The 230,032-nt window shown below is 70.0% G+C and carries 205 protein-coding genes, 2 tRNA genes, 1 other RNA gene and 5 pseudogenes (2 of these 213 only partly in view); 165 read left to right on the top strand and 48 right to left on the bottom strand.

Features of this window, described 5'->3' with window-relative positions:
• Together pseB and EDC82_RS09950 are read left to right on the top strand one after the other, a co-directional pair.
• Nucleotides 1–772, top strand: the 3' portion of a protein-coding gene (gene pseB, locus EDC82_RS09955) for a UDP-N-acetylglucosamine 4,6-dehydratase (inverting) (protein ID WP_062258232.1). Its footprint begins 218 nt before the window's first position; 772 of the gene's 990 nt are visible here — the last part of the coding sequence; its start codon lies off the left edge, out of view; it ends in the stop codon at nt 770–772.
• A 10-nt stretch (nt 773–782) separates the two neighbouring features.
• On the top strand, nt 783–1,913 hold the full coding sequence (locus EDC82_RS09950) for a DegT/DnrJ/EryC1/StrS aminotransferase family protein (protein WP_131941344.1): 1,131 nt from the start codon (nt 783–785) through the stop codon (nt 1,911–1,913).
• A 123-nt stretch (nt 1,914–2,036) separates the two neighbouring features.
• On the opposite strand, the gene EDC82_RS09945 is transcribed toward EDC82_RS09950, so the two are convergent.
• The gene (locus EDC82_RS09945; RefSeq protein WP_038568980.1) at nt 2,037–4,016 is read right to left on the bottom strand and encodes a glycosyltransferase; all 1,980 of its coding nucleotides are present in this window, start codon (nt 4,014–4,016) and stop codon (nt 2,037–2,039) included.
• Between the two features lie 204 nt (nt 4,017–4,220).
• Here EDC82_RS09945 and EDC82_RS09940 point away from each other — a divergent pair, with 204 nt between their 5' ends.
• Complete coding sequence (locus tag EDC82_RS09940; protein WP_038568978.1) at nt 4,221–5,066, top strand: hypothetical protein; 846 nt, start codon at nt 4,221–4,223, stop codon at nt 5,064–5,066.
• The gene (locus EDC82_RS14560; RefSeq protein ID WP_160126222.1) at nt 5,063–6,718 is read left to right on the top strand and encodes a hypothetical protein; all 1,656 of its coding nucleotides are present in this window, start codon (nt 5,063–5,065) and stop codon (nt 6,716–6,718) included. The genes EDC82_RS09940 and EDC82_RS14560 overlap by 4 nt, the downstream gene beginning before the upstream one ends.
• Nucleotides 6,719–6,797: 79 nt before the next feature.
• Here EDC82_RS14560 and EDC82_RS09930 read toward each other — a convergent pair whose 3' ends face one another.
• From EDC82_RS09930 to EDC82_RS09910, 5 genes are all read right to left on the bottom strand, one after another.
• A complete protein-coding gene (locus EDC82_RS09930) occupies nt 6,798–8,201 on the bottom strand; it encodes a hypothetical protein (RefSeq protein ID WP_131941342.1) in 1,404 nt (467 codons plus the stop codon).
• 121 nt (nt 8,202–8,322) lie between these two features.
• Nucleotides 8,323–9,075 carry a hypothetical protein gene (locus EDC82_RS09925; RefSeq protein WP_131941340.1) on the bottom strand — a complete coding sequence of 251 codons (753 nt, stop codon included), beginning with the start codon at nt 9,073–9,075 and terminating at the stop codon, nt 8,323–8,325.
• A complete protein-coding gene (locus tag EDC82_RS09920) occupies nt 9,075–11,381 on the bottom strand; it encodes a glycosyltransferase (RefSeq protein WP_160126221.1) in 2,307 nt (768 codons plus the stop codon). The genes EDC82_RS09925 and EDC82_RS09920 overlap by 1 nt, the downstream gene beginning before the upstream one ends.
• Before the next feature lie 29 nt (nt 11,382–11,410).
• A complete protein-coding gene (pseI, locus tag EDC82_RS09915; protein WP_131941336.1) occupies nt 11,411–12,475 on the bottom strand; it encodes a pseudaminic acid synthase in 1,065 nt (354 codons plus the stop codon).
• Complete coding sequence (locus EDC82_RS09910) at nt 12,472–12,990, bottom strand: GNAT family N-acetyltransferase (RefSeq protein ID WP_131941334.1); 519 nt, start codon at nt 12,988–12,990, stop codon at nt 12,472–12,474. The genes pseI and EDC82_RS09910 overlap by 4 nt, the downstream gene beginning before the upstream one ends.
• 173 nt (nt 12,991–13,163) lie before the next feature.
• On the opposite strand from EDC82_RS09910, the gene EDC82_RS09905 reads away from it, so the two are divergent.
• From EDC82_RS09905 to EDC82_RS09875, 7 genes are read left to right on the top strand one after another with little or no spacing between them, the layout of a single operon-like run.
• Nucleotides 13,164–13,418: a phosphopantetheine-binding protein gene (locus tag EDC82_RS09905; protein ID WP_062258256.1), complete on the top strand. Its 255-nt coding sequence runs from the start codon at nt 13,164–13,166 to the stop codon at nt 13,416–13,418.
• On the top strand, nt 13,415–14,701 hold the full coding sequence (locus EDC82_RS09900; protein WP_131941331.1) for an AMP-binding protein: 1,287 nt from the start codon (nt 13,415–13,417) through the stop codon (nt 14,699–14,701). The genes EDC82_RS09905 and EDC82_RS09900 overlap by 4 nt, the downstream gene beginning before the upstream one ends.
• A complete protein-coding gene (locus EDC82_RS09895; protein WP_006943602.1) occupies nt 14,694–15,452 on the top strand; it encodes an SDR family NAD(P)-dependent oxidoreductase in 759 nt (252 codons plus the stop codon). The genes EDC82_RS09900 and EDC82_RS09895 overlap by 8 nt, the downstream gene beginning before the upstream one ends.
• A 47-nt stretch (nt 15,453–15,499) precedes the next feature.
• Nucleotides 15,500–15,958, top strand: coding sequence for a hypothetical protein (locus tag EDC82_RS09890; RefSeq protein ID WP_136788116.1), 459 nt, complete (start codon nt 15,500–15,502; stop codon nt 15,956–15,958).
• A 58-nt stretch (nt 15,959–16,016) separates the two neighbouring features.
• Complete coding sequence (locus EDC82_RS09885) at nt 16,017–16,940, top strand: glycosyltransferase family 2 protein (RefSeq protein WP_131941327.1); 924 nt, start codon at nt 16,017–16,019, stop codon at nt 16,938–16,940.
• Nucleotides 16,940–18,043, top strand: coding sequence for a hypothetical protein (locus tag EDC82_RS09880; protein ID WP_131941325.1), 1,104 nt, complete (start codon nt 16,940–16,942; stop codon nt 18,041–18,043). The genes EDC82_RS09885 and EDC82_RS09880 overlap by 1 nt, the downstream gene beginning before the upstream one ends.
• Entirely contained in the window at nt 18,030–19,199 is a 1,170-nt protein-coding gene (locus EDC82_RS09875) for a DNA-3-methyladenine glycosylase (RefSeq protein ID WP_051806028.1), read from the top strand. The genes EDC82_RS09880 and EDC82_RS09875 overlap by 14 nt, the downstream gene beginning before the upstream one ends.
• A gap of 25 nt (nt 19,200–19,224) precedes the next feature.
• Here the strand turns inward: EDC82_RS09875 and EDC82_RS09870 are convergent, their stop codons facing one another.
• Nucleotides 19,225–20,088 carry a 2-phospho-L-lactate transferase CofD family protein gene (locus EDC82_RS09870; RefSeq protein WP_051806026.1) on the bottom strand — a complete coding sequence of 288 codons (864 nt, stop codon included), beginning with the start codon at nt 20,086–20,088 and terminating at the stop codon, nt 19,225–19,227.
• Nucleotides 20,089–20,575: 487 nt separating this feature from the next.
• Between EDC82_RS09870 and EDC82_RS09865 the strand changes: the two genes are divergently transcribed.
• The 3 genes from EDC82_RS09865 to EDC82_RS09855 are packed head-to-tail and all read left to right on the top strand — an operon-like array spanning nt 20,576 to nt 25,520.
• Nucleotides 20,576–20,836: a WhiB family transcriptional regulator gene (locus EDC82_RS09865; protein ID WP_167539850.1), complete on the top strand. Its 261-nt coding sequence runs from the start codon at nt 20,576–20,578 to the stop codon at nt 20,834–20,836.
• A 5-nt stretch (nt 20,837–20,841) separates the two neighbouring features.
• Nucleotides 20,842–24,099 carry a glycosyltransferase gene (locus tag EDC82_RS09860; protein ID WP_160126219.1) on the top strand — a complete coding sequence of 1,086 codons (3,258 nt, stop codon included), beginning with the start codon at nt 20,842–20,844 and terminating at the stop codon, nt 24,097–24,099.
• Complete coding sequence (locus EDC82_RS09855) at nt 24,096–25,520, top strand: DUF5719 family protein (protein WP_131941320.1); 1,425 nt, start codon at nt 24,096–24,098, stop codon at nt 25,518–25,520. Before EDC82_RS09860 ends, EDC82_RS09855 begins: the two co-directional genes overlap by 4 nt.
• A gap of 95 nt (nt 25,521–25,615) precedes the next feature.
• Here the strand turns inward: EDC82_RS09855 and EDC82_RS09850 are convergent, their stop codons facing one another.
• Nucleotides 25,616–26,473 carry an SDR family oxidoreductase gene (locus EDC82_RS09850; RefSeq protein ID WP_006944417.1) on the bottom strand — a complete coding sequence of 286 codons (858 nt, stop codon included), beginning with the start codon at nt 26,471–26,473 and terminating at the stop codon, nt 25,616–25,618.
• Complete coding sequence (locus EDC82_RS09845) at nt 26,470–26,901, bottom strand: metallopeptidase family protein (RefSeq protein WP_006944419.1); 432 nt, start codon at nt 26,899–26,901, stop codon at nt 26,470–26,472. The genes EDC82_RS09850 and EDC82_RS09845 overlap by 4 nt, the downstream gene beginning before the upstream one ends.
• 46 nt (nt 26,902–26,947) lie before the next feature.
• On the opposite strand from EDC82_RS09845, the pseudogene EDC82_RS09840 reads away from it, so the two are divergent.
• The 5 genes and pseudogenes from EDC82_RS09840 to deoC all read left to right on the top strand — a co-directional run.
• A pseudogene (locus tag EDC82_RS09840) lies at nt 26,948–27,328 on the top strand (DUF3499 domain-containing protein); the annotation flags it as partial.
• 121 nt (nt 27,329–27,449) lie between these two features.
• On the top strand, nt 27,450–28,901 hold the full coding sequence (locus EDC82_RS09835; protein ID WP_050786465.1) for a phosphomannomutase/phosphoglucomutase: 1,452 nt from the start codon (nt 27,450–27,452) through the stop codon (nt 28,899–28,901).
• Nucleotides 28,898–29,125, top strand: a complete 228-nt coding sequence (locus EDC82_RS09830) for a Trm112 family protein (protein ID WP_006944432.1) — start codon at nt 28,898–28,900, stop codon at nt 29,123–29,125. The genes EDC82_RS09835 and EDC82_RS09830 overlap by 4 nt, the downstream gene beginning before the upstream one ends.
• A gap of 116 nt (nt 29,126–29,241) precedes the next feature.
• Nucleotides 29,242–30,495: an SIS domain-containing protein gene (locus tag EDC82_RS09825; RefSeq protein WP_006944416.1), complete on the top strand. Its 1,254-nt coding sequence runs from the start codon at nt 29,242–29,244 to the stop codon at nt 30,493–30,495.
• Between the two features lie 116 nt (nt 30,496–30,611).
• Entirely contained in the window at nt 30,612–31,334 is a 723-nt protein-coding gene (gene deoC, locus EDC82_RS09820) for a deoxyribose-phosphate aldolase (protein ID WP_006944421.1), read from the top strand.
• Nucleotides 31,335–31,438: 104 nt separating this feature from the next.
• On the opposite strand, the gene EDC82_RS09815 is transcribed toward deoC, so the two are convergent.
• From EDC82_RS09815 to EDC82_RS09810, 3 genes are read right to left on the bottom strand one after another with little or no spacing between them, the layout of a single operon-like run.
• Nucleotides 31,439–33,016 (bottom strand): GAF domain-containing sensor histidine kinase, encoded by a 1,578-nt coding sequence (locus tag EDC82_RS09815; RefSeq protein ID WP_038568945.1) that lies wholly within the window; start codon nt 33,014–33,016, stop codon nt 31,439–31,441.
• Nucleotides 32,964–33,368 (bottom strand): hypothetical protein, encoded by a 405-nt coding sequence (locus EDC82_RS14555; protein ID WP_038568943.1) that lies wholly within the window; start codon nt 33,366–33,368, stop codon nt 32,964–32,966. Before EDC82_RS14555 ends, EDC82_RS09815 begins: the two co-directional genes overlap by 53 nt.
• Before the next feature lie 20 nt (nt 33,369–33,388).
• Nucleotides 33,389–33,700, bottom strand: coding sequence for a hypothetical protein (locus EDC82_RS09810; protein WP_131941318.1), 312 nt, complete (start codon nt 33,698–33,700; stop codon nt 33,389–33,391).
• A 57-nt stretch (nt 33,701–33,757) separates the two neighbouring features.
• Here EDC82_RS09810 and EDC82_RS09805 point away from each other — a divergent pair, with 57 nt between their 5' ends.
• Nucleotides 33,758–34,399, top strand: coding sequence for a response regulator transcription factor (locus EDC82_RS09805; RefSeq protein ID WP_040014450.1), 642 nt, complete (start codon nt 33,758–33,760; stop codon nt 34,397–34,399).
• A 111-nt stretch (nt 34,400–34,510) separates the two neighbouring features.
• Nucleotides 34,511–35,884, top strand: coding sequence for a mycothione reductase (gene mtr, locus EDC82_RS09800; protein WP_006944436.1), 1,374 nt, complete (start codon nt 34,511–34,513; stop codon nt 35,882–35,884).
• Nucleotides 35,885–35,995: 111 nt separating this feature from the next.
• On the opposite strand, the gene EDC82_RS09795 is transcribed toward mtr, so the two are convergent.
• Nucleotides 35,996–37,156, bottom strand: coding sequence for a hypothetical protein (locus tag EDC82_RS09795; RefSeq protein WP_062257344.1), 1,161 nt, complete (start codon nt 37,154–37,156; stop codon nt 35,996–35,998).
• Nucleotides 37,157–37,238: 82 nt separating this feature from the next.
• Between EDC82_RS09795 and EDC82_RS09790 the strand changes: the two genes are divergently transcribed.
• From EDC82_RS09790 to secA, 10 genes are all read left to right on the top strand, one after another.
• Nucleotides 37,239–38,318 carry a cation diffusion facilitator family transporter gene (locus tag EDC82_RS09790; protein ID WP_062257346.1) on the top strand — a complete coding sequence of 360 codons (1,080 nt, stop codon included), beginning with the start codon at nt 37,239–37,241 and terminating at the stop codon, nt 38,316–38,318.
• Nucleotides 38,319–38,455: 137 nt separating this feature from the next.
• Nucleotides 38,456–39,424, top strand: a complete 969-nt coding sequence (locus EDC82_RS09785) for a DUF808 domain-containing protein (RefSeq protein ID WP_062257348.1) — start codon at nt 38,456–38,458, stop codon at nt 39,422–39,424.
• Nucleotides 39,425–39,582: 158 nt separating this feature from the next.
• A complete protein-coding gene (gene ahcY / locus EDC82_RS09780) occupies nt 39,583–41,043 on the top strand; it encodes an adenosylhomocysteinase (RefSeq protein WP_062257350.1) in 1,461 nt (486 codons plus the stop codon).
• Nucleotides 41,044–41,597: 554 nt separating this feature from the next.
• Nucleotides 41,598–42,284 carry an MtrAB system response regulator MtrA gene (mtrA, locus tag EDC82_RS09775; protein ID WP_115297234.1) on the top strand — a complete coding sequence of 229 codons (687 nt, stop codon included), beginning with the start codon at nt 41,598–41,600 and terminating at the stop codon, nt 42,282–42,284.
• A complete protein-coding gene (gene mtrB, locus EDC82_RS09770) occupies nt 42,262–44,058 on the top strand; it encodes an MtrAB system histidine kinase MtrB (protein ID WP_038568929.1) in 1,797 nt (598 codons plus the stop codon). Before mtrA ends, mtrB begins: the two co-directional genes overlap by 23 nt.
• Nucleotides 44,055–45,878 carry an LpqB family beta-propeller domain-containing protein gene (locus EDC82_RS09765; RefSeq protein WP_081873695.1) on the top strand — a complete coding sequence of 608 codons (1,824 nt, stop codon included), beginning with the start codon at nt 44,055–44,057 and terminating at the stop codon, nt 45,876–45,878. Before mtrB ends, EDC82_RS09765 begins: the two co-directional genes overlap by 4 nt.
• Before the next feature lie 219 nt (nt 45,879–46,097).
• Complete coding sequence (locus EDC82_RS09760) at nt 46,098–46,883, top strand: ComF family protein (RefSeq protein ID WP_051806019.1); 786 nt, start codon at nt 46,098–46,100, stop codon at nt 46,881–46,883.
• A 223-nt stretch (nt 46,884–47,106) separates the two neighbouring features.
• Nucleotides 47,107–47,748: a ribosome hibernation-promoting factor, HPF/YfiA family gene (gene hpf, locus EDC82_RS09755; protein ID WP_062258541.1), complete on the top strand. Its 642-nt coding sequence runs from the start codon at nt 47,107–47,109 to the stop codon at nt 47,746–47,748.
• Between the two features lie 127 nt (nt 47,749–47,875).
• Nucleotides 47,876–48,490, top strand: a complete 615-nt coding sequence (locus EDC82_RS09750; protein WP_051806017.1) for a response regulator transcription factor — start codon at nt 47,876–47,878, stop codon at nt 48,488–48,490.
• Between the two features lie 97 nt (nt 48,491–48,587).
• Nucleotides 48,588–51,311, top strand: a complete 2,724-nt coding sequence (secA, locus tag EDC82_RS09745) for a preprotein translocase subunit SecA (protein ID WP_131941316.1) — start codon at nt 48,588–48,590, stop codon at nt 51,309–51,311.
• 13 nt (nt 51,312–51,324) lie between these two features.
• Here secA and EDC82_RS09740 read toward each other — a convergent pair whose 3' ends face one another.
• Nucleotides 51,325–51,876 (bottom strand): Rv3235 family protein, encoded by a 552-nt coding sequence (locus EDC82_RS09740; RefSeq protein ID WP_074040679.1) that lies wholly within the window; start codon nt 51,874–51,876, stop codon nt 51,325–51,327.
• A complete protein-coding gene (locus EDC82_RS09735; RefSeq protein WP_160126218.1) occupies nt 51,873–52,985 on the bottom strand; it encodes a LysM peptidoglycan-binding domain-containing protein in 1,113 nt (370 codons plus the stop codon). Before EDC82_RS09735 ends, EDC82_RS09740 begins: the two co-directional genes overlap by 4 nt.
• A gap of 200 nt (nt 52,986–53,185) precedes the next feature.
• Between EDC82_RS09735 and EDC82_RS09730 the strand changes: the two genes are divergently transcribed.
• A complete protein-coding gene (locus tag EDC82_RS09730; protein WP_131941312.1) occupies nt 53,186–53,749 on the top strand; it encodes a hypothetical protein in 564 nt (187 codons plus the stop codon).
• 81 nt (nt 53,750–53,830) lie between these two features.
• Here EDC82_RS09730 and EDC82_RS09725 read toward each other — a convergent pair whose 3' ends face one another.
• Nucleotides 53,831–54,046, bottom strand: coding sequence for a helix-turn-helix domain-containing protein (locus EDC82_RS09725; RefSeq protein WP_006945776.1), 216 nt, complete (start codon nt 54,044–54,046; stop codon nt 53,831–53,833).
• Between the two features lie 118 nt (nt 54,047–54,164).
• Between EDC82_RS09725 and EDC82_RS09720 the strand changes: the two genes are divergently transcribed.
• The 3 genes from EDC82_RS09720 to EDC82_RS09710 are packed head-to-tail and all read left to right on the top strand — an operon-like array spanning nt 54,165 to nt 56,573.
• Nucleotides 54,165–54,845: an SAF domain-containing protein gene (locus EDC82_RS09720; protein ID WP_131941310.1), complete on the top strand. Its 681-nt coding sequence runs from the start codon at nt 54,165–54,167 to the stop codon at nt 54,843–54,845.
• Entirely contained in the window at nt 54,842–56,128 is a 1,287-nt protein-coding gene (locus EDC82_RS09715; RefSeq protein WP_062258536.1) for a ParA family protein, read from the top strand. The genes EDC82_RS09720 and EDC82_RS09715 overlap by 4 nt, the downstream gene beginning before the upstream one ends.
• Before the next feature lie 37 nt (nt 56,129–56,165).
• Nucleotides 56,166–56,573 carry a hypothetical protein gene (locus EDC82_RS09710; RefSeq protein WP_131941307.1) on the top strand — a complete coding sequence of 136 codons (408 nt, stop codon included), beginning with the start codon at nt 56,166–56,168 and terminating at the stop codon, nt 56,571–56,573.
• Between the two features lie 27 nt (nt 56,574–56,600).
• On the opposite strand, the gene EDC82_RS09705 is transcribed toward EDC82_RS09710, so the two are convergent.
• Nucleotides 56,601–57,182 carry a hypothetical protein gene (locus tag EDC82_RS09705; RefSeq protein WP_062258533.1) on the bottom strand — a complete coding sequence of 194 codons (582 nt, stop codon included), beginning with the start codon at nt 57,180–57,182 and terminating at the stop codon, nt 56,601–56,603.
• A 209-nt stretch (nt 57,183–57,391) separates the two neighbouring features.
• On the opposite strand from EDC82_RS09705, the gene EDC82_RS09700 reads away from it, so the two are divergent.
• Together EDC82_RS09700 and EDC82_RS09695 are read left to right on the top strand one after the other, a co-directional pair.
• Nucleotides 57,392–62,302, top strand: coding sequence for an NAD-glutamate dehydrogenase (locus tag EDC82_RS09700; RefSeq protein ID WP_062258531.1), 4,911 nt, complete (start codon nt 57,392–57,394; stop codon nt 62,300–62,302).
• A 5-nt stretch (nt 62,303–62,307) separates the two neighbouring features.
• Nucleotides 62,308–63,987, top strand: coding sequence for a sensor histidine kinase (locus tag EDC82_RS09695; protein ID WP_131941304.1), 1,680 nt, complete (start codon nt 62,308–62,310; stop codon nt 63,985–63,987).
• 264 nt (nt 63,988–64,251) lie between these two features.
• Here EDC82_RS09695 and EDC82_RS09690 read toward each other — a convergent pair whose 3' ends face one another.
• A complete protein-coding gene (locus EDC82_RS09690) occupies nt 64,252–64,500 on the bottom strand; it encodes a WhiB family transcriptional regulator (protein WP_006943843.1) in 249 nt (82 codons plus the stop codon).
• A gap of 225 nt (nt 64,501–64,725) precedes the next feature.
• On the opposite strand from EDC82_RS09690, the gene EDC82_RS09685 reads away from it, so the two are divergent.
• Nucleotides 64,726–65,157 (top strand): hypothetical protein, encoded by a 432-nt coding sequence (locus EDC82_RS09685; RefSeq protein ID WP_006943863.1) that lies wholly within the window; start codon nt 64,726–64,728, stop codon nt 65,155–65,157.
• Here EDC82_RS09685 and EDC82_RS09680 read toward each other — a convergent pair.
• Complete coding sequence (locus EDC82_RS09680; protein WP_074040685.1) at nt 65,121–65,981, bottom strand: hypothetical protein; 861 nt, start codon at nt 65,979–65,981, stop codon at nt 65,121–65,123. The two genes, EDC82_RS09685 and EDC82_RS09680, sit on opposite strands and share 37 nt — an antisense overlap.
• A 12-nt stretch (nt 65,982–65,993) precedes the next feature.
• Nucleotides 65,994–69,521, bottom strand: coding sequence for an FtsK/SpoIIIE domain-containing protein (locus EDC82_RS09675; protein ID WP_160126217.1), 3,528 nt, complete (start codon nt 69,519–69,521; stop codon nt 65,994–65,996).
• A 183-nt stretch (nt 69,522–69,704) separates the two neighbouring features.
• Here EDC82_RS09675 and EDC82_RS09670 point away from each other — a divergent pair, with 183 nt between their 5' ends.
• The 13 genes from EDC82_RS09670 (at nt 69,705) to EDC82_RS09610 (ending at nt 81,188) form a co-directional block, all read left to right on the top strand.
• Nucleotides 69,705–70,934, top strand: a complete 1,230-nt coding sequence (locus EDC82_RS09670; RefSeq protein WP_006943851.1) for a CpaF family protein — start codon at nt 69,705–69,707, stop codon at nt 70,932–70,934.
• Nucleotides 70,931–71,803 (top strand): type II secretion system F family protein, encoded by an 873-nt coding sequence (locus tag EDC82_RS09665; protein WP_131941299.1) that lies wholly within the window; start codon nt 70,931–70,933, stop codon nt 71,801–71,803. Before EDC82_RS09670 ends, EDC82_RS09665 begins: the two co-directional genes overlap by 4 nt.
• Complete coding sequence (locus EDC82_RS09660) at nt 71,800–72,687, top strand: type II secretion system F family protein (protein ID WP_006943844.1); 888 nt, start codon at nt 71,800–71,802, stop codon at nt 72,685–72,687. Before EDC82_RS09665 ends, EDC82_RS09660 begins: the two co-directional genes overlap by 4 nt.
• A gap of 60 nt (nt 72,688–72,747) precedes the next feature.
• Nucleotides 72,748–72,969 carry a hypothetical protein gene (locus tag EDC82_RS09655; RefSeq protein ID WP_006943854.1) on the top strand — a complete coding sequence of 74 codons (222 nt, stop codon included), beginning with the start codon at nt 72,748–72,750 and terminating at the stop codon, nt 72,967–72,969.
• Nucleotides 72,970–72,986: 17 nt separating this feature from the next.
• Nucleotides 72,987–73,379 (top strand): TadE/TadG family type IV pilus assembly protein, encoded by a 393-nt coding sequence (locus tag EDC82_RS09650; protein ID WP_006943860.1) that lies wholly within the window; start codon nt 72,987–72,989, stop codon nt 73,377–73,379.
• A complete protein-coding gene (locus EDC82_RS09645) occupies nt 73,376–73,918 on the top strand; it encodes a pilus assembly protein (RefSeq protein WP_131941297.1) in 543 nt (180 codons plus the stop codon). The genes EDC82_RS09650 and EDC82_RS09645 overlap by 4 nt, the downstream gene beginning before the upstream one ends.
• A 95-nt stretch (nt 73,919–74,013) precedes the next feature.
• Nucleotides 74,014–74,457: a hypothetical protein gene (locus EDC82_RS09640; protein ID WP_131941295.1), complete on the top strand. Its 444-nt coding sequence runs from the start codon at nt 74,014–74,016 to the stop codon at nt 74,455–74,457.
• Nucleotides 74,458–74,510: 53 nt separating this feature from the next.
• On the top strand, nt 74,511–75,623 hold the full coding sequence (prfB, locus tag EDC82_RS09635) for a peptide chain release factor 2 (RefSeq protein WP_006943864.1): 1,113 nt from the start codon (nt 74,511–74,513) through the stop codon (nt 75,621–75,623).
• A 56-nt stretch (nt 75,624–75,679) separates the two neighbouring features.
• Nucleotides 75,680–76,531, top strand: coding sequence for a cell division ATP-binding protein FtsE (gene ftsE, locus EDC82_RS09630; protein WP_131941293.1), 852 nt, complete (start codon nt 75,680–75,682; stop codon nt 76,529–76,531).
• A complete protein-coding gene (gene ftsX / locus EDC82_RS09625; RefSeq protein ID WP_062258517.1) occupies nt 76,528–77,439 on the top strand; it encodes a permease-like cell division protein FtsX in 912 nt (303 codons plus the stop codon). Before ftsE ends, ftsX begins: the two co-directional genes overlap by 4 nt.
• Before the next feature lie 2 nt (nt 77,440–77,441).
• Complete coding sequence (locus EDC82_RS09620; RefSeq protein ID WP_006943861.1) at nt 77,442–78,674, top strand: M23 family metallopeptidase; 1,233 nt, start codon at nt 77,442–77,444, stop codon at nt 78,672–78,674.
• Nucleotides 78,675–78,768: 94 nt separating this feature from the next.
• On the top strand, nt 78,769–79,245 hold the full coding sequence (gene smpB / locus EDC82_RS09615) for an SsrA-binding protein SmpB (RefSeq protein ID WP_006943848.1): 477 nt from the start codon (nt 78,769–78,771) through the stop codon (nt 79,243–79,245).
• A 68-nt stretch (nt 79,246–79,313) separates the two neighbouring features.
• Nucleotides 79,314–81,188, top strand: coding sequence for a DUF2207 domain-containing protein (locus EDC82_RS09610; RefSeq protein ID WP_131941291.1), 1,875 nt, complete (start codon nt 79,314–79,316; stop codon nt 81,186–81,188).
• A 129-nt stretch (nt 81,189–81,317) separates the two neighbouring features.
• On the opposite strand, the gene EDC82_RS09605 is transcribed toward EDC82_RS09610, so the two are convergent.
• Together EDC82_RS09605 and EDC82_RS09600 are read right to left on the bottom strand one after the other, a co-directional pair.
• The gene (locus EDC82_RS09605; RefSeq protein ID WP_074040691.1) at nt 81,318–84,698 is read right to left on the bottom strand and encodes a pyruvate carboxylase; all 3,381 of its coding nucleotides are present in this window, start codon (nt 84,696–84,698) and stop codon (nt 81,318–81,320) included.
• Between the two features lie 228 nt (nt 84,699–84,926).
• Nucleotides 84,927–86,507, bottom strand: a complete 1,581-nt coding sequence (locus EDC82_RS09600) for an MFS transporter (RefSeq protein ID WP_131941289.1) — start codon at nt 86,505–86,507, stop codon at nt 84,927–84,929.
• Nucleotides 86,508–86,912: 405 nt separating this feature from the next.
• On the opposite strand from EDC82_RS09600, the gene ssrA reads away from it, so the two are divergent.
• The 4 genes and pseudogenes from ssrA to EDC82_RS14965 all read left to right on the top strand — a co-directional run bounded on the left by ssrA (nt 86,913) and on the right by EDC82_RS14965 (nt 88,627).
• Nucleotides 86,913–87,279: a transfer-messenger RNA gene (gene ssrA / locus EDC82_RS09595) on the top strand.
• A gap of 349 nt (nt 87,280–87,628) precedes the next feature.
• Nucleotides 87,629–87,970, top strand: a pseudogene (locus EDC82_RS15280) (HipA N-terminal domain-containing protein); the annotation flags it as partial.
• Between the two features lie 142 nt (nt 87,971–88,112).
• Nucleotides 88,113–88,355, top strand: a pseudogene (locus EDC82_RS15275) (hypothetical protein); the annotation flags it as partial.
• A 143-nt stretch (nt 88,356–88,498) separates the two neighbouring features.
• On the top strand, nt 88,499–88,627 hold the full coding sequence (locus EDC82_RS14965) for a DUF6011 domain-containing protein (RefSeq protein ID WP_222122248.1): 129 nt from the start codon (nt 88,499–88,501) through the stop codon (nt 88,625–88,627).
• Nucleotides 88,628–88,687: 60 nt separating this feature from the next.
• Here EDC82_RS14965 and EDC82_RS09580 read toward each other — a convergent pair whose 3' ends face one another.
• Nucleotides 88,688–89,338, bottom strand: a complete 651-nt coding sequence (locus EDC82_RS09580) for a hypothetical protein (protein ID WP_074041182.1) — start codon at nt 89,336–89,338, stop codon at nt 88,688–88,690.
• A 110-nt stretch (nt 89,339–89,448) separates the two neighbouring features.
• Here EDC82_RS09580 and EDC82_RS09575 point away from each other — a divergent pair, with 110 nt between their 5' ends.
• From EDC82_RS09575 to EDC82_RS09560, 4 genes are all read left to right on the top strand, one after another.
• Complete coding sequence (locus EDC82_RS09575; RefSeq protein WP_074041183.1) at nt 89,449–89,802, top strand: hypothetical protein; 354 nt, start codon at nt 89,449–89,451, stop codon at nt 89,800–89,802.
• Between the two features lie 264 nt (nt 89,803–90,066).
• Nucleotides 90,067–92,958, top strand: coding sequence for a DEAD/DEAH box helicase (locus tag EDC82_RS09570; protein ID WP_131941287.1), 2,892 nt, complete (start codon nt 90,067–90,069; stop codon nt 92,956–92,958).
• Between the two features lie 101 nt (nt 92,959–93,059).
• A complete protein-coding gene (locus EDC82_RS09565; RefSeq protein WP_074041184.1) occupies nt 93,060–93,623 on the top strand; it encodes a YqgE/AlgH family protein in 564 nt (187 codons plus the stop codon).
• Nucleotides 93,624–93,691: 68 nt separating this feature from the next.
• Nucleotides 93,692–94,027, top strand: a complete 336-nt coding sequence (locus tag EDC82_RS09560; protein WP_050786634.1) for a DUF3039 domain-containing protein — start codon at nt 93,692–93,694, stop codon at nt 94,025–94,027.
• Nucleotides 94,028–94,039: 12 nt separating this feature from the next.
• On the opposite strand, the gene EDC82_RS09555 is transcribed toward EDC82_RS09560, so the two are convergent.
• The gene (locus EDC82_RS09555) at nt 94,040–94,405 is read right to left on the bottom strand and encodes a hypothetical protein (protein ID WP_038568880.1); all 366 of its coding nucleotides are present in this window, start codon (nt 94,403–94,405) and stop codon (nt 94,040–94,042) included.
• Between the two features lie 351 nt (nt 94,406–94,756).
• Here EDC82_RS09555 and EDC82_RS09550 point away from each other — a divergent pair, with 351 nt between their 5' ends.
• A complete protein-coding gene (locus EDC82_RS09550; RefSeq protein ID WP_062257647.1) occupies nt 94,757–95,077 on the top strand; it encodes a hypothetical protein in 321 nt (106 codons plus the stop codon).
• A 184-nt stretch (nt 95,078–95,261) separates the two neighbouring features.
• Here the strand turns inward: EDC82_RS09550 and EDC82_RS09545 are convergent, their stop codons facing one another.
• A complete protein-coding gene (locus EDC82_RS09545; protein ID WP_062257649.1) occupies nt 95,262–95,501 on the bottom strand; it encodes a hypothetical protein in 240 nt (79 codons plus the stop codon).
• Between the two features lie 209 nt (nt 95,502–95,710).
• On the opposite strand from EDC82_RS09545, the gene EDC82_RS09540 reads away from it, so the two are divergent.
• Both EDC82_RS09540 and EDC82_RS09535 read left to right on the top strand, forming a co-directional pair.
• Entirely contained in the window at nt 95,711–97,483 is a 1,773-nt protein-coding gene (locus EDC82_RS09540) for a DEAD/DEAH box helicase (protein ID WP_074041185.1), read from the top strand.
• Between the two features lie 142 nt (nt 97,484–97,625).
• Nucleotides 97,626–98,468 carry an RDD family protein gene (locus EDC82_RS09535; protein ID WP_062257653.1) on the top strand — a complete coding sequence of 281 codons (843 nt, stop codon included), beginning with the start codon at nt 97,626–97,628 and terminating at the stop codon, nt 98,466–98,468.
• Between the two features lie 94 nt (nt 98,469–98,562).
• Here the strand turns inward: EDC82_RS09535 and EDC82_RS09530 are convergent, their stop codons facing one another.
• Both EDC82_RS09530 and EDC82_RS09525 read right to left on the bottom strand, forming a co-directional pair.
• On the bottom strand, nt 98,563–99,168 hold the full coding sequence (locus EDC82_RS09530) for an isochorismatase family protein (RefSeq protein ID WP_062257656.1): 606 nt from the start codon (nt 99,166–99,168) through the stop codon (nt 98,563–98,565).
• Nucleotides 99,165–100,496, bottom strand: coding sequence for a nicotinate phosphoribosyltransferase (locus EDC82_RS09525; protein ID WP_074041186.1), 1,332 nt, complete (start codon nt 100,494–100,496; stop codon nt 99,165–99,167). Before EDC82_RS09525 ends, EDC82_RS09530 begins: the two co-directional genes overlap by 4 nt.
• A 15-nt stretch (nt 100,497–100,511) precedes the next feature.
• On the opposite strand from EDC82_RS09525, the gene clpS reads away from it, so the two are divergent.
• From clpS to EDC82_RS09500, 5 genes are all read left to right on the top strand, one after another.
• Nucleotides 100,512–100,832, top strand: coding sequence for an ATP-dependent Clp protease adapter ClpS (clpS, locus tag EDC82_RS09520; RefSeq protein WP_006947542.1), 321 nt, complete (start codon nt 100,512–100,514; stop codon nt 100,830–100,832).
• Entirely contained in the window at nt 100,832–101,473 is a 642-nt protein-coding gene (locus EDC82_RS09515; RefSeq protein ID WP_074041187.1) for a DUF2017 domain-containing protein, read from the top strand. Before clpS ends, EDC82_RS09515 begins: the two co-directional genes overlap by 1 nt.
• A gap of 35 nt (nt 101,474–101,508) precedes the next feature.
• Nucleotides 101,509–103,071: a glutamate--tRNA ligase gene (gltX, locus tag EDC82_RS09510; RefSeq protein WP_062257662.1), complete on the top strand. Its 1,563-nt coding sequence runs from the start codon at nt 101,509–101,511 to the stop codon at nt 103,069–103,071.
• A gap of 168 nt (nt 103,072–103,239) precedes the next feature.
• Nucleotides 103,240–103,311: transfer RNA gene (locus EDC82_RS09505), tRNA-Gln, on the top strand.
• A gap of 126 nt (nt 103,312–103,437) precedes the next feature.
• Nucleotides 103,438–103,510: transfer RNA gene (locus tag EDC82_RS09500), tRNA-Glu, on the top strand.
• A gap of 197 nt (nt 103,511–103,707) precedes the next feature.
• Here the strand turns inward: EDC82_RS09500 and EDC82_RS09495 are convergent.
• Nucleotides 103,708–104,460 (bottom strand): IclR family transcriptional regulator, encoded by a 753-nt coding sequence (locus EDC82_RS09495; protein WP_040015175.1) that lies wholly within the window; start codon nt 104,458–104,460, stop codon nt 103,708–103,710.
• A 119-nt stretch (nt 104,461–104,579) separates the two neighbouring features.
• Between EDC82_RS09495 and leuC the strand changes: the two genes are divergently transcribed.
• The 3 genes from leuC to EDC82_RS09480 all read left to right on the top strand — a co-directional run bounded on the left by leuC (nt 104,580) and on the right by EDC82_RS09480 (nt 107,205).
• Nucleotides 104,580–105,971, top strand: coding sequence for a 3-isopropylmalate dehydratase large subunit (gene leuC, locus EDC82_RS09490; protein WP_006947513.1), 1,392 nt, complete (start codon nt 104,580–104,582; stop codon nt 105,969–105,971).
• 25 nt (nt 105,972–105,996) lie between these two features.
• Nucleotides 105,997–106,590: a 3-isopropylmalate dehydratase small subunit gene (gene leuD, locus EDC82_RS09485; RefSeq protein WP_038568866.1), complete on the top strand. Its 594-nt coding sequence runs from the start codon at nt 105,997–105,999 to the stop codon at nt 106,588–106,590.
• Between the two features lie 288 nt (nt 106,591–106,878).
• The gene (locus tag EDC82_RS09480) at nt 106,879–107,205 is read left to right on the top strand and encodes an HU family DNA-binding protein (RefSeq protein ID WP_062257664.1); all 327 of its coding nucleotides are present in this window, start codon (nt 106,879–106,881) and stop codon (nt 107,203–107,205) included.
• A gap of 21 nt (nt 107,206–107,226) precedes the next feature.
• Here EDC82_RS09480 and EDC82_RS09475 read toward each other — a convergent pair whose 3' ends face one another.
• Complete coding sequence (locus tag EDC82_RS09475) at nt 107,227–107,451, bottom strand: hypothetical protein (protein WP_006947507.1); 225 nt, start codon at nt 107,449–107,451, stop codon at nt 107,227–107,229.
• A gap of 171 nt (nt 107,452–107,622) precedes the next feature.
• On the opposite strand from EDC82_RS09475, the gene EDC82_RS09470 reads away from it, so the two are divergent.
• Both EDC82_RS09470 and EDC82_RS09465 read left to right on the top strand, forming a co-directional pair.
• Nucleotides 107,623–108,393: a 1-acyl-sn-glycerol-3-phosphate acyltransferase gene (locus EDC82_RS09470; RefSeq protein WP_074045539.1), complete on the top strand. Its 771-nt coding sequence runs from the start codon at nt 107,623–107,625 to the stop codon at nt 108,391–108,393.
• Nucleotides 108,394–108,484: 91 nt separating this feature from the next.
• On the top strand, nt 108,485–109,486 hold the full coding sequence (locus EDC82_RS09465) for an NAD(P)H-dependent glycerol-3-phosphate dehydrogenase (protein WP_131941285.1): 1,002 nt from the start codon (nt 108,485–108,487) through the stop codon (nt 109,484–109,486).
• 72 nt (nt 109,487–109,558) lie between these two features.
• Here EDC82_RS09465 and EDC82_RS09460 read toward each other — a convergent pair whose 3' ends face one another.
• Nucleotides 109,559–110,671, bottom strand: coding sequence for a PLP-dependent aspartate aminotransferase family protein (locus tag EDC82_RS09460; RefSeq protein WP_200829295.1), 1,113 nt, complete (start codon nt 110,669–110,671; stop codon nt 109,559–109,561).
• A gap of 195 nt (nt 110,672–110,866) precedes the next feature.
• Here EDC82_RS09460 and EDC82_RS09455 point away from each other — a divergent pair, with 195 nt between their 5' ends.
• Together EDC82_RS09455 and EDC82_RS09450 are read left to right on the top strand one after the other, a co-directional pair.
• The gene (locus tag EDC82_RS09455; RefSeq protein WP_083604063.1) at nt 110,867–112,174 is read left to right on the top strand and encodes an ISL3 family transposase; all 1,308 of its coding nucleotides are present in this window, start codon (nt 110,867–110,869) and stop codon (nt 112,172–112,174) included.
• A gap of 22 nt (nt 112,175–112,196) precedes the next feature.
• Complete coding sequence (locus EDC82_RS09450) at nt 112,197–113,318, top strand: D-alanine--D-alanine ligase family protein (protein WP_131941281.1); 1,122 nt, start codon at nt 112,197–112,199, stop codon at nt 113,316–113,318.
• A gap of 114 nt (nt 113,319–113,432) precedes the next feature.
• On the opposite strand, the gene EDC82_RS09445 is transcribed toward EDC82_RS09450, so the two are convergent.
• Nucleotides 113,433–113,891 (bottom strand): DUF3515 family protein, encoded by a 459-nt coding sequence (locus EDC82_RS09445; protein WP_062257673.1) that lies wholly within the window; start codon nt 113,889–113,891, stop codon nt 113,433–113,435.
• A gap of 366 nt (nt 113,892–114,257) precedes the next feature.
• On the opposite strand from EDC82_RS09445, the gene EDC82_RS09440 reads away from it, so the two are divergent.
• From EDC82_RS09440 to EDC82_RS09430, 3 genes are all read left to right on the top strand, one after another.
• Nucleotides 114,258–115,508: a thiamine-monophosphate kinase gene (locus tag EDC82_RS09440; protein WP_160126216.1), complete on the top strand. Its 1,251-nt coding sequence runs from the start codon at nt 114,258–114,260 to the stop codon at nt 115,506–115,508.
• Nucleotides 115,509–115,760: 252 nt separating this feature from the next.
• Nucleotides 115,761–117,440: a sodium:solute symporter family protein gene (locus tag EDC82_RS09435; protein ID WP_006943271.1), complete on the top strand. Its 1,680-nt coding sequence runs from the start codon at nt 115,761–115,763 to the stop codon at nt 117,438–117,440.
• Between the two features lie 12 nt (nt 117,441–117,452).
• Nucleotides 117,453–117,842, top strand: coding sequence for a hypothetical protein (locus EDC82_RS09430; protein WP_235006185.1), 390 nt, complete (start codon nt 117,453–117,455; stop codon nt 117,840–117,842).
• Between the two features lie 152 nt (nt 117,843–117,994).
• Here EDC82_RS09430 and rpmB read toward each other — a convergent pair whose 3' ends face one another.
• A complete protein-coding gene (gene rpmB / locus EDC82_RS09425) occupies nt 117,995–118,189 on the bottom strand; it encodes a 50S ribosomal protein L28 (RefSeq protein ID WP_006943284.1) in 195 nt (64 codons plus the stop codon).
• Nucleotides 118,190–118,599: 410 nt separating this feature from the next.
• Between rpmB and EDC82_RS09420 the strand changes: the two genes are divergently transcribed.
• From EDC82_RS09420 to EDC82_RS09380, 9 genes are all read left to right on the top strand, one after another.
• Nucleotides 118,600–120,066, top strand: a complete 1,467-nt coding sequence (locus EDC82_RS09420; protein ID WP_074041195.1) for a DAK2 domain-containing protein — start codon at nt 118,600–118,602, stop codon at nt 120,064–120,066.
• Nucleotides 120,059–122,248 (top strand): ATP-dependent DNA helicase RecG, encoded by a 2,190-nt coding sequence (locus EDC82_RS09415; protein ID WP_131941276.1) that lies wholly within the window; start codon nt 120,059–120,061, stop codon nt 122,246–122,248. The genes EDC82_RS09420 and EDC82_RS09415 overlap by 8 nt, the downstream gene beginning before the upstream one ends.
• Nucleotides 122,248–122,919 carry a 16S rRNA (guanine(966)-N(2))-methyltransferase RsmD gene (gene rsmD, locus EDC82_RS09410; protein WP_074045549.1) on the top strand — a complete coding sequence of 224 codons (672 nt, stop codon included), beginning with the start codon at nt 122,248–122,250 and terminating at the stop codon, nt 122,917–122,919. The genes EDC82_RS09415 and rsmD overlap by 1 nt, the downstream gene beginning before the upstream one ends.
• Nucleotides 122,916–123,401 carry a pantetheine-phosphate adenylyltransferase gene (coaD, locus tag EDC82_RS09405; RefSeq protein ID WP_006943276.1) on the top strand — a complete coding sequence of 162 codons (486 nt, stop codon included), beginning with the start codon at nt 122,916–122,918 and terminating at the stop codon, nt 123,399–123,401. The genes rsmD and coaD overlap by 4 nt, the downstream gene beginning before the upstream one ends.
• Before the next feature lie 129 nt (nt 123,402–123,530).
• Nucleotides 123,531–124,112: a DUF177 domain-containing protein gene (locus tag EDC82_RS09400; protein ID WP_006943286.1), complete on the top strand. Its 582-nt coding sequence runs from the start codon at nt 123,531–123,533 to the stop codon at nt 124,110–124,112.
• A 1-nt stretch (nt 124,113) separates the two neighbouring features.
• Nucleotides 124,114–124,308: a 50S ribosomal protein L32 gene (gene rpmF / locus EDC82_RS09395; RefSeq protein WP_006943268.1), complete on the top strand. Its 195-nt coding sequence runs from the start codon at nt 124,114–124,116 to the stop codon at nt 124,306–124,308.
• 53 nt (nt 124,309–124,361) lie between these two features.
• Nucleotides 124,362–125,144 carry a ribonuclease III gene (gene rnc / locus EDC82_RS09390; RefSeq protein WP_235006183.1) on the top strand — a complete coding sequence of 261 codons (783 nt, stop codon included), beginning with the start codon at nt 124,362–124,364 and terminating at the stop codon, nt 125,142–125,144.
• Entirely contained in the window at nt 125,137–126,183 is a 1,047-nt protein-coding gene (gene mutM, locus EDC82_RS09385) for a bifunctional DNA-formamidopyrimidine glycosylase/DNA-(apurinic or apyrimidinic site) lyase (RefSeq protein ID WP_040014157.1), read from the top strand. The genes rnc and mutM overlap by 8 nt, the downstream gene beginning before the upstream one ends.
• Before the next feature lie 1,131 nt (nt 126,184–127,314).
• Nucleotides 127,315–128,529, top strand: a complete 1,215-nt coding sequence (locus tag EDC82_RS09380) for an IS110 family transposase (protein ID WP_131941274.1) — start codon at nt 127,315–127,317, stop codon at nt 128,527–128,529.
• Nucleotides 128,530–128,668: 139 nt separating this feature from the next.
• On the opposite strand, the gene EDC82_RS14545 is transcribed toward EDC82_RS09380, so the two are convergent.
• Complete coding sequence (locus EDC82_RS14545) at nt 128,669–128,842, bottom strand: hypothetical protein (protein WP_160126215.1); 174 nt, start codon at nt 128,840–128,842, stop codon at nt 128,669–128,671.
• 389 nt (nt 128,843–129,231) lie between these two features.
• Here EDC82_RS14545 and map point away from each other — a divergent pair, with 389 nt between their 5' ends.
• From map to EDC82_RS09280, 21 genes are all read left to right on the top strand, one after another.
• The gene (gene map, locus EDC82_RS09375; RefSeq protein WP_131941272.1) at nt 129,232–130,032 is read left to right on the top strand and encodes a type I methionyl aminopeptidase; all 801 of its coding nucleotides are present in this window, start codon (nt 129,232–129,234) and stop codon (nt 130,030–130,032) included.
• 10 nt (nt 130,033–130,042) lie between these two features.
• Complete coding sequence (gene smc / locus EDC82_RS09370) at nt 130,043–133,714, top strand: chromosome segregation protein SMC (RefSeq protein WP_131941270.1); 3,672 nt, start codon at nt 130,043–130,045, stop codon at nt 133,712–133,714.
• Between the two features lie 156 nt (nt 133,715–133,870).
• A complete protein-coding gene (locus EDC82_RS09365; protein WP_074045556.1) occupies nt 133,871–134,077 on the top strand; it encodes a hypothetical protein in 207 nt (68 codons plus the stop codon).
• A 68-nt stretch (nt 134,078–134,145) separates the two neighbouring features.
• Nucleotides 134,146–135,414, top strand: coding sequence for a signal recognition particle-docking protein FtsY (ftsY, locus tag EDC82_RS09360; protein WP_131941268.1), 1,269 nt, complete (start codon nt 134,146–134,148; stop codon nt 135,412–135,414).
• Between the two features lie 203 nt (nt 135,415–135,617).
• Nucleotides 135,618–137,039, top strand: a complete 1,422-nt coding sequence (locus tag EDC82_RS09355; RefSeq protein WP_074041203.1) for an ammonium transporter — start codon at nt 135,618–135,620, stop codon at nt 137,037–137,039.
• Nucleotides 137,036–137,374, top strand: coding sequence for a P-II family nitrogen regulator (locus EDC82_RS09350; protein WP_006943278.1), 339 nt, complete (start codon nt 137,036–137,038; stop codon nt 137,372–137,374). Before EDC82_RS09355 ends, EDC82_RS09350 begins: the two co-directional genes overlap by 4 nt.
• Nucleotides 137,375–137,661: 287 nt before the next feature.
• On the top strand, nt 137,662–140,265 hold the full coding sequence (locus EDC82_RS09345) for an ACT domain-containing protein (RefSeq protein ID WP_131941266.1): 2,604 nt from the start codon (nt 137,662–137,664) through the stop codon (nt 140,263–140,265).
• Between the two features lie 295 nt (nt 140,266–140,560).
• The gene (gene ffh, locus EDC82_RS09340; RefSeq protein ID WP_006944856.1) at nt 140,561–142,177 is read left to right on the top strand and encodes a signal recognition particle protein; all 1,617 of its coding nucleotides are present in this window, start codon (nt 140,561–140,563) and stop codon (nt 142,175–142,177) included.
• Between the two features lie 95 nt (nt 142,178–142,272).
• Nucleotides 142,273–143,223 carry a tyrosine-type recombinase/integrase gene (locus tag EDC82_RS09335; protein WP_131941264.1) on the top strand — a complete coding sequence of 317 codons (951 nt, stop codon included), beginning with the start codon at nt 142,273–142,275 and terminating at the stop codon, nt 143,221–143,223.
• A gap of 537 nt (nt 143,224–143,760) precedes the next feature.
• Nucleotides 143,761–144,051 carry a hypothetical protein gene (locus EDC82_RS09330; protein ID WP_131941262.1) on the top strand — a complete coding sequence of 97 codons (291 nt, stop codon included), beginning with the start codon at nt 143,761–143,763 and terminating at the stop codon, nt 144,049–144,051.
• Complete coding sequence (locus tag EDC82_RS09325; protein ID WP_131941260.1) at nt 144,048–144,377, top strand: hypothetical protein; 330 nt, start codon at nt 144,048–144,050, stop codon at nt 144,375–144,377. Before EDC82_RS09330 ends, EDC82_RS09325 begins: the two co-directional genes overlap by 4 nt.
• Nucleotides 144,374–144,688, top strand: a complete 315-nt coding sequence (locus tag EDC82_RS09320; RefSeq protein ID WP_131941258.1) for a hypothetical protein — start codon at nt 144,374–144,376, stop codon at nt 144,686–144,688. The genes EDC82_RS09325 and EDC82_RS09320 overlap by 4 nt, the downstream gene beginning before the upstream one ends.
• A complete protein-coding gene (locus tag EDC82_RS14540) occupies nt 144,685–144,849 on the top strand; it encodes a hypothetical protein (RefSeq protein WP_160126214.1) in 165 nt (54 codons plus the stop codon). The genes EDC82_RS09320 and EDC82_RS14540 overlap by 4 nt, the downstream gene beginning before the upstream one ends.
• Nucleotides 144,846–145,061: a hypothetical protein gene (locus EDC82_RS09315; protein ID WP_131941256.1), complete on the top strand. Its 216-nt coding sequence runs from the start codon at nt 144,846–144,848 to the stop codon at nt 145,059–145,061. The genes EDC82_RS14540 and EDC82_RS09315 overlap by 4 nt, the downstream gene beginning before the upstream one ends.
• The gene (locus EDC82_RS09310; RefSeq protein WP_131941254.1) at nt 145,058–146,443 is read left to right on the top strand and encodes a phage/plasmid primase, P4 family; all 1,386 of its coding nucleotides are present in this window, start codon (nt 145,058–145,060) and stop codon (nt 146,441–146,443) included. Before EDC82_RS09315 ends, EDC82_RS09310 begins: the two co-directional genes overlap by 4 nt.
• A 168-nt stretch (nt 146,444–146,611) precedes the next feature.
• A complete protein-coding gene (locus EDC82_RS09305; protein WP_131941252.1) occupies nt 146,612–146,893 on the top strand; it encodes a WhiB family transcriptional regulator in 282 nt (93 codons plus the stop codon).
• Entirely contained in the window at nt 146,890–147,768 is an 879-nt protein-coding gene (locus tag EDC82_RS14730; protein WP_200829294.1) for a hypothetical protein, read from the top strand. The genes EDC82_RS09305 and EDC82_RS14730 overlap by 4 nt, the downstream gene beginning before the upstream one ends.
• Before the next feature lie 174 nt (nt 147,769–147,942).
• Nucleotides 147,943–148,218 carry an HNH endonuclease gene (locus EDC82_RS09295; RefSeq protein ID WP_131941250.1) on the top strand — a complete coding sequence of 92 codons (276 nt, stop codon included), beginning with the start codon at nt 147,943–147,945 and terminating at the stop codon, nt 148,216–148,218.
• Between the two features lie 83 nt (nt 148,219–148,301).
• Nucleotides 148,302–148,520: a hypothetical protein gene (locus EDC82_RS09290; protein ID WP_131941248.1), complete on the top strand. Its 219-nt coding sequence runs from the start codon at nt 148,302–148,304 to the stop codon at nt 148,518–148,520.
• Nucleotides 148,517–149,932, top strand: a complete 1,416-nt coding sequence (locus tag EDC82_RS09285) for a hypothetical protein (protein ID WP_200829293.1) — start codon at nt 148,517–148,519, stop codon at nt 149,930–149,932. The genes EDC82_RS09290 and EDC82_RS09285 overlap by 4 nt, the downstream gene beginning before the upstream one ends.
• Before the next feature lie 51 nt (nt 149,933–149,983).
• Nucleotides 149,984–150,499: a hypothetical protein gene (locus EDC82_RS09280; protein ID WP_131941246.1), complete on the top strand. Its 516-nt coding sequence runs from the start codon at nt 149,984–149,986 to the stop codon at nt 150,497–150,499.
• Between the two features lie 408 nt (nt 150,500–150,907).
• On the opposite strand, the gene EDC82_RS09275 is transcribed toward EDC82_RS09280, so the two are convergent.
• Together EDC82_RS09275 and EDC82_RS09270 are read right to left on the bottom strand one after the other, a co-directional pair.
• A complete protein-coding gene (locus EDC82_RS09275) occupies nt 150,908–151,543 on the bottom strand; it encodes a hypothetical protein (RefSeq protein ID WP_131941244.1) in 636 nt (211 codons plus the stop codon).
• Nucleotides 151,540–151,749, bottom strand: coding sequence for a hypothetical protein (locus EDC82_RS09270; RefSeq protein ID WP_131941242.1), 210 nt, complete (start codon nt 151,747–151,749; stop codon nt 151,540–151,542). Before EDC82_RS09270 ends, EDC82_RS09275 begins: the two co-directional genes overlap by 4 nt.
• 305 nt (nt 151,750–152,054) lie before the next feature.
• Here EDC82_RS09270 and EDC82_RS09265 point away from each other — a divergent pair.
• Both EDC82_RS09265 and EDC82_RS09260 read left to right on the top strand, forming a co-directional pair.
• Nucleotides 152,055–153,013, top strand: a pseudogene (locus tag EDC82_RS09265) (amidohydrolase family protein).
• 10 nt (nt 153,014–153,023) lie between these two features.
• Nucleotides 153,024–153,947 carry a GNAT family N-acetyltransferase gene (locus tag EDC82_RS09260; RefSeq protein WP_131941240.1) on the top strand — a complete coding sequence of 308 codons (924 nt, stop codon included), beginning with the start codon at nt 153,024–153,026 and terminating at the stop codon, nt 153,945–153,947.
• 131 nt (nt 153,948–154,078) lie between these two features.
• Here EDC82_RS09260 and EDC82_RS09255 read toward each other — a convergent pair whose 3' ends face one another.
• Nucleotides 154,079–154,456, bottom strand: a complete 378-nt coding sequence (locus EDC82_RS09255) for a hypothetical protein (protein ID WP_038568827.1) — start codon at nt 154,454–154,456, stop codon at nt 154,079–154,081.
• A gap of 79 nt (nt 154,457–154,535) precedes the next feature.
• A protein-coding gene (locus EDC82_RS09250) for an IS3 family transposase (protein WP_131942047.1) occupies nt 154,536–155,728 on the bottom strand; the annotation gives its coding sequence in 2 pieces (ribosomal slippage) (nt 154,536–155,435 and nt 155,438–155,728; 1,191 coding nt in all).
• On the opposite strand from EDC82_RS09250, the gene EDC82_RS09245 reads away from it, so the two are divergent.
• Nucleotides 155,727–156,080 carry a hypothetical protein gene (locus tag EDC82_RS09245; RefSeq protein ID WP_131941238.1) on the top strand — a complete coding sequence of 118 codons (354 nt, stop codon included), beginning with the start codon at nt 155,727–155,729 and terminating at the stop codon, nt 156,078–156,080. The genes EDC82_RS09250 and EDC82_RS09245 overlap by 2 nt on opposite strands.
• Nucleotides 156,081–156,158: 78 nt before the next feature.
• Here EDC82_RS09245 and EDC82_RS09240 read toward each other — a convergent pair whose 3' ends face one another.
• From EDC82_RS09240 to aceA, 4 genes are all read right to left on the bottom strand, one after another.
• The gene (locus EDC82_RS09240) at nt 156,159–156,716 is read right to left on the bottom strand and encodes a hypothetical protein (RefSeq protein ID WP_131941236.1); all 558 of its coding nucleotides are present in this window, start codon (nt 156,714–156,716) and stop codon (nt 156,159–156,161) included.
• A 58-nt stretch (nt 156,717–156,774) separates the two neighbouring features.
• A complete protein-coding gene (locus EDC82_RS09235; protein WP_038568821.1) occupies nt 156,775–157,095 on the bottom strand; it encodes a putative quinol monooxygenase in 321 nt (106 codons plus the stop codon).
• Nucleotides 157,096–157,268: 173 nt separating this feature from the next.
• Nucleotides 157,269–158,906 (bottom strand): malate synthase A, encoded by a 1,638-nt coding sequence (gene aceB, locus EDC82_RS09230; protein WP_074045560.1) that lies wholly within the window; start codon nt 158,904–158,906, stop codon nt 157,269–157,271.
• Between the two features lie 254 nt (nt 158,907–159,160).
• A complete protein-coding gene (aceA, locus tag EDC82_RS09225; protein WP_006944896.1) occupies nt 159,161–160,444 on the bottom strand; it encodes an isocitrate lyase in 1,284 nt (427 codons plus the stop codon).
• A gap of 198 nt (nt 160,445–160,642) precedes the next feature.
• On the opposite strand from aceA, the gene EDC82_RS09220 reads away from it, so the two are divergent.
• The 13 genes from EDC82_RS09220 to EDC82_RS15160 all read left to right on the top strand — a co-directional run bounded on the left by EDC82_RS09220 (nt 160,643) and on the right by EDC82_RS15160 (nt 172,383).
• Nucleotides 160,643–162,157, top strand: a complete 1,515-nt coding sequence (locus EDC82_RS09220) for a helix-turn-helix domain-containing protein (RefSeq protein ID WP_235006181.1) — start codon at nt 160,643–160,645, stop codon at nt 162,155–162,157.
• Between the two features lie 259 nt (nt 162,158–162,416).
• Nucleotides 162,417–162,896: a 30S ribosomal protein S16 gene (gene rpsP, locus EDC82_RS09215; protein WP_062256699.1), complete on the top strand. Its 480-nt coding sequence runs from the start codon at nt 162,417–162,419 to the stop codon at nt 162,894–162,896.
• Nucleotides 162,897–162,901: 5 nt separating this feature from the next.
• The gene (locus EDC82_RS09210; RefSeq protein WP_006944891.1) at nt 162,902–163,144 is read left to right on the top strand and encodes an RNA-binding protein; all 243 of its coding nucleotides are present in this window, start codon (nt 162,902–162,904) and stop codon (nt 163,142–163,144) included.
• A 196-nt stretch (nt 163,145–163,340) separates the two neighbouring features.
• Entirely contained in the window at nt 163,341–163,913 is a 573-nt protein-coding gene (rimM, locus tag EDC82_RS09205; protein WP_062256701.1) for a ribosome maturation factor RimM, read from the top strand.
• Nucleotides 163,914–163,917: 4 nt separating this feature from the next.
• Nucleotides 163,918–165,102, top strand: coding sequence for a tRNA (guanosine(37)-N1)-methyltransferase TrmD (gene trmD, locus EDC82_RS09200; RefSeq protein ID WP_131941231.1), 1,185 nt, complete (start codon nt 163,918–163,920; stop codon nt 165,100–165,102).
• Between the two features lie 334 nt (nt 165,103–165,436).
• Entirely contained in the window at nt 165,437–165,802 is a 366-nt protein-coding gene (gene rplS / locus EDC82_RS09195; protein WP_038571206.1) for a 50S ribosomal protein L19, read from the top strand.
• Nucleotides 165,803–165,828: 26 nt separating this feature from the next.
• On the top strand, nt 165,829–166,506 hold the full coding sequence (lepB, locus tag EDC82_RS09190) for a signal peptidase I (RefSeq protein WP_131941229.1): 678 nt from the start codon (nt 165,829–165,831) through the stop codon (nt 166,504–166,506).
• A gap of 30 nt (nt 166,507–166,536) precedes the next feature.
• On the top strand, nt 166,537–167,238 hold the full coding sequence (locus tag EDC82_RS09185; RefSeq protein WP_074039817.1) for a ribonuclease HII: 702 nt from the start codon (nt 166,537–166,539) through the stop codon (nt 167,236–167,238).
• Between the two features lie 7 nt (nt 167,239–167,245).
• Nucleotides 167,246–167,569, top strand: a complete 324-nt coding sequence (locus EDC82_RS09180; RefSeq protein ID WP_006944864.1) for a DUF2469 domain-containing protein — start codon at nt 167,246–167,248, stop codon at nt 167,567–167,569.
• Between the two features lie 221 nt (nt 167,570–167,790).
• A complete protein-coding gene (locus tag EDC82_RS09175) occupies nt 167,791–168,288 on the top strand; it encodes a YraN family protein (RefSeq protein ID WP_006944876.1) in 498 nt (165 codons plus the stop codon).
• Nucleotides 168,285–169,820 carry a YifB family Mg chelatase-like AAA ATPase gene (locus tag EDC82_RS09170; protein ID WP_006944861.1) on the top strand — a complete coding sequence of 512 codons (1,536 nt, stop codon included), beginning with the start codon at nt 168,285–168,287 and terminating at the stop codon, nt 169,818–169,820. The genes EDC82_RS09175 and EDC82_RS09170 overlap by 4 nt, the downstream gene beginning before the upstream one ends.
• The gene (gene dprA / locus EDC82_RS09165; protein ID WP_208065349.1) at nt 169,817–171,133 is read left to right on the top strand and encodes a DNA-processing protein DprA; all 1,317 of its coding nucleotides are present in this window, start codon (nt 169,817–169,819) and stop codon (nt 171,131–171,133) included. The genes EDC82_RS09170 and dprA overlap by 4 nt, the downstream gene beginning before the upstream one ends.
• A gap of 191 nt (nt 171,134–171,324) precedes the next feature.
• Nucleotides 171,325–172,383, top strand: coding sequence for a tyrosine recombinase XerC (locus EDC82_RS15160; RefSeq protein WP_051805989.1), 1,059 nt, complete (start codon nt 171,325–171,327; stop codon nt 172,381–172,383).
• Nucleotides 172,384–172,472: 89 nt separating this feature from the next.
• Here the strand turns inward: EDC82_RS15160 and EDC82_RS09155 are convergent, their stop codons facing one another.
• A complete protein-coding gene (locus EDC82_RS09155; RefSeq protein WP_006944892.1) occupies nt 172,473–173,012 on the bottom strand; it encodes a M23 family metallopeptidase in 540 nt (179 codons plus the stop codon).
• A 317-nt stretch (nt 173,013–173,329) separates the two neighbouring features.
• Nucleotides 173,330–174,559: an aminotransferase class I/II-fold pyridoxal phosphate-dependent enzyme gene (locus EDC82_RS09150; protein WP_131941227.1), complete on the bottom strand. Its 1,230-nt coding sequence runs from the start codon at nt 174,557–174,559 to the stop codon at nt 173,330–173,332.
• Nucleotides 174,560–174,918: 359 nt separating this feature from the next.
• On the opposite strand from EDC82_RS09150, the gene rpsB reads away from it, so the two are divergent.
• From rpsB to rlmN, 7 genes are all read left to right on the top strand, one after another.
• Nucleotides 174,919–175,845 (top strand): 30S ribosomal protein S2, encoded by a 927-nt coding sequence (gene rpsB, locus EDC82_RS09145; RefSeq protein ID WP_062256714.1) that lies wholly within the window; start codon nt 174,919–174,921, stop codon nt 175,843–175,845.
• A gap of 117 nt (nt 175,846–175,962) precedes the next feature.
• Complete coding sequence (gene tsf / locus EDC82_RS09140) at nt 175,963–176,790, top strand: translation elongation factor Ts (RefSeq protein WP_038568786.1); 828 nt, start codon at nt 175,963–175,965, stop codon at nt 176,788–176,790.
• Nucleotides 176,791–177,009: 219 nt separating this feature from the next.
• Nucleotides 177,010–177,915, top strand: a complete 906-nt coding sequence (locus tag EDC82_RS09135) for a D-hexose-6-phosphate mutarotase (protein ID WP_082740566.1) — start codon at nt 177,010–177,012, stop codon at nt 177,913–177,915.
• 71 nt (nt 177,916–177,986) lie between these two features.
• Complete coding sequence (gene pyrH / locus EDC82_RS09130) at nt 177,987–178,745, top strand: UMP kinase (protein ID WP_006944885.1); 759 nt, start codon at nt 177,987–177,989, stop codon at nt 178,743–178,745.
• A gap of 54 nt (nt 178,746–178,799) precedes the next feature.
• A complete protein-coding gene (gene frr, locus EDC82_RS09125) occupies nt 178,800–179,360 on the top strand; it encodes a ribosome recycling factor (protein WP_006944866.1) in 561 nt (186 codons plus the stop codon).
• Between the two features lie 81 nt (nt 179,361–179,441).
• The gene (locus EDC82_RS09120) at nt 179,442–180,275 is read left to right on the top strand and encodes a phosphatidate cytidylyltransferase (RefSeq protein WP_006944862.1); all 834 of its coding nucleotides are present in this window, start codon (nt 179,442–179,444) and stop codon (nt 180,273–180,275) included.
• Between the two features lie 17 nt (nt 180,276–180,292).
• Nucleotides 180,293–181,477: a 23S rRNA (adenine(2503)-C(2))-methyltransferase RlmN gene (rlmN, locus tag EDC82_RS09115; RefSeq protein ID WP_006944853.1), complete on the top strand. Its 1,185-nt coding sequence runs from the start codon at nt 180,293–180,295 to the stop codon at nt 181,475–181,477.
• Nucleotides 181,478–181,567: 90 nt separating this feature from the next.
• Here rlmN and EDC82_RS09110 read toward each other — a convergent pair whose 3' ends face one another.
• A complete protein-coding gene (locus EDC82_RS09110) occupies nt 181,568–182,671 on the bottom strand; it encodes an LOG family protein (protein WP_006944873.1) in 1,104 nt (367 codons plus the stop codon).
• 88 nt (nt 182,672–182,759) lie between these two features.
• Here EDC82_RS09110 and EDC82_RS09105 point away from each other — a divergent pair, with 88 nt between their 5' ends.
• Complete coding sequence (locus EDC82_RS09105) at nt 182,760–184,667, top strand: acetate--CoA ligase (RefSeq protein WP_062258485.1); 1,908 nt, start codon at nt 182,760–182,762, stop codon at nt 184,665–184,667.
• Nucleotides 184,668–184,835: 168 nt separating this feature from the next.
• Here the strand turns inward: EDC82_RS09105 and EDC82_RS09100 are convergent, their stop codons facing one another.
• Nucleotides 184,836–186,086 carry a trans-acting enoyl reductase family protein gene (locus tag EDC82_RS09100; protein WP_131941224.1) on the bottom strand — a complete coding sequence of 417 codons (1,251 nt, stop codon included), beginning with the start codon at nt 186,084–186,086 and terminating at the stop codon, nt 184,836–184,838.
• Between the two features lie 112 nt (nt 186,087–186,198).
• Here EDC82_RS09100 and EDC82_RS09095 point away from each other — a divergent pair, with 112 nt between their 5' ends.
• From EDC82_RS09095 to EDC82_RS09065, 7 genes are all read left to right on the top strand, one after another.
• Complete coding sequence (locus EDC82_RS09095) at nt 186,199–187,578, top strand: L-serine ammonia-lyase (RefSeq protein WP_062258481.1); 1,380 nt, start codon at nt 186,199–186,201, stop codon at nt 187,576–187,578.
• Between the two features lie 129 nt (nt 187,579–187,707).
• Complete coding sequence (dxr, locus tag EDC82_RS09090; protein ID WP_131941222.1) at nt 187,708–188,895, top strand: 1-deoxy-D-xylulose-5-phosphate reductoisomerase; 1,188 nt, start codon at nt 187,708–187,710, stop codon at nt 188,893–188,895.
• Nucleotides 188,895–190,217 carry an RIP metalloprotease gene (locus EDC82_RS09085; RefSeq protein WP_062257395.1) on the top strand — a complete coding sequence of 441 codons (1,323 nt, stop codon included), beginning with the start codon at nt 188,895–188,897 and terminating at the stop codon, nt 190,215–190,217. Before dxr ends, EDC82_RS09085 begins: the two co-directional genes overlap by 1 nt.
• Nucleotides 190,218–190,264: 47 nt before the next feature.
• Nucleotides 190,265–191,422: a flavodoxin-dependent (E)-4-hydroxy-3-methylbut-2-enyl-diphosphate synthase gene (ispG, locus tag EDC82_RS09080; protein ID WP_062257398.1), complete on the top strand. Its 1,158-nt coding sequence runs from the start codon at nt 190,265–190,267 to the stop codon at nt 191,420–191,422.
• Between the two features lie 7 nt (nt 191,423–191,429).
• Nucleotides 191,430–192,365: a DUF4081 domain-containing GNAT family N-acetyltransferase gene (locus EDC82_RS09075; RefSeq protein ID WP_006944855.1), complete on the top strand. Its 936-nt coding sequence runs from the start codon at nt 191,430–191,432 to the stop codon at nt 192,363–192,365.
• Nucleotides 192,366–192,485: 120 nt separating this feature from the next.
• Nucleotides 192,486–192,890, top strand: a complete 405-nt coding sequence (locus EDC82_RS09070) for a hypothetical protein (RefSeq protein ID WP_062257400.1) — start codon at nt 192,486–192,488, stop codon at nt 192,888–192,890.
• 174 nt (nt 192,891–193,064) lie between these two features.
• Complete coding sequence (locus EDC82_RS09065; RefSeq protein ID WP_006944872.1) at nt 193,065–194,744, top strand: acyl-CoA dehydrogenase family protein; 1,680 nt, start codon at nt 193,065–193,067, stop codon at nt 194,742–194,744.
• A 175-nt stretch (nt 194,745–194,919) separates the two neighbouring features.
• Here EDC82_RS09065 and EDC82_RS15270 read toward each other — a convergent pair.
• Nucleotides 194,920–195,315: pseudogene (locus EDC82_RS15270) on the bottom strand (AIM24 family protein); the annotation flags it as partial.
• 225 nt (nt 195,316–195,540) lie between these two features.
• Here EDC82_RS15270 and EDC82_RS09055 point away from each other — a divergent pair.
• Together EDC82_RS09055 and EDC82_RS09050 are read left to right on the top strand one after the other, a co-directional pair.
• A complete protein-coding gene (locus EDC82_RS09055; protein WP_115297187.1) occupies nt 195,541–197,304 on the top strand; it encodes a proline--tRNA ligase in 1,764 nt (587 codons plus the stop codon).
• Between the two features lie 150 nt (nt 197,305–197,454).
• A complete protein-coding gene (locus tag EDC82_RS09050) occupies nt 197,455–198,246 on the top strand; it encodes a TSUP family transporter (RefSeq protein WP_062257406.1) in 792 nt (263 codons plus the stop codon).
• A 72-nt stretch (nt 198,247–198,318) separates the two neighbouring features.
• On the opposite strand, the gene EDC82_RS09045 is transcribed toward EDC82_RS09050, so the two are convergent.
• Both EDC82_RS09045 and EDC82_RS09040 read right to left on the bottom strand, forming a co-directional pair.
• Nucleotides 198,319–199,524 (bottom strand): CapA family protein, encoded by a 1,206-nt coding sequence (locus EDC82_RS09045; RefSeq protein ID WP_131941220.1) that lies wholly within the window; start codon nt 199,522–199,524, stop codon nt 198,319–198,321.
• Between the two features lie 28 nt (nt 199,525–199,552).
• Complete coding sequence (locus EDC82_RS09040) at nt 199,553–200,551, bottom strand: hypothetical protein (protein ID WP_131941218.1); 999 nt, start codon at nt 200,549–200,551, stop codon at nt 199,553–199,555.
• 187 nt (nt 200,552–200,738) lie between these two features.
• Here EDC82_RS09040 and EDC82_RS09035 point away from each other — a divergent pair, with 187 nt between their 5' ends.
• The 25 genes from EDC82_RS09035 to EDC82_RS08915 form a co-directional block, all read left to right on the top strand.
• Nucleotides 200,739–202,424 (top strand): nitrite/sulfite reductase, encoded by a 1,686-nt coding sequence (locus EDC82_RS09035; RefSeq protein ID WP_006944918.1) that lies wholly within the window; start codon nt 200,739–200,741, stop codon nt 202,422–202,424.
• On the top strand, nt 202,421–203,125 hold the full coding sequence (locus tag EDC82_RS09030; RefSeq protein ID WP_006944887.1) for a phosphoadenylyl-sulfate reductase: 705 nt from the start codon (nt 202,421–202,423) through the stop codon (nt 203,123–203,125). The genes EDC82_RS09035 and EDC82_RS09030 overlap by 4 nt, the downstream gene beginning before the upstream one ends.
• A complete protein-coding gene (cysC, locus tag EDC82_RS09025) occupies nt 203,122–203,658 on the top strand; it encodes an adenylyl-sulfate kinase (RefSeq protein ID WP_235006180.1) in 537 nt (178 codons plus the stop codon). The genes EDC82_RS09030 and cysC overlap by 4 nt, the downstream gene beginning before the upstream one ends.
• The gene (gene cysD / locus EDC82_RS09020; protein WP_131941214.1) at nt 203,655–204,593 is read left to right on the top strand and encodes a sulfate adenylyltransferase subunit CysD; all 939 of its coding nucleotides are present in this window, start codon (nt 203,655–203,657) and stop codon (nt 204,591–204,593) included. Before cysC ends, cysD begins: the two co-directional genes overlap by 4 nt.
• A gap of 2 nt (nt 204,594–204,595) precedes the next feature.
• A complete protein-coding gene (locus EDC82_RS09015) occupies nt 204,596–205,963 on the top strand; it encodes a sulfate adenylyltransferase subunit 1 (protein ID WP_200829292.1) in 1,368 nt (455 codons plus the stop codon).
• Between the two features lies 1 nt (nt 205,964).
• Complete coding sequence (locus tag EDC82_RS09010) at nt 205,965–207,077, top strand: ABC transporter substrate-binding protein (protein ID WP_006944875.1); 1,113 nt, start codon at nt 205,965–205,967, stop codon at nt 207,075–207,077.
• A 1-nt stretch (nt 207,078) separates the two neighbouring features.
• A complete protein-coding gene (locus tag EDC82_RS09005; RefSeq protein WP_006944904.1) occupies nt 207,079–207,900 on the top strand; it encodes an ABC transporter ATP-binding protein in 822 nt (273 codons plus the stop codon).
• On the top strand, nt 207,887–208,822 hold the full coding sequence (locus EDC82_RS09000; protein ID WP_006944871.1) for an ABC transporter permease: 936 nt from the start codon (nt 207,887–207,889) through the stop codon (nt 208,820–208,822). Before EDC82_RS09005 ends, EDC82_RS09000 begins: the two co-directional genes overlap by 14 nt.
• Nucleotides 208,823–208,992: 170 nt before the next feature.
• Nucleotides 208,993–209,544, top strand: coding sequence for a ribosome maturation factor RimP (gene rimP / locus EDC82_RS08995; protein WP_006944929.1), 552 nt, complete (start codon nt 208,993–208,995; stop codon nt 209,542–209,544).
• Nucleotides 209,544–210,563: a transcription termination factor NusA gene (nusA, locus tag EDC82_RS08990; protein ID WP_006944857.1), complete on the top strand. Its 1,020-nt coding sequence runs from the start codon at nt 209,544–209,546 to the stop codon at nt 210,561–210,563. The genes rimP and nusA overlap by 1 nt, the downstream gene beginning before the upstream one ends.
• A gap of 129 nt (nt 210,564–210,692) precedes the next feature.
• The gene (locus EDC82_RS08985; RefSeq protein ID WP_050786491.1) at nt 210,693–211,058 is read left to right on the top strand and encodes a YlxR family protein; all 366 of its coding nucleotides are present in this window, start codon (nt 210,693–210,695) and stop codon (nt 211,056–211,058) included.
• Nucleotides 211,059–211,158: 100 nt separating this feature from the next.
• Nucleotides 211,159–214,098 carry a translation initiation factor IF-2 gene (infB, locus tag EDC82_RS08980; protein ID WP_131941212.1) on the top strand — a complete coding sequence of 980 codons (2,940 nt, stop codon included), beginning with the start codon at nt 211,159–211,161 and terminating at the stop codon, nt 214,096–214,098.
• 197 nt (nt 214,099–214,295) lie between these two features.
• Complete coding sequence (locus EDC82_RS08975) at nt 214,296–215,408, top strand: TRM11 family methyltransferase (RefSeq protein WP_006943459.1); 1,113 nt, start codon at nt 214,296–214,298, stop codon at nt 215,406–215,408.
• A gap of 116 nt (nt 215,409–215,524) precedes the next feature.
• The gene (gene rbfA, locus EDC82_RS08970; protein WP_006943469.1) at nt 215,525–215,962 is read left to right on the top strand and encodes a 30S ribosome-binding factor RbfA; all 438 of its coding nucleotides are present in this window, start codon (nt 215,525–215,527) and stop codon (nt 215,960–215,962) included.
• Nucleotides 215,959–216,918 carry a tRNA pseudouridine(55) synthase TruB gene (truB, locus tag EDC82_RS08965; protein ID WP_131941210.1) on the top strand — a complete coding sequence of 320 codons (960 nt, stop codon included), beginning with the start codon at nt 215,959–215,961 and terminating at the stop codon, nt 216,916–216,918. The genes rbfA and truB overlap by 4 nt, the downstream gene beginning before the upstream one ends.
• A gap of 140 nt (nt 216,919–217,058) precedes the next feature.
• Nucleotides 217,059–218,159, top strand: a complete 1,101-nt coding sequence (locus tag EDC82_RS08960) for a HoxN/HupN/NixA family nickel/cobalt transporter (RefSeq protein ID WP_006943463.1) — start codon at nt 217,059–217,061, stop codon at nt 218,157–218,159.
• Between the two features lie 9 nt (nt 218,160–218,168).
• Nucleotides 218,169–219,119 carry a bifunctional riboflavin kinase/FAD synthetase gene (locus EDC82_RS08955; RefSeq protein ID WP_062257570.1) on the top strand — a complete coding sequence of 317 codons (951 nt, stop codon included), beginning with the start codon at nt 218,169–218,171 and terminating at the stop codon, nt 219,117–219,119.
• Nucleotides 219,116–220,246: a rod shape-determining protein RodA gene (rodA, locus tag EDC82_RS08950; protein ID WP_131941208.1), complete on the top strand. Its 1,131-nt coding sequence runs from the start codon at nt 219,116–219,118 to the stop codon at nt 220,244–220,246. The genes EDC82_RS08955 and rodA overlap by 4 nt, the downstream gene beginning before the upstream one ends.
• A gap of 64 nt (nt 220,247–220,310) precedes the next feature.
• A complete protein-coding gene (locus EDC82_RS08945) occupies nt 220,311–222,152 on the top strand; it encodes a long-chain fatty acid--CoA ligase (protein WP_131941206.1) in 1,842 nt (613 codons plus the stop codon).
• 204 nt (nt 222,153–222,356) lie between these two features.
• On the top strand, nt 222,357–223,781 hold the full coding sequence (locus EDC82_RS08940; protein ID WP_074045574.1) for a DUF6421 family protein: 1,425 nt from the start codon (nt 222,357–222,359) through the stop codon (nt 223,779–223,781).
• A gap of 10 nt (nt 223,782–223,791) precedes the next feature.
• Nucleotides 223,792–224,895 carry a low specificity L-threonine aldolase gene (locus EDC82_RS08935; RefSeq protein ID WP_074045624.1) on the top strand — a complete coding sequence of 368 codons (1,104 nt, stop codon included), beginning with the start codon at nt 223,792–223,794 and terminating at the stop codon, nt 224,893–224,895.
• Nucleotides 224,896–224,951: 56 nt separating this feature from the next.
• The gene (locus tag EDC82_RS08930) at nt 224,952–226,955 is read left to right on the top strand and encodes a TIGR03960 family B12-binding radical SAM protein (protein WP_074045625.1); all 2,004 of its coding nucleotides are present in this window, start codon (nt 224,952–224,954) and stop codon (nt 226,953–226,955) included.
• A 58-nt stretch (nt 226,956–227,013) separates the two neighbouring features.
• A complete protein-coding gene (locus EDC82_RS08925) occupies nt 227,014–228,027 on the top strand; it encodes a hypothetical protein (protein ID WP_131941204.1) in 1,014 nt (337 codons plus the stop codon).
• 75 nt (nt 228,028–228,102) lie between these two features.
• Nucleotides 228,103–228,852: a TIGR03936 family radical SAM-associated protein gene (locus EDC82_RS08920; RefSeq protein WP_131941202.1), complete on the top strand. Its 750-nt coding sequence runs from the start codon at nt 228,103–228,105 to the stop codon at nt 228,850–228,852.
• Between the two features lie 586 nt (nt 228,853–229,438).
• Nucleotides 229,439–230,032 carry the 5' end (the start) of an Rne/Rng family ribonuclease gene (locus EDC82_RS08915; RefSeq protein ID WP_370448851.1) on the top strand. Its footprint extends 2,712 nt past the window's final position, so only the first 594 of its 3,306 coding nucleotides appear in the window; it begins with the start codon at nt 229,439–229,441; the stop codon falls past the right edge of the window.

The raw sequence follows: 230,032 nt of genomic DNA, 5'->3' as shown, positions 1-230,032 counted from the left end.
CGCCATGCACGGCGTCGACTACGTCGTGCACGCCGCGGCGCTCAAGCAGGTCGACACGGCCGAGTACAACCCGTACGAGTTCGTCAAGACGAACGTCATCGGTTCGCAGAACGTCATCGAGGCGTGCATCGACGCGGGCGTCAAGAAGGTCGTCGCACTGTCGACCGACAAGGCCTCTAGCCCGATCAACCTCTACGGCGCGACGAAGCTGACGGCCGACAAGCTGTTCATCCTCGGCAACCACTACGCCGCCGCCTACCCGACGCGCTTCGCCGTCGTGCGCTACGGCAACGTCATGGGCTCGCGCGGCTCGATCATCCCGAAGTTCAAGGCGATGCACGAGGCCGGCGAGTCGCTGCCGATCACCGATCTGCGCTGCACCCGCTTCTTCATCACCCTCGACGACGCCGTGCAGATGGTGCTCGACACCTTCGACCTCATGCAGGGCGGCGAGTTGCTCGTGCCGCGCATCCCGTCGATGAAGGTCACCGACCTCGCGCAGGCCATCGCCCCCGGCGCGCAGATGCACGACGTCGGCCTGCGCCCCGGCGAGAAGCTGCACGAGGAGATGATCTCCCCGGAGGAGGGCCGCCGCGCGGTGATCGTCAAGGACGGCAAGTACTTCGTCCTGCAGCCCGACTTCGCGACGTGGGGCTACGAGCCGCCGAAGGACGGCAAGCCCGTCGAGGACGGCTTCCACTACTCCTCGGGCGACAACGACCAGTGGTACACGATCGAGCAGCTGCAGCAGATGCTCGCCTCGGGCATCTGAGGGCGCGCGGATGCTGCCCTACGGCCGTCAGTCCATCAACGACGCCGACATCGCCGCCGTGCAGGAGGTGCTGTCGGGTGACTGGCTGACCACCGGCCCGTACGTCGAGACGTTCGAGAAGCAGATCGGCGAACTGGCCGGCGTCGCCGAGCCGGCGGTCTCCGTCACCTCCGGCACGGCTGCGCTGCACGTCGCGTACGCCGCGGCCGAGGTCGGCCCGGGCGACGAGGTCATCACGACCCCGCTGACGTTCCTCGCAACGGCGACCGCGGCGGCGCTGCTGGGCGCTAAGATCGTCTTCGCCGACATCAGCGAGGACACGGGCAACCTCGACCCCGAGGCCGCCGCCGCCGAGGTCACCGCCTCGACGAAGGTGATCGCGGGCGTCGACTACGGCGGCCACCCCGTCGACGCCCCCGCGCTGTCGAAGGTCGCGAAGGATGCGGGCGCGTACCTGCTCGAGGACGCGGCGCACTCCGTCGGCGGCTCCCTGAACGGTGTGCCGGTCGGTTCCCTCGCGGACATCACGACGTTCTCCTTCTTCCCGACGAAGAACCTCACGACGGGTGAGGGCGGCGCCGTCGTCGCGAAGGACGCCGACGTCCTCGAGCGCGCGCGCCGGTTCAAGGGCATCGGCATGGTGCGCGAGGCCGACCAGCTGCGTCATCCCGACGAGGGCGCGTGGTGGTACGAGATGCCCGAACTGGGCCTCAACTACCGGCTCAACGACCTGCAGGCCGCGCTCGGCTCGAGCCAGCTGACGCGACTGGAGCAGTTCAAGACGCGCCGTCAGGAGCTGACGGACCGCTACAACGAGGGCCTCGCGGGCATCGAGCAGCTGACGTTGCCCGGCCACCGCGCGGGCGCGGAACCGGTCTGGCACCTCTATCCGCTGCGCATCACCGACGGCCGACGCCGCGAGCTGTTCGACCATCTGCGTGCGCAGGGCATCGGTGTGCAGGTCAACTACATCCCGGTCTACTGGCAGCCGTACTTCGCCGATCTCGGCTACAAGCGCGGCATGTGCCCGAAGGCCGAGGCCTACTACGAGCAGGAGATCAGTCTGCCGATGTTTCCCGACCTCGCCGACTCGGACGTCGATCGGGTCATCGAGATCATTCGGACGTTCTGCGGGGCGTGACTCACATCGTCGATTCGTGAAGAAGGCGTTCGCCCCGGCATCGGGGTGAGCGCCTTCTTCGTGGGCGTCGCCCTTCGCTCGCGTCGTCGCAGGCGGGGCTCCAGCTGTGCTGGCCGGGCCTGGTCAGACGTCGCCGAACGCCGCCGGGAGCTTGCGCAGCAGCGCGCGCCCGCGGCCGTCGCGCGCGAGCTGCACCCGGGCGCCGTCGGGCAAAGACACCTCGAGCGGGCCCGCCGAACCGGAGATGAGCAACGGGCGGCGCTCCCCGTCCTCGATTCCCAGCAGTGCGGCCTCGTGGATACCGTCGACGGGGTTGATGGGCGCGTCCCCGGCGAACATCTCAGCAGGGTCGAGGCGGACGGCGCCCGCCGTCACCACCACATCGAGCGGATCGATCGGTGCGCGACGATGCACCTGAAGGGCCGAGACGCCGGCCGGAAGGGCGAGGACGAAGGCGTCGCTGACGAGCCGAGCGCCGGCGAGCACGACCTCGTCGCCCGCGAGGACCGCCAGGCCTGCTCGCGGCTGCGTGACGGGCTGCACCCAGCCTGCTCGTGGAATCGATGCGCGCGTGGCGCGAGGTGGGGCGGTCGCGGTCCTCGTGGGGCCGGCGAGCACATCGGGGGAGCCTTCCACCTGGCCGCGCCAGCGCTGCAGACCGCCGGGCAGGCTCAAGCGCAGGTCGAGGGCGTAGTGGCCCAGATCGACGCGCGTGCCCAGCGCGGCGCTCAGGTGCAGTCGAACACCCCACGGCATCGACTCACGGGTCGTCACCTGCAGCGCCACGGCGCCCACATCGCTCGGCGAGTGTGTCATGCCGGGGGAGGCCGCCTGGCCGTGCGAGGGCCCTTCGACATGTGACGACCGCTCGTCACGCACTGACGTCGAAGGGATGAGCTGTGCACTGACGGTGGCATGGCGCGCGAGCGCCGGATTGAGGCGCGTGTCGATGACGACGTCGATCCGCGCAGCGTTCGTCGAGACGGCGTGCAGGCTGGAGCGCAGTCGGCGCTCCTTGAGTGGGTGCTGGGGTGTGCGCGAGGCGATGAGCGCGACCGCGACTTCGCTTGCGGCGCGCGGGTCGCGCAACCGGGCGACGTCCCGCACGAGCGTCTTTTTCGAGCCGCCATTGCGCCAGCGCGCCAGCGCGCGGGCGAACGGCAGGTCGCAACGGCGCAGGGCGGTGTGGATCAACTTCGAGACCTGCGTCTGATCGCTTGCTTCGCGTGGGTCGATCATCGCCGCGAGCTCGCACGCCATGCGCTCCAACCCCGGGCGATCGGCCTCGGGTGCGCTCACCATCGTGCCGGCGAGAGAGACGAGGTCGACACGGGCGAAGTAGCTCGCGACGCGACGCGTCACCTCGGCCGGGGCATCGTGGGCGTGCAGGACATCCATCACCAGGCGGGCTGACTCGAAGCGTTCGGCGGCGTTGCGCGCATCACCCGTCTGCTGGGTGATCGACGTGCCCGACTCGCGATCGCGCCACAGGTAGACGTGCTCGTCGACGATGTCGACACTGCGTGCTTCGAGGTAGGCGCGCAGGGTGACGGGGTAGTCCTCGTACCGGATCGGTGGAAAGGCGAAGTCACCGCGCTCCCAGAACGAACGCCGGTACACCTTGTTCCACACCATCCGGTCGCGGATCAGGTCGGGGCGTTCGGCGAGAGTGGTGCGGCGGGCCGGTGTCGCGAACGGCAGGGCGTGCGTCCACGACTGGTAGGTGCCGGCCGCGTCGGTGAACCGCAGCGCATTGCCGGCGGCGAAGTCGGAACCGGTGGCTTCGAGCGTGGTCACGAGCGTCCAGTACCCGCGTGCGGTCAGGAGGTCGTCGCTGTCGAGGAAGGTCAGGTACTCACCTGTCGCGTGTGCGGCCCCGGCGTTGCGTGCGGGCCCGAGGCCGGCGTTCTCCTGCGTGACGAGCAGGAAGCGCGCGTCCTCGTCGACGAAGCCTTGGGCGATGGCGCGAGAACCGTCCCGCGAGCCGTCGTCGACGAGGATGACCTCGACGTCGTGCAGGAGCTGGTCGCGCACGGAGACGAGGCACGCCTCGAGGTAGTCCTCAACTCCGTAGAAGGGGATGACGACGCTGAGCTTGGGCACGGGGCCTCCTGATGGCGTGGGCGGACGGGGCGAGTCTAGTCAGCGAGCGGGGGAGCGGCCGGTGCCCACGCACGTGGGCGGCGATCTGCGTTCGATGTTGCCTGCCCCGCTGTGGCACCATGGTGTGTCGCCGTCTAGCCTCGGGACTGCCCGGTGGCGACGCGCGGCAAGCCGCCACGAGACGAATCCGGAGGAGCCGCCACCGTGGACTCCAGCAACCACTGGTACGGGCACGCCCACCTGCTCGCCGAGTACTGCGGGCTCGACCGCGAGCACCCCCCACGGATCAACGGCGTGATCCAGCACGGCTGGACGTTCGTTCACGGATTCGGCTACGGCCACCGCCCCCCGCACGGCTTCGCCAAGTACGTGTGGGGTGACGTCAACCGCCGACGGGGCCAGGCCATCGGCTGGCGTGACTACGTGACGATCGGCGCGCCTTTCCTTTATCTCGACCGCATGCGCCCGCAGACCGGAACCGATATGGGCGCGCGCGAAGGCACCATCTGGTTTCCGTTCCACGGAACTGTGGATTACGAGGCCGTCGACGGAGACCATGATCGCCTCATTGCACAGATCAAGGACGTCGAGGGTGACGGTCCTGTGACGATGTGCCTGTACTACGTCGAGTACGAACAGGAGGAGGTTCGCCGGCGTTACGAGGACGCGGGTTTCCGCGTCATCACGCTCGGCAAGCGCGGCACGTTCTATCAGGGCGGTACCTCGAACTTTCTCGAACGACAGCTCGTCGAGCTGCGACGGCACGAGCGCGTCGCCTCGAACCGCTTGTCGACCGCGATCTTCTACGGCATTGCCGCCGGTCTCGACCCGGCTGTGTACGGCGATCCCATGGACATCCCGGGCATCAAGCAGGGCTTCGACGGCACGCACCTACTGGAGAAGACCTTTCCAGAACTGCACGGAGAGCACCTCGACCTCGACCTCGCTCGTCAGGTCGCGGACGAGGAACTTGGCCGTGACTTCCTCATGACACCCGAAGAACTCGGCCTCGTTCTGGGCTGGGGCGAAGAGATGGAACTGCTGCGATGACGATCGACCTGGAGAACACCGGCCTCATGCGCCTCGAGCGCGGCGCGATGCAGAACTGGTCGGACGTGGCACGGATGGGGGCACCTGCCTCCGCCGCGGTGCGTGAGGTCGTCGCCAACCTCGTCGACGCCGGAGACCGTGTCCTCGTCGTCGGCCCGACGGCCCTCGACCTCGTGACCGAGTTGGCCGACCTCGCCGGCGCGTTGACCGTGCTCACCCGATCGATCCCCGACGGCGCGACATACGCCGAAGCGCTCGTCGACCGCCCCACCGCACAGGTCGTGTGCGGCGACATCCTGAACGTCGAGCAGAAGCTCGGTGAGTACGACGTCGTTCTCGTTCTCGACGACCTGGCCAGGGTGCCCTCGCTCGAGGACGTGACACCCACGTGGACCGCGGTGTTCGAAGCGGTCGTCGCGTGCGTCGCACCCGGTGGCCGCCTCGCGCTCGCGGTGGAGAACGAGCTCGGCCTGCATCGCATCACGAGCCTGCGCTCGCGCTACACCCAGAACGATGATGCTGCGTGGGATGTCCTCGCGACGTTCGATGCCTCGCGCCCGCGTCATCGAGATGCCCTCGACGCGGCACTCGCCACCACGGAGCTACGCGAGGTGAGCGTCGCCGACTTGCTGCCCACCTGGGACGAGCACACCCTGCTCGCCTGGAACACCATGTCGATCGATGATGAGGGTCGAACCCTGCTCGATGCCCTCACTCTCGCGTCCCCAGCGCTGCGGCGCATCGGCGCGGACCCGACCCGGGTCACACGCGCCGCCGTGCTGGGCGGACGCCTCGCGCAGATGCCGTCGGGCTGGTTCGTCGTGGCAGGTCGCCCGGTCGCGGCGAGCGGGGAACTCGAGGTGCTCGCCTCGACCCTCGATGGTGGCGTCATCCGCTTCGAGTGCGCGGCCGGGACGATCCGCCAGGGTGATCGGCAGATCGCCATCGCGGCGCAGGCACGCCCGTTCGCAGAAGAGGCGCTCGACGCCTGCGCGAGCGGCGACGCCTCTCGACTTCGCACCCTCCTGGCACGATGGGTGGGGTGGGCCCGTGGGCAAGCGCGTGAGGGCCGTCTCGATGCGGAGGTCGGCGACCTGCGCTTCGACAACCTGCTCGTTGCCTTGGCTCGCGATGACGACCACGCGTTCACCACCGTTGCCCCGGCGCCGGCCTCGAGCCGGCTGGATGACGCACTGTGGGCGGCGGTCGTCGACTTCGTCGCTGTCATCCGAGCACGTGGCTCGCTCCACCTGTGGCCGGCAGCCACCGATGATCGGACGATGGCCGCGACGATCGGCGCGATGGCGGGCCTCGCAGCCCCGGATGACCTGGACGCATTGCTCGCCCAACGCGCCAGCATGCTCGACCTACCCGCGCACGACGTCTCCGGCTTGCTCGCCGTCATCGAGCGCCTGGAAGAGAAGAACAAAGCCCTCGCCTCGCGCGCGAACTGGTTCGAGAGCCGCCTCAACCTGCGTGAGCGTGAGCTGCGAAGCCGGGCGCAGCGACAGTCGGCCGAGCTGGCCCTCGCCCGCCAGCAGCAGGAGGCCTTGCGCAAGTCCGCCGAGGACCTGCGACGTTCGATGACGTATCGCCTCGGCAACGTCGCCATGGGTCCGCTCAAGCAGGCCAAGAGACGCTTTCTCGACTGAGATACGCGCGAGAGCGCACCGCTCACCCCTCAGAGGAGCGGCCGTGCGCTCTTGCACGTATCCGGTCTGTCGGCCCCACTCAGCCCGCGCGTCGCAGGGCACGAACTCGCGTGTCAGCAGCCTTGCCGAGTTCGCGCACGAGGAGCTTGGGACGGGTGATCAGCGCAGCCTTGCGGAACTGAGACGCGAGTTTGAACGCGGCCGAGCCCTTGATGTCGGCGTTGGCCTTGGCCATGAGGTCGCGGTTCTTCGACGCACTCAACACCTGGCCGCGAAGTGAGCGAATCGCCCGGGCGCGCACGGCCATCTCGGTGTCGCGTAGGCGCAAGGTGGCTTGGAGCGCCGCAATTTCGTCCTCCAGTGCGGCGATGCGTCGCGTCGCTGCCGCTGCAGCATGCCGAGCAGCCCACAGTCCGTCGTCGTCCGTCGTGGCGCGCGCGCGCCCCTCGACCAACTCACGCACGCGCTCCTCGCCGACGCCGCTCATGGACAGCCACAGGTGCACGAGTTCGTCGTCCGTCAGCGCGTCAGGCCAGGGCAGTTCGGGTTGATCGATGCGAGCGGCAGCGACGAAATGGGACCAGCAGCGACAGAGCAACTCGTCGCGGGGGAGCGGGTCAACCGCGTGGCCACCACTCGGCGCCCCCAGCGTGAGACTGACCGTGTCGCCCTCGACGACTACGTCGCGCCAAGTGAGATCACGGCGCGAGTCGAGCGAGGACGAGGTGGCCACCCACTGTGCGAGGCGTGTGGCAAGGTCACGGAAGGCACCGGTGTCGCTCGCAGCCGCAGCCGTGAGCAAGAGACGGTGCGCGGTTGGCGCGAGTGCCACGGTGCTGGGACGATCCGGGTCGTCACTCGAACCGCCGACAACCCACCGACGATCCGCCGCAGAGCCATCGAGCCATTGCACGTCTTGACCGGCGCCCCCGAGGTAGATGCTGCGGCCGCGGCCGCCGACGACAGCGACGAACGCGTCGGCTGCAGTGAACAGAGCGTTCGCTGCCGCCAGAGCCTCCGTGAACTGCTCGGCCGGCAGCACCGGGGCCCGATCCACGGCCGAGCAGGCCGAGGCTACGAGACCGGAGAGCGAATCGGCCGTCCGTGCGGCCTCGAGAGCGTACTCGTCTAGGACGCACCAGCGCTCGTTCGTACCGAAGAGGCTGTGGATGCTCGCCGCAGCGAACCCGACCTGGCGCAGCGCCTCGGTGAACGCTCGCGGCGACGCGGGCCGAGTTTCATCCTGGGCGCTGGCGTCCACGTCGTGCGACGCCAGTGCACGCGGCGTGGCCGTGAGCAGACGAGCTGTCGAATGGGGATTGTCGAGCGCCACGACCATCGTGGCGCCGGACCGCACCTGGCCGGCGAGGCGGGCCAGCCGTTCGACGAAGGTGCGCTCATCCGTCTCCGAGAATGCGGCCTCCCAACCGGGCCCGGCGAGAAGCGTCTCGGTGTCCGCAGGTAGGTCGGCGATCCGGTCCACGAATAACACCGTGCCCGGGGCGCTGTGGGCCCGCATGGCCGCGCGAGCGTCGTCTTCGAATCCCAGCACGACGACATCTACGCCGCTGGGCACAGCGTCAGCGAGGAGGGTGAACAGGGCCTCAGACATGAGTGCTCCAATCGAAGATCGCACGAAGTTCTTGGGCGGGCATGACGCATGACGGGCCGAGTTCGCGCTCGACCAGGGCATCGAGGCGCTCACGTGGTACATGCGCCTCGACGATGGCGCCGGCGCTGTGGGCGAAGAGCGCATACGTGCCCACGACATCGGTGCGCACGGAACGATGAACTCGTATGAGTTGGAGAATTCGCTGCAGGAAGAAAGGGGCGACGCTGCCCACCTCCTGGCGCGCCGGCCCGAGATCCACGACGCGCGCACCGACATCCTCGTAAGCCCGGCGCGTCGCCTCGGACGCAGCCTGTTCGTGGGTCAGTGCGATTGTTGTCTCAGGGGCCTGCGACCCCAGTGCTATGGCTGTTCTTCGGGCGGCAAGCTCGCCCTGCAGCCCGTGGTGCGGGAAATAGAGCAACCGGTTCGGCTCTGGTTCGGGCGGCAGCAGTGCCTTGCGAACCGGAGGCACCGGGATGGCCGAATTCGCCTCGAGCGCCAACAGGTACAGCCATGGTGCGCCGATGGGAGTGTGATTGCGATAGCCGGCACGGTGGCGCCGTTCCCTTGCGGCTGGGCCCCACACGAATGCAGGAACGCCACGAGGATGATCGGAAGTGCTGGACTCCTGACCGAGCCATGGCTGGACGTAGCCGGGGATCGTCGGCGGGAACAGCGGCTGAGGCAGACGTGCTGCCGCAGCCAGGACGACGGAATTTCCGAAGGATTGGTTGGTCGGGAACATCAGCGCACCTGCACTCGAGTACTACCGGCGATGGAGGTGACGAGCACGTTGCGCCCGGCCACGAGGCGTTCGATCGGCAAGGCACCGAGGGCCGAGGGCACGATCGGCGCCGGGGTGTCATACCCCTGCGTCTGGAAGAAGAGGCTGTAGTCCGCTGCGGGAGCGCCCGGCTGGGTCGGGCGATCGACGTCGGGCAGCAGGGAGCTCAGGGTGGTGCGCGACGACCAGCGGGAACCGTCGACGTCCACGGCCACGGGGATGTCGAGATGTTCGTCCGAATCCGGCAGATACAGGCGCCACATGAGACCTTCCTGGACCGGCAGACCCAGGTGGGTACCTTCGAGCAGCAGGTCGTCGCCGACCTGACGGGCGGAGTCCACGTGTGGCACGAGGGGGCCGAAGGTCAGGGTGGCGTTCCCGAAGCGGCTGCGCGTGAGTGCGACGCGGCGACCGTCCTGGGTGATCTCGACGTCTGCGTCGTAGCCGGGCCAGGTGAGGTCGACGTCGCCGAACTCCGTACGCATTGCGACGCGTCGCGTTGCCGTATGCAGGAACGGGTCGTCGCTCGAATCGCCGTCGAGCACGACGGCGGGGTCAAGGCGGGCCGTGAAGTGCTGGATGCCGTCGAGGCCGGATTCCAGCGTGGCGGGAAAGGTCAGAGCACCGTCGGGGCGGACGACGACGACGGCCGCGTTGCGGGCCGGTTCGGCGATGGTGCCACGCACGACGAACGCGCCGTCCGAGGCCTCCAGCACCTCGACGACCGTGGGGAAGGCAACCCGATGGATGCAGTACACGTTGCCCGAGGTGAGGCCCGGCTGGAGGAACTGGCTTGGGCCGAAGAAGGCTCCCTGCGGGTACTGGGCGGACCCTGCGCCCGCGCCCGTCAGCGGGCTCGTGCGGGTGACGCCAGCGCTCGTGCGGGTCACCTCGAAGCGGAGGGGCCAGACGAGGTCGTGGCGGCCACGCAACGACTCGAGATCGACGCCGAAGCGAAGGCCGACGCGGCTGCGGCCGCGGAAGGCGTCGATCGTGTCGAAGGTCTCGACCTCCAGCGGGATGCGGGTGATGCCGTTGACGAGGTTCACCGCGACGGCGTCGTCGTCGCCCGCCTGGAGATGGCCGATCTGAGCAGTCGCCTCGATGTCGAGGCGCTCGCTCGTCGCTCGCGCGGACGTGACCAAGGTCTGCAACTTCAAGGCGGTGAAGGGCAGTTCGTACAGGTTGTTCGGCGTCGCCCGATGGGTGCGGCCGGGGTAGTTGAGGTTCCACCGCCAGGGCTTGAGACGGGATCGGCTCACACTCGTGCCGCCGGCCAGCCCGCCGGCGTCACGGAAGATAGCGAGTTCGCGCAAGAGATCGGCGTCACCGGCCTTCAGCGCGTGATACTGCAGGGTATTGTACCGCGATTCACCCGAGTGCGGCGGTTCGAGGCGCTCGACGAAGCGCAACGAGAGCTCCAGCAGACGGGGAACATCGGACGCCTCGGCGACGGCGAACGCCTGCGCGATAGCCACCATGTCGATCTCCAACAGGTGTCGGTGCGCCATCGAACGCACCACGGGGGAGGCCTGGCGATCCAGGACGTCGAAGACCTGCTCGGCGCTGATGACGCGGTCAAGCAGGTTCTCGTACTTGAACACCTGCTGCGTGATCGAGTCGCCGGACTCGCGCTCACGCCAGTAGTACGTAGGCGTCTTGAGCACGTCGACCGTGAGCGCATCGAGGTGGGCCCGCATCGTCACCGGCCAGTCCTCGTACTTGATCGGCGGGAAGGCGTACCTGTACTCCTCGTAGAAGTCGCGCCGGTATATCTTGTTCCACACCATGCGGTCGTACGCGAGGGTAGGCCGCTCCAGGATGTGGGTCGCGATGGCGTCCTTCGCGCACGGTCGTGCGTGGGCCCACGACTGGCGGACGCCCGACGTGCGCGAGAAGCGGCGCGCGTTGCCCACCGCGAAGCTCGAACCGGACGAGCGCAGCGACGCGACCATCTGCTCGTACGCGCGGTGCGGCACGATGTCGTCGGAGTCGACGAACGTGAGAAACTCGCCGACCGCGTGGGCCTGGCCTGTGTTGCGGGCCGGGCCGAGGCCTGCATTCGCCTGGCGCACGACCTGAAAACGCTCGTCGGAGGCCGCGACGGCCTCGGCGATCTCGATGCTGTCGTCGGGGGAGCCGTCGTCGACGAGCACGACCTGGATGTCTCGCAGCGTCTGGGCCTGCAACGACTGAAGGCATTCGAGCAGGTAGTCCTCGACCCCGTAGAACGGGACGACAACCGACAGCAGGGGCGTATCACTCACGGCGATGCGTTTCCTTCGTTAGGCGCGTATCAGACCAGGTCCCAGGACATGGGGGTGCCCTTGGGAGCGTCCTGAGTGAAGGTGCGACCCGCGAGCGTGTCGAAGGTGTCGGTGGGCAGGCCGTTCGCGGGGCGGATGGAGCGCACGTTCTGCGCCGTCACGACGTCGCCGGCCTTGACGTCCTCGACGACGTAAAGGCTGCGGCGGAAGCGCAGGCCCTCCTTCTCCTGCGCGCGGGCGCCGATGCGCGGCTCGCCGAGGCACTGCCACGCGATCTTCGTCTGCGTGACGAGCTGGTTCAGCTCCTCCGGCTCGGACGAGAACGCCGAGTCCACGCCGCCGTCCTCGCGGTTCAGCGTCACGTGCTTCTCGACGAGAACCGCGCCGAGCGCGACGGAGGCGACAGCCGCGCCGATGCCCATCGTGTGGTCGGAGTAGCCGATGAGCGTGCCGAGGGCGTCGCGCATCACGGGGATGCCGCGCAGGTTCGACTCGCTCGGGTCGGCCGGGTAGTTGGCCGTGCAGGCGAGCACGATGATCTGCTCATTGCCCGTGCTGCGCGCCGCCTCGACGGCCGCGTTGATCTCACCCAGCGAGGCCATCCCCGTCGAGATGATGATCGGCTTGCCCTTGCTTGCCGCGTAGCGGATGAGAGGCAGGTCGACGATCTCGCTGCTCGCGATCTTGTACGCGGGCACGTCGAGCTTCTCGAGGTAGTCGACGGCCGTGGGGTCGAAGGGGGAGGAGAAGGCGTGGATGCCGAGCTCCTTCGCGAGCGCGAAGATCGGCTCGTGCCACTCCCACGGGGTGTGCGCCTCCGTGTAGAGGTCGTAGAGGTAGCGATCGCCCCACAGCTCGTGCCCGCCGGAGATCTTGAACTCGTCGGTGCGCACGTCGATCGTGATCGTGTCGGCCGTGTACGTCTGCAGCTTGATGGCGTGCGCGCCCTGTGCTGCGGCCATGCGGACGATGTCGAGCGCGGTCTCGAGGCTGCCGTTGTGGTTGCCCGACATCTCCGCGATGATGTACGGCTCGGCGCCTGGGCCGACCTCGACGTCACCGATGCGGATGTTCTGGTTCGGGTTCTGCGTCATGATGTCGGCTCCTGGCGGTCGGTGCGGGGGCGCTCGCGGCGCACGTGGATGACGGCGACGTTCTCGCCGCCGATCTCGCGGGTCTGCGTCTCCAGCTCGGTGAAGCCGTTGCGCTTGTTGAACCGGCGCACGCCTTCGTTGATCTCGAGCACCTCGGCGTCGAGAGAGTCCAGACCGAGTTCGGCGTCGGCGTACTTGACGGCCTCGCGCTGGATCTGGATCCACGCCGGCAGCAGCTCACCGCGCGCGGTGAGGCCGTCGTTGTCGAGGTAGTAACCCCACCACGACGTCTTCGCGTCGACGTCGAGGTCGAAGAAGGTGACGACGCCCGACGGCACGCCACCGCGTTCGTAGATGAGCACGTGACGCGACGGGTTGTCCTTCGTGTTCGCCCACCACGCGGCATGCTCGTCAGCGCTGATGACGTGCTGCGTCAGCGACACGGCTCGCACCTCGTCATGGTTGCGCCAGGTGCGCACGTTCTCCTGGTCGGCGTCGGTGGCGGGACGAAGCATCGTCGATCTCCCTCGAATACGGCTGGGCCGGGTGCCGAAACGCACGAAATGGCGCAGACAGCCGGAATGTCTAGACTACCCCGTAAGGAAACAGGCCACGGCAGGCATGCTGCGCCCCCAGCGGCGCGCAGAGTGAGCGCCGGGCCGTCACAGCATCGAGCAAAGGTGAAGTCATGAGCACGCTCAGCCGCGATCAGGTCCGCACGATGATGGGCGAGGTCCTCGCCGCCCAGGGCAAGGAACTGCCCGCCGACGACGCCGCGCGCCTCGACACCATCGGCTTCCGCTCGCTCGACTTCTCCGAACTGGCCCTGCAGGTCGAGGACGAGCTCGACACCGAACTCAACTTCGACGCGCCCGGCCTGCGCTCCATCGAGACCGTCGGAGACGTCCTCGACTTCATCGACGAGCTTCAGAAGGCCGAATGACGGGGGTGCTCGACTCGCGTCCTGCGGGCGCGGGCAACCGCGTCGTCGTCGGCGAGTTCGACGGCACGTGGGCTGAGTTGGCGCAGGCGCCGTACGGCGCATCGTCCGACACACCGACGCTGCCGCCCGCCGCGGCCTGCCTGGTCTCGGGGCACCGAGCGGCGGCTCAGGCCGCCTGGAACGCAGCGCTCGACCCGGGCCGCGAGACGCTCATCGCGACCGCGTCGCGCATCGGGGACGAGCAGGCGGCGCAGCTGCGTGACGGGGGGCTGACGCTCGTGCGCGACAGCGCCGGCGGCGTCACGCTCGAGGCCGCTACGGCGCCGCGCGAGCCCGAGGCGGGCCGCATCTGGTTGCTGACGTCCGGTTCGACCGGGCGTCCGAAGCAGGTGGCACACACCCTGGAGTCGTTGACGACCGTCGGGGGGCAGCAGCCTGCGCGCACCTGGTTGTGCCCCTACACCCCGGGCGCCTACGCCTGGTGGCAGGTCGTCACCCTCTCGCTCACGATGCCCGGGCAGGACGTCGTCTTCGTCGAACCCTCGCAGCTCGACGAGTGGCCGCAGCAGGCGCTCGCGGCGGGCGTGACGGCGGCATCCGGCACGCCGACGTTCTGGCGTCAAGCGCTGTGGCGCAACGGTGACGTGCTCGCCCAGCTGAAGCTCGAACAGATCACGCTCGGCGGCGAACCCGTCGACCAGGGCATCCTCGACCGACTGCGTGAGGTCTTCCCCGACGCACGTATCTCATGGATCTACGCGAGCTCCGAGGCCGGTGCGGCGATCGCCGTCCACGACGGGCTCGCCGGATTCCCCGAAACCTGGCTGGAGCGCGAGGTCGCCGGGCGCCCGCGCCTGAGCGTCGAGGACGGTGAGCTGCTCATCGCTTCGCCGAAGGCCGCCGAGGGCATGGACGCCGTCATCCACACCGGCGACCACGTCGAGATCGCCGAAGGACGCGTCGTCATCACCGGCCGCATCGCGAGCGACGAGATCAACGTCGGCGGGTCGAAGGCGTCCGCGGGCGCCGTGCGGGCAGTGCTGCTCGAGCACCCCGACGTCGCCTGGGCCGCCGTGCGCGGGCGCAAGGCGCCGCTCGTCGGCAACGTCGTCGCAGCGGACGTCGTCCTGCGCGACGGCCTCGCCAAGGGTGACCCCGATGCCCCCGACCAGGCTGCGCTGCAGGCGTGGTGCGCCGAGCGACTGCCCGAATACGCGGTGCCACGCCGCGTCAAGTACCTGAGTGAGATCCCGATCAAGGAGAGCCTGAAGAGCGATGTCTGAGACCACGAACGAGCCGAACGTCATCCCCGCAGCCTCCTGCGTCCTCATCTCCGGAGGCTCGCGCGGCCTCGGCCTCGCGTTCGTCGAGGAGGTGCTCGCGAACGGCGCGAAGGTCGCGGCGTTCGCCCGCACCGTCACGCCCGAACTGCAGCAGCTCATGGACGCCAACCCGGAGCGCGTGTACGTCGGCTCGGTCGACATCACGGATTCGAAGGCCGTCACGTCGTTCATCAAGGACGCCGCGAAGGTGCTCGGCCCGATCGACGCACTCGTCAACAACGCGGCGATCGGTCAGGACTCGCTGCACCTGCACACGACGCCGGAGCGCATCGAGGACATCATCTCGACCAACCTGACGGCGACGCTGCTCGTCACGCGCGCGTTCATGCGTCACGCGATGGCGAAGGTCGGCAAGGGCCGCATCGTCAACGTGACGAGCGTCTGCGCGCAGCGCGGTTACGCCGGCCTCGTCGCGTACTCGGCGACGAAGGGTGGCCTCGACGCCGCGACGCGCTCGCTCGCGCGGGAGATGCACGGGCGATTCCTCGTCAACTCGATCGCGCCCGGCTTCTTCGCCTCGGAGATGAGCTCCGTGCTCGGCACCGAGCAGCTGTCGACGATCACCCGCCGGACGCCGACGAACCGTCTCGTCGAGCCGGAGAACATCACGCCGACGCTGCGCATGCTGCTGTTCGAAGACACGAACATCAACGGCATGGTGCTGACGATCGACGGCGGCGGCTCGATCTGAACGACCCCACGACGCGGCCACCGGCCTCGAACACCTCACCCGCATGTGTGGTGCTCGAGGCCGCCGTGCGTGACGGCGACGTCGTGCGCGCCGCCGACGTCAACGCGACGACGTTTCCCGACGCCGCGCGTAGCTACCTCGCCGACGGGACCGGCCTCGGCTGGTGTGTGCCCGAACGGGTGAGGGAGAGCGCGCGTTTCGTCATCGACGCCGAGATCGTCGCGCCGGTGCGGGCGTCCTTGGTACGGCGGTTCGGGGTGGACGACCCGGTCGAGTTCGCCGGGGCCTGGACGCGCGCCGAAGCGTTGGCCAAGCTCGCCGACGTCCCGATCATCACGTGGCTCTCGCGCCATGGGCTCGCCGTGCCGGCCGACGTGCTGGAGGATGCCGCGGTGGGTCGGGTGGCGTGGCGCACGGAGGTTCGAGGTGACGTCGTCATGACGCGCGCGGCGGCGTTGAGCGGCGCAAAACCCCGAGATTCCGGGGTTGTCGGCGGCGCACTCTAGCCTGGCAGCTGAGTCGAGGTGCGGTGAGCGCCACGGTTTCCCATGACGGAGGAAAGACATGATGATGACACAACCGGGTGCGGAACCGGGCTCGTCCGAGGGCAGGGCGCTGCCGAGGGTCGGCGTCGTCCTCATGACGATGGGCAACCGCCCCGACGATCTGCGGGCGGCGCTCGACTCGCTCATCGCCCAGCGCGACGTCGAACTCGACGTCGTGCTGCTCGGCAACGGGTGGGATCCGGCCGAGAACCCGTGGCCGTTCCCCGACCTCGTGCGCGCCCTGTACTCGCCGGAGAACCTCGGCATCCCGGGCGGGCGCAACATCGGGGCAGCCAAGGCGCGCGGTGACTACCTCTTCTTCTACGACGACGACGCGACCCTGCCGAACGACCACGTCCTCGCCGACATGGTGCGAGAGATGGAACGCGACCCGAAGAACGCCGTCATCGGCCCGCTGGGGCAGGATCCGACGGGCAAGCCGACGCCGCGGCGATGGATTCCGCGCCTGCGTGTCGAAGGCGGCGGCAAGCCCGGGCCCGCGACGTGGTTCCTCGAAGGCATCCACCTGTCCCGGCGTACCGCGTTCGAGGAAGTCGGCGGCTGGCCCGGGGCGTTCTTCTACGGCCACGAGGGCATCGACCTCGCCTGGCGGCTCATCGACGCCGGCTGGGTCATCCAGTACGTGCCGAGCATCACCGTCCAGCACCCCGCGACGAGCCCCGCGCGTCACGCCGTGTACTACCGGATGAACGCGCGCAACCGGGTGTGGGTCGCCAAGCGCAACCTGCCGGCGCCGCTCGTGCCCCTCTACCTCGGCAACTGGGCCGCCATCACCGTGCTGCGCGTCAAGGACAAGGACGCACTCAAGACCTGGTTCGACGGTTTCGTCGAGGGCGTGCGGACCGACGCGGGGGAGCGGCGCGTCATGTCGTGGTCGACCGTCGCCCGGCTGACGCGTCTCGGCCGGCCCCCGGTGCTGTGATGGGGGCCGCAACCTCGCTGCGTCGCAGACTCACTCGTTCGAGCGGCCGCCCAGCGTCGCTCGACGCGCAGGGCACGCGGGGCATCCACGTCGCCATCACCGGGGTGAAGAACCGCAGTCACCTCGTCTACATCGCCTCCTACGTGCGCACCCTCGTCGACGGGGTCACGCCGATCCGCGTCTCGTTCGTCGCCGCGCCCGCGTTCCTCGCCTCCGCCGCCGTCACCGTCGACGACGCGCGCGAGCTGCTGCCTCAGGGCGGGAGCGTCACCGTCGAAGACGGGATGCCCGGATGGCGATTCGACGACGCGGCCCGCTGCCTCTACGTCGCCGTGGGCGCGCCGGGGCTCAAGGCCGTCGCCCGGCTGCGACGAGCCAACCCGACGCGGCGCATCGAGGTCGTCGTCACGGACGAGGGCATCGGCTCCTACGCTTCGCGTGACTCGCGGCGGGCGGCGCTGGAGCGTCACGGCACCCCGGCGGCGAAGGCCGCAGCGCGCACGCTCGTCACCGCGGCCATCGCGCGCGCCTGCACGACGCTGCGGTGGCCGACGTTCCGTTCGGTCGGATCATCGTGGGAGGTGTTGCCGGCCGTCGCCGCCGAGTTCGGACGCGAGCTGGGCGACGCGCGCCCCGGCAGCGACGCGAGCGCCGTCATCCTCACCCAGCCGGTCGTCGACCTCGGCTGGTGCTCGCCGGAGGCCTACCTCGCGTACGTGCGACGCCTCGCGGACGCCGCGGCCGCGGCCGGGCTGCGACCGCTCGTGCGTCCGCACCCCGCCGAAGATCGCGCCCGGTACGCGGAGTTCGACATCATGCTCTCGCGGGGCACCGCCGAGCTCGACCCGGACGTCGTGCGTGCGAGCCTGGCGCTCGGCGGGCCGAGCACGGCCCTCATCAACCTGTCGGCCATGGTCGGCATGCCCGTCGTGTGGGTGAGTGAGCCGAGCGTGGCGCACCTCGACACCGACGTCTCGCCCGAGCAAGCCGGGATCTTCGAGGCGTTCCTCGGTGAGCGGGTTCCACTCGACGAGGTGGAGCGCGAGGTGAGTGCTGTGGTCTCCCGCGGCCTCGAGGAGCGTGGGTCTGATGGACGTCGCTGACGCGGCCGAGGGGGCCGGCGGGGGCGACACAGTCCACGGGGCCGACGGGGCGGGCGCGCCCGGCGCCATGTCGGCCGACCTGTTCGAGGTGTGGGAACCCGGCCGGCCGGTGCCGCTAGCGCAGATCCTCGGCGCCCTGCGCCGCGGCGTGGGCGACCCGAGCATGGTCATCGGCGAACGGCAGTTGTGGTGGGCGGTGACGACGCCCCTCGGGCCGGCGTTGACGTGGTGGCGCTCGATGCCCGTGCGTGGCGGTGCACCCGTAGCGACGCCCGGAGCCGCACGAGCGGATAGGCCGGGCCTCGGTGGGATGGCGGGCTGTGAGCCGCGAACCGCCGCCATGCCCGATGGCAGCGCGCGCGCCGAGCGTCCCGACCGCGTCGAGCTGCGGGCCTACGGCCCGGGTGCGGCGTGGTTCCAGGGTCGGGTGCCTCGCATCCTGGGCGGTGACGACGACCCGTCCGGGTTCGTGGCCCGTCACGACCGGGTGACGGCGGCACTGCGCCAGCCGCACCATCGTCACTGGCGCGCCCCGCGCACGGGACTCGTCATCACCTCGCTCGTGCCGAGCATCCTCGAGCAGAAGGTCACCGGCAAGCAGGCGTTCGGCGGGTTTCGGGTGCTCGTACGCCGCTACGGCACGCCCATCCCGACGCCCGCGGAGGTCGTGCGCGCAGCCGGCCCGCAGGCGCATGCCGTCGCCCGCATGCACGCCGCGCCGGACGCACGGGGGTGGCGACGCATCCCGTCCTGGGCGTGGTTGCAGGCCGGCGTCGAGCCACCGCAGTCGCGCACGATCATGCGAGCGCTCGACCACGCCGACGCGCTCGAGCGGACGGCGGACCTGCCGCACGCCGAGGCCCACGCTCGCCTGCGGTCCGTGCCCGGGCTCGGAGTGTGGACGAGTGCCAAGGTCGCGCAGACGGCCTGGGGTGACGCCGATGCGCCGACGTTCAGGGATTACCACGTCGCGAAGCAGATCGGGCACGCGCTGATCGGCCAGGACACCGATGACGCCGGCATGGCGCGCCTGCTGGAGCCATACCGTGGGCACCGGTTTCGCGCCGAGCGCCTCATCCTCGCCGGCGGCCCGCCGCGCCCACGCCACGGCGCACGCATGACGTTGCCGTCGCACCTGCCGACGCGCACCTGGTGAAACGCATACGCCGCGGGGGAGCTGACTACGACAACAGGGCAGCGTCACCCAGGACGACGGCGCGCAGCCGGGCGGCGGCGTCGACGTCACCCGCGAGGGCGGCCCGCATGGGCGCTCGCGTCACGGTGAGTGACGACGGGTAGCGCGTCGGCGCCTCGGCGTCGTCGATGACGAGGGCGTCGACGAAGTCGGCGTACAGGCGGGCGAGGGTTGCTGATGACGCAGTCGCCCCGGTGAGTCGCCAGCTCGCGGCGTCGACGCCGGCGGGGCGGTGCCCGTCGAGGCCGATGGGGCTGAGCGCCACGACGCGCGCCGACGTGCCGCGCAGAGCGTCGCGGATCCCGCGCACCGCGAGGAATCCGGCCATGTCGAGGATCGGCGACATCGGCGGCAGGACGACGACGTCGGCGCTGCGCACGGCGTCGAGCACGCCGGGCGCGGCGTCGGCGTGATCGACGCCGGCGACGACGAACCCCTCGGGCTCGCGGCGGTCGGTGTCCTCGATCCAGCGCAGCGCGTGACGGCTGACCTGCCCACCGTCGCCGTCGGGTTCGAGCACGTGCAGTTCGATGGGTTCTTCGGTGAGCGGCAGGACGGCAGCCGTCTCGCTCTGCGCGCCGCGGCACTGCGTCCACTGCTGCTGAGCTGCGGCGACGGCGCCGGTGCCCCGCGCGTGGCGATAGGTGCGGGCCACGGCCTGGGCGAGGGCCTCATCGTCGAGCCAGCCCCACGCGCCGGTCGGAATGAGACCGGCGTCCCGCAGAGAGACGACCGCTGTGCGCGTCCCCGGCACCGCATCGTCCGCAATTCGGCACACCGCGTCGAGGTTGGGGCAGAACCTGAGACCTGCGAGACTGATGTCATGCGACGTGTTGGTGACGTAGATCACATCGAGCAAAGGCGTGTTGGTGATGGACTCTCGCCCGAACAGCGCATCTAGTGCCGGGCGGGAGAGGGGGCCACTAGATAGGACGCTCACATGCATTGTGTCAGTGTGACACGGGGGCGCAGCAGGGCCTCGACCACCCCCGCCGAGGGCTGATCGGGGTCACCCGTTCGGCTTGACTCACTCGAATGACACCGATGTAATAACACCGTTGGTTCTCGCCACCGCTTCGCTCTCGCTGCCACCTGCCCGCTGCGCACGACGCCCTTCGTCCGGGCGTCACCGTCGACCTTCTCGACGGCTCGCCATCGGCGGATCATCGGCTGGATCGTCGCGTCACCAGGGGGTTGTCACCGCTCGGTGATATGGCCGCCGCGAGCGGCGGATCACGATGACCACACGACCGACGTGCCGATGATCGGGACGTACCGCAGAGCCCGGCCCACCCGCCGCGACCGCCGACCACGAAAGGACGGACATGCAGGAATTCATGCAGTTGATCAGCCTGCACGACGCCCTGGACGACACGGAAGAGCTGTCGTGGCAGGAGCGCGCCCTGTGCGCGCAGACCGACCCCGAGGCCTTCTTCCCCGAGAAGGGCGGCTCGACCCGTGAGGCGAAGCGCGTCTGCGTCGGGTGCGAGGTGCGCTCCGAATGCCTCGAGTACGCCCTCGAGAACGACGAGCGATTCGGCATCTGGGGCGGGCTGTCCGAGCGCGAACGCCGCAAGCTGAAGAAGCGCGCGGTCTGAGCGAAGTGTCGGCGACCCAGGTCAACGGCGTCGACGAGTTGCACGACGGCTCCCCAGCACACCCCTTCGTCACCGCTGTCCTCATCGCGCGGGACGCCCATCAGCCCTGGCTCGACGCCACCGTCACCGCCGTCTGCGCGCAGACGCGCCGCCCCGACCGCCTTGTCATCGTCGACGGTAGCGCCGCCGGACGCGTGCGCGACACCCTCGACGCGATGGCCCGCGAGCGCGCCGACCTGCGGGCGCTCGACGTCACCGTCGTCACCGCCTCGCACGACGAGGCGTTCGCCGCGCTCGTCGACCGCGCCGTCCAGGCGCTGCCCGCACGCTCCAGCGACCACGTCGTCGCGCTACGCACCCGACGCCGTGCACGTCGCCGCGAGAGCCACCCGAACGACCGGTACAACTGGCTCTGGTTGCTCCACGAGGATTCGGCGCCGCTGCCGACGGCCCTCGCCGCCCAGCTGAGGGCGGCCGGACGCAGCGAACGACTCGGCATCCTCGGCTGCAAGATCCACGAACTCGACCGCCCAGACCGGCTCGTCAACGTGGGCATCGACGTCACGACGAGCGGCCGGCACGTCGCGCGCACGCATGGCGGCGAACTCGACCAGGGCCAGCACGATCTTCGCCGCGACGTGCTCGCCGTCGCGAGCTCCGGCATGCTCGTGCGCCAGGACGTCTATCTCGAACTCGGCGGATTCGACCCCGCCTTCGACGGTGACGGCGACGGGCTCGACCTGTGTTGGCGCGCCCACCTCGCCGGGCACGCGGTGGCCGTCATCCCCGACGCCGTCGCCCATCAGGATCTCGACGCGGCGCACCTGCTGCGCTCCATCGACGGGGGTGGCTCGCGCCCTACCCGCCGCGAGCGACGTGCGCTGTCGCGCCGTGCGGGTGACCCCGATCGTCCTGCGCCGCACTCGGCTGCGACGCTGCGTCGTCACCGTCAGGTGGCCCTCGCGCGCACACCGGCGTGGCGCCTGCCGTTCGCGATGGTCTGGACGACGCTGACGTCGCTGCTGCTCGCGCTCGCGCTGCTGCTCGTCAAGCGGCCGCGGCGTGCCGCGGCCGAGTTGGGGCAGGCGAGCGCATCCTTCGGCCTGGCCCGCATCTTCGGCGCGCGCCGGCGCTTCCGCGGTCGCGCCGTCGTCAGCACTGCGCAGTTGCGGTCGTTGTTCGTGCCCGCCTCCGTCGGCCGCGCCCGCGCGTGGGAGGCGTTCGTCGAGGCCGTCACGCCCAGCGGTTCGCGGACGGCCGGTGCGAGCCCGGCGTCGTCGGAGACCGGGCCCACGTCCCAGGACGCCGAGTACCTGACGGCTCCGCGCGGCATCGTCGCGCGCGGCATGCGTCACCCCGGCCTGTGGTTGTTCCTGGCTCTCGTCGCACTGAGCGCCGTGCTCGCGCGTCGCACGTTCGACACCGACCTGCTGAGTGGCGGAGCGGGCCTGGCGGGCGGCGCTCTCGAGCCGAGCTTCACTTCCGCGAGCGCGTGGTGGCACGCGTGGCGCGACGCCTGGCAGGGCGACGGGTACGGGCATCCCGCCTCGTCGGCGCCGTATCTGCCGTTCCTCGCGGCGGGCGCGTGGCTCGTCTCGGTGTTCCCGTGGACGGATGACGCCGCGAGCGCCCAGGCCGCGCTCACGTGGTTGTTCCTCGCCGCGCCCGTCCTGGCCGGCCTCGCCGCCTATTGGGCCGGCCGCGTCGTGACGCGGCGTCCCTGGCCGCGTGCCGTCGTCGCGTTGCTGTGGGGCAGCGCCGCGCCGCTGACGGGGGCCATGGCGGACGGGCGTCTGGGCGCCCTCGTCGCCGCGATCATGGTGCCGTTGACGCTGGCCGGGTTGGCCGCGATCGCGCGTCGCTCGGGCGGCGCCGGTGCGGTGGCCGCATGCGCTCTCGCCGCGACCGTGCTCGTCGCGTTCGCCCCGCCCTTCCTGCCGGCGCTCACTGTCCTCCTGCTCGTCATCGTCGTGTTCGGTCGCCGCGCGGCGAAATGGCGGGCGCTTGCCGTCGCCGTCCTCGTGCCGCTGCTGCTGGGGCACTGGAGCGTCGAGGTGTGGCGTCACCCCGCCCGGCTCGTCGCCGGCCCCGGCACCCTCACGCAGGAGGCGGCCACCGACCCCGTCGCGATGCTGTTCGCCCACCCCGGCGGGCCCGGGTCGACGCCGCTCGTCCTCGGCATCCCCGTGCTGCTCGCGGGGCTGTTCGGCGCCGTGCGCGGACGCTCGTTCGCCGCCGCGCGGTGGGTGCTCGTCGTCGGTGCCCTCGCGTCGCTGGGGGCGGCCATGATCGTGCCGCGCCACTCCTTCGGCGCGAACCCCGGTTGGCACGTGTGGGCCGGCCTGCCGCTGCTGGCCTTCGTCGCCTGCCTGCTCGCCCTCGCGCTCGTCGCGGCCGGCGAGACCACCGTTCCGCGTACCCGCCGCGCAGCGCGCGGCACCCCGCTGCGCTGGGCCACCGCGGGCACCGTCCTCGTCACCGTCGGGACGGCGGCCTGCGCGGCCTGGACGTCGCCGACGACCACGCGGTTGATGTGCGTCGAGGACCCGTTGCCGGCCATCGCCGCCCACGACGCACACAGCGCCCGCGCGGCTCTCGTGCTCGAACTTCACGCGCGTGCGGACGCCGCCGACTTCACCGTCCGCAGCCGCGAGGCCGGGCTGCCGGCTGCCGACGCCGGCGTCCCGACGATGCGGACCCCCGCCGCCGTCACGCGGGCGATCGGGTCGCTGACGGACGCCACGGCCGATCGATCCGACGCGGCGCGCGCGCTGCGCGAAGCCGGCGTCGCGTACGTGAGCGCAACCCAGGAGCCCGGGGCACGCTCGCTCGAACTCGACGGCGTGGACGGCCTCACGCCCATGGCGAGCACCGCCGGCACCTCGCTCTACCACGTCGACGGAGAGGGCGCCGAGCGCGCCGCCCGCGTCGTCGTCACGGACGGCGAGAATCGCACGATCGTGCCCGTGAGCGGCGACCATGCGCGCGTCTCGACGACGCTGCCCGCGGGCGCTGCCGCGCGACGCGTGGCCGTCGCGGCTGGGCCGGGCTTCGCCGAGCACGCGAGCGTGACGCTCGACGGCCGCCCCCTGCGGCACGTCGCAGGCGACCTGCCGACCTACGAACTGGGCGCTGCGGGCGGTCGTCTGGAGATCGATCCCGGGACGGCGTGGCGCGGCTGGCGCTGGGCGCAGCTCGGCCTGTTCGGTGTCGTCGCGTTCCTCGCGCTGCCGTTCGGAACGCGGAAGAAGGTGCGCGCATGAGCCGTTCGCGCACGAGTCGGCCACGCACGTGGGGCGCTCAGGGGTGGATCCGCGCCGGCGTCCTTGCCGCCGGGACGGGCGCCGTCGTCCTGGCAGCGCAGGCCGCGCCCGTCCACCCGCCGAAGGCAGCGGCGCCGACGGCCCGCGCCGCCGCGATGCCCGTCGACGCGGCGTCGCTCGTGTGCCCGGGCGGCGAGGGCAAGGACGCGGCGACGCTGGCGCTCGCGTCGGCGCCGATGCAGCTGTCGTCGATGCTCGGCGGCGGGGGGCAGCTGCAGGTGAACGAGGCGGGTCACAGCTCAGCCGTGACGCTCGCGCGCGGCCACAGCATGACCCGCACCTGGAAGAACGGGCCCCTCGACGTCGTCGCGCGAGGCGCCTCGGCGCCCGGCATCACGGCAACGCAGTTCCACGAGGCGAACGGCGCCGTGAGCGCGCAGGCCTGCACCCAGGCCACGGCCGAGGCGTGGATTCCGGTGGGGGACAAGCAACCCGGCAGGCTGCTCACCGTCACCCTCGTCAACCCGGGCGCACGCGCGGTGTCCGTCGACGTCGACGTCCGCGCGGCTGACGGCGCGCTCGACTCCGCCGCGATCGCCGACAAGGCCGTGCCCGCGCATGGACGCGTCAGCGTCAACATCCCCGCGGACGCTCTCGCGCACGCTGCGGTCGTCGTTCACGTCCGTAGTGAGGACGGTGCGGTCGTCGCGAGTGTCCGCGACCGCGTCGGCGAAACCGAGCGCAAGGGCGACGACGTCGCCGCCCAGTACGCACCGCCCGCGCCGGTGCAGGAGATGCCCGGCGTGCCGGTCGTCGACCGCTCCGTACGTGTGCGTCTCGCGGCGCCAGGCTCCCGCGCGGCCGTCGTGCGCCTCCAGGCGTCCGGGAAGGACGCCGGTGACGTGAGTGAACGCGTCGTGACGGTGCCCGTCGGGCGCAGCCTCGACGTCACGCTCGACGGCATCGACGACGACGTCGCCGCGGTGCGCGCGAGCTCGCAGGAGAACATCATCGCCTCCGCCTTTGCGTCCTCGGCGTCCAAGAAATCGCGCGACTTCACCTGGGTGCCCGCCGCCCCGGCGCTTGATGCCGCAGCCGGTGCCAGTCTCGACGGGGCGCGCCACGCCGGCCGACTCGTCGTCATGGGCGAAGGGAGGGCGACGTCGGTGACGCTCGTCGTCAGCGATCCGTCCGGGAAAGCGACGCGCCGACGTCTCGACGTCCCGGCGAACGGCTGGGCGAGTGTGGACGTGCCGAAGAACGCCACGGTGTGGCTGCTGCGAGATGACGGATCAGCGGACGCCGCGCCCGTCCACGCCGCGGTGCTCGTCCGCGATGTGGGCGCCGATCAGCCGGTGACGAGCGTGCCGCTCGTGCCGACGCCGTGGCTGCGCGCGCCGGTCGAAGTCACCCAGCGCTGAGGCGCGAACCGCCGAGCCGCAGCAACTCACTCCCGAGCTTCCCCGACACCGAACCACGCCGCCGCCTGAACGCGGCGCGGCGTCCTACCGGTAGGTCAGTGTTCTTCGGCCGAGAGCCACTGCGCGTAGGTGCGTCCACCGATCTGTGTCTGCTCGCTCGGCAGATGCGCGCCGCGGGTGAAGGCGCGCATCGTCACCCCGATCGTCGGCAGCGGGGCCGTGCACGGCGCGCGTCGGCGATCGAGGTGTGCGGTGAGCGTCGCGATGTCGGCGAGGGTGAACGTCTCCGGCCCGGCGAGCTCCATCGGCGTGGGCAGGCTCGTGAGCAGCGACGCCACGTCGACGAGTTTCGTCGCCACCCAGCGCGGGTCGACGGGGCTCACCTCGATGTCCTCGACGGCGCCCAGGGCGCGAGCGCCCGCGCCGCGCACGAGCTGCGCGACGAACGGATGGAACTGGGTGGCGCGCACGATGCTCGCGCGACCGTGCCAGGCCTCGACGACGTTCTCGGCGTCGGCCTTCGCCCGGTAGTAGGGGTAGGGGTTCTCGAAGCAGCCGACGATCGAGACGTGGACGAGGTGCGCGCTCGGTGCCCACGCGTCGAGCGCGTCGACGAGGCGTCTCGTGCCCTCGACGTCGACGCGGCGCGCGTCCTTCGGGTTGCCTGCGCAGTGGATGACGGCCTCGACGCCGTCGAGCGCCGCGTCGAGCCCGGCGCCGGTGCCGAGGTCGCCGGTGACGTGCTCGAGGCGCGCCGGGATGCCGGCCGCCGCCTCGGGCAGGTCGACGTCGCGTCGGTGCGTCAGCGCGCGCACGGGGATGGAGGAGGTGAGCAGCTCCTCGACGACGCAGCGCCCGAGCACCCCCGACGCGCCCGTCACGAGCACGGGTGCGCGCCCGGCGACGAGGATGTCGGCGGGCAGCAGCGGGGCGGCGGTGGGCGTCAATCTCATTGGTCGTCCTCGTCGAGTTCGCGCCCGAGCAGGGCCGCGATTTGGGTGGTGACGACGTGCTCGACGAGCAGGTCGCGTTCGTACAGGTCGGCGGAGCGCGTCTGGATCGGCAGGCGATAAATCACCATGCGCGCGCGGTGCTTGCCCTCGGCTGGGAAGGCGCGCCCGAGCGGCACGGCGTCCTCCCACGCGCTCGGATCGGACGGCGGCACCTCCTCGACGCCGATCTCGATGTGCTCCAGGCTCTCGCCCCAACGCGCCTCGAGCCGTTCGACGCTGCGCAGCACCGCCTCGTCGAACGAGCGCGCCCGCGACAGCATCGACGGCGTGGGCGGCCACGCGAGCGGCCCACGATGGCGGCGCCCGTGACGATCGCGCCGCGTCGGGGCGTCCCCGCGCGGCGCGCGTGGGGTGGGGCGAGGAGTCACCCGGCGAGCCTAACGTGGTGCCCGCCGTGGCGTACCCTTGTGCCTCGTGACGTTGATGCGACAGTGTTCCCGATCGGCCTGCTCCCAGCCCGCCGTGGCCACGCTGACGTACGTCTACGCCGATTCGACGGTCGTGCTCGGCCCGCTCGCGACATACGCGGAGCCGCACACCTACGACCTGTGCGCCGACCACGCGACGCGCCTCACCGCGCCGCGCGGGTGGGACATCGTCCGCCTCGCCGTCGACATGACGCCGCCCGAGCCGACGCCCGACGATCTCGTCGCGCTCGCCGAGGCCGTGCGTCAGGCGGCGGTACGCCCGGCGCCGGGGGAGCCCGAGCCGACGCGCCGTTCGACGCGCAGCGTCGCCGCGAGTGACCCGACGCTGCTGTCGGCGACGGAGCGCCGCCGTCACCTTCGGGTGCTGCCCGGTCAGACGCCCGCGGACGCGCTCTCTGACGCTTCCGATGACGACGACGCCGACGGGGGCCGGTTCGACAGGCCCTTCGACGGTCGGGAAGGGCCCTCGCGCCGGTAGAGTGAACGTCGTGACTGCACCCGCGCTCAACGACTTCATCAAGGCCTACGACGTGCGTGGCCTCGTGCCCGACCAGCTCTCCCCGCGCGTCGCCCGCGAGCTCGGCGCCGCGTTCGCGCAGGTTGTCGTGCGCCCCGAGGGCGCGAACGCCATCGTCGTCGGGCACGACATGCGCCCGAGTTCTCCGGAGCTGTCGCGCGCGTTCGCCGACGGCGCCGCCGCGTACGGCGTCGACGTCACCCTCATCGGGCTGTGCTCGACTGACGGGCTCTACTTCGCCTCCGGTGCGCTCGATCTGCCGGGCGCGATGTTCACCGCGAGCCACAACCCGGCGCAGTACAACGGCATCAAGCTGTGCCGCGCGGGCGCTCGCCCCGTCTCCCTCGAGACCGGTCTCGCCGAGATCCGCGACCTCGCGCAATGGGCGCTCGATCGAGGTCAGGGTGTGCCGTTCGACGGCCCGGCGGGCAGCGTCACCGAGCGCGAGATGCTGCGCGAGTACGCCGAGTTCCTGCGCGGTCTCGTCGACCTGTCGGGCGGACGCCCGCTCAAGGTCGTCGTCGACGCGGGCAACGGCATGGGCGGCCACACCGTCCCGGCCGTGCTCGGCACCGACGCGGGCCTGGCGCAGCTGCCGCTCGACATCGTCCCGCTGTACTTCGAGCTCGACGGCACGTTCCCCAACCACGAGGCCAACCCGCTCGAGCCGGCCAACCTCGTCGACCTGCAGCAGGCCGTCGTCGAGCACGGTGCCGACATCGGCCTCGCCTTCGACGGCGATGCCGACCGCTGCTTCGTCATCGACGAACGCGGCCAGCCCGTCACGCCGTCCGCGGTGACGGCGCTCGTCGCGGAGCGCGAGATCGCGAAGGAGGTCGCGCGGGGGGCCGCAGCGGCCGACGTCAAGGTCGTCGCGAACCTCATCTCGAGCCGCGCCGTCGGCGAGGTCATCGCCGAGAACGGCGCACAGCCGGTGCGCACGCGCGTCGGGCACTCGTTCATCAAGGCGCAGATGGCCGAGCACGACGCCGTCTTCGGTGGCGAGCACAGCGCGCACTACTACTTCCGCGACTTCTGGTTCGCCGACACCGGCATGCTCGCCGCGATGCACGTGCTCGCGGCGCTGGGGGAGCGGGACGCACCGTTGTCGCAGCTCGTCGCCGCGTATGCGCGCTACGAGGCGTCGGGGGAGATCAACTCGACGGTGAGCGACGCCGCCGCGGCCACGGGCCGCGTGCGCACGTGGGTCGCGTCGCAGGGCGAGTTCACCGAGGACGCGCTCGACGGCGTGACGTTCGTCCACGAGGGCGCGGGGGAGAGCGATCCGATGTGGTGGCTCAACCTGCGCGCGTCCAACACCGAGCCGCTGCTGCGCCTCAACGTCGAGGCCGCCGACACCGCCACCATGGAGCGCGTGCGCGACGCCGCGCTCGCCGCCGTCCGCGAAGGAGAAGCTCAGTGAACGACGACAAGAGCCGCCGGCCCCTGACGATCGACCCGTGGCTGCGCGAGATCCTGCGCTGCCCCGTCACCGGCACCGAGCTGGAGGACGCGAGTGACGCCTCGGGCGCGCCCGTCCTCGTCAGCACCGGGGTCGACGCAGAACGCGGCGGGCGCCTGCAGTACCCGATACGCGACGGCATCCCCGTCCTGCTCGCCGACGACGCGAGCGTGCTGCCCGCCTGACGCTCGCGCGCGCGGTCATCGACCGCGCGGCCCGCGAACACGCTCGACGTGAGCAACGACGGCGGCGTCGCCGCGCCCCGAATGTCTGAGACGAACCCCCGAGCCGAGGAGAAGTCATGGCCCATCTCGACGAGAGCTGGCTCGACGACGCCGGCCACCTCGAACGTTGCGACTCACGCGGATCGCTGCGTGCGCTCGCCACGGCGGGCGCGCAGGTGCGTGAGGCCCTGACGCTCGCGCGCGAAGCGGGCATCGACGACGTCGCCGGGTACGAACGACCGCGTTCGGTTCTCGTAGGGGCGCTCGGCGGGTCGGAGCGCGTCGGCGATGTGTTGCAGACTCTCGCGCAGCCGAGTTCGCCGGTGCCCGTCATGACGCGGCGCGACGTGCCGCTGCCCGGTTGGGTCGGGCCGCTCGACCTCGTCATCGCGGTCTCCTTGTCCGGGCGCGCTGAGGGGCCGCTCGCACTCGCTGCGGAGGCGGCACGGCGGGGCGCGTCGCTACTGACGGTCGGTGCCGACGACTCGCCGCTCGCCGACGTCTGTGCCCGCGCTCGCGGCGTGCACATCGGTGTCGGCCGCGGGCGGGTCTCGAGCCGGACCTCGCTGTGGTCGCTGCTCACCCCCGTGCTCATGGGCGCCCGTCGGTTGGGGCTGGTCGACGTCAGCGACGACGACCTGCTCGTCGCCGCCGCGATGCTGGATGCCGAATCGGAGACGCTGCGACCGTCGTCGGAGCACTTCGTCAACCCGGCCAAGCTCGCCGCGCTCCAGCTCGCCGGGACGGTGCCCGTCGCCCTCGCCGACGGCCCTGTCGCGGCGCTCGCGGCGCGTCGGGCCTCGTCGATGTTCGCCCGCACGGCGCGCGTGCCGATGACGTGGGGTGAGCTGCCCGACGACGCGGCCGACCTCGTCGCGACGCTCGACGGCCCGTTCACTGCCGGCGCGGGGGAAGGCGCCGTCTCCGCGCCGGACGACATCTTCGCCGACCCGTTCCTCGACGCCCCGCGCCAACCGAGCCTCGGGTTCCTCACGCTGCACTCGGACGCGACGGGCGGGTCCGGCGCGGCGCGTGACGGAGCCGATGGCTTCTTCGTCAGCGATGCGCCCGGCGGAGCGAGTGGGCTGGGCGGCAACGGCACCGGTGGCGTGGGAGCACTGGCCTGGGTCGCGAGCGGCATCCAGGAGAGCGCTCGCGCGGCGGGAGCTGTCGTCGTCGAGATGCATCCCGACGCAGGCCCGGCCATCGCGCGGGCCGCGCAGCTCATGCACCGCGTCGACTTCACTGCGACGTACCTCGCGCTCGGGCAGGGCCTCGACCCCGCAGTCTCGCGTCACGTCACCGAACTGCGCGACCGGCTCGGCCGCTGACGTCCGAGCGCGCGGGCTCGCGGTCAGACCCATGTGCCCGAGGCGCGGCCGACGAGGCGGAGTGCGGCCTGCGACGGGCGCATCCTCCCGTCCCGTCACTGGGTAGGCTGAGTGGTATGAACACCGCTGCTTCGTCCTCATCAGGCTCCCCGTTCGACCGCGCGCACGTCGCGTCGATCGTCGACCACACCCTGCTCAAGCCGGAGGCGACGCGCGCGGACGTCGACGCCCTCGCCCGTGAGGCCGAGGCGCTCGGCGCGTACTCGATCTGCGTGTCGCCGTCGATGCTCCCCGTGGAGACGAGCGTCAAGGTTGCGACGGTCTGCGGGTTCCCCAGCGGCAAGCACACGAGCGCCGTCAAGGCCGCAGAGGCCGCAGAATCCGTGGCGCGGGGGGCTGACGAGGTCGACATGGTCATCGACGTGGGCGCCGCGAAGGACGGGCGTTTCGACGACGTCGAGGCCGACGTGCGGGCCGTGCGCGAGGCCACCGAGGGCCGCGTGCTCAAGGTCATCATCGAATCCGCAGCACTGAGCGATGACGAGATCGTCGCCGTCTGCCGTGCTGCCGTCGCGGCGGGCGCGGACTTCGTCAAGACGTCCACCGGCTTCCACCCCGCCGGCGGTGCGAGCGAGCACGCCGTCCGCCTCATGCGCCAGACCGTCGGCCCCGACATCGGCGTCAAGGCCAGCGGCGGAATCCGCGACGCTGCCGCCGCCCACGCGATGATCGCGGCCGGTGCCAGCCGTCTCGGCCTCTCGGGTACTCGGGTGGTTCTCGACGGGCTCGACGGCGACGCCACCGGCGCGGACGCCCCGCAGGCCGCGGCCGGTTACTGACCCGCCGCGGCCAGTACGTCAGGCGTCACGCCATGCCTGAAGCGCCCGAACTCCGACCGCGCTCGCGCGAAGGGTGACGTCTCGCTGCGGTTGAGCCCAGCCCGTCAGGGCGTCACAGCCGCGCGACGGTTCGGCACGCGCCACACGACGGCCGTGCCGCCACTGCGCCTCGCGCGGATGACGCAGGTGCCGCCGAGTCGCTCGGCCCGCGCGACGAGGTGGGCGATCCCCGAGCGTCGTTCGAGGTGCTCGGGCAGGCCGCGTCCGTCGTCGGTGACCTTGACGAGCACCTCGTCGCCGACGTCGAGCACGACCCGCACGGCGCTCGCGTGCGCGTGCCGCGCCGCGTTGCTCAGTGCCTCACGCATCACGGCGAGCAGGTCGGTGACGAGGGCGTCGTCGAGCGTCCAGTAGGCACCACTGACGCTGACGCTCGGCGCGAATCCGAGGGCGTCCTGCGCCTGCGCGGCGAGCTGGTCGACGGTGTGCGCGAGCGCCAACGCGGCGCCACCGGTGTGCAGGTCGAAGATCGCGCGGCGCACGTCGGTGACGGTCTCGTCGAGGTCGGTGATGACGGCGTCGAGCTTCTCGACGGCGACCTCGTCGTCGATGCGCGGCAGCGCACTCTGCACGCGCATGCCGGCGGCGAAGATGCGTTGGATGACGTGGTCGTGCAGGTCCTGCGCGATGCGGTCGCGATCTTCGAGGATGGCGACGCGTTCGGCCTCGGCGTGCCGGTAGGCGAGCAACGTCGCGACCGAGAGTCGGTCCGCGATCGTCTGCCCGATGGCCTCCATGGGTTCGGGGTCGAGCGAAAGCGTCGGGCGGTCCCAGGCGAACAGCAGCAGCTCCGGGTTCTCGCCGTCACTGGCGAGCGGCACGACCATCGCGCAGCGCATGCGCTCGTCGACGAGGCGCGCCGCGACGTCGTGCGTGAAGAATCGTGCGCGCGGCGCGAGGAGCAGTTCTTCGGCGAGGTCGCCGAGGCGCGCTGCGCTGCGGTGACCCGGCACGTGTTCGACGTGGTTGGCGGTGAGGATCGAGTCGAACCGCGCGACGACCTGCGGCCACGCTTGCGCCGGCGGCAGTTGCGAGAGGAGCTGCGCGGCCTCGGCCGCCGCGCGGTGCCAGCGCTCGCGGGCCCCCGCCTCGGCGAGCGTCCGAGCGTGCGCGATGGCGGACGCCGCGGCCGACGCGAGCGCCTCGAGCACCCGTTCGTCGCGGGCGGAGAACTCCTCGGCGTCGCGCTTGTTCGTCAGGTAGATGTTGCCGTAGACCTGCCCGCGGATGACGACGGGGCAGCCGAGGAACGACGACATCGGCGGGTGGTGCTCGGGAAAGCCGACGCTCGCCTCGTGCGCGGCGATGTCGGGCACGCGCAGCGTGTGCGGGTGGGCGATGATCGCGCCGAGGACGCCCTCGCCGTGGGGGCCGTCGCCGATGAGTGCGGCCGTCTCGGCGTCGATGCCGTGGATGACGACGTCGTCGAAGCGCCCCTCGGCGTTGAGCACGCCGAGCGCCCCGTACTGGGCGCCGGTGAGTTCCGCTGCGGTCTCGACGAATCGGCGCAGCAGTGGTTTGAGCTCGAGATCCTTGCTCAGTTCGATGACGGCGGCCAGCAGAGCCTCGTCAGGCTCGTTCGGCAAGACCGGATCGAAGGAGCGGATCGACGCGGTGACCATGCGCCGATGATAGGCACTCGGCGCTGAACAGAGCCTCCCGCGTCGGCAGGACGACATCGCCGCGCTGCGGTGCATCCGACGTCGAGCGAATGGCGAGCGGGCCGGTGACGCTGATCGACCAGCACGTTCCGTCGATGAGCGCCTCGACCTGCACGGCCGCGATGTCGCGTCGCTGCGCGCCGCGTGTGACGCTCGGGTGGGCCGTCTCGACGACGACGTCGCCACCCGTAACACGCACGCCACAGGGCATGACGAACGGAAGAGCACCCCGCGAGACGCTGACGTGCGCCCGACCGGTCCGTCCCATGGCATCGAGCATCTGCTCCGGTGTCGGTTCGCTCGGTGAGGGCATGCTTCATCCTCACCCGCGCCTCACCGCAGCGCCCGGGGACCTTCGTCCTCACCTGCGCGCCGGTGATGTGGCAGGAACCTCCTGAGCTGACGCGGCGTCAGCGCCGTGTTTTGTGCATGGGCGTCGACATTCGGCTGCGTGACGACGGTGATCGGGACGCGCTCGTGCGGCTGCTGTGCGAGCAGCAGCCGGTGTCGGGGTATCCGGTGCGGTGGCCGCTGCCCGGGCCGGTCGAGGGCTTCATCTTCCGCGATCGTGACGAGATCGCGTGGGTGGCGTGTGACGCCGACGCGGCTGACGGGCTGGAACGAGACCAGGGTCAAGTCCGTCATGCGCCCATCCTGGGGGAGCGCGCGGCGCGAACTCAACGCAGCGGCCACAATGGGGTCATGACTGTGCGCGTGTATCTGCTCGACGACCACGAGATCGTCCGTCGCGGCCTGGCCGAGTTGCTGGCGTCATCGGGGCGCTGCGAGGTCGTCGGCGAGAGCGGCAGCGCAGAGGAGGCGACGCGGCGCATCCCGGCGGCGCGCCCCGACGTCGCCATCCTCGACGGCCGGCTGCCAGACGGCACGGGCATGGAGGTGTGCCGCGCCGTGCGCAGCGTCGACGAGAACATCCGCTGCCTCATCCTCACCTCCTACGACGATGACGAGGCCCTGCTCGCCGCGATCCTCGCGGGCGCGAGTGGGTACGTCCTCAAGCAGGTGCGCGGCGCCGACCTCATCGAGACGATCGAACGCGTCGCGGCGGGGGAGTCGCTGCTCGACACCGCCGACGCCGACGTCATCCGCGCGCGCCTGCGCGGTGACGGTGCCCTCGAGAGCCCCGAACTCGCCGCGCTCACCGAGCAGGAGAAGCGCGTGCTCGACCTCATCACGCAGGGGTACACGAACCGTCAGATCGCGGGGCGCCTGCACCTCGCGGAGAAGACGGTGAAGAACTACGTCACCAGCCTGCTCGCGAAACTCGGCCTCGAATCGCGCACGCAGGCGGCGGTCCTCATGGAGCGCCTGCGCCACCCGCACTGACGCCCATCGTTCGACGCCTCGAGGCTCGGGAGGCTCGCTCGCGCAGAGAGGTCCGTGAGAAGAAATGCCCGGCGTTCCGGGGTTGTCCCCGCCTGCGCCTAGGGTTGGGGCATGGCTCATTTCGACCTCGTCATCATCGGCACCGGCTCGGGCAACTCGCTCGTGACGCCCGACTTCGCCGACAAGCGCGTCGCCGTCATCGAGAAGGGTGTCTTCGGCGGCACCTGCCTCAACGTCGGCTGCATCCCGACGAAGATGTTCGTCCAGGCCGCCGAGGTGGCGCGCAGCGCGCGGGAGGCGTCGCGCCTCGGCGTCGACGCGCACGTCGATCAGGTGCGCTGGGACGACATCCGCGACCGCGTCTTCGAGCGCATCGACGCGATCTCCGCGGGCGGACGCGCGTACCGCGAGCGCGGCAGCGACGACGGCAACACGACCGTGTTCAGCGGCCACGCGCGCTTCACCGGCGACCGCACGCTGCGCGTCGAGGGCTACGACGAGGAGATCAGCGGCGACCAGATCGTCATCGCGACCGGCGCGCGTCCCAACATCCCGCCCGTCGTCACCGACAGCGGCGTGCCCTACGAGACGAGCGACACGATCATGCGCATCGAGAAGTTGCCGCGTTCGCTCGTCATCGCCGGCGCCGGGTACATCGCCCTCGAGTTCGCCCACGTGTTCTCGTCCCTCGGCGTCGAGGTGACGATGCTCGCACGCGGAAAGCGCGTGCTGCGCCACGCCGACGACGACGTCAGCCGCGTCCTCACCCACGCCGCCACCGACCAGTGGGCTCTCGAACGTGATGCGGTCATGGAGTCGATCGAACAGCGCGACGGGACGATCCGCGTGACGCTGAGAGGTGGGCGCGTCGTCGAGGGCGAGATGCTCCTCGTCGCCACGGGCCGCATCCCCAACACCGACGACCTCGGCCTCGAGAACACCCGCGTCGAGGTGCGCGACGACGGGCGCATCGTCGTCGACGAGTACGGACGCACGGGCGCTGACGGCGTCTGGTCACTCGGCGACTGCTCCTCGCGCTACCAGCTCAAGCACGTCGCCAACGCCGAGGAGCGCTGCGTCGCGCACAACCTCGTCCACCCCGACGACCTGCGCGCGTTCCCGCACGACGTCGTGCCGGCGGCGGTCTTCACGCACCCGCAGGTCGCCACCGTCGGGCTGACGGAGGACGAGGCGCGCGAGGGCGGGCACGCCATCACGACGAAGGTGCAGAAGTACGGCGACATCGCCTACGGCTGGGCCCTCGAGGACACGACGAGCATCTGCAAGGTCATCGCCGACAAGGCGACGAAGAAGCTGCTCGGCGTGCACCTCGTCGGCCCGGAGGCCTCGATCGTCATCCAGCCTGCAGTCCAGGCGATGTCGTTCGGGCTCACCGCCGACGAGATGGCACGCGGGCAGTACTGGATTCACCCGGCGCTCACCGAGGTGCTCGAGAACGCGCTGCTGGGGCTCGAATTCGACTGAGCCCCAGGACGCGCCCCGAATGAACCCCGGGGTGCGACGGCGAGACTGAGCCCCAGGATGCGCCCCGAATGAACCCCGGGGTGCGACGGCGAGTGAGCCCTGGCAGCGATGTCAGAGCGGCAGCGGCGTCCCGACCCCGGCGCGCTGGGCGGCCTCCTGTACCGCGACGGCCGCGGCAGCGTCCTGCAACCCGATCCCGACCGAGGCGTAGAGCGTCACGCGCGGGCGACGCTCACCGTGGGCGCCTGCGTCGCTGTCGGCGGCGCCGTGGTTCATGGCGCCGTTGTTCGAGGAGTCGTCGTTCCAGACGTGACGTTCTGCGTCATCATCATCGGCATGTGCGGCGTCGCGCACGAGCACCTCGCCGAGCGTCTCGACGCTGCCGGTCTCGAGCACCCCGGCCATGAGGGCCGCGACGACGCACCCGTTGTCGGCCAGTGCCGTCTCGCGGTCGTCGACGACGACGCGTGCCTGAGCGACGAGGTCGCTCGGCACCTCGGATCGCTCGGCGCTGAACGAGCCCACGGAGATGACGAGGGCGCCGTCACGCACCCAGGTCGCCTCGAGCACGGGCGTCGTCGACGTCGTGCACACCGCGATGACGTCGGCGTCCGCGCACGCCTGCTCGACCGTGTCGACGAGTTCCATGTCGGGTGCGCCCTCGGGCCTCGTCGTATGCCAGCGCGCGACCAACTCGTCGGCACTCGCGCGGTCGCGCGCCGCGAGCCGGATGCGACCCACCGTGTGCTCACCGCCGACGGCGCACAACGCGTGCGCGTGCGCCTCGGCCTGCACGCCGCTCCCGACGATCGCGACATGAACACCGGTGCCGTCCCGGGCACCGACACCTGCGCCGTCGGCCACACGGACGTCGTCGCGCCCGCTCGAGTCAGGCGACCACAACGCCTCCATCGCGACGGCGCTCGCTGCCGCCGTGCGGCGTGTCGTCAGCGTCGTGCCTGCCATGACGCACGTCGGCACACCTGTCGTCGGGTCGAGCACCGTGACGAGCGCGTGCACCGCGGGCAGCCCCGCGTCGACGTTGCCGGCGTGTACCGAACCGAACTTGCTGACGGCCGGTGCGCTCGCCTCGGCCCGCGCGGCGTAGCAGAACGCGACGTCGTCGCCGCGCCCCGGCAGCAGCAGACGTGCGGGCAGCAGCGCCTCTCCTCGTCCGAGCGCGGTGAACGCCGCGTGCTGCGAGGCGTGCGCGACGTCTGCCGTGAACGCTGCCCGGACGTCGGATTCGCTGAGATAGAGCAGAGTCGGCACGGCGGGTCCTTCGCTGGATCGAGGGAGTGTGACGGCGCCGTCGCGGTTGGCGGCGCGAGAGGCGCCACCTATTCTCGGGGTCATGAGTGACGAGAAGGAAACCGGATCGGGCGGGCACAGCGGCAACAACACGGCGATCTTCGCCGCGCTGGCCGCCAATCTGGGCATCGCCGTCACGAAGATCATCGCGTGGTTGCTCACCGGCATGAGTTCGATGCTCGCCGAGGGCATCCACTCCGCCGCCGATTCGGGCAACCAGATCCTCCTGCTCATCGGCGGCAAGAAGGCCCAGAAGGACGCGGACGAGGATCACCCGTTCGGTTACGGGCGTGAGCGTTACCTTGCGGGCTTCGTCGTCAGCATCATCGTGTTCTCCCTCGGTGGCCTGTTCTCGCTGTTCGAGGCGTACGAGAAGTTCCATCAGATGCGCGAGCCCGGCGCGAAGCAGCCGTCGACGGACGAGGCCTGGTGGTGGGTGCCGATCGTCGTGCTCGTGCTGGCGATCCTCATGGAGGGCCGTTCCCTCATGACGGCGGCCAAGGAGGCACGCGAGCAGAAGGGCGAACAGAGCTGGGGGCAGTTCCTCAAGTCGGCGAAGAGCCCCGAGTTGCCCGTGCTCCTGTGCGAGGACTCGGCGGCCGTCACCGGTCTCGTCTTCGCCCTCGTCGGCATCTCGCTCGCCCTCGTCACGCAGAACGGCATCTGGGACGCCGTGGGCGCCGGCCTCATCGGCATCCTGCTCATCCTCGTCGCGATCTTCCTGTTCCGTGAGACGAAGTCCATGCTCCTCGGCGAGGCGGCGACCCCCGAGACGGTGCGCGACATCCGACGTGCCATCGAGTCGGCGGACGGCGTGAACCGCGTCATCCACATGAAGACGAGCCACCTCGGCCCCGAGGAGTTGCTCGTCGCCGTCAAGTTCGCCGTCGACAAGAGCGACACGGGTGAGGAGATCGCCCACGCCATCGACATGGCTGAACAGGCGGCACGTGCCGCGAAGCCCGACATGAAGTTGCTCATGTACCTCGAACCCGACATCGACCTCGGGCGCGTCGGCAGCCGTATCGGGCACCGCTCGTCCGCGGTGCACACCGACCTGCCCGACGAGCGGGTGAACGACGGCGGCTCCACCCAGCACGGTGCGACGCGCATCGAGGGCTGAAGCTCGGAGTCGATAGCTTCCCTCAGCGTATTTCGTGAGCCTCCCAGGTTTCTCTAGGCTGTGCGCATGATGCCCGCCGCTCCGCACCCGAGGCCTGACGCCATGCCGCCGTCGCACCGAAGCGCGCAGGTGCGCTGATGGCGGGCGGACTGTTCGCACTGCTCGACGACGTTGCCGCGCTCGCGCGCATGGCTGCGGCGTCCGTCGACGACGTCGCCGCCGCTGCCGGCAAGGCGAGCACGCAGGCCGTGGGCGTCGTCGTCGACGACACGGCCGTGACGCCGCGCTACGTGCAGGGTCTCGCCGCGGAACGCGAGCTGCCGATCATCGCGAAGATCGCGAAGGGCTCGATCCGCAACAAGCTGCTCATCATCCTGCCCGTCATCCTCGTGCTGTCACAGTTCTTGCCCATCGCGGTGACGATCCTGCTCATCCTCGGTGGCCTCTACCTGTCCTACGAGGGCGCGGAGAAGATCCGTCACGCCCTCGCGCACCGCCGCGCCCACCGCGAGGAGACCCCGGCCGAGCACCTGGCCGAGGACGTCGCCACCGAGTCCGTCGACGAGAACAAGGTCATCGCCGAGGCCGTCCGCACCGACCTCATCCTGTCGACCGAGATCATGGTCATCTCGCTGCAGACCGTCGATCACGAACCGTTCCTCACCCGCACCATCGTCCTCATCGTCGTCGCGTTCCTCATCACCGCGCTCGTCTATGGCGTCGTCGCACTGATCGTCAAGATGGACGACGTGGGCCTGCACCTCGTCGAGTCGGGCAAGAACGAGAAGCTCGGCCGTGGACTCGTGACGGCGATGCCCAAGGTGATGTCGTTCCTGTCGACGCTGGGCGTCGTGGCGATGCTGTGGGTCGGTGGGCACATCCTGCTGGCGAACTCCGCCGAACTGGGCTGGCACGCGCCGTACGACGCCGTCCACCACGTCGAGCACGCCGTGGCCGACGCCACCGGAGCGCTCGGGGGAGTGCTCGCCTGGCTGACGAACACCCTCATCAGCGCCATCGTCGGCGTCCTCGTCGGTCTCGTCCTCGTCGCCCTCGTGACGCCCGCGCTCGCCCGCCGCAGCGGCGACCAGGCCGCCGCGCACTGAGCGATGCGGCGCCCCCGGCGGCCTGTCAGTGATGGCGGATAGACTGACGAGCACGCGTTCGGCGTGGGTGATGACCCATGCGCGAAGCAGCCCAGAGGGGCGCGCCGGCGACGCCTGATCGAGAACGTCATTCGACAACCGAAGGGAACGACATCCCCATGTCCTTCGACTACAAGATCCGCGACATCAGCCTCGCCGAAGCCGGCCGCCACCAGCTGCGCCTCGCCGAGCACGAGATGCCCGGCCTCATGAGCCTGCGCGAGGAATACGCCGAGTCGCAGCCGCTCGCCGGCGCCAAGATCGCCGGCTCGCTGCACATGACCGTCCAGACGGCCGTCCTGATCGAGACTCTGACGGCGCTCGGCGCCGAGGTCCGCTGGGCGAGCTGCAACATCTACTCGACGGACGACGCCGCGGCCGCTGCCGTCGTCGTCGGCCCCGACGGCACGCCCGAGGACCCGAAGGGCGTCCCCGTGTTCGCCTGGAAGGGCGAGAGCCTCGAGGAGTACTGGGCCTGCACGAACGAGATTCTCACCTGGTCCGGTGACGACGCCCCCAACATGATCCTCGACGACGGCGGTGACGCCACGATGCTCGTGCACAAGGGCACCGAGTGGGAGAAGGCCGGCCAGGTGCCGCCCACCACCGAAGCCGACTCCGAGGAGTTCAGCGTCTTCAAGGCCCTCGTGCGCTCCACGATGGCCGACGACCCGCAGAAGTGGACGAAGGTCGGCGAGCGCATCAAGGGCGTCACCGAGGAGACGACCACCGGCGTGCACCGCCTCTACGAACTCGCGCGCGCGGGAGAACTGCTGTTCCCGGCAATCAACGTCAACGACTCCGTGACGAAGTCGAAGTTCGACAACAAGTACGGCACCCGCCACTCCGTCATCGACGGCCTCAACCGCGCCACCGACGTCCTCATCGGCGGCAAGGTTGCCGTCGTCGCCGGCTACGGTGACGTGGGCAAGGGCGTCGCCGCCGCCCTCGCCGGACAGGGCGCCCGCGTCGTCATCACCGAGATCGACCCCATCTGCGCGCTCCAGGCCGCGATGGAAGGCTTCCAGGTGACGACGATGGACAAGGCCTGCGAGTACGGCGACATCTTCGTCACGACGACTGGCAACTTCGACATCATCACCGCCGACCACATGGCACGCATGAAGAACAAGGCCATCGTGTCCAACATCGGCCACTTTGACAACGAGATCGACATGGCCGGCCTCGCCAAGATCCCCGGCATCGAAAAGGTCGAGATCAAGCCGCAGGTCCATGAATGGACGTTCGACAAGGGCACCGACGACGAACGCTCCATCATCGTGCTGTCCGAAGGCCGCCTCATGAACCTCGGCAACGCCACCGGCCACCCCAGCTTCGTCATGTCCAACTCGTTCGCCAACCAGACGATCGCCCAGATCGAACTGTGGACCAACGGCAACGCCTACACCGACAACGGCAAACCCCTCGTCAAGACGCTCCCCAAGCACCTCGACGAAAAGGTCGCCCGCGCCCACCTCAACGCCCTCGGCGTCGAACTCACCGAACTGCGCAAGGACCAAGCCGAATACATCGGCGTGGACGTTGCCGGCCCGTACAAGCCGGAGCACTACCGCTACTGACCGCGCGCAAGCGCGCGTCAGTAGCGGGAGTGCTCCGGCTTGATTCTCTCTGGCGCGTCTTGTGGCCGGGCCCTGGCGGGCCCGTCTCACTGCGACACGCAGGCCGTCCACGTTGCGACGTGGTACGGCCCGCACGATCCGGAACGTGCCGATGCTGGCCGGCTCGCAAGCTCGCCGGTCCAGTCTCGGCGCGTTACGGCTTGATTCTCTCTGGCGCGTCTTGTGGCCGGGCCCTGGCGGGCCCGTCTCACTGCGACACGCGGGCCGTCCACGTTGCGACGTGGTACGGCCCGCGTGGCTGTCGCCGTTTCAACCGTGGGCGCGGGGTGTGCACACCTGCCATTTACGGTCACATTCGCGAATCTCGCCCACCTGTGCGAATCACGTCCACATTCGGTCAGACAGAACGCACGCGCAGGCAGAGTGGGGACGAACGTCCCGGGGACGGCAGGACGCGCGAAGAGGTCCGGGGTGGGCCCGCAGGCATGTGTGACAATGAGCCGAGGACGGCGCCCCACCGGGCGCACGCGCCGCACGAAGGAAGGGGCCCCCACGTGATGAACCGTGTGCTGATAGTCGACGACGACCCGGCACTCGCCGAGATGCTCGGCATCGTTCTGCGCGGCGAGGGCTACCACGTCACCCACTGCGGCGACGGCACGTCAGCACTCGCCACGTTCCGCGACGCGAAACCCGACCTCGTCCTGCTCGACGTCATGCTGCCCGGCAAGAACGGCGTCGAAGTGTGCCGCGCCATCCGCGCCGAATCCGACGTCCCCATCGTCATGCTGACCGCCCGCACCGACACCCTCGACGTCGTCGCCGGCCTCGAAGCCGGCGCCGACGACTACGTCAACAAGCCCTTCAAACCCGCCGAACTCGTCGCCCGCGTCCGCGCCCGCCTGCGCCGCGGCGACGCCGAACCCGAAACCGTCACCATCGGCGACCTGACGATCGACCTCGCCGCCCACTCCGTCACCCGCGACGGCACCCCGATCTCCCTCACTCCCCTCGAGTTCGACCTCCTGCTCGCCCTCGCCCGCAAGCCATGGCAGGTGTTCAGTCGCGAAGTGTTGCTGGAACAGGTCTGGGGTTACCGCCACGCCGCCGACACGCGCCTCGTCAACGTGCACGTCCAGCGCCTGCGCGCCAAGGTCGAGAAGGACCCGGAGAGGCCCGAGATCGTCGTGACCGTGCGAGGTGTGGGATACAAGGCCGGTGCCAGCACACCCGCCACCTGAGGCACCCCGCAGCGTCCTACGACGCGCCTACGACGCGTCCCGCCGCGCAATCAGGCGCCTCGTCACGTTCTGCGTGCGCAGCTGGCGACGCAGCCTGCACGTGCGCGTCATCAGCCTGACGATGCTCATGGGCCTCACCGTCGTCATCGCCGTCGGATCCCTCATGTACCAGGGCATCGCCGACGGGCTCGTGCGCAGCAAGACCGCGTCCGCGCAACAGATCGCGCTGAGCGAGACCGCTGACGTCCAGAGCGCGTTCGACGCGACCGACAAGACCGACATGACGACGCTCTACAACCTCTCGCGTGACTCCGTGCAACGCATCGCGAGCCCGCTCGACGACTCCGCGCGCCTCGTCATCCTCATGCGCGCCAGCGACAACACGCGCCCCGGCATCCCCCTCGTCGCGACGGCCCGTGCGCGCGGCTTCACCCCACCCGCCGACGTGCGCGGCGCCCTCGCCCGCGACCCCGCGCATCAGCAGACGAAGATCATCTCCCTCGACGCGACCGGCCGCCACATCCCCGCCGTCATGGTCGGCTCACGCGTCAGCATCCCCAACGCCGGCGCGTACGACCTGTACCTCATCTTCCCGATGGACAAGGAAGCCGACTCGCTCAGCATCGTGCGCACCTCGTTCGCCGCCGGCGGCCTCGCGCTCATCCTGCTCCTCGGCGCCTGCGCCTACCTCGCGACGCGCCTCGTCGTGACCCCCGTCCGCTCCGCCGCGCACGTCTCCGAGCGCCTCGCCGCCGGCAACCTCGACGAACGCATGCCGGTGCGCGGAGAGGACGACATCGCGCGCCTCGCGACGAGCTTCAACGCCATGGCCTCGAGCCTGCAACGTCAGATCGGCCAGCTCGAGGACCTGTCGCACCTGCAGCAACGCTTCACCTCCGACGTCTCGCACGAACTGCGCACACCGCTGACGACGATCCGCATGGCCGCCGACATGATCCACGACTCACGCGGCGACTTCGCGGCGCACGTCGCGCGTTCTTCCGAACTGCTGTCGAAGGAGCTCGACCGCTTCGAGTCGCTGCTCGCGGACCTGCTGGAGATCAGCCGATTCGACGCCGGCGGCGCCGTGCTGAGCCGCACACCGACGTCGATGCGCCAGCTGTGCGCCGAGGTGAACGACATGCACGCGCAGCTCGCCGACAAGCTCGGCTGCCGCCTCGTGCTCGACGCGCCGAACGACGTCACGATCGACGTCACGATCGACGTCGACCGCCGCCGCGTCGAGCGCATCCTGCGCAACCTCGTCGCCAACGCCATCGAGCACGGCCAGGGCCAGCCCGTCGTCGTGACGTTGCGCGCCAACTCGACTGCCGTCAGCGTCAGCGTCCGCGACTACGGCATCGGACTCAAGGAGGGCGAGGCGGACAAGGTCTTCGACCGGTTCTGGCGCGCCGACCCCGCCCGCGCCCGCACGACGGGCGGCACGGGCCTCGGATTGTCGATCTCTCTCGAGGACGCCCGCCTGCACGACGGTTTTCTCGAGGCGTGGGGCGCACCCGGCGAGGGCTCCTGCTTCCGGTTGACGCTGCCGCGCGTGCAGGGCGTCGCCATCGCCGCGAGTCCGGGCCCGCTGCAGCCCGGCCTCACCGCGAGGACGAAACAGATCTCGAGCGGCACGATGCGCACCTCCGACGGCGGGGCACGCCTGGCGTCGGGCTACCCGGTCGCGATCGATGCGAAGAAGCGCTCGAACTCACTGCCCCAGGTCATCGACGGTGAGGGCGCCGTCGACGCCGGCGAGGCCCCACGATGAGCCCACGACGCAGGCTGCCGCGCGCCTTGGTGGCCGTGGCCGCCGCGGCGAGCGTGTTCGCGACCGCCGGGTGCGTCGGGTTGCCCTCGACGTCGAGCGTCGCGCCGGGCAAGGCCGTCGACGCGAAGGACGACAGCGAACCGCTCGCCGTCGAGCCGCTGACGGCGTCGGCCTACGACGATCCGCGCCAGATCGCGACTGGTTTCCTACGCGCCCAGATGTCCGCGCACGACGACTACCAGGCTGCCCGCACCTTCCTCACCGGCGACGCGAGCCGTCGCTGGAAACCGGGCAGCGCCGTCACGGTCTTCGCGGGCGACAGCGACATCACGGCCACCCGCCCCGACACGACGACGGTGCGTCTCAGCGTCCCCGTCGTCGCGACGATCGACGCCGATGGCCACCTCGTGCGCCAACCGTCGACGACCCGCCGCGACCTGCGCTTCACGGTGGGTTCCACGGCCGGGGGATGGCGCCTCAGCCAGGTGCCCGACGGGCTGGGCGTGTGGATCAGCAGCACGGACGTCGCGCGCCTGTTCAGCCGCGTCAACGTGTACTACCCGGCCGCCTACGGACGCTCGCTCGTACCCGACCCGCGCCTGCTGCCGCGCCAGGGTCTCGCGACGGCGCTCGCGCGCGCGGCGCTCTCCGCCCCACCGCAGTGGCTGCGCCCCGCCATCGCGACGAGCCTGCCGACGGGGACGGCGCTCGCCGTCGACGCCGTGCCCGTGCGCGACGGCGAGGCGGACGTCGCGCTCTCCAGCCGCGCGAGCGCTGCCGACAACCCCGCGCGCGCCGCGCTGTGGGCGTCGGTGACGGCGACCGTCATGCAGGCGCCGGAGGTGCGCTCGGTCTCAGTGCGCGTCGGCGGGGCGCGCCTGGAGACCGACAACCTGCCTGCGCAGGTGAGCGACCCGAGCCAGGTCGGCTACTCGATCACCGCCGACAGCCTCGACGAGGTCATCTCCCGCAGTGGCGCCTACCTCGCCTGGACGCACGCCCAGGCGAACGACTCCGTCTCGGGCACCGACGCCCGCGCGGCGCAGGGACGCCCCGTGCTGCCCGCGGTGCCGGCCGACTGGTCGTTGCTCGCCGCCGGCCAGGGCGGGCGGCAGATCGCGGCGATCTCGAAGGACCGCACGTCGGTACGACGTTGGCTCAACGGCACCGACGTCACCGTCCCCGATCTCGGAAACCAGCTCGTGCGTCCCGCGTTCGACAGCTCCGGATGGTTGTGGGTGGCAGGCCGCACGTCGTCGGCATCACCGTCGTCGCAGGCGTCCAGGTCGAAGAGGACAGGCGACACCTCGAGCGCCGCGCTGTGGGCGCTCGACACGACGTCGACCTCGCCGACGCGAACACCGACAGCCCTCGACGTCCCGTGGCTCGGCGCGTCCTCCGTCACGTCGCTCAGCGTGTCGCCCGAGGGCTCCCGCGTCGCTCTCACCATCCGTGACCGCGACGACGCCCGCGCCGTCGTCGCAGCCGTCGAACGCGACGAGCGCGGTCGACCTGTCTCCCTCGGCCCGGCGCACGACATCGCGCCGGGCGTGCACGACGTCAAGGACGTCGTGTGGGCGGACGGAACGTCACTTGCCGTCCTCGGCACGAGCGACGGTCTCCTGCAACCGACCCTCGTGCCGCTCGACGACGCCCCGGTGCCCCTCGGCGGCGTCACGGGCGCGAGCAGCCTCGTGTCTACTCTCGACGGGCGAAGCGGCCTGTTCGTGCGAACCGACGCGAACACCGTCTTCACGCGCCAGGGCTCCTCGTGGAGCAGTTTCCTCACCCGGGGCGACCTCATCGCCCCGCGATCCTGACACCCGTCTCCGCTTGGGACGCCGTCGTTCGGCGCGCGCCGAACGTGCTCGTCGCTCTGGATGAGGTGGTCGAAAGCGCGCCGGACAGCGTGGGCCGAGACTCCGTCGTCCACAACCGGTGACGGCTGTGGCCCGGGGGAGCGCTGCGGCGCACCCTCGTCCACAGGGGCGAGCGCGTGTCGGTGGTGACGTCGTCGCGCGGGCGGCATCATCGCGGGTGTGCCCCGCCAGTCTCGCGACGTCGGCGCCCGGCTCACGCCGCCGGTCGCGTGGGTGAGGGGCGCGCTGCGTGACGTCGTCGATCTGGCGTGGCCGTCGAACTGTCTCGGCTGCGGCGCATGGGGCCCGAGCTGGTGCGCGACGTGCGACGCCGGTCTGTGCCGTGAAGCGTTCACGGTGCGAGCCCATCACGCCCCCGAACTCGACGTCGCCGTCGCTGCGGCGTTCGACGGGCCGTTGCGCGAGGCCATCACGGCGTTCAAGGATCGTGGACGCAGCGACGGCCTCGACGTCCTCGTGCGCCTCGCGCGCCGCTCGCTCGCTCGCGCACTCACCGACGCCACACTCGAAGATGCCGCGCTGGGCGCGCGGCCATCGGCCGGCGCCGGGCCACTCGTCCTCGTGCCCATTCCGTCCCGGGCCGCGGCCTACCGTGAGCGGGGACGCTTTCCGTTGGGCGAACTGTGCGACGCCGTGTGTCGGGGCACCAGCCTCGTCAGCGGACGGAGCCTGCTGCGGCACCGCGATCGGGGCGTCGCGGATCAGGCGCGGCTGACTCTCGCCGAGCGACGCCGCAACGTCGAAGGGGCCTTCAGGATCGAGCCGCGGACGGCGGAGCGTCTCGTTCGCGCCGGCGCGCGCGTCGTCCTGTTCGACGACGTCGTGACGAGCGGCGCGACGCTCGCCGCGGCGCACGCGACGCTGGAACGAGCGGGCGTGCGGGTCGTCGCCGTCGCGGCGCTCGCGGCGACGCCGCACGAGCCGAACGCCCGCTCGGCAGGCTGACCGCGGGACGATCACACCCCGCCGGCGCCCGCAGCGGGGGCGGCCGGAATCGACCGTTCCCGAACCCTTCCCCGGGCGTCGATGGGGGGTTAGGTTGGAGGACATCGAACAAGCATCCCCGCAGGAGGTGGTGGCGCGCACGAAGCGGCTCCCGACGCCTGCAGCCGGGCTGACGGGGCCGATTTCTCACCGAAGTTTCTCTCGATCCGAGGAGTCGATTTCCATGGAGATCACCGTGACCGGCCGACACGTCGAGGTTCCTGCCCGCCTCGCGCGACACGTCGAGGACAAGCTGGCCAAGGTTCCGCAGCTCGACCCGCGCGTCATGCGCTGCGACGTCGTCATCACGCACGAGCCGAACCCGCGCCGCGCCAAGGAGGCCTACCGCGTCGAGGTGACGTGCCGCTCGAAGCGGTCCGTCGTGCGCGCGGAGGCGTCGGCGGACGAGGAGTACGCGGCCCTCGACCTCGTCATGGGAAAGCTCGGTGAGCGATTGCGCCGCCAGCACGACCGTCGTCGTATCCAGCGCGGCCAGCACCGCACGATGTCCGTCGCGGAGGCGACGGCGGATCTGCCGGTGCTCGAGATCATGCCCGACACGCGCGACGACGCGCCGGAGGCCGCCCAGCTCGGTGAGGATCCGGACTGCCCGGTGCAGCTGCGCGAGAAGGTGCACGCGAGCGCGCCCATGGACGTCGACGAGGCCCTGCGCGAGATGGAACTCGTCGGCCACGACTTCTACCTCTACCAGGACAAGAGCAGCGGTCGTCCGAGCCTCGTCTACCGCCGCCGTGGGTGGAGCTATGGAGTGATCCACCTCGACCTCGTCGACGAAGCACCGGACACGCTGGAGGAGACAGCCTGAGCAGCGCGCCCGATGACGCCGGGCTGCGGGTGCGTCACGGACCGCCCGCCGCCCGGCGAACGCGCCCTGACGCCTCCATGGGGTCGGGTTCGTGCACGCGAGCGCTCTCGTCCAACAGGCTCGAACGATGAACGTCGCCGGCGCGCCGCGCGACCTTCTCAGGGGTCGCCGACCTGATGCCGGCGTCATCACCGGCGGCCAGGTGCCGTGGCGGTGGTGTGCGCCGCGCAGCGCCGCGGAGCTGCTCGCGCAGCTCGAACACGCCACCCCCGAGCACCTGCTCGTCGTCACCGATGACGACGACATCCTCGCCACCGCCATCCGCTGCGGTGTTCACGGTGTGCTCGCCGAGGTGCCCACGCCACTCGACGAAGCGGCGCTCGCCCGGATGTTGCGTGCCGACGAGCCGTACGTGGCACCCGAGCGAGCGGCTCAGGTGTGGGCGGTGGCATGCGCCCTCGCCCGGGCGCCCCACCCGACGTATGCCCTGTCCGCGCGCGAACGCGAGGTGCTCGACCTTGTGGCTCGTGGCCGCTCGAACCGCAGCATCGCCGCGACGCTCTTCCTGTCGGAGAACACCGTGCGCAACCACCTTGCCCGGATCTATCGCACGCTCGGGGTGTCCTCGCGCGCCGAGGCGCGCGCGCTGCTGCGTCAGGCGCCGGGGGAACAGGCAACCGCAGACGCACCCGACCCAGCGGACTCTGACGGGGCGGCGCCGCCGCTCACCCATTACTCTTAGGGGAACTGTGCCCGCGCGTCGGGCGCCACCTCGCGTGAGGGCCCGTGAGAACGGCCCGTCGCCCGAGGTGATCGATCAACGATTTACGGAGTCTCGCGTGCCCAAAATTGTCGAACGTGTTCTGCGCGCCGGCGAAGGACGAACGCTCAAGAAGCTCGAGGCGATCGCCGCTCAGGTGAACATCGTCGAAGAGGATTTCGAAAAGCTCACCGACGCCGAACTGCGGGAGGAGACCGACCGGTTCCGCAAGCGACTCGCGGACGGGCAGAGCCTTGATCAGATCCTGCCCGAGGCGTTCGCCGCCGTGCGCGAGGCGAGCAAGCGCACGATCGGCAAGCGTCACTTCGACGTGCAGATCATGGGTGGTGCCGCGCTGCACATGGGCAACGTCGCCGAGATGCGCACCGGTGAGGGCAAGACGCTCGTCGCGACACTGCCGAGCTACCTCAACGCGATCGAAGGCAAGGGCGTCCACGTCGTCACCGTCAACGACTACCTCGCCGAGTACCAGTCCGAGCTCATGGGCCGCGTGCACCGCGCGCTCGGGCTCGAGACGGGCTGCATCCTGTCGTCGATGACGCCGGCGCAGCGCCGAGACGAGTACAACAAGGACATCACGTACGGCACGAACAACGAGTTCGGCTTCGACTACCTGCGCGACAACATGGCCTGGTCGACGGACGAGCTCGTGCAGCGCGGCCACAACTTCGCCATCGTCGACGAGGTCGACTCGATCCTCATCGACGAGGCCCGCACGCCGCTCATCATCTCCGGCCCTGCCGACGCGGCGACGAAGTGGTACGTCGAGTTCGCCTCGATCGTCGAGCACCTGACGCGCGCGGAGAAAGGCAAGGACGGCAAGATCACGAAGCCGGGCGACTACGAGATCGACGAGAAGAAGAAGACCGTCGGCCTGCTCGAGCCGGGCATCGAGAAGGTCGAGGATCTGCTCGGCATCGAAAACCTCTACGAGGCGCAGAACTCGCCGCTCATCGGCTACCTCAACAACGCCATCAAGGCGAAGGAACTGTTCAAGCGCGACAAGGACTACGTCGCGATGAACGGCGAGATCCTCATCGTCGACGAGCACACCGGCCGCATGCTCGCCGGACGTCGCTACAACGAGGGTGTGCACCAGGCGATCGAGGCCAAGGAAGGCGTCGAGATCCAGAACGAGAACCAGACGCTCGCGACGGTGACGCTGCAGAACTACTTCCGCATGTACGACAAGCTGTCGGGCATGACGGGTACGGCCCAGACCGAGGCCGCCGAGCTGTACCAGATCTACAAGTTGGGCGTCGTCACGATCCCGACGAACAACCCGCCGCAGCGCGTCGACCAGCCCGACCGCATCTACCGCACCGAGGACGCGAAGTTCCGTGCCGTCACCGACGACATCGCCGAGCGTCACCGCAAGGGCCAGCCAGTCCTCGTCGGTACGACGAGCGTCGAGAAGTCGGAGCGCCTGTCGGAGCTGCTGCGCAAGAAGGGCGTCGCGCACGAGGTGCTCAATGCGAAGCACCACGAGCGTGAGGCCGCCATCGTCGCGCAGGCCGGGCGCAAGGGCGGCGTCACCGTGGCGACCAACATGGCCGGTCGAGGCACCGACATCATGCTCGGTGGCAACCCCGAGTTCATGGCCGTCGCCGCGCTCAAGCAGCGGGGCCTCGACCCGGAGGAGACGCCCCAGGAGTACGAGGCGAGCTGGGACGAGGCCCTCGCGAAGGCGGAGGCCGCGGTCAAGGCCGAGCACGATGAGGTGAAGGAGCTCGGCGGCCTGTACGTCCTCGGCACCGAGCGTCACGAGTCGCGCCGCATCGACAACCAGCTGCGCGGACGCTCCGGTCGCCAGGGCGACCCCGGTGAGTCGCGTTTCTACCTGTCGCTGCAGGACGACCTCATGCGCCTGTTCAACGCGGCGCTCGTCGACCGGTTCATGTCGGGCTCCGGCATGGACGACGACCAGCCGATCGAGAACAAGATCGTCTCGCGCTCGATCCAGTCCGCCCAGGGCCAGGTCGAGGGCCAGAACTTCGAGATCCGCAAGAACGTCCTCAAGTACGACGACGTGCTCAACCGTCAGCGTGAGACGATCTACGCCGAACGCAAGCGTGTGCTCGAGGGTGACATCGACGGCCAGATGCGCCACTTCATCAACGACACGATCGACACGTACGTCGCGACGGCGACCGCGGACGGTTTCTCCGAGCACTGGGATCTCGAGCGACTCTGGGGCGCCCTCGAGGAGCTCTACCCGATCACGATCGGTCTCGAGGAGCTCGAGGCGGAGCTCGGCGGGCGCGCCGGCATCACGCCGGAGATCCTCGGCGAGGAACTGCGCTCCGATGCGCAGCACGCGTTCGACGACCGCGTCGCCTTCCTCGGTTCGAGCGTTGCGCGCGAGGTCGAACGACGCGTGGTGCTCACCGTCCTCGACCGCCAGTGGCGCGAGCACCTGTACGAGATGGACTACCTCAAGGAGGGCATCCACCTGCGGCAGATGGCTCAGCGCGACCCGCTCGTCGAGTACCAGCGCGAGGGCTTCCAGATGTTCGAGGCGATGACGGAGTCGATCAAGGAGGAGTCCACGCAGCTGTTCTTCCACGTCGACGTCGACCCCGCCGAGGTCGAGGCATCCACGCCCGCACCCAAGCAGGAGCAGCTGCACTTCACGGCGCCCAACGAGGAGGGCCTCGCTGAGGATCACGTCGTCGCCAAGGACGGGCACGTCATGGACGACGAGGAGCAGATGTCGCGCGAACAGCGTCGCTCCGCAGCGCGCAGCCGCAAGAGCAAGGGCGGCAAGAAGCGCAAGCGCTGAGGCGCGAACACGCTCAGATCAGCTCGAGGACGGTGACCTGCCAGCGCCCGTCGACCCCGTTGAGGCGCAGGGCGATCGGCGTCGCACGGCCGTTGACGCGGGCGACGACGGCCGCTTCGACGACACCGTCGCACGGCTGGCACACCTGAACGCGCCGCACGCCCGTCGGTCCGGGCGCGGCACCGCGACGCAGTGTCGTGCGGTGGCGTCGCTGGATGCGCGCCAGCACGTCCGTGTTCGTGTGCGGCGTGAGCTGCGTCGGTGAGCGACGCCCCGCCAGAGCCTCGACGAGCGCCAGGGCGAAGCGCTGCGTCCACACCCGTGCGTCCGGCAACGCGGACGTCGCCGTGTGCTGCGGGCCGAAGATCTCGTCGTGCTCGCCGCGGTGCGGCAGGCGCTCGCGGCTGACGTCGACCGCGAGGCGCGCGCTGATGGCCGGCACGTCGGCGACGCGCAGCGAGCCGTCGAGCAACCCGCCGATCTCGTGCAGATCGAGTTCACGCGGCATTTCGTGGGCCGCGCGCGGGGGTGCGACACTCGCTCGTTCGAGGGTGAGGGTGGTCATCGGTGGGCTCCGAACGCTGAGGTGGTCGAGACGAAGGACGCAGGAAGGGTGAGCTGCTGGCCGACCTCGATCGTGTCCGGATCGAGCCGCAGCAGCGGGTTGGCCTCGAGCCAGCCCGGCAGGGACGCCGCGACGTCTTCCGCCGGTGCGCCCGGGGCGAGGTAGGACGCCGCGATGCTCCACAGCGTGTCGCCGCGCACGACGACGTGCGTCCTGTGTTCCGCGGCCGTGCCTGAACCGCGCGGCGTGCCCAGCACGATGGCGGACAGCTCGTTCGAGGTACTGAACGGATCCGGCGTCCAGCCGGGACGCGGCACCGCTGGCTGGGGCGTGTCGGACGTGGCCGAGTCGGATGTGCGTGCCTCGAACGGGGCCGACACGGACGCTGGGGAACCGAACGCGGGGGAGTCGAGGTCAGGGGCGTCGAGGTCGGGGTTTTCGAAGTCCGGGGCGTCGACGTCGGGGGCCTCGCGGTCGGGCCAGTGCGAGCTGGTTGTGCCAGACGCAGGTGCCGCGCCCGAGGGAGTGGCGGCCGCTGGCGAGACCGCCCCGGAAGGGGCCGCTGCGTCGGTGACAGAGGCCGAGGCGGGCGGCATCACCTCGGCCGAGACGGAGAACGACGGGCGCGGCGCGGGTTCGGCGGCCCCGGCCGACTGCGCGCCGACGGTGATGAGTGCCGCGACGGCGAGGAACAGACTCGCCGTGCGGGTTCTCGACCCCGTCGCGTCCGCCGTTACCGGTGCAGAGCGCGCCACGACAGAGCGCGAATCGCAGACCTGAACTCGGACGAGCGCCGATCGGCCACACTCGAGGTCGCCCGCCACGAGCAGCCGTGCCTCGCACCGCAGGTCGAGGGCAGAGCGAAGACTGAGCCACGCCAGGCGGGCCAGCGCGAGCGTGAGGACGGCGCCCGCGGCGACGCCGATGACGTCCTCGCTCGTCGCGCCGGGCCCGGGCAGCGCCCGTCGGGTCGTGACGGCGACGGCCACGGCTGCTGTCGCGAGCAGCGGTGCGCTGAGGCCCGCCAGGATGCCGGCGCTCCTCAGCTGCTGCGGCGTGACAGGTGTGTTCGAGGGGTTCGACGTGCTCGCCCTGGTCGTCGTGATCATCGCGTTCCGCCTTCGTCGTCGCGTCATGCGCCTCGGCGCGACTCGTGTCGCCGCCGATCAACATCCATGACGAACGATGACGTTCAGTGACGTGTGATGTCGATGAATGCAATGTAACGACACATCGTGTCGAGTGGGGGCGTGGAAGATGAAAAACTTTTTTCGCCCGTCCGAGCTCCTCGCTGCTCTAGCGTCGAGCCATGCGAATGGAGCGATTGCTGGCCGACCTCGAGGCTGCCCAGGAGGCACAGGAACGTGCCGAGGCGCGGGCAGAGGTCGCTGAGAGCGTGCGCGTCGAGCACGCCGGCGTCACGCTGGTCGACCGGCTGCGTGCCGGGATCGGCAGTGTCGTCGCACTGAGCGTCGGCACCGAGACTCTGCGCGGGCACCTCCTCGACGTGGGGGAGGGCTGGCTCGCTCTCGATCGTGACGGCGTGCATGCGGTGCACGGTGTCGACGACCTCGTGCGTGCCGGGCTCCGTCTCGTGCCCGTCAGTGCGATCGCCTGCGTCAGCGGGCTGGGGCGCCCCCACGTCGCGGCCGACGGTTCGTCGATCGGACGCGGATGGAGCAGCGTGCTGCGTGCCATGGCGCGTTCACGTGCCCCTCTCGCCTGGCATCGCCTCGGCGGGCACACGATCGTCGGGACGATCGACGCGGTGAGCGCCGATCACGTCGTCCTCACCCCGGCGCGCGGCGCGGCGAGTCTCGTGCTCCCGCTCGCCCATCTCGCGTGGATCGACGTCAACGCCAGCGGACGCTGAGCCGCTGCCGCTGACTGAGTTCACACCTCACGCCGGCCCCCCGAGCAGGTGATCAGGCGCGCGTGGACGAACGTCGAGCCCTCAGAAGTCCTCGCCCATTCCGCCGGCGGCGACGGCGGATCGCGTTGCGGCGTAGGCGCGTTCGATGTAGCGCTCCACCTCGGCTGCCTCGACGCGCCACTGGTTGTTGATCTTGATCGCCGGCAGCTCACCCGACTTGACGAGTCCGTAGACCTGCCGCGCCGAGACGTTGAGGGTCTCCGCCACGTCGGCGATCTGGACGAAGCGCTGCGCCATGGGGTGCCTTTCGACGGGTGCGGAGATTCTTACCAAAACCTGACGATCATTCTAGGCGTCGGGCCCGCTCGCCCGCGTGACGATGGATCTCGGCTGTGGACGAACGAGGAGGAACATCGTGGGTGAGCGTGGGGTACGCAGGTTGAAGGACGTCTCGCCGGGGGCGCAGGCGGCGCGGCGGTTCGTGCCGACCGGCATGAAGGACGTGCGCTGGGTCGTAGGCATCGTGCTGCTCGCCCTCGGCGTGCTCGGCACGTTGCGTGTCATCGGCTCGTTCGACGATTCGGTGCAGGTGTGGAGTGCGAAGAGCGCCCTCGTGCCTGGTCAGCGCCTCACCTCGTCCGACCTCGTGCCGACGAGGGTTCGTCTCGACGATCGCGGCGGGCAGTACCTGTCGAGCGCGACCCAGCCGGGCGGCGTCGTCCAGCGCGCCGTCGGGGCCGGGGAGCTCGTGCCGAAGAACGCCGTCGGGGACGCCTCCGGTGTGACGGTTCGCGCCCTGTCGGTCAACGTCGAGCGCGGGCAGGCCGACGTCATCCGCTCCGGCGGGGACGTCGAGGTCTGGGTTTCGGACAAGAAGGAGGGCGCCGGCTCGACCGGCTTCGACAAGCCGCACCAGAGCGTCGAGCGGGCCCTGGTGTCGCACGTCGGTTCGCGCAGCGGCGGTGTCGTCGCCGTCGCCGACGGCTCGCCCGTCGAGATCCTCGTCCCGCGCGAGTCGTTGCCGGCAATGATCGATGCCGTCAACTCGGGCGCGCGCATCACGCTGGTGCCGCTCGACTCGGCGGCCCGCTCGTGACGACGATGACGGTGTGCACCGTCGCGACCGCGATCTCGGCGCGTCTCGAGGCGCGGTTCGCCGAGGAGCTCGCCTCCGTCGAGGACGCGACCCTCGTGCGGCGCTGCGCCGATGTCACCGAACTACTCAGCGCCGCCGAGTCGGGCGCCGTCACCGTCGCCGCGATCAGCCCTGATTTCCCGGGCATGAACGGCAGCGTCGTCGCGGAACTGACCGTGCGGGGTGCGTCGGTGCTCGGTGTCGTCTCAGCCACATCCGCTCTGGACGCTCGCCAGTGCGAGGCGTGGTCCCTGCGACGGACCCACGTCGTCGGATCGGGCGAGCTGGAGCAGGCCTTCGAGACCCTCGCGCACACCGGCCCCGCCGAGCACGAGCTCTCGGCCGCCGCAGAACAGGCCGAGACGAGCCTGGCCACCGACGGGCCCGATGACGGCGCAGCGGCCGCGTCATCGCCGACGAGCACCACCGTCGTCGTGTGGGGCCCGCCCGGCGCTCCGGGGCGCACGACGTGCGCCACCCATCTCGCGCAGGCCCTGAGCGAGAGCGGGCCGACGCTGCTCGTCGACGCCGACACAGTCGCGCCGTCCTGCTCGGCGCATCTCGGGCTGCTCGACGAGGCACCCGGCGTGCTCGCGGCCGCGCGTCTCGTCGATGCGGGCACCCTCAACCTGCACCAGTTACGTTCCATCGCCGCGCACGTCACGCCCGGCTTCGACGTGCTCACCGGCATAGGGCATTCCGGGCGCTGGCACGAGCTGACCCGATTTCACCTCGGCCGCGTCCTCGATCTCGCCGCCCAGCACTACCGCTGGGTCGTCATCGACGTGGCGGCCGAGGTCGAGGCCGACGAGAGCCTGCTGTTCGACACCGTCGCTCCCTCCCGGGTCGGGGTCTCGAGTGAGGCGTTCGCGCGCGCCGACCACGTCGTCGCGCTCGCCGGCTGCGACCCTGTCTCGCTGCAACGGTTCGTGCAACACGCGCCGGCGATCATCGACCTGCACGACGACGTCCGCGTCGTCGTGTCGAAGGCCCGCGAACGAGCGGTCGGCGGGAGCGCCTCGTCGGTCGTCGCGGACGCGTTGGAACGCTTCCTCGGTGTGCGACCCGTGGCGGTGCTGCCCGACGTGCGCGATGCGCTGGACGCCGCGGTGCTGCGCGGAACCCTGCTCGAGGGCGCTGATGGCGCACCGTACCTCGCCGCCGTGCGCGATCTCGCGAGCGAGCTGGGCGCCGACGTGGCACCGCATGCGACGCGTCGTCGTCGCGCATGGCGGCGCCGCTAGGCTCGAGGCGTCGCCCCACCGCTCGAAAGGCTTTCCGATGACTCGCCTGTACTGCCCCGTGACCGCTGACGGTGTCGCGGCGCTCGCCACCTCGGCTCTGACGGTGGAGGCGGCGTTCGCCGTCACCGACGACGTGCGCGCGCTCGCCCCGCACGGCGACGAGGAACTGCACGAGCACATCGCGACGCAACTCGCAGCCGCAGGCTGTGCCGGGCGCCGCGTCGTCGTCGTGGTCGTCGACGTGCCGGACGCTCGAGTGAGGCCCGCGGCCTCCACCGGTGGCGGCGCACTCCCCGGCCGCGTCGTCGTGGACGGCGACGTGACGCTGCGCGATGTCGTGTGCTTCCTCGTCGGCGACGAGGGTGAGCAGGTGAGCGACGACGCCGACCTCGAACTCAGTTGGTACGACGCGAGCGAGATCGACGCGGTACGCGCACTGCTCTGAGCGGCCCCCGGCGGAGCGTGCCCGCGCTCAGCGCAGGGCCCGCGTGTCACCGCAGCGATCGAGGCAGCGCACGAGCGCTCGTTCGGTGCGGGCCGCCGCGTCGGCGGCCGCCTCACGAGAGCAGCCGGGCCGTGCGAGCGCGGCAGCCACCCGCGCGTAGCCGTGGGCGTAGGTGGAGACGACGCGCGCGAGGCGCCCCACCGCGTCCGCGCAGGGCAGCGCTGCCGTGGACGCGAGCTGTGGGTGCGTGCTCACGAGGTCGCGGATCGAGCGTTCGACGTCGAGCAGATCGTCACGGCTCGTGGTCAAGGAGCGGCCGCTGCCGGGCAGCGTGCCCTCCTCGACGGCGCGCCGCAACGTCACCCCCGCGCGACGCGTCGTCGCCCCGGCGATATGAGGCAGCTCGGGCGCGCGGAACGGTGGCAGGGGAGCGGTGGCCAGCAGCGCCGTCGCGGTGTCGCTCAACTGATCGCTCAACGCCTCGACGACGAGATCGAAGCGTTCACCGCTGCACACCGCCGCAGGCTCGAACGTGACGTCGAGCAGTCGCAGCGCAGCCCGGGTGAGCTGCGGGGCGACGTCCGTGGGTGCGGCGGTGAGTGATTCCATGAACCCCACCGTAGGCGCCGGCACCGACAACGTGCCGAGCCCGAGCCCCCAGCTTGTGGACGACGACGCGAGGCGTCCTGGCGCGTCGGTGAAGTCTGCGACACCGAAGGCCGTCGACGTCGCCGAAGGCCGTCGACGTCGCCGGGGCGCGTTAGAGTCGACGGCAGCGGTACAGCGTCGTACCGCCCGTCGCTCTGCCAGGAGAGGTCATGTCTGCCGAGGCTCCAACGCCTGCTCTGTCCGACGTCGAGGCCCGCACCGGGGTCGCGCTCGAGATCGTCCAGGGGGTGTTGGGCGACATCCCTCCGGCCGAGCTGGCCGGCAAGTCGCTCGACCACCTGGCCTGGGTGGTCGAGGGCCAGATGCAGGCCGCGCAGCGCCGCGCCGGTGCGCACTCGATCGTCGAGGTCGAGGGGGATCTGCCCGCCTCCCTCATCGACGACGCCGTCGAGCACGGGGGCGTCAACCGTCTCACTGCGGGCGCCGTCATCCGCGTCGTCACGGACGACATGCCGTTCGTCGTCGATTCGATCGTCGCCGCCGTCACCTCGCGTGGCGCCGGCATCGGCGACCTGCTGCACCCGCAGATGGCGGTGCGGCGCGACGCCTCGGGGCAGCTGTGCTTCGCGCGCCGCAGCGGTAAGCGTCCCGGCGCGGTGCGCCTGCCCGGCCAGACCGACACGGTGCCGGAGGGCCAGCGCGAGAGCGAGGAGTCGTGGGTCTACCTGCACATCTCGCCGCTGGGCGACTTCACGGGCGCCGACGAGATCGAGCGCACGATCAGCGACGTCATCGACGACGTGCGCGCCGCCGCGAACGACTGGCAGCGCATGCGCGACCAGGCGCTCGCCATCGTCGACGACCTCGGAGCCAACCCGCCCGTGTCGGTGCCGGAGTTCGCGACGGCCGACGTGCGCCGCTTCCTCACCTGGCTCTCCGAGGACAACTTCACCTTCCTCGGCTATCGCGAGTACGCCCTCGACGTCGTCGACGGCGAGGACGTGCTGCGTCCCGTCGACGGCAGCGCCCTCGGCATCCTGCGCTCGGCCTCCGACGCGCCGCGCGGGTTCGAGCGGATGACGCCGCAGAGTCGCGCCGCGGCGCGTTCGCCGCAGCTGCTCACGCTGACGAAGGCCAACTCGCGTTCGCGCGTGCATCGTGACGCCTACCTCGACTACGTCGGCGTGAAGACATTCGACGAGGCGGGCAACGTCACCGGCGAGCGTCGCTTCCTCGGCCTGCACACCGCCCGCACCTACGCGGCGTCGCCGTCGAGCATCCCGATCGTCGCCGAGCGCGTCGCCAAGGTGATCCGCCGGGCGGGCTACTCGCCCGACTCGCACTCGGGCCGCGACCTGCTCCACGTGCTCGAGAGCTACCCGCGCGACGAGCTGTTCCAGACCTCCTCGGAGCGCCTCTACGAGATCGCCACGGAGGTCGTGCGCCTGCAGGCGCGCCGTCACGTCGGCGTCTTCCTGCGCAATGACGACTACGGCCGCTTCGTCGCCGTCCTCGTCTACCTGCCGCGCGATCGCTACAACACCCGCGTGCGCGAGGCCATTGCACAGCACCTCGCCCAGGCGTACGGCTCGGAGACGGTCGACTACACCGCCCGCGTCACCTCCGAGGCGCTCGCACGCATCTACTACACGGTGCGCCTGCCGCGTGGGACGGCGATCCCGGACGTCAGTGCGGACGACATCCGCGCCGCCGTCCTCGAGGTGACGCGCACGTGGAGCGAGCGCGTCACGCAGGCCGCGCACGCGGAGGAGGGGCTCGCGGACGTCGATGCCCGCCAGCTCGTCTCGACCTTCGCAGACGGGTTCCCGGCCGGTTACTCCGACGACTTCACCCCCCGTCAGGCCGTCGCCGACATGCGCCGGCTCGAACGCCTCGGTGACGACGACGCGGCGCTCACGCTGTACGGCACCGACAAGGTCGACTCGCGCGAGCGACGCCTCAAGATCTTCCGCAACGAGCCGCTCATGCTCACCGAGGTATTCCCGATCTTCACGAACCTCGGCGTGCAGGTCTCGGACGAGCGTCCGTACACGCTGACGCGCGCCGACGGCTCCACCTGCCACGTCTACGACTTCGGCCTCGTCGCCGACCGCACGGCGATGTGGGGCAACACGCCGCAGGAGAGCGCGCGTCGGCGCACGAACGTCATGGAGACGGTGCTCGCCGCCTGGCGCGGGCAGGCCGAGAACGACGCGCTCAACCAGCTCGTCCTCGCGGCCGGGTTGTCGTGGCGTCAGATCAACCATCTGCGGGCGCTCGCGCGCTACATGCGTCAGATCGGGTTCTCGCTCAGCTACGAGTACGTCGTCGCGGCGCTGCTCGCGAACACGGATCTGACGTCGCTGCTCGTGCGCCTGTTCGAGGCGCGCTTCGACCCCTCCCTCGACGCCGACGAGCGAGAGGCGCAGACGCAGGCCGTCCGCCAGCGCTTCGCCGACGGTCTCGCGGATGTCACGAGCCTCGACCACGACCGCATCCTGCGCACACTCGAGGGCGTCATCATGGCGATCGTGCGCACGAACGCGTACACGCCGAAGTTGCTCTCCGGTGAGTGTGCGGAGCTCGTGTTCAAGATCCGCTGCGCCGACGTTCCCGGCATCCCCGCGCCCGTGCCGATGTTCGAGATCTGGGTCTACGGCCCGAAGGTCGAGGGTGTGCACCTGCGCTTCGGGCTCGTCGCGCGCGGCGGGCTGCGCTGGAGCGACCGTTTCGAGGACTTCCGCACCGAGATCCTCGGCCTCGTCAAGGCGCAGATGGTCAAGAATGCCGTCATCGTGCCGACCGGGTCGAAGGGCGGTTTCGTCGCGAAGCAGCTACCCGACCCGGCGGATCGCGAGGCATGGCTCGCCGCGGGCGTCGAGGCCTACGAGGCCTTCATCGGCGGTCTGCTCAGCGTCACCGACAACCGTGACGGCGACACGATCATCGCGCCGCAGGACGTCGTGCGCCACGACGACGACGACCCCTACCTCGTCGTCGCCGCCGACAAGGGCACCGCGACGTTCTCCGACAAGGCCAACGCCGTAGCTCGTCGCGAGGGCTTCTGGCTCGACGATGCCTTCGCCTCGGGCGGTTCGAACGGCTACGACCACAAGGCGATGGGCATCACCGCCCGCGGCGCGTGGGAGTCGGTCAAGCGCCACTTCCGCGAGCTGGGCCACGACACGCAGAGCGACGACTTCACCGTCGTCGGCGTCGGCGACATGAGTGGTGACGTGTTCGGCAACGGCATGCTGCTGTCGGAGCACATCCGACTCGTGGCCGCCTTCGACCACCGTGACATCTTCATCGACCCCAACCCGGACGCTGCCGCGTCGTATGCCGAGCGGCGCCGCCTGTTCGAGCTGCCGCGCTCGTCGTGGTCGGACTACTCGCGCGACCTCATCTCCGAGGGCGGCGGCGTCTTCTCCCGCTCGGCCAAGCAGATCAAGCTGACACCGCAGATCCGCGAGGCGCTCGGCATCGACGACGGCGTCGAGACGATGACGCCGAACGAACTGATGCGCGCGGTGCTGCTCGCCCCCGTCGACCTGTTCTGGAACGGTGGCATCGGCACGTACATCAAGGCCTCCGACGAGACGAACGCCGAGATCGGCGACCGTGCCAACGACGCCGTGCGCGTCGACGGTCGCGACCTGCGCGTGCGCGTCATCGGTGAGGGCGGCAACCTGGGCGTCAGCCAGCGCGGGCGCATCGAGGCGGCACAGCACGGCGTCAGCGTCAACACCGACGCCATCGACAACTCGGCCGGCGTCGACACGAGCGACCACGAGGTCAACATCAAGATCCTGCTCGCCGACGCCGTGCGCGACGGTGCGCTCGCGCTCGAGGAGCGCAACGAGCTGCTCGCCTCGATGACGGACGAGGTCGGCTCGAAGGTGCTGCGTCACAACACGGACCAGAACACGCTGCTCGGCAACGCTCGCGTGCAGGGCCCGCAGATGCTGCACGTGCACCGCCGGCTCATCGCCGACCTCGAGTCGGACGGCTTCCTCGACCGCGAGCTCGAGTTCCTGCCCGACGAGGCCGAGATCGATCGGCGCCTCGAGGCCGGCGAGGGGCTGACGTCGCCGGAGTTCAGCGTGCTGCTCGCGTACTCGAAGCTACGGCTGAAGAACGAGGTCGGCGCGAGCGAGCTCGTCGACGACCCGTGGCTCGTGCGTGAGCTGCTCGGCTACTTCCCCGAGGCGCTGCGCGAGCCGTACGCCACGACGATGGAGAACCACCCGCTGCGGCGCGAGATCATCACGAACTCGCTCGTCAACGGCCTCGTCAACCGCGGCGGCATCACCTTCGTCCACCGCGCGGTCGAGGAGACGGGCGCCCGGGCCGAGGAGATCGTCAAGGCCTTCGTGGTCGCGCGTGAGGTGTTCGACGCGCAGAGCTTCATCGACGACGTCGAGGCGCTCGACCACGTCATCAGCACGCAGGTGCAGTCAAGGCTGCTGCTGCGTCTGCGCCGCCTGCTCGACCGCGCGACGCGCTGGTTCGTCCACCACGAGGTGGAGCACACGCCGATCGAGACGCTCGTCGAGCGCTACCGCGAGCCCGTGCAGCAGCTGTCGCCGAAGGTGCCCGACCTCGTCGTCGGCGTCGGGCGCGAGAAGTTCGAAGCCGAGGTCGACCAGCTCGTCGGCGAGGGCGTCCCGACGGCGCTCGCGCGACGTGCGGCGGCCCTGCTCGACGACTTCGTCCTGCTCGACATCGTCGAGCTCGCGCGTGACCTCGGTGAGGACGTCGAGGACGTCGCCGCGGCGTACTACTACGGCGGCGCCCAGATCGGCCTCGGCCGCATGCTCGACGCCATCGCCGAGCTGCCGCGTGACGACCGCTGGGACGCGCTGGCGCGCGGCGCCGTGCGCGACGACGCGTACGCGGTGCTCGCCGACCTCACACGGGATGTGCTCGCCGAGTCGGAGGCATCGCAGACGACGCAGGAGCGCTGGCAGCAGTGGGCGCAGCGCCACTCGCTCGCCGTCGAGCGTGCCCGCGCCGCCGTGACGGGCGTGCAGAACTCGGCGGCCCGCCTGGCCCCGATGTCGGTGGCGCTGCGCACGATGCGCTCACTGACGCGCGCTGCGGCAGGGGAGCGCGACTGAGCGCGGTGAACGCGACGATGCAGGACGTCCTCGGGTCGGCCTCGTCACTCGACGAGGCCGACCACGAGTGGCTGCACCTGCTCGTCGGCGACTGGCAGCTGCTCGCCGACCTCGCCTTCGGCGACCTCATGATGTGGGTGCGCGGCGACGCCGGGTGGCAGGTCGCGGCGCACGTACGCCCGACGACGGGCGTCAGCCTGTTCGCCGACGACCTCGTCGGCGCCAGGCCGCAGGAACTCGACTCGTCGCAGACACAGGACGATGCCGATCGTGGTGGCGTCGCTGAGGTTGCTGCTCGCGCAGGCACCTCTGTCGAGCGGGGGCTGCGTGAGGGTGAAGCCCGCGCGGACGCCTCCGACGTGAGTGACGGCGTTGAGGACGCCGCCCGTTCGAACGATCTGCAGGTGGGCCTCGATCGCGCTCGCCTCCAGGGTGCGGAGACGCGCGTGGACATCGTGGTCGAAGGCGAGCCGGTCTCACGGCGCCTCGTGCCCGTGCGGCGCGGCGGACGCGTCATCGCGGTTCTCGGGTGCCACATGCGCCTGGGCAACGTGCGTCGCCGCGGCCGCCTGGAGACGCGCTACGTGGCGCTCGCGGAGGCGCTGTTCCGCATGATCGCCGAGGGCACCTTTCCCGACGGCGGCGGCGTCATGGGCGGTCGCGGGGGTGCGCCGCGCGTCGGCGACGGTGTCGTCGAGCTCGACGCCAGCGGTCGCGTCACCTACGCGAGCCCCAACGCGGTCTCGGCGCTCCGCAGGCTCGGGGTGGAGAGCAACATCCCCGGCCTGCGCCTCGCCACCGCGCTCGACGAACGCGGCGTCAAGGCGAGCGACGGGCCGGAGGAGGCCACCGTCGTGCTCGCGGGCCGCGCCCCCTGGCAGGCGGAGTTCCGGCGCGGCTCGGCCGCCGTCATGGTGCGTGCCGTGCCGCTCGTGGCCGGCGGACGCCGCCTCGGCGCGGCGCTGCTGCTGCGCGACATCACCGAGCTGCGCCGTCGCGACCGCGAACTGCTGACGAAGGACGCGACGATCCGCGAGATCCATCACCGCGTCAAGAACAACCTGCAGACGGTGGCCGCGGTGCTGCGCCTGCAGGCGCGCCGGCTGCCCGACGAGGAGGCCCGTCAGGCCCTCGCCGACGCGGGGCGCCGTGTCGGCGTCATCGCCGCGGTTCACGAGTCGCTCAGCGAGGGCTTCGGTGGCACGGTCGACTTCGACGACGTCGCTGTCCGCGGCCTCGCCTCGAGCATCGACGTGGCCCGCCGCTCGGACGCCTCGGTGGCCTCCCACCTCGACGGCTCCTTCGGTGTGCTCTCGAGCGAGGACGCGACGTCCCTCGCGATGGTCCTCGGCGAGCTCGTGCAGAACGCCGTCGAGCACGGCCTCGGGGACGCCGGCGGCAACGTCACCGTACGGGCACGTCGCGACGGCGACCGGCTCGACGTCCACGTGATCGACGACGGCCGCGGCTACGAGCGCGGAGGTGCGCCCGGCGGCGAGCGTGGCGGTACCGGCCCGGACGCGCCGACAGGTGCGTCAGCACGCGTGCGCAGCGGGCTCGGGACGCAGATCGTCACGACGTTCGTCGAGGATCTGCACGGCGAGATCGCCTGGCATCGCCTCGAGGGCGGCGGCACCGACGCGCACTTCAGCGCCCGTCTGCGTCCAGTCCCTGCGTCGAACTGACCTACGTCAGCCGCGCCCCAAGTCCTCGATTCTCAACCATTACCCGGTGTGCGAATCCCGTCCCCATCGGCGATTTTCGTCTACCTTCGCGAATCCCGTCCCCATCGGCGATGTTCGTGCCCATGTGCGATCATCGGTCACAGTCGCTCATCGCCGTGTTCACCCGCCGGCGCGCAGATCCCAGCACCAGCAGCCGGGCCCGGACATGACAGAACTGGCGGTCACACCCAGGGTGTGCCGCCAGTCGTCGACGCGGGGCTCAGGTCAGCTGGCGCGGCGGGCGCGGGCGTTGCGGCGCTTGAGAGCGCGACGCTCGTCTTCCGAGAGGCCGCCCCAGACGCCTGCATCCTGACCGGATTCGAGAGCCCACTTCAGGCAGGTGTCGATCACTTCGCAGCGTCGGCACACAGCCTTGGCGTCTTCGATCTGCTGCAGGGCAGGGCCGGTGTTGCCGATCGGGAAGAAAAGCTCCGGGTCCTCGTCCAGGCACGCAGCGCGATTGCGCCAATCCATGTGGCTTGCTCCTTGATGTCTCCGCTGAAACCGGCGGGGTCGGTTCGAACGCTGCCGGGGTGCCGGCGTGTCCACAGTGCGACGCTGGGACGCGCTGCGGAGGTGTTCCGTTATAGGTTCACACCTGGCGCGGGCGAGCACAAGGGGTTTGCCCGAACTTTTTGTGTGCTTATGTGAGCTTTTGCTCACACGATGTTCGTAAATGTCGCGGCGTAAAGTGGAAGCGTGGACACCACCCGCTCGACGTCATCGATCCCCGCTCCCACCTGGAAGGGCTCGCGCGCCCATTGGCTCGCCGCCGCTACGGGCACGGCGATCTCGGCGGCCGCCATCCTCGTCATGGCCGTCATGTCGGTCGTGAGCGCCGTCACCGGATCGGCCAGCACGACGACGCGCGCCCTCACGGAGGCGGCCATGCTCGTCGTCCTCGGGGGAGCGGTGCTGGCCCTCGTCGTCGGCCTGGTGCGTGCCAAGTCACTGGTCAAGACCCCGACGCTGCTGTGGAACGCCATGCTCGTGCCGATCGGCTTCAGCCTCATGGACGGCGGTGCCGCCGCGCTCGGCATCGCGACCGTCGTCGTTGCTGTGGCTACGTTCGTCGTCGCGCTGCCGCTACCGCGCTACGAGGCGGACGTCGAGGACGGCGCGGCGCTCTGAGAGCCGGCGGGTGACGTCGGGGGACTCGCCGAGCCGCGGGACGTCGCAGAACTCGTCGCGCTCGACGACGCACCCGCATCCTTCGTCGACTCACCGGTTCGCAGCTTCGCGCCGAGCAGGTCGAGGAGCGCGGGCACGGTCTTCGTCGTGTACGCGCGGCGCGAATCGGCGTGCGAGTCGGCCAGCGTCGAGAAACCGATGCCGGAGAAACGAACGACCGCCGCAGCCTCCCCCGTGCGCACGAGCGCATAGGTCGTCGTCCCGTCGGTGAAGGAATCGCTGACGCCGTGCGCGCCCTCGCCGTAGAACGTGTAGAGACCGCGGTTGGCCTGGGCGCGCTTCTCGTGCAGGGCCTTGTCACGCTTCCAGGCGGCCTCGACGTCCTTCCACTCACCGGTGTGCGGCAGCGCGATGACGAAGTGGCTGCGGTCGTCAGAGGGTTCACCGGCGATGTTCAACTCGAGCGTGTCGTCGCTGCCGCTCACCCCGTCGAGGTGCGGGATGATCGGCGCGAGCTCGCCGCGGGTGAACAGTGACGTCGCGTCGGGCACGGAGGACGGGTCGACCGTCTTGCCGTCGAGGCGTAGCTGCAGCGGTTTGTCGACGTGCGTCGACCCAGCGGCGGCCGACGAGGAGGCAGATCCCGACGACGAGGCGCTGGGCGACGCGCCCGTGGTCGCGGACGACGGCGTCGCAGCGGACGTGCTCGTCGCCGCGGTGGGGGAGGAGGCCGGCGACGTCTCGGCCGAACCGGTCGTCGCGACGACGACGGGCAGGGCGGCGACGACGAGGCCGGCGACGGCGATCTTGGCGCGGGTTGACATGCCTCAAGCCTGTCACATCGTGGCCCGCCCGTTCGGCTGAGGTTCGTGCCGCAGGTGAACCTGGTGGCCGTGGGGCAGGACGAGCGCGCGCCCGGGCGGCATCGACGCCGGGATCTGAGCGGGACGCAGTCCTGCGAGTGAGTACTCCGTCGCGTCGTTCTGGCGCAGCACCAGCCTGACGTCGAGCAGCGCGCTGAGCTTCGAGGCGAGCACCTGCCGACCACCCGTGACGATGAACGTGTGTCCGTGACGGTGGCCTTCGCTGATGCGTTTCAGCAGGTCTTCGGCGGCCAGGCCGTGGTTGATACGCAGCAGCGTCGCGTGCAGGTCCTCCCATCCATCGATGACGACGACGCTCGACGGCCCCGCGGGGTGCGCCTCGGCGAGGTGCGTGAGCAGGCGGATGACGGCGTCCGCGTCGTCGGATGCGACGTGGACGTCGGCCGCGATCGGGTCGGTGGGGCCGACCCACCACGTCGATGCTGTGCGAGTCGTCGCGCCCGCGGCCGTGCCGCACACCGCCGCCCGGGCGAGCGCCGCGGCGGCGTTCGTCCGTCCGCTGCGAGGGGCTCCCGCGAGGCCGACGTGCACCCCGGCCGGCACGGTGACGGCGGGTTGGCTCTGCGCACCGGGCAGGTCGGCGATGCCGACGACGTGCGCCAGGCCGTCGTCCGTCGCAAACGCGTCGGCTGCTTTCGCGCGATCATGCCCGTCGCTCGAAGACGATGCGCCGAAAAGGGATTCGCTCCTGTCGCACACCGCCGTGTTCGAGTGAGGCGCCGGCGTCGGTCGCTCACCCGTCAGTGCGTCGAGACCGACGACGATCTTCGTCTCGGCGAGAAGTTCGTCGACATTCTCGGGCAGCGGCGGCAGCACGGGTCGGTGGATCGGTGGGAGCTGGTGTGCGGCGGCGAGGGCCTCGTCGACGAACATCCCGAGGTCGCTGCGGGCGCTCGTCCGTCCGGGGCGGCAGGCATCACATCCGTCGCGCAGTTCGTCCAGCCCCGAGGCAGTCACGACCGTGGGGTGGACGTGCACTGCCGCGGTGGTGCCGAGCTCGCGCGGCGCACCGCTGTAGGCGCTCTGGAACTCGACGGGAGCCTCACCGGCCGTCGCGAGGTACCCGCGCCCGGGGGTGCGCGCGGAGATGCGGGAGGCCAGGGGCGAGTCGATGACGTCGATGCTGTCGGAGCGTTCACGCACCCGCAGCGCGACGCGGACGTCGAGGTTGGCGCGCATGTCGGCGCTGACGGCGCCGCCGGGGCGTTGCGTCGCGAGGATGACGTGCATGCCGAGCGACCGTCCCACGGCCGCCAGACGCACCAAACCGGCGACGAAATCGGGCAGTTCGTCTGCCAGCACGCGGAATTCGTCGACGACGACGAAGAACCGCGGCAACGCTAGGTGGGCAGGCGCGGCGGCGAGATAGTCACGGTAGGAGGTCAGCCCGTGACGCCCGAGCAGATGCTCGCGGCGCCCGATCTCGGCGCGCAACGCCGTCAGAGCACGGGTCGCGAGACCATGGTCGAGGTCGGTGACGACGCCGACGACGTGCGGGGCCCGCGCGAGCGGGCCGAACGTCGCACCTCCCTTGTAGTCGATGAGCAGCGCGTTCACGTGCTCGGGGGAGTTGAGCGTGAACAGCCCGCGCAGGTACGTGAGCAGAAACTCGGACTTGCCCGATCCCGTCGTGCCCGCGACGAGGGCGTGTGGCCCGGTGCGGGCGAGGTCGAGCGTCATGATGCCGTCGTGATCGTGGCCGATCGGCACGTTCGTGCTCGGGGTGCGCCACGCGCCGGCCACGTCGGACGGCAGCAGGGCAGCGCTCGTCGAGGCGCGCAGCGGCGCGCTATTGCCACCGGTGGCGCCCGCAGCCCAGCGGCGGTGCAGCCGCATGACAGCGGGAAACCACGTCTCACCCGGGCTGTCGAGGGTGAACGTGTGCCCGCCCGGCAGGCGGGCGGCGCGGTGTCCCGCGGCGCACGTGACGCGGACCGTCGCGGCCAATGTCGTCACGCCCGTCTCGATGCTGGGTGGCTGCGCAGCCCCCACCCAGACGACGGCCGCGCCGGCGATGACGAGGCGTCGCGCGAGGCGCGTAGCGTCGGCGCTGCCGACTTCGAGCACGACGAGGGGGAGGTCGTCACTGCCGGGGCGACGCACCCCGTCGTCGAGTCGTGCGAGGAGGGTCTCCGGCACGCTCGTGTGGACGTGAACACGCGCCGAATCGAGCGCCCAGGCCCAGCGTCGCGACGCCGCTTGCCGGGTGACGACGACGGGCGGGGCGTCAGTCGGATCGTGCAGGACGGCGAGTTGCGCGACGACGAGTTCGAGGACTTGCGGTGTCGTAGCCGCATCGGCGTCGAGATGGACGAGGCCGCCCGGCGCCACGACGAGGGTGACGGGTGCCTCGCTGAGCCCGAGCGGGCGTGCCGAGCCGTTGCGGGCGAGACGGTGCGCGGATGGCGCGTCACCGTACCCGAGACGCAGCAGACGTGCGCTCGGCCCGCGTCGCAGGCCGAGCCCGTCGCGGGAGCCGGCGGCGACGGCGAGCAATTGGTCGGGGCTCGGCGCCAGACGCGCGAGAGTGACGACTTCCGCGTCGAGCGCATCAGCGACGCGGCGGCCGACGTCCTGCACTTCGCGCGCATGGTCGCGGGCTGCGCTGCGCCCACCTCGACGTCCGCGACGGCGGTCGTCGAGGTGCGTGGCCACCATGACCAGCGGGCCCACGAGCATGAAGCACAACATGTAGGCCGCGTGCATGACGATCGCGAGAACCAGTGCGACGGGCACCGGGGCGAGCACCGCGATCCAGCGCAGCGGCACCCGACGTGGGGGTGTCGGGGCCGCGGGCCACTCGAACGTCCGCGGTTCGGGCAGACAGTTCGACGTCCCGGCGCGCAGGGCTGAGCCGGCGTTTGCAGGGGCGGCACTCATGGGGTCGGTTTCCGCAGGTTTGATGCCGGAGAGATCGGACCCCGCAAGGTCAGGAGGTGCTGGCTCAGCATTCGCCAGGTCGAGACGCAGCACGCTGGCGCCGAGACGCACTGATTCGCCCACACGCCAGGGGTGGCCCACGTGCGGTTGGAGGCGCGCCCCGCGGCTCGTCACGCCGTTGCTGCTGCCGAGGTCGGTGATCGTCACCTGCCCGCGCGCGACGCTGACGAGGGCGTGTCGACGTGAAGCGAGGGAATCGTCGCCGAGCAGGTGATGGTGGCGTCCGAGGGTGACGTGGCCGGCGGCGAGGGGGAGCGCACAGCCCTGATGCGGGCCGCTCGCGCTGACGAGCGTCAGGATGGCCGCGTGCTCTTCCTCGTCCGGGCGGCGGGGTGGTTCGAGCAGCGCGCCGTCGACGAGCGGTGCTCGGCCGAGGACGTCGTCGTCACGGATCGCTCGACCGGCGTGCGTCGGCGCGTAGGGAAGGTCGAGTGCGGGGCGGATCGCGGCGAAGGGTGTGCCGTCGGGGGCATCGACGACGATCGGGTCGCTGGGGGAGCCGTCAGCGGTGACGACGGCCAGGCGGATGCTGGTGCTCACCTGTCCAGCCTGCGGCCTGCGACATCGCGCCGTCGGAACTGATCTGCACCTGTGGACAACGCTCGTGCCGGAGCCAGAACGGGTGCTTTGGTAAGACTTTGGTAAGAGTTTTTCCGAAACCCCCTTCGGCCCCGCGCGGCCTCTTTGATGGCTCCTGAGAGCAGGCATCGAAGAGGAGAGACGATGACGATCACGCTCATCGAGGACGAGGTGCGCGAGCAGTTGCGCGCCAAGGCCATCGACCCAGGAGCCGACCCCGAGGCGGTGCGTGGCGTCATCGCCGACGTCGTCGCCGCGACGGAGGTCGCCCGCGCCCGGGCGGGTCTGCCGGCGTCGTCGCGTTCGACGAGCGAGGCGAAGGCCGTGTTCGACGCCGTCGCGGGCTACGGGCCGCTGCAGGAGTACCTCGACGACCCCAGCGTCGAGGAAATTTGGTTGAACGAACCCGCGCGGGTCTTCGTCGCGCGCTCCGGGGTCTCCGAACTGACGCCGACGATCCTGACGCATGACCAGATCCGCGTTCTCGTCGAACGAATGCTGCGCACGTCGGGGCGGCGTCTCGACCTCAGCTCGCCCTTCGTCGATGCCTCGCTCCCGGACGGCTCGCGCCTTCACGTCGCGATTCCGGACGTGACCCGCGAGTACTGGGCGATCAACATTCGAAAATTCGTCGCGACGAGTCATTCGATGGACGAGCTCGTCAACCGCGGGTCACTGTCGCCGGGGTTGGCGGCCATCCTCGCGGCGTGCGTCAAGGCAGGGCTCAACGTCCTCGTCTCCGGTCAGACGCAGGCCGGAAAAACGACGATGTTGAACTGCCTCGCGAGTGCCATTCCGCAGACCGAGCGCGTCATCACGTGCGAGGAGGTCTTCGAGGTGCAGCTCGCGGCGCGTGACTGGGTCGCGCTCCAGTGCCGTCAGCCCAACCTCGAGGGTTCGGGCGAGGTGACGCTGCGCATGCTCGTCAAAGAGGCGCTGCGCATGCGGCCGTCGCGACTCGTCGTGGGGGAGGTTCGTCAGGCCGAGTCGCTCGACCTGTTGCTCGCACTCAACTCGGGTCTGCCGGGTCTCGCGACGCTGCACGCCAACTCGGCCCGCGAGGCGCTCACGAAACTCTGCACGTTACCGCTGCTCGCGGGCCCCAACATCTCGCCCTCGTTCGTCGTCCCGACGGTCGCGTCGGCGATCGACGTCGTCGTCCACCTCGGCCTCGATCGGCACGGGCGACGCTCCGTGCGCGAGGTCGTGCGCGTCACCGGACGAGTCGAGGGCGACACCGTCGAGACGATCCCGCTGTTCACCGAGGGCCAGGTCGGTTTCCCGCGCCTGTTGCCCGCGCTCGACGGAGAGGTTCGCTTCGCTCGCGCCGGCATCGACGTCGCCGCTCTCGCCGCCGAGGTGAACGCCGCGTGACGCGCCTGCTCAGCGCCGCCGCCGTCGGCACCGCCCTACTGCTCCTGTGGCGGGCGATGACGTCCCCGGCTCCGCCGCGCCCCCTTCATGGTCTGCGCCGCAGCCGCCGGTACGCCGCGGTGCGTGAACTGCTCGACCAGTCCGGGCTCGTCACCTGGCGCGTGCGCACTCTCGTCGCCGCGTGCCTGGGCGCGGCGACCGTGGCCTTCTGCCTCGGCTTCGTCATCACCGGCGTGCCAGCCCTCGCCGTGGTCCTCGCGTGCGTCGGTGGTTGGGCACCTGCAGCATTCGTCCGGGGCCGGGCGACGAGCCTGCGCCGCCGCCGGCGTGAGGCCTGGCCCGATGCCGTCGACCATGTCGCCTCCGCCGTCCGCGCCGGCCTGTCGATCCCCGAAGCGCTGCGCCAACTGTCGTTGCACGGCCCGGAGGTGCTGCGTGAGGACTTCGCCGCCTTCGCCCGTCACGACGCGGCGCACGGCCGGTTCGACGACTCGCTCGACGTCCTCAAGGCCCGCCTTGCCGACCCGGCCGCCGATCGGCTCATCGAGTCGCTGCGCCTCGCCCGCAACGTCGGCGGCAGCGACGTCGGTCGCCTGCTTCGCACCCTCAGCTCCTTCCTGCGTGAGGACGCCTCGACGCGCGCCGAACTCGCCGCCAAGCAGAGCTGGACGGTGAGCGCGGCACGGTTGGCGCTCGCCGCACCGTGGCTCGCGTTGTGCGTCGTCGGTTTCCGCGGTGAGGGGCTGGCGGCCTACCGCACACCGCAGGGGGTGCTCGTGCTCGTCGCCGGGGCGCTCGTGTCGTGGATCGCGTACGTCGCGATGAAGGCCATCGGGCGTCTGCCTCACGAGGAACGGGTCATGCGATGACGACGCCAGCCGCGCTGTCGGCCGCCGCCATCGGGCTGGGGCTCGCACTGGTCGGCATCTGGGTGGCGCGCCCGCGCGTCAGCGTGCTCGAGCAGCGTCTCGAGGCAATGCTCGCCGTAGACTCACCCGCCGCCGCGCCGCGTCGCGGTCTCGACGCCGTCGCGGCGGCCCTGGCGCGCCTGCTCGGGCGGGTCCTGGGCGGCGCCGATCACGTGCGCTCCCGGATGGAGCGCGCGGGCCTCGTCCCGGACGTCGACACGTTCCGCACGAGCCAGGCCCTGTGGGCGATGACGGGCTTCGCCGGCGCGGCGTGCATCGTCCTCGTCACGGGCAACTCGACGCGCGGACCGCTGTCTGCCTCGGCGCTCGTGCTGCTCGCTGCCGGGTTCGGTGTCGTGCTGCGCGATCAGCAGCTCACCCGGCTCGCCGAGAGGCGCGAGGCCCGCATGATCGTCGAGTTCCCCGCGATCGCCGACATGCTCGCCCTCGCCGTCGCCGCCGGCCAGGGCCCGCTCGGCGCGCTCGAACACGTCACGACTCTGTGCCGCGGCCCCCTCGCCGAGGAACTGCGCACCGCCCTCGAGCAGGCGCGCGCCGGTACTCCGTTGTCCGACGCGCTGGCCGGCGTCGCGCGGCGTACGAGCGTCGTCAGCGTGGCGCGCTTCGTCGAGGGCGTCATCGTCGCACTCGAGCGTGGCACGCCACTCGCCGACGTCCTGCGCGCGCAGGCCCAGGACGCGCGCGAGAGCGTGCGCACCGAGCTCGTCGAGAAAGCCGGCCGCAAGGAGGTCGTCATGATGGCGCCCGTCGTCTTCCTCGTCCTGCCCGTCACGGTGCTGTTCGCCGTGTACCCCGGGCTCGCAGCTCTCGATCTGACGCTGTGATGCCTCCCCACGACTCCCGCGAACGCTCGCGGGCCACACCCCGACGAAAGGTCACCTCCCATGAACCGCATCCTCAGTGCCCGCTCTGCTCTGCGACGACGCGTCGCGCTCACCCTCCGACCGGTGAACGGGACGGACAGCGACGGCGAGCGCGGCGACGTGCCGGGCTGGGTGCTCGTCACGCTCATGACGGCGGGCCTCGTCACGCTGTTGTGGCAGACGGCCGGGCCGCTGCTGCAGACGATGTTCACGAGCGCCATGAGCAAGGTCTCCGGCGGCTGAACCGCATCACGGCCGCGATGCGCTTCCGGGTCGCGTGGCGGGACGAGCGCGGATCCGCGGTCGCCGAGAACGCGATGACGAGCGTCGTCATCGTCGCCGTCTTCCTGCTCGTGTGCCAGTTCGCCTACGCCGCGCACGTGCGGTCGTCGCTGACGATGGCGGCGGCCGAAGCGGCCCGCGCGGGCGCTCGCGTCGATGGAGGCGTCGACGCCGCTCAGGCGAAGGCACGCGACCTGCTCGCCGAGGGTGGCGGCCGGCACGCACGCGTGAGCGCCGGGTCGACGAGCGAGGCGGGCGTCGCGGTCATGCGCGTCGACATCACCGCCCAGGTGCCCGTGCTCGGTCCGTTCGGCGTCGGACTCGACCTGCACACCAGCGGGCGAGCCGTCATCGAGGACCGCGGCCCATGAGGGCCCGTCGAGACGTGGCCGCCGCGGCCCAAGGTGCGGGCCGCCTGGGACGAAGCCCCGGTGGTCCTGACCAGGCTGGCGAAGAAGGCGGCGTAGCGGACACGAGAGGTCATGGCCTCGATGCGGACGAAGGGTCGGCGCTCGTCGAGGCGATCGTCGTCATCGCGGTGTTGTTGTTGCCGCTGCTGTGGGTCGCGACGTCTCTCGTCCGTGTCGAGGCGGCGTCGTTCGCGGTGCGCTCGGCGGCCCGTGAGGCGGCGCGCACATACGTGACGGCGCCCTCTTCGGGCGCGGGCAGCGTGCGCGCGAATGTCGCGGCGCGTCTCGCGTTCGAGGATCAGCGCAGCCCCGTCGGCACGGCGACGATCACCTGCACGGCGAGCCCGTGCCTGACGCCCGGCGCTCAGGTCAGTGCGACGGCGCGCACGAGCGTCGGCCTGCCGTTCGTGCCGCGATGGCTCAGCGGCCCCGCGGGGCTCGAGATCCACCTGAGCTCTCGGCACGTCGAGAAGGTCGAACAGTACGGAGGGCAACGGTGACTCCCGCACCTGACGCGTGCGCCACGAGGCGTGACGCCCTCAGCGGACCCCTGCGCCACATGCCGGCGAGGCTCAGACAGCTCGCCTCGTCCCTCGTGAACCGAACGCGCGCCGACGACGGCGGGATCGCCCTTCTCGGCATCGGGCTGTGTGCGTGCGTCGTCATGCTGCTGCTCGGCGGTATCTGCGTGCACACCGCGCAGGTGGCGCGCGTCGATGTCCTCGACGCCGCCGACCATGCGGGCGCCGCAGCCGCCGACCGCATCTCGGTCGCGCATGCCTACGCTCACGGCGTCGAGGCGCCGCAGCTCGACGCGGCATCGGTGCGCGCCGAGGCGCAGGCGGCGCTGTCCGCCACCGAGCGCCCGGCGCACGTCACGTCGTGGAGCCTGACGTCGGCGAGCGTCGACGGCAAGGATCTCGTGCTCGCCGTCGCGGCCGTCGTCGAACCGCCGGCGGTCGGGGGAGCGCTGTCTGCGCTCGGTGCACCGATCACCGTTCACGTCACCACGCGGGCCGAAGCGCACTTCGAACGATGAGTGTTCACTCGCCGGTTGGGGCGCGGCCCGTCACAGGCGATACTCTGGAAGGCGTGGCTGTCGACTTTCCCAACGAAATCAAGAACCTGCGCACGACGATGGCGTCGGTGCGCGAGGTGCTCGACCTCGAGAAGCTGAAGAAGCAGATCGTCGACCTCGAGGAGCAGTCCGCGGCCCCCGATCTGTGGGACGACCCGGATGCGGCGCAGAAGATCACCTCCGCGCTGTCGCGCGCGAACGCCGAGAACGACCGCGTCGAGAACATGGACGCGGCGATCGACGACCTCGAGGTGCTCGTCGAGATGGGCACCGAGGAGAACGACGCCGACACCCTCGCCGAGGCCGAGCGCGAACTGAAGAAGCTGCAGAAGGCCGTCGGCGAACTCGAGGTGCGCACCCTGCTCAACGGCGAGTTCGACGAGCGCGAGGCCGTCGTCACGATCCGCGCCGGCGCCGGTGGCGTCGACGCCGCCGACTTCGCCGAGATGCTCATGCGCATGTACCTGCGCTGGGCCGAGCGTCACGGCTACCCGACGAAGGTCATGGACACCTCCTACGCCGAAGAGGCGGGCCTCAAGTCCGTCACGTTCGAGGTCAACGTGCCCTACGCGTTCGGCAACCTGTCGGTCGAGGCCGGCACGCACCGTCTCGTGCGCATCTCGCCGTTCGACAACCAGGGCCGACGTCAGACGTCGTTCGCCGCCGTCGAGGTCGTGCCGCTCATCGAGACGACCGACACGATCGAGATCCCCGAGAACGAGCTGAAGATCGACGTGTTCCGCTCCTCGGGCCCCGGTGGCCAGAGCGTCAACACGACCGACTCGGCTGTGCGCATGACGCACATCCCGACCGGCACCGTCGTGTCGATGCAGAACGAGAAGAGCCAGATCCAGAACCGCGCCGCCGCGCTGCGCGTCATGCAGTCCCGCCTGCTGCTGCTCAAGAAGCAGGAGGAGGACGCGCAGAAGAAGGAACTCGCCGGCGACATCAAGGCGAGCTGGGGCGACCAGATGCGCTCCTACGTCCTGCACCCCTACCAGATGGTCAAGGATCTGCGCACCGAGTACGAGGTCGGCAACACCTCCGGCGTGTTCGACGGCGACATTGACGGGTTCATCGAGGCCGGCATCCGTTGGAAGCGCGCCGCCGCTCGCGACGCCGAGTGACACCGGCTCACACGCGGGGTAGGTAGCGAGCACGCATCGAGCACGGCGGGGGAGCCATGATTCGTTTCGACCATGTGAGTCTGACGTACGGCAGAAAGCTGGCGCCTGCGCTCGACGACGTCAGCTTCGACATCGAGCGCGGCGAGTTCGTCTTCCTCGTCGGCCAGTCCGGCTCGGGCAAGAGCTCGCTCATGCGTCTCATGACGCACGAGGTGACGGCTACGTCCGGCCAGATCCACATCGCCGGGCGAGACCTCATGACGATGCCGCGCCGCAAGGTGCCGTCGCTGCGCCGCGACATCGGCGTCGTCTTCCAGGATTTCCGGCTGCTCGAGAACAAGACGGTCGCCGAGAACGTCGCGTTCGTCCTCGAGATCCTCGGCTGGCGTCGGGGCGCGGTGCGCACGGCCGTGCCCGAGGCGCTCGAACTCGTCGGCCTCGCCGAGAAGTCGCGCCGCTTCCCGCACGAACTCTCCGGCGGTGAGCAGCAGCGCGTCGCCATCGCGCGCGCCGTCGTCAAGCAGCCCGCCATCCTGCTCGCAGACGAACCGACCGGCAACCTCGACCCCGAGAACTCCGAAGAGGTCGTCGGCGTGCTCGACCGCGTCAACCGCACGAGCACGACGCTCGTCATGGCAACGCACGACAACTCGCTCGTCGACCGCCTGCAGCGGCGCGTCATCGAGATGAGCGACGGCCGTCTCGTGCGCGACTCGACCGGCGGCTACCGCTCCGAGGCCACCTCACGACGCTCCGGCGCGCGCCGCCTCGACGCCGTCGCAGAACAGGACGGCCACGACAGTCACGACGCCCACGACGATCCGCCAGCTCTCGACGGCACGACCACCGCAATCCCGGGCGCCCGCGCCACGCGCCGGGGGCGCGACATCACGGGAGCTGCGTCGTGAACCTGCGTTTCCTCGCCTCCGAGGTCGCTCAGGGGGTGCGTCGCAACACCTCGATGATCGCCTCGGTCGTACTCGTGTCGATGGTGTCGATGATCTTCGTCGGTGCCGGGCTGCTCGCGCAGCGTCAGGTCGACGCCGCCAAGGGCGATTGGTACGACAAGGTCCACGCGTTCGTGTTCCTGTGCACCGACTCCGACACGGGCGTCGCCTCGTGCGCCGGCGGCAAGGCGAGCGCAGCGCAGACCGAGACGGTGCGCATCAACCTGACGAACCTCGCGCCGCTCGTCACGAAGGTCGACTACAGGACGAGCGAGCAGGCCGTCGCGATGTTCCGCGAGCAGTACCACGACTCGCCGTACGTCAGCAGCGTCGACGCGTCGTCGATGCCCGCATTCTTCGAGGTGCGCCTCGACGACCCACGGCGTTTCGACGAGATAGCGAGCGGATTCACCGGCATGCCGGGCGTCGCGCACGTGAGCAACCTGCACGAGGTGCTCGCACCGTTCTTCTCGTTCCTCACGATGCTCGGCGTCGGCTCGGCCATCATCGCGACGCTCATGGTCGTGTGCTGCGTGCTGCTCATGGTGACGACGATCCGGCAGGTGGCGTTCACGCGGCGCCGGCAGGTCGGCATCATGCGCCTCGTCGGTGCCTCGAGCGCGACGATCTACCTGCCGTTCGTGGCCGAGGTGCTGCTCGCCTCGCTCGTCGGCGCGACCCTTGCCTCGGCCATGCTGTGGGCGATGGTCCACTTCGGCGTGAGCAGCCTCGCCGGCTCCGGGGGCGGCTTCGTCAACCTCGTCGGGGACGACGACGTCCTCGCCGTCGTGCCGTGGCTGTACCTCGGCGCGCTCCTGCTCGCGATCGTCACGTCGTGGCTCACGCTGCGTCGCTACCTCAAGGTGTGACGGTGGCGCCCACCAAATCCCGTCGCCGACTCTGCGCCGCAGCCCTCGCCGGGACCTGCGCGCTCGGTGTCGCGTCCGGGTCGAGCCACGCCGTCGGTGACGACGTCGACGACAAGATCAAGAACAGCAAGTCCGAGATCGACGACATCTCGAAGTCGCTCGCCGACGCCGACGCGACGCTGACGAAGACGAACAAGGCCGTCGCGGCCGCCGACAAGAAGGCAAAGGACGCGAAGAGCGCCCTGACGAAGGCCCAGCAGAAGCAGCGTGACGCCGCGTCCGACTACGACGTCGCCAAGGCCGACGAGGACGCCTCGCGCACCGCCCTCGCGACGAACCGCGCCGACCAGGCGAAGGCACGCACCGAGGTCGGTGGCCTCGCGCGCAACGCGTTCGAGACGGGCGGGCTCGGCGACCTCACGTTCACCATCGAGGTGCTCACCTCGAACTCGGGTGTCTCCGGGTCGATGGCGCTCGCCGACATCGTCATGCGCCGCCAGCAGGGCGTCATCACGAATCTCAAGAGCTCGGCCGCAGCCGGGCAGAGCGAGGCGACACGTCTCGCGGAGATCCGGCGTCGTGCGAGCCTGGCGAAGACGAAGCAGGACGCCGCCGTCACCGCCGCGAGCACGGCGAAGACTGACGCCGACACCGCCGAGGCGAGTCTCGTGGCGTTGCAGAAGACGCAGAAGGACGACAAGAAGAAGCTCGAGGCCGAGAAGAAGAAGGAGGAGGCGAAGCTCGCGGCGTTGCAGGCTGAGAGCACGCGCCTGAAGAACGTCACGACGACGAGCAAGGATGTCGACACCAGCGTCCACGACGTGCCGCAGGGCACCGGTTTCCTCGCTTCCCCGGGCCCGATCTCGAGCATCGTGTCGGGCTACGGCTACCGCTTCCACCCCGTCCTCAAGATCGACAAGCTGCACGAGGGCGACGACTTCCCGTTCGCGTGCGGCACGCCCGTCTATGCCGCGGGTGACGGCACCGTCATCGAGGCGAACTACAACGACGTCTCCGGCAATCACGTCTACATCAGCCACGGAACCGTCAACGGTGCGCAGCTGACGAGCGCCTACATGCACTTCACGTCCCTGTCGGTCAGCGTCGGGCAGAAGGTCAAGAAGGGCCAGCAGATCGGGGTCTCCGGGATGACGGGGCGCGTCACCGGCTGCCACCTGCACTTCGAGACCCGCGAGAATGGTGTGGCCGTCAACCCGCTGAAGTGGATAAAGTGACAGCTTCGGAAATGCCCGGCATGCCTGCGATGTTGTCTTCACCGACGTCGACCACGCCGAACGCGACCGCATCGAAGCAGAAGGGGGTGAGCCCATGCCGAAGGAACACGGCACGAAGGTGATCGCCAACAACAAGAAGGCGCGCCACGACTACCACATCGAGGAAACGCTCGAGGCCGGGCTGTCCCTCATGGGCACCGAGGTGAAGAGCCTGCGCATGGGGCGCGCGTCCCTCGTCGACGGTTACGTGCTCGAGCGCGACGGTGAGATGTGGCTCGAGAACGTCCACATCCCCGAGTACCTCCAGGGCACGTGGACGAACCACTCCGCGCGTCGGCGACGCAAGCTGCTGCTGCACAAGGCCGAGATCCTCAAGCTCGCGAACAAGGCGCAGTCGAAGGGGTACACCATCGTGCCGCTGTCGCTGTATTTCAAGGACGGGCGCGCGAAGGTCGAGATCGCCCTCGCGCGAGGCAAGCAACTGCACGACAAGCGCCAGACGCTGCGCGAGCGTCAGGACAACCTCGAGGCGCAGCGCGAGATGCAGGTACGCCTCAAGCGCGGCGGCTGAGAACCGAGCGAGCGCGCCGGTTGACCCGCCGGCACGCCCCCGCCTCGCCCACGTGGCAAGGTAGGGGCATGAGTCGTCTCAGGGGAGCACCTACACCGTCGGCCCGCACCGCACTCGGCGCCGCCGCCGTCGCGCTCGTCGCCATGAGCGCAGCGCCCGCTCAGGCCGCGAGCAACGACAACATCCGCATCACGAACTACGACATCCGCTACGACGTGGGCGCCGACGGTGGCGTCGACGTCACGGAGAATCTCGACGTCCGCTTCAGCGACAGCAGTCATCACGGGCTCGATCGCATCGTCATCACCGGCCAGGGCGTGAGCGACACCCAGCACCGTGAGTACCCGATGACGAACGTCTCCGTCACCTCCTCGACGGGAGCGCCGACGCAGCTGCAGCGCTCCCGTGACGGCGGCGCTGAGCGGTTGCGCATCGGCAGCCCGAACCGCACCGTGTACGGCACGCAGCACTACACGCTCAAGTACCACCTCGCCGGTGTTGTCAACAAGCAGTCGAACTCGTCGACCGAGTTCTTGATCAACGCGACGGGCAACGACTGGAAGATCCCGATCGACACCGCGCGTGTCACCGTCAAGGGCCCGGGCGCAGTCTCTCGGGCCAAGTGCTGGTACGGCGAGAAGAACTCGAAGCAGGAGTGCAGGGCGACGCCGGGGACGGAGGCGTCGTTCTCGGCGAACAACGTCGGCAACGGGCGCGGCATGACGATCGACGCCGACCTGCCGACGTCGGTGTTCACGAACACCGCCCCCATCCTCAAGGACGGCTCGGCCGAGGACGCGTTCGGCGTCAACGGGCCGCTGACGTCTTCGCAGCGCCAGGCCGTCAACATCGGCGGCGGGGCTCTGGCGGCGGCACTTGCGGGGCTCGGCGGGCTGTGGTTCGTCCGCGACCGTCGGCGCAACGCCGACGAGCGCTACAGCGGAATCGCACCCGGTCAGCTCCCCGCGCCCGGCCAGGAGGTGCCGGTCGAGCGGACGCGCGAGCCCGAGGTCGCCGTCCGGTTCGAGCCGCCCAACGACGCCACCGCGGGCCTTGCGGGCCTCGTCATCGACCGTCGCGCCGACAACCGTGACGTCGCGGGCACCATCGTCGACCTCGCGGTGCGCGGGTACCTGCGAATGGAACAGGTCGACAAGAGCGACTGGCTGCTCATCTCGAACCCGCAGCCCCCGGCGGGGCAGCTGCTGGCCTACGAGGCAGACCTACTCAACGCGCTGTTCTCCGACGGCTCGCAGGTGTGCCTGTCCGATCTGAAGAACCACTTCGCGGGCCACCTGGCGAACGCGAAGGAGGGCATCGAGGACGAGGCCGTCGCGCGCGGCTGGTTCAAGCAGCGCCCGAGCGCGAGTGAGGCCGGGGCCAAGGGCCTCGCGAGCCTGTTCGCGGTGCTCGCCGTCGTCTCGTTCTTCGCCGCGAACCACTTCCACCTCAACGGCTTCCTGTTCGGTGCGGGTTTCGCGATCGTCGCCGTCCTCGCGCTCGTGCGTTCGAAGAACGCTGCCGCGCGCACGCCCGTCGGCTCGGCGGTGTACGACCAGACGCGCGGGTTCGAGCTGTATCTCAAGACGGCTGAGGCGAAGCAGATCAAGTTCGAGGAAGCCGAGCAGATCTTCAGCCGCTACATGCCGTACGCGGTCGTGCTCGGTCTCGCCGACCGCTGGGCGAAGGTCTTCGGCCAGGTCGCCGCTGCCGCGCAGGCGCAGGGCTACCCGATGGTCATGCCCTACTGGTACGTGCCGTACGGCGGCTTCGGCGGCGGTTTCGGGGGCTTCGACAACTTCGGCGCCTCGATGGAGGCCTTCAGCGACGCGGCGTCGTCCGCGTTGTCGTCCACGCCCGGTTCGAGCGGCGGTAGCGGCTTCTCCGGCGGGGGAGGCTTCTCCGGCGGCGGCATCAGCGGTGGTGGTGGCGGCGGCTGGTGAGCCGGCCCGCCTGAACGACGCCGAAAGGGGCACCCGTCTCGAGTCAAGACGGGCGCCCCTTTCGCCTGCGCCGCACGACCTGACGGGCTCGAGCGGAGGCCGCGAGCCGTCAGGTCACGGCGGCGGACATCACTCGATGACGATGACGAGGTCGCCGCCCTCGACCTGCGTCTCGTGCGTCAGAGCGACGCGCTTGACGGTACCGGCGATGGGCGTCGTGATGGAGGCCTCCATCTTCATCGCCTCGATCGTCGCGACCGTGTCGCCTGCCGCGACCTCGTCACCCTCGGCGACGCTGACGGACACCATGCCCGCGAACGGAGCGGCGACATGGCCGGCGTTCTTCGGGTCGGCCTTCTCGACGGCGGCGACGTCGACCTTGACGGCGTGGTCGCGCACCTGGACGGGACGCAGCTGGCCGTTCACGGTCGCGAGCACGGTGCGCATGCCGCGCTCGTCGGGCTCGGAGACCGACGCGACCGACAGCAGGATCTTCTTGCCCGGCTCGAGGTCGACCTCGTGCTCCTGCCCGGGTGCGAGGCCGTGGAGGAACTCCTTCGTCGACAGCACCGACAGGTCGCTGTAGAGCTCGCGGGCGCGTGCGTAGTCCTGCGTCGGGCCGGGGAACAGCAGGCGGTTGAGCGTGCCGCGCGGGTCGCGTGCGAGGTCGGCCTCGTCATGGTCGCTCAGCTCCTCGACGCGCGTGCGCACCGTGCGTCCGGCGAGGGCCTTCGTGCGGAACGGCTCGGGCCAGCCACCGGGCGGGTCGCCGAGCTCGCCGCCGAGGAAGCCGATGACAGAGTCCGGGATGTCGTAGTTCTGCGGGTTGGCCTCGAAGTCCTTCGGGTCGGCGTTCGCGCTGACGAGCGCGAGCGCGAGGTCGCCGACGACCTTCGAGCTCGGCGTCACCTTGACGACGTTGCCGAGGATGTCGTTGGCCGCGGCGTACGTGTCCTCGATCGCCTCGAAGCGGTCGCCGAGGCCGAGCGCGATCGCCTGCTGGCGCAGGTTCGACAGCTGCCCACCCGGGATCTCGTGACGGTACACGCGACCCGTCGGCGCGGGGAGGCCCGACTCGAACGGCTTGTAGAGGGTGCGCACGGCCTCCCAGTACGGCTCGAGGTCGCACACGTTCGCGAGGTCGAGCCCCGTCGCACGGTCCGTGCCGTCCGTCGCCGCGACGAGCGCCGACATCGACGGCTGGCTCGTCGTGCCCGACATCGCGGCGCTCGCGACGTCGACCGCGTCGACGCCCGCGTCGATGGCGGCGAGCAGCGTCGCGAGCTGGCCACCGGCCGTGTCGTGGGTGTGCAGGTGCACGGGCAGGTCGAAGCGCTCCCGCAACGCGGTGACGAGGGTACGCGCCGCCGGGGCGCGCAGCAGACCCGCCATGTCCTTGATCGCGAGGACGTGGGCGCCGGCGTCGACGATCTTCTCGGCGAGCGCGAGGTAGTAGTCGAGCGTGTAGAGCTTCTCGTCGGGGGAGGCGAGGTTGCCGGTGTAGCACAGGGCCACCTCGGCGACGGCGGTGCCCGTCTCGCGCACCGCTTCGATGGCGGGACGCATCTGCTCGACGTCGTTGAGGGCGTCGAAGATGCGGAAGATGTCGACACCCGTGCGCGCGGCCTCGGTGACGAACGCGTCGGTCACCTTGGTCGGGTACGGCGTGTAGCCAACGGTGTTGCGCCCGCGCAGCAGCATCTGGATCGGGATGTTCGGCATCGCCTCGCGCAGCTTCGCGAGGCGGTCCCACGGGTCTTCGGACAGGAAGCGCAGCGCGACGTCGTACGTCGCGCCGCCCCAGGCCTCCATCGACAGCAGCTGCGGCGTCATGCGTGCGACGTACGGCGCGACGTGCAGCAGGTCGCGGGTGCGGATGCGCGTCGCGAGCAGGGACTGGTGGGCGTCGCGCATCGTCGTCTCGGTGACGGCGACGGCCTGCTGCTCGCGCAGAGCGCGGGCGAACGCCTCGGGCCCTTCGGTGATCAGCCGGTCGCGCGCGCCGGGCGGGACGGGGCCGCTGATGTCGAACGCGGGCAGCTTCTCGCGCGCCGTGATGGCGAGTGCTGAGTGGTCGCCGTACGGCTTGTTGACGGTCGTCTCGGCGAGGTAGGTGAGCAGCTTCGTACCGCGATCGCCGGGGGTGCGCGCGTCGAGCAGGTGCGGGTGGGTCTCGATGAACGACGTCGTCACATGGCCGGAGATGAATGCCGGGTCCTCGAGCAGGGCCTGCAGGAAGGGGATGTTCGTGCTGACACCGCGCACGCGGAACTCGGCGAGGGCGCGGCGGGCGCGGCGCACGGCCGTCGCGAAGTCGCGGCCGCGGCAGGTGAGCTTGACGAGCATCGAGTCGAAGTGGGCGCTGACCTCGGCGCCCATGTGGATCGTGCCGCCGTCGAGGCGAACGCCCGAGCCGCCCGCGGAACGGTAGGCGGTGATCGTGCCGGTGTCGGGGCGGAAGCCGTTGGCCGGGTCCTCGGTCGTGATGCGGCACTGCAGCGCCGCGCCGTGCAGGTGGATGTTCTCCTGAGCGAGGCCGAGGTCGTCGAGGGTGTCGCCGGAGGCGATGCGCATCTGCGCGGCGACGAGGTCGACGTCGGTGACCTCCTCGGTGACGGTGTGCTCGACCTGGATGCGCGGGTTCATCTCGATGAACACGTAGCGGCCGCGGGTGTCGAGCAGGAACTCGACGGTGCCGGCGCACGAGTAGCCGATCTCCTTCGCGAACGCGACGGCGTCGGCGCACATGCGTTCGCGCAGTTCGGGGGAGAGGTTCGGTGCCGGCGCGATCTCGACGACCTTCTGGTGGCGTCGCTGCACGGAGCAGTCGCGTTCGAAGAGGTGGACGACGTCGCCCTCACCGTCGGCGAGGATCTGCACCTCGATGTGGCGCGGGTCGACGACGGCTTCCTCGATGAAGCAGGTCGCGTCACCGAAGGCGGATTCGGCTTCGCGCATCGCGGCCTCGAGGTTCTCGCGCAGCGCCTCGGGCTTCTCGACGCGACGCATGCCGCGCCCGCCGCCGCCGGCGACGGCCTTGACGAAGACGGGGTAGCCGATGTCGTCGGCGCCCTTGACGAGTTCGTCGATGTCGGACGACGGCGGCACACTGCGCAGCGTCGGCAGGCCGGCGCGCTTGGCGGCGGCGATGGCCGTCGCCTTGTTGCCCGTCATGTGCAGCACGTCGGGCTTGGGGCCGATGAAGGTGATGCCGGCGTCGGCGCACGCCTCGGCGAGCAGCGGGTTCTCGGACAGGAAGCCGTAGCCGGGGTAGATCGCGTCGGCGCCCGATTCGCGGGCGACGCGGATGATCTCATCGACGTCGAGGTAGGCGCGCACGGGGTGGCCGACCTCGCCGATCTGGTAGGCCTCGTCGGCCTTGAGACGATGCTCGCTGCCGCGGTCCTCGTGGGGGAAGACGGCGACGGTGGTGGCGCCCAGCTCGGTGGCGGCGCGGAACGCGCGCACGGCGATCTCGCCTCGGTTGGCGACCAGGACCTTGCGGAACATGCACATCTCCGTTCGGGGTGGGGCGCCGCGGCGGCGCAGTTGGTGCTGACACTACCGGTCGCTCAGGGCTGAAAACCGCAGAGTTTCGCGGCAAAACCGACCAATAGCGAACAGTTGGCAACACACGCGTGTCTCGCACCACACCGGACGTGAGAAAAGCCTCTGGGCGGGCCCGACGCAGGGTCGAGCCCGCCCAGAGGCGAGGGTGTGCAAGCTGAAGCGACCGCGTCAGCCCACGTGCGCGGTGGGCGCTGCCCCGTCGGTCTGCAGTTCGTCGCTGCGAATCGTGATGAAGATCAGGATGAGCAGGGCTCCGACGAGAAGCATGCCGGAGGCCACCCAGAACCCGTGCGTCGAGGCGAAGGTCTGCACGTCGAGCGCTCCGGCTGCCTGCTGGGCCTGCATCTTCGACTTGAACTCAGCCGTTCCCTGCACCGACGTCGGCACCTTCGCCATCGCGGCAGCGGCGGCGGCCTTGAGCTCGTCGGCACGCTGCGTCGCATAGTGCGAATACACCGTGGTGAGAGCGGCGAGACCGATCGAACCACCGATCTGCTGCGCGGTGTTGAGCGCGGAGGCGGCGGCCCCCGAGTCCTTCGCTTCGACGCCGTGGGAGGCGGCGAGCGTCATCGGGATGAAGACGAAGCCCATGCCGAGGGCCATGACGAAGATGCCGGGCAGCAGGTGCGTCGCGTAGCTCGAGTGCGTGTCGAGCTGGGTGAACGACCACATGCCCGCTGCTGCGAGCAGGCCGCCGAAGCCCGAGAGGTAGCGCGGCTTGATGCGCGTGACGAGGTTTTGCGACAGGCCCGCGGCGATGACGATGCCGAGGCTGAACGGCAGGAACGCGAAACCGGACTTGACCGGCGAATAACCGAGCACCTGCTGGATGTACAGGCCGAGGAAGAAGAACATCGCGAACATCGCGGCACCCATGATGAGCATCGCGAGGATCGCGGTGCCTCGCGTGCGGTCGGCGAGGATGCGCATCGGCAACAGGGCGTGCTCGGTGCGGCTCTCGATGGCAGCGAACGCGATGACGAGCAGGGTGCCCACGATCAGCGGCACGAGGGTCCAGGTGTCGCCCCACGAGTGGGACGCGGCGTTGGACAGGCCGTAGACGATGCCGAACAGACCCGCGGTCGCCGTGACGGCGCCGATGATGTCGAGGGTGCCCTCGTGACCGTCGGATTCGACGAGCACGCGGGGTGCGAGCACGGCGACGGCGATGCCGATGGGCACGTTGATGAGCATCGTCCAGCGCCAGTCGATCTCGGTCAGCACGCCGCCGAGGATGAGGCCGATCGCTGCACCGGCGCCGGACATCGCGGCGTAGACACCCATGGCGCGGTTGCGCTCCTTGCCGGGCGGGAACGTCGTGTTGACGAGGGCCAGTGCCGCCGGCTGAGCCAGCGCCGCACCGGCACCCTGGAGCACGCGCGCGGCGAGCAGGAGGGTGGGGTTGGGCGCGATGCCGCCGAGCAGCGAGGCGAGAGCGAACACGGCGATGCCGACGGTGAACATGCGGCGGCGTCCGAAGATGTCGCCGAGGCGCCCGCCCAGCAGCAGGAGCGAACCGAGAGCCAGCGCGTAGGAGGTGACGACCCACTGAAGGCCGGACTGGCTGAAGTGCAGATCGGTCTGGATGTGGGGTAGCGCGATGTTCACGACCGTCCCATCGAGCACGATCATGAGCTGGGCGCAGGCGATCACGAAGAGCGCGAGGCTGAGGTTGGGCTTCGCGGGGTTGTCGGTGGATGACTCCACGGGTGCGTCGGGGCCGTGAGTGCTGACAGCAGCAGTCGACATCAGCCCCTCCTTTCTCGAGTTGGCGCCCTTGAGGGGCCGGGGCAGGCGTGGGGGAGAGGCCGGCGAGGAACCGACGGAGTGTGATGCGCGCGGGATCGAACGCGGGCAGCAGGGCGATCGGGCGCTGCCCTGGGGAGTGCAGCCGCGCGTTGGCCGCCGTTCGTCGGGATGGGGTCGGCCGTGGCGCGACGCAACGTGTCCGTGCGGCGAAGTGATTGAAGATGCAACGACCGAGGAACAACGATAGTCTTCGCGGGGTGAGGCGCCAAGCGATCCTCGTGTGGCGCATGACACGGCAGAGGCGCAGCGGGTGGGAATGCGCTCGCGTCCTTCGCTGTTGAACCGCTAGACTGACGGACGCTGATTCGTCAGTAAGCACAACTCCACAGAGCGAACAGTTTCCATGGGGATGATCGGTTTCGACATCGGTCGCCGTCCCAGGGGAAGCGGGCCGAGGATGCAGAGTTATCTCGTTAACGCTCTCTGCAAACTTATAGGTGCCGATTCCAAGCGCACCGACTTCGCCCTCGCCGCCTGAGCGAGCCCGAAGTCTGTCAGCCTGAGCTAGTTCTCGACTCAGTGTCTGGCATCAGCTAGAGAACTTGCTGCAACGTCTTGTCGAGGGGCGTTGTGGGACTCTCACTCGACTGGGCCTGTCGCGGAATGTGTCATTCCTTGCCGCGGGGCCGAGAAAATCCGCAGGATGACTGCGCCCGGAGAAGCCCTGGATCGCCGTCGATGGACGGGGGTTCAATTCCCCCCATCTCCACCACCTCCATGCATCGGTCGCGAGGCCGAGCGGCTGTTCGCAGAACTCGTCACGCAGCGTGAATCAGGCTGCTGCGTGACGCGTGTGGCACGGAGCCCGCCGTCATCCCTCCCGAGGGGTGACGGCGGGCTCTTGCACGTCGTGCGGTCCGGCTTTCACCACTCGCCGATGCCGAGCCACCGCTGCACGATCGGCGTCATAGATCGGGACAAACCCGGCCGGGTTGATGGCCGTCCCGCCCGACTTCTCGATCAATAGATCGCCCATGGACGAGCTCGTGGCGTCCACCGATCCCTACCAGTACGCACGCGGGAGGGCTCTGGCCAGCTCTGCGCCGCTGAAGGATTGAGAGATGAGCGGCGCCGCCATCAGCGTCTCGACGTCGGTCGACGGTGAGGACATGACGGTCGGTACGTGGCATCCGCATCCACGAAGCGGTGGCACTTTCCGCTATGAGAAGTCGTGGGCGAGCGCTGAGTACGGCTACTCGCTGTCGCCGGCGCTGCCCGTGCTGGCAGGCAGTGCGCCTCAGGTGACATATGCCGAGAAGGGGCCCCTGCCGCAGGTCTTCTCGGACAGCGCACCTGCTCGGTGGGGCCGGCAGATCATCGAACGGACGTGGCAGGCCGACGGCAGGGGTGTGCCTGACGCAGTCGACATCCTTCTCGCCGTGCGCGACCGGCTACGGATGGGCGCAATTCGCTTCGCGCGCGACGGAGTCGAGATGAGCGAGAGCGCACGCGTGCCCAAGATGCTCGACCAGGCTCACCTCGAGGCGGTGGCGCGGCGAGCGGAGAGTCACACGGACAGCGACGCGGACATCAAGGAACCGTTCGATGCGGGTTCGTCGATGGGTGGTGCGCGCCCCAAGGCCGTCGTCGTGGACGAGAACGGGCACCTCATGTTGGCGAAGTTCACCTCGACCAAGGACGACACCGACGTCGTCGCATGGGAGAAGGTCTGCCTGGACATCGCCGCACACGCTGGGATCACCGTTGGTGGCGGTGGCCGAAGCGTTCGAACCGCACATGGCCGCCTCCGGCCGTGTGGATCTCGCGGAGCTGTGGAAGCGCACAGTGCTGAACCTCCTCGTGGGAAACAAGGACAACCACCTGCGTAACCACGGCTTCCAACCGCACCACGATCGAGCCGTGCGCGACGGGTTCGACGGTGTGATGAGGCAGCGAACCCGCGAGGTGTTGGGGGAGCGCCCGGCCCCGTCGTGTTGGATCTCGCCCCACATGACGCCTCCGCTGGATCGGTGGGGCGATGCCGTGTCTGTGGGCGCCCGCTTCGCTCACCGGAGTCCATTGCACGTGGCTCCGGCCCCGAATGCTCCAAGAAGGTGTGAGCGTCGGGGTCGAGCCGTGAAAGGGGCACGGGCCGTGTGAGGCAGCAGAACGCAGTGTCCTCAGGCCGCCGGGACGCACACCACCTGGTCGAGGTCGGCGGCCAGCGGCTGGCCGACGTTGTTCTTCACGACGTGCTTGACGCGTGCAACGCAGCGGACGCGCTTGTCGTCCTTCGTCAGGTAGGTCGTGCCGTGCGCGGCGATCGTCGCGGTGTCCTGGCCGGTCGAGTCGACCTCGATGCGGCTTCGCGCGTACGTCTCTGTCAGCCCGTTCTTCTTCTGCGCGGCGACGCTGAGGGCGTGCAGGTCATCGGGCGACCACGTCACGTCACTCGAGGCCGGCGCGGCGACGGCCTTCGCCTCCGGGCGCCAGTCCTTCTCAGGGACGGCGGCGGCACGCGCTGCGCTCAACGCGTCGGCGCGCTCGATCGTCGCCGTGGCCGACGCGATGGGCGCCGGGCCCGCCACGCGATGACGCATCGACGGCACCGCCGCCACGAGCGCGACGACGGCGAGCGCCGCGATCACGCCGAAGCGCCACGGGTGGGCCTGCTCCAGGCACATCGACGCGAACATCCACGCGATCGCGCCGATCAGCACGGCGCAGAACGCGAGCGCGGCGAGCGTCGAGACGACCGTCGCGTGGGTGGGGGACAGCTGCGGCAGCCACATCGTCGCGACGTGGGCGGCGTGATCGAAGTGCACCGTCATGAGAGCTCCTTGGGCGCGGGGCTGCCTCGTCGCAGCCGCTCGAAGCTAGGCCGACAGCCTGAGAACCCGCCGAGAGGGCGCCGGACGTGCGCGGTGCGATACTGCACGGGATGCCCCCTTCCGACTCCCGCCTCGTCCGCGCCTGCCGCGCGCTGCTCGTGCTCGCCCTCGCACTGCAGACGTACCTCCTGTACGTGTTCCATTCGAGCGGGGCAGAAGGTGAGCTGTTCCCCCACGCCGACAAGGTGGTCCACGCCTGCATGTTCGGCGGACCCGCCCTCCTGGCACTGCTCGGACGGTGGCGATGGGTGGCGCTCATGCTCGCGTTCTATGCGCCGATCTCCGAACTGATCCAGGGCACGGACGTCGTGGAGCGCGACGCGGACTGGCGCGACGCACTCGCCGATGTGACAGGAATCATCCTGGCGTGGGGGTTGACGCGTCAGCTGCGCCGCCGGGCGTGACGTAGACTTGGGGGACCATTGATCTTGCGTTCAGTAGGTTTGCTTTCGGTTTGAGCGTGCCCGCAGCTACTCCCTGTGGCGGCACGTGGTGGTGAGAGTAGGCCCGTTCTCTGAGCGTCACCCACGATGTGACGCCGTCATGTGAGCGCCGAGATCCCACGCAACAGCGCCGATCCACCCAGTACGCAATCCTTCCAGCCCACGTGCTCCACGGGCTCTCTGGCGTGCTCGCCTTCGGTGCTCTCGACCGAGAGGTTCACACCCATGTCTTCGACGAACAACAACAACGGCAAGAAGCCGCGCTGGTCGCACGCCGACAAGGCCGGCGCCAAGCGCGGCCAGGACCGCTCCGGCGGCCGCGACTTCGGAGGACGCCGCGACGGCGCCGCGGGCGGACGCGACGAGCGACGCGGCGGTTTCAGCCGTGACAACGACCGCCGTGAGGGCGGGTTCCGCGGCGGTGACGAGCGTCGTGGCGGCTTCCAGGCCCGTGACGACCGCCGTGACGGTGGTTTCCGCGGCCGCGATGAGCGACGCGGTGGCTTCAACCGTGACAACGACCGCCGTGAGGGCGGGTTCCGCGGCGGCGACGACCGTCGTGGTGGTTTCAACCGCGGTAGCGACGAGCGCCGTGGCGGCTTCCAGGGCCGTGATGATCGCCGTGGTGGTTTCAGCCGTGACAACGACCGCCGTGAGGGCGGCTTCCGCGGCGGTGATGACCGTCGTGGTGGTTTCAACCGCGACAACGACCGACGTGACGGCGGCTTCCGCGGCGACGACCGCCGTGGCGGTTTCAACCGCGGTGGCGACGACCGTCGTGGTGGTTTCGGGGGCCGCGACGAGCGTCGCGAGGGTGGCTTCCAGCGTCGCGATGACCGCGGTGGTTTCAACCGTGGTGGCGATGACCGTCGTGGTGGTTTCAACCGCGACAACGATCGTCGCGAGGGCGGTTTCCGTGGCGGTGACGACCGTCGCGGTGGCTTCAACCGTGATGACCGTCGTGGTGGCTACCAGGGCCGTGACGACCGGCGCGGTGGGTTCAACCGTGACAACGACCGTCGCGAGGGCGGCTTCCAGCGTCGCGACGACCGCGGCGGTTTCAACCGTGGCGACCGCCGTGACGGCGGCTTCCAGCGCCGCGACGACCGCCGTGAGGGCGGTTTCGACCGCGAGAAGCGCTTCGGGCGCCCCGACCGCTCGTTCGACGACGCCCCCGTGCGTGACGAGTCCCGCGTCGAGGACGCGCAGGTCGAGAACGTGACGGCGGCGAACGCCGACGTCGCGGCGACCACCGTCGAGGCCGACGCGGCCACGAGCGAGAACATCCAGCGCGAGAACGTCGACGTCGTCGGCGAACAGAACCCCGACGAGCGCGTCCACGTCGACGGCGACGTCGAGGGTGACGTCCGCGTCGACGACGCTCCCACCGCCGACGCCACGGACGCCGAGCGCGACGGTGTTGACGCCGCCGACTCCGACACGACCAACTCTGACGCCGACAACACCGACGCGCAGAACACCGACCCCGCCGACGCCACGAACGCCACCGCGGGCACGGCCGACGGCGAGCACGCGGGCTTCGACGAGAGCGAGTCGGACGAGATCGACGAGAGCGTCATCATGACGTTCACCGAGCTCGGGCTGCCCGAGGCGCTCGTCGAGCGCATGGCGCGTGACGGCATCACGAAGCCGTTCCCGATCCAGGCGGCGACCATTCCCGACGCGATGGCCGGCAAGGACGTCCTCGGCCGCGGTCGCACGGGTTCGGGCAAGACGCTCGGCTTCGGTCTGCCGATGCTGGCGCGTCTCGCCGAGGGCGGCAAGGCTCGCGCGCACCAGCCGCGCGCCATCGTCCTCGTGCCGACGCGTGAACTTGCGATGCAGGTGAGCGATGCGCTGCAGCCGCTCGTCCACGTCGTCGGTCTCAAGCACAAGCTCGTCGCCGGTGGCATGCCGTACGAGCCGCAGCTGTCCGCGCTGGAGCGCGGCGTCGACGTCCTCATCGCCACGCCGGGTCGCCTGTCCGACCTCATCGAGCGTGGCGCGGCCGACCTGAGCCGCGTCGAGATCGCCGTGCTCGACGAGGCCGACCACATGGCCGAGATGGGCTTCCTCGAGGCCATCACCGAGATCCTCGACCTCGTGCCCGAAGGCGGCCAGCGCCTGCTGTTCTCCGCGACGCTCGACCGTGGCATCGACACCGTCGTCGACAAGTACCTCGTCGACCCGGTGACGCACTCGACGGACGACGGCACCGCCACCGTCACGACGATGGAGCACCACGCGCTGCTCATCGAGCCGCGCGACAAGAAGGTCGTGACGGCCGAGGTCGCGAACCGTGAGGGACGCACCGTGGTGTTCGTCCGCACCAAGATGGGCGCCGACCGTGTCGCCGCAGAGCTGCGCGAGCAGGGCGTCATGGCTGCCGCGCTGCACGGTGGCCTCAACCAGGGTCAGCGCAACCGTGTCCTGTCGGCGTTCAAGGACGGGCGTGTGCCCGTGCTCGTCGCGACCGACGTCGCGGCGCGCGGCATCCACGTCGACGAGGTCGGCGTCGTGCTCCAGGTCGACCCGCCGGCCGACCACAAGGACTACCTGCACCGCGCCGGCCGTACGGCCCGCGCAGGGGAGAAGGGCACCGTCATCACCCTGGCGCTGCCGCACCAGCGCCGCTCGATGCAGCGTCTACTCGACTCCGCCGGCGTCGACGTGAGCCTCGTGCGCACGCGCCCCGGTGACGAGGCGATCGTCGCCGCGGGCGGTTCGACGCCCGAGGGCCGTTCGATCTCCGAGGACGACCTGCGTCGCACCCTCGCGCCGCGCAACGACCGTGGTGGTCGCGGCGGCCGTGGCTACGAGCGCGGTGGCCGGGGTGGTTACGACCGCGGTGGTCGTGACGGCGGGCGCGGCGGTTACGGCCGTGGCGGCGGCTTCGACCGTGGTGGTCGTGGACGTTTCAACGACCGCGACGACCGTGGCCAGGGCCGCGGACGCGGCGACGACCGCGGCTTCGGTGGCGGGCGCGGTTACCGCGACGACATCGACGGTGGTTTCGAGCGCGAGAACCGTCGTCAGAGCTTCGGTGGTCGCGGCGGCCAGGGGGGTCGTGGTGGGTACGGCGGCGACCGTGGTGGCTACCGTGGCAACCGCGACTGACGCCGACTGAATCTGCGCTGATGTTGCCCGGTGATCCGGGGCCCCGTGCCCGATCACCGGGCAACATCGCGTTCGGGGCGGGCGTGTTCCACAATGGACGGGTGACCTCGTTGACCGGCCGACTGCTCCTCGCGGTGCCTCGTGCCCACGACCGCGACGAGGGTGACATCTTCACCCGTAGCGTCGTGTTCGTCCTCCACCACGGTGACGACGGCGCCCAGGGCGTCGTGCTCACCGAACCGCTCGAGGCCGGTGTCGACTCGGTCCTTCCGGGGTGGCAGTCCGCGTGCTCGACGCCCGATCGTCTCTTCCAGGGCGGGCCCGTCGGCCTCGACACGGCGGTCGCGCTCGCGGGCGTGCCGGGGCGCGGTGACGTCGTGGGCGCCACGCGACTGTTCGGTTCGCTCGCCGTCGTCGACCTCGACGCGCCGCCGGAGATCGTCGCCCCGCAGCTGTCGGGGCTGCGCGTGTTCGCCGGCAACTGCGGCTGGGAGCCGGGCCAACTCGACGTCGAACTCGCCGACGGGTGGTGGGTGCGCGCCGAACCCGAGATCGCCGACCTGTTCGACGCCGACCCCGAGACGTTGTGGGCGCGCGTCCTCGCACGCCAACCCATCCCGACGTGCCTCCTGGCGTCGTTCCCCGACGACCCGACGCTCAACTGACCCGCCGCCTGACGCCTCGGCTCGCTGCCCCCTGGCCCGCCGCGGGCGGCGCGCCTACACTGGCGCCCATGAACCCGGTTGTGTGGAACTCTTCGATCGACGACCCGTCATCGCCCCTCGGCGCGCCCGACGGCCCGGGCGGCCTCGGAGGGCCGGGCACGTCGACGGCGGTGCTGGAGCGAGAGCAGGTCGACCACCAGCTCTCCGAGCCCGGCGATCACGAGCGCTTCGCGCACTACGTGCGCAAGGAGAAGATCATGGAGTCGGCGCTGTCGGGCGAGCCCGTCACCGCGCTGTGCGGCAAGGTGTGGGTACCGGGCCGCGACCCGGAGAAGTTTCCGGTGTGCCCGACGTGCAAGGAGATCTACCAGGGCCTGCGTCCGCCGCAGGACGGCGGGGAGTGACGCCGACGGGCGTCAGCTCGCCTTCGCGACAGGCTGCCTGACGTCGCCCGTGACCGGGGCCGCACCGACGGCGCCGGTGACGACCGGTCCCGCGGCGGTGGACGCCGTCGCGGAACCGCCGTCCACCCCCGTCAGGTGCTCACGAACCTCGACTGCGGGCGCGTGCGATTCGGCCATGCGGATGAGCACCGTGCGGACGGCCTCGACGCTGACGCCGGCCGCCTCGGCGATGGCGCTCTTCGTCACCTTCGCCTGATCGGCGGCGGCGACCGCCCGCCGGTACTCCGCTTCGGCGGCGAGACGCGCTTCGCGCGCCGCAGTGACGGCGCTGAGCTTCTCGCGTTGAGCATCGGTGAGTTGGGCTCTCGTGCGAACCATGACTCTCGTCCTTTCCCTGCGAGCCCCGGCCAGGGGTGAGCGGCCTCGATGGACCGATCGGCGACGCGCCGCTGGGGCCATCGAGTGCTCGATGTCCATGACTGACTCCACCCTAGGCGCGCGGACGCCCCGCATGGTGGGTTGAGCGCTACTCAACTCCAGGGTGTGATGCTCACCCCACCCTCCGCCGTCGCCCGGCGCGGCGCCGACACCCTTCGACGCGCCGTCGGGACCCAGCCCGTCTCGTCAGCTGGGAGCCTGCTGGGTGAAGCGACGAAGCGGCGACGAGAGTGCTCCCGCGGTGGCGGCCTGCCCCCATCACGCTCGTGCTGTGCGCGGGGGCTCGGTTCGGTGGCGCGGGAGTTCCTCGCCGCGCGCGGCGGCACGACGCGCAGCCTGCGCGTCGGCTTCGCCGCCATCGTCGTCGCGCTGCCGCACATCGGCCTCGCGCACGGCGTCGGCGCACTGGAGTCGGTGATGGCTGCGTATGGCCTGGGCCTCGGCCTGGTCGACGCCGGGTGCAACATGCAGGCCGTCGCCATCGAGCACCATTACGGGCGCCCGCTCATGTCGACGTTCCACGGGGCGTGGACGCGCGGCGGCGTCCTCGGCACGCTCATCGCGCTCGCGACGCATCGCTGGGGCTTCGCGTCGCCGCCGCGGTGCTCATGATCCTGCCCGCCGCCGCGACGCTCGCGCCGTACGTCCCGCACGCGCGGCCGGAACCGGCGCCCATCGCATCCGGGGCCGACGCCCCCGCCGCGCGCAGCCTGCCCTGGCGCCGCATCCTCACCCTCGCCCTCGCGCTCGTCGTGTTCTACATGGTCGACATCGCCGTGACGACGTGGGCGCCCACCTACCTGCACCACACCTTCGCCTCACCGGCCTCGCTCGTCGCCGTCGCCACCCTGCCGTACCTCGTGTGCTCGCTGCTCAGCCGCAGCTGCGGCGACTGGCTGACGGCGCGGCTCGGCCCCGCGGCGCTCGTCGCGCCGTTGTCGTACTCGGTGGCCGCGCGCCTCGCCCGCGACGCACACCCGGAGGCGGACGCGGCGTCCGTCCAAGCCGGCAGCGACGCGATCAACGCGCGCTTCAACCAGTTCAACTACGTCGGCGCCCTGCTCGGAGCCGTGCTGACGGGGACGGGCGCGCTCGGCGACACGTCCCTGCGCTACGGATTCGCCGTCCCGATGGTGCTCGTCCCCGGCCTCGTGGGGGCTGTCGCGCGCGTTCCGGCCGGCCTGAACGGTCGGTGGCGGCGGCCAGGTCGGGGAGTTCGTTCGGCGCCGGTAGACTGCTCGGCCTATGAGTACCTCGGCTGCAGAGCACCTCTCACCCGCCTTCCCGGAGCGCGCCGCGTGGGGTACCGCGGGCAAGCTGCGCGCCTGGCAGGCCGGTGCGCTGGAGCGGTACCTGAGCACCGATCCGCGCGATTTTCTCGCCGTCGCAACCCCCGGCGCCGGCAAGACGACGTTCGCGCTGCGCCTCGCGACGGAGCTGCTGGGGCGCGGCATCGTCAAGAAGGTGACGATCGTCGCGCCGACCGAGCACCTCAAGACGCAGTGGGCCGACGCGGCCGCGCGCGTCGGCATCCAGATCGACCCGAGGTTCACGAACCGTCAGGTCGATGAGGCGTCCGACTACGACGGGGTCGCCCTCACCTACCAGGGCGTCGCGAGCAACCCCGAGGTGCACCGCATCCGCACCGAGCGCACGCCGACGCTCGTCATCCTCGACGAGGTGCACCACGGCGGCGACAACAAGAGCTGGGGCGAGGCGCTGCGCACTGCATTCGACGGCGCCGCGCGACGCGTCTGCCTCACCGGTACCCCGTTCCGCAGCGACACGAGCCCCATCCCCTTCGTGCGCTACGAGGTCGACGACGCCGGCATCCGTCGCTCGGCGAGCGACTACGCGTACGGCTACGCCGAGGCGCTCGCCGACGGCGTCGTCCGGCCCGTGCTGTTCATGGCCTACGGCGGCAACATGCGATGGCGCACCCGGGCCGGCGACGAGATCGCGGCGCGTCTCGGCACACCGATGACGAAGGACGCCATTGCAGGCGCCTGGCGCACCGCGCTCGACCCGAACGGCGCGTGGATCCCGTCCGTGCTTCAGGCCGCCGACAAGCGCCTGTCGGAGGTGCGACGTCACGTGCCCGACGCGGGCGGCCTCGTCATCGCCTCGAACCAGACGGCCGCGCGCGCCTACGCGCGCACGCTCGAGGCGATCACTGGCACCAAACCGACCGTCGTGCTCTCCGACGACGCGGGCGCGAGCTCCCGGATCGAGGACTTCGCCAAGAGCAGCGAGCGGTGGATGGTCGCCGTCCGCATGGTCTCCGAGGGTGTCGACGTGCCGCGTCTTTGCGTCGGCGTCTACGCGACGTCGACGTCGACGCCGCTGTTCTTCGCCCAGGCCGTCGGACGCTTCGTGCGCGCCCGCAAGCGCGGCGAGACGGCGTCGGTGTTCCTGCCGACCGTGCCGATCATCCTCGAGCACGCCTCGCGTCTCGAGGAGCAGCGCGACCACGCCCTCGACCGTCCGCAGCGCGCGGGGGAGAACCCCGAGGACAACATGTGGTCGGAGGAGGAGGGGCTGCTCGCCGAGGCCAACCGTGAGGAGAAGGCCTCCGGGATGCTCGCCGACGACGGCACCTTCGAGGCGCTCGAGTCGCAGGCCGAGTTCGACCACGTCCTATTCGACGCGCAGCAGTGGGGCATGGGCGGTGACGTCGGCAGCCAGGACGAGCAGGAATACCTCGGCTTGCCCGGTCTGCTCGAGCCCGATCAGATGGCGAGCCTGCTGCGTGAACGTCAGGCCAAGCAGGCCAAGGCCGGGCGCACGCGACGCACCGACGACGACGAACCCGTCGCCGCGCACCGTGCCCTCGCCAAGCAGCGCAAGGAGCTCAACGGCCTCGTCGCGCAGTACGCGCGCAAGAGCGGCCAGCCGCATGCCGTCATCCACAACGACCTGCGTCAGCAGTGCGGGGGGCCGACGCTCGACAAGGCCTCCTCCGAACAGGTCGGCGAACGCATCGAGTTGATCCGTCGCTGGTTCGTCGGTCGGCGCTGAGCCTGCGAGGCCCTCAGCCCGCGAGGCCCTCAGCATGCGGGTGTCATGTGGGATGCAGTGCGGTACGAGGCACTGCCTGCCTGGCTCATCCGCACGGCTCATCGCGCCCGGCGCGTCATGCCGGGGCGGATAGGGTAGACGCATGACTGAGCAGCCGCACGCGCCCGTTTCGTCGGGCTGGTACGACGACCCCCGCGACGCCACCCAGCTGAGGTACTGGGACGGCATCCTGTGGACCGAGCGCACCATGCCGAAGCTGCGCCCGGGCCTCGACCACGTCGGGGAGGCTCGCCCGGTCCAGCACCTCGACGCACCGCCGCGCCGTGACGGCGAGCCGCGCACCTATCCGGCTCACTGGGGCCCCGAGGGCAGCGGGGAGCAGCAGCATCGCTTCGGTGCCCCGCAGCCGCGGGCTCATGATCAGCGCCCGACGGCGTTCGGAACGAGCGCGGGGGAGCCGTCGGGGGTGTGGCGCCGCTTCTTCGCCTACTTCCTCGACCGCATCATCTTCGGGGTGCCCGTCACCCTCGCGATGCTGCCGTTCCTGCACTCGTGGATCGACGAGTTCCGCGACTTCATCGACGAGGCGAGCACCGCCGCGAGCAACGGTGGGCAGATGCCGGCCTTCCCCGACGACCTGACGTCGCCGCCGCTCGTGTTGGCGCTCGCGCTGTTCGTGGCGGGATTCGTCTACGACACCCTGATGACGTCACTGCGCGGTGCGACGCTCGGCAAGTCGGCGCTCGGCATCCGCGTGGCGCCCATCGAGGAGGGCGACCCCCGCTCGCCGCAGAAGTTGCCGATGGCACGCAGCGCCGTGCGCGCTCTCATCAAGTACGTGCCGGATCTGATGTCGCTCGTCGCCGTGCTCGCCGGCATCGCGGGCCTGCTGCAGATCGCGATCCTGCTGTGGGCGCTGAGCAACCGCCTCCGTCAGGGCCTCGACGACCTCGCGGCGCGCAGCGTCGTGCGCCGCACCCGCTGACCCCGCCCCACCTGCGTTTTTCGTCCACCTTCGCGAATCCCGTCCACATCGGCGATTCTCGTCCATCTTCGTGCCCGGCACGCGGGCCGCGTTCTCAGCCGACGACGGGTTGACCGACGAGCTCGACGCCCGCGTCGCGCATGGTCGTGAGCGCCGCGTCGGTGCTGTCGGCTGCGACGCCGGCCGTCATGCCGAGCAGCACGCGCGTGCCGAAGCCTTCGCTGACGGCGTCGAGCGCGGTCGCGCGGACGCAGTGGTCGGTCGCGATGCCGACGACGTCGACGCTGCCGACGCCCGCGTCACGCAACCAGGAGGCGAGCGACTCATCGCCACCGGCGAAAGACCCCTCGAATCCTGAGTAGGCCGCGGCGTACCTGCCCTTGGGGAAGATCGCGTCGAGCCGATCGACGGCGGGCGCGAATCCGTCGTGGAACGCCGCGCCGTCGGACTCGGCGCGGCAGTGCACGGGCCACGAGTCGCGGTAGTCGGGGGTCTCGCTCCAGTGCTCGCCGGGGTCGACGTGCCAGTCCTGCGTCGCGACGACGACGTCGTAATCGGCGAGCGCGACGTAGTCGGCGATCGCCGCGGCGACCTGGGCGCCCCCGGCCACGGCGAGCGAACCGCCCTCGCAGAAGTCGTTCTGCACGTCGACGACGACGAGTGCCCGGCGCGTGCCGGCATCAACGTTCGGTGCGCTCATCGCTGCGTCACCCCGCCCAAACCGGGACCCTCGTACCGGGTCGGGATGACGGGCTCACCGCGCGACATCTGACGCGCCTTCGCGGGCAATTCCGCGCGGGCACGCTCGTACACCGCGCGGGCGCTCGCGGCGTCCGTCGGCGCGACGACCTCGCCGTTCCTGACGAGCGGGACGAGCAGCGCACGGTCGTCGCCGTCGTCGACCGGCTGCTCGCCGATGCCGATGATCTCGGCCTCGGCCACTCCCTGTGCGTTTCGGCGACGCAGCGCCCACTTGCGTCCGCCGACGGAGATCTTGTCCTTGCTCTTCTTCGCGACGTCGATCATCTGCTCGTCGTCGCTCGCGTGCTGGACGAGCTTGTAGACCATGCCGGCCGTCGGCGCGCCGGAGCCGGTGACGAGGGAGGTGCCGACGCCGTACGCGTCGACCGGCCCGGCTGCGAGGGCGGCGATGGCGTACTCGTCGAGGTCGCTCGTCACGACGATCTTCGTGCTTGTGGCACCGAGTGAGTCGAGCTGCTCGCGCACCTCGCGGGCCTGCACGAGCAGGTCGCCGGAATCCAGACGCACCCCACCGAGTTCGGGGCCCGCGACCTCGACGGCGATCTTGACGGCGTTCTTCACGTCGTAGGTGTCGACGAGCAGCGTCGTGTCCTTGCCGAGCGAGTCGACCTGCGCGGTGAACGCGGCGCGCTCGTCGTCGTGCAGCAGCGTGAACGCGTGCGCCGACGTGCCCGTCGTCGGCACGTCGTAGCGACGTCCCGCCTCGAGGTTGGAGGAGGCCGCGAACCCCGTGATGTACGCGGCGCGCGCGGCTGCGACCGCTGCCTCCTCGTGCGTGCGACGCGAGCCCATCTCGATGCACGGACGGCCGTCGGCGGCGAGCACCATGCGCGACGCAGCGGCGGCGACGGCTGAGTCGTGGTTGAGGATCGACAGGATCAACGTCTCGAGGATGACGCCCTCGGCGAACGTCGACTCGACGACGACGAGCGGCGAGCCCGGGAAGTAGCACTCACCCTCGGCGTAGCCGTGGATGTCACCGGAGAAGCGGTAGTTGGCGAGCCACTCGAGCGTCGGCTCATCGACGACGGCGCGTCGACGCAGGTCGTCGATCTCGGCCTCGGTGAACCGGAACTCTTTCAACGCCTCGAGAAAACGACCCGTGCCCGCGACGACGCCGAAGCGGCGGCCGTCGGGCAGGCGGCGGGCGAAGACCTCGAAGACGCTCTTGCGGTGGGCCGCACCGGAGCGCAGCGCCGCCTGAAGCATCGTGAGCTCGTAGTGGTCGGTGAGCAGGGCCGTCGAGGCCGAGATGGTGGAAGTCACGTATCGAACTCTAAGGTGGTTGACGTGTCGATCGCGCCTCCAGACATCGATTTCGAGCAACTGGCCAAGCAGCTCGCCGACCCTGACCCCCAGGACGTGGGGGAGCGGGCGTGGGTGACGCTCGTGTGGAACGACCCCGTCAACCTCATGAGCTACGTCAGCTTCGTGTTCCAGGACTACTTCGGCTACTCCCGCGAGGAGGCTGAGCGGCTCATGATGCAGGTGCACACCGAGGGCCGCGCCGTCGTCAGCAAGGGCAGCCGTGAGAAGGCCGAGGCCGACACGATCGCCATGCACGGCTACAGCCTGTGGGCGACCTACGAGCAGGAGGGCTGATGGCCGAGGCATTCCGGCGTGACCCGTCCGACGAGCGGCGCATCGTCGGACGTCTCGACGACGTCGAACGCGCCGTCGTCGTCGATCTCATGCACCAGACGAGCGTCCTGCTCTCCGACGGTAGTGACGACGCACCCGACGCGCCGCGCGGCACCGACGAGGACGAGCTGTTCGCGGCGCTCGGACGCTCTATGAGCGCCCGGGAGGCTCCACGCGACCCGGCGCTTCGTCGGCTGCTGCCCGACGGTGTCAAGGACGATGACGGCGCGGCCGCCGAGTTCCGCCGCCTCACCGAGGCCTCCTTGCGCGATCGCAAGCTGCGTAACCTCGCTACGGCGATGACGGCGTTCGAGCGCGCGGGTGCGAACGTCGACCTCGCGCAGACGATGAGCGCCGGCGAACCCCGCGACGTCGTCCTCGACGAGGCCGAGGCGCGCGCGACGATGATGGCGCTGACGGACGTGCGGCTCGTGCTCGCCGAGCGCCTCGGCGTGCGCACCGATGCGGATGCCGACGCACTCGTCGAACAGGTCGAGCGTGGGCAGGTGCCGAGCGACGAGGAACAGCTCATGGCCGCCTACTACGACTTCCTCACCTGGCTCGCCGAATCGGTGACGCTCGCGGTGATGCGCGAGGCCTGAGGCGCAGCGCAACGGCCGTCTACGATGGAGACATCATGAGCGACTCGACTGCCACCTCAGCCCCCACCCCCTCGACGCCCGGCGAGACGAGCCCCGGCGCCGTCCGTCTGCGCGTCGCGCCGTCGCCGACGGGTGACCCGCACGTCGGCACCGCCTACATGGCGATGTTCGACCTTGCGTTCGCGCGTCAGCAGGGCGGAAAGTTCGTCCTGCGCATCGAGGACACCGACCGGGCGCGCTTCCAGGCCGATTCCGAGCAGCAGATCTTCGACACGCTGCACTGGCTCGACCTGAACTGGGACGAGGGCCCCGACGTCGGCGGCCCGTACGCGCCGTACCGTCAGAGTGAGCGGCTCGACACGTACAAGCCGTACGTCGACAAGCTCATCGACGAGGGCAAGGCCTACTACTGCTACTGCACGAGCGAGCGGCTCGCCGAGATGCGCGAGCTCCAGCAGAAGCAGAAGCTGCCGACCGGCTACGACCGCATGTGCTACGGCAAGTCGCGTGAGGAGCGCGCCGCCGAGCCCGGCTTCAGCGAGAACCCCGTCGTGCGCATGTTCATCCCCGACGACGCGCCGCTCGTGTTCGACGACCTCATCCGAGGCGAGGTCAAGGCGCCCCGCCCGGACGATCAGGTCATCATGAAGGCCGACGGTTTCCCGACGTACCACCTCGCCGTCGTCGTCGACGACCACGAGATGGGCATCACGCACGTCGTGCGCGGTGAGGAGTGGATCAGCTCGACGCCGAAGCACATCCTGCTCTACCAGGGCCTCGGCCTCGAACCGCCGAAGTTCGCGCACATGCCGCTGCTGCGCGATGAGAAGAAGGCGAAGATCTCCAAGCGCAAGAGCCCGTGGGCGCGCCTCACGTGGTTCAAGGAGCAGGGTTACCTGCCGGAGGCGCTGCTCAACTTCCTCGCGCTGCTCGGCTACCCGCCGATCATCGAGGCGGACGGCACCGAGCGCGAGGTGTTCACCTTCGAGGAGTTCAGCGAGAACTTCGAATGGAGCAAGGTCAACACCGTCGGCCCGATCTTCAACCTCGACAAGCTGAACTGGCTCAACGGTCACTACATCCGCGAGCTCGAGCCTCGCGACTTCGCCGCGCGTATCCTGCCGTTCCTCGTCGCGGACGGCGTGCTGCCGGAGCAGCCGTCGCTGCCGCAGCTGGGTCGCCTCAACCTCGTCGCCGAGCTGATCCAGACTCGCATCAACCTGCTGTCGGAGGCGACGCCGCTCGTCGCACCGTTCTTCACCGACGACGCCGAGCTGCCCATCGCGGACGACGCCCGCGCGCAGCTCAAGGAGACCGCCCCGCAGGTGCTAGACGCCGCCATCGCGGCCCTCGAGCCCATCTCGGGTTCGCTCGGCAAGCCTGACGGCACGGGCATCGAGTGGGTGCACGAGCGCATCGAGGCCGCGTTGCGCGAGGCCGTCGTCGACGGCCTGGGCATCAAGCCGAAGTTCGCCTTCGGCCCGTTGCGCACCGCCGTGTCCGGTCAGCGGATCTCACCGCCGCTGTTCGAGTCGATGGAGATCCTCGGCAAGCACTCGACGATGGAACGCTTGAAGAACCTGCGCGCGAGCCTGTGATCGACCGGGGCGCGCCTGCCTGTCGGCCCTGACGGATGCGTCAGGGCCGGCGCGGCAGGGCGCCGGTCGATTTGTCGTCCCGGGAAACCTCCGGTAAAGTTTTCACTCGGTTCGGGGAACGAACGGAAGGCCTCGCGAGGCGCGCTGTTCGATCACTGCAACCCCCATTGGGGTATGGTGTAATTGGCAACACGGATGATTCTGGTTCATTTGTTCTAGGTTCGAGTCCTGGTACCCCAGCGCAGATCGCTTGTGCAGAAGGTGACGCCCGCGTCACGCGCGCACAGAGTGATTTCGGGAAAACGATGACATGAGTTAAAGTTTTCCTCGCTGCTGAAGGGCCGAAAGGTTGACGAAGCAGGCCATGGCCCCGTTGTGTAGTGGCCTAGCACGCCGCCCTCTCAAGGCGGTAGCGCGGGTTCGAATCCCGTCGGGGCTACATCGAGACAAGAAATCCTCACCGTAGAAATGCGGTGGGGATTTCTTGTTTGCCTTCTCTTTCTGTCGCCGTCTCGGCTCAGACCGACCTTTTTCGGGTCCTGATCATTCGTGCGCTCGAATGCGGGATCCAGGAATCGCCACCGGACGGCCGCAGGTCACGTGCACCTGCCCAAGGGCATCGTCGCCAGAGGTGGATCAGCGCGTCGTGGGTGGTGCGACGCTCTTCTGCTGCGCGGCGGCGCGCGCGAGCACCTCCGTCAGCTTGTTGGCGCCGGCGACGACCGTTGCGGCGTGCAGCCGCCCGGGCTGACGGGAGACGCGCTCGACGGGGCCGGAGATCGACACGGCGGCGATGACGCGGCCGCTGGGCGAGCGCACCGGCGCGGAGACGGACGCGACGCCCTGCTCGCGCTCGCTCACCGACTGAGCCCATCCGCGGCGGCGCACGCCGGAGAGCATCGTCGCGGTGAACTTGGAGCCCTGCAGGCCACGGTGCAGACGGTCGGGCTCCTCCCAGGCGAGCAGCACCTGGGCCGCTGAGCCGGCCTGCATCGACAGCGTCGCGCCGACGGGGATGGAATCGCGCAGACCCATCGGGCGATCGGCGGCCGCCACGCAGATGCGCTGGTCGCCCTGGCGGCGGAAGAGCTGGGCGCTCTCGTTCGTGTGGTCGCGCAGCGCGCCGAGGACGGGCCCGGCGGCGGCGAGCAGGCGGTCCTCACCGGCGGCGGCGGCGAGTTCGACGAGTCGGGGGCCGAGGACGAAGCGTCCCTGCATGTCACGGGCCACGAGGCGGTGATGCTCCAGCGCGACCGCGAGGCGGTGGGCGGTCGGGCGAGCGAGGCCGGTGGCTGCGACGAGCTGGGCGAGGGTGGAGGGCCCTGCCTCGAGGGCGGAGAGCACGACTGCAGCCTTGTCGAGGACTCCGACGCCACTTGAATTGTCCATGTACTGATATTGCAGTCTCATGAACCGAGACGCAAGTCCGGTCCGCCGGTAAAAGGGTAACGCTTGTCGCAGAACGGTGTCTCGTGGGTCGGACGACCCGTCGATCGAAGGAGGATGACGTGGGTTCCACGTTGGCCGAGAAGGTGTGGCAGCAGCACGTCGTGCGAAGCGCGGAGGGCGAGCCCGACCTGCTCTACATCGACCTTCACCTGCTCCACGAGGTCACGAGCCCGCAGGCGTTCGACGGGCTGCGGCTCGCGGGGCGCACCGTGCGTCGCACCGACCTCACGCTCGCCACCGAGGACCACAACGTCCCGACGACGCCGGGCCCGATCACCGACCTCGTCAGCCGCACCCAGGTCGAGACGCTGCGCCGCAACTGCGAGGAGTTCGGCATCCGCCTGTTCCCGATGGGCGACGCCGAGCAGGGCATCGTCCACATCATCGGCCCGCAGCTGGGCCTCACCCAGCCCGGCGCGACGATCGTCTGCGGCGACAGCCACACCTCGACGCACGGTGCGTTCGGCGCGCTCGCGTTCGGCATCGGCACGAGCGAGGTCGAGCACGTCCTCGCGACGCAGACGCTGCCGCTCAAGCCGTTCAAGACGATGGCGATCACCCTGGAGGGCGACCTGCCGGACGGCGTCAGCGCGAAGGACATCATCCTCGCCGTCATCGCCGAGATCGGCACCGGCGGCGGCCAGGGCTACGTCCTCGAGTACCGCGGCAAGGCGATCGAAGCGCTGTCGATGGAAGCGCGCATGACGATCTGCAACATGTCGATCGAGGCGGGCGCCCGTGCCGGCATGGTGGCGCCCGACCAGACGACGTTCGACTACCTGGAAGGCCGCCCCCATGCGCCGCAGGGCGCCGAGTGGGATGACGCGGTCGAGGCGTGGAAGCAGCTGCGCACCGACGACGACGCGGTGTTCGACGCCGAGGTCGTCATCGACGCGACGAAGCTCGCGCCGTTCGTCACCTGGGGCACCAACCCGGGCCAGGGCCTGCCGCTGACGGCGGCCGTGCCCGACCCCGAGCAGATGGGCGACGACTCGGAGAAGGATGCCGCCGCGAGCGCCATCGAGTACATGGGGCTGAGCGTCGGTCAGCCGCTCAAGGAGATCGCGATCGACACCGTCTTCCTCGGTTCCTGCACCAATGGGCGTCTCGAGGATCTGCGCGCCGCGGCGGACGTGCTGCGCGGGCGCAAGGTCGCCGACAGCGTGCGCATGCTCGTCGTGCCCGGTTCGGCGAAGGTGCGTCTCGACGCCGAGGCGGAGGGGCTCGACGCCGTCTTCACCGACGCCGGCGCCGAGTGGCGCCTGCCCGGCTGCTCGATGTGCCTCGGCATGAACCCCGATCAGCTCGAGCCGGGGGAGCGCAGCGCGTCGACCTCGAACCGCAACTTCGAAGGGCGCCAGGGCAAGGGCGGACGCACGCACCTCGTCAGCCCACAGGTCGCCGCCGCGACCGCCGTCACCGGCACGCTTGCCTCGCCCGCCGATCTGTGACCCGCTGAGCCGTCAGGAGACATCGATGGACAAGTTCACCACCCACACCGGCGTCGGGGTGCCGCTGCGCCGCAGCAACGTCGACACCGACCAGATCATTCCAGCCGTCTACCTCAAGCGCGTCACCCGCACGGGCTTCGAGGACGGGCTGTTCTCCGCATGGCGCAAGGACCCGTCGTTCGTGCTCAACACCGAGGCCTACCGTGACGGTTCGGTCCTGGTCGCAGGCCCCGACTTCGGGACGGGCTCCTCGCGCGAGCATGCCGTCTGGGCGCTCATGGACTACGGCTTCCGCGTCGTCATCAGTTCGCGCTTCGCCGACATCTTCCGCGGCAACTCGGGCAAGGCCGGCCTGCTCACCGCGCAGGTCGAGCAGGGCGACGTCGAACTGCTGTGGAAGTACCTCGACAACGAACCGGGCGCGCAGATCACGGTCGACCTGGGCTCGCGCACGATCCACGCGGGGGAGCTCGTCGTGCCGTTCGCTGTCGACGACTACATCCGCTGGCGCCTCATGGAGGGCCTCGACGACATCTCGCTGACGCTGCGTCACGAGGACGACATCGAAGCGTTCGAAGACGCTCGTCCGAGTTGGAAGCCGTCGACGCTCGTCCGATAGATGATATCGCGCGCCGCGCGGGAGGCCTCGCGCTCGTGGCGCGCGTGTATGAGGTTCGACGCCCGGGGAGGTGTCTGCGAATCGCTTACGGCCGCAACATGGTCGGGCGACCGCCATGATGATCTATGACGATCGGCCTACGCGTGTTCGGTGCGTGGGCGCCGCACGGCGGACGACGAAGATTTCACCCAATGGACGGGGATGCAACCACTCGGTACCGTTGGCCCACGTCGAGACGCAGGACGGGATCGAGCCGTGACGGACGGACGAGAAGGGGTAGGACGAAAGATGAACAAGGCAGACCTGGTCGATCGCCTCGAGGTGCGCCTCGGCAGCAAGGAGGCCGCACTGGAGGCCGTGGAGGCCGTCGTCGACGTGATCATCCGAGAGGTCGCTGCCGGCAACAAGGTAGGGATCACCGGATTCGGCACGTTCGAGCGCGTCGACCGCGCCGCCCGCACGGGCCGCAACCCGCGCACGGGCGAAGCGGTGCGCATCGGTGCGACCTCCGTGCCCAAGTTCACCCCTGGTACGAACTTCAAGGCCGTCACGGCCGACCCGTCGAAGCTGCCCCGCTCCGGCAACGCCGGTGGTCGCGCGCGCGTCGAGCGCTGAGACGCACCGCGTCGGGCGGCGTCAGCGGATCTGCTGGCCCGTCCCGATGCCCTCGATCCACAACCGGCGGATTCCGTCTGGCCCGTGATCGACATTGAGACGCTGCCCCACGCGCAGCGTGCGCAGGCCGCTGCGCGCGAAGGCGTCGGCGTCGAACGGCAGCACCCGGCCGGCGTCGGTGATGAGCTCACCCGTGAACGTCGCCTCGTCGAAGCGGTGGACGCTGGCCTGCGTGTGATGGGTCATGGCGGCTCCTTCGGCGGCTCGGACCGGTGACGGCGAGGTGCGCGGGTCTCGTACCCTCTCACAGCGATCCCTCCCATGCTGTCAGATGCCCCGGCCTCATGGATCGCAACGCTGCGACGAATGCCCTGGACGTGTCGTGCCACTAGAGTGCGAGACGAACAGGAGGTGCCCATGGCGAAGATCTCGCTCGATGCGGGAGAGCGCAACGCCGTCGTCTCCGTCATCACGAAAGCCGTCGCCCCGGCGGTGGCGCCGTGGCTGCGTGAGGCGTGGCGAGGCGCCGAGCACGTTCCCGCCACCGGCGGCGCCGTCATCGCCGCGAACCACCTCAGCTACTCCGACCCGTTCGTCATCGGCCGCTTCCTCCTCTACGGCGCGGGTCGCCTGCCGCACTTCCTCGGCAAGGCCGAGGTCTTCGCCGTCCCCGTCCTCGGGCCGCTGCTGCGCCGCGCCGGGCAGATCCCCGTCCACCGCGGCACCGCACGGGCCAAGGACAGCTTCGTCGAAGCCGTCGACGCCGTCGCGGCCGGCCGCCTCGTCTGCCTGCTGCCGGAGGGCACACTGACGCGGGATCGCGCGTTCTGGCCGATGACGGGCAAGTCCGGCGCCGCGCGCATCGCGCTGACGACGGGCGTCCCGCTCGTCCCCGTCGCGATGTGGGGGCCCGAACGAATCATCCCGCCGACCAGTCGCGCCCGCCACGTCGTGCCGCACCTGCTGACGCGCCGTCATGACGTCACCGTCGTCGCGGGCGAGCCGGTCGACCTCGACGATCTGCGCGGGCGCGACCTCGACACCGAGGTGCTGACGGAGGCCACCAGGCGCCTCATGGCCGCCATCCTCGAGCTGCTGTGCGAGATCCGCGGCGAGCGACCCGGCGCGCCGCCGCTCGACAACCCGCGCACCGTCTCGCGCCCGACCGACGCGCGAGGCTCGCGATGAACGCGCCGACCTGGCCCAGTGGCCTCCGCGCCGACCTGCCTCACAGCGCCGATCTGTCCGACCGCACCGAACTCCACGAAAGGACGAGACGATGACACGCGCCGCAATCATGGGGGCCGGAAGCTGGGGCACGGCGTTCGCCGCCGTCATGGCCGACGCAGGCACCGACGTCACGCTGTGGGCGCGCCGTGCGGAGGCTGCTGACGCGATCAACACCGAGCGCCGCAACGTCGCCTACCTGCCCGAGCTGCAGCTCGACGAGCGCATCAGCGCGACGGCGGACGCCGCGCAGGCGCTCGAGGGCGCCGACCTCGTCGTCCTCGCCGTCCCGTCGCAGTCGCTGCGCGGCAACCTCGAGCAGTGGCGCGACGTGCTGCCGCAGGGCGCGCCGCTCGTGTCGCTCATGAAGGGCATCGAACTCGGCACGCACCTGCGGATGAGCGACGTCATCGCGGAGGTCGCCGGCGTGCCGCTCGCGCAGGTCGCCGTCGTCTCCGGGCCGAACCTCGCGAAGGAGATCGCGCAGAAGCAGCCGGCCGCCGCCGTCGTCGCAGCGCCGCATCACGGGCTGCGCGCCAAGGTGGCAGAGGCCTGCGCCGCCCCGTACTTCCGCCCCTACACGAACGCGGACGTCGTCGGCACGGAGATCGCGGGCGCGGTGAAGAACGTCATCGCGCTCGCCGTCGGCATGGCCCATGGCCTGGGCCTCGGCGAGAACACGACGGCGACGCTCCTGACGCGCGGTCTCGCAGAGACGGCCCGCCTCGGCGCGGCGCTCGGCGCCGACCCGCAGACGTTCCTCGGTCTCGCCGGTGTGGGCGACATGGCCGCGACGTGCAGTTCGCGCCTGTCGCGCAACCATGCCTTCGGGCTGGCCCTCGGCGAGGGGCAGACGCTCGAAGAGGTGACCGCACAGGCCAGCCAGACGGCCGAGGGCGTCAAGTCGTGCCGCTCCATCGTCGAACTCGCACGCAGCGTCGACGTCGACATGCCGATCTGCGACGGCGTGCACGCCATCCTCTACGAAGGGTGGGGCCCGCAGGAGATGGTGCGCGCCCTCATGTCGCGTTCGCGCAAGAGCGAACGCGTCTGACGACCGGCCGGGCGCGCCCGTTGTTTCGGGCGTCGGCCGGGGCAGCCTGGGCGGGGCAGTCGCGTGACCGGGTCAGTCGGCTGACGCGGCGTGCGCCCGGCGCAGGGCGTCGTCGAGGTCCGCCCACAGATCCTCGACGTCCTCGACCCCGGCCGACAGGCGCAGCAGGTTCTCCGGAACGCTGGCCGGTTCGAGCGCATGTCGACGGCGGCGCTCCAGCATCGACTCGACGCCACCGAGGCTCGTGGCGGGCAACCACACCTCGACGAGCTGTTCGACGGCGCGTGCGGCGTCTGCGCCACCGCGCAGTTCGAGCGCGATCATCGCGCCCGTTCCCGGGTGGCGCACGCGTGCGACGTCGTCGTGCTCGCGCAATCTCGCAGCGAGCGTCGCCGCGTTCGCGCAGGCGCGCTCCCAGCGCAGGTGCAGCGTCCGCATGCCTCGCAGCGCGAGCCACGTCTCCTGCGGGCCGGGGATGGCGCCGCCCAGCGTGCGTGCTGTGAGCAGCCGCGCGGCGAGGTCGGCGTCGTTCGTCACCGCCGCGCCGAGCAGGACGTCGCTGTGGCCCGCGAGGTACTTCGTCACCGAATGCACGACGACGTCGACGCCGTCGTCGAGGGGGCGGCGCCCGAGCGGCGTGTTGAACGTGTTGTCCTCGATGACGAGCGCGCCCGCCGCGTGGGCGCGGCGCGTCACGGCGGCGACGTCGCACGTCTCGAGCATCGGGTTGCTCGGCGACTCGACCCAGACGAGATCGCAGCCGGCAGCTAGGGCGGTGTCGAGGGCGCCGTCGTCGGCGAGGTCGACGCGCGTGAGGTGCGCGCGGCCGGCCTCGTGCCAGGTGTCGAGGAGGGCCGAGGTGCCGTTGTAGAAGTGTGGCGGCGCGATGACACGGCCGCCGTGCGGCAGGAGGGACAGCGCGGCGGAGATGGCGCCCATGCCGCTGGCGAAGGCGAGCGCGGTCGTCGAGGCGTCACCTTCGAGGGAGGCAAGGGTCGTCTCGAGCGCGCTCCACGTCGGGTTGCCGACCCGCGCGTAGTTGAGGTCCGCGCCGGCCACGTAGGTCGAGGTGAGCGTGAGTTCCGGGCTGACGCTCGCGCCCGGCGCGCGGGCAGGGCGTCCACCGCCGACGAGGCGTGTCGCAGCAGCGAGCGGGCGGGCGGGACGATCGGCGTGCGCAACCATGCGAACACCCTGGCACGGCGGCGCCACCGCGCGCCGTGGCGTCCGGCGACTGACCGCGCGCGGGCGCTATTGTGGCTCTTCACAGATGAGGGTGTAGCGCGTAGTCAAGGATCGAACGGCGTGGCGCTGCCCGGGTAGGCGTCGAGGCCTTCCGATGATGGAAGTTCTCACACTGCCCATCTGGAAGACCTCGACGTGCCTGACGCTACCTTCACCGACCCTGACCTGACCATGTTCTGCCGCTTGAATGAGCTCGGCCTTGAGGCCACCGGTCAGCGCCTCGAGCCCGCCGGTGCGGTCCTGGCCTGTCGAGTCGTCGAACCCGACCGCTGGTGCCGACGCTGTGGCTGTGAAGGAACCGCGCGCGGCACGGTTGTCCGCCGGCTGGCCCACGAGCCGTTGGGGTGGCGTCCGACGACGTTGGAGGTCACGGTCCGCCGCTACCGGTGCACCGGCTGCGGCCACGTGTGGCGCCAAGACACGTCTTTGGCGGCCGAGCCACGCGCGAAGCTCTCCCGGCGAGGGCTGGCGTGGGCGCTGGAGGGCATCGTCATCGCACACCTGACGGTCGCGCGGGTCGCTGAGGGGCTCGGGGTTGCGTGGAACACCGCCAACGATGCCGTCCTGGCCCAGGGCACACGCGTCCTGATCGAGGACCCGAACCGCTTCGACGGCGTCCGCGTGCTCGGCGTCGACGAGCACGTCTGGCGGCACACACGCAAAGGCGACAAATACGTGACCGTGATCATCGACCTGACCCCGATCCGCGACCGCAGCGGCCCAGCACGACTGCTGGACATGGTCGAGGGCCGCTCCAAGCGAGTCTTCAAGGAGTGGCTCGCCGCTCGCCCTCAGGCATGGCGTGAGGCCATCGAAGTCGTCGCGATGGATGGCTTCACCGGGTTCAAGAGCGCCACCGCCGAGGAACTGCCCGACGCGGCTGCGGTGATGGATCCCTTCCACGTCGTGCGCCTTGCCGGTGATGCCCTCGACCAGTGCCGACGCCGAGTCCAGCAGGAACTGCACGGGCACCGCGGCCGCAAAGACGACCCGCTCTACCGTGCGCGTAGAACGTTGCACACCGGCGCGGGCCTGCTCACCGACAAGCAGCAGACCCGCCTGCAGGAGCTGTTCGTGCTCGAGGAGCACGTGCCCGTCGAGGCGACCTGGGGGATCTACCAGCGGATGATCGCGGCCTACCGCGAGAAGGACCGATCCCTCGGCCGCGCGGCGATGGAGGCGCTCATCGACGCCGTCAGCCAAGACGTCCCCGCCGGGCTGGACGAGTTGCGCAAGCTCGGTCGGACCCTGAAGGCTCGCGCCACCGACGTGCTGGCCTACTTCGAGCGGCCTGGCACCAGCAATGGCCCCACAGAGGCGATCAACGGACGCCTGGAGCACCTGCGCGGCTCGGCCCTGGGCTTCCGCAACCTGACCAACTACATCGCCAGATCCCTGCTCGAGTCCGGCGGATTCAGACCTCAACTACACCCTCATCTGTGAAGAGCCGCTATTGTTGGCCGCGATGAGCACTTCGCAGCCCCGCACCCGCGTCGCCGTCGTCTTCGGTGGGCGTTCCTCCGAGCACGCCATCTCGTGCGCCACCGCCGCCGGCGTTCTCGCCGCGATCGACCGTGAGCGCTACGACGTCGTGCCGATCGGCATCAGCAGGGCCGGCCAGTGGGTGCTCATGCCCGACGACCCGTCGGCGCTCGCGATCCAGGGCAAGAAGCTGCCGGAGGTGACGAACGACGCCGGCCGCGAGGTCGTCATCGCACCGTCGCCCGACCAGCACGACATCCTCGTGCTCGATGCGGGGCAGACCCCGCAGGCACTGACGTCCGTCGACGTCGTCCTGCCGCTGCTGCACGGGCCGTTCGGTGAGGACGGCACCCTGCAGGGCCTGCTCGAACTCGCCGACCTGCGCTACGTCGGCTCGGGCGTCACGGCGTCGGCCGTCATGATGGACAAGCACATGATGAAGATCGTGTTCGAGGCCGCCGGGCTGCCCGTCGGCCCCTACGTCGTCATCACCGACAAGCAGTGGCGCCGCGACAAGGAAGCCGCGATGGCGAGCGTCGCACCGCTGCGCTACCCCGTCTTCGTCAAACCGGCACGCGCGGGTTCGTCGGTCGGCATCTCGAAGGTCGATTCGCGCGACCAGCTCGAGGCCGCCATCGAACTGGCGCGCGAGAGCGACCCGAAGGTTGTCATCGAGGCCGGCATCGTGGGCCGCGAGGTCGAATGCGGTGTGCTCGAAGGCCACGGCAGCGACCTGCCGCGCGCGTCCGAACTCGGTGAGATCGAGGAGATCGGCGAGCACGCCTTCTACGACTTCGAGGCCAAGTATCTCAACGACGACGGGCTGCGCCTCGCGTGCCCCGCCGATGTCAGCGCCGAGGACACCGCGCGCATCAAGGAGCTGTCGATCAAGGCGTTCGACGCCGCCGGCTGCGAGGGCCTCGCGCGCGTCGACTGGTTCTACACCGCCGACGGCACGCTCTTCCTCAACGAGATCAACACCCTGCCCGGCTTCACGCCCGTGTCGATGTTCCCGGCCGTGTGGCGCGAGAGCGGCCTCGACTACACCGACCTCATCACCGATCTCATCGAATTGGCGCGCGAGCGCAAGACCGGTCTGCGCTGACGGCAGCTCCGCGTCCGCGGGTCCCGTGGGGGAGTCCGGGGGTCTTTTGGGTCGTGACGCGGCGACGATGGCCGGGTCGGGGGAACCGGAGCCGAACCGAATCGGCGCCGCCCGTCAGGAACAGCGGTGTGGACCCTGAGCGATCTTCTTCGCCGCGGGGGCGAACGCGGCGAGCAGCGTGCCGTCGAGGTTCGCCGACGACGGGACGAGCACCTCGATCGCCGGCTCACGACCGTAGGTGACGTACCGCGTGCCGCCCGAGACCGGGATCTGCACCCAGTCGACGTCGTTCGCGGAGAAGCAGGCGTCGCTCGTCGGGCCGGGTGAGGTGACGCCGCAGCGCGCGATGAGGGCCTCGTCAGCGTGCTTGCCCCAGGCGTGCACGGTCGGCGAATTGGCCGAGTCGGGGTAGGAATCGAGCCCCGAGACCGTCTTCGGCCACGACTTCGCGACAGCCGCGCACTCGGACGATGACGCCTGCGCAGCAGGCTTCGCAGCGACGGGCGAGTCACCGCATGCGGTGAGCGCCAGCGTTGCCGCACCGGCGAGAGTTAGAGCGACGCGTGCTGACATGACCCATAGGCTATCGACCCTCGTCTGCCCACCCCGCGCCTGCCCGGCCCGCAACCATCCAACCCGCACCGGCGCCCGGGGCTGATCGGGGGACCGAGATGCTTGGGAGCTGCGATCCCGCCTAACAGAGTTTCAGCTCCCGGGAACGTCCCTGAGAGCTGCGATCCTGCCTGACGGGGGGTTTCAGCTCTGACGATCGGAATTTCGCGTGGGGCCCCACGATTCCGCAGGGCGGCGTTTCAGCTCGCAGCAGCGTGCTTGCGAGCTGCGGTCCTGCCTGACGGGGGTTTCAGCTCTGAAGCTCGCCGTGTGCTGCGCGCGGCGCTCGCGCCGTCGTCAGGATGAAGCGGCTGATTGAATGGCGTGGTGACCGACCTCGCGACCCCCCCGTGGCTCAGACCGACCTGGACACCGCGGGTCGGCGGCGACGCGGCGACCGTCGCCGACGTCGGGGAGGCCGGCGTCCTTGCGGCGATCACCCCCCACCTCGCGGCGGCCGACGCCGAGATCGGGCCCGGTGACGACGCAGCCGTCCTGCCCCTCGCGACGGGCCGTACCGTCGTCACGACCGACTCGGTGGTGCTCGATCTCGACTGGCGCGACGACTGGTCGAGCGCCCACGACGTCGGGGTCAAGGTGATCGCCCAGAACCTCGCCGACGTCGTCGCGATGGGCGCGCGGCCCACCGGCGTCGTCGTGGCGCTCGCCACGGAGGAGCGCACGCGTGTCGACTGGCTCGTCGAGCTCACCGACGGCATGGCTGACGAACTGCGTCGCGCGGGTTGCGGATCCCTCGGCGGCGACCTGTCGGGCGCGCCCGCAGGCACCGTCGTCATCACCGTCACCGCGCTCGGCGAACTCGCCCCCGGCGTGCCGGCGCTGACACGCTCCGCCGCCCGGCCCGGCCAGGTGGTCGTCGTCTCCGACCGGCTGGGACGCTCGCAAGCCGGTCTGCTCGTTCTCAGCGGCGAAGTGGCCTGGCCGCCACGAGATGCGGGGGCGACGACCCGTCGTGATCCCGGCCCGTCCGTCGCTGACGAATTTCTCCACGCAGACGCAGACGCGAACCAAGCGCTCCGCACATGCGCAGACGATCGCCAAGCGCCCCCCACAGACGGCGAGGCCGCGTCCCGCGCAGCCGTGGGTGCAGGGCCCCCCCCAGCCGCGAACGGGGCGGCCGAAGCCGTCGCACGCGAGTGTGTGACGTTCCATCGCGCACCCCGGCCGCGCTATGCAGGCGACGAGGCCGTGAGCGCGGGGATGGGCGTCGCGATGGACGTCTCCGACGGGTTGGGGCGGGACGCGGCGCGTCTGGCCGCGGCGTCCGGCGTCGGCATCGAACTCGATCGCGCCGCGCTGGAACGCATGGCGGCGCCGCTGCGGCCGCTGCTGGGGGATCGGGCGCTCGACTGCGTCCTCGCGAGCGGCGAGGAGCACGCGCTGCTCGGCACCTGCGACGCCGACGCGGTGCCGCCGGGCTGGCACGTCATCGGTCGCGTCGTCGCACCCGCAGCAAGCACGTCCGGCCGGCGGGCCGCGGTGACGCTCGACGGCGTCGACGTCGTCGAACGCGGCTGGTCGCACTACGAACGGGCGCGCCCCCCGTCGTCCGACTGACGGCGTTCGCTCGTCACGCGGGCGCCGTGCGCCGGCCGTCCGGGTCGAGGGCCCCATGCCGCTCCAGCACCTCAGCGCCGGCGCAGCGCGCGTGCCGTAGCCGCGAGACGCCACCCGGGCGCGGCGCCGAACATTGCAAACGGGTCTCGATTCCGAGTGTGAGCCCCTTCACCATGGCGCGCGGTGCGAGCTTGGCGTTACCGTCGAGGGTCACTTTCCTCCACGACTGTCCGGGAGCCAGCCTTGCTGCCTATGGATTCCTCAGCTCTGCGCCTCGACGCGGGGCCGGTCGACTACGTGCTCATCGCGTTGTACTTCGTGTTCGTGCTCGGCATCGGCCTGTTGGCCCGCCGACAGGTGAGCTCCAGCATCGACTTCTTCATGTCCGGCCGATCCCTGCCCGCCTGGGTCACCGGCCTTGCCTTCATCTCCGCGAACCTCGGTGCGGTGGAGATCATGGGCATGTCCGCGTCGGGCGCCAAGATGGGCATGCCGACGTTCCACTACTACTGGATCGGCGCGATCCCGGCGATGTTGTTCCTCGCCATCGTCATGATGCCGTTCTACTACGGCTCGGGCGTGCGCTCGGTGCCTGAGTTCATGAAGCGTCGCTTCGGCACGGGCGCCCACCTCGTCAACGCGATCTCGTTCGCGCTCGCGCAGGTGCTCATCGCCGGCGTCAACCTGTTCCTGCTCGCCAAGATCGTCAACATGCTGCTCGGCTGGGACATGACGGTCTCGACGATAGTCGCCGCCGTCATCGTCCTCAGCTACATCACCCTCGGTGGCCTCTCGGCCGCGATCTACAACGAGGTGCTGCAGTTCTTCGTCATCGTGGCGGCGCTGCTGCCGTTGACGCTCGCCGCCCTGCACAAGGTCGGCGGTTGGGACGGGCTGCAGGCCAAGATGAAGGCCGCGGGCACGGACGGCGAGCTGTCGTCGTGGCCGGGCAACTCGCTGACCGGCTTCACCGATTCGGTGTGGTCCGTCATCGGCATCGTCTTCGGTCTCGGCTTCGTGCTGTCGTTCGGTTACTGGACGACGAACTTCGTCGAGGTGCAGCGCGTCATGGCCTCGAAGGACATGAACTCCGCGCGTCGCGCGCCGATCATCGGCACGTTCCCGAAGATGTTCATCCCGTTCATCATCATCATCCCGGGCATCATCGCCGGCGCGCTCGTGCCTGAGATCGCGAAGGCGAAGGCCAGCGGCGGCAACCCGGACTACAACAACTCCCTGCTGTACCTCATGAGCGACCTGCTGCCGAACGGTCTTCTCGGTGTGGCCATCGCGGGCATGCTCGCCGCGTTCATGGCTGGCATGGCCGCGAACATCTCGGCGTTCAACACGGTGTTCAGCTACGACATCTGGCAGGAGTACGTCGTCAAGGATCGTGACGACGCGTACTACATCAAGATCGGCCGCATCATGACAGTCGTCGCGACGATCATCGCGATCGGCACGTCCCTCCTGGCGCGAAGCTACTCGAACGCGATGGACTACCTGCAGACGCTGTTCGGCTTCTTCAACGCGCCGCTGTTCGCGACGTTCATCCTCGGCATGTTCTGGAAGCGCATGACGCCGACGGCCGGTTGGGCCGGCCTCGTCTCCGGTACGGTCGGCGCGCTCGTCGTCGCCGTCCTGTCGGAGAACGCGCTCGGCGATCTGTCGCAGGACGTCATCCACATCGGTGGTCAGGGCGCGTCGTTCGTCGCGGCTGGTACGGCGTTCGTCGTCGACATCGTCGTAAGCGTCATCGTCAGTCTCATGACGCAGCCGAAACCGGCGGAGAGCCTGCGCGGTCTCGTCTACAGCGAGACGCCGAAGGAGGACTTCGAGGAAGACACGAACACGTCGTTCTTCAAGTCGCCGACGAAGCTCGCGGGCCTGTCGCTGCTGCTCGTCATCATCCTCAACGTCGTCTTCCACTAAGGGGCATCGATCATGAGTACACCGATCAACGACGCGCACGACGCCCCGCGCGGGCGTGACGAGGCCGTGCACACCGGGCGTGACAGCGCGGACGAGGTGACGACGACCAAGGCCGGCAACTCGGCCCGTCACGGCGCCGGCCTGTTCGACATCCGCAACATCATCGGGTTGCTGATGGCGCTCTACGGCCTCATCCTGCTCGTCACGAGCTTCACGACGAGCACCGCCGACAAGGCGAAGGCCGACGGCGTCAACCTCAACCTGTGGACGGGCATCGGCCTCATCGTCATCGGCGCCGCGCTCATCGCGTGGGCCGTGACGCGCCCCATCGTCGTCGACGAGCGCGAGCTGGAGGCCGACAAGGCCGCCGCCGAGCGTCAGGGCAAGCCCACCGCGCACTGAACGCCTCGCGCGGGGCCTGAGCGTTTCCGCGCGGCGTCGTCAGACGAATCCCCCGGTCTCCTTCGAGGAGGCCGGGGATTCGTCGGTTCGCGGGCGTCGAGCAGGCAACAAAAAACCCGGCCGAAGCCGGGTTTTTCGAACAAGTGCCGAGATCAGCGCTTGACCTTGCCTGCCTTGAGGCAGGAGGTGCAGACGTTGAGACGCTTCGGGGTCACGCCAGCCTCGCCGACCAGGGCGCGAACGCGCTGGATGTTCGGGTTCCAACGACGCTTCGTGCGGCGGTTGGAGTGCGAGATGTTGTGACCGAAGCCCGGTCCCTTGCCGCAGACGTCGCAGGTGGCAGCCACGGTTTCTCCTGAAGTCGATGTGTTCGGGCGGATGCCCTTCGGTTGCTTCGCGCAAGACCTGACGGTCTCGCTCGCCCCCATCGATCCGCAGCGTCGAGATGATGCGCGTGATGTCATGGGGGCAACCTGGACAGCATAGCCGGAGGCAGCGGGTGGGATCAAAACGGCGACGCGGTCGGGTGCGTGGAGGCCGGCCTGTCGAGCGCGGCGCGCCGCATGCGGAGCCGCCCGAGCGTCGCCGGTTCGCCGTGCGTGTGGCGTCCGCCCGGAGTGGCGTGGACGGCTTTTCACCCCGTCCTGCCGCGGTTGTCAGACCCGTGTGCCAAGGTACTCGTGACATGCCGCGATGACGATTCACGTCTCGCGGGAGACGCCCGCGGCGGTCGCCGGAGCGAGAGGCAGGAGGGTGCATGACGCAACGCCTGAATGCGCGTGACCTTGCCCGCGCCCTCGTCTCCGCACGCGTCGAACTGTCGTCGGCGGAGTCGACGCTCAACGCGCTCAACGTCTTTCCCGTGCCCGACGGCGACACCGGCACCAACATGCGCGCCAGCCTCGAAGCGGGCTTCGTCGCACTCTCACAGACCGGTTCGGACGATGCGCCGCGCGTGCGCACCAAGGCGTTCGTCACCGGCATGACGCGGGCGGCGCAGGGCAACTCCGGCGTCATCCTCTCCGAATACGTGCGCGGTTTCGTCCGCGTGCTGCTGGCCGATCCCGCCGTCCTCGAGGTCGGCCTCGACGGTCCGGGCCTCGCGGAGGCGCTCGGGTCCGCCTCGGCCTGCGCCCGCGGGGCGGTGGGCGAACCGGTGGAGGGCACGATCCTGTCGGTCGCGCAGGCCGCGGCCCTCGCCGCCCGTCGATGCGTCGACGAGGCGGCCGGCGCAGGACGCGAGGCCGATGCCGCCGAGGTGGCGCGGGCGGCACACCAGGCTGCGCAGGAGGCGTTGGACGCGACGCCCGCACAGTTGGAGGCGCTCGTGCGTTCGCGCGTCGTCGACGCCGGGGGTGCGGGTCTGCTGCTCGTCCTCGATGCCCTCGACCGCGTCGCCTCGGGTGCGGGGGGCCTGCCCCGGACGAACACCCGCTCGTGGCTCGACGCGCGTCGGACGACGTCGTTGGAGGAGGACGCGGGCTGCCACGTCGCCGCGGGTGGCCCGGCCTTCGAGGTCGTGTGCGTCGCCGAGGGCCTCGACGACGAGGGCGCCTCGGCGCTGCGTGACGTGCTCGCGCGGTGGGGCGATTCGGTTGTCGTCGCGGGCGACGAACGGCTGCATCGCGTCCACCTGCACACGGACGAGCCCTTGACGGCCGTTTCCGTCATGCGTGAGCGCGCGACGATCAGCGCCGTCACGATGACGCATTTCGACGGCCCGCTGCCGGGGTGTGAACCCTTGCTCGTCGCCGCGCGCGACGAGGCGGTGCGCGCCTACGCGTTCGCCCTCGGTGCGCAGACGCGCGATTCGCGGGAGCCGGGAGCGCCGTGGGGCCACGCAGCCGGTGACGTTCTCGCGGACGTCGACGCCGGTGACGGCGCGCGCTCGAGCAACCTCCTCGCGCTGCTCGAACGACTCGACGATGCAGCCTCGCCGTTCGGTGATTGGGAGGGCGAGCAAGCCGCCGTCTGGGAGGACGACGACCCAGGTGACGACGTCGAATTCCTGCGGGCCGACTCGTGGCGGGCCGCGCGCGACCTGGCCCGTCTGCATCTCCCCGGCGCCGAGTCGGTGCTCGTGTGCCTCGCGCCCGGCGCCGACGAAAGTGCCGCGCAGAAGTTCCTGTCGCTCGCTCGCACGCGCGTCGGTGACGGCGGCAGCATCGACGTCTTGCGTCTCGATGCCGGTTCGCTCGTCCTCATGGAGGTGACCCATGGGTGAGGTGACGCTCGAGTCGCCACTGCTCGCCGTCCTCGGATCCGGCGCGAAGAAGCTCGCGAAGGCGCGTGACCTCGTGACGGTGCGCGACCTGCTCGACTACTTCCCGCGCCGCTACATCGACGCGCACGCCGGCAGCACGTTCGGCGAGTTCGAACTCGGCGAGCACGTCGTGCTCACCGCCCGCGTCGAGACGATGACGCAACGACGCATGCAGACGCGCAAGGGTTCGATGGCGAACGCCGTCATCGTCGACGACGAAGGCCGCCGCGCCGCCGTCACGTTCTTCCGTGCGCAGCCTCACTACAACGTCCTGCGCCCGGGCAAACGCGCGCTGTTCAGCGGCCAGCTCGGCCTGTTCAACAAGCAGCTTCAGCTGTCACACCCGCAGTACACGCTGATGGACGGCGCCGACATGAGCGTGTATCCGGGCAGCCTCGTGCCGGTCTACAAGCAGGTCGAGAAGATCACCAACCTCAACCTCACCCTGTCGATCAGCACCGTCCTCGACGCGCTCGGCGAGATCCCCGACCCCCTCGGCGAGCCGCTGCGCGCGCGTCACGGCCTCGTCACGACGACCCGCGCCTACCGCGGCCTGCACCTGCCGGCGAGCATGGCCGACGTTCGGGCGGGGCGTGAGCGGCTGCGGTTCGACGAGGCGTTCACCACCCAGATCGTGCTGGCCCAGCGGCGCCACGAGGCGCGCTCCGAGCCGTCGACACCGCGCGTTGCGAAGCCCGGCGGTTTGCTCGAACGCTTCGATGCGACGTTGCCGTTCGAGCTCACCGAGGGCCAGCGCGAGGTGGGGGAGCAGATCGCGCGCGATCTCGCCGAGCCTGTCGCGATGCACCGCTTGCTGCAGGGTGAGGTCGGTTCGGGCAAGACGCTCGTCGCGTTGCGCGCCATGCTCGCCGTCGTCGACTCGGGCGCGCAGGCCGCACTGCTCGCGCCGACGGAGGTGCTCGCTGCCCAGCACGCCGCGTCGATGCGCGCGATGCTCGGCCCGCTCGCCGAACGCGGACGCCTCGGCGGCGCGGACGACGGCACCCGCGTCACGCTGCTCACCGGCTCGATGTCGGCCTCGGCGCGCACGCAGGCGCTGCTCGACATCGTCTCGGGCGAGGCGGGCATCGTCATCGGCACGCACGCGCTGCTGCAGAAGCACGTCGAGTTCGCCGACCTCGGTCTCGTCGTCGTCGACGAGCAGCACCGCTTCGGCGTCGAGCAGCGCGCGGCGCTCAGCTCGAAGGCGCACCGCCCGCCGCACGTGCTCGTCATGACGGCCACGCCGATCCCGCGCACCGTCGCGATGACGGCGTTCGGCGACCTCGACGTCTCGACGCTTCGTCAGCTGCCGCGTGGGCGTGCGCCGATCGTCTCGCACGTCGTGCCGACGCACGTCGCGTCGTGGATGAACCGGGTGTGGGAGCGCATCGCGGAGGAGTGCCACGCCGGGCGTCAGGTCTACGTCGTCGCCGGACGCATCGGTGACGGCAGCGAGCCCGTCGCGCCGGGCCTCGTCGACGGGCCCGACGCCCATGGTGCCGGGGAGGGCGATGCCGCGGCGCGCCCCATCGGCGTCGTCGACCTCATCGACGAGATGCGCCGCCTGCCTGCGCTCGCTGGGCTGCGGATCGATCTCATGCACGGCCGGCTGCCCGCCGAGGAGAAGGACGACGTCATGCGCCGCTTCGGCGCCGGCGAGGTCGACGTTCTCGTCGCGACGACCGTCATCGAGGTGGGCGTCGACGTGCCGAACGCGTCGATGATCGTCATCGTCGACGCGGACCGGTTCGGCCTGTCGCAGCTGCACCAGCTGCGCGGACGCGTCGGGCGGGGCGAGCACGGCGGGCTGTGCCTGCTCGTGACACGCAACGAGAACCCCGACACGCTCGAGCGTCTGCGGCGCGTCGCGGAGACCAACGACGGATTCGCCATCGCCGATCTGGATCTAGACTTGAGACGGGAAGGAGACGTGCTCGGCGCCGCGCAGAGCGGACGGCGATCGTCTCTCGACTGGTTGGAGCTGACGAAGGCGTCCGATCTCGCCGTCATCGAGGCCGCGCGCACCGAGGCCGCCGCCATCGTCGAAGCGGATCCGTCTCTGACCGAGCATCCCCTGCTGGCGCAGGCCGCGCATGCCCGCGTGGACGCGTCGCAGGCCGAATTTCTGGAAAGAAGCTGATGACGCGCATCATTGCCGGCTCCGCCGGTGGCCGCAGGCTCGACACGCCCCCCGGAGCGGGCACCCGCCCGACGTCCGACCGCGTCCGTGAGGCGCTGTTCTCCCGGCTGGAGCATCTCGGTGCGATGCTCGGCGCGGACGTGCTCGACCTGTACGCGGGCTCCGGCGCGCTCGGGCTGGAGGCGTTCAGCCGCGGCGCCGCGTCCGCGACGTTCGTCGAGGTCGACCGCCGCGTCGCGACCGTCATCCGCACGAACGTGCGCAACCTCGGGTTCTCGCCGGTGCGTGTCGTGACGCAGGCCGTCGAGAAGTTCCTCGAGGGCCCACCGAGCGTCAAGGCCGGGCTCGTGCTCATGGACCCGCCGTACAGCGTGAGCGAGGAGCAGCTGCGGCAGGCCATCGACCTGCTCGTCGAGCGGGAGTGGCTCGCCGAGCGCGCTCTCGTCGTCGTCGAACGCTCGTCGCGTTCGCCGCAGCCGACGTGGCACCCGCGCCTGGAGGCCTGGGAGCCGCGCGTCTACGGGGAGACGACGATGTGGTTCGCCGAGCTCGCCCAGGACGACGCGCCCGAGCCCGACGACGTCGAGGCCGTCGTCGCGACGCTCGATCAGGTCGTGCCCGAGATCGTCGTCACCGGTACGCCCGAGGACATCGCGAAGGTCACATCATGACGACGTGCGTCTGCCCCGGCTCGTTCGACCCGCTGACGCTGGGACACCTCGACGTCATCGAGCGGTGCGCGGCGCTGTTCGACGACGTCGTCGTCACGGTGCTGCACAACCCCGACAAGCAGGGGACATTCAGCGCCGACGAGCGCGTCGACCTCATCGAGCGCTCGGTCGCGCATCTCGACAACGTCCGTGCCGCGGCCTACGCCAACACGCTGCTCGTCGACGTGTGCCGTGAGCTGGGCGCACCGCTCGTCGTCAAGGGGCTCCGCGGGGAGACCGACTTCAGCTATGAGACGCCGATGGCGACGATGAACCGCGCGCTATCGGGTCTCGAGACGGTGTTCATCCCCGGAAACCCGGGCATGGATCACCTGTCGAGCTCGCTCATCAAGCAGGTCGCGGGCCTCGGCGGCGACGTCACGGGCATGGTTCCGGAGCCCGTCATCGGCCCGCTGCTTGAGCGTGTCGGCGCGTCGCGTTGACCTGCGCAGGCCCGCACATTCTGGGATTTGGGAGAGTGCGCGCCCGCGGCGTAGACTTGCACGTCGGCCTACGCCATCGCTGTGGCCGAAAGATGTTCGAAGTTCTCGACCGACGAAGAGTGCAAGGTAATGACCCAGGCTGATTCCCGCCGCCCGCTGGTGCTCGACACCAGGGAGCTCGGTCGTCGACCCGGAAATTCGCTGCGCCTCCACCGCGACGTCGAGGCTCCGGCAGATTTCGGTACCGACGTCATCGGCATCGAGGAGGGTCAGCCCGTTGGGCTCGACCTGCGTCTCGAATCGGTGATGGAAGGAGTCCTCATCACCGGTGAGGTCGAGGCGACGGCAACCGGCGCGTGCGTGCGGTGCCTGGAGGACGTGACCTACCCGGTCGACGTCCACTTTCAGGAGCTGTTCGTCTACGCCGATCGTGCTGCGCACCACCGCGAGGTGGCAGGCGGCGATGATGAGGACGAACTGCACGAGCTCGACGGCGACGACGCCGACCTCGAGCCCGTGCTGCGGGACGCTGTGGTGCCCACCCTGCCGTTCCAACCGGTGTGTCACGAGGACTGCCTCGGGTTGTGCTCCGAATGCGGTGCACGACTCGATGACGACCCCGATCACCATCACGAAGCTATCGACCCCCGCTGGTCGGCCCTGGTCAACCTGACCGAGGCTGGATCGGCAGAAGACGAGAAGAGGAACTGACGTGGCTGTCCCGAAGCGGAAGATGTCCCGCGCCAACACCCGCTCGCGCCGAGCCAACTGGAAGGCGACGCCCGTCGCCGTGCAGGCGTGCCCCGCGTGTGGTGCCAACAAGCAGTCGCACATGGCGTGCCCGGCGTGCGGTACGTACAACGGCCGCCACTACGGTGCAGCGGAGCGCACCGAGCACCAGGCCTGATCGGCCGATCGCAGACCGTGGGCAAGAAGTCTTCGAAGCGGTCAGCTGCTGACGTGTCGCAGCGGCCCGTCGGCGACCTCGTCCGGATCCTCTCTGAGGTTTCGGGTGTGGACGTCGACGAGTCGCTGCTTCGTCGTGCCCTGACCCACCGTTCGTTCGCGTACGAGAACGGCGGCATTCCGCACAACGAGCGCCAGGAGTTCCTCGGCGACGCCGTGCTGGGCCTCGTCGTTACCGAGACGCTGTACACGGATCAGCCCGACGCGCCGGAGGGGCACCTCGCGAAGCAGCGGGCGGCGGTCGTCAACTCGAGGGCCCTCGCTGAGGTCGCGCGCGGTCTCGAGCTGGGGGAGTACCTGCTGCTCGGGCGTGGCGAGCTCGCCACGGGTGGGCGCGACAAGGATTCGATCCTCGCCGACACGACGGAGGCCGTCATCGGCACGGTGTTCCTCTCGGGCGGCATCGAGGCGGGGCGTCGCATCGTCCACCACCTCATCGATCCGTTGATGAACCGATCGTCGACGATGGGGGCCGCGCTCGACTGGAAGACGTCGCTGCAGGAGGCCACCGCTGCGGCCGGTCTCGGTGCGCCGACGTACGTCGTCGAGGGTGAAGGGCCGGATCACGACAAGGTCTTCACCGCGACCGTCGTAGTCGACGGGCGCACCCTTGGTGCCGGCACGGGGCGCAACAAGAAGTCGGCCGAGATGATCGCCGCCGAGAACGCCTGGGTGAGCCTGCGCGACGAAGCGGCGAAGAACGCCGGTTCGGCCGGCGGTGACGTCGTACGCGACGAGGCGGACGCGGTCGCCGTCACGGACGGTGCGCATGCCTGAGCTTCCCGAGGTGGAAGTCGTACGACGAGGCCTGGACGACCACGTGGTCGGCCGGGCCTTCGTCACGTCCCGGGTGACGGGCTCGCGCGTCGCACGCCGTCACCTGCCGGGGCCGCAGCATCTGGCCGACGCATTGCTCGGACGACGGGTAGCGTCGGCCCAACGGCGCGGCAAGTACCTGTGGATGACGTTCGAAGACGCCGCGCCTGGTTCTGATGGCTCGGCGGACGCGACGGTGCCGCTGGACCGGCGCGAGGGTGCGGTGGCCGACGACGCCCTCGTCATCCACCTCGGCATGAGTGGACAGGTGCTCGTCGAGAGCGCCGACTCGCCGCTGGAGAAGCATGCGCATGCGGTGTTCGACCTGTCGGCGCCTGTGAAGCTCTCGCCGCCCAGGAAGTCGGGGGAGCGCGCTGGCTCGGGTGAGGCGGTGGATGCGCCGGGGGTGACTGACGCATCGGAGAGGCCGCGCTCGGAACCATCGGCCCAGCAGATGCGCTTCGTCGACCAACGGACGTTCGGCGGGTTGTTCCTCGACGACCTGACGGTGGCGCACGGGCGCGAGGTGCCCGCGTCGATCGCGCACATCGCGCCTGACCCGCTCGAGGAGGCGTTCGACGCGGGCGCCGCCGCGCGGCTCATGCGCAGCAAGGATGTCGCGATCAAGCGGATGCTGCTCGATCAGGGCATCGTCAGCGGTATCGGCAACATCTACGCCGACGAGGCGCTGTGGCGCGCGCAGGTGCACGGTCGACGCCCGGGGCGCATGCTGACGAAGACGCAGCTCATCGGCGTGCTCACGGCGGCGCAGGACGTCATGCGTTCTGCGCTCGATCATGGCGGCACAAGCTTCGACGCCCTCTACGTTAACGTCAACGGTGCGAGCGGCTACTTCGATCGCTCTCTCGACGCCTACGGCCAGCAGGGCAAGCCGTGCCGCCGCTGCGGCACGCTGATCGTCAGGGAGCAGTTCATGAACCGCTCGTCGCACTTCTGCCCGACGTGCCAGAAGCCGCCCCGGACGATGAACCGTTCCTGAACAACGGGTCGATCACCGCACGCGCTCCGATGCCGGCGACCTCCGCGATGCGCGCGAAGTCCGACTCGCCCGCCGCGACCCCCATCCAGCGGCGTCCCAGTTCTGCGGGCTTTCCTCCGTCACGATCAACCATTGTGTGACTGCGGGGTCGTTGCGGAAGCCGGCGATGATGTCGTCGTCCCACGCGACGGGATCGCGCAGGACGACGTCGCCGACATGACGCGGCCACGGATGCTTTGAGGACATGGACGAAGCACGAGTTCGTGCCCGCGGGTGACAACCGAATTCCGCGCCGGATGGCGCATCTGCATCAAAGTGAACCGATGACACAAATATGCGCATACGCGAAGAGATGTGTCATGGAGATGACGCTGGCCGACGTGGCGCGCCGTCAAGGATGCGCGATCCGAACCGCGCAGGCTGCTGTCGTCGATGGGTCCCTTTCTGCGCATCGCCGCGTCGAACGTGCCCTCGTCGTCGATGATCTCGCAGCGCAAGCTTGGCAGCGCTCTGCCGCGCGGGGGCGCACGTGGAACGAGGCGGGCCGAAATGCGGCGCTCGACCTTCTCACGTCGGGCGCTACCGCTGAGCTCCGCGGATCCGAGAGGTCACGATTGACGGCTCGGCTCCGCCGGATGACGGCGCGTCAGATCGCCCATGCGAGTGGGGGACTCGGATCGTGGGCGAGGTATCGGTCCGATGTCCGTTACCTTCTTCGTGTCCCCGATGATGGGGATGCTGGCCGCTAGGCCCGGTATGACTGACTGCCCCTGTCGCACGCATGATCCGGGGGGTGTTGTCGCCGGGCGCTAGTGGCGTCGGATGACCGCTCATAGGGACACGGCCTCAAGCATGAAGGTCTCTTCGTAACGTGGCTGCCGGCACCCCGTTACCTTCTTCGTGTCCCCGATGATGGGGATGCTGGCCGCTAGGCCCGGTATGACTGACTGCCCCTGTCGCACGCATGATCCGGGGGGTGTTGTCGCCGGGCGCTAGTGGCGTCGGATGACCGCTCATAGGGACACGGCCTCAAGCATGAAGGTCTCTTCGTAACGTGGCTGCCGGCACCCCTCGCCCGCCACGCGGCCAGCACGGGTTGAACACCGTGCACCGCCTCGAAGGAGGGCCCTGATGAACGGACTACCCGAGCGCACCTACGCGGTCTACCTCGGCCTCGACGTCGGCAAAGAACACCACCACGCCTGCGCCCTCGATCCAGCAGGAAAACGACTGCACGACAAGACGCTGCCGCAAGACGAGCAACGCATCCGTGACCTACTCACTGACCTCAGTGTGCACGGTGACGTCCTCGTCGTCGTCGACCAGCCCGCCTCGATCGGTGCGCTCCCCGTGGCCGTCGCCCGTTCGATGAATATTCAGGTCGCCTACCTGCCCGGCCTTGCGATGCGCCGAATCGCCGACCTACACCCCGGCAACGCGAAAACTGACGCCCGCGACGCGTACGTCATCGCTGATGCCGCACGCACCCTGCCCCACGCGCTACGCCGTGTCGACGTCGGTGACGACGCGCTGGCCGACCTCGAAGTGATCGTCGGGTTCGACGACGACCTCGCTGCCGAAACCACTCGCGTCACCAACCGCGTCCACGGCCTGCTGACCCAGATCCACCCCGCCCTGGAACGCGCGATCGGCGGGAGCCTGCACCACCCGGCGGTCCTTGAGTTGCTGTCCCGCTTCGGTGGGCCCAGTGGCTTGCGCACCGCCGGACGCCGACGCCTGCTCGCGGTCGCGAAGCCCCGCGCGCCCCGCAAGTACCAAGCGTTCGTCGACGCGATCATGACTGCCTTGGACGAGCAAACAGTCACGGTGCCGGGCACGCGGGCTGCTGACCTCGTCCTACCGAAACTCGCCGATCAACTCGCCGGCCTGCTCGCGCAGCGCGCGGAGGCAGCGACGCAGGTGGAGGAAATGCTCGATGCGCACCCTCTTGCCCAGGTCCTGACGTCCATGCCCGGCGTGGGTGTCAGGACCGGTGCGCGCATCCTGCTCGAAGTCGGCGACGCCTCCTCTTTCGCCACACCAGGGCACTTGGCGGCCTACGCCGGGCTTGCGCCCGTCACGCGCCGCTCGGGCACCTCGATCCGCGGTGAGCATCCCAGTAGGTCGGGCAACAAGAACCTCAAACGAGCGTTCTTCCTCGCCGCGTTCGCAGCGCTCAAAGACCCCGCCTCACGCGCGTACTACGACCGCAAACGAGCTGAAGGTAAACGCCACAACGCCGCCCTGATCTGCCTCGCGCGCCGCCGCTGCGACGTCTTGTACGCCATGCTGCGCGACGGCACGACCTACCAACCAGGCCGCCCCGTCACACCGATCGCCGCTTGACGAAGACCATAGGGACACCCCCCTGGACATCGACCCGATCGGCCCGAGTCGTGCTGACCTGCATCAGTTCGGTGTCGTCGGAAAGCGGAGCTGGCTGCGCTTCGGTCGCGTCGTCGATCTCGATGAATTCGAGTACGCCTCAGATGTGCGCGTAGACGTGAACGAGAAAGTCGGGGTGGTCGAACGACCCGTGCGCGATGATCGCATCGCGCGCACACTCATCGACACGTATCTGCTCGGGGACGCTCGCGTGAGCGCCGCCGCCGGCCGCGCGATCGAGGAGCGTGCTCGTGCTCTGCGACCCCTTCGACACGCTCGAAGCCGTGGCTGGTGGTGGAGATCAGGGTTTCTTCGTGCGGCGAAGCCGCGCGAGCCGTTCAGAGCATCGGCTTCGATCTCCAGGAGCCCCTCGACGTTCGCGCACCTGTCCATCGGTTCGTTCGTGCTGACGGTGCGGTGATCGACCTCATGGTTGCCGACCGTGAGAGTCGCCCACCGGTCCACCGGGGGAGGCGAGTGGTGGACGTTCCGGTTTCAGCTCCGGCCATGAAACGAACCACTGATCACACCCTCCCCACCGGCACGCGGGTTCGTCTGCAGTCGTCATCCTGGTCGTCGCGACAGGCCGTCGCGACACGATCTACCGCTGACGCTTCGCGAGGCTCGACGGTGTCCGGGCGCGGGCTGCACTACCGTAGTCGGGTGATCGAACTGCGTACGCCCCGAGAGATCGACGAGATGAAGCCCGCCGGGGCGTTCGTCGCATCCGTCCTGACCGCCCTGCGCGAGGCCGCCGACGTCGGCGTCAACCTGCTCGAACTCGACGCTCTGGCGCACCGCATGATCACCGACGCCGGTGCGGAGTCGTGCTACATCGACTACCACCCGAGCTTCGGCGCGAGCGCGTTCGGCAAGGTGCTGTGCACGAGCGTCAACGACGCCGTCCTGCACGGCCTGCCGCACGACTACGCCCTCAAGGACGGCGACCTGCTCAGCGTCGACTTCGCCGCATCACTCGACCGCTGGGTGAGCGATTCGGCGATCTCCTTCGTCGTCGGCACGCCGCGCGAGGCCGACCTGCGCCTCATCGACACGACCGAGCGAGCCCTCGCCGCAGGGATTGCGGCCGCGCAGCCCGGCAACAAGCTCGGCGACATCTCGGCCGCCATCGCCGACGTCTGCGCAGGCGCCGGATACCGCGTCAACACGCAGTTCGGCGGCCACGGCGTCGGCCGCACGATGCACGGCGAACCGCACGTGCCCAACGACGGTCGTGCAGGCCGCGGCCTCAAGCTCAAGCCTGGCCTCGTCATCGCGATCGAGCCCTGGATCATGGCGGGCACCGACCAGATCATCCAGGACCGGGACGGGTGGACGCTGCGCAGCGTCGACGGTTCCCGTGGCGCGCACTCCGAGCACACCGTCGCGATCACCGCCGAGGGCCCGCTCGTCCTCACGGCGCGCGACACGGCCGCCGCCGGCGCGCCGCAGCGGACGGCCTGAACCGCGCGCCGTGTACGTCAAGTCGCTGACCCTCAAGGGGTTCAAGTCGTTCGCGTCGGCGACGAACCTCGTCCTCGAACCGGGCATCACCTGCATCGTCGGTCCGAACGGTTCCGGCAAGAGCAACGTCGTCGACGCGCTCGCCTGGGTCATGGGCGAGGGCAGTGCCCGCAGCCTGCGCGGCGGCAAGATGGACGACGTCATCTTCGCCGGCACCTCCGGGCGCCAGCCGCTCGGGCGCGCCGAAGTGACGATGACGATCGACAACTCCGACGGCGCACTGCCGATCGACTACACCGAGGTGACGATCAGCCGCACCATGTTCCGCGGCGGCGGCTCCGAATACGCGATCAACCGCACGCCGTGCCGACTGCTCGACATCCAGGAGCTGCTGAGCGACTCCGGCATCGGCAAGGAGATGCACGTCATCGTCGGCCAGGGCCAGCTCGACGCGGTGCTGCGCGCGACGCCCGAGGAACGTCGCGGGTTCATCGAAGAAGCGGCCGGCGTGCTCAAGCACCGCCGTCGCAAGGAGAAGGCGCTGCGCAAGCTCGACGGCATGGAGGCCAACCTCACGCGCGTCGCCGACCTGACGGCCGAGGTTCGCCGCCAACTCGGGCCGCTGGGGCGCCAGGCCGAGACGGCGCGTCGGGCGCAAGCCATCCAGATGACGGTGCGTGACGCACGGCTGCGGCTGCTCGCCGACGACCTCGTCCAGCAGCGCGCGCGGCTCGAGGCCGACGTCGCGGACGAACAGGCGATGGTGCGGCGTCGCGCCGAACTCGACGACGCGGTGCGCGCCGCGAAGGCCGGCGTCGAGGAGATCGAGGCCGAGATGGCAGCCCGCGCTCCGGTGCTCGAACGGCTGCAGTCGCAGTGGTACGCGCTGTCGTCACTGGAGGAGAAACTCGATTCGACGCGCCGGCTCGCCGCGGAACGAGCCACCTCGCTGACGGCGGCGCAGGACGAGACGCCCGGTTCGGGCCGGGATCCCGAGCAGCTGCGGCGTCAGGCCGAGCGGGTCCGGGGGGAAGAGCTGGAGCTGCAGGCCAAGGTCGAGCGAGCCCAGGAGGCGCTCGACGCCGCCGTCGAGGTGCGCGAGAAGACTGAACGTGAACATCAGGTCGAGCAGCAGCGACTCGTGCGGATCGCGCGGGCAGCCGCAGATCGACGCGAGGGTCTGGCCAAGCTTCACGGTCAGGTCGAGGTTCGGCGTTCACGCGTGGAAGCAGGCGAGGCCGAACTCGCGCGGTTGCGCGCCAGCATCGGGGAGTCCGCGACGCGAGTGGCCGAGGCCCAGGAGGAGCTGGCGCCTCTCGAGGAGGCGCTGCGCGACGCGGAAGCCGCCGAAGCGGCGCTCAATGATGCTGCGGAGAAGCTGAGGGCTGATTACGCTGCCCTGCTCGAACGTCGTCGCGTGCTGCGCGACGAACGCAATACTTCAGCCCAACGCCGCAGCGCCTCAGCCGCACGCGCGCAGGCGCTCGATGAGACGCTCGGTTCCGACACGGCGGGGCTCGAGAACCTCCCCGCCGAAGCGTCGGGCGTGCTCGGCGACGTCGTCAGCTGCCTCGAGGTGGAGCCAGGTCACGAAGCCGGCGTCTCGCTCGCTCTGGGGTGGGCTGCCGAGGCCCTGCTCGTCGACTCCCACACCGACGCCGCAGCTCTGTTGGCCGCCCTGCGAGCGCAGGACGGCGGCCGCGTCGCTCTCCTCGTCGCCGGAGACGCGCCGCACGACGTCACGACCCACGACTGGCCGACCCTTCCCGAGGGTGGCGTCTGGGTGCGCGACGTCGCGAGCGTACCGGCGACGATGCAGAGCGCGTTCGACGTCCTCGTCGACCGACTCGCGATCGTTCCCGACGCCGACGGCGCGCTCGCGCTCGTCCACGCCGGTGCGCGGGCCGTCACCCTCGACGGGGACGTCTACGAACCCACCGCGGTGCGTGGTGGGGGCCGCCCTGGGCGCTCCCGCCTCGAGGTGCGCGCGGCGCATGAGCAGGCCGTCCGGGACGCGGAGATCGCAGCCGACGCCGAGCAGAACGCGGAAAACGCCCTGGAAGCCCTGACGCAGCCACTCGCGGCCGCGCAGGACGCGGCGGACGATGCTGCGGCGGCGCTCGCCGAGAACGACGCGCGCATCGAGGAACTCATGGCGGCGCTCGCGCGTCACCATCAGGCGATCGCCGCGGCCTCCCGCGAGCGTGACCGCATCAACGACTCGATCGAGCAGGCGAGCGTCGCGCTCGATGCGAACCGTGAAGAGCTCATGGAACTCGAGATGCGTCTCGACGAGGCGCAGGCCGAACCGGGTGAGAGCGAACCGTCCGTCGCCGAACGAGACCGTCTGGCGACGCTCGCCGCGACGGCGCGCGAGCAGGAGACCGAGCAACGTCTGACGCTTCGCACGCTTCAGGAAAGAGTCCGCGCGATCGCTGGGCGCGCTGAATCCCTCGAGGCCGCCGCACGCTCGGAGGTCGCCGCGCGCGAACGGGCGCAGGCGCGCCGCGTCCGACGTCGGGAGGCCACAGCCCTGGCGCAGGCCGTCGAACGGACCGCCGAACTGGCACGCGAGCAGGTGCGTCGCGCGCGCGATGAGGTGACCCGGGCGCGTGACGCCGAGCAGGCAAGCAAGGCGACTCGGGACGAGGCGTTGCGCACCGCCCGCGTCCGCCTGCAGGAATGCAGCGACCAACTGCGCGAGGTCACCGACTCCGTCCACCGCGACGAGATGGCGCGCGCTCAGCAGCGGCTGCGCATCGAGGCGCTGGAGACGAGGGCGGTCGAGGAACTCGGCATCGACCCTGACGTCCTCGTCGAAGAATTCGGGCCGCATCTGCCGGTGCCGCTGTTCGAGGCCGGCGCCGGTATGACGGCCGGCGAGAAAGCCGACACCCAGGCATCGTCGGGACGCGCTCCGTCAGGGCAGGGGAGCGAGGGCGACGACGCAGACGGCGGCCCCCCGAGCGGTACTGAGCCCGTCGCGAGCCGCCCGTTCGAGCGGGCCCTGGAGGAGAAGCGGCTACGCACGGCCGAACGCGACCTCAAGCAGCTCGGCAAGATCAATCCGCTGGCCCTCGAGGAGTACGCGGCCCTGGAGGAACGGCACACGTTCCTCAGCGAGCAGCTCGCCGACCTGCGCGGCTCGAAGAAGGACCTGCTGTCCATCGTCAGCGAGGTCGACGCGCGCGTCGAGCAGGTCTTCACCGAGGCGTTCCACGACGTGGCGCGCGAGTTCGAAGGTGTCTTCTCCCGCCTGTTCCCCGGCGGTGAAGGGCGGCTCGTTCTGACCGACCCCGAGAACATGCTGACGACGGGCCTCGATGTCGAAGCGCGCCCGCCGGGCAAACGCATCAAGCGGTTGTCGCTGCTGTCCGGCGGCGAGCGTTCCCTTGTCGCCGTTGCGCTGCTCGTGTCGATCTTCAAGGCGCGCCCGAGCCCGTTCTACATCATGGACGAGGTCGAGGCGGCCCTCGACGACGCGAACCTCGGTCGCCTCATCACGCTGTTCGAGGAGCTTCGTGACTCGAGCCAGCTCATCGTCATCACGCACCAGAAGCGGACGATGGAGGTCGCCGACGCCCTCTACGGCGTGACGATGCGCGGTGACGGCGTGACGACGGTGGTCTCACAGCGTCTCGCCGACGTGCGGGTCGCACCCGAGCCGGCCGAGGCGTCCTGACGGCGCCGCTGGCCGTTGTGCGACACGAGGGCCGCCTGAGGCGCGTCGACTGGCGCCGTCAGGACGGTTCGGCGACAATCGTGGCGGAGCAGGCCTCATGCGCTCGCTCCCACCCGACGTGCCATCCGCGCGTCACACCCACCCCTCGGAGGATTCGTGTTCTGGATCGTGCTCGGTATGACGCTGACCGTCGTTCTGGCGGCGTTCGTCGTCGGCATCGTCGCGCTGCCGGCGCGACGGGCGGGCCGTCCGGTGCTCACCACGCGTGGCGAGAAGCTCTTTCGTGTCGGGCACGCGCCAGCCGCCCCGCGCGCCGCGACGGCCAAGGACGGCGAGCGCGGCGGTCGGATCCGCCGCTCCTGATCCCCAGCTGACGCGTGCCGTCGCCGCCTCGTTGGGCGGTTGTCGGTGCCGTTTGCAATGATGGCGGCGTGGATCAGCTCTGGGAAATTCTTGGTGTCGTCGCCGTAGCGCTCGTCGCCGCTGTCATGGGCCTCGTGGCCTTCGTCCGCAGCCGTTCGCGCAAGGCTCCGAAGGTTCCGGCGCGCGAGGAATCCGTCGAGATTCCACGCACGCCACCGAAGAAGACGCAGTACACGCCGAGTTCGGGTGTGCGCATCGACACGTCGAAGTCGGCGGCGCCCGCCCCGGCGAAGCCCGCGCAGACCGACGTCGTCGACGCACCGCGCGATGAAGCGCCCGCCCCCGAGGTCGTCGAGCCCGCTGACGTCGTCGACGAGACGCCCACGCCCGAACCGGCTGCGCTCGAGCGCCCCGAGTCGGCCCGTGGGCGCATGGTTCGCCTGCGTGAGCGACTGTCGCGCTCGAACACTGCGCTCGGCAAGGGCCTGCTCGCCATGCTGTCCGGCGGCAGCCTCGACGACGAGGCGTGGGAGGACGTCGAGGACACGTTGCTGCAGGCCGACCTGGGTGTCGAGGCGACGACGCAGATCGTCGACAACCTCAAACGCCGCATCGCCGTGCACGGTGCCACGGACGAGGAAACCGTCTCCGGCTGGTTGCACGAGGAGCTGCTCGCGCAGGTCGGCCCCGACATGGATCGCCGCATCGCGGCGAGCCGTGTGGGCGATCGACCCGCTGTCGTCCTCGTCGTCGGCGTCAACGGCACGGGCAAGACGACGACCGTCGGCAAGCTCGCGCGCGTTCTCGTCGCCGAGGACAAGGACGTCATCCTCGGCGCAGCCGACACGTTCCGTGCCGCCGCAGCCGACCAGCTCGAGACGTGGGGCGCCCGCGTCGGCGTGCCCACCGTTCGCTCCGAGAAGGAGGGCGCCGACCCGGCCGCCGTCGCGTTCGACGCTGTCAAGGCCGGTCAGGAGAACGAGTGCGACGTCGTGCTGCTCGACACCGCGGGGCGCCTGCACAACAAGGTCGGTCTCATGGACGAGCTCGCCAAGATGAAGCGCGTCATCGAGAAGCGCAGCCCCATCGACGAGGTGCTGCTCGTCCTCGACGCGACGACCGGCCAGAACGGCATGCGTCAGGCCAAGGTGTTCGGCCAGGCGGTCGACGTCACGGGTGTCGTACTGACGAAGCTCGACGGCACCGCCAAGGGCGGCATCGTCGTCAACGTCCAGCGTGAGCTCGGCGTGCCCGTCAAGCTCGTCGGGCTCGGCGAGGGCCCCGACGACCTCGCGCCGTTCGACCCGGAGGCCTACGTCAACGCCGTGCTCGACTGAGCAGGCCGGGCTCGAGCCCCGCAGCGCCCACCCGCCGTCACGGCCGGTGGGCGCTCGTGCGTCCACGCTTCGACACGAAACGTCTCACATGGCGTGCATACCCTCAGGATGTGACCGCGATTTCACGTCAGCGCCGCATCCGAAACATAGGCGAAACATCGCGAGCCGCATGCTGAAACGTGGCGAGGGCAGGATCACTGAGCATGAACGCACACCTTCTGGCGGCAGAGGCCGCCCCGAAACTCGACTATGCGGCCACCGCATTCGTCCTCGTGTGCGCATCGCTCGTGCTCATGATGACGCCCGCGCTGGCGTTGTTCTACGGCGGGATGACGCGCTCCAAGTCGGTGCTCAACATGATGATGATGTCGTTCGGCGCCCTCGGCGTCGTCGGCATCATCTATGTGCTCTACGGCTACTCGATGTCGTTCGGCACCCACGACATCGCCGGGCTGATCGCGAACCCGGGTGACAAGTTCGGTCTGCACAACGTCGCCGACGTGTTCAACTCGTTCGGGTACGAGGGCTACGGAAACATCCCCGAGCTCGCGTTCGTGGGCTTCCAGCTCACCTTCGCGGGCCTGACGGTCGCGCTCATCTCCGGCGCCATCGCCGACCGTGTGAAGTTCTCGACGTGGCTCGTCTTCTCCGCGATCTGGGCGACGATCGTGTACTTCCCGATCGCGCACATGGTGTGGGGCGGCGGGTTCCTCGGCGGCACCGACCAGGGCGTCGCCGCGACGATGTTCGGTTCGACCGACGGCAAGGCCACGTTCGCACCGATCGACTTCGCGGGCGGCACCGTCGTGCACATCAACGCGGGCATGGCGGGCCTCGTCCTCGCTCTCATCGTCGGGCGCCGCGCCGGTTTCGGCCGCGTGCCCATGCGCCCCCACAACGTGCCGCTGACCATGCTCGGCGCCGGTCTGCTCTGGTTCGGCTGGTTCGGGTTCAACGCGGGTTCCGAGCTCGCCGCAGACGGTTCGGCGGCCCTCGTGTGGGTCAACACGGCCGCCGCGACGTGTGCGGCGATGATCGGTTGGCTCGCGGTCGAGAAGATCAAGGACGGTGAGGCGACGTCGATCGGTGCCGCCTCCGGCGTCGTAGCCGGTCTCGTCGCGATCACCCCCGCCTGTGGTGCGCTCAGCCCCGTCGGCTCGCTCATTCTCGGCGCGGTCGCCGGCATCCTCAGCGCCCTGGCCGTCAGCCTGAAGTTCAAGTTCAACCTGGACGACTCGCTCGACGTCGTCGGCGTCCACCTCGTCTCCGGCCTGTGGGGCACGATCGGCGCCGGCCTGCTGTCGACGACGAACGGCCTGCTTTACGGCAAGGGCTACGAGCAGACGGTCGTGCAGATCGTCATCGCGCTCGGTTGCGTCGCGTTCACGGGCGTGCTCACCGCCGTCATCGGTCTCGCCCTCAAGGCGACGATGGGCTGGCGCATCGACCACGACGACGAGCTCGCGGGCATCGACTCCGCCGAGCACGCCGAATCCGCCTACGATTTCGGTGGGTTCGCCTCCGGTACCCGCGTCGGCCACGGCCTACTGCCGTCCGGCCACGGCCCCCTCGGTGGCAGCACCACCGGCGCAGAACACAACGACCCGCGAGGAGTGCAGGCATGAAACTCGTCACCGCCATCATCAAGCCGTTCAAGCTCGACGACGTCAAGGAAGCCCTCGAGGCCTTTGGCATCGCCGGGATGACGGTGAGCGAGGTCAGCGGCTACGGCCGCCAGCGCGGCCACAGCGAGGTTTACCGCGGCGCCGAGTACAGCGTCGACTTCGTGCCGAAGCTGCGCATCGAGGTCGTCATCGACGACGCCGACGCGCCCGCCGTCGTCGACGCCGTCGTGCGTGCCGCTCAGACGGGACGCATCGGTGACGGCAAGGTGTGGACCGTTCCCGTCGACGACATCGTGCGCGTGCGCACCGGCGAGACCGGCGCTGCCGCGGTCTGAGCGCCCCTGGGACGTGAGCCTCGACGACGTGAGCCTCGCCGACGTGGCGTACGAGTCCTCGTGGCCCGAGTGCCGACGGTGACGGTCGGCCGCCCCGGTTCGGTCGAGACCCTGACGAACGCCGTCGCTACGCGAGGATCGCCGGCCCGGCGTTCGTCGGCGTCCGTCCCGCTTCGTGAGGCGCACCGCGCCGCGCGCCACGCCGTCGTAGTCGCCGTAGACGCACAACCCCAGCCATCGACGGCGCAGAACCCCCGCCCAGCCCTCCCAGAGAGGACGATGCAGCCATGAGCGCCGTCTCCGCCCACTACGCCGCACGTCTCGACCTCGCGCGCACGCGCGAGTTCGAGCAACCCGGCGCGGGCCCCGCACGTCGGGAGCGGCTCGCGGCGTCGGCCCATGCCTTCATGGCGCAGGCCTGGCGCGATGCGTGTGCGGCGACGGGGCTGCCCGAGCGTCAGAGCGGTGTGGCGCTCGCCGTCGTCGGCTCGCAGGCCCGGGGCGATGCGGGGCCGTTGAGCGATTACGATCTCGTCCTCCTGCACGACGGGCGCAGCGTCGGCTCGAAACGCATCACCGAGCTCGCGGGCGCCCTGTGGTACCCGTTGTGGGATGCAGGGGTGCGCTTCGATCACTCCGTGCGCACGCTGGCGCAGTGCCGCCAGGCCGCGTCGTCAGACCTCGCCGCTGCGGTCGGCATGCTCGACATCGCGTCCGTGGCCGGTGACGACGTCCTCGTCGCCGGGGTACGCCAGGCGATCGCCGCCGACTGGCGCGGTGCCGCGCGCAAGCGGCTGCCGGAGGTCGTCGAGTCGTTGCGGGCGCGGCACGCGCGTTTCGGTGACATCGCGACGACGCTCGATCCGGACCTCAAGGAATCCGGGGGAGGCCTGCGCGACCTCAGCCTCGTCGGCGCGCTGACGACGGCGTGGCTCGCCGACCCTCACCGCGCCAGCGCAGAACGCGCCCGAGCGCAATTGCTCGACGTGCGCGACGCGTTGCACGTCGTCACCGGGCGGGGTCGGGAGCGGCTCACCCTGCAGGATCAGGACGCCGTCGCGGCGCTGCTCGGGTGCTCCGACAGCGACGAGTTGCTGACGCGCGTCGTCGACGCGGCGCGCACGATCACGTACGTGACGGACGCGGCCGTGCGCGCGGCCGGCCAGTCGCAGCGAGCCCGGGCGTTGCGCGTCGGGCCGCGCCGACCGTCGCTGACGTCGCTCGGGCACGGGTTGCACCTGCACGACGGCGAGGTCGTCCTCGGCGCGGGGCGCCGCGACGGCGGGCACCTGACGTTGCTGCGCGCCGCCGCTGCGGCGGCCTCGCGGGGTGCGCTCATCGGGCCGACGACCCTCGCGAACCTCGTCGCGAGCTGCGGGCCGCTGCCCGCCCCGTGGCCGCGAGAGATCCGGGAGGGTTTCGTGGGGTTCCTCGCGAGCGGGCCCGGCATCGTCGACGTGTGGGAGGGCCTCGATCTGAGCGGCATCGTCGACGTCTGGCTGCCCGAGTGGTCGACGGTGCGTTCGCGCCCGCAACGAAACGCGATCCACCAGTTCACCGTCGACCGACACAGCATCGAGGCCGTCGTCATCGCGGCGGGCCTGCGCGAGCACGTGGCACGGCCCGACCTGCTCCTCGTCGCCGCGCTGCTGCACGACATCGGCAAGGTCGCAGGCGCGCGTGACCACAGCGCGGAGGGCGCACCCGTCACGCGCGCGATCTGCCAGCGCATGGGCTTCGATCGCGCCGACTGCGACCTCGTCGAACGTCTCGTGCGCGAACACCTCACGCTCGTCGATCTGGCGACGAAACGCGACCCCGACGACCCTGCGACCGTCAGGATGCTCTGCGAGGCGGCCGGCAGCGCCGAAGGCCTCGACCTGCTCGACGCGCTGACGGAGGCCGACGCGCGAGCAGCGGGACCACAGGCATGGACGACGTGGCGCGCCGGCCTCGTGCGCGACCTCGCCGCGCGAGCACGCAGGCGTTTCGCGTCGGGGGAGACGGTCGCAGGCGTGCCCGCACCTGCCGCGACCTTCGAGGGTGCCTCGTCCCCCGACAGGTCATCGCCCGGGGCGACGGCCGAGCAGCGGCCGTCCGAGGACGTGGCGACCGGACGCGCCGTTTCTCTTCCTGCGGTCTCTCGACCCTCAAGTCGCGCCCCCGCGGCGTCAGCCCAGGCCCTGGGCGAGACCGATTCGGTCGCGGAAGGCGACGGGGTGCAGGCGCAGGTCGACGCTGGCAGCCCGTCGGGCATCGTGAGCGCGGACGAGCGGGGACGCGTCGCGGCGGGGGAGGTGGTCGTCGAGATCGAGCCGCTGGAGGGCGTGAGCGGCGTTGTGACCGTCCGCATCGTCGACGTCGACCGGCTCGGCCTCTTCGCCGACATGGCGGGCGTGCTCGGGCTGCGACGCACGTCCGTGCGGTCGGCGAACCTGCGGACGATCGACGGCCTCGCCGTCGACACGTGGGTCGTCGAGGTGCCGCACGGCGACGTGCCGCGCACGAGCGACCTGGCGCGGTCGCTGCGAACGTTGCGCGAGGGCGAGCGCCTGCCGCTGCGTGCCCTCGAGGCGGACGCGCGCCGTCGCGCCGCCGCGGGGCCGTCACGCGCGACGATGCCGCGGGCGTCCGCGTTCGTCGTCCCGGGTGCATCGCAGCACGCGACCGTCATCGAGGTGCGCGCCGCCGACCGTCTCGGATTGTTGTTCGACGTGGGGTCGGCATTCGCCGCCGAGCGGGTCTCCGTGCGCTCCGCGCACATCGCGACATATGCGGGACGCAGCGCCGACACCTTCTACGTCACGGACGAGCAGGGCTCGCCGCTGGCGCCACCGCACGCGGCGCGCGTCATCGGCGCCGTGCTCGACGCCGTCGGCACCGCCGGCTGACGCATCTCTTCGCTCGAACCGCTACCTCGAGGAACTCCGGCACCCGTCCCCATCGACGATCTGCATCCCCATCCGCGAATCCCGTCCCCCTCTGCGATTTTCGTCTACATCTGCATCTACGCCCATGTGGACGAGCATCGCAGATGGGGACAGTCGCCACGATGCGTCGTTCCTCGAGGGCATTCCCGCCGAGACCGAGCGTCGACATCGACGAACGCCGACGCGACGGGCTCGGCATCGGCGCCACTGCACGGTCGATCTGACGGGGCCGCATGGGAGCGGGTAATCTGGGCCGGTGTTCAATAGCCTCTCAGACCGCCTGACAGCGACCTTCGCCAACCTCAAGGGCAAGGGGCGTCTCACCGAGTCAGACATCAACGCGACCATCCGTGACATCCGGATGGCGTTGCTCGATGCCGACGTCGCGCTGCCCGTCGTCAAGCAGTTCACGCGGGGGGTGCGTGAGCGTGCGCTCGGTGCGGAGGTCAGCCAGGCGCTGAACCCCGGCCAGCAGGTCGTCAAGATCGTCAACGAGGAGCTCGTCGCGATCCTCGGCGGCCAGACGCGGTCGATCCAGTACGCGAAGACGGGCCCGACCGTCATCATGCTCGCCGGTCTGCAGGGTTCCGGTAAGACGACGTTCGCGGGCAAGCTCGCGCGTCGGCTGCGCGACGAGGGTCACTTCCCGGTGCTCGTCGCCGCCGACCTGCAGCGTCCGAACGCCGTGCGTCAGCTCGAGGTCGTCGGTGAGCGTGCGGGCGTGCCGGTGTTTGCGCCCGAGCGTGGCAACGAGGGTGGCCACGACGCGGTCTCGGAGACGGGCGAGGGCACACGCAGCCACGGCGACCCCGTCTGGGTTGCCCAGGCCGGTGTCGCACAGGCGAAGGTACGCCAGTACGACGTCGTCATCGTCGACACCGCGGGTCGTCTCGCTGTCGACGAGAACCTCATGCAGCAGGCCGCCGACATCCGTGAGGCGATCCAGCCGAACGAGGTGCTGTTCGTCATCGACGCGATGATCGGTCAGGCCGCCATCGAGACGGCGATCGCGTTCCAGGACGGCGTCGACTTCACGGGTGTCGTCCTGTCGAAGCTCGACGGTGACGCCCGCGGTGGTGCCGCCCTCTCGGTGGCCTCGGTGACGGGTCGCCCGATCATGTTCGCCTCGACGGGCGAGGGCGTGAAGGACATCGAGGTCTTCCACCCCGATCGCATGGCGAGCCGCATCCTCGACATGGGTGACGTGCTGACGCTCATCGAGCAGGCGGAGCGCGCGTTCGACAAGCGCCAGGCCGCCGAGATGGCGCGCAAGTTCATGGACGAGGAGGATTTCACGTTCGACGACTTCCTCCAGCAGATGTCGGCCATCAAGAAGATGGGCAACATCAAGGGCCTGCTCGGCATGATGCCGGGCATGGGCCAGATGCGTGACCAGCTCAACTCGCTCGACGAGCGCGAGTTCGACCGTGTCGAGGCCATCGTCCGCTCGATGACGCCGTTCGAACGCACGCACCCCAAGCAGATCAACGGTTCGCGACGCGCGCGCATCGCGCGAGGTTCGGGCGTCTCGGTCTCCGAGGTCAACCAGTTGCTGCAGCGTTTCGGCGAGGCGCAGAAGATGATGCGTCAGCTGAAGCGTGGCGGCGGCATGCCGGGCATGCCGGGCATGGGTGCGATGCCTGGTGGCGGCGGTGGCAAGAAGGCGAAGAGCCAGCCGAAGAAGAAGGGCAAGAGCGGCAACCCCGCCAAGCGTGCGCAGGAAGAGGCGGCCGCAGCGGCCAAGGCCGAAGCGGCGCGTGCGGCCGCGATGGAGAACGCCTTCGGCCAGATGAACGACGAGCCCGACTACTCGAACATGAAGCTGCCGAAGGGCTTCGAGAAGTTCCTCGGCCCGGGGGCGGACAAGGACTAGTCGAAAAACCGCGTCATTCCGGGCTTTGTGAAGCCCTGACCTGAGAACCGTAGCACGCACAGCGCTTGTAGTGAAGAAATTGATATGATGAGTGTGTGCAGCGGCAGGCAAGTGAACCCGGATTGCGTCTCGACGAGGCGCGCGAACTCGTGGACGACTGGCTCGTGCACCTTCGCGGGATGGGCAAGTCTGACGGCACGCTCGTGACCTACCGCCGAGGCGCGACGCAGTACCTCACCTTCTGCGCCGAGCGAGGCCACGACGAGCCCATCCGTCGCCGGGCGCTGTCCGCGTGGCTGGCGTACCTGCGCGACGAGAAGCAGATGCAGGGCTACACCGCCCGATCTCGCCTGACCGCAGTGCGCCAGTTCGCGAAGTGGCTGCTCGACGAGGGCGAGATCGAGTTCAACCCCTTCACGGACATGAGCCAACCGGCCGTCGACGAGAAACTCGTCGAGCCGCTCACCCCCGAGCAGATCAAGGCGATGCTCAAGGCCTGCGAGACGCCCAAGGGCGCTACGCCCGAACGCGTGTACGTCGACACGCGCGACATGGCCCTCGTGCACGTGCTCGCTGAGACCGGCATGCGAGCAGGGGAGGTGCTGGCCCTCGAAGTCGACGACGTGCACAGCCGCGAGGTGTCGCCGTTCCTCATCGTCCAGCGCTCGAAGAACCGTCGCGGACGAACGGTGCCAATCTCTGCGCAGTGTGCCGAGAGACTCAACCGTTACGCGCGCGCCCGCCGTCGCCGGGGCCACGCCGACTCGCGAGAGTTCTGGCTCGCCGCGCGCGGTGGCCCGCTGCAGTACGCGGGACTGTACGACGCGCTGACTAAGCGCGCCGACGCCGCTGGCATCGCAGGCTGGCACCCGCACCGGATGCGGCACACTGCTGCGCACCGATGGCTCGCCGCCGGTGGGAGCGAGGGCGGACTCATGTCCGTCGCGGGCTGGCAGTCGCCGCAGATGCTCATGCGCTACACGCGGGCCCAAGCCGCGGCCCGCGCCGCCGAGGAAGCCAAGCGATTGAACCTGGGGGAGCTGTGAGTCGACCTGTGGAGCGCCGCTACGGAAACGGAATAAGTGACCTTCCAGAGGACGACAAGAGTCTGTACACAGGGATCGTGGTCAATGGCCGGTGGCCCCGTGTGCGAGAAACCGACCGGTGGCAGCCCGTGGCGCGTGTGCGTTGCGCTGGCTGCGCCATCGTTGCTGTGATCGCAGCTGTGATGCGTAACGGGCGTCCTGAACTGCTCGCCGTGAACGCTCAGGTCGTCACCGATGCGGAAGCGCGCCCCGTGAGGACGCAGACCGTGCGTTACGAGGTCGGGATGAATCAGGATCTCGTAGCGGCATGCCCGGCGCATGGAGTAGTGCGCGTCAGAGGTGAGGAGTGCGTCGCCGCGGCGCAGCGTGGCCTCGTCGAGGTGGCCCAAGGAGCCACGGTGACCCATGTCATCCACGCGCACCCGGAAAGCGCTGTGCAAACCGAGAACGCATAGTGTACTCTTCGATCATCAGCGCCTCTGTCTTGGACGAGAGCTAGCGGGGTAGGCACCTGCTCGAGCCGAAAGGTTTGAGCCAATGGGTGCTACCCAAGCAGAGAAGCGACTTGCAGCTTCCATCGCCGCTCACGAATCGTGGGCATCCACCGAAGATCGCGCATCACGTACCGCCCCTGCGCGCCGCGCCCTCGAGGACAAGTTCCTTGAGCAAGCTGGCGGCGATCCGCAGCGGGCGGAGCATCTGAAGAAGGCCCACTTCCAGCGCCTCGCGCTGAAGTCTGCGCAGGCCCGTCGACATGCCAAAGCGGCTGTCGACGCCGCCGCGGCTGCGGACGAAGAACTCGCCGCGCTGCGAGGCGGTGCCGCATGAGCCTCGCAACCGCACCCCAGCCCCACGGCGCGCACCACGAAGCGCCGAACGTCGAGACGCTGATCCGTCACGCGCATGACGCTCTCGCTGCTGCTCACGTCCCGGTGAGCCCCGCGAAGGTCTCGCGCCTGTGCCGCCAGTACGTGCGCACCGTGGCGCCGCATGGTGTCGCGTTCACGTCATGGTTCGTCTCTCAGGTCGCCGCGCACGGCCCCGCGCGCGAGACGCTGACCGCCGACCTCTACAAGCGCATTTCGTACCGCGACAAGACGGGCGAGACGGCCGCGAGCAACGTCGACAAGGCGCGTCAGGCGGTGAACGCATGACGACCTCGCAGACACACGAAAAACGCCGCCCCGCTGTGAACGAGACGGCGATCCCGACACCCGCCAAGGTGAATGAGTACGACGCCAGTCTACCTGCTCCCAGCGGCACGCTGCTGGCCGTCGTCGTGCGTCGGCAACTCGCATCCGGTGGCACCCGGACGACGATCTATCGCACGCTGGCACCCGCCGAGCGCGCGCTCGACCGTGCAGCGAAGGCCGGCCTTTCCGCCGTCGTCGAGTTCGTCAAGCTCGTGCCCATCGACGCGCCTACGCCCGCCGACCTCGCCGAGCTCGAGGGGGGTGCAGAGTGAGCAGCCCCCTGCAGCGCAAGCGACGACTGGCGCGAGCGTTCGAGCGCGAGCTCGGGCACGACGTCTACACCCGCCCCCACGACTCGGCACAGCCGCACGTCATCGCATGGTCACTGACCGCGACGCCGGCCACGGTCGAGGCGACGGAGGTGGCCGAATGAGACACGCCTACGTCTACGACCTCGCATCGTCCACCCGGTACGTCCTCGTGCGCGGCCGCGTCGGTGACACGCTGCGCGCGGCAGGGATCCCCGCTCAGTGGGCACCCCTGCGTCGCGGGTGGCAGGTGCGCAAGGAACGCGCCGCCGACGTGAGCGCGATCCTCGAGGCCGCTGGGATGCTCGTCCATCACGTCGGTGGTGATCCCCGATGACCGCCGAGAGCATGCCCGCCGACGCCTACGACGAGCACGGCAACCTCGTCTCGTGCGACGGCGAGCAGCACAGCGGCCAGGTGCGCATGGCGTACCGCCTCGCTCGCGCGGCGCGCGGCCGGCTCATGCACGTGCACGGCATCGGGTGGATGCACTACGACGGTGCCCGGTGGTGTGAGGACGTGCGCGGCATCGCCCGGCGCGAGGTGCTCGAGGTGCTGCGCGACGCGCTGGCCGAATCTCTCGGCGGTGATGCTGCGCTGCGTCGTGACGTCGCCAAGTGTGAGAGCGCGGCCGGGATCGACGGCGTGTTGTCCATCGCCGCGTCGCTCGTCGAGTTCGCGGCGACCGTCGACGACCTCGACGCCGACCCGTACCTCGTCAATACGCCTGCCGGCACGCTCGACCTGCAGACGGGCACGGTGCGCGCGCACGACGCCGGCGACCGCCTGACGAAGATCACGCGCGGTAACTACGTTCCCGGCCATGAGCCGGGCGCGTGGGCGACGTTCCTCGAGCAGGTGCTCCCCGATGCGGACGAGCGCGCGTATCTGGCACGCCTCGTCGGACAAGCTCTCTATGGGCGCGTCACCGAGAACGTGTTCCCGGTGCTGACCGGGACGGGTGCCAACGGCAAGTCGACCGCGACGACCGCGCTGGCGTTCGCGCTCGGCGACTACGTGACGGCCATCGACCCGGCGTTGCTCATGGTGCAAGATCGCGCCCGCAGTAGCTCGACCGAGCTCATGCAGTTGCTCGGCACGCGCCTCGTCATCGGGCAAGAGACCGACGAGGGTCGCAAGCTCGACGAGGCGACGATGAAGCGTCTGACGGGCGGCGACGTGTTGACCGCGCGCCGGCTGTACCGCGATCCCGTCTCGTGGGTTCCGACGCACACGCTCGTGTACGTCTCGAATCATCTTCCAGCGGTCAAGGGCAATGATCCGGCGACGTGGCGGCGTATGCGCGTCGTGCCGTTCAACATCGTGGTGCCGCCCGACAAGCGCGACGGCAGGCTCGGTGAACGCCTCGAGTTGGCTGCCGACGAGGTGGTCTCGTGGGCCGTCGAGGGATACCGCGACTACCTCGAAGGTGGGATGCGCGAGCCGGCGTCGGTGCTTCGTGCAACGGACGCGTACAAGGCGGAATCGGATCACGTGCGCCAGTTCATCGACGACGCGTGCGAGACCGGCCCGAACGCCACCGCGACCTCCCGGCAGCTTTACGGCGCGTGGCAGGCGTGGGCGATGCGCAACGGCGCCGAGGCAAAGACCGAGAAGGCGTTCGGCGCCGAGCTCGACCGGCTTGGCTACCCGGCCAGGCGCACGAAGAACGGCGCGCTTCGCGACGGGCTGGCACCGCTCGATCTGGCCGGTTTCTGACCATCGGGTGACGGGTTGTGACGGGTTCCCCACACTTTTCCCACGCGTATAGGGATAGCAAAAGTTCGGGAAGTGCGTCACCACCCGTCACCCTCACCCAACATTCCCCGTCATTCCGGGGTTTTTCGCAGATCGCAGACAAGCCCCGCAGACCTCACAGAAGGCAACATGACCGCACAGAATCAAACACTCGAGGCGCTCACCCTCGAGCTCACCCACCGCGCCGAGCGTGGCGAGTCCGAACCACCCTGCAGCGGCGATGACCGCTTCACGAGCGAGTCGGCGGACGAGCGGCGCGAGGTCGTCGAACTGTGCTCGCCCTGCCCCATCCGCACCCCGTGTGCGGCCGCGTCCCGGCGCATGACTCACGGCATCTGGGCGGGCGTCGACAAGAGCACCCCATCCGTCACCAAGACCAGCACCACCCGACGAAAGGACACCGCAGCATGAGCACCACCAAGACGACCACGACCACCGACACGAAGGGCACCACCACCATGAGCACGAACACCACGACCACGACCACGACGACGTTCACCCTCGAGCAGGCCAGCGCCGGCGTGAGCAGCCTGTCCGGCGAGATCACCGCCCGCATGGCCGGCGCGCACGGCGCGATCGTCGCCGCCGAGGCGATGGGCTACCCGCGATCCAAGCCCATCACCGACGCGCTCGAGGCGTTCTCGACGGCGTACGCACGCCTCGAGTCCCTGCCCGAGCCGCGCCCGTTCACCGGCGATGACCTCATGGCCGACGACTGGCAGGAGCGCCTGACCGCCCGCACCATCGAGCGCGAGACCCTCGAGGCGCGCCGCGCGATGTCCGTCCACGGGCTGCGCGAGGTGCAGCGCAACGTGTTCCGCGCGTGCGTCGACGAGCTCGACACGCTCGGCGACTGGCTCGAGGCGTGGCTCATCGAGCACGCCGAGGACTTCGCAGCGGCCGAGGGGCGCCCCGATTCGTCAGAGTCCGTGGCCCGCATCGAGGCACGCGAGGACAGCCTCGCGCAGTTCGACCGGGCGGTGCGCAGCCTGCGCCGCGCCAACTCCCGCAGCGCGGAAAGCGTGACCGACTACCGCGCTCGGTGGTGGATGCTGCACGCCTTCACCCCGGCGCAGTGGCAGGAGCTCGAGGACAACACCGGCCCGCAGCTGTCCCACCCTCGCCCGTTCACCCTGGCCCAGCAAATCGGTGCGACGCTGCGCCTGGCTCGCACGTACGAGCAGCCGTGGCAGGACTTCGTCGCGATGCAGCAGCCCGTCGAGGACGAGCGCATCGAGCGCATGTTCGCCGAGCATCGCGTCACCATCATCGGCGCCCGCGTCTGAGCAGCGCCACCAAGCCTGGCGGCCAGGCCGGGGCGGGTCACCTTTCCCCGCCCCGGCTCGCGCGGACTAGGAACCCGTAGGCCGCCACCCTCGCGCCCCGCTGCTCGTGACCGCGAGCAGCGGGGCGCACCCCCGACACATAGGGCCAGCACCCGAGCAAGAGGAGCACCCGCGATGCCATTCGCGAACAAGGCAGTACGAGAACGCGCACGGCGTCGCATCGCCCAGCAGGTCAAGGCCGGCGAGCCGTGCCACCTGTGCGGGCGCCCCATCGACCTGACGGTGCGCTACCCCGACCCCGAGGCGTTCACCGTCGATCACGTCGTGCCGACCAGTCTCGGCGGCAGCGACGCACTCGAGACGCTGCGCCCGGCACACAACCGCTGCAACCGCCAACGCTCGAACCTGCCGATTGGAACCGTCGGACGTAACTCCGGCGTGCTCGGCTGACTCGCCGCCACCCCCACGGGGGCATTCCCCTTCCCACCTTCCTCCCGACTGCTCAAGGCATAGGGAACTATCTGGAGCCCCGAATGACCCACACGACTGAACCGACCACGACCGCCCGCCTGGAGGCGCTGAGAGACCGTCTCGAGGCCGTTCTGCGCGATCCTGAGACGAGCCCGCGCGACCTGGCGACCGTCTCTCGTGAGTACCGCCTGACCCTGGAAAAGCTCGAGGCGAGTGCGCCGGCGGCGGCCTCGTCACCGTTGGACGAGATCGCCAAGCGTCGCGCGAAGCGGGGTGCGTGATGGTAGCCGTCGAGACGCGTCCGACGTTCTCGTGCGTGCCTGAGGGCGATGAGTCGACCGGGCAGGAGGCCGTCGAGTTGGCCCTCGCCTACGGCGTCGGCCTCGATGCGTGGCAGTGCGACATCGTGCGCGGCGTGCTGCGCGAGTCTGGCGGCGGGTGGGCCGCCTCGCAGGCCGGCCTCGTCGTCGGCCGCCAGAACGGCAAGGGCCAGATCATCCTCGCCCTGGAGCTCGCCGGCCTGTTGCTGTTCGACGAGCAGATCCTGCACACGGCGCACGCGGTGAAGACCTCGAGCGATGCGTTCCGTCGCCTGTGGCGCATCATCGAGGCGCACGATGACCTCGCCCGGCGCGTGCGGCGCCATTCGCAGCAGGTCGGCCTCGAGTACGTCGAGTTCGATACCGGCGCGCGGGTGGCGTTCACGACGCGGAGCGCGTCGGCGGGGCGTGGGTTGTCGATCGACCGTCTCGTGATCGACGAGGCCGAGGACTTGCCGGCCGCCGAGGTCGGTGCGCTGGCGCCGACGGTGTTCTCGCGCCCGCGCGCTCAGTCGTTGTACTTCGGCACCGCGCCCGGCCCGTCGCACGATTCGGAGGCGTTCGCGACGATGCGCCGCGCCGCGCACGACGGGCTCAATCCGCGCCTGGCGTGGTGGGAGTGGTGCGCCGAGTACGGCGACGACGTCGACGATCGCGCGCTGTGGGCTCGCGTGAATCCTGCCGTCGCATCCGGGCGCGTTCCGGTGCAGGCGATCATCGACGACCGCGCCGTGCTGCCTGTTGACCAGTTCCGCGCCGAGCGGCTGAGCATGTGGCTCCCGACCGGGGGCGCGGGCGCGTTCGACGCGCAAGAGTGGGATGCGCTGTGCGACCCCGCCTCGTCGGCGGTCAAGGCGCTGAGCATCGGGGTGGACGCGCCGCCGTCACGTGAGTCCGCGACGGTGTGCGTGGCTGGGCTGCGCGCCGATGGGGCGCTGCACGTGGAGTGGTACGAGACGCAAGAGGGCGTGACGTGGCTGCCGGCGTGGCTCGCGCCGCGTCTGGGGCCGAAGGTGCGCGCCGTCGTCGTCGACGCGCGTAACCCGCTGGCCGAGCTCGAGTGGCGCGCGGCCGGCATCCGCCCGACGCTGACCGGGGCGCGTGACGTCGCCGCGGCTGCGGGTGGGTTGTTCGACGCCGTGGCCGATGGGCGGGTGCGTCATCGTGGCCAGGTGGAGCTCACGCGCGGCGCGCTGGGGGCGAAGGTGCGCCCGATGGTCGGCGGGCAGGGGTTCGGCTGGGATCGCAAGGCACCCGGCTCGTCCGCGCTGATCGCGGCATCACTGGCGCTGTGGGGTGTTGAGGCGCCCAAGCCGCTGCGCCCTCGTGTCTCGCGGCCGGGGGAGGGGCGCGGCGCCATCACCGTGCTGTGAGTCGGGACAAGAATGGCTGCGCAGCGCGCCGAGCTCGGATACCGTTCAGGCATGCCATTCACCTTGACTTATCCCGGGCAACTCAAACCCCGACAGCGAGTGTCGAACGTCGCAAACCGGGGCGAGTTGCGGGGGTGTTTTTCCTCGCAGCTGGCCGAGCGATTCGGCTGGGTCATGGACGATACCGACCTCCCCGTAGTGGAGGTGCAAGGGCGTCAGTACATGCCTGTGATTCGCAGGAATCTTGGAATCGCCGTAGCGCTCGACATGATCCTCCTAGCGCCCAAGCAACTCCTAAGGGTCGGGGACACGGACAACCGCGCGAAGGCCGTGATCGACGCGCTCACACTCCCCGGGCCACAGCAGGGCCACCCCGGCGATTCGACGGACACCTCTCAGCCGACGTTCTGCCTATTGGAAGACGACTCGCTCGTATCGGAACTGTCGGTGTCGGCCCGCCCTTGGTATGGCCGGCCACCGGGCGCGCATGACGGGTTGGCCTTGGTGACAGTGACCGTCGTGACAGATGGACGGATCACGATTACTGGAATCGGCTTCCTGGGGTAGTGCTCAGCTGAGGCTATGGCGCGGAGCGCTGCGGGCAGGGGTGCTGGCTTGTTCGAGACCCTCCCAAGGCCTCGCCCTCCCAATCGACCGTTCACGCGTCTCGCCCACGCCGACGAGGCCCGCCTCGAATCGAGACGCGCCTACACCGCGAACCCCTGAGAGCGCGTGCACTCGTCCTCTGAGGCCACCACAGCCGGTTCTGTGATGTCGGAACTATCACCGGGGGCGTTCGTGTTGGTGGTGCGGCTGATGCCCTGTCAGCGCCGCGTGTTGGTCAGGTGTTCCGGTTGAAACACCTGCGGGGGGTGGGCGTGTGGTGCCTACCCTCACCGCGCCGCACGTCCTCGCATGGGGGAGCGTGCGGCCCGGTGAAGGCCCGTCGACGTGCCGACGTCGACGGGTGCGGGGTCATCGCCCGGCTGCGCCCTCCCAGACGACGCCTCGCCACGGTTCCCCTCGATGCGACGTCAGCCAGGTGGAGAACTCACCGGTATCGGCTGCGAAGTCGTCGAGGATGTCCTCAACGTGCTTGACCAGACGCAGCAGTTGGGGCGCCGGCATCGTGTCCTCGTACTCGAGGCGCGTTACGACGTCGGCGCCGTTGCGCCACTGCTTCAGGCGCGCCGCTACCTCGCCGCGCCGGATCGTGCCCGGATCGCGCGGCTCGATCTGCACCCCGGCGGCGCGTAGGCGTCCGAGTCGTGCCTCGAGGCGTCGCTCGTCCTCACGTCGGCGCCGTTCGTCGCGTTCGAGCAGGACGAGCTGACGGTCGAGGTCGCGCTGATCCCACGGGATTTCGCTTAAGGGCTGCGAGTCGGCGGGACGCTCGACGAGCACCAGTTGATCGGTACGACGGTGGACCCACGCTCGGGGCTTGCCGGATGCTGTCAGGGCGTCGACGGGGCGCAACGTCGCGCCCGTGTAGCTGCTCGTGCGTGCCACGCGCTCGACGACGTAGGTGAGCGCGCCATGCTCGAGGCGCACGACGTCGCCGGGGCGAATGTCGGGCATCGCCTCGTCGGGGACGAACCGCGTGTGCCTCATGCGGCCCACCCCTCAAGGGTGTCGGTAGTAGTGACACCCTTTTTCGTGGCGCCACGAAGGTCGATGACGTCACCCGCGGTTACGTCATCCGCTGGCGGCATCGTCTCGAAGTGATGCACCCACAGCAGCAGCGGCACCACGGCCATGACGGCGAAGGGTGCGAGGCGGTCGCACAAGGCGCACCACACGTCTAGAATCGTGTTCACGTCAGACTCCTCGTGTCTGTCGTCACGCCCCCGGAGGTTGCAGCCTCGCGGGGGTCTTCCTCTAACTGAGGAAATTGCGGCCCACAGCGCTCGGAATGACGTGGCTCAACTACTGACCTCGCGTGAAAACGCACAGCGCTAACCGTCCGGGCTTCGAGAAGTTCCTCGGCCCGGGGGCGGACAAGGACTAACCGCGTCGGTCGTCCTTCGGCCCGGAGGAGTTGTGCAGGTTCGTGCGACCGGTATCGCGAACATGCACGACCTCTCGGGCGATCAGCGCCGACGTCGCGCGATAGTGTCGGTTCATGAATGACGATGTGCTTCACCTCACCGGCTGCATCCTGGCCGGGCCTGACGATGAGGTGGGGGAGGCCTGGGTCGTCGACGGACGCATCACCTACGCGCGTCCCGAGACGAACCTCGACGACGCCGTCGAGCTCGACGGCTGGTTCCTGCCGGGGCTCGTCGACGCGCACTGCCACGTCGGGCTCGAGTCGCATGGGGGAGTGCCGCCCGAACGCGCCGAAGAGCATGCCCTCGCCGACCGCGCGGCCGGCGCGCTCCTGCTGCGCGACTGCGGCTCACCCGTCGACACGCACTGGATCGACGAACGTGACGACCTGCCCCGCATCGTCCGCGCCGGCCGCCACATCGCCCGCACCAAGCGCTACATCCGCAACTACGCCCACGAGATCGAGCCCGAAGATCTCGTCGCGTACGTGCGCCAGGAGGCGCGCCGCGGTGACGGCTGGGTCAAGCTCGTCGGCGACTGGATCGATCGCGACGCCGGCGACCTCACCCCGTGCTGGCCCGCAGAGGCACTGAAACCCGCCATCGACGCCGCCCACGCCGAGGGCGCGCGCGTCACCGCGCACTGCTCGACAACTTCCCGACGTTCGCCGCTGCCGGCGAGGCCAAGTTTCCCGCCTACGCTGCGCACATGCGCGACCTGCACGCCCGCCGGTACACCACGATCGGCGCGGCCCGCGACGCCGGCATCCGCATCTACGCCGGCACCGACGCGGGCGGTCAACTGCCGCACGGCCTCATCGCGAGCGAGGTCGCCGAGATGACGAACGCCGGGATGAGCAACAGCGAAGCACTCGCGACGGCGACGTGGGGCGCGCGCGAATGGCTCGGCCACGAACGCCTGACGGAGGGTGCGCCGGCCGACATCGTGATGCTCGACGCTGACCCGCGCGACGACGTGCGCGTCCTCGCCGCGCCGCGCCACGTCGTCCTGCGCGGACGCATCGTCGAGTGAGGCCAAACGTATGAGCAGCGCCGAATTCCTCCACGCCGACGGCGAACGTGTCAGCGTCAGCGTTGCCCGGCGAGCCGACATCGAGCCCTACCGACGCGCGATGACGCGCTCCGCGGCACGCATCGGCTCGTGGAACCCCGTCAATCCGGGCGATCTCGTCCACCACCTCGCGGCGCAATCCGAGAAACACCGCACCTTCCTCATCCGCGCCCATGACGACGTGCGCGCCCCGCACGACACGGCCGGTCTCGTCGGCTGCGTCAACGTGTCGAACGTCGTGCAGGGGCGGTTCATGAGCGCGACGATGGGGTACAACGCATTCGACCCGTACGTCGGGCAGGGGCTGTTCCGCGAAGGTCTCGCGCTCGTCGTCGACATCGCTCTGCGCCCCACCCCGTCGGGCATGGGCCTGCACCGCGTCGAGGCGAACGTGCGCACGACCAACGCGACGTCGGCGGGCGTCCTGCGGTCGCTCGGTTTCAGACGCGAACGCACCGTCCGCCGCATGTTGTGGCTCGCCGACGGCCCGTCGGGCGCCAACGCCTGGCGCGATCACGACTCCTACGCGATCACCCGCGAAGAATGGCCGGCACGCGCCTACGCCGAGCATGACTCTCCGGCCGGCGTCATCGTCCTCGACGACGCGATCAGTGAACTGGTCGCCGTTGCGCTGGCGCGTGAGCTGACGGCGGTGGCCCTGTTCGGACTGCCTTACGCGGCGGCCCTCGACGTCGCTGCGTACGCCGGTGCGCCGATCGTGTGGTGCGCGGGTTCCTCAGCTGAGCGCGCCCTCGTCGATCTGACGGCTCGCGGCGTGCGCGCCGCGCGGCCCGATGACGTCACTGCCGCGCAACTGCGGAAACTCAACGACAGTCCCCACGATGCGCGAGCCTTCGTCCAGCAGGCGCTGAACTTGCGTCCGCGTCTCAGCTGACCACCGCTTCGAGCGTTCCCCGCCGAACCACACCGGACGTCGAGCCACGCTGAGGTCGCGCCACACCGAGCATGCTGCCGGGCCCTCACCACGCGTGTGGTGAGGGCCCGGCAGCATGCTCGGTCAGCGCGTCACTTGACGGTGACGTTCACCGAGTCCGAAGCGAACTGCGAGCCGTTCTCGAGGAACTTGATCGAGTAGGTGCCCGACTGCTCCATCGGTACCTTGACGGTCAGCGTGACAGCCTGGCCGTCAGCGTTCGAGGTGCCCTTGGAGTCGAGCGTGCCCTTCTTCGACTGTGAACCGTTCGAGATCTCATAGCTGTACTTCGCGCTGGACTTGAACTGCACGGCTGTCGTGAAGTAGACCCGCTGGCCCTTGTACGAGGCGTCAATGCTGCTCGCGTCCTCCTTGCAGAACTGAGCCGACGACACGTAAGCCAGGTTCTTGCTGAGGCACGAACGCGTCTCGTGGCTCGAGGCGAAGCCGATGATGTCGCTCTTCGTCACCTTTGCAGAACTGGCTGCCTGCGAGCTGGGCGACGAAGACGAGTCGGGACTGCTGCACGATCTGGTGACAGTTGGGGTCTCAGGCCGCGGTAGCGGTCTGGGTGGTCATGATGGTCTCGTACTCGATGGGGGTCAATCGTCCCAGTCGGGCTTGGCGGCGGCGTCGATGGTAGGTCCGTTCGATCCAGGTGACGATGGCGGTCCGTAGCTGCTCGCGGGTGGCCCAGGGGCGGCGGTTCAGGACGTTCTTCTGCAGCAGTGCCCAGAAGCTCTCGATGGCCGCGTTGTCGGCACAGGTCGCGACGCGGCCCATGCTCCCGCGCAGCCCGTTGCGGTGCAGGGCGGCCACGAACTTCCTTGATCTGAACTGCGATCCACGGTCAGCGTGGACGATGCACCCGGTCACGGTCATGCCCTGCGCGGCGCGGGCGGCGACCGCGTTGTCCAAGGCGTTCACGGCCAGACGCGACTTCATCCGCGAGTCGATGGAGTAGCCCACGATCCGTCCCGACCAGGCGTCCTTCATCGCGCACATGTACACCTTCCCCTCAGCGGTCTTGTGCTCGGTGATGTCGGTGAACCACACCTGGTTCGGGCCTGTCGCCAAGGTGGTGAACTCGCGGTTGACGAGGTCGTCGTGCACCGGCGGTCCCGGACGGCGGGCCTTGGACCTGCGGGGCTTGCCGAAGGAGCTCCACCAGGCGTTGTCCGAGCAGATCGCCCACGCTGTCCGGGCCGACATGGGCTGCCCGCCGTGGTGACGGGCCTCGTCGGCCAGGTAGCGGTACCCGAACTCGGGGTCGTCACGGTGGGCGTCGAACAACGCGTTCGCCCGGTACGCCTGCGCGTACTCGGCGTCGGTGACGGGCTTGGTGAGCCACCGGTAGTAGGGCTGGCGAGCGATCTTCAAGACCCGGCACGTGACCGCGACAGGGATGCCGTCGGCGGCGAGCTCGCTCACGAGCGGGTACAACCTTTTCCCGGCAGGTTCGCCTGGGACAGGTACGCCGCCGCGCGGCGCAGGACCTCGTTCTCCTGCTCCAGCAACCGGATCCGCCGGCGGGCCTCGGCCAGCTCGGCCAGGTCGCTGCCCGACACCGGTATCGGGGGCCGGGTGCCGTCGTCGATATCGGCTTTGCGCATCCACGTCGACAACGTCATCGGGTGGATCCCGAAGTCCTTCGCGACCTGCTCGAGCGTCACCCCCGGCTCACGGTTACGGGCCACGCGCACAACGTCGTCGCGAAACTCCTGCGGATAGGGCTGAGGCATGAGTGCATCCTTCCAGGCCACCCTGGCGGGCAAGCCACGTCAGATGTCACCTATCCGTGCAGCAGTCCCGTCGGTCGATGCTGACGAGCTCGTCTCCGAGGTCGCGGGCGACGACTCGGGCGACGATTCAGCGGCGCTCGACGTCTCGGGCGCAGCCGACGTGGCCTGCGACTGGGCGGCCGTGGGGCTCGACGACATGGGGTTGCTCGGCACAGCGGCGCCCGACGATGAGCTGCCGCCGCTCTCGACGGTGCTGCATCCTGCAAGCGTGAGCGAGGCCAGTGCGAGCGTCGGGACGATGGTTCGGCTGATCTTCATGGCTTCCTCCTGGTTGTCGGTGTCATCATTCTGATGCGTTGGACCCGGATCCGGTTCCATCTCGGAGCAAAGAATTCATGAAGCCTCGATAGATCCTGAATGCGGCCTGGTCTCAGCCGTTCACGACGACCCGGAAGTCGCGCCGCACGAGCAGCTTCTCGCCCTTGTAGACCTCGCAGCGGGCGTCATCGCTGCCCGCGACGGTGATGCTCGCCGTCACCACCCCGAGGTTCTTGTCGGCGCGCCCTGCCTCGAACGGGAAGTCGAACACCCGCGTGCCCTTGCGGATCCGGACGCGCAGTGGCGACCCCTTCGCCCCCGCGACGACGGCGGAGCACTGCAGGCCCTTGCCGCGCTCGAGGTGGATCACATCAGAGGTCTCGGCGCACGAGAGCGATTTCTTCTTGCGCCCCGGGGTGTCCTTGATCTCGGTGCACATGCGCACCTGGCTGGCGCCGTCGGCGCCCTGTGGGCCCTTGACCTTGACGGAGCCGCTCACCGGCTTGGCGCCGTCGACGGTGAACTCGCACGCGTAGATGCTGGCGGGCATGGCTGGCGGAGCGACGCCGATGTCGCCGCTCAGTGCGACCTCGCCGTCCGAACCGGGCTTGCCGACGTCGCCGGTCTGCGACGTCAGCTCCTCGCCGTCCTTGAGCACACGCATCTTCACCTTGCGTCCCGGTTTGACCGTGGTCGCGCAGGCGAGGTCGCCCCCCTCGTGATCGGCGTCAGTCGACGCTGATCTCGCCCATCTCGTCCCAGCCGTCGCCCTCGACCTGACGCGAGACGATCTTGGGCGTGGCCGTGAGCCATTCAGCCGTCGACGACGTGAAGGCCTTGAAGTGGTCCGAGGAGACGTGCGCCACGGCCGCGTCGTCCTGGAACGCCTCGACGAGCACGAACTCGTTCGGCTTCTCGACGCTGCGGCTCCACTCGAACCACAGGTTGCCCGCCTCGGCGCGCGTGGCCGCGGTGAAGTCGGCGACGTGGTCCATCCACCCGTCGACCTTGTCGGGGCGGACGTCGAACTTGACAACGATGAAGATCATGGTGAGTACCTCTCGAGTGCGCCCGCTGGACGTGACGATGACGTGGCGTGCACCTGCGCGACGCCACGTCATCTTTCTATCACCTCATACCGACAACGCCCCCGGGCGACGGCTCGACGCGCTCACGCGCACGCAGATCGCTCGCCGTACCCGTCTGCGTCACACGGCCGAGCTCAGGCGACCTCGTCGACCTTCTCCGACTGACGAAGGTCGTCGGAGTCGATGCTGCGCGGCATGCGCAGCCCCTCGTCGAGCAGGAAGCGGACGTAGGCGTAGTTGGAGAAGAATCCGGGCAGCTCGTCGGTGAGCGCGCTGCGTTCGAGCACCTCGCGGGCCTCGTCGAGGCGCTCGGACTCGTCGGCGTCGGCGGTGCGCTTGAGCTTGGTCATCTCCTCGTCGATGACGCGCCCGAGCAGCTCCCGCGTCACCTGCGGGCCCTCGGCGAGCTGCGTCGAGTGGTGCAGCCACTGCCATAGCTGGGCGCGGCAGATCTCGACGGTCGCCGCATCCTCCATGAAGTTGCCGATGGCGACGGCGCCCTTGCCGTCGATCCACGCCGCGAGGTACTGCAGCGCGACGCTGACGTTGTGGCGCACGCCCTGCAGGCTCGTCGTCTGCATCGTGCCCTCGAGGCTGACGAGGGCCGCCGCGTCGAAGCGCTGCGGGCGCTTGACGTCGATCTGGTCGAGCTTGTCGCCGAGGACGTGGGTGAAGGCGGACAGCACCGTGTCGACCATCGCGGGGTGGGCGACCCACGAACCGTCGAAACCCTCCTCGGCCTCGCGCTCCTTCTCGGTGTGGACGACGTTGAGGACGCGGTGACGCATGTCGTCGTCCTGCAGCGTCGGGTTGTTCGCGGCGGGCGCGGCGATCGCGTGCGTGCCGCGCTTGTGCGCCGTCGCGACCAGCAGTTCGGTGAACTCGCGCATGAACGGCGTCGTCATCGTGATGCGCTCGCGGTCGGGCAGGACGTACTCGTCGCCGCGGTGGGCGAAGGTACGCACGTAGCTGAAGATGTAGTCCCAGCGGCCCGCGTTGAGACCGGCGGCATGCTCGCGCAGTTCGTAGAGGATCTCCTCCATCGCGAACGCGGCGGGCAGCGTCTCGATGAGGATGCTCGCACGGATCGTGCCGCGCTCGATGCCGAGGGCGTCCTGAGCCTCGACGAAGACGTCGTTCCACAGGCGCGCCTCGGCCGCCGACTCGATCTTCGGCAGGTAGAAGTACGGGCCGAACCCGGCGTCGATGAGAGTCTGCGCGTTGTGGAAGAAGAACAGGCCGAAGTCGACGAGCGTCGCCGAGATCGGGCGGCCGTCGACCGTCAGGTGCTTCTCGCACAGGTGCCAGGCGCGCGGGCGCATGATGAGCGTTGGACGCTTGCGCTCCGGGTGCGCGCGGTACTCGCGCACCGCGTCGGCGAGCACGATCTGGCCCTCGATCATGTTGAACCACGTCGGTGACGTCGCGTCCTCGAGGTCCGCGAGCCACGTCGAGGCGTTCGACTCCATCGCGTGCTGCGTCATCGAGCGCGTGACGGGGGAGACGAGCTCGACGCGGCGATCGAGCAGCCCCGGCGCGGCGGGCGCGACCTGCCACGACGCGTCGTCACGCACGGACTGCGTCGCGGGGTCGAAGTCGAGGTCGGTGCCCGTGTTGATGCGGCGTGACAGGTCGCGACGCTGAGCGAGTAGTTCGGCGCGACGCCCGGCGAACGCTCCGTCGAGCCGGCCGAGGAAGGCGAGGGCGCCGGGCGTCAGGATCTCCTCGAACCGAGGGTGCAGCTGACCGCGGACGGTGGGGGAAGAGCTCATGAGCCCTCCTTCGGGTGCGCTGTGGGCGTCGTCGGGGCGACGGCTGGGCTGGGCTTGGACTCCATCATGACCGATCGCGACGCCCGGGCGGGCGGCGCTCGCGACGCGGACACGGCGGCCGCGGCACGCATGGTCGCGGGATCGGGCGATCAGGGTGCGCGGCGCGACGGGGGTAGGGGTGAGCCCCCACCCCCACGCGATCGGAGCCAGGTGATCGCGCGGGGGGTGGGGGCCGGTTCAGTGGCGGGAGCAGCTCAGAACTGAGCGCTCTCCGTCGACTCCTTCAGCGCGGTCGTCGACGACTCGGGGTTGAGCGTCGTGGCGACCAGGTCGAAGTAGCCCGTGCCGACCTCGCGCTGGTGACGCGTGGCCGTGTAGCCGCGGCTCTCGGAGGCGAACTCGCGCTCCTGCAGCTCGACGTACGCCTTCATCTGCTCGCGGGCGTAGCCGTGGGCCAGGTCGAACATCGAGTAGTTGAGAGCGTGGAAGCCGGCGAGGGTGATGAACTGGAACTTGAAGCCCATCGCGCCCAGCTCGCGCTGGAACTTGGCGATCGTGTCGTCGTCGAGGTGCTTCTTCCAGTTGAACGACGGCGAGCAGTTGTACGCCAGCATCTGGTCGGGGAACTCGGCCTTGACGGACTCGGCGAACTTCTTCGCGAGCTCGAGGTCGGGCGTGCCCGTCTCCATCCAGATGAGGTCGGCGTAGGGCGCGTAGGCCTTCGCACGCTCGATGCAGGGCTCGATGCCGTTCTTGACCTTGTAGAAGCCCTCGTTCGTGCGCTCGCCGGTGAGGAACTGCTGGTCGCGCTCGTCGACGTCGGACGTGATGAGCGTCGCGGCCTCGGCGTCCGTACGGGCGATGACGACGGTCGGCGTGTTCGACACGTCGGTGGCGAGGCGGGCGGCGTTCAGCGTACGAACGTGCTGCTTCGTCGGGATGAGCACCTTGCCACCGAGGTGGCCGCACTTCTTCTCGGAGGCCAGCTGGTCCTCCCAGTGCACGCCGGCGGCGCCAGCGGCGATCATCGACTTCATGAGCTCGTACGCGTTGAGCGGGCCACCGAAGCCGGCCTCGGCGTCGGCGACGATCGGCACGAGCCACTCATCGACGCTCTTGATGCCCTCGGAGAACTCGATCTGGTCGGCGCGCATCAGGGCGTTGTTGATGCGGCGGACGACCTGCGGCACCGAGTTGGCCGGGTAGAGCGACTGGTCCGGGTACGTCTGGGCGGCGAGGTTCGCGTCACCGGCGACCTGCCAACCGGACAGGTAGATGGCCTTGAGGCCGGCCTTGACCTGCTGGACGGCCTGGTTGCCCGTCAGCGCGCCGAGGGCGTTGACGAAGTCCTCGGTGTGCAGCTTCTCCCAGAGGTTCTCGGCGCCGTGCTTGGCGAGGGTGAACTCCTCCTGGATGCTGCCCTGGAGACGGACGACGTCCTCAGCGCTGTAGTCACGCTTGACGTTCTTCCAGCGCTCGTTGGTGTCCCAGTCCTTCTGGATCTCGGCGGCGCGTGCCTGGATGTTCTCGCCAGTCATGGCTCCTGGTCCTTTCCTCGGTGAAGCCTCAGCCGGGTGGCGGTGGGGCTCGATGTGTCCACTCTGGCCGATCGAACTGGCAAGTAACAAGAGTTTTCCGATAAAGATCTGCGATTATTGACACATCGACAGGTTTTTCGGGGTCTTTGGCTCCGAGTGAGCACGAGGTGACGCATGGCGCGGGCGAAGGTGAACGGTATGAGCGACACGAGCGCACCGCGCGAGGGGCGGCTGTCGCGCCCCCGCGTCTCCACCGAGACGGCCACCCGACCCGAGCGCGCCGCACCCGACGCCCTGACGATCGGACGGCGCCTGCGTCACGTACGTCAGGGCGCCGAGCGGACGCTCGGAGACGTCGCGGCCGCCGTCGGCATGAGCCCGTCGGCGCTCTCGCTCATCGAGAACGGCAAGCGCGAGCCGCGACTGTCGGTGCTGACGTCGCTGGCCGAGGTGCTCGACGTCCCCCTCGCCGACCTGCTCGCGACCGCGCCGCCGTCACGGCGTGCCGCGCTGGAGATCCGACTCGAACGCGCGCAGCGCGCCGAGCAGTACTCGGCGCTCGGGCTGCCGACGGTTCGGGTCGGGCCGCGATTGCCGACGGAGGCGCTCGAGGCGCTCGTCGGGATGCACGAGGCGCTCGCGTCGATGCAGAGCGAGCGCGCCGCGACGCCCGAGCACGCCCGGCGTGCGAACGCCGAACTCCGCACGCGCATGCGGGAGGCCGACAACTACTTCGGTGACATCGAGCAGGCAGCCGCCGACCTGCTCGCCGGCGTCGGGCATGCGGGCGGGCCGGTCTCGCGCACCTCCGTCGATCGGATGGCGGAGCACCTCGGGTTCTCGCTCGTGCACACCTCGGATCTGCCGAACTCGACGCGCACCGTCAGCGATCTGGCCAATCGCCGGATCTACCTGCCGCAGCCGGAGGCGGGCCAGCACGACGCGCGTTCGCTCGCGCTGCAGGCGCTCGGGCACCTCGTCCTCGGCCACGAGGTGCCGGCCGACTACGCCGAGTTCCTCTCCCAGCGCGTCGAGATCAACTACTTCGCGGCGGCCGTCCTCATGCCGGAGAAGGAGCTGGGGGCGCGGCTGCTCGAGGCCAAGGCGGCCAAGGACATCTCTATCGAGGACCTGCGCGACGCGTACGGCGTCTCCTACGAGACGGCCGCGCACCGGTTCACGAACCTCGCGACGAAGGTGCTCGACATCCCCGTCCACTTCATGCGCATCAGCGCCGACGGCGTCATCTACAAGGCGTACGAGAACGACGGCATCGTCTTCCCGGCGGACGCGACAGGCGCCATCGAGGGCCAGCGGGTGTGCAAGCACTGGACGGCGCGTGTCGTGTTCGACCAGCCCGATCTGTCGCGCTCGTACCAGCAATACACGGACACGCGCTCGGGCACGTACTGGTGCTCGGCGTTCGTCGATCGCACCTCGTCGGGCTTGTTCAGCGTCAACGTCGGCACTCCGTACCAGCACGTCAAGTGGTTCCGCGGGCGCGAGACGACGTCGCGCTCGCAGTCGCGATGCCCCGACCCGTCGTGCTGCACACAGCCGCCGGGGGAGCTGACGGCGCGCTGGGGCGGGCACGCCTGGCCGAGTGCTCGCGTGCATTCGCACCTGCTCGCCGCGATGCCGCCCGGCACGTTTCCGGGCGTCGACGACACCGAGGTGTACCAGTTCCTCGAACGCCACGCGCGCGAGAGCTGACGTCCCTTCCTGATGTCGCCCGGGTTCTCGGGCGCCCGCGCCCGAGAACCCGGGCGACATCACGAGGGAACGCGGCGATTGGGCGTAGCTGGCGCCCTCTGGCAGAATGGCGGGGTACCCGTGTGTCTGCCACCGCAGATGCGCGCCTACCCCGAGTCACGGTTCCCCGCGAGGTTCGGTGTGCGTCCGTACAACGCTCGCCGTCACACCCCCTTCGGTCTTGCCGTGGTTCACACGAACAGAAAGTGAGACCGCCACCATGGCAGTCAAGATTCGCCTCAAGCGCCTCGGCAAGATCCGTCAGCCCCAGTACCGCGTCGTCGTCATGGACAGCCGGACGAAGCGTGACGGCCGCGCGATCGAGGAGATCGGCAAGTACCACCCCAAGGAGGAGCCGAGCCTCATCGAGATCGACTCCGAGCGTGCGCAGTACTGGCTCTCCGTCGGCGCGCAGCCGACCGAGCAGGTCGCCGCGCTGCTCAAGATCACGGGTGACTGGCAGAAGTTCAAGGGCGAGCCGGGTGCCGAGGGCACGCTGAAGAAGGCCGAGCCGAAGGCCGACAAGAAGGCCCTCTACGAGGCCGCTCTCAAGGCTGCGCAGAACGCGACGGACTCCTCGAAGGACGGCGCTACCACGGCCAAGAAGAAGGCTGACGCCCCCAAGGCCGAGGCGCCCGCCGCCGAGGCCCCCGCCGCTGACGCTCCGGCTGCCGAGGCCGAGAAGACCGAAGAGGCCTGATCCTCGTGCTCGAAGAAGCACTGGAGCACCTCGTCAAGGGCATCGTCGACCACGACGGCGACGTCGTCGTGCGTCACAAGGACGGGCGCCGCGGCGAACTCCTCGAGGTTCGCGTGCACCCCGACGACCTGGGGCGCGTCATCGGCCGCTCCGGTCGCACCGCCTCCGCCCTTCGCACCGTGGTCTCCGCGCTGGCCGGCGGTCGCCCGGTTCGTGTCGACATCGTCGACACCGACCGCGCCCGCTGAGCTGTCGCACCGACGAAACCGCCTCCGCCGTCACGGTGGGGGCGGTTTTGTATTGCCGGATGCGTCGGCCGGGCGAGCGGCCGGGGTGTGGTCGCGCCGCGAAGGGCTTGGGCGCGTCGGGCCGGTGGCGGACCTGCGGGGTGCGCCCGCGACACGGGCGCCAGGGCTGTGCTGGTGCGATGCGACAATAGGCGGCATGGATGACGTCGTCGTGGCACGGATCGGCAAGGCTCACGGGTTGAAGGGCGAGGTGACCGTGCAGCTGCACACGGATTCGCCGGAGCAGCGGTTCGTGCCCGGCGAAACGTTCGAGACGGAACCGGCCTCACGCGGCCCGCTGACCCTGCGCTCGGCGCGCGTTCACAACGGCCTCCACCTGCTCGCCTTCGACGAGGCGCCCGATCGCACGGCCGCCGAAGGGTTGCGCGGCATCAAGCTGCTCGCCGAGGCCGACGACCTCGACGAGGACGACGCCTGGTACGAGGAGGACCTGCTCGGGTTCGACGTCGTCGTCGCCGGTGAGAAGGTCGGCGTCGTCAAGGCGCTCGAATCACGCGAGGTGCAGGATCTGCTCGTCGTCGACGGTGTCGAGGGCTACGACATCCTCGTGCCGTTCGTCGAGGAGATCGTGCCCGAGATCGACGAGGACGCGCGCGTCGTCGTCGTCACGCCCCCGCCGGGGCTGCTCGATCTCGCACGTCCCGATGCGCCCGACGCCCCCGACGACAGCGCCGCGCTCGAGGCCACCGATCCGGCGGAGGCGAACTGAACTCGTGCGCTGCGACATCATCTCGATCTTCCCTGAATACCTCGAACCGCTGAAGCTCAGCCTGCCCGGTCAGGCGCAGCGCAAGGGCCTGCTCGACGTGGCCGTGCACGACCTGCGCGACTTCGCGCACGACCGTCACCGCACCGTCGACGACACGCCCTACGGCGGTGGGGCCGGCATGGTGATGAAGCCGCAGCCGTGGTGGGAAGCGCTCGAGCATGTGCGCACCCTGGGCGACGGCACGCCGACGCTCATCGTCCCCGGCCCCGGTGGTGAGGTGTTGACGCAGCGGCTCGCGCGCGAACTCGCAGACGAGGACTGGCTGATCTTCGCGTGCGGCCGATACGAGGGTATCGACGAACGCGTCTTCGAGGCTGCGGCCGACGTCATGCCGGTGCGCGTCATCTCCCTCGGTGACTACGTGCTCAACGGGGGAGAGGTCGCCGTCCTCGCGATGATCGAGGCCGCGGCCCGGCTGCTGCCGGGGTTCATGGGCAACGCAGAGTCGCTCGTCGAGGAGTCGCACGAGGACGGTCTGCTCGAGTACCCCGTCTACACGAAACCCGCGACCTGGCAGGGACGTGAGGTGCCGCCGGTGCTGCTCTCCGGCGATCACGGCAAGGTCGCCGCGTGGCGACACCAGCAGCGCCTCGAGCGGACGGCCGCGCGTCGTCCCGACCTGCTGCACGCCTCCTCGGCCCTGACGCCCGGTGGCGTCGACGATCGCTGGGGCGGTGCCCTGATCGCGAAGGCGACGCCCGCCGACGTCGGCGATCTGCTGACGTGCACGCACGCGTGCTGGCTGCGTGAGGGCATCCTCAACGACACGCTGACGATCCCCGCACAGCACGAGACGGTCGAATCGCTCACGGCGTCGCTCCATGAGTGGGACACGTACGTCCTGCGTCATGACGGCCGGTTCATCGGTTCGGTGCGGGGCAAGCTCGTCGACGACACCTGGCACATCGGCCGGCTCATGGTGGTGCCCGACCTGCACGGACGCGGCCTGGGGCGCGCGTTGCTGGAGTTCATCCAGGAGGTCGCCCCGAGCGATGCGACGCGGTTCGAGCTCTTCACCGGAACGGGCAGCGAGCACAACCTCAAGCTCTACAAGAAGGCCGGGTTCCGCGGTGTCGTGCAGCCGAACGGCACGACGGTCGTGTTCACCAAGCGTCGCCGGGGGCGCTGAGCGTCGTACCGCGCCTCTCCATGTACCCACGTCCCTGCCTGCCCGGCGGGCAGGGGGGCATCTTTCGCCGGGGCGCCGGGGCTGCGGATTTCCTCATGGCAGCCGTTCCTGGCAGGATGAACCCTTGCGTCATGTCGCCATGAGTCCCCGCCGCAGGGGGAGTGACTCGTGCGGCAGGTACCCCGGGGTTTCGATGTAGATCATCCCGGGCATCACCTCGCCGATCACGCGGGTCATGAGACTCGACATGCCGCACGTTCCGAACAGCTTTCCGGCCACCATGGCCGGAACTGACCGTGGCAACCTGCGCGTGCCACAGATACGAGAGATCGACATGAACAAGTTCGACGCGATCGAAGCGGCGAGCCTGCGCTCCGACGTCCCGGAATTCCGCGCCGGCGACACGCTCAACGTCCACGTCAAGGTCATCGAAGGCACGCGTTCGCGTGTCCAGGTGTTCAAGGGCGTCGTCATCCGTCGCCACGGCGGCGGCGTCGGCGAGACCTTCACCGTCCGCAAGGTGTCCTTCGGCGTCGGTGTGGAGCGCACGTTCCCCGTCCACACGCCCGTGATCGAGAAGATCGAGGTCGTGACGCGCGGTGACGTGCGCCGCGCCAAGCTGTACTACCTGCGCGACCTGCGCGGCAAGGCAGCCAAGATCAAGGAGAAGCGCGACGCGGTTCCCGCCAAGAAGGCCTGAGAACGCGCACAGCTCCCAGACGGCTCATGACGTCCATGGACGACGAGCATCACCCCGAAGGCGCGACCCCCACGCGGGGCCGCGCCTTCGGCGCATCCCGACGCACGCGTTCGCTGCGTCCTCGTTCGCTGCGGCGCGTGCTCGGGTGGGTGTTGTCGGGCGTCCTCGTCGCGCTGCTGCTCGTCCACGCGTTCGTCGCGGAGACGTTCACCGTGCCGTCGCGTTCGATGCAGCCGTCGTATCAGGTGGGGGATCGCATCGTGGTGGACAAGCTGCACGATCATCCACGGCGGGGTGACGTCATCGTCTTCTCCGGTGCCGACGTGTTCTACGAGCAGACACCGCGCGACGGGGTGCTCGGCGCACTCGACACCGCCGCGGGGTGGCTGGGGTTCCGCCCGAACGACCAGGACTACCTCAAGCGCGTCATCGGGGTCGGCGGAGACACGGTGAGCGTCGGCCACGACGGCAGGCTGCGCGTCGACGGGCGCGTCGTCGACGAGCCGTATCTGCCCCAGGGGCAGCGATGCGCCTCGGCGGAGCCGTTCTCGGTGCGGGTCCCAGCCGATCACCTGTTCGTCCTCGGTGACAACCGCGACTTCTCGGATGACTCCCGCGGACACCTCGGTGACCCGGGTGGAGGGTTCGTCCCACTCGAATCCGTGATCGGCACCGTCGCCGGCACGTACTGGAGCGCACGATGAGACGGCACGATCGATGACGGGAACGCACGCATGACGAGTTCGACCCCGACCCTGCGCCTCGAACGTCAGCTGCTGCGCACGGGGTACACACTTGTCGCAGGCATGGACGAGGTAGGACGCGGTGCGCTCGCGGGCCCCGTCAGCGTGGGCGTCAGCGTCGTCGATGCGGCGACGTCGACGGTGCCGCAGGGTGTCAAGGACTCCAAGCTCGTGCCCGAGCCGAGGCGCCCCGATCTCGCGCGCCGCGTTCGGCGCTGGGCGTTAGACGGCGCCGTCGGCCACGCCTCGCCCGCCGAGATCGACGCGCTCGGCATGACGCGCGCGCTGCGCCTGGCCGGCACCCGCGCCCTCGCGCAGCTGAGCGTGCGCCCGGACGTCGTCATCCTCGACGGCAAGCACGACTGGCTGAGCGAGCCCGAGACGGTCGGACTGCTGGGCCTGCTCGAGCCGGAGAGCGCCCCGACGTGGCACGTCGTCACCCAGATCAAGGCCGACATGCGGTGCTCGTCGGTGGCCGGAGCCAGTTTGCTCGCCAAGGTGGAGCGTGATGCCATGATGGTCGACGCGGCCCGCGACCACCCGGTGTACGGCTGGGGGATCAACAAGGGATACTCCGCGCCCGACCACCTCGCGGCCATCGCCGCGCACGGCGCATGCGACCTGCATCGACGCTCGTGGAAGACTTTCCGCGACACGGGCGCGGTGCCCGCCCCGACGAGCGACGAGGAGTGAGATCCCGATGAGTGCTGAGGATCTCGAACAGTACGAGAACGAGCAGGAACTGGCGCTGTACCGCGAATATCGCGACGTCGTCGGCCTGTTCCGCTACGTCGTGGAGACCGAGCGACGTTTCTACCTCTGCAACGCCGTCGACATGACGGTGCGCGGTGAGGGCGCCGACGTGTTCTTCGACGTGACGATGCAGGACGCGTGGGTGTGGGACATCTACCGCCCTGCGCGGTTCGTCAAGAACGTGCGCGTCGTGACGTTCAAGGACGTCAACGTCGAAGAACTCGCCAAGAACGACCTCGAGATCCCCGACGGGCCGGGCTTCACGAACTGAACCGCCCGGCCTGGACCCTATGGCGCTCGCGCTGTGCGCCGCCGCTCGCGTGGCGCCGGTGTCGACGGGCGGGTCGGCGGCCTGGCGCGTCTCGCTCCTGGGGACGGTGACGGCTGCAGGGGCTGATCGGACCGTGCTGCACCCCTGTTCCACAGGGTGGCCTCCGGCGACGAGCGCTGAGGTGCCCGCACCCGCTTCGCTGGGGTGCGGAGGTGGTCACCATGACCGACAATTCGACGCGGCCACGCGCCGGGAGCACCACGACTGAGCACGAACTCGCCCGACCTGCCGGGCGGGCGCGACCCACGCGCGAGGCCCCGGCCGCGGCCCGTTCGACCCCCTCGACGGGCGCCGCATCACCGCCGGACCCGCGGCGCACGCTCGGTGCGCAGGGCGAGCGTCATGCCTGTGCCTACCTCGCCTCGCTCGGCTACGAGATCCTCGAGACGAACTGGCGATGCAGCGAGGGTGAGATCGACGTCGTCGCGCGTGACGGGCGCGAGATCGTCGTCGTCGAGGTGAAGACGCGACGCTCGCAACGCTTCGGGCCCGCGGTTGAGGCGGTGACGCACGAGAAGCACCTGCGTCTGCGCCGCCTGGCCTGCCTGTGGCTCCGCGAGCGCGAGGTGTCCGCCGCCGCGGTGCGCATCGACGTCATCGGCGTCGACGTGCTGGCCACCGGCGTCCGCGTCGACCATCGTCGGCGGGTGATCCTGTGAGCTTCGGGATGACGAAGGGCGTCGTCGTCTCCGGCATCGAGGGCACCGTCGTCGACGTCGAGGTGAGCGTCGGGCAGGGGTTGCCCCGCGTCATCATCTCCGGGATGCCGGACACGGCGATCTCGCAGTCGCCGAACCGTTTGCGCTCGGCGATGATCCAGTCGGAGCTCGCCTTTCCGGACACGCGCCTGACGATCAACCTCGCGCCCGCGTCGCTGCCCAAGGCCGGTGCCGGGCTCGACCTCGCGATCGGTGTGGCCGTGCTCGCCGCGACCCGGCAGGTGGGTCCTGCCGAGGCGGCCGGCGTCATGCACATCGGTGAGTTGGGGATGGACGGCACGGTGCGGCCCGTCCACGGTGTGCTCCCGGCCTGCCTCGCGGCGTTGGAGGCCGGGCAGCGGGAGGTGATCGTGCCGACGGCGAACGCGGCCGAGGCCGCTCTCGTGTGGGGGCTGAGAATCCACCCGGTGCGCTCGCTGTCGGACGTCGTGGCGTTCCACCGAGTCAGGGCCGAAGGACGCACTCTCGACCTGCCCTGGCCGGAGCCCGCCGACGACGACGTCGAGGCCCCGCCCAGCGACGACATGCGCGACGTCGTCGGCCAGTACGAGGCGCGAACCGCCCTCGAGGTGGCGGCGGCCGGCGGGCACAACGTCTCGCTCATCGGACCGCCCGGTGCTGGCAAGACGCTGCTCGCGAGCCGGCTGCCGGGCATCCTGCCGCCCCTGACGCGGGAGGAGGCGATGGCCGTGACGAGCATCCAGTCCGTCATGGGCGTCTTCCGCGGCGGGCCGCTCGTCGAGAAACCTCCGTTCGTCGCGCCGCACCACGGCACGACGATGCCCGCCCTCATCGGCGGTGGGCCAGGGCGCCCACGGCCCGGGGCGGTGACGCAGGCACACGCCGGCGTCCTCTTCCTCGACGAGGCCCCCGAGTTTCGTCGCGAGGTGCTCGACAGCCTGCGCCAGCCACTCGAACGCGGCAGCGTGACGATCGCGCGGTCGGAGCAGGTCGTGCGCTATCCGTGCCGCTTCCAGCTCGTCCTTGCGAGCAACCCGTGCCCCTGCGGGCACTACATCGGCCGCGGCGCGGCCTGCACGTGCACGTCGAAGGCGCGCCGCACCTACCTCAAACGACTGTCCGGCCCGCTGCTCGATCGCATCGACGTCCACCTCCAGGTCAACGCGGTCACCCGCAGCGACCTCGCGGCCGGGCCGGGGGAAGCGAGCGCGAGCGTCGCCGACCGGGTCCTCGAGGTGCGCGAGCGATCCGCCGCCCGATGGGCGCCGCTCGGGCACCGCCTCAACGCTCAGGTTCCGGGCGCCGTGCTGCGTTCGTCACCCTGGGCGCTCGAGGCGGGCGACATCGCGGTGCTCGACCAGGCGCTCGACACCGGTTCCCTGACGTTGCGTGGCTACGACCGCATCCTGCGGCTCGCGTGGACGCTGTGCGACCTGCGTGGAGCGAACCGCCCCACCCGTGAGGACGTCTTCACGGCCCTCACCCTCAGAGAAGGACACCCCGAGTCATGACCGATCTCGACCCTGTTCCCGACGACGGCATCTCGGCGTTCGGCGCTGCGACGCTCGATGCCTCGATGCTCGATCCCCAAACCCGGCGCGCCGCGCCCCTGGGCGGGGCGTTGTTCTCCATCACCGAGTCGACAACCCCGGGGGCCTGCCTCGATCCCGGCCCTGCCCACGCGGCTGCGCGAGCGGATCGAGCGGGGGCGCGCGACGATGCGCCGGCCCCGGCCATGAGTGCGGGCGAGCGGGCGGCGCGCCTCGTGTGGGCCCACATCGCGGAACCGCGCGATCCCAAGGCTCACGCCCTCGTCGACGCCCTCGGGCACGAGGAGGCGCTCTCCGCCGTCGAGGAATCCCCTGACAAATGGGAGAACTTCACGACGCGGCTACGCGCCCTCGACCTCGACGAGCAACGCCGGCGCCTCGACGTTGTGGGAGCGCGGGTGCTCGTACCCGGCGACGAGGAGTGGCCCACCGGGCTCGACGAGCTACCCGAGACGCCGCACGCACTCTTCGTCATCGGGGAGGGGGATCTCGCCTGCGCCGCAGAACGTTCCGTCGCGCTCGTCGGGGCGCGCGCCGCGACGCACTACGGGCAGCGGATCGCGGCGCAGATCGCGCTGGGCGTCGGCGCGCACGGGGTGAGCGTCGTGTCCGGGGGAGCCTTCGGCATCGACGCCGCGGCGCACCGCGGGGCGCTCGCCGGAGACGCCGACACCGTCTGCGTCGTCGCGGGAGGCGTGGATCGCGTGTATCCCACGGCGCACGAAGAACTGTTCGCGCGCGTCAGGGAGCGCGGCGTCATCGTCAGCGAGATGCCCCTGGGATTCGCGCCGATGCGCCAGCGTTTCCTTCATCGCAACCGGCTCATCGCCGCGCTAGCTCCCGGGACGGTCGTCGTCGAAGCGGGGCTGCGTTCCGGATCGCTCAGCACGGCCCGGCGAGCGGAGGAACTCAACCGCGTCGTCGGCGCGGTGCCCGGCCCGGTCACGTCAGCGGCGAGCGCCGGCTGCCACGAGCTCGTGCGTGACGGAGTCGCCGTGCTCGTCACCGGGGCGGAGGACGTCATGGAACTCGTCGGCTCCTACGGCCCGCGCGCCACGACACGTGACACGCTGCCCGTGCTCGCGCGGCCCGAGGACGCCGTCGGCCCGCGGGCGCGCCTGGTCTGGGACGCGCTGCCGCTGCGTGAGCCGACCTCCCTGGAACGGGTGGCGCGCACCGCGGGACGCCCGGAGCGCGAGGTCGTCTCAGCCCTCGGGGAGCTGCTCGCAGCCGGTCTGGCAGCGCGTGAGGACGGAGGGTGGCGCAAGGCGTGAACGGATCGCCCACCCACACAGCACCAGGGGATCGCGAACGCCACTTTCGCGGTCGTTCGTGGGAACGCCCCCGGCGCGGGACCAGGGGCGAGGCGCGCTTCCTGCGACGTGTGCTGCGAGCGGTGTGACGCGGCGGGACGTACTCTCGTCGGGTGAGTGGACCGAGCCAGCCACGTGGGCCGAGTGAACGGGTGATCGAGCAGTTCCTCGATCACCTGAGCGCCGAACGCGACCGTTCGACCAACACGGTGCGTGCCTACTCCGTCGACCTGGCGTCCCTGCGCCTCCACCTGACGGAGGCCGGCGTCGCCTCGTGGTCCGACCTCACCCTCAACGACCTGCGCAGCTGGCTGGCCGCGCAGAGCGAGGCGGGCAACTCGCGCAGCACCCTGGCTCGACGGGTGTCGACGGTCAAGACGTTCTGTCGTTGGGCGCGCCGCAGGGGCGTCATCGCGACCGACCCGTCGGTGCGACTCAGCGCGCCGCGCCGCATGACGTCACTGCCCGAGGTGTTGCGAGTCGATCAGGCCGCCGCGATCCTCGATGCGGCGGACGAGGCAGCGGCCGCGGCCGTCCCCGCCGCACGCGGCTGCGGTGAAACAGCCGCTGATGCCGGCTCCGCCACACGCCAGTCAGTTGAGGCGGCCGTCGACGTCGACTCCGAAGCGGGTGAGGCAGGGGCAGCGCCGACGGAGACCGTCTCGCCCCATCAGTCAGCACCGACACCTGCGGCCGGTCCCGAAGAGCGCGCCGTCAGGGCTCGGGACGCCGCCGTCCTCGAACTGCTCTACGCCTCCGGCATGCGCGTGGGCGAGCTGGCCTCCCTCGACGTGAGTGCGCTCGACGAGGCGAACCAGCTCGTGCGTGTCATGGGCAAGGGCCGCAAGGAACGGATGGTGCCGTACGGTCTGCCTGCGCGGGAGGCACTGGAACGGTGGCTGAGGTGCCGTGGGGCGCTCGCGGCCGATGGGGAGCGAGCCCTGTTCGTCGGGGTGCGGGGGCGTCGGATCGACCAACGCATCGTCCGGGAACTCGTCAACCGCGCGACAGCGTCCGTCGACGGCGCGCCGACGCTGTCGCCGCACGCTCTGCGACACAGTGCCGCCACGCACCTCGTCGAGGGCGGCGCCGACCTGCGCACCGTCCAGGAATACCTCGGCCATGCCTCGCTCGCGACGACGCAGATCTATACCCACGTCTCCGCCGAACGCCTCCGGGCCGGGTTCGAACAGGCCCACCCACGCGCGTGAGGCGCGCGTGTCGAGAAACCGCGTCTCTGGTGCCGCGGGGGCCAACCCAAGCCCCCTGACGTGTCGGCGCCGCCGACGAGGCCAGATGCTCACAGGGGCGGAAGAAGTACGGGGCGTCGGTGCGCGATGAGCGTCAGCGGGTCGCGGTAGCTCTTCGGCCCCACCTTGTAACCCCAGTGCAGGCATGCCGGCTCGCAGTGCCCGGGTTCGAGATCGGCCACGTGCTCCCCGCGATGCACGCTCGCCCCCTTGGACACCTGGTGACTGACAGGTTCGTAGGTCGTGTCGAACCCCTGGGGGTGACGGATCGTCAGCACGCCGCGCCCGGCGACACTGCCGCTGAAGGTGACGACCCCGTCAGAGGGCGCGACGACGGGTGCTCCCGGTGACGAGCGCAGGTCGACGCCGCGGTGACCGGCGCCCCACACGACCTCCGGCGGGTCGAAGCGACGCACGACCTCGTGCGGCGTGACCGGCCAGGCGAACCCGGCACTGGGCGCATCGTCCAGCGCGCCGACGCTGGGTCGGGCGAGCGCTTGCGCGGTGGTTGCTTTCCGGCTCGTGTCGACGCTCGCCTGAGTGAGGGCCTGCGTGATGGGCTCTCCGCGGTGCGTGCCGACGACCGCCATGGGCTCCAGCGACGGTTGCGGTGGTGCCGAACGTCGTGGCGGCAGCGGCGCAACGCCCGGGCGTTCGACCCTTGGCCGGGTGAGCCGCGGCCGGACGGGCATCGAGGCCCTCGGTTTCTCAGCCCCGCCCACCACAGAGGGGCCCACCACCGACGATCCCACCACCGACGGGCTCACCACGGCGAACCCCACGAGGCCGGCGGAACCCACGGCGAGCAGGGACGAGACGATGCGCAGGATGGCCATGTCGGCAGTCTGCAGCGCACACGCCGTGGGGCCGCGGCGTCAGCCCGAGACCCTGTGGACGGGCCTGCAGATCACGTCGTTCGCGCGCTGCGGCCGTACGTATCCACAAGCCGCTCGATCGCAGCGTCGATGACGGAGCGCTGCTTGCAGAACGCGAAGCGCAGCACACTCGTCATGCCGGAGGCGTCCGGATCGTCGCAGAACGCCGACGCCGGAATCGCGACGACCCCCGCCTCCGTCGGCAGGCGCAGCGCGAACTCGGCTGCGTCGTCGACGCCGAGGGGCGCCGCGTCGGCGAGGACGAAATAGCCGCCCTGTGGCGCAACGGCGTCGAACCCGGCGCGCGTCAGTCCGTCGACGAGCAGAGCACTGCGGGCCGCCATCTCGGCGCGCTGTTCGGCGAAGAACGCGTCGGGCAGGCACAGCCCGGCCGCGATGCCGTGCTGCAGCGGCGTGCCGCTCGCAAAGGTCAAGAACTGCTTGACGCTCGCCACCGCGGCGACGAGGTCGGCAGGGCCACTGACCCACCCGATCTTCCACCCCGTCGTGCTGAACGTCTTGCCACCCGAACTGATCGTCAGCGTGCGCTCGGGCATGCCGGGGGTGCTCGCGAAGGGCATGTGCTCGTGCGGCGCGAACGCGAGGTGTTCGTACACCTCGTCGCTGATGACGACGGCGTCGTGGCGCGCGGCGTGCTCGGCGATCGTCGCGCACTCCGCCGCGGTGAAGACCTTGCCGGTCGGATTGTGCGGCGTGTTGAGCAGGACGAGCGCGGTGCGCTCGCTGAACGCCGCGGCGAGGGCGTCCTCGTCGAGCGCGAAGTCGGGGAAACGTAGCGGCACCGTGCGCCGCACGCCGCCGGCACGCGCGATGTCAGCGGCGTAGGAGTCGTAGGTGGGTTCGAACACGACGACCTCGTCGCCGGGTTCGACGAACGCGAGGATCGCGCTCGCCAGCGCCTCCGTCGCTCCGACGGTGACGAGGACGTCGGTGTCGGGGGAGACCTCCAGCCCGTACCAGTGGTGCTGGTGCGCGGCTATCGCCTCGAGCAGCGTCCGCTCACCACGCGCCGGCGGGTACTGGTTCGCGCCGTCGGCGATGGCCTGGCGGGCCGCTGCGAGCACGGCCTCGGGGCCGTCGGCGTCGGGGAAGCCCTGGCCGAGGTTGAGCGCGCCGGTCTCGGCCGCGAGCGCCGTCATGCGCGAGAAGATCGTCTGCCCGCCGGCGGGGCGGATGGCGCTGCGTCGGCCCGCACGGGGCGCGGGCGAGGTCTGCGGTGCTGGCGTCGTCGAGTCGCTCATCGCTCCAATCTAGGACCCCTGGCGGCGATTTCGGGTTGCCCCCTCGAGCCGGTACGCTGGAGGCACGTCTTGTGTGCCCTGATGCGCGTCGCCCACCTGATCGCACCTCCGGCTTCGAGTTCCGTCTCGAGAGCCGGGTCGAGCAGAGGTGATGTGTGGGCGGGCCGCGAGACGAATTCGCGTGGCCTCACGCCTCGTACATCCTGCTCTCGCAGGGCGTACGTCGCGGGCCCTCGCCCTTCGGTCCGTCGATCGTGAACCTCTGTGAGGGGAATGGCCGACGGTGGGTGATGGTCGGGCCGCCAGGGCAGCAATCCGGCTGCACGAACTGAAACCTCGACATGAAAGGGGACTTCGGCATGGCCGTCGTCACCATGCGCCAGCTCCTCGAGAGCGGCGTCCACTTCGGACACCAGACCCGTCGTTGGAACCCGAAGATGAAGCGCTTCATCATGACGGAGCGCAACGGCATCTACATCATCGACCTCCAGCAGTCGCTGACCTACATCAACGACGCCTACGAGTTCGTCAAGCAGACGGTCGCCCACGGCGGCACGATCCTGTTCGTCGGCACGAAGAAGCAGGCTCAGGAGTCGATCGCCGAGCAGGCCACCCGCGTCGGCATGCCGTACATCAACCACCGTTGGCTCGGTGGCATGCTCACGAACTTCCAGACGATCAGCAAGCGCCTCGCGCGCCTGAAGGAGCTCGAGGCTCTCGACTTCGACGACGTCGCCGGCTCCGGCTACACGAAGAAGGAGCTGCTGCTCCTGTCGCGTGAGAAGGCGAAGCTCGAGCTCGTCCTCGGCGGCATCCGTGAGATGTCGAAGATCCCGTCGGCCGTCTGGATCGTCGACACGAAGAAGGAGCACCTCGCCGTCGACGAGGCGCGCAAGCTGGGCCTGCCGGTCATCGCGATCCTCGACACGAACTGCGACCCCGACGAGGTCGACTACAAGATCCCGGGCAACGACGACGCCATCCGTTCGGTCGGCATCCTCACCCGCGTGATCGCCGACGCCGTCGCCGAGGGCCTCGTCGCCCGATCGTCCGGCAAGTCGGGCGAGTCGGCCGCCGAGCCGATGGCCGAGTGGGAGCGCGAGCTGCTCGCCTCCGACGCCGGCGCGAAGGCCGCCGCTGACACGGACACCGAGACGGGTCCGTCGTCGATCAAGAAGGCTGCTGACGAGACGGCTGCCGCTGACTCGACGAACGCTGACGAGGCCGCTGCCGTGGCCGAGGTCGACGAGAAGACGGCGACCGAGGTCGCCGACTCCCAGGCCTGAGAAACTGGCTCGACGTTCATGACGTCTTCCCCCGGCGCCGGCACTGCTCGTGGCAGTGTCGGCGCCGGGGGAGCGTAAACCCCCTGCATTCTTTCGACTCAGAGGAGCGAAACACTCATGGCGAACTACACCGCCGCTGACATCAAGGCGCTGCGCGAAGCTACCGGCGCCGGCATGATGGACGTCAAGAAGGCACTCGACGAGGCTGACGGCGACAAGGCCAAGGCCACCGAGATCCTGCGCGTCAAGGGCCTCAAGGGCGTGACGAAGCGCGAGGGTCGTTCCGCTTCGAACGGCCTCGTCGCCGCGAAGGTCGAGAACGGAGTCGGCACGCTGGTCGAGGTCAACTGCGAGACCGACTTCGTCGCGAAGGGCGACAAGTTCATCGCCCTCGCCGAGCAGGTTCTCGACCAGGCTGTCGCGGTCGAGGCCGCTGACGCCGATGCGCTGCTGAAGAGCAACATGGGCGGCAAGACGGTCGCGGAGGTTCTCGACGAGGCCAACGCGACGATCGGCGAGAAGATCGAGGTGCGTCGTGTGGCGCGTCTCGAGGGCGAGAACGTGACGGCGTACCTGCACAAGACGAGCCCTGACCTGCCGGCGCAGATCGGTGTTCTCGTGGCACTCAAGGGTGGCGACGAGGCGACGGCTCGTGACATCGCGATGCACATCGCCGCGTTCTCCCCGTCGGTGCTGACGCGCGACGAGATCGACGCCGAGGTCGTGGAGAACGAGCGTCGTGTCGCTGAGGCCACGGCCAAGGAGGAGGGCAAGCCGGAGGCTGCTCTGCCGAAGATCATCGAGGGCCGTGTCAACGGGTACTTCAAGGAGAACGTGCTGCTGGAGCAGCCGTTCGCGAAGGACGCGAAGAAGACGGTCAAGAAGGTCGCTGATGAGGCAGGCGCGGAGGTTTCGGGCTTTGCGCGGTTCAAGGTCGGTGTGTGACCGAGCGGGAACCGGAGGTTGAGGCCCAGACGCGCGCAGCGCGTCCGGGCCTCGGCCGTAGGTGAGCGCGAAGTCAGACGCCAGAAAGAATGGCGTCTGGCACCGCTCGTTCAACTCACCGCATGGCGCCAGACGAGGCCCGGATCGCGCGCAGCGCGTCCGGGCCTCGCGGCGTGAGGTGGGGGCTCGTCACGTCGCTGGAGGGACTAGCGTGTGTCCATGAGTGGCTTCATGGTGGATCTGCCGGAGTGCGTGCGTCGCGTCGAGGGGGTCTCGGGCCTGCCGGCGCTGGAGGTATTAGGGCCGCGGTCGTCGGGTGTCGTGCAGTTGCACGGCGGTCAGGTGACGAGTTTCGTGCCGCGTGGTGGGCGTGAGCTGTTGTGGCTGAGTCCGTTGGCACAGGCGGGTCCGTCGACGGCGATCCGCGGCGGCGTCCCGGTGTGTCTCCCGTGGTTCGGTGCGGGCCGTGACGGCGGGCTGTCGCCGTCGCACGGCCTGGCGCGTCGGGCGCGGTGGAGGCTGCACTCGGTGCGCGAGGAGGGCGAGGCGGTCATCGTCTCGCTCGTGGTCACTCCCGAGGCGGTCGCGCAGCTCGACGGCGCCGAGCACTGGCCGCTGGGGCTGTTCGCAACCCTCGAGATCACGTTCGGCGATGCTCTCGGGCTGCGCCTCGTCGTGCGCAACGAGGGCTCAGACCCGCTGACGTTCGAGGCAGCGCTGCACACGTATCTCGCGGTCGACGACGTGCGCACGGTGCGTGTCGAAGGGCTGACGGGTGCGTCGATGCTCGATCAGGCCAGCGGGGAGCGCTCACGCGTCGAGGGTGACCTGACGTTCGACGGCGAGGTCGACGTCGTCGTCACGGCGCCGAAACAGCCCATCACCGTCGTCCAGGGGCGGACGGAGGGGCGGACGCCGATCTACCGCATCGAGCGCGAGAATCTGCCGGATGCGGTCGTGTGGAACCCCGCCCAGCAGAAGACCGCCTCGCTCGCGGACGTGCCCGACGACGCGTGGCCGCGGTTCGTCTGCGTCGAGGCGGCCACGATCAAGGACGACGCCGTCACCCTCACCCCCGGGCAAGACACAGCACTGGGCGCGACGTACGCTCCGCTCGCAGACTGAAGTTTTTCGGCTGCCCTCAGCAGTGTGAAAAGATTGGCCGACTCATGCCCGACGAAGCGCCAGGAGGCGAAGTGAGCGACACCGACGCGAGCGAGAGGGTGAACGCCTCCCCGGCGATCCCCAGGTACGACCGAGTGCTGCTCAAGCTCTCCGGTGAGGTCTTCGGCGGCGGCAGCGTCGGCGTCGACCCCGACGTCGTGCGGGGCATCGCTCGCCAGATCGCGCCGGCCGTGCGCAGCGGCATCCAGGTCGCGGTCGTCGTCGGTGGCGGCAACTTCTTCCGCGGTGCCGAGCTGCAGCAGAAGGGCATGGATCGTGCGCGTGCCGACTACATCGGCATGCTCGGTACCGTCATGAACTGCCTGGCGCTGCAGGACTTCCTCGAGAAGGAGGGCATCGACACGCGCGTGCAGTCGGCCATCGAGATGACGCAGGTCGCCGAGCCGTACATCCCGCGCCGTGCGATCCGTCACATGGAGAAGGGCCGCGTCGTCATCTTCGGTGCCGGCGCGGGCATGCCGTACTTCTCGACCGACACCGTCTCCGCGCAGCGTGCGCTCGAGACGAAATGCGACGCCGTGCTCGTCGCGAAGAACGGTGTCGACGGCGTCTACTCCGATGACCCGCGCAAGAACCCCGACGCGGTGAAGCTGGATGTCGTCACGCACGCCGACGCGTTGGCGCGCGGGCTCAAGATCGTCGACGCCGCAGCGTTCAGCCTGTGCATGGACAACAAGCTGCCGATGGTCGTGTTCGGCATGGAGGGTGAAGGCAACATCACCCGCGCCCTGCAGGGTGAGAAGATCGGCACGGTGGTCTCCGCGTCCTGACGCGGGGCCGAACGTGGCTGTTCCCGAGAACGTCCGAGAAACGAGAGCGAAACCATGGATATTGACGAGATCCTCCTCGAGGCCGAGGAGAAGATGGACAAGGCGATCGAGGCCACGAAGGAGGACTTCGCCTCCATCCGCACCGGCCGTGCGAACGCGGCGATGTTCAACCGCCTGACGGTCGACTACTACGGTGCGCCGACGCCGCTGCAGCAGCTCGCGTCGTTCCAGACGCCCGAGGCGCGCACGATCCTCATCATCCCGTTCGACAAGTCGGCCATCTCCGAGATCGAGAAGACGCTGCGCGACTCCGACCTCGGCGTCAACCCGAGCAACGACGGCAACCAGATCCGCTGCATCCTGCCTGCCCTCACCGAGGAGCGCCGCAAGGACTACATCAAGATGGCCAAGGACAAGGCCGAGAACGGCCGCGTCAGCGTGCGCAACGTGCGCCGCAAGGCGAACCAGGACATCGACAAGCTGGTCAAGGACAAGGAGGTCGGCGAGGACGACGGCGCCCGCGCCGAGAAGGACCTCGACGCCATGACGAAGAAGCGCGTCGACACCGTCGACGCGCTGCTCAAGGGCAAGGAGGCCGAGCTGCTCGAGGTCTGACCTCGACGCACGCTCGCATTCGGCATGCCCGCTTCGGCGCAGCCTTCGAGCCCACCCCCGCCGGGGGTGGGCTCGAAGGTCGTGTCCGAGACGCTCGCGCCCGCCCCCGCGAAGAAGAACAAGGCCGGGCGCGACCTCAAGGCCGCCATCACGGCTGCACTCGTGCTCGGCGTGCTCGTCCTCGCGTCTCTGCTCATCCGCAAGGAGGCGTTCGTCGTCCTCGCGACGGCCGCGTCCGTCGTCGGCACGCGCGAGCTGCTCATGGCGATGCCGCCGGCCAAGTTCCGCCCGCCGTGGATCCCCGCTCTCGCCTCGGCGGCCGTCATCCCCGTCGCGGCGTACCTGCTCGGGCCGTCGGCGATGCTCGCGGCGCTCGTCGGCAGCGTCCTCGTCTTCATCGTCTGGGGTGCGGCGAGCAACCGCCTCGCGCCCGACACCGCGTCGGCGGCGCTCATCGCGCTGTACGTGCCGGCGCTCGTGTCGTTCGCGATGATGCTCCTGCATGCTGATGACGGCGTCAGCCGCATCATCACGTTCATCCTCGTGACGATCGGCAGTGACATCGGCGGCTACGTCGCCGGCGTGCTGTTCGGCAAGCACCCGATGGCGCCGACCGTCAGCCCCAAGAAGTCGTGGGAGGGCTTCGCCGGGTCGTGGCTGAGCTGCGTCGTCATCGGCGTGCTGACGGTGACCCTCATCCTGCACGCGCCGTTCTGGGTCGGCATCCTGCTCGGCTCGCTCGTCGTCGTCGCGGCCACCGTCGGCGATCTGTGCGAGTCGATGATCAAGCGCGATCTCGGCATCAAGGACATGAGCAACCTCATCCCGGGTCACGGCGGTCTCATGGACCGTCTCGACTCGCTCGTTCTCGCGGCCCCCGTCACCTGGGCCGTTCTCACCGCGTTCGCCAGCTGAGGCGAGGAGTTCTTCCATTGAGCACCACCGAATCGACCACGACCGACCTGCCCGAGCCGACGGCGAAGCGTCCCGTTCCGGGCCAGCTGACGTTCACCGCGCCGCGGCGCGGCAAGCCGCCGAAGCACCTGGCGGACTTCGACCTCGCCGGGCGTCAGGCGTTAGCGAAGGAGCTCGGGCTGCCCGCGTTCCGCGCCAAGCAGCTGTCGAACCACTACTTCGAACGCTTCGTCGCCGACCCTGCCGAGATGACGGACCTGCCGAAGAACGGGCGCGAGGAGATGGTCGCGCAGCTCATGCCGACGCTGCTGACGAGCATCAAGACGCTCGTCGCCGACGGCGGCAACACGCTCAAGCAGGTGCACCGCCTGTTCGACGGCGCGCTCGTCGAGAGCGTCATCATGCGCTACCCCGGCCGCGTCACGATGTGCATCTCCAGCCAGGCCGGCTGCGGCATGAACTGCCCGTTCTGCGCGACCGGGCAGGAAGGGCTGACGCGCAACCTCACGACGGCGGAGATCGTCGAGCAGGTCGTCGCCGGCGCGCGGTTGCTGCGCTCCGGCGAGCTGCCCGGCCTCGACGACGACGAGCGCGAGACGCCGCTGCGCGTCAGCAACGTCGTGTTCATGGGCATGGGGGAGGCTCTTGCGAACTACCGCCAGGCGATCGACGCGATCAAGCGGCTCGTCTCGCCCGCCCCGGAGGGGCTCGGCATGTCGGCTCGCGGCGTGACGATGTCGACGGTCGGTCTCGTGCCGGCCATCGACAAGCTCGCGGCCGAGGGCATTCCGGTGACGCTGGCGCTGTCGCTGCACGCGCCCGACGACGAACTGCGCAACGAGCTGGTGCCCATCAACACGCGCTGGAGCGTCGACGAGGCCCTCGATGCGGCGCATCGCTACTTCGAGGCGACGGGGCGTCGCGTCAGCATCGAGTACGCGCTCATCAAGGACATCAACGACCAGGGCTGGCGCGCGGATCTGCTCGCGAAGAAGCTCAACGCGCGTGGCAAGGGGTGGGTGCACGTGAACCCGATCCCGCTCAACCCGACGCCGGGCTCGAAGTGGACGGCGTCGCGCAAGGGCGTCGAGCAGAACTTCGTCGAGCGCCTACGCGCGGGCGGCATCCCGACGACGGTGCGCGACACGCGTGGTTCCGACATCGACGGAGCGTGCGGGCAGCTCGCCGCCAAGACGGCCTGACACGAGCAGCTCGCCCCGATCGTCGCCCCAAATGCGTCATTCGTGATGCGTTTGGGCCGATGATGCGTCAAGCCTGAGGCTGCGATGAGCTCAGGCGCCCGTCAACACTGCGAACGCCTCCGCGGGCGTCTCGACGAGGTGGAGGTGGTCGGCGAAGCGTCGCCCCGCCGCGAGCGCGGTGAGCGCCGGCCAGACGGGGACGACGTCCGTCCACTGTGCGCGCCCGACGAGGACGAGGTGCGGCAGCGGCACGTCGTCGGCGGCGTAGTACAGCGGCGTGACGCTCTGGAAGATCTCCTGCACGGTGCCCGCGGCGCCCTCGAGGACGATGATGCCGCCGCTGGCGCCGGCGAGCAGGTCGTCCTCGCGCAGGGCGTTGGAGAAGAACTTGGCGATGACGTCACCGAAGACGTTGGGCGGTTCGTGGCCGTAGAACCACGTCGGGATGCCGACGCTGCGCACGTCGTCACCCGCGCCATCAGCCACGCCCAGCAGCTCGCGCGACGCGAAAGCGCTGTGCGCCCAGGCGTCGATGCTCGGACGGAACGACTCGACGCTCGCCAGGCACTCCAGCGCCGTGTCGAGGCCGCCGACGCGGTCAGCCGCGCCGAGGTTCGCAGCCTCCATCGCGCCGGGCCCGCCGCCGGTCAGGACGACGTGGCCGCCGCCGGCGAGATCACGCGCCAACCGGGCGATCTCGGCGTACGCGGTACTCGTGCGTCCCATCGCGTGACCACCCATGATGCCGACGGTGCGTCGGCCCTCGAGGCTCTCGTGCAGGGCGTCGCGCATCGACTCGTCGTGCAGCCCGCGCATGGCGCCCGCATAGGCGTCATGCGCCACGCGGCAGTCACGCGACCAGCGATACGCCTGCGCGTCAGGGGTGTGTTCGTAGCCGCGCTCGAGGCCAGCATAGAGCTCGCCGGCGGAGTAGAGACGCGCGCGGTAGGGGTCGATCGGCAGGTGCGGATCGCTGGGAAACAGGATGGCGCCGCGGTCGGTCAACGTCCGAGCCGTGGACGCCGGCACGTGGCCGCCGAGCACGACGAGACCGTCGAAGCGGTTCGGCAGAGCGATCAACGCCTCGCCGGCAGCGCTGGCGAGGTCGACGCCCTGCAGCCGCAGACCGCTGACGGTTCCGCCGTCCTGCAGATGGGCGAGCAGCTCGTCGGCCGAGTGGATCTCACGAAGCATGAGGCCAAGCGTGGCACACGAGCGATTCGTCGCCGAGCACGGCGGCGAACTCACCCGGAACCTCGCGATCACGAGGCAAGATGGGTGTATGACCGACGTCACGTTCGACCACGCCTCACTCCACGTGCGCAGCCTCGACGACCCCGAGGGGTTCTGGCTCGAGGCCGCCAGCGGCGTCGACTGGATCACCCGACCCAAGGGGGCGCTCGACGCCTCGAGCGCCCCGCTGTACCGCTGGTTTCCCGACGCGCGGCTCAACACCTGCTACAACGCGCTCGACCGGCACGTCATCGCCGGCCGCGCCGATCAGCCGGCGCTCATCCACGACAGCGCCGTCACCGGCACGAGCCGCACGTACACCTACGCCGAACTGCTCGACGAGGTCGCCCGCCTCGCCGGGGTGCTCCAGGCGCTCGGGGTGGAGAAGGGCGACCGGGTCGTCATCTACATGCCGATGATCGCGGAGGCCGTCATCTCGATGCTCGCCTGCGCGCGCATCGGGGCGGTGCACTCGGTTGTGTTCGGCGGCTTTGCGCCCACCGAGCTGGCCGCACGCATCGACGACGCCCAGCCCAAGGTCGTGCTGTCCGCGAGCTGCGGCGTCGAGCGCACCCGCGTCATCGAGTACAAGCCGATGCTCGACGCGGCACTCGCCCGCGCGTCGCACGAGGTGGGGCACTGCGTCATCGTGCAGCGCCCGCAGTGCGAGGCGAGCCTGGGGGAGAAGGACTTCGACTGGGCGCAGGTCATGGCGCCTGGTGCGGTGCAGCCCGCCGGCTGCGTCGCCGTCGCGGCCACCGACCCGCTCTACATCCTCTACACCTCCGGCACGACGGGGCGGCCGAAGGGCATCGTGCGTGACAACGGTGGCCATGCCGTGGCCCTGACGTGGTCGATGAAGCACGTCTACGGCATGGAGGCCGGTGACGTGTGGTTCACGGCCAGCGACGTCGGCTGGGTGGTCGGCCACTCCTACATCGTCTACGCGCCGCTGTTCGCGGGCCTGACGACGGTGCTGTACGAGGGCAAGCCCGTCGGCACCCCGGACGCCGGCGCGTTCTGGCGCATCGTCGAGCAGTACGGCGTCGCGGGCCTGTTCACGGCGCCGACGGCGATCCGCGCGATCAAGAAGGAGGATCCGGACGGCTCGTTGATCGCCGGGCACGACCTGTCGTCGTTGCGGACGCTCTTCCTCGCCGGTGAGCGCCTCGACCCCGACACCTACGCCTGGGCGCACGACAAGCTCGGGGTGCCGGTCGTCGACAACTGGTGGCAGACGGAGACGGGGTGGCCCATCGTCGCGAACCCGGTCGGCATCGAGTCGTTCGCGCCGAAGCCCGGATCGGCGACCAAGCCCCTGCCCGGCTACGACGTGCAGGTGCTCGCGCCCGACGGCTCGCCCGTCGAACCAGGCGTCGAGGGTGCCGTGTGCCTCAAGCTGCCGCTGCCGCCCGGTACGCTCGCGACGCTGTGGGGTGGCGACGAGCGCTACGTCAGCTCCTACCTGTCCGCGTTCGAGGGCTACTACCTCACCGGTGACGGCGGCTACATCGACGACGACGGGTACGTGTGGGTCATGGGCCGCACCGACGACGTGCTCAACGTCGCGGGGCATCGCCTGTCGACGGGCGCCCTCGAGGCCGCGCTCGCGGGGCACCCCGCCGTCGCCGAGTGCGCCGTCATCGGGGTCGCCGACCAGCTCAAGGGCCAGGTGCCGCGGGCGCTCGTCGTGCTCAAGGCCGGGCGGGAGTACACCGACGACGAGTTGCTCACCGTCCGCGACGAACTCAAGGCGCGCGTGCGCGCCGAGGTCGGGGCGCTCGCCTCGCTCAGCGACGTCGACGTCGTCCAGGCCCTGCCGAAGACGCGATCGGGCAAGATCCTGCGCAAGACGATGCGCCAGATGGCCGACGGTGAGACGCCCCAGGTGCCCGGCACGATCGAGGATGCCAGCGTCCTCGACGCTCTCGGTGAGGTGCTGCGCCACCACTCGTGACGTTCGCGACGCCGCGCGGCGTCGTCCGCGCCGGCTATGACGAGCTGGTGCTGCACCTCGGCGCGGCGGCTGCCGATCTCGGCGCATGCCGAGAACGGTTCGTCCCCGGCACCGCATCGGTCCCGGGGACGAACGCTACGTCACTCGAACTCAGCCGAGCTTTCGAAATCAGCCGAGCTTCGTCACCTCGAGCGTCACGCCGTGCTGACGCAGGCGCTCGGCATACGGCGCCCCGAGGGCGACGGCGGGCGTGAGGACGCCGCCGTCCGCCTCGCCGGGCAGCGTCGGCAGGTCGCCGAGCGCCAGCGTCACGGCCGCCTCGCCGAGCATGACGGCCGTCGCCTTGTAGCCCGGGTCGCCCTGCGAGGCGACGATCGAGCGGTAGCGGGCGCCGCTCGTCGTCGTCGAGCGGATGTCCATGCGGAAGAAGCCCTTCTCGCGCGCTTCCTCGCTCGGGCCGCTGCCCGGCGCGGGGACGAGGCGTTCGAGCAGCGGGCGCAGACGCTTGACGCCCATCGCGCCGAAGCCCGCCCCCAGCGCACCCGCGACGGCGTACGCCATCGCGCGACCCTTGACGCCCTTGCCGGCCTTCATCACCTCGCGGTAGCGGAAACCCGAGCCGTACGCGTGGCCGAGCAGCGCGTTGCTGCGGCGCACGATGCGCGTGTTGTAGGAGGCCATGAGGAACGGCGCGACCCACGCGTCGACGTCGTCGGAGTACCACACCGACAGCGAGTCCTTGAACTCGCCGCTCGGCTCGCGCGAGCGGTCGGGGGAGAGGGAGAACTTGTCGCCGGCGATCTTGCGGCGAGCGGGGTCGTCGGCGATGTCGTCGGCCTGCTGCATCGCCGAGGCGATCGTCCCGCCGCTCATGCCGCCCTTCATCGACGCGTACTCGGTCGTCGCCGTGAGCTCCCCGTCACCGGCCTCACGCGCCGTCTGGGCGAGCAGGAAGACGCCGAGGTCGGAGGGCACCGAGTCGTAGCCGCACGAGTTGACGATGCGTGCGCCGTTCGCGCGGGCCGTCGCGTCGTAGCGGTCGATGCAGTCGTGGGCGAAGAGCACCTCGCCGGTGAGGTCGACGTAGTGGGTGCCGGCCTCGGCACAGGCGCCGACGAGCGGCAGACCGTGGCGCGCGTACGGGCCGACGGTGGAGATGACGACGCGTGCCCGGTTCGCGAGGGCGTGCAGCGACGCCTCGTCGCCGGAGTCGGCTGTCACGATGCCCCAACCGGCGGCGGCTGCGGCCTCGGTGCTCAGGTCGTCGCGCACCTTCTCGACCTTCGAGGCGGTGCGTCCGGCGAGGGCGATGCGGATGTCATTCGGCGCGTGCTCGGGGAGGTGCTTCGCGACGAGCCGGCCGACGAACCCGGTCGCGCCGTAGAGGACGATGTCGAATTCTCGCGTCGTATCAGTCATGCTCCGCAGGCTACCGGTGAGTCACCTGCGCTGCCCACATACCTGAGGGGGGCCTCGATTACTCGTGTGGCCACATTGTGTGCGAATCTGTCCGCATGATGGATGGTGTGGCATGGCGCTGAGTGCATTCGAACTGTACTCGATCGGTATCGGACCCTCGTCGTCCCACACCGTCGGTCCGATGCGAGCCGCGGGGCGGTTCCTCGAATCCCTGCGCGAGGCAGGGCTCTTCGACGACGTCGCGCGCGTCCAGGTCGAATTGTGCGGGTCGCTCGGGCAGACCGGCCACGGGCACGGCTCCGACAAGGCGGTCGTCCTCGGCCTGATGGGTGAGGACCCGGAGACGGTCGACACCGACACCGCGGACGCGCGTTTCCACGCGGTCAAGGAGACCCACCGCCTTCTGCTCGGCGGCCTGCGCGCGGTGCCCCTCGACGACGACGACCTCGTCCTGCACCGCCGCAAGACGCTGCCCGGGCACCCGAACGGCATGATCGCTCGGGCGCTCGGCGCTGACGGATCGGTGCTTCTCGAGCGCGTCTACTACTCCGTCGGAGGCGGGTTCGTCGTCGACGAGGACGCGCTCGGCGCCGACCGTGTCGTGCAGGACACGACGCCCGTCGAGTTCCCGTTCAACACGGGCAAGGAACTGCTCGAGATCTGTGCGCGCACGGGTCTGCCGATCAGCGAGGTCATGATGCGCAACGAGCTGTCGTGGCGCACCGAGGAGGAGGTGCGCTCGGGCATGCTGCACCTGTGGTCGGTCATGGATCAGTGCATCACCAACGGTTTCTCGACCGAGGGCACCCTCCCCGGCGGGCTCAAGGTGCCGCGCCGCGCCCCCGCCATCCACCGTGCGCTGCAGCAGCAGGTCGAGCCCGGCTACCCGATCGACCCGCTCGATGTCATGGACTGGGTCAACCTGTTCGCCATGGCCGTCAACGAGGAGAACGCCGCGGGCGGGCGCGTCGTCACCGCGCCGACGAACGGTGCGGCCGGCATCATCCCCGCCGTCCTCAAGTACTACGTCAAGTTCGTCCCCGGCGCGGATGAGGACGGCATCGTCCGGTTCCTGCTGACGGCTGCGGCCATCGGCATCCTGTTCAAGGAGAACGCCTCCATCTCGGGCGCCGAGGTCGGCTGCCAGGGCGAGGTCGGCTCGGCGTGCGCGATGGCGTCCGGTGCGTTGTGCGAGGTCATCGGCGGCAACCCCGAGCAGGTCGAGAACGCCGCCGAGATCGGCATCGAGCACAACCTCGGCCTGACGTGCGACCCTGTCGGCGGGCTCGTGCAGATCCCGTGCATCGAACGCAACGCGATCGCCTCGATGAAGGCGATCAACGCCGCTCGCCTGTCGCGTCGCGGTGACGGCAAGCACACCGTCAGCCTCGACCAGGCGATGAAGACGATGCGCGAGACCGGCCGAGACATGAGCGTCAAGTACAAGGAGACGGCACGCGGCGGGCTGGCCGTCAACGTCATCGAGTGCTGACGTCCGGGCGAGCGGCGGCCGTCACCGGGTCTCACTGAGGCGCTGAGTGGCGACGCCTCGCGTCGTGAGCGATGGTTCGTCGCAGCGGGCTCGGGGGCGGTTGTCAGACGTCTCGTACACAATGGGGGCGTGACCACCCAGCGCACCGTCTCCCTGCTCGGCTCCACCGGTTCGATCGGCACCCAGGCGTGCCAGATCGCGCGGAACAACCCCGAGCGCTTCCGCATCGTCGCGCTCAGCTCCGGCGGGCGTGACCTCGAGCTCGTCGCGCGTCAGGCCGTCGAGTTCGACGTCGAGCTCGTCGGTATCGCCTCCGGTGACGCGGCACGGCTCGAGACGCTCATCGCCGATGCGGCGTCGGGCGCAGGCAAGCAGGTTGTCAGCCGCGTCGTCAGTGGTGACGACGCGTCGGTGCAGGTCGCGAGCGTCGGCGCGGACGTCGTGCTCAACGGCATCACCGGTTCGATCGGTCTGCGCCCGACGATCGCAGCGCTCGAGGCGGGCAGCACGCTGGCGCTCGCGAACAAGGAGTCGCTCATCGTCGGTGGCCCGATCGTCAAGCGTCTCGAAAGGCCCGGGCAGATCGTGCCCGTCGACTCGGAGCACTCGGCCATCGCGCAGGCGCTCACCTCCGGTACGCACGACGAGGTTCGCAAACTCGTCGTCACCGCCAGTGGAGGGCCGTTTCGCGGCATGAGCCGCGCCGAGCTGGCCGACGTCACACCCGCACAAGCCCTGAAGCACCCCAACTTCGCGATGGGCAAGGTCATCACGACCAACTCGGCGACGCTCGTCAACAAGGGCCTCGAGGTGATCGAGGCCCACCTGCTGTTCGACATCCCGATCGATCGTGTCGAGACGGTTGTGCACCCGCAGCAGTACATCCACTCGATGGTCGAGTTCGTCGACGGCGCCGTCGTCGCACAGCTCGGCCTGCCGACGATGCTCGTGCCGATCGCGATGGGCCTCGACTGGCCGCACCGCATCGCGGGCGTGGAGACACCGATCGACTGGACGAAGGCGATGGACTGGCGGTTCGAACCTCTCGACGACGAGGCGTTCCCCGCCGTTCGCCTCGCCCGTCAGGTGGGCGAGGCGGGCTCGACGTACCCGGCCGTCTACAACGCGGCCAACGAGGAGTGCGTCGAGGCCTTCCACGGTGGGCGCATCGGCTTCCTCGACATCGTCGAGACCGTCGAGAAGGTCGTCGACCAGCACGCGCCCGAGAGCGGCGAACCTGACGTCGACGCCGTCCTCGCCGCAGAGACATGGGCGCGCCGCGCCGCGCACACGCTGATCGAGAAGGGGCTGCGCTGATGCTGTTCGTCCTCGGGGTGCTGTTCATGATCGTCGGCGTGGCTGCCTCGATCGCGCTGCACGAGATGGGGCACATGGTGCCCGCGAAGAAGTTCGGCGTCCGCGTGCCGCAGTACATGATCGGCTTCGGCCCGACGCTGTGGTCGAAGAAGCGCGGCGAGACCGAGTACGGCGTCAAAGGCATCCCGCTCGGCGGTTACGTGCGCATGATCGGCATGTACCCGCCGAAGGCGGGCGACCCGGACGGCTCCGTGCGCGCCTCGTCGACCGGTCGGTTCAGCCAGCTCGCCGACGAGGTGCGTGAGCAGACCTTCGAGGAGCTGCGCCCCGGTGACGAGAACCGCGTCTTCTACAAGCTCAAGACGTGGCAGAAGGTCACCGTCATGTTCGGTGGGCCGTTCATGAACCTCGTCATCGCTGCGGTCGTCATGACCGTCATGGTGTGCGGCGTCGGCCTGCCGAAGCTCACCGGCACGAAGGTGACGTCGCTGACGACGTGCCTCACGAAGGTCGAACCCGGTCAGAAGTGCCCGGCGGGGCAGGAGGCGCCGGCGGCCTCGAGCGGGTTGAAGCTCGATGACGTCATCATCTCGGTCGCGGGGCAGAAGGTGAACAGCAACCTCGAGGCGACCCGCGTCATCCGCGCGCACGGCGGCGAGAAGATCCCGTTCGTCGTCGAGCGTGACGGCCGGCAGCAGACGCTGCAGGTCACGCCGAAGACGACGAAGGTGGCGAAGCTCGACGCCGACGGCAACCCCGTCACCGACGCGGGTGGCCAGAACGTCATGATCGACGCCGGGTACGTCGGGCTGTCGATCGGTCAGTACACGTTGCAGCGTCAGGGCCCGGGTGCTGTCCCCGGCATGCTCGGCACGAGCATCAAGCAGACGGCGGGCGTCGTGCTGCACATCCCGGAGAAGATGAAGGGCGTCGCCCAGGCGGCGTTCAGCGACGAGGCGCGCGATCCGAACGGGCCGATCTCCGTCGTCGGGGTGACGCGCATCGCGGGCGACGTCGCCGAGTCGTCGAAGGTCGAACTCGGCCAGAAGGTGCTGCTGCTGCTCAACCTGCTCGCCTCGCTCAACCTCGCGTTGTTCGTGTTCAACCTCATCCCGCTGCTGCCCCTCGACGGCGGCCACATCGCGGGTGCGCTGTGGGAGGCAATCAAGCGGCCCATCGCGCGGGCGCGCGGCGTCGCCGGCCCCGTCTACGTCGACGTGACGAAGGCGCTGCCGGTCGCGTACGCCGTCTCGCTCGTCCTCATCGGGATGTCGGTGCTGCTCATCTACGCCGACGTCGTGAAACCCATCACCATCCAGTGAGTCTCGGCCCAGCCCAGGGCGTCGCGCGGCAGTCGTAAGATGGGCTCATGTCGGTTTCTCTCGGTATGCCCTCGGCGCCCGCGCCGGTCATCGCTCCTCGTCGCAAGACGCGCAAGATCAAGGTCGGCAAGGTCGAGGTCGGGGGAGACGCCCCCATCTCGGTGCAGTCGATGACGACGACGCCGACGACCGACATCAACGCCACGCTCCAGCAGATCGCCGAGCTGACGGCCACCGGGTGCGACATCGTCCGTGTCGCGTGCCCGAGCCAGGACGACGCGGAGGCGCTGCCCGCCATCGCTCGCAAGGCGCAGATCCCCGTCATCGCCGACATCCACTTCCAGCCGAAGTACGTCTACGCGGCGATCGAGGCGGGGTGTGCGGGTGTGCGCGTCAACCCGGGCAACATCCGCAAGTTCGACGATCAGGTCAAGCAGATCGCCAAGGAGGCGAAGGACGCCGGGGTCTCCATCCGCATCGGTGTCAACGCCGGTTCGCTCGACAAGCGACTGCTCGAGAAGTACGGCAAGCCGACGGCCGAGGCGCTCGTCGAGTCGGCCGTGTGGGAGGCGTCGCTGTTCGAGGAGCACGACTTCCACGACTTCAAGATCTCCGTCAAGCACAACGACCCCGTCGTCATGGTGCGCGCCTACGAGATGCTCTCCGAGCGGGGCGACTGGCCGCTGCACCTCGGTGTGACCGAGGCCGGGCCCGCGTTCCAGGGCACGATCAAGTCGGCGACCGCGTTCGGCGCGCTGCTGAGCCGCGGCATCGGCGATACGATCCGCGTCAGCCTCTCGGCCCCGCCGGTCGAGGAGGTCAAGGTCGGCAACATGATCCTGCAGTCGCTCAACCTCAAGCCGCGCAAGCTCGAGATCGTCAGCTGCCCGAGCTGCGGGCGCGCGCAGGTCGACGTCTACACCCTCGCCGAGCAGGTGACGAAGGGCCTCGAGGGCATGGAGGTGCCGCTGCGCGTCGCCGTGATGGGCTGCGTCGTCAACGGCCCCGGTGAGGCGCGCGAGGCCGACCTCGGCGTCGCCTCCGGCAACGGCAAGGGCCAGATCTTCGTCAAGGGTGAGGTCATCAAGACGGTGCCGGAGAGCCAGATCGTCGAGACGCTCATCGAGGAGGCGATGCGCATCGCCGAGGAGATGGGCGAGGACGCGGGCGCCGACGGCGCCGGCCCCACCGTCTCGGTCGGCTGACGCCGGCATGCTGCGACGTTCGGGGGTGCGAGCCCTCGACGCCGGCGACCGCGCCGGCGCGCGGGCGTTGTGCGACCTCGACCCGGTGACGAACGTCTTCGTCGCCGCCCGCCTCGACGAGGGCGCGCTCGGTTCGACGAGCGCTGCCTTCGGTCTCGACGGTGACGTTGGCCAGCCACTCGCGGCAGGGGCGGACTCTTCGGGGTTCGATGCCGACGGGCTGGGTCGAGGCGGCGCTCGCTCGCTCGAGTCCAGTCAACGGCCGCTGCGCTCGATGCTGTGGGCGTCGGCGAATCTCGTCCCCGTCGAGGCGAGCCCTGACGATCTGGAACGCTACGCGGCCCGCGTCAAGTGTGCGCGACGCCGCGTCAGTTCGCTGTTCGGGCCGGCCGAGCAGGTGCTGCCGCTGTGGCAGCTCGTGTCGCGTTCGTACGCGCCGGCGCGCTCGTTCCGCCCCGAGCAGCCGCTCATGGTCGCCTCGCGGGAGGCGCGCGAGCGTCAGGGCATCGAGCCCGAACCGCGCGTGCGCCTGGCCCGACTCGACGAGGTCGACGCCATCGTGCCTGCGGCCGCGGCGATGTTCACCGAGGAGATCGGCTACGCGCCCTACGTCGGCAGTGCCGCGGCCTACCGCGCCGGGGTGCAGCGCCTCGTCATGGGTGGGCGCACCTTCGTCCTGATGGACGGTGCGCGCGTACGGTTCAAGGCCGACGTCGGATCGCTCGCCTCGGGCGTGGCACAGATTCAGGGTGTGTGGATCGACCCCGCCTGGCGCGGCCGCGGGCTCGCCGCACCGTGCATGGCGCGCGTCGTCGACCTGGTCGAGGCGGAGCTCGCGCCCACCGTCAGCCTCTACGTCAACGGGTACAACACCCCCGCGCTGCGTGCGTACGAACGCGCCGGGTTCGAACGCGTCGGGACGTTCGCGACCGTCATCCTCTGATGCGGCGGCGCCGTCGCAGAGGCGACGCGGTGGCACCGCTTATCGATGGGACGAGCGCCCTGCCCCCGCACTTCGACCCGTTTCAACGGCGTTGTCAGGGCGATGTGATGGGGTGGGGGCATGAATCCTGTCACCGGTCTTCGTGAACTTCCGCCCCTGATGCGCGGGCTCGTCGGCGCGTACGTCGTCTCCGGCGTGACGCACCTCGTGCGCCCGCAGGTGTTCGAGCCGACCATTCCGCCGCTGCTACCCAAGGCGCGCGAACTCGTCTACCTCAGCGGTGTCGCCGAACTCGTCTGCGCCGCGGGTCTCGTCAACCCTGCGACGCGCCGAGCCGCGGGTTACGCCTCTGCCGCCCTGCTCGTCGCCGTGCTGCCCGCGAACGTCGAGATGGCGCGTCAGGCGCAGGCGAGTGTCCGACGCCGCTCCACGCCGGGCAAGCAGGCGCGCCTCGCCGGCATGCTCGCGCGGGTCCCGGCGCAGTGGCCGCTCATCAAGGCGAGCCTCGACATCGCTCGCCGCTGACGAGGGCTCGCGAGGCCGACCGTGCGCCGTGCGTGGGTCGCCGTCACTGTGGGTGACGGTTCGCGCCGGACTGATGGGCCCGCGCCGCATTGGCGGGCCCGCGCCGTGCGGTCGGCGTAGACTCCTGCGCGCAGACGCCGCCCGGGCACCGGGCCGGCGATCTACAGTGGCGGCATGACTGACGTGTTCGCGCTCACACCAACCAATCAGGCCGACGTCATGGCCGGGTTCGACGCCGTCGACGCCGACGAGGCGCTCAAGGACGCGGCGAGCGCGTTCGCCTCGCACGAGCATGCCGACGTTCTCGGCCCCCTGCGCGAGCTCGGTGTCATGGCCGGCAGCGAGGAGGCTCGCGAACACGGCATGGCTGCGAACACGTTCACGCCGCGGCATCGCGCCGTCGACCGGTTCGGCGCGCGTACCGACGCCGTCGAGTTCCACCCGTCCTGGCACTGGCTCATGCGCCGCGGCGTCGAGTTCGGTCTCGCGGGCGCGCCCTGGCAGGACGCGTCGGCGGACGCTCACCTGCGGCGGGCAGCGGGCTTCATCACGTGGTCCGGTGTCGAGCCCGGGCACGTCTGTCCGCTGACGATGACCCATGCCGCCGTCCCCGCCCTGCGCGCGGACGAGGCGCTGACGCAGCGTTACGCCGACGGCCTCGCGGCGAGCGTCTACGAGCCCGGCGATCTGCCCGCGGCGAGCAAGGAGGGGCTGCTCGCGGGGATGGGGATGACGGAGAAACAGGGCGGCTCCGACGTGCGCACCAACGTCACCGAGGCCACCCCGTCGGGTTTCGACGACGACGGCGCCGCCGTCTATTCGCTGCGCGGGCACAAGTGGTTCACGAGCGCGCCGACGAACGATCTGTTCCTCGTCCTCGCGCAGGCTCCCGGCGGGCTGACCTGCTTCGTCGTGCCGCGCGTGCACCCTGACGGCACTCGCAACGCGCTGCGCATCGTCCGGCTCAAGGACAAGCTCGGCAACCGCTCCAACGCGAGCAGCGAACTCGAGTTCCACGACGCCTACGCCACTCGCCTCGGTGACGAGGGTGCGGGCGTGCGCACGATCATCGAGATGGTGAGCGCGACGCGGCTCGACTGCGTCCTCGGCTCGGCCGGGCTCATGCGTCGCGCGACGAGCGAGGCGGCCTGGTACACCGCGCGTCGGCATGCCTTCGGCGGCGTCCTCGCCGACAAGCCCGCGATGCAGAACGTCCTCGCCGATCTCGCGATCGAGTCGGAGGCCGCGACGGCGCTCGGCATGCGCCTCGCGGCGAGCGTCGACCGTATCGAATCAGGCGATCCCGGCAGCGAGCACGAGCGCGCGTTCCGTCGCTTCGCACTGCCGCTCGCAAAGTTCTGGGTGTGCAAGCGCACGCCGATGCACGTCGCCGAGGCCCTCGAATGCCTCGGCGGCAACGGGTACGTCGAGGAGTCGGGCATGCCGCTGCTGTTCCGCGAGTCGCCGCTCAACTCGATCTGGGAGGGCTCGGGCAGCGTCAACGCCCTCGACGTCCTGCGCGCCCTGACGCGTTCGCCGGAGGCGTTCGAGGCCTTCAGCCGCGAGCTCGACGTGACCCGCGGCGACCACCCCGGGCTCGACGTCGCGACGAAACAGGTGCTCGCCGACGTCGTGTCGTTGACGCCCGACGACGCGGAGTACCGCGCCCGCGACATCAGCGCTCGAATGGCCGTCGTCCTCCAGGCGAGCCTGCTGCTGCGCAGCGCGCCGTCGAGCGTCAGCGACGCGTTCATCGCGAGCCGCGTGCAGGGGGAGTGGGGCGGCGTGTTCGGCACCCTCGGCACGTCGGCCGCGAGCGCCGCCATCGCCCGACGCGCGACGCCGCGGCCCTGACGCCCTGGCGGTCAGGTGAACAGCCCGCCGAGGCCGCCCTGCTCGTTCGTCGAGGGCATGAGCTTGGCGGCCCACTCCGCGAACGCCTGCGGGTTGCGTGACTGCAGGAGCACGCGCCCGGGCCCGACGAAGTTGAAACGAGCCCTTCACCGGACTTCATCGACTGGATCGAGCGTCCTTCGACCGCCCGACGCGTTGTGAACTGCATCCCCAGGTCGTAGGCGATGACGTGCCCGGTGTGGATGACGTCACGCTCGCCCGGAGCGAGGTCCATGACGTCGACCGCGCCGTAGACGCTGAGGCACTGACCGCTGGCCTCGAGGCCGAAGCCGCCCTCGCCGCCGAAGAGGTTCGTCATGCCACCGAACTGCGAGGTGACCTCCGTGCCCTCGCTGTTGGCCATCCAGTTGCCGCGGGCGACGAAGCAGGGGCGATCGGGCTGGATCTCGAGCGCCAGCATGCCGCCGGGCAGGACGCCGGCGATGTCGCCCCACCCGCCCTCGGCGGGGGCGGTGTACGTCGTCGAGAAGAAGGACTCACCGCAGAGCACGGAGCGCTTGAGCCCCTTCATGATGCCGCCGCTGGCGGCCTTGCTGGAGATCTGCACGCCGGGCGAGTGCGCAGGAGACGGGAGACGGCGAAGGACGGATTGTGACGCAGTCGAATCTGCATGGATCTCAGGAAGGCCTCGCGGCCCGAGCGTCGGGTGGATGCGGGCCGTGCACGCCCTGGGCGGGCCGGGATAGTGTGGGGCCGAGTCACGCGGAGCGACCGCGACACGACCCGAGGAGAGACCGTGGCCCAGCGCATGTCCAACCTGTTCCTGCGAACGCTTCGCGAGGATCCGGCGGACGCCGAGCTGCCGGGCCACAAGCTGCTCGTGCGCGCCGGCTACATCCGACGCGCCGCGCCCGGCGTGTACACGTGGTTGCCGCTCGGGCTCAAGGTGCTGCGTAACGTCGAGACCATCGTCCGCGAGGAGATGGAGGCCATCGGCGCCCAGGAGCTGAGCTTCCCCGCGCTGCTGCCGCGCGAACCCTATGAGGCGACGAACCGCTGGGACGAGTACGGCCCCAACCTGTTCCGCCTGCAGGACCGCAAGGGCGTCGACATGCTCCTCGGCCCGACGCACGAGGAGATGTTCACTATCACGGTGAAGGACATGTTCTCGAGCTACAAGGACCTGCCGACGACGCTGTTCCAGATCCAGACGAAGTACCGCGACGAGGCCCGCCCGCGCGCCGGCCTGCTGCGCGGGCGCGAGTTCATCATGAAGGACTCGTACTCCTTCGATCACACGAAGCAGGGCCTCGAGGAGAGCTACGCCAAGCACCGCGGCGCGTACGTCAAGATCTTCGACCGCCTCGGCTTCGAGTACGTCGTCGTCCACGCCGACTCGGGCGCGATGGGCGGTTCGGCGTCGGAGGAGTTCCTCGCCGTCAGCCGCCACGGTGAGGACACGTTCGTCCGCTCGCCCGGCGGTTTCGCCGCGAACGTCGAGGCCGTCGTCGTGCCGCAGGCCGAGCCCGTCGAGGTGAGCGTCGGCCCCGCACACATCGAGGACACCCCCGAGACCCCGACCATCGAGACGCTCGTCGCGGCCCTCAACGCGAATCACCCGCGCGACGACGGACGCGAGTGGACGGCTGCCGACACACTGAAGAACGTCATCGTCATGCTCGTCCACCCCGACGGCACGCGCGAACCGCTCGCGATCGGCGTGCCCGGCGATCGCGAGGTCGACGCCAAGCGCCTCGAGGCTCAGGTCGCTCCGGCCGACGTCGAGGCGTTCGAGGAGAAGGACTTCGCCGCCTACCCGATGCTCGCGAAGGGCTACATCGGCCCGGGCGTGCTCGGCGAGGAAAAGGCCTCCGGCATCCGTTACCTGCTCGACCCCAGCATCGCCGAGGGCTCGGCGTGGGTGACGGGCGCCGACGTCAGCGGCAAGCACGTCATCGACCTCGTCCACGGCCGCGATTTCACCGCCGACGGCACGATCCAGGCGGCGCAGATCAAGGAGGGCGACCCGGCCCCCGACGGTTCGGGCCCCCTGACGCTCGCGCGCGGCATCGAGATGGGTCACATCTTCCAGCTCGGCACGAAGTATGCCGAGGCGCTCGGGCTCAAGGTGCTCGACGAGAACGGCAAGCTCGTGACGGTGACGATGGGCTCCTACGGCATCGGCGTCTCCCGCGCCGTCGCCGCCATCGCTGAGGACAACCTCGACGACAAGGGCCTCATCTGGCCGCGTCACATCGCGCCGTTCGACGTCCACGTCGTCGCCACGGGCAAGGACGCCGCGGTCTTCGAGAAGGCGGAGCAGGTCGTCGCCGACCTCGAGTCGGCCGGGCTCGGCGTCCTGTTCGACGACCGTCCGAAGGTCAGCCCCGGCGTGAAGTTCAAGGACGCCGAGCTCATCGGCGTCCCGACGATCGTCGTGCTCGGGCGCGGCCTCTCCGACGGCACGATCGAAGTCAAGGACCGCCGCTCGGGCACCTCGCGTGACGTCGGCGTCGACGAGGTGGCGGCCGAGGTGCTCTCCGAGGTGCGCGGCGCCTGATCCCACCCTGCGTCACGAGAGCCACCACGGCCCGACGTGGTGGCTCTCGCGCGTCGAACGGCCGCCGCCCCGGTCACGAGCGGCGCGGGCGCGGCGGTCACGGACTGAGAGACGTTTGCGGGCACGCGGCGCGCGGCCCAGGATGACGGGGTGAACGACCCGGGAACCCTGACGCTCACCCTGCTGGCGCTCGCGGCGGCCTGCGCGGGATGGATCGACGCCGTCGTCGGCGGAGGCGGGCTCGTGCAGTTGCCGGCCCTCATGGTCGCGTTCCCGCACGCCGCGCCGGCCCAACTGCTCGCGACGAACAAGCTGGGTTCGATCTGTGGCACATCGGTGAGCTCGGCGACGTACCTTCGGCGGGTGCGTCCCGATCTGCGCACCGCGCTGCCGCTCGCCGTGATGGCATTCGCCGGTTCGATGGCGGGTGCGGCGCTCGCCAGTCACATCCCGCGCAGCGCGTTCAACCCGATCATCCTCGTCGTCCTCGTCGCCGTCGGCGCGTACACGCTGTTCAAGCCCTCGATGGGGCAGCTCGAGAACCTGCGGCACGCGGGCAGCCGGCGCCATTACGCGACGGCGGGTGCCATCGGCCTGGGCGTCGGCCTGTACGACGGCGCGCTCGGCCCGGGGACGGGCTCGTTCTTCGTCTTCGCGCTCGTCAGCCTGCTCGGCTACCGCTTCCTCGAGGCCTCCGCCAAGGCCAAGCTCGCCAACTTCGCGACGAACCTCGCCGCCCTCGTCGTGTTCATCCCGGCAGGTGCGGTGGCCTGGCGTGTCGGCCTCGTGCTCGGCGTCGCGAACCTCGCAGGCGGCTATCTCGGCGCCCGGACCGCCGTCTCGAAGGGGGCCGGGTTCGTGCGCGCCGTGTTCGTCGTCGTCGTGGGGGCCTTCGTCGTCAAGCTCAGCTACGACACCACCGCGCAGTTCGGCCTGCTCTGACGCTCAGCCGCGCCCGGCGTCTCACCGGCCACCACGGCTCGAGCGTCCGGCGGCGGCGGGTGCCGTCACCCGTCAGGACGCCGGCTTGGCGTCGCAGCCGAACGCACCCATCGTCGCGGTCGTCTTGGCGTAGGATGCTGGGTTCTGCGACGGGGTGGCCAGCTCGACGACGCGCGTCTTCTGGTCCTGATAGGTGGGCTGGTACGTCATCGATTGGCTGATCTTGCCGCCCGCGTCGCGCGTGAAGGTGACGCTCGCGTACGCGCCGTCCGCCGTGCCCGGCAGATATGCGGCCTGCTGGCCGGAGAACAGGTTGCCGAGGGCGTAGGAGACGTACCGTCCGTCGATCTTCTGGCACGGCTGCACGATGTGCGGATGGTTGCCGATGATCCAGTCGACCTGCCCAGAGCGCAGCAACGCGTCCGCGTACTTCTTCTGCTCCGCCGAGACAGGCTTGTACTCGATGCCCCAGTGCATCGAGACGACGACGATGTCGGCGCCCTGCTTGCGTGCTTCGGCGGCATCGGCCTCGATGCCTTCCGGGGTGCGCACCGAGTACAGGTTGTCCGCGACCCAGGGCGCGTCCTTGGGAGTGCCCGTCTGGTCGCCGTTGATACGGTTGTCGAGCGTGTAGCTGTACGACAGTTGCGCGACCTTGAACCCCTTGGCCTCGTAGAACACGGGCTGGCCCTTCTCGCCGGCGGACGCGGCCGGGCCGGCCGCCTGCAGACCGTTCGCGGCCATGACGCTGCGCGTGCTCGCCAGCCCTGAGAGGCCGCGGTCGTAGGCGTGGTTGTTGGCCGTCGAGCACCCGTCGAACCCGATGGACTTCACCGTCGTCGCGAACTCGTGGGGCGCGTTGAAGCTCAGCTCGCGCGCCAGGTTCGTGTCGTCACGCGACAGCGGGTTCTCCATCTGGCAGATGCGTAGATCGCCCGCCTTCGTGACGGGGGAGACCTGGCCGAAGAACTGATCGAAGCGGTACCCCGTGCCGCCTGCGGCACGACGGGCCATCTGCGTGATCGACGGGTGGACGATGAGGTCGCCCGACGCGCCGATCGTGATGCTGCCCGGCTTGTTCTTGACCGGCTCCGGGGGAGCGAGCGAAGAGCTCGCCGAGGGGCTCGCACTCCGACCGGAACTGCTCGACGCGCCGGCCTTCGATGACGCCCCGGAGCCCGAAGCGCCGCCCGTGTCGTGCGAGCTGCCCGAACAGGCCGTGAGAGCGAGCAGCGAGATCAGTGGTGCGGCGGCGGCCGCGCGTCCCCGAATGCGCATGGAACAAGTTTATTCCCGGCAGGCCTGCTCAGGTCGCGAGGCCCGGGAACGGCGACACGCTGCCCCCACCGAAGCGCACCGTGCGGGCCGCGCTCGACCACGCGAGCAGCAGCCCGTTGACATCATCGGCGCTGCGCGTGCCCGTCGCCGCGACGGCGCACGCCGACATCACAGCCGCGGCCGCCTTGCCCGCATCGGCGCGGGCCGCGGCGAGCGAGTCGTAGCGGCGCGCGGGCGCAGCGGGGCTCGCGGAAGCAGACGATGACGACGACGGCGACCCCGATGACGCCGACGATTCCGCGAGCGAGCGCACGGCGTAGAGGTCGTCGAGCAGGCCGGGGACGTCGCCGCGATCGTCGGGATCGGTGCGCGCCGCCCACCACTCGAGCGCGTGGATCGTCACCGCGTTCGCCTCGAGCAGCGCCGACGACGAGGGCACCGACGCCGTCGCGGACCACGGCACGGAAACGCCACCCGGCAGCGAGCTGAGCCCGCGCGCGGCGATCGACAGGGCGAGAGGCCTCGATGTCGCCGAAACCTTCTGCAGGCTCGCGCACAGCGCGGGGGAGGCCCAGTCGCTCTCGGCGCGGGTCCACGCCGTCGCGGCGGGGCTGCTGCTCGCCGAGGGCGACGACGCCGGGACGCTCGCGCGGGAGCTCTTTCCGGACGCCGACGCCGATGGCGACGCGGACGCTGACGCCGACACGCTGGGCGCGGCAGTGGCGCTGACGCTGGGCAGCGACGTCGCGCCGATGCCGCGCAGCGTCGCGTCGAGTCGTTTGAGTTCGGCGACGTGGGCGCCGCGCGCGTCGGCGGCCTCCCGGCGGTGGTTCGTCTCCTGGCTCGCCGCGCTCATCGCGACCACGAGGTGACGACGCACAGCCTCGAGGGGGCCCGAATCGGGCGCCGGTGCCGCCGTCGGCCCCGGCAGGGGCGCGTCCTTCTCCACGCGCAGCCTGCATGCGCTCGTGGTGGTGAGGACGACGGCGGCGAGCGCGGTGCGGCGGGTGAGACGAGCATCGGGCATGGGCACAGTCTGGCACGCACTGGCCGCGCGTTCCGGCGGGCGGTGACGCCAGGCGCACCGTGGGCGCGTCAGGCTCACCGCGCCTTCCCACAGGATGAACACCCCGTTATCCATCATTTGCAGTTTTGCTGAACCGAAGACAAGGTTATGTACTTCGAGCCCGAGAGAAACGACGAAGGAGCGGACGATGACGACGACGAGTGAACGTCCCCGCGCCACGCAGCGCACGGCCAAGCCCGAGGGGCAGTGGGCCAAGGGCGAGTTCGACCCGCTCAACCCGAACGAGGTCTTCAAGGCCGAGGACGCGCCCCTCAACGTGCGCGCCCGCATCCTCGAGCAGTACGCCCGCGAGGGCTTCGACAGCATCTCGGGCACTGACCTGCGCGGCCGCATGCGCTGGATGGGCCTGTACACCCAGCGCAAGCAGGGCATCGACGGCGGCAAGACGGCGACGCTGGCGCCCGAGGAGCTCGACGACGAGTACTTCATGATGCGCGTGCGCATCGACGGCGGGCAGCTCTCCCGCGAGCAGCTGCGGGTGCTCGCGAGCATCTCCACCGATTTCGCACGTGGTACGGCCGACATCACCGACCGCAACAACATCCAGTACCACTGGATCGCGATCGAGGACGTGCCGGAGATCTGGCGCCGTCTCGAGGCCGTCGGTCTCGACACGCTCGAGGCCTGCGGTGACTGCACGCGCACCACGCTCGGTTCGCCGGTGGCCGGCGTGCACCCCGACGAGGTGATCGACGCGACCCCCGCGATCGACTTCATCAAGGCCAACTACGTGGGCGACCCGGATCTCGCGAACCTGCCGCGCAAGTTCAAGTCGTCGATCGCGTGGCTGCCCGACGCCGCCCCTGAGATCAACGACATCAGCTTCGTCGGCGTCGTCCACCCCGACCACGGCCCCGGCTTCGATCTGCAGATCGGGGGAGGGCTGTCGACGAAGGCGTTCTTCGCGCTGCGCCTCGGTGCCTGGGTGCCGCTCGAAGAGGTGCCCGAGGTCTGGCTCGCGACCGTCAAGCTGTTCCGCGACCACGGCTACCGCCGGCTGCGCAACCGCGCGCGTCTCAAGTACCTCGTCGAGGACTGGGGCGCCGACAAGACGCGTGAGGTGCTGGAGCGCGAGTACCTCGGGCGCCCCCTGCTCGACGGGCCCGCCGCGCCCACGCCGAAGCACACGATCGACCACGTCGGTGTGCATCGTCAGAAGGACGGACGCAACCTCGTCGGGTTCGCGCCGATCGCAGGGCGCACGAGCGGCGCGGCGCTCGCGGGCGTCGCCGACGCGATGGAGGCCGCCGGCAGCGACCGGCTGCGCCTGACCGCCTACCAGAAGCTCGTCGTCCTCGACGTGCCCGACGACGCCGTCGAGCCGCTGCTCGAGACGATGCGGCCGCTGGGCTTCGACGGGCGTCCGTCGCCGTGGCGCCGCGCGACGATGGCGTGCACGGGCCTGGAGTTCTGCAAGCTCGCCATCGTCGAGACGAAGCAGCGAGCCCACGACCTCGTCGCCGAGCTCGAAGAGCGTCTCGCTCACCTCGACGACCAGCTCGAGCACCCCATCGCGATCCATCTCAACGGCTGCCCCAACAGCTGCGCCCGCATCCAGGTGGCGGACATCGGTCTCAAGGGCCAGATCATCACCGACACCGCCGGCGAGCAGGTGCCCGGCTACCAGGTCCACCTCGGCGGTGGCCTGGGCGAGGATCTCGTCGTCGGGCGCAAGCTGCGCGCCCACAAGGTCGCCGCGAGCGAGCTGGGCGACTACGTCGAGCGCGTCGTGACGCGGTACATAGCCGCACGCGAGAGCGGCGAGAGCTTCGGCGACTGGGCCCGCCGCGCCGACGAGGAGGAGCTGCGATGACGCAGGTCGTGCGCGAGCCCGACGAGCTGCGTCGGATCGCCATTCGGGCCGCTGGCCAGCTCGACGGTGCACCGGCGGACGCCGTGCTCGATTGGGCGGCCGCGGAGTTCGGGGAACGCTTCGCCGTGGCCACCTCCATGCAGGACGCCGTGCTGACGCATCTCGCGTCGCGCAGCCTGCCCGGCGTCGACGTGCTCTTCCTCGACACCGGGTACCACTTCGAAGAGACGCTGCAGACCCGCGACGCGGTCGCCTCGACGTACGACGTCACGCTGCGCACCCTCGAACCGTCCCAGAGTGTCGCGCAGCAGGACGCGACGTACGGAGCGAACCTCTTCGAACGCGACCCCGATCTGTGCTGCACGCTGCGCAAGACCCACCCGCTCGACGAGGCCCTCGACGGCTACGAGGCGTGGGCCACCGGGGTGCGTCGCAGCGAGGCGATCACGCGGCGCGACACACCGGTCGTCAGCTTCGACGAGCGCCGCGAACGCATCAAGGTCGCGCCGATCGTCGCGTGGAGCGACGCCGACGTCGAGGCCTACATCGCCGAGCACGCCATCGTCACGAACCCGCTGCTCACCCAGGGCTACCCCTCGATCGGGTGCGCCACGTGCACCCGCCGGGTGGCGCCGGGCGAGGACGCGCGCGCCGGACGCTGGGCGGGCCGCGACAAGGTCGAATGCGGGATCAACACATGAGCGCCGCGACCGTGTGGCTCACGGGCCTGTCCGGAGCGGGCAAGTCGACGCTCGCCGAGCGCCTCGTCGCCACCCTGCGCGAGCGGGGCGAACGCGTCGAACTGCTCGACGGCGACGAACTGCGCACCTCCCTCAGCGCCGGCCTCGGGTTCTCCCGGGCGGACCGGAACACCCACGTGACGCGCGTCGGTTTCGTCGCCGACCTGCTCGCCCGCAACGGTGTGTGGGCGATCGTGCCGGTCATCGCCCCGTACGCCGATGCACGCGCCGAGAACCGCGCACGCCACGAGCGCAGCGGTAGTCGCTACCTCGAGGTCTTCGTCGCAACGTCGCTCGAGGAGTGCGCGCGACGCGACGTCAAGGGCCTGTACGCCCGGGCCGAGGCCGGCGAATTCACCGGAATGACAGGCCTCGACGACCCCTACGAGGTTCCGACCAACCCCGAATTGCGTCTCGAGGCCCAGGGCCGCTCGATCGAGGAATCCCTCGCCGAGATCCTGCGTCTCATCGACGAGGAGAGGACACCCGCATGACCGAGACGATGACGCCACCGGACGTCTCCACGAACCCCGCCGGCGAGCTGTCGACGTTGCGGGCACTCGAGGCCGAGGCCATCGAGATCATCCGCGAGGTCATCGCCGAGTTCGAACGCCCTGCGCTGCTGTTCAGCGGCGGCAAGGACTCCGCAGTGCTGCTGCACGTCGCACTCAAGGCGCTCGCCCCCGCGCCGTTGCCGCTGACGCTGCTGCACGTCGACACCGGCCACAACCTGCCTGAGGTCATCGCGTTCCGGGACGAGGTCGTCGCCCGTCATGGCCTGCGCCTCCACGTCGCGGCGGTCGAGGACTGGATCGCCGACGGCCGCCTGCAGGAACGCCCCGACGGCACCCGCAACCCCCTGCAGACCGTGCCGCTCGTCGACACCATCGAGACCGAGCGCTTCGACGCGCTGCTCGGTGGGGCGCGCCGTGACGAGGACAGGGCGCGCGCGAAGGAACGAATCTTCTCCGTCCGCAGCGCGATGGGCGGTTGGGACCCGCGCGGGCAGCGTCCGGAGCTGTGGAACCTCTACAACGGCCGTCACGCCCCCGGCGAGAACACGCGTGTGTTCCCGCTGAGCAACTGGACCGAACTGGACGTCTGGCGCTACATCGAGGCCGAGGACGTCGCGCTGCCACCCATCTACTACGCCCACGAACGGGACGTATTCCTGCGCGACGGGATGTGGTTGACACCTGGGCCGTGGTTCGGCCCACGTGACGACGAACCGCTCGTCACGAGGACGGTTCGCTACCGAACCGTCGGTGACGGCTCCTGCACGGGCGCCGTCGCCTCCGAGGCGCGGACGACGAGCGACATCATCGCCGAGGTCGCAGCCAGCCATCTGAGCGAACGCGGTGCCACCCGCGCCGACGACCGCCTGTCCGAGGCAGCGATGGAAGACCGCAAGCGAGAAGGGTACTTCTAGAGATGACGACAACCACAGCACAGCCACCCGCGCCGCATAGCGCCCGCAACGGGCTCGGCCAACTCCGTCTGGTCGTCGCCGGGAGCGTCGACGACGGCAAGTCCACCCTCGTCGGCCGGCTCCTGCACGACACGAAGAACATCCTGGCCGACACCTACGACTCGATGGTGGCCGCGAGCACCTCGCGCGGCGCCGAGCAGGTCGACCTTGCTCTCCTGACGGACGGGCTGCGCGCCGAGCGCGAACAGGGCATCACGATCGACGTGGCGTACCGGTACTTCTCCACGCCCCGGCGCACCTTCGTCCTCGCCGACACCCCGGGGCACGTGCAGTACACGCGCAACATGGTCACTGGCGCCTCCACCGCTGACGCAGCCGTCGTCCTCGTGGACGCGCGACACGGGGTCAGCGACCAGACGCGTCGTCACGCCGCGTTGATGGCGCTGCTGCGTGTTCCGCACGTCATCTTCGCCGTCAACAAGATGGATGCCCTCGAGTGGTCGCGCTCGCGGTTCGACGAGGTCCGGACCCAGGCGATCGACCTGGCCGACAGGGTGGGCCTCAGCGATCCCCGCGTCGTCGCGCTATCTGCGCTGACGGGCGAGGGGGTCGTCGCTCCGGCCCCCGACGGGTACGACCACCCGCCGCTGCTCGACCTGCTCGAGTCGCTACCCGTCCGCGATGACCTGCGGGCCGAGTCGTTCCGCATGCCGGTCCAGCTCGTCATCCGGCCTCGCACCGCCGAGCATCCGGATTATCGCGGTCTCGCCGGCCGCATCGCCTCCGGCGTCCTGCACGTCGGTGACCGTGTGCGCGCGGTGTCCGCGGGCCTGACGAGCCGGGTCGTCGCGATCGACACTCCGGTGGGCTCGCGTGAGGTGGCCGTAGCGGGCGAGTCAGTGACGGTGCGTCTCGGCGACGAACTTGACGTCGCTCGTGGTGAGGTCCTGTCGCTCGTGGCCGACCCCGATCAACCGGTTGCCGACTCCGAGGTGAGCGGAGTGCTCGCGTGGCTCGCGGCCGCGGACGGGCGTGTCCGTCAGCGCGTCCTCGTCAAGGCGGGCACCAAGGTGGTGCGCGCGGTCGTCGACGACATCACGCATCTGTGGGACGTCGAGACGAGCACGTGGCACGCAGCCGGCCCTGAAGCAGTGATGACGCTCAACACGATCGGACGAGTCCGTCTGCGTCTGGCCGAGCCCGTGGTGCTCGACCCGTACGACAGCCACCGGGCGACCGGCGCGTTCCTCGTCATCGATCCCGCGAGCGGCGCCACGCTCGGAGCCGGCATGTCGGGTGCGGGGCTCGGTTCGGGTGCGGACGACGACGCCGCGCAGCTCGAATCCGAAGAGGATTGGCTGGCTGGCTGACATGCGCGACGATCACGCACCTGTCGATGCCGTACACCGATCCCGGGCCCGATCACCCCAGATCGGGCGCCGGACGCTCCTCGGCGCCGGCCTCGCCGCCCCCTTCATGACACCGGCCCTGTCGGGGTGCGGGGCGGCTGAGGCGAGCCCGCATCGCCTGCGATTGGGGCACTTCTCGAACCTGACCCACGGCGTGGCCCTCGCAGGCATGGCCCGCGGAACGTTCGCGCGCCACCTGGGCAGCACGGCCATCGAGCGGCAGGTCTTCGACAACGGGCCCGCCGCCGTCCAGGCCATGCTCGCCGGCGCGATCGACGTCGCCTACCTCGGCCCGAACCCGGCGATCACGGCGTGGGTGCGGACGAAGGGCGCCGGAGTGCGCCTCCTCGCCGGAGCAGCGGAGAACGGCGCTGCGCTCGTTGCTCGTCCCGGAGTGAAGAAGATCGACGATCTGCGTGGGTGCAGCGTCTCCACGCCGCAGATCGGCGGCACCCAGGACGTAGCCCTCAAGACACTGCTCGCCGAGCACCACCTGACGACGGGGCCGGGAGCGGACGAGGTGGAGACCGTGTGGATGGCCAACTCACAGACTCTCGATCAGTTCCGCCAGGGGCGCCTCGACGCCAGCTACCAGGCCGAGCCATGGGTCTCTCGCCTCGTCGTCGAAGCCGGCGCGCACGTGCTCGTCGACGAGCGCACCCAGTGGCCCGACCACCGATTCGTGACGACGTGCCTGCTCGTCACCCAGGAGTACCTCGAACGCGCGCCTGCTCAGGTGGAGCAGCTCCTGGCGGCCCACGTCGAGACCGTGGAATGGATCAACAGCCATCGGGGCGCCGCGAGTGTGCTGCTCAACGCCGAGATCGGCAAGCTCAGCGGCAAGAAGTTGAAGCGATCGGTCGCCGAGCGGGCCATGGACAACGTGCAGTTCTCCTGGGATCCGTTGATGGCAAACATCGCGCAGGTCGCCGAACACACGTGGCGAACGGGCGGCATCGACGTCCGTCCCGACCTGCGCGGGTTGGCGGACCTCGACCCGCTCCGGCAGGTCCTTGCTGCACGCGCCCTGCCTGCGATCACCGACGCCGGTCTCGGCGTGCACAGAAAGGGCTGACATGACGTTCGACACCACCACGGCAGGCGAGCGACACCCGATCGCCCCGCCGAGCGACGCACGCTCGACGGCACAGCCGGCCGCCGTCGACATCCGCGGTCTGCACAAGGTCTTCGGCCAGGGCGACGACGCCGTCGAGGCGATCGGCGGGCTCGACCTGAGGGTCGAACAGGGGGAGTTCGTCAGCGTTCTCGGCGCCTCCGGCTGCGGCAAGTCGACCCTGCTGTCGATCATCGCCGGGCTCGAACCCGCCAGCGCGGGCGACGTGCACGTCGACGGCCCTCAACCGGCGCTGATGTTTCAGGATTCCGCGCTCTTCCCGTGGCTGAGCGTCGGCGAGAACGTCGAGGCTCCCCTGCGATTCAGGGGCGTGCCCTCCGCCGAACGCCGCCAGCGGGCGCAGGAGCTGCTCGCGACGGTGCGGCTCGACGGCGCAGTGGATCGACGACCCCACGAACTGTCCGGAGGCCAACGCCAACGCGTCGCCCTCGCGCGCGCACTCGCCCAGAACGCGCGCCTGCTGCTCATGGACGAACCATTCGCCGCCCTCGACGCCATGACGCGCGACCTGCTCCACGGGGAACTTAGCGACGTGTGGCATCGCGACGGCATGGCCGTCATCTTCGTCACCCACAACGTGCGTGAAGCAGTGCGTCTCGGCCAACGTGTCGTCCTGCTCTCTTCGCGCCCGGGACGCGTCAGCCAGACGTGGGACGTCGACCTGCCACAGCCGCGTGCCATCGAGGACGCAGGCGTCGGTGAGCTGTCCCGCGAGATCACCTCGCGCCTGCGAGAGGAGATCAGTCGTCATGCCCACGCCTGAGTTCGACATGCGCGAGGAGGATCCGTTCGAGGCCAGTGCCCGACGGCACCGCTCGCCCGGCCCCACGAGATCGATGATCAGTGACGACGACGTCACCTCCGGACTAGACGCGCTCGAACAGGCTCAGGCGCAGCGCCGACGCCGCGTCGACCCGCTGTCCGTGCTAGCGCCGCTGGGTGCGCTCGCGATCGTGGTCCTCGCCTGGCAGGTTCTCGTGTGGGCACACGTCAAACCGGCCTGGGTGCTCCCTCCGGTCACCGACATCGCTCGGGCCCTGTGGACCTCCCTCACCTCGGGGGAGGCGCTCGACGCGATCTGGGTCAGCCTGCGACGCGGCGCGGTGGGCTTCGCGCTCTCTCTCGTGCTCGGCACGACACTCGGGCTCGTCGTCGGCCGCGCGAGACTGGCGCGGCGCGCCTTCCGACCGCTGCTCGCAGCGATGCAGTCCCTGCCGTCGGTCGCGTGGGTGCCCTTCGCCGTCATGATGTTCTACCTCAGCGACACGACGATGTACGCCGTGATCCTGCTGTCCGCAGTGCCCTCGATCGCCATGGGATTGATCGGCGGGTTGGATCAGGTCCCGCCTCTGTTCGAACGAGCCGGCCGGGCCCTCGGAGCGAGTCGCACGCAACTCGTGCGTCACGTCCTCCTGCCGGCGGCCATGCCGACCTATCTCGGCGGCATCAAGCAGGGCTGGGCGTTCGCCTGGCGTTCCCTCATGGCCGCCGAGCTCATCGTGCAGTCGCCCAAGCTCGGATTCGGTCTCGGTTCGATGCTCAACCAGGGGCAGGCGAACTCGGACATGCCAGCCGTGATGGCCGCGATCGTTCTCGTGCTCGTCGTCGGGTTGGCCGTGGAGGTGCTGCTCTTCGGCCCGATCGAGCGGCGCATGCTGCACCGTCGGGGCCTCGCGCCGTCGTAGGGCTGACCTGCGGCGAGCCGGGACGCTCCGGTCTCGGGCGACGACGGCTCCTCGCGCGTCACGATAGACTCAGGGGCGATGCGCAGGCACGACGCCTGCGCATTCGTCACCTCACGGCTCGTGCCGCGGGCGACGGGTGCACGGCACGGCGACAACTCCAGGAGGCGCGAGTGAGCAACTCGGAACAGACGATCATCGACACGATTCTGCCGAAGCTCGAACCACTGGGTCTCCTCGTCGAGGACGTCACCGTCGTGCCTGCCGGCAAGCGCCGCCTCGTGCGCGTGCTCGTCGACCGCGACGTCGCCCTCGAGACGGCGGTCGAGGAATCGATCGAGCCCGTCACGCTCGACGAGGTCACGGACGCCACGCGCGTCATCGACGCAGAACTCGAGGCGAGCGACGTCATGGGCGAACAGCCCTACGTCCTCGAGGTCAGCTCACCCGGCACCGACCGTCCGCTGACGCTGCCGCGCCACTTCGCGCGCAATGTCGGCCGCCTCGTCACCGTCACCCTCGACGACGAGTCGAAGGTCGCCGGTCGCATCACCCGCGCCGACGCCCAGACGGTGGAGGTGACGCCCGAGCAGGGCGGCAAGAAGGCGGGGGCGGCCGTTGACGCCGAGCCCGCCCGACTCAATTACACATCGATCACCGGCGCCAAGGTGCAGGTGGAATTCACGCGCGGCGACGACGCCGACGCCGTGGGAGAGGACGTCTGATGGACATCGACATGGCTGCACTGCGCGCCCTGGAGCGGGAGCGCGAGATTCCGATGGACGTCATCGTCCCCGCCATCGAGCAGGCGCTGCTGCTCGCGTACCAGAAGGAGGAGGGCTCCTACCGCCGGGCGCGCGTCGAGCTCGACCGCCGCACGGGTCATGTCGTCGTGTGGGCGCGCGAGGACGGCGAGAAGCAGGAGGACGGCACCTGGAGCGAGCCCGGCCCCGAGTTCGACGACACCCCCAAGAACTTCGGGCGCGTCGCCGCGGGTACGGCCCGTCAGGTCATCATGCAGCGCATGCGTGACGTCGAGGACGAGGCCATCCTCGGTGACTTCATCGGCAAGGAAGGCGACATCGTCTCCGGCACGATCCAGCAGAGCCTCGACTCGCGGTTCGTCAAGGTCGACTTCGGCACCGTGGAGGGCATCCTGCCGACTGCGGAGCAGGTGCCAGGGGAGACCTACCGTCACGGCGAGCGTCTGCGCTGCTACGTCGTGTCCGTGCGCCGCGGCCCGAAGGGCCCGCAGATCTCGCTGTCGCGCACCCACCCCAACCTCGTGCGCAAGCTGTTCGCGATGGAGGTGCCCGAGATCGCCGACGGTAGCGTCGAGATCGCCGCGCTCGCGCGCGAGGCGGGTCACCGCACCAAGATCGCGGTGCACGCCACGAAGCCCGGCATCAACGCCAAGGGCGCCTGTATCGGCCCGATGGGTCAGCGCGTGCGCGCCGTCATGAGCGAGCTGCAGGGCGAGAAGATCGACATCGTCGACTACTCGCGCCAGCCCGATGAGTTCATCGCCGCGGCGCTGTCGCCGTCGCGCGTCGAGTCGGTCGAGGTCGTCGACCCGAAGGCCCGAGCCGCCCGCGTCGTCGTGCCCGACTTCCAGCTCAGCCTCGCCATCGGCAAGGAGGGCCAGAACGCCCGTCTCGCGGCGAAGCTGACGGGGTGGCGCATCGACATCCGGCCCGACACCGCGCTCGCCGACGGCGGGCGTGACGACGAGTCGGCCCGCTGAGCGCGCGCCCTCAGACGTCTCGCGCGCACCCCGGCCATCGAGCGTGGCCGGGGTGCGCGCATTTCGTCGCGGAGCTGTGCGGGGGTAGGGTAGGTCTTGAACGGTGACAGATGTGAAGGTGGGGTGCGTGTGAACGTGCCGATCCCGAACGTCGAGCTCTCCCGGCCCGCAGAACCGCAGCGAACCTGCATCGGGTGCCGGGGCAAGGGCGGCCGTTCCGTTTTGCTGCGCATCGCAGTGAGCGAGGACGGCGCCACCCTGGTGCTCGACTCGCGCAAGGCGATGCCCGGTCGAGGAGCCTGGCTCCACGCCGACACGACGTGCCTCGAACAGGCCACCAAGCGTCGGGCATGGGCACGAGCACTTCGTCTGCACACCGCGGTCCACACCGCGACGCTGCAGGAACACGTGGCGGCCGAGATCGCCCGCCTGCCGTCGCCCGACGGCGAACACACCATGACCGAAAGCGGGTTTGACGCGATGAGCAACCGATGAGTTCTCACCGATGAACACCTACCCCTCGGCGGTCGGCTGATCCTCCGGGCAAGCAATTGCTCGAAGCCTTGGCCGCCCGTCACCATCTGACAGGAGAAACGTGGCCAAGGTTCGAGTCCACGAGCTCGCCAAGGAGCTCGGAGTCGAGAGCAAGGAACTGCTCGCGCACCTCAAGGCGCAGGGCGAGTTCGTGAAGTCCGCCAGTTCGACGATCGAAGCGCCCGTCGTGCGCAAGATCAAGGAGAACCCCCCGAAGCCGACGAAGGCCGGTGGCGACGCCGCCGACGTGCCGTCGAGCTCCCCGAAGCCGGCTGGCGGTTCGTCCGCCAAGCCCGGCGCCCCCAAGCCGGGCCCGAAGGCGCCTGCTCCCAAGGCTGCCCCAGCCGATGCCGCACCCGCGGCGCCGTCGAAGCCGGCCGAGAGCGCCACCCCGAAGCCTGCGGCCAAGACCGAGTCGGACGCTGCCCCGGCAGCACCCGCCGCGGCGACGCCGTCCGCGCCCAAGCCCGCTGCGGCCGCACCGTCGGCACCGAAGCCCGCTGCTGCGCGCCCCGGCCCCAAGCCCGGGCCAGCCGCGAAGCCGGCGAGCACGTCGGGTCCGTCGCGTGGCGAGCGTTCGGAGTGCCCCGAGCGTTCCGGCAACCGTCCCGGCCCGCGCCCCGGCGCACCGCGTCCGGGCAACAACCCGTTCAGCTCCAACCAGGGCATGGGCCGTGGTGGCGAGCGTCGTGGCGGCGAGCGCACCGAGCGCCGTGACGGCGGTGAGCGTCGCGAGAGCGGCGCACGCCCCGGCAACAATCCGTTCGCGCCGAGCCAGGGCATGCCGCGTCCCGGCGGCAACCGTGGCCCCGCAGGCTCCGGTGGCCCCCGTCCCGCGGGTGCGGCAGGTCCGCGTCCCGGCGGTTCCGCCGGTGCCGGTGGCCCCCGTCCCGGTGGTCCGCGCCCCAACCCGGGCATGATGCCGTCGCAGGCGGCCGTGCCGCGTCCCGGTGAGCGTCCCGCCCGTGGTGGCGGTGGCGGTCGTCCCGGTGCGGGTGGTCGTCCCGGCGGCGGCGGTTTCGCCGGTCGTCCCGGTGGCGGCGGTCGTGGCCCCGGTGGCCGCGGCGGCACCCAGGGTGCGTTCGGTCGCGGTGGCAGCAAGGTGCGCGGCCGCAAGAGCAAGCGCGCGAAGCGTCAAGAGTTCGAGCAGATGCAGGCGCCGTCGATCGGTGGTGTGAGCGTTCCTCGCGGCAACGGTTCGACGATCATCCAGGTGCGTCGCGGTGCGTCGCTGACGGACTTCGCCGACAAGATCGACGCGAACCCCGCATCGCTCGTCACCGTGCTGTTCCACCTCGGTGAGATGGCGACGGCGACGCAGTCGCTGGACGAGGACACGTTCCAGCTGCTCGGCGCCGAGCTCGGCTACGACATCCGTGTCGTCTCCCCGGAGGAGGAGGAGCGCGAGCTCTTCGGCCAGTTCAACATCGACCTCGACGCCGAGGCCGAGGGCGAGAGCGACGACGTGCTCGAGCAGCGTCCGCCGGTCGTCACCGTCATGGGTCACGTCGACCACGGAAAGACGCGCCTGCTCGACGCGATCCGCAACGCGGACGTCGCGCAGGGCGAGGCCGGCGGCATCACCCAGCACATCGGTGCCTACCAGGTCCACAAGGAGCACGAGGGCGTCGACCGTCCGATCACGTTCATCGACACCCCGGGTCACGAGGCGTTCACCGCCATGCGTGCCCGTGGAGCGAAGGTCACCGACATCGCGATCCTCGTGGTCGCCGCCGATGACGGCGTGATGCCGCAGACGATCGAGGCGCTCAACCACGCCCAGGCGGCGAACGTGCCGATCGTCGTCGCGGTCAACAAGATCGACGTCGACGGCGCGAACCCGGCGAAGGTGCGTCAGCAGCTCACCGAGTACAACCTCATCGCCGAGGAGTACGGCGGCGACACGATGTTCGTCGACGTCTCGGCCCGCCAGGGTCAGAACATCGACTCGCTGCTCGAGGCCGTGCTGCTCACCGCCGACGCCGCGCTCGACCTGCGTGCGAACCCGAACAAGGACGCCCGTGGTGTCGCGATCGAGGCCAACCTCGACCGTGGTCGCGGTGCCGTCGCGACGGTTCTCGTGCAGTCCGGTACGTTGCGCGTCGGTGACGCCATCGTCACGGGTCAGGCCTACGGACGCGTTCGCGCCATGCTCGACGAGCACGGCCAGAACGTCGCCGAAGCGGGCCCGAGCCGCCCGGTGCTCGTCACCGGTCTGGCCTCGGTGCCGCGCGCCGGTGACACGTTCATCGTCGCTCCGGACGACCGCACGGCCCGTCAGATCGCCGAGAAGCGTGAAGCGGCCGACCGTCAGGCCTCGCTGGCCAAGGCGCGCAAGCGCATCAGCCTCGAGGACCTCAACGAGCACCTCGCGGCGGGCAAGGTCGAGACCCTCAACCTCATCCTCAAGGGTGACGTGTCGGGTTCGGTCGAAGCCCTCGAGGACGCGTTGCTGCAGATCGACGTGGGCGACGACGTCGACCTGCGGATCATCGACCGTGGTGTCGGCGCGATCACGATGAACAACATCAACCTCGCCGTCGCCTCAGACGCCATCATCGTCGGCTTCAACGTTCGCGCCGAAGGCCAGAACGCGGAGTACGCCGAGAAGGAAGGCGTCGAGATCCGCTACTACTCGGTCATCTACCAGGCGATCGAGGAGATCGAGCTCGCCCTCAAGGGCATGCTCAAGCCGGAGTACGAGGAGCGCGAGACGGGCTCCGCCGAGATCCGCGAGATCTTCCGCTCGTCCAAGTTCGGCAACATCGCCGGATCGATGGTCAGGAGCGGCGAGATCAAGCGTGGCGCCAAGGCGCGCATCACGCGCGACGGTGTCGTCATCGTCGAAGGCCTCGAGATCGCCGGTCTGCGACGCTTCAAGGACGACGTCACCGAGGTCCGCGAGGGCTTCGAGTGCGGTATCAACCTCGGTTCGCACAACGACGTCCAGACGGGCGACCTCATCACCACGTACGAGATGGTGGAGATCCCCCGAGCCTGACGCCTCGCCGTGTCCGAGGCGATGACCTCATCGCCTCGGACACATGGTCGGATGCGACCCCGCTCGAACCCCGCACACCGGGGTTCGGGCGGGGTCGCCGTCGTGTATGTCGTGAGTCAGCCGTGGCACCGGGCCACGGCGCTGCGCGGCGCCATGCGGCATCGGCCGCGCGCGGCAGATCGGGCAGAATGGGGCCCGTGACTCTCGACGCTCCCGTGCTGAACCCCGATGTCTCGCCCCCGCCCGACGTGGCGCCGGACGGGCGCCTGCTGCTGCTCGCGCCGTCGTCGAACCGCGTGTACGCGGGGGACGCGGCGCGCCTCAACGCTGCGGAGATCACGCTGCTCGCGGGTGCGCTCGGCATCGAGGCGAGCGTCGAACCCGTCACCGTGGCAGGGGTCGACTACCTCGCCGTCGCCGGTGACGACGACCGGCTCGACCGCGTCGTCTCCGAGGCCAGCGGCGCGTTCGCGCTCTTCGGCGCGCGCGACGGGCTGCTGAGCCCGACCCCGCTGGAGCGACGAAGGCTCTACACCGATGACGTCGTCACGATCCAGAAGTACCAGGGCAAGACGAACGAGCAGTTCACGCACCTGCTGCTCAACGTCACCGCGGCGCTGAGCAAGCGTCCCGCACAGCTGCTCGACGGCACGCTGCACGTCCTCGACCCCATGTGCGGGCGCGGCACAACGCTCAACACGTGTCTGCTGCGCGGCCTCGACATCACCGGCATCGAGGTCGACAAGGGCGACTTCGAGCAGTACCAGGCGTTCATCACGACGTGGCTGCGCACGCACCGCCTCAAGCACGAGATCGACGCGACACAGATCCGTCGCAGCGGCCGCACGTACGGTCGCGCCCTCGAGCTAGAGACGGCTCCCAGCAAGGAGGACTGGAAGGCGGGGCGCACCCAGCAGGTGACGTACCTGTCGATGGACACCACCAAGCTGCCGGACGTCATGCGCCGCGCGAGCGTCGACGTCGTCGTCACTGACCTGCCCTACGGCGTGCAGCACGGCAGCCACGGTAGCAATGGCGAGCGGCTCGCCCGTTCACCGTTGCGCCTGCTCGATCGCGCGCTGCCCGGCTGGCACGACGCGCTGCGCACCGGCGGCACGATCGGCCTCGCGTACAACCGTCACGTCGCCGGGCCCGAGGCGATGGCAGAAGTGCTCGAGGCTCACGGCTTCACCGTCGTGCACGGCCACGGCGTGGACGGCCCGACGCAGGGGCACGTCGCCGCCGACGCCTTCCGTCACCGCGTCGACGCCTCGATCGATCGCGACATCGTCGTCGCGCGCAAGGGCTGAGCGGTACATACGGGACACCCTGATCGGTAACGGCCGCGCCCGGCTGCGTCGTCGAGCCGCCGCCTGCGCCCATCGCCTAGGGTTGGGGCAGTTCACTTCAGCATCAGGAGGCATCCATGGCCGACCAGGCCCGCGCCCGCAAGGTCGCCGACCGCATCAAGTCCCTCGTCGCCGAGTACGTCGAGTTCCGTCTCAAGGACGAGCGCGTCGGCTTCCTCACGATCACCGACGTGCGCGTCACCGGCGACCTGCAGAACGCGTCCGTGTTCTACACCGTCTTCGGCAGCGACGAGGAGCGCGCCGCGACGGCCGAAGCGCTCGCCGACAACAAGGGCCGCATCCGCAGCCACGTCGGCAAGGGCCTCGGCATCCGTCTCACGCCGACGCTCGAGTTCATCGCCGACGCGATCCCCGAGGGCGCCGCACACCTCGAGGACGTGCTCGCCCAGACGCGCGCCCGCGACGAGGAACTGGCCCGTAACCGCTCTACCGCCGCCTACGCGGGCGAGGCGGACCCGTACAAGAAGCCGGCCGAACCCGCCGACGAGGCGTGAGCGAGTCCGCTGCCGAGCAGCGCCCCCGCCGCGAGGCGCGTCCGCAGACGCCCGACGGGCTCGTCCTCGTCGACAAGCCCGCCGGATGGACCTCGCACGACGTCGTCGGCCGCATGCGGCGCCTCGCGAACACGCGCCGCGTCGGCCACGCCGGCACACTCGACCCGATGGCGACGGGCGTGCTCGTGCTCGGCGTCAACAAGGCGACGAAGCTGCTGACGTTCTTCGTCGGGTGCGACAAGGAGTACACCGCGACGATTCGCCTCGGCCAGACGACGATCACCGACGACGCGGAGGGCGGCGTCACGGCCTCGACGCCGTTGACGCGCGCGGAGCTGAGCGACGAGGCCCTCGCGGCGGCCGTCGCCTCGCTCAGCGGCGACATCGAGCAGGTGCCGAGCAGCGTCAGCGCGATCAAGGTCGACGGTAAGCGCTCCTACGCCCGCGTGCGTGGGGGAGAGGACGTCGCCCTCGCCGCGCGTTCCGTCACCGTCAGCCGCTTCGAGGTGCTCGACGTGCGTGAGGCGAGCACGGACGACGGCATGCCCGTGGTCGACCTCGACGTCGTCGTCGAGGTGACCTCGGGTACCTACGTGCGCGCCCTCGCCCGCGATCTCGGCGCCGCGCTCGGCGTCGGCGGGCACCTGACAGCGCTGCGGCGCACCCGCGTCGGCGCGTTCACCCTCGAGGACGCGGCGACGCTGGAGACGATCGCCGAGCAGGCCGGGCACGGCGGCGTCCCGCGCGTCATCCCGATGGCGCAGGCCGCGGCGGATTCCTTCGTCGTCCACGATCTCGACGCCGAGGAAGAACGCGCCCTCGGGTACGGCCAGCGGATCGCCTCGGCGCACCGCGGGGAGGAGACGGTCGCGGCGATCGCGCCCGACGGGCGTCTCGCCGCGATCCTGGACGAGCGAGCCGCCACCGCGAAGTCGCGCGTCACCTTCCCGGCCTGAGCCTTCAGGCAGCGCGCGCCGCGGTCACCACCCGCGGCGCCCGCAGCGCCCGCGACGCACGCCACGCTCGCGCAGGTGCGAAGCTGTCGCACCGGGCGGTAAGGTGACGCTGCAACGCACGACGAGACGAAGGATGGGTGATGAGCCGTCTGACCGGCTGGTGGCACGGGTTCAACGCCCACGAGAAGCGCTCGATCCTCGGCATGGCGGGTTTCGTCGCGCTGCTGCACGTCGTGGGGTGGGGGGTGCTCGCGTTCGTCGTCGAACCGCAGAACCTGCAGATCACCTCGGACGGGCACAAGCAGCTGTTCGGCATCGGCCTCGGCCTCACCGCCTATACCCTCGGCATGCGTCACGCCTTCGACGCCGACCACATCGCGGCCATCGACAACACGACGCGCAAGCTGCTCACCGACCGTCGCGAGAACAAGCCCGTGTCGGTCGGTTTCTGGTTCTCCCTCGGCCACTCGAGCGTCGTGTTCACGATGTGTCTGCTGCTCGCGCTCGGGATCAAGGCCATCGCCGGGCCGGTGAAGGACGACGACTCGACGCTGCACCAGTGGCTCGGCGTCTTCGGCCCGACGGTCTCCGGCGTCTTCCTGTGGGTCATCGGCATCCTCAACCTCATGAGTCTCATCGGCATCGTGCGCGTCTGGCGCGGGGCGCGTGAAGGCCGCCTCGACGAGCAAGCGCTCGAGGGGCACCTCGATGGCCGCGGATTCTTCGCCCGCATCCTGCGGGGCGCGACGAAGTCGATCACGAAGCCGGTGCAGATGTACCCGACAGGGTTCCTGTTCGGCCTCGGCTTCGACACGGCCACCGAGATCTCGCTGCTCGTCCTCGCGAGCGGGGCGGCGGCCTTCGCGCTGCCGTGGTATGCGATCCTCACCCTGCCGATCATCTTCGCCGCCGGCATGAGCCTGCTCGACTCGATCGACGGCATCTTCATGTCCCGCGCCTACGAATGGGCCTTCGCCAAACCGCTGCGACGGCTCTACTACAACGCGACCGTGACGGGCCTGTCGGTGTTCGTCGCCCTCGTCATCGGCACGATCGAACTGGCCGGCGTCGTGAGCGACAAGTGGAACATCACGAGCGGCCCGGTCGCCTGGCTGGGTTCGATCCCGCTCGACTCGGTCGGGTACGTCATCGTCGCGCTCTTCGTGCTGACGTGGGCCGGCGCGCTCGCCGTGTGGCGTCTCGCACGCATGGACGAGCGAGAGCTGTCCACGGGCGGATAAGGTGGCGTCGTGCTGCGCCTGACTGACCCCCACGACCTGCCCGCCGACTTCGGGCCCACCGTCGTCACACTCGGAAACTTCGACGGCGTCCACCGCGGCCACGCCGCCGTGATGCAGCGCGTCGCGCAAGAGGCTCACGCCCGTGGGCTCAAGAGCGTCGCCGTGACGTTCGAGCCGCACCCCCTCGCCGTCCTCGCGCCCGACAAGGCGCCCGAGATGCTGACGGGCATGAAGGACCGGCTGTTCCTGCTCGAACAGCTCGGCCTCGACGCCGTCGTCGTCATGCCGTTCACCCGCGAGCTCGCCGCGCAGACGCCGCGCGAGTTCGTAGAGGCGACGTTCGTCGACGCCCTGCATGCGCGCTGCGTCGTCGTCGGCAAGGACACCCGCTTCGGCGTGAAGAACTCCGGCGACATCAGGACGCTGAGCGAGCTGGGGGGCGAGTTCGGCTTCGACGTCATCGCCCTCGACGACGTCGGCCCGGGCGTGCGCTGGTCGTCCTCGCAGGTGCGCGAACTCATCGCGGGCGGCAAGGTCGATGAGGCCGCCGAGGTACTTGGGCGCAACCACTGCGTCGTCGGGGAGGTCGTCAAGGGCTTCCAGCGCGGGCGCGAACTCGGTTTCCCGACGGCCAACCTCGCGCGGGACGCCGAGGGCGTCGTCCCCGCTGACGGTGTGTACGCGGGGTGGCTCGTACGTCGCTCGCTCGCCCAGGACGACCCCGAATACCGCTTGCCCGCCGCCATCAGCGTCGGCACGAACCCGACGTTCGACATCCCCGAGCGCACGGTCGAGGCGTACGTCCTCGACCGCACCGACCTCGACCTGTACGGCGAGATCGTCGCCGTCGAGTTCGTGCAGCACCTGCGCGGCAACGTAAAATTCGACTCGATCGAGGCACTGATCGAGCAGATGACGCGCGACGTCGAGGCGGCACGCGACCTGCTCGCGCCTGCGTGAACGCAGCGCGACGCGAGCCGCGACGCGTCCTCGCCGACCTCGCACGCCTCGACCTCGGCCTGCTGACGGCGGCGGCCGGCCTCACCGTCATCGGCATCCTGCTGACGTGGTCGGCCACCGCACACGTCTCCGGCACCGCCTTCGCCGTGCGCGGCGTCATCAACGCCGTCATCGGAGTGGGCCTCGCGGCGCTCATCATGCGCCTCGATCCGCGGACGTTGCGCGCGCTCGCCCCGGCGATCTACCTCGTCGCGTTGCTCGCCCTCCTCGCCGTCTTGACACCCCTCGGCAGCACGATCAACGGTTCGCGCTCGTGGATCGAAGTGCCCGGCTTCTCGATCCAGCCGTCGGAGATGGCCAAGGTCGCGCTCGCCGTGACGCTCGCGTCCGTCCTCGCCGACCGCGACGACCCGCGCCCCCTCGGCCTGCGGCAGCTGCGGTTGCCGCTCGCCGTCGTCGCCGTGCCCCTGGCGCTCATCATGCTGCAACCCGACTTCGGCTCAGCCGTCGTCCTCACCCTGCTCGCGGTCTCGGCGCTGCTCGTCCCCGGGGTGCGCCGGCGGGTGCTGCTCGGCGCGGGCACCGCGCTCGCGGGAGTCGTCGCCGTCGCCCTGTTCACCCCCGTGCTCGCGCCGTATCAGCGCGACCGGCTGCTCGCGTTCGTCGACCCCACCGCCGACCCGAGTGGCATCGGCTACCAGGTGGCGCAGGTCAAGACGGCCATCGGTTCCGGGGGGTTGTTCGGTGAGGGCTTGTTCGAGGGACGTTCGACGCAGGGCGGGTTCATCCCGTTCCAGTACACCGACTTCGTATTCTCCGTCGCGGGGGAGGAGCTCGGGTTCGTCGGGGCCGTGGGCGTCGTCGCGCTCGAGCTGTTCGTCGTCGTCCGCATGCTGCACGTGGCGCGCCGTTCGGAGGACGATTTCGCGCGCCTCGTCTGCGTCGCGCTCGCCGGATGGTTCCTCGTCCAGACGCTCGAGAACCTCGGGATGAACCTCGGTCTCATGCCCGTCACGGGGGTGCCGCTGCCGTTCGTCTCGTACGGTGGATCGAGCATGTTTTCGTGCTGGGCCGCCATCGGGCTCGTCGGAAACATCCAAAAGACCCGCCGCTCTCGCCTAGGGTGAGGGCTACACCGAAGAAAACTGGCGAGTAACCACTCTGCCGAGTTGCGACTGGAGGCGCCTACCCATGGTCATGAACATCGCCGACGAGAAGTTCGAGCGCGATCTCATCGACAACCGAGCCCGCAGCGTCGCGCATCTGTTCATCGACCGCGTCGCGAAGTCGGGCCAGGACGAGGCGTACCGCTTCCCGCAGGGCGGCGCCTGGAAGTCGATGACGTGGGCGCAGACCGACACGCACGCCCGTCAGATCGCGGCGGGCCTCGTCGCGCTCGGCGTGGACGCCGAGGACCGCGTCGCCATCGCCTCCTCGACCCGCCTGGAGTGGGTCCTCGCGGACCTGGGCAACATGCTCGCCGGCGCGGCGACGACGACCGTGTACCCGACGAGCCAGCTCGCCGACGTCGTCCACATCCTCACCGACTCGGGCTCGCGCGTCGTGTTCGCCGAGGACACCGATCAGGTCGAGAAGCTGCGTAGTGGGCGCGAGCAGATCCCCGACGTCGTCAAGGTCGTCGTCTTCGACGGCGAGGGTGACGGCGAGTGGGTCATGACGCTCGACGAGCTGCGCGAGCTCGGCCGCACCCGTCTCGAGGAGACGCCCGACGTCATCGACGACCGCGTCGCCGGCATCAAGCCGCAGCACCTCGCGACCCTCATCTACACCTCGGGCACGACGGGCAAGGCGAAGGGTGTGCGCCTGTCGCACGACTGCTGGACGTACGAGGCGTCCGCCGTCGACTCGACCGGTCTGCTCAACGTGGGTGACGTGCAGTACCTGTGGCTGCCCTTGTCGCACGTGTTCGGCAAGATGCTGCTGTGCCTGCCGATCCAGGTCGGTTTCCCGACGGTCGTCGACGGTCGCGTCGACAAGATCATCGACAACCTGCCCGAGACGCAGCCGACGTGGATGGGCGCCGCGCCGCGCATCTTCGAGAAGGTGTACGGCAAGATCAACACGATGATGGAGGCCGACGGCGGCGCGAAGCTCAAGCTGTACCGCTGGGCCGTGGAGGTCGGCACGAAGGTGGCCAACGAGCGCGCCGACGGCCGCGAGCCGTCCGGGCGTCTCGCGATCGAGTACAAGCTGGCCGACAAGATCATCCTGTCGAAGATCCGTGCCCGCTTCGGCGGCCACGTGCGCTACTTCATCTCGGGCTCGGCGGCGCTCAACAAGGACATCGCGCTCTGGTTCTCCGCGATCGGCCTGCCGATCCTCGAGGGTTACGGCCTGTCGGAGTCGTCGGCGGCGGCGAGCGTCAACCGTCCCTACCTCGGCGCGAACCAGGTCGGTACCGTCGGTTGGCCGCTGCCGGGCACCGAGTTCAAGCTCGGTGAGGACGACGAACTGCTCGTCAAGGGTCCCGGCGTCATGCAGGGCTACTGGAACCTCGAGCGCGAGACCGCCGAGGTGCTGACAGACGGCTGGTTCCACACCGGTGACATCGGTGAGATCTCCGAGTCGGGCCACATCCGCATCACCGACCGCAAGAAGGATCTGTTCAAGACCTCGAACGGCAAGTACGTCTCGCCCGGCGCCATCGAGGCGATGTTCAAGGGCGTGTGCCCCTACGCCTCGAACCTCGTCGTCGAGGGCGACGGCCGCAAGTTCGTCTCCGCGATCATCACGCTCGACGAGGACGCCATCGCCGAGTGGGCCGAGAAGAACGGCATGGCCGGCAAGAGCTACCGCGACGTCGTGACGAGCGACGCGTGCCGCGAGATGGTGCAGGGCTACGTCGACGAGATGAACCTGCAGCTCAACCGCTGGGAGCAGATCAAGCGCTTCATCATCCTGCCCCGCGACCTGTCGGTCGAGGAGGGCGAGATCACGCCCAGCATGAAGATCAAGCGCCGCGTCGTCGTCAAGAAGTTCAAGGACGACCTCGACGAGCTCTACACCGACTGACGCCCGCCCGCCGCGCGGGCCGACGAACGGGGCATTCGAGGCGATGACGCTCGGGTGCCCCGTTCGCGTGCCCGCACGCGCGCCGAGTCCGCGCAGGTCACGTGTGCCTCAGGTCATCACCACCCTTCGTCTCGCGATAATGTGAGGGGCGTCAAGTCCCTTTGCCGCTTACATCGGCTCGCACTCAGCGATCGGAGGTTGTCCATGTCCAGTGCCCAGCTGCTCACGTCCACCCGTGAGGTCAAGGCCGTCGTCGGGGAGCCCGAGGTCGTCGAGGACACCACCGCGTGGAGCGAGCTCAAGGCCGCATGCGAGGCCATCGCCGCCATGCAGGTCAAGGACGGCTCTCTCGCCCCCGAGGCTGACGCCGGCGCCGCAGGCGCCGAGCTCGAGCGCGCCGTGACGGCGATCGAGGCGCTCGCGCCGTCGTTCCCGCACGACGCCGCCTACCTCGACGCGCTCGTCGTCGACCTGCGCCGGTGGGCCGACCACGGTTTCGGCGTGCCCGACTTCCTCGACTCGCTCGTCGCATTCGACCCGCAGAACCAGCGCGAGGACGGCGTTCGCCACCTCGTCGTGTTCCCGATGTACACCCAGAACGGTTCGTCGAACCGTCACCTCGAGGCCGTCCTCGTCGAGGTGATCTGGCCGGAGTTCATCGACACCCTCGAGCGCGAGTACGAGAACCCGCTGTTCGTGCCGCTGCGCTTCGTCGACTTCACCTCCGGCTACGACACGAACTCGGCGGTGCTGTTCACGGAGACCGTCGCGACGCGTGAGACGCCCGTCTTCACCTGGGGTGCGATCTTCCAGGACCGTGAGGCAGCGCGCTACCGGCGCGTCGTCAGCGAAGCCGCGCGCATCACGAAGCTCGAACTGCCGAGCGGGGCGCAGGCGATGCTCGAGGATCAGTCGCTCACCGAGGCGACCTTCATCATGTGGGATCTCATCCACGACCGCAGCCACATGCGCGGCGATCTCCCGTTCGACCCGTTCATGATCAAGCAGCGCATGCCGTACTTCCTCTACTCGCTCGAGGAGTTGCGCTGCGACCTCACGGCGTTCCGTCACTGCGTCGACCTCGAGCGTCGTCTCGGCGAGCGCGTCGTCGCGGGGGAGAACCTGACCGCCGTGGAGCGTGACACGCTGACGCATGCGCGCGGCGTGCAGTACGCCGTCCTGCTCGATCGGATCTTCCGGTTCGCGCTCACCGGCGGCCGTGTGCGCAACTACGACGGTCTCGGCGGGCAGCTGCTGTTCGCGTGGCTGCACCAGCGTGGCGTGATGAACTGGACGGACTCGAAGCTCACGGTCGAGTGGTCGCGCCTGCCCGCCTGCATCATCGAACTCGCCGACGCCGTCGACGAGCTGTACTGGCGCTCGATCGACCGCCCCAAGGTCGCGCACTGGCTCGCGGCGTACGAGCTGATCCGTTCCGTTCTGACGCCGCACCCGGCGTCGGTGTGGGCGCGCGGGCTGCCCGACGAGGTGCTCGCGGGGCCGCCGAAGGGCTACACCGACGCGGTGCTCGACGACGAGTTCCCGCTGTCGATGTTCTTCGAGGCGCTCGAGCGCAAGATGGCGCCCGTCATCGCCTCGACGCGAGGCATCACGGGCCGCGATGACTGAGGAGACGACGATGAAGCACGAACCGTTCGAGGCGCTGCACGACACCGCGCGGCGCGACTTCGCGTCCGACAACTACGCGGGGATGCACCCCCGCGTCGTCGAGGCGCTCGCCGCGGCCAACGGCGGCCACCAGGGCGCCTACGGTGCGGACGACTACACGCAGCGGCTGCAGGAGGTCGTGCGGGGCCACTTCGGTGACGACGCGATCGCCTACCCGGTCTTCAACGGCACGGGCGCGAACGTCCTCGCGCTGCAGTCGATGCTGCCGCGCTGGGGCGCCGTCATCGCCGCGACGACGGCGCACATCCATGTCGACGAGGGTGGCGCGCCGGAGCGCACCGGCGGGCTCAAGCTGCTCACGGTCGAGACCGAGGACGGCAAGCTCACCCCGGAGCTCATCGACCGCGAGGCGTGGGGTTTCGGGGATGAGCACCGCGCCCAGGCCGGCGTCGTGTCGATCACGCAGTCGAGCGAACTGGGTACGCTCTACACGCCCGACGAGATCGCCGCGATCGCCGAACACGCGCACCGATTGGGGCTCAAGGTGCACCTCGACGGCGCGCGGTTGTCGAACGCCGCCGCCGCGCTGGAGGTGCCGCTGCGCGCCATCACGACGGACGCCGGCGTCGACGCCATCAGCCTCGGTGGCACGAAGAACGGCGCGATGCTCGCCGAGGCCGTCGTGGCGCTGACGCCCGAGGCGTGTGCGGGGCTCGGGTTCTCGCGCAAGTTCCTCATGCAGCTGACGTCGAAGATGCGCTTCGTCTCCGCGCAGTTGCTCGCGCTCTACGACGGTGAGCTGTGGCGCGAGAACGCGACGCGGGCCAACGCTGCGGCGCGGCGCCTGCGGGCCGGGATCGAGGCCGAGCAGGCGCGCGGTGCGCTCGGTGAGGTCGCGTTCACGCAGCCGACGCAGGTCAACGCCGTCTTCGCGACGCTGCCGGCCGACGTCGCGAACCGACTGCGCGAGAGCTACCGGTTCTACGACTGGGACGAGGCACGCGGCGAGGTGCGCTGGATGTGCTCGTTCGACACCCGCGACGAGGACGTCGACGCGTTCGTCGCCGCGCTCGTGGCGGCGTCACGCCGTGGAGGTGAGACGGGCAGCGCCTGAGCGGGCGCCCCGGCGACGATTGGGCGCTCGTCCTGGGCCGAACTACCCTGGTGGACATGTCTGGTGAGTCTGTCTTCCACGATCTCGAGCCGCTGCTGGAGCAGGTGAACAAGCCGATCCAGTACGTCGGTGGCGAGCTCAACGCCCAGGTCAAGGACTGGAACTGCGGCGGCTACGGCCCCGACGGACAGGAGCTGACGACGCGCTGGGCCCTCATGTACCCCGACGCCTACGAGGTCGGCGTGCCCAACCAGGGCGTCATGATCCTGTACGAAGTGCTCAACGAGCGTGACGACGCGCTCGCCGAGCGCACCTACTCCATGTGGCCGGACATGGAGGCGAAGATGCGTGAGGCGGGCGTGCCGCAGTTCACCGTCGACGGCCACCGCAGCGTGCGCGACTTCGACGTGCTCGGCATGTCGTTCTCGACCGAGCTCGGCTACACGAACATGCTGACGGCGCTCGACCTCGGCGGAATCCCCCTGCACGCCGACGAGCGCACGATCGACCACCCGATCGTCCTCGCGGGCGGGCACTCGGCGTTCAACCCCGAGCCGATCGCCGACTTCATCGACGCCGCCGTCATCGGTGACGGCGAAGAGGCCGTCCTGCTCATCACCGACATCATCAAGGAGTGGAAGCTCGCCGAGCGCCCCGGCGGGCGTCGCGGGCTGCTGCTCGAACTCGCGCGCACGGGCAGCGTCTACGTGCCGTCGATGTACGAGGTCGATTACCTGCCCGACGGGCGCATCCAGCGTGTCGTGCTGAGCGAGGAGGCGCACGGTGTGCCGTGGCGCGTCGCGAAGCACACCGTCATGGATCTCGACGAGTGGCCTTACCCGAAGCAGCCGCTCGTGCCGATGGCCGAGTCCGTCCACGAGCGGATGAGCGTCGAGATCTTCCGCGGCTGCACGCGTGGTTGCCGTTTCTGCCAGGCCGGCATGATCACGCGCCCCGTGCGCGAGCGTTCGATCACCGGCATCGGCGAGATGGTCGAGAAGGGCCTCGCCGCGACCGGCTTCGAGGAGGTGGGCCTGCTCTCGCTGAGCTCCGCCGACCACACCGAGATCGCCGAGATCTCCAAGGGCCTCGCCGACCGCTACGAGGGCACGCAGACGGGTCTGTCGCTGCCGTCGACGCGCGTCGACGCGTTCAACATCGACCTCGCCAACGAGCTGACGCGCAACGGCCGCCGCTCGGGTCTGACGTTCGCGCCCGAGGGCGGCAGCGAGCGCATCCGTAAGGTCATCAACAAGATGGTCTCCGAGGACGACCTCATCAACACCGTCGCCGCCGCATACGGCGCGGGCTGGCGTCAGGTGAAGCTGTACTTCATGTGCGGCCTGCCCACCGAGACCGACGAGGACGTCCTGCAGATCGCCGACATGGCGCGCCGCGTCATCGAGACCGGGCGCCAGGTGAGCGGCCGCAAGGACATCCGCTGCACCGTCTCCATCGGCGGGTTCGTACCGAAGCCGCACACGCCGTTCCAGTGGTGCGCTCAGCTGTCGGCCGAGGCCACGGACGAGCGGCTCAAGAAGCTCAAGGACGCCATCCGAGCCGACAAGAAGTTCGGTTCGAGCATCGGCATGCGCTACCACGACGGCAAGCCCGGCATCGTCGAGGGCCTGCTGAGCCGCGGCGACCGCCGCGTCGGCGCCGTCATCGAGGCCGTGTGGCGTGACGGCGGCCGCTTCGACGGCTGGAGCGAGCACTTCAGCTACGAGCGCTGGATGGGGCAGGCTGACGCGGTCTTCGCCGCCTCCGAGCACCCGATCGACGTCGACTGGTACACGACGCGTGAGCGCGGCGAGCTCGAGGTGCTGCCCTGGGATCACCTCGACTCCGGTCTCGACAAGGACTGGCTGTGGCAGGACTGGCAGGATGCCCTCTCCGAGGAAGAAGTCGACGACTGCCGCTGGACGCCGTGCTTCGACTGCGGCGTGTGCCCGCAGATGGACACCGACATCCAGATCGGCCCCACGGGCAAGACGCTGCTGCCGCTCACCGTCCTCGGTGAGGGTGCGAAGAAGTTGGCCGCCGCCGACCACGCGCACTGACGTGGGCGCGGCGTCATGACGATGCGACTCGTCTCGACGGGGCGCCGGTGAGACGCCGATGAGCCCACGACGTGCTCGCCGCGGCGTCCACAGGCGCGATGCGCGCGTCGACATGCTGCGCGGGCTCGCCCTCGTGTCGATGTTCGTCGCCTACTGCGCCCCGGACGACGGCCCGTTCCGACTGGCGGCGTTGACCGAGTTCGCGACGGCGCCGTTGTTCGCGCTTCTCATCGGCATCAGCGCGATGCTCGCGGACCGGGGCAACGCCGGGCTGACCGTCTCGTTCGTCCGGGCCGGGGTGCGCGCGGCCGTGCTCGTCGCGCTCGGGTTGTGGATCGAGCCGTGGGGTGCGCAGGTCGACGTCGTCCTCGTCTACCTCGCCCTGCCGACGCTGCTCGCGCCCCTGCTGGCGCGGCTGCCCGACACGGTGCTGCTCGGGATCGCCACGATGTCGTGGGCTGCCGCACCCGCCCTGCTGAGCTGGGGCCGCACCCGCAGCACCGAGGCTCTCGTCGCCGGCGACGACGTGGGCCACCGTTTGTGGGACGTCGTGGTCGCGGGACCGCACTACCGCCTGACGACGCTGCTCGTCTTCACCTGCCTCGGCATCGTGCTGTGGCGCTGGACGCGCGCCGTCCCCGCGTGGAGCGCGGGCCTGGCGGGCCTGGTCGCACTCGCAGGGGCCGCGTTGCTCATGGCGGTGAAGACGTCGGGGCGCCTCGCGTTCGAACCGTACGACGGCAGTCACCTCGAGATCGTGCTCGAGGCGCTGCTCGTCGGGGGATTCGCGCTCGCCTGGTTCGCCGTCGTGCCGGAGCGCTTCTGCCTGCCGGCGCTCGCCGCCGCGGGGTCGATGACGTTGAGTGTCTACGTCCTGCAGATCGCCTACCTCGCCTGGTACGTGCGTGAGCTGCATCCCGGCGAACGCGACGACGCGTGGGGCAACGTCGGCGTCCTGTGCGTCGGCGCCCTCGTGTTGCCGATGGCGTGGCGCTCGCTGGTCTCGCGCGAACCGTGGTCGCGTGGGCCCCTCGAGGGCGCGACGGCCGCCGTCACCCGCGGCATCCGCTGAATCGCGTGCCTCGTCGTGCCGGCGAGCCGAGTGACGGTGCGGTGATCCGCGCGCCCTTGCGTCGACGGTAGGCTCGTGCTCGTGGCACGTCAGCGAGTTCCCGAAGGTCCGCCCCCCGCACCCGCCGTCCAGAAGGTCTCGGTGAGGTACGCCAAGCGCGGACGTCTGCGTTTCTCCTCGACGCGTGACTTCCAGCGCGCCCTCGAGCGTGCCGTGCGTCGCGCGGGGGTGCCGATGGCGTTCTCCGCAGGCTTCCACCCGCACCCGCGTATCTCGTACGCGAACGCCGCGCCGACGGGGGCCGCCTCCGAGGCCGAGTACTTCCAGCTGCAGTTGACGCAGCAGTGCGACCTCGAGGCGCTGCGCGCAGCGCTCGACGAATCGTTGCCGCAGGACATGGCCGTGCTGCGCGTCGTCGAGGCCGCACCGGGAGCGCTCGCCGACCTGCTCCAGGCCAGCGTGTGGCAGCTCGACTTCGAAGGCGTCACGCTCAAGACAATCACCGACGCCGTGGCGACGTTCATGGATCGCGCCGAGCTGCTCGTCACCCGCATGACGAAGTCGGGTGCGCGCGAGTTCGACGTGCGTCAGGCCGTCCTCGCCTCCGACGTCGTGCTCGTGCGCGCCGGAGATGCCGACGGACGTGACCTCGTGCGCTGGACGATGACGATCCAGCACACGACGCCCGCGGTGCGCCCCATCGACGTCATGACCGGTCTCACCGAGCTGACGGGCCTGCAGGTGCCGCGCTCGCCCCTCATGACGCGTCTCGCACAAGGCGCCCTCGAAGCCGGCGGCCGCGTCAGCGACCCGTTCGACGCCTGAGACCTCCATCCGAACGAAGCCCCCGGGCGGGAGGCGTCGGTCGGGAGGCGCAGCGTGGGGGAGGCGCTGTGACGCCATGTGGACACGAGGGTGCCGACCTGCCGGCACTCGTGGGGTGACTGTGCGATAATGCGGGTGGAACGTGCAGGTCTCACAGAGCCTGTCGCTCCCGCAGAACCTTCCGACCGCGCCGTCGGAGCGCAGGTGACGCGGCGCGAGCCGCAGCCGGTGCACCGCGAATCGCGCGAGGGTGGCCGACGCATCGTCATGCGAAGCCGCCGACCGAGAAGCTCTGCGGCGTGACGTCCGGTGCCGCGCGCAGCGCGAGCCGACGAGCCACGTAGAAGACGACTTCCGTCCTGCGGACACGAACGATCGCAGGCGATACGAACGATCCGCGCCGCGGCGCGTGCAAGGCCCAGGTGGTCTTTCTGTGGCACACGTCGTGCCGACGAAGAAGGAGGGCCCCGTGGCCCCCGAAAATCTTGAATTCCCCTTCGCCAGCCCGTTCGCGGCCGGCAGCCCCTTCACAGCGCCGCAGGCCGAGCCCGCGCAGGACGCTGACACGAGCGACGAGGTCGAGGCCATCGACGGTGACGAGGACGTCACCGATGGCGACTCGGGCCAGGGCGCGCCCGCCGGCGCCGCGTTCGGCCTCGTGTTCCAGGCCGCCGACCCGATGACGCGCGTGCCCCGCCGCTCGCGCCGCGCCGATGACGAGTCGCCGCGTGACGAGGCACCCGCGGGCCGCGCAGGTGGCGACGACGAGGCCGACGAGCAGCCGCGCCCCGCGCGTTCGCGCAGCCGCCGCCGTCGCGGTGATGACGCGCAGCACGACGAAAATGGCGACGCGTCGTCCGACGACGCCGCTCACGGCTCGCGCGAGGACGCGGACGATGCGGGCGCGAAGCAGTCGGCCGACACCGACGACAACCACGACGCGAACGACGAGAACGATGAGAACGACGACGAGCAGACCCCGCGTCGGCGCCGACGCGGCGGCCGTGGCCGTCGCGGCAACAAGGGTGACGACGCCCGCGACGGTTCGCAGGCTCAGCACGACGACGCCGACGACCGCGACTCCGGTTCCAAGGGTGGCAACGCGAAGCACGACGACGCGGCGCAGGGCGACGGCTCCAAGCGCGACGGCAACGCCGCGCAGGACGACAGCTCGAAGCAC

This window comes from Dermacoccus sp. SAI-028 (assembly GCF_004346775.1).
Lineage (GTDB): Bacteria > Actinomycetota > Actinomycetes > Actinomycetales > Dermatophilaceae > Dermacoccus > Dermacoccus nishinomiyaensis.
This window is presented reverse-complemented; position numbering and strand designations above follow the sequence as displayed.

What these genes read in the sequence shown, in the direction of transcription:
- EDC82_RS09950 (WP_131941344.1), top strand. Translation starts at nt 783, where the DNA reads ATGCTGCCCTACGGCCGTCAGTCCATCAACGACGCCGACATCGCCGCC.
- EDC82_RS14560 (WP_160126222.1), top strand. Translation starts at nt 5,063, where the DNA reads ATGACGATCGACCTGGAGAACACCGGCCTCATGCGCCTCGAGCGCGGC.
- EDC82_RS09925 (WP_131941340.1), bottom strand. Translation starts at nt 9,075, where the DNA reads ATGTTCCCGACCAACCAATCCTTCGGAAATTCCGTCGTCCTGGCTGCG.
- pseI (WP_131941336.1), bottom strand. Translation starts at nt 12,475, where the DNA reads ATGACGCAGAACCCGAACCAGAACATCCGCATCGGTGACGTCGAGGTC.
- EDC82_RS09910 (WP_131941334.1), bottom strand. Translation starts at nt 12,990, where the DNA reads ATGCTTCGTCCCGCCACCGACGCCGACCAGGAGAACGTGCGCACCTGG.
- EDC82_RS09905 (WP_062258256.1), top strand. Translation starts at nt 13,164, where the DNA reads ATGAGCACGCTCAGCCGCGATCAGGTCCGCACGATGATGGGCGAGGTC.
- EDC82_RS09900 (WP_131941331.1), top strand. Translation starts at nt 13,415, where the DNA reads ATGACGGGGGTGCTCGACTCGCGTCCTGCGGGCGCGGGCAACCGCGTC.
- EDC82_RS09895 (WP_006943602.1), top strand. Translation starts at nt 14,694, where the DNA reads ATGTCTGAGACCACGAACGAGCCGAACGTCATCCCCGCAGCCTCCTGC.
- EDC82_RS09885 (WP_131941327.1), top strand. Translation starts at nt 16,017, where the DNA reads ATGATGATGACACAACCGGGTGCGGAACCGGGCTCGTCCGAGGGCAGG.
- EDC82_RS09880 (WP_131941325.1), top strand. Translation starts at nt 16,940, where the DNA reads ATGGGGGCCGCAACCTCGCTGCGTCGCAGACTCACTCGTTCGAGCGGC.
- EDC82_RS09875 (WP_051806028.1), top strand. Translation starts at nt 18,030, where the DNA reads ATGGACGTCGCTGACGCGGCCGAGGGGGCCGGCGGGGGCGACACAGTC.
- EDC82_RS09865 (WP_167539850.1), top strand. Translation starts at nt 20,576, where the DNA reads ATGCAGTTGATCAGCCTGCACGACGCCCTGGACGACACGGAAGAGCTG.
- EDC82_RS09855 (WP_131941320.1), top strand. Translation starts at nt 24,096, where the DNA reads ATGAGCCGTTCGCGCACGAGTCGGCCACGCACGTGGGGCGCTCAGGGG.
- EDC82_RS09850 (WP_006944417.1), bottom strand. Translation starts at nt 26,473, where the DNA reads ATGAGATTGACGCCCACCGCCGCCCCGCTGCTGCCCGCCGACATCCTC.
- EDC82_RS09825 (WP_006944416.1), top strand. Translation starts at nt 29,242, where the DNA reads ATGGCCCATCTCGACGAGAGCTGGCTCGACGACGCCGGCCACCTCGAA.
- deoC (WP_006944421.1), top strand. Translation starts at nt 30,612, where the DNA reads ATGAACACCGCTGCTTCGTCCTCATCAGGCTCCCCGTTCGACCGCGCG.
- EDC82_RS09815 (WP_038568945.1), bottom strand. Translation starts at nt 33,016, where the DNA reads ATGGTCACCGCGTCGATCCGCTCCTTCGATCCGGTCTTGCCGAACGAG.
- EDC82_RS14555 (WP_038568943.1), bottom strand. Translation starts at nt 33,368, where the DNA reads ATGCCCTCACCGAGCGAACCGACACCGGAGCAGATGCTCGATGCCATG.
- EDC82_RS09810 (WP_131941318.1), bottom strand. Translation starts at nt 33,700, where the DNA reads ATGACGGACTTGACCCTGGTCTCGTTCCAGCCCGTCAGCCGCGTCGGC.
- EDC82_RS09805 (WP_040014450.1), top strand. Translation starts at nt 33,758, where the DNA reads ATGACTGTGCGCGTGTATCTGCTCGACGACCACGAGATCGTCCGTCGC.
- mtr (WP_006944436.1), top strand. Translation starts at nt 34,511, where the DNA reads ATGGCTCATTTCGACCTCGTCATCATCGGCACCGGCTCGGGCAACTCG.
- EDC82_RS09790 (WP_062257346.1), top strand. Translation starts at nt 37,239, where the DNA reads ATGAGTGACGAGAAGGAAACCGGATCGGGCGGGCACAGCGGCAACAAC.
- EDC82_RS09785 (WP_062257348.1), top strand. Translation starts at nt 38,456, where the DNA reads ATGGCGGGCGGACTGTTCGCACTGCTCGACGACGTTGCCGCGCTCGCG.
- ahcY (WP_062257350.1), top strand. Translation starts at nt 39,583, where the DNA reads ATGTCCTTCGACTACAAGATCCGCGACATCAGCCTCGCCGAAGCCGGC.
- EDC82_RS09765 (WP_081873695.1), top strand. Translation starts at nt 44,055, where the DNA reads ATGAGCCCACGACGCAGGCTGCCGCGCGCCTTGGTGGCCGTGGCCGCC.
- hpf (WP_062258541.1), top strand. Translation starts at nt 47,107, where the DNA reads ATGGAGATCACCGTGACCGGCCGACACGTCGAGGTTCCTGCCCGCCTC.
- EDC82_RS09750 (WP_051806017.1), top strand. Translation starts at nt 47,876, where the DNA reads ATGAACGTCGCCGGCGCGCCGCGCGACCTTCTCAGGGGTCGCCGACCT.
- EDC82_RS09740 (WP_074040679.1), bottom strand. Translation starts at nt 51,876, where the DNA reads ATGACCACCCTCACCCTCGAACGAGCGAGTGTCGCACCCCCGCGCGCG.
- EDC82_RS09735 (WP_160126218.1), bottom strand. Translation starts at nt 52,985, where the DNA reads ATGATCACGACGACCAGGGCGAGCACGTCGAACCCCTCGAACACACCT.
- EDC82_RS09730 (WP_131941312.1), top strand. Translation starts at nt 53,186, where the DNA reads ATGCGAATGGAGCGATTGCTGGCCGACCTCGAGGCTGCCCAGGAGGCA.
- EDC82_RS09725 (WP_006945776.1), bottom strand. Translation starts at nt 54,046, where the DNA reads ATGGCGCAGCGCTTCGTCCAGATCGCCGACGTGGCGGAGACCCTCAAC.
- EDC82_RS09710 (WP_131941307.1), top strand. Translation starts at nt 56,166, where the DNA reads ATGACTCGCCTGTACTGCCCCGTGACCGCTGACGGTGTCGCGGCGCTC.
- EDC82_RS09705 (WP_062258533.1), bottom strand. Translation starts at nt 57,182, where the DNA reads ATGGAATCACTCACCGCCGCACCCACGGACGTCGCCCCGCAGCTCACC.
- EDC82_RS09700 (WP_062258531.1), top strand. Translation starts at nt 57,392, where the DNA reads ATGTCTGCCGAGGCTCCAACGCCTGCTCTGTCCGACGTCGAGGCCCGC.
- EDC82_RS09690 (WP_006943843.1), bottom strand. Translation starts at nt 64,500, where the DNA reads ATGGATTGGCGCAATCGCGCTGCGTGCCTGGACGAGGACCCGGAGCTT.
- EDC82_RS09680 (WP_074040685.1), bottom strand. Translation starts at nt 65,981, where the DNA reads ATGTCAACCCGCGCCAAGATCGCCGTCGCCGGCCTCGTCGTCGCCGCC.
- EDC82_RS09670 (WP_006943851.1), top strand. Translation starts at nt 69,705, where the DNA reads ATGACGATCACGCTCATCGAGGACGAGGTGCGCGAGCAGTTGCGCGCC.
- EDC82_RS09660 (WP_006943844.1), top strand. Translation starts at nt 71,800, where the DNA reads ATGACGACGCCAGCCGCGCTGTCGGCCGCCGCCATCGGGCTGGGGCTC.
- EDC82_RS09655 (WP_006943854.1), top strand. Translation starts at nt 72,748, where the DNA reads ATGAACCGCATCCTCAGTGCCCGCTCTGCTCTGCGACGACGCGTCGCG.
- EDC82_RS09650 (WP_006943860.1), top strand. Translation starts at nt 72,987, where the DNA reads ATGCGCTTCCGGGTCGCGTGGCGGGACGAGCGCGGATCCGCGGTCGCC.
- EDC82_RS09645 (WP_131941297.1), top strand. Translation starts at nt 73,376, where the DNA reads ATGAGGGCCCGTCGAGACGTGGCCGCCGCGGCCCAAGGTGCGGGCCGC.
- ftsE (WP_131941293.1), top strand. Translation starts at nt 75,680, where the DNA reads ATGATTCGTTTCGACCATGTGAGTCTGACGTACGGCAGAAAGCTGGCG.
- smpB (WP_006943848.1), top strand. Translation starts at nt 78,769, where the DNA reads ATGCCGAAGGAACACGGCACGAAGGTGATCGCCAACAACAAGAAGGCG.
- EDC82_RS09610 (WP_131941291.1), top strand. Translation starts at nt 79,314, where the DNA reads ATGAGTCGTCTCAGGGGAGCACCTACACCGTCGGCCCGCACCGCACTC.
- EDC82_RS09605 (WP_074040691.1), bottom strand. Translation starts at nt 84,698, where the DNA reads ATGTTCCGCAAGGTCCTGGTCGCCAACCGAGGCGAGATCGCCGTGCGC.
- EDC82_RS09600 (WP_131941289.1), bottom strand. Translation starts at nt 86,507, where the DNA reads ATGTCGACTGCTGCTGTCAGCACTCACGGCCCCGACGCACCCGTGGAG.
- EDC82_RS09580 (WP_074041182.1), bottom strand. Translation starts at nt 89,338, where the DNA reads ATGACGGTGCACTTCGATCACGCCGCCCACGTCGCGACGATGTGGCTG.
- EDC82_RS09575 (WP_074041183.1), top strand. Translation starts at nt 89,449, where the DNA reads ATGCCCCCTTCCGACTCCCGCCTCGTCCGCGCCTGCCGCGCGCTGCTC.
- EDC82_RS09570 (WP_131941287.1), top strand. Translation starts at nt 90,067, where the DNA reads ATGTCTTCGACGAACAACAACAACGGCAAGAAGCCGCGCTGGTCGCAC.
- EDC82_RS09560 (WP_050786634.1), top strand. Translation starts at nt 93,692, where the DNA reads ATGAACCCGGTTGTGTGGAACTCTTCGATCGACGACCCGTCATCGCCC.
- EDC82_RS09555 (WP_038568880.1), bottom strand. Translation starts at nt 94,405, where the DNA reads ATGGTTCGCACGAGAGCCCAACTCACCGATGCTCAACGCGAGAAGCTC.
- EDC82_RS09540 (WP_074041185.1), top strand. Translation starts at nt 95,711, where the DNA reads ATGAGTACCTCGGCTGCAGAGCACCTCTCACCCGCCTTCCCGGAGCGC.
- EDC82_RS09535 (WP_062257653.1), top strand. Translation starts at nt 97,626, where the DNA reads ATGACTGAGCAGCCGCACGCGCCCGTTTCGTCGGGCTGGTACGACGAC.
- EDC82_RS09530 (WP_062257656.1), bottom strand. Translation starts at nt 99,168, where the DNA reads ATGAGCGCACCGAACGTTGATGCCGGCACGCGCCGGGCACTCGTCGTC.
- EDC82_RS09515 (WP_074041187.1), top strand. Translation starts at nt 100,832, where the DNA reads ATGGCCGAGGCATTCCGGCGTGACCCGTCCGACGAGCGGCGCATCGTC.
- gltX (WP_062257662.1), top strand. Translation starts at nt 101,509, where the DNA reads ATGAGCGACTCGACTGCCACCTCAGCCCCCACCCCCTCGACGCCCGGC.
- EDC82_RS09495 (WP_040015175.1), bottom strand. Translation starts at nt 104,460, where the DNA reads ATGGACAATTCAAGTGGCGTCGGAGTCCTCGACAAGGCTGCAGTCGTG.
- leuD (WP_038568866.1), top strand. Translation starts at nt 105,997, where the DNA reads ATGGACAAGTTCACCACCCACACCGGCGTCGGGGTGCCGCTGCGCCGC.
- EDC82_RS09480 (WP_062257664.1), top strand. Translation starts at nt 106,879, where the DNA reads ATGAACAAGGCAGACCTGGTCGATCGCCTCGAGGTGCGCCTCGGCAGC.
- EDC82_RS09475 (WP_006947507.1), bottom strand. Translation starts at nt 107,451, where the DNA reads ATGACCCATCACACGCAGGCCAGCGTCCACCGCTTCGACGAGGCGACG.
- EDC82_RS09470 (WP_074045539.1), top strand. Translation starts at nt 107,623, where the DNA reads ATGGCGAAGATCTCGCTCGATGCGGGAGAGCGCAACGCCGTCGTCTCC.
- EDC82_RS09465 (WP_131941285.1), top strand. Translation starts at nt 108,485, where the DNA reads ATGACACGCGCCGCAATCATGGGGGCCGGAAGCTGGGGCACGGCGTTC.
- EDC82_RS09460 (WP_200829295.1), bottom strand. Translation starts at nt 110,671, where the DNA reads ATGGTTGCGCACGCCGATCGTCCCGCCCGCCCGCTCGCTGCTGCGACA.
- EDC82_RS09450 (WP_131941281.1), top strand. Translation starts at nt 112,197, where the DNA reads ATGAGCACTTCGCAGCCCCGCACCCGCGTCGCCGTCGTCTTCGGTGGG.
- EDC82_RS09445 (WP_062257673.1), bottom strand. Translation starts at nt 113,891, where the DNA reads ATGTCAGCACGCGTCGCTCTAACTCTCGCCGGTGCGGCAACGCTGGCG.
- EDC82_RS09435 (WP_006943271.1), top strand. Translation starts at nt 115,761, where the DNA reads ATGGATTCCTCAGCTCTGCGCCTCGACGCGGGGCCGGTCGACTACGTG.
- EDC82_RS09430 (WP_235006185.1), top strand. Translation starts at nt 117,453, where the DNA reads ATGAGTACACCGATCAACGACGCGCACGACGCCCCGCGCGGGCGTGAC.
- EDC82_RS09420 (WP_074041195.1), top strand. Translation starts at nt 118,600, where the DNA reads ATGACGCAACGCCTGAATGCGCGTGACCTTGCCCGCGCCCTCGTCTCC.
- EDC82_RS09415 (WP_131941276.1), top strand. Translation starts at nt 120,059, where the DNA reads ATGGGTGAGGTGACGCTCGAGTCGCCACTGCTCGCCGTCCTCGGATCC.
- rsmD (WP_074045549.1), top strand. Translation starts at nt 122,248, where the DNA reads ATGACGCGCATCATTGCCGGCTCCGCCGGTGGCCGCAGGCTCGACACG.
- coaD (WP_006943276.1), top strand. Translation starts at nt 122,916, where the DNA reads ATGACGACGTGCGTCTGCCCCGGCTCGTTCGACCCGCTGACGCTGGGA.
- EDC82_RS09400 (WP_006943286.1), top strand. Translation starts at nt 123,531, where the DNA reads ATGACCCAGGCTGATTCCCGCCGCCCGCTGGTGCTCGACACCAGGGAG.
- mutM (WP_040014157.1), top strand. Translation starts at nt 125,137, where the DNA reads ATGCCTGAGCTTCCCGAGGTGGAAGTCGTACGACGAGGCCTGGACGAC.
- EDC82_RS09380 (WP_131941274.1), top strand. Translation starts at nt 127,315, where the DNA reads ATGAACGGACTACCCGAGCGCACCTACGCGGTCTACCTCGGCCTCGAC.
- EDC82_RS09355 (WP_074041203.1), top strand. Translation starts at nt 135,618, where the DNA reads ATGAACGCACACCTTCTGGCGGCAGAGGCCGCCCCGAAACTCGACTAT.
- EDC82_RS09350 (WP_006943278.1), top strand. Translation starts at nt 137,036, where the DNA reads ATGAAACTCGTCACCGCCATCATCAAGCCGTTCAAGCTCGACGACGTC.
- EDC82_RS09345 (WP_131941266.1), top strand. Translation starts at nt 137,662, where the DNA reads ATGAGCGCCGTCTCCGCCCACTACGCCGCACGTCTCGACCTCGCGCGC.
- EDC82_RS09330 (WP_131941262.1), top strand. Translation starts at nt 143,761, where the DNA reads ATGGGTGCTACCCAAGCAGAGAAGCGACTTGCAGCTTCCATCGCCGCT.
- EDC82_RS09325 (WP_131941260.1), top strand. Translation starts at nt 144,048, where the DNA reads ATGAGCCTCGCAACCGCACCCCAGCCCCACGGCGCGCACCACGAAGCG.
- EDC82_RS09320 (WP_131941258.1), top strand. Translation starts at nt 144,374, where the DNA reads ATGACGACCTCGCAGACACACGAAAAACGCCGCCCCGCTGTGAACGAG.
- EDC82_RS09315 (WP_131941256.1), top strand. Translation starts at nt 144,846, where the DNA reads ATGAGACACGCCTACGTCTACGACCTCGCATCGTCCACCCGGTACGTC.
- EDC82_RS09310 (WP_131941254.1), top strand. Translation starts at nt 145,058, where the DNA reads ATGACCGCCGAGAGCATGCCCGCCGACGCCTACGACGAGCACGGCAAC.
- EDC82_RS09305 (WP_131941252.1), top strand. Translation starts at nt 146,612, where the DNA reads ATGACCGCACAGAATCAAACACTCGAGGCGCTCACCCTCGAGCTCACC.
- EDC82_RS14730 (WP_200829294.1), top strand. Translation starts at nt 146,890, where the DNA reads ATGAGCACCACCAAGACGACCACGACCACCGACACGAAGGGCACCACC.
- EDC82_RS09295 (WP_131941250.1), top strand. Translation starts at nt 147,943, where the DNA reads ATGCCATTCGCGAACAAGGCAGTACGAGAACGCGCACGGCGTCGCATC.
- EDC82_RS09290 (WP_131941248.1), top strand. Translation starts at nt 148,302, where the DNA reads ATGACCCACACGACTGAACCGACCACGACCGCCCGCCTGGAGGCGCTG.
- EDC82_RS09280 (WP_131941246.1), top strand. Translation starts at nt 149,984, where the DNA reads ATGCCATTCACCTTGACTTATCCCGGGCAACTCAAACCCCGACAGCGA.
- EDC82_RS09275 (WP_131941244.1), bottom strand. Translation starts at nt 151,543, where the DNA reads ATGAGGCACACGCGGTTCGTCCCCGACGAGGCGATGCCCGACATTCGC.
- EDC82_RS09260 (WP_131941240.1), top strand. Translation starts at nt 153,024, where the DNA reads ATGAGCAGCGCCGAATTCCTCCACGCCGACGGCGAACGTGTCAGCGTC.
- EDC82_RS09245 (WP_131941238.1), top strand. Translation starts at nt 155,727, where the DNA reads ATGAGTGCATCCTTCCAGGCCACCCTGGCGGGCAAGCCACGTCAGATG.
- EDC82_RS09235 (WP_038568821.1), bottom strand. Translation starts at nt 157,095, where the DNA reads ATGATCTTCATCGTTGTCAAGTTCGACGTCCGCCCCGACAAGGTCGAC.
- aceB (WP_074045560.1), bottom strand. Translation starts at nt 158,906, where the DNA reads ATGAGCTCTTCCCCCACCGTCCGCGGTCAGCTGCACCCTCGGTTCGAG.
- aceA (WP_006944896.1), bottom strand. Translation starts at nt 160,444, where the DNA reads ATGACTGGCGAGAACATCCAGGCACGCGCCGCCGAGATCCAGAAGGAC.
- EDC82_RS09220 (WP_235006181.1), top strand. Translation starts at nt 160,643, where the DNA reads ATGAGCGACACGAGCGCACCGCGCGAGGGGCGGCTGTCGCGCCCCCGC.
- rpsP (WP_062256699.1), top strand. Translation starts at nt 162,417, where the DNA reads ATGGCAGTCAAGATTCGCCTCAAGCGCCTCGGCAAGATCCGTCAGCCC.
- rimM (WP_062256701.1), top strand. Translation starts at nt 163,341, where the DNA reads ATGGATGACGTCGTCGTGGCACGGATCGGCAAGGCTCACGGGTTGAAG.
- rplS (WP_038571206.1), top strand. Translation starts at nt 165,437, where the DNA reads ATGAACAAGTTCGACGCGATCGAAGCGGCGAGCCTGCGCTCCGACGTC.
- lepB (WP_131941229.1), top strand. Translation starts at nt 165,829, where the DNA reads ATGACGTCCATGGACGACGAGCATCACCCCGAAGGCGCGACCCCCACG.
- EDC82_RS09185 (WP_074039817.1), top strand. Translation starts at nt 166,537, where the DNA reads ATGACGAGTTCGACCCCGACCCTGCGCCTCGAACGTCAGCTGCTGCGC.
- EDC82_RS09180 (WP_006944864.1), top strand. Translation starts at nt 167,246, where the DNA reads ATGAGTGCTGAGGATCTCGAACAGTACGAGAACGAGCAGGAACTGGCG.
- EDC82_RS09175 (WP_006944876.1), top strand. Translation starts at nt 167,791, where the DNA reads ATGACCGACAATTCGACGCGGCCACGCGCCGGGAGCACCACGACTGAG.
- dprA (WP_208065349.1), top strand. Translation starts at nt 169,817, where the DNA reads ATGACCGATCTCGACCCTGTTCCCGACGACGGCATCTCGGCGTTCGGC.
- EDC82_RS09155 (WP_006944892.1), bottom strand. Translation starts at nt 173,012, where the DNA reads ATGGCGGTCGTCGGCACGCACCGCGGAGAGCCCATCACGCAGGCCCTC.
- EDC82_RS09150 (WP_131941227.1), bottom strand. Translation starts at nt 174,559, where the DNA reads ATGAGCGACTCGACGACGCCAGCACCGCAGACCTCGCCCGCGCCCCGT.
- rpsB (WP_062256714.1), top strand. Translation starts at nt 174,919, where the DNA reads ATGGCCGTCGTCACCATGCGCCAGCTCCTCGAGAGCGGCGTCCACTTC.
- tsf (WP_038568786.1), top strand. Translation starts at nt 175,963, where the DNA reads ATGGCGAACTACACCGCCGCTGACATCAAGGCGCTGCGCGAAGCTACC.
- EDC82_RS09135 (WP_082740566.1), top strand. Translation starts at nt 177,010, where the DNA reads ATGAGTGGCTTCATGGTGGATCTGCCGGAGTGCGTGCGTCGCGTCGAG.
- frr (WP_006944866.1), top strand. Translation starts at nt 178,800, where the DNA reads ATGGATATTGACGAGATCCTCCTCGAGGCCGAGGAGAAGATGGACAAG.
- EDC82_RS09110 (WP_006944873.1), bottom strand. Translation starts at nt 182,671, where the DNA reads ATGCTTCGTGAGATCCACTCGGCCGACGAGCTGCTCGCCCATCTGCAG.
- EDC82_RS09105 (WP_062258485.1), top strand. Translation starts at nt 182,760, where the DNA reads ATGACCGACGTCACGTTCGACCACGCCTCACTCCACGTGCGCAGCCTC.
- EDC82_RS09100 (WP_131941224.1), bottom strand. Translation starts at nt 186,086, where the DNA reads ATGACTGATACGACGCGAGAATTCGACATCGTCCTCTACGGCGCGACC.
- EDC82_RS09095 (WP_062258481.1), top strand. Translation starts at nt 186,199, where the DNA reads ATGGCGCTGAGTGCATTCGAACTGTACTCGATCGGTATCGGACCCTCG.
- EDC82_RS09085 (WP_062257395.1), top strand. Translation starts at nt 188,895, where the DNA reads ATGCTGTTCGTCCTCGGGGTGCTGTTCATGATCGTCGGCGTGGCTGCC.
- ispG (WP_062257398.1), top strand. Translation starts at nt 190,265, where the DNA reads ATGTCGGTTTCTCTCGGTATGCCCTCGGCGCCCGCGCCGGTCATCGCT.
- EDC82_RS09075 (WP_006944855.1), top strand. Translation starts at nt 191,430, where the DNA reads ATGCTGCGACGTTCGGGGGTGCGAGCCCTCGACGCCGGCGACCGCGCC.
- EDC82_RS09070 (WP_062257400.1), top strand. Translation starts at nt 192,486, where the DNA reads ATGAATCCTGTCACCGGTCTTCGTGAACTTCCGCCCCTGATGCGCGGG.
- EDC82_RS09065 (WP_006944872.1), top strand. Translation starts at nt 193,065, where the DNA reads ATGACTGACGTGTTCGCGCTCACACCAACCAATCAGGCCGACGTCATG.
- EDC82_RS09045 (WP_131941220.1), bottom strand. Translation starts at nt 199,524, where the DNA reads ATGCGCATTCGGGGACGCGCGGCCGCCGCCGCACCACTGATCTCGCTG.
- EDC82_RS09040 (WP_131941218.1), bottom strand. Translation starts at nt 200,551, where the DNA reads ATGCCCGATGCTCGTCTCACCCGCCGCACCGCGCTCGCCGCCGTCGTC.
- EDC82_RS09035 (WP_006944918.1), top strand. Translation starts at nt 200,739, where the DNA reads ATGACGACGACGAGTGAACGTCCCCGCGCCACGCAGCGCACGGCCAAG.
- EDC82_RS09030 (WP_006944887.1), top strand. Translation starts at nt 202,421, where the DNA reads ATGACGCAGGTCGTGCGCGAGCCCGACGAGCTGCGTCGGATCGCCATT.
- cysC (WP_235006180.1), top strand. Translation starts at nt 203,122, where the DNA reads ATGAGCGCCGCGACCGTGTGGCTCACGGGCCTGTCCGGAGCGGGCAAG.
- cysD (WP_131941214.1), top strand. Translation starts at nt 203,655, where the DNA reads ATGACCGAGACGATGACGCCACCGGACGTCTCCACGAACCCCGCCGGC.
- EDC82_RS09015 (WP_200829292.1), top strand. Translation starts at nt 204,596, where the DNA reads ATGACGACAACCACAGCACAGCCACCCGCGCCGCATAGCGCCCGCAAC.
- EDC82_RS09010 (WP_006944875.1), top strand. Translation starts at nt 205,965, where the DNA reads ATGCGCGACGATCACGCACCTGTCGATGCCGTACACCGATCCCGGGCC.
- EDC82_RS09005 (WP_006944904.1), top strand. Translation starts at nt 207,079, where the DNA reads ATGACGTTCGACACCACCACGGCAGGCGAGCGACACCCGATCGCCCCG.
- EDC82_RS09000 (WP_006944871.1), top strand. Translation starts at nt 207,887, where the DNA reads ATGCCCACGCCTGAGTTCGACATGCGCGAGGAGGATCCGTTCGAGGCC.
- nusA (WP_006944857.1), top strand. Translation starts at nt 209,544, where the DNA reads ATGGACATCGACATGGCTGCACTGCGCGCCCTGGAGCGGGAGCGCGAG.
- rbfA (WP_006943469.1), top strand. Translation starts at nt 215,525, where the DNA reads ATGGCCGACCAGGCCCGCGCCCGCAAGGTCGCCGACCGCATCAAGTCC.
- EDC82_RS08960 (WP_006943463.1), top strand. Translation starts at nt 217,059, where the DNA reads ATGAGCCGTCTGACCGGCTGGTGGCACGGGTTCAACGCCCACGAGAAG.
- EDC82_RS08945 (WP_131941206.1), top strand. Translation starts at nt 220,311, where the DNA reads ATGGTCATGAACATCGCCGACGAGAAGTTCGAGCGCGATCTCATCGAC.
- EDC82_RS08940 (WP_074045574.1), top strand. Translation starts at nt 222,357, where the DNA reads ATGTCCAGTGCCCAGCTGCTCACGTCCACCCGTGAGGTCAAGGCCGTC.
- EDC82_RS08935 (WP_074045624.1), top strand. Translation starts at nt 223,792, where the DNA reads ATGAAGCACGAACCGTTCGAGGCGCTGCACGACACCGCGCGGCGCGAC.
- EDC82_RS08930 (WP_074045625.1), top strand. Translation starts at nt 224,952, where the DNA reads ATGTCTGGTGAGTCTGTCTTCCACGATCTCGAGCCGCTGCTGGAGCAG.
- EDC82_RS08925 (WP_131941204.1), top strand. Translation starts at nt 227,014, where the DNA reads ATGAGCCCACGACGTGCTCGCCGCGGCGTCCACAGGCGCGATGCGCGC.